Origin of the sequence: Aliiroseovarius salicola, from assembly GCF_027891095.1 — a bacterium.
GTDB lineage: Bacteria > Pseudomonadota > Alphaproteobacteria > Rhodobacterales > Rhodobacteraceae > Aliiroseovarius > Aliiroseovarius salicola.
The window spans coordinates 1-227,646 of record NZ_JAQIIO010000003.1; the positions used below are offsets into that span (position 1 = coordinate 1).

218 protein-coding genes, 5 tRNA genes and 1 pseudogene (1 of these 224 only partly in view) are annotated in these 227,646 nt (G+C 56.8%); 120 read left to right on the forward strand and 104 right to left on the reverse strand.

What is annotated here, in order from left to right; all coding sequences use genetic code 11:
* The first annotated feature begins 119 nt into the window (after positions 1–119).
* Entirely contained in the window at positions 120–1,805 is a 1,686-nt protein-coding gene (locus O2N63_RS06175; protein ID WP_271053815.1) for a Na/Pi cotransporter family protein, read from the forward strand.
* A 113-nt stretch (positions 1,806–1,918) separates the two neighbouring features.
* On the opposite strand, the pseudogene O2N63_RS06180 reads toward O2N63_RS06175, so the two are convergent.
* The 10 genes and pseudogenes from O2N63_RS06180 to thiC all read right to left on the reverse strand — a co-directional run.
* Positions 1,919–2,062, reverse strand: a pseudogene (locus tag O2N63_RS06180) (IS5/IS1182 family transposase); the annotation flags it as partial.
* A gap of 247 nt (positions 2,063–2,309) precedes the next feature.
* Positions 2,310–3,191 carry a lysophospholipid acyltransferase family protein gene (locus tag O2N63_RS06185; RefSeq protein ID WP_271053371.1) on the reverse strand — a complete coding sequence of 294 codons (882 nt, stop codon included), beginning with the start codon at positions 3,189–3,191 and terminating at the stop codon, positions 2,310–2,312.
* 270 nt (positions 3,192–3,461) lie between these two features.
* A complete protein-coding gene (locus tag O2N63_RS06190) occupies positions 3,462–3,620 on the reverse strand; it encodes a hypothetical protein (protein ID WP_271053372.1) in 159 nt (52 codons plus the stop codon).
* 98 nt (positions 3,621–3,718) lie between these two features.
* Positions 3,719–4,513 carry a hydroxymethylpyrimidine/phosphomethylpyrimidine kinase gene (locus O2N63_RS06195; protein ID WP_271053373.1) on the reverse strand — a complete coding sequence of 265 codons (795 nt, stop codon included), beginning with the start codon at positions 4,511–4,513 and terminating at the stop codon, positions 3,719–3,721.
* Positions 4,510–5,484: a ThiF family adenylyltransferase gene (locus O2N63_RS06200; protein WP_333780726.1), complete on the reverse strand. Its 975-nt coding sequence runs from the start codon at positions 5,482–5,484 to the stop codon at positions 4,510–4,512. The genes O2N63_RS06195 and O2N63_RS06200 overlap by 4 nt, the downstream gene beginning before the upstream one ends.
* Positions 5,475–6,065 carry a thiamine phosphate synthase gene (locus O2N63_RS06205; RefSeq protein ID WP_271053374.1) on the reverse strand — a complete coding sequence of 197 codons (591 nt, stop codon included), beginning with the start codon at positions 6,063–6,065 and terminating at the stop codon, positions 5,475–5,477. Before O2N63_RS06205 ends, O2N63_RS06200 begins: the two co-directional genes overlap by 10 nt.
* Complete coding sequence (locus O2N63_RS06210) at positions 6,065–6,832, reverse strand: thiazole synthase (RefSeq protein WP_271053375.1); 768 nt, start codon at positions 6,830–6,832, stop codon at positions 6,065–6,067. Before O2N63_RS06210 ends, O2N63_RS06205 begins: the two co-directional genes overlap by 1 nt.
* Before the next feature lie 2 nt (positions 6,833–6,834).
* Complete coding sequence (gene thiS / locus O2N63_RS06215; protein WP_271053376.1) at positions 6,835–7,032, reverse strand: sulfur carrier protein ThiS; 198 nt, start codon at positions 7,030–7,032, stop codon at positions 6,835–6,837.
* Positions 7,001–7,969 carry an FAD-dependent oxidoreductase gene (locus tag O2N63_RS06220; RefSeq protein ID WP_271053377.1) on the reverse strand — a complete coding sequence of 323 codons (969 nt, stop codon included), beginning with the start codon at positions 7,967–7,969 and terminating at the stop codon, positions 7,001–7,003. Before O2N63_RS06220 ends, thiS begins: the two co-directional genes overlap by 32 nt.
* Positions 7,966–9,777: a phosphomethylpyrimidine synthase ThiC gene (thiC, locus tag O2N63_RS06225; protein WP_271053378.1), complete on the reverse strand. Its 1,812-nt coding sequence runs from the start codon at positions 9,775–9,777 to the stop codon at positions 7,966–7,968. Before thiC ends, O2N63_RS06220 begins: the two co-directional genes overlap by 4 nt.
* A 406-nt stretch (positions 9,778–10,183) precedes the next feature.
* Between thiC and O2N63_RS06230 the strand changes: the two genes are divergently transcribed.
* Entirely contained in the window at positions 10,184–10,519 is a 336-nt protein-coding gene (locus O2N63_RS06230; protein ID WP_271053379.1) for a hypothetical protein, read from the forward strand.
* A gap of 432 nt (positions 10,520–10,951) precedes the next feature.
* A complete protein-coding gene (locus O2N63_RS06235; protein ID WP_271053380.1) occupies positions 10,952–11,863 on the forward strand; it encodes a DMT family transporter in 912 nt (303 codons plus the stop codon).
* A 155-nt stretch (positions 11,864–12,018) separates the two neighbouring features.
* Here O2N63_RS06235 and O2N63_RS06240 read toward each other — a convergent pair whose 3' ends face one another.
* From O2N63_RS06240 to O2N63_RS06250, 3 genes are all read right to left on the reverse strand, one after another.
* Entirely contained in the window at positions 12,019–13,437 is a 1,419-nt protein-coding gene (locus O2N63_RS06240; RefSeq protein WP_271053381.1) for a TRAP transporter large permease, read from the reverse strand.
* Positions 13,437–14,102: a TRAP transporter small permease gene (locus tag O2N63_RS06245; RefSeq protein WP_271053382.1), complete on the reverse strand. Its 666-nt coding sequence runs from the start codon at positions 14,100–14,102 to the stop codon at positions 13,437–13,439. The genes O2N63_RS06240 and O2N63_RS06245 overlap by 1 nt, the downstream gene beginning before the upstream one ends.
* A 71-nt stretch (positions 14,103–14,173) precedes the next feature.
* Positions 14,174–15,175, reverse strand: a complete 1,002-nt coding sequence (locus O2N63_RS06250; RefSeq protein WP_271053383.1) for a DctP family TRAP transporter solute-binding subunit — start codon at positions 15,173–15,175, stop codon at positions 14,174–14,176.
* Between the two features lie 181 nt (positions 15,176–15,356).
* On the opposite strand from O2N63_RS06250, the gene O2N63_RS06255 reads away from it, so the two are divergent.
* From O2N63_RS06255 to O2N63_RS06270, 4 genes are read left to right on the forward strand one after another with little or no spacing between them, the layout of a single operon-like run.
* Complete coding sequence (locus tag O2N63_RS06255) at positions 15,357–16,265, forward strand: alpha/beta fold hydrolase (protein WP_271053384.1); 909 nt, start codon at positions 15,357–15,359, stop codon at positions 16,263–16,265.
* Positions 16,262–17,656 (forward strand): 3-isopropylmalate dehydratase large subunit, encoded by a 1,395-nt coding sequence (leuC, locus tag O2N63_RS06260; RefSeq protein WP_271053385.1) that lies wholly within the window; start codon positions 16,262–16,264, stop codon positions 17,654–17,656. Before O2N63_RS06255 ends, leuC begins: the two co-directional genes overlap by 4 nt.
* Complete coding sequence (gene leuD / locus O2N63_RS06265) at positions 17,656–18,261, forward strand: 3-isopropylmalate dehydratase small subunit (RefSeq protein ID WP_271053386.1); 606 nt, start codon at positions 17,656–17,658, stop codon at positions 18,259–18,261. The genes leuC and leuD overlap by 1 nt, the downstream gene beginning before the upstream one ends.
* A gap of 22 nt (positions 18,262–18,283) precedes the next feature.
* Positions 18,284–19,183 (forward strand): LysR family transcriptional regulator, encoded by a 900-nt coding sequence (locus tag O2N63_RS06270; protein WP_271053387.1) that lies wholly within the window; start codon positions 18,284–18,286, stop codon positions 19,181–19,183.
* 347 nt (positions 19,184–19,530) lie between these two features.
* Here the strand turns inward: O2N63_RS06270 and O2N63_RS06275 are convergent, their stop codons facing one another.
* Positions 19,531–20,187 carry a TetR/AcrR family transcriptional regulator gene (locus O2N63_RS06275; protein WP_271053388.1) on the reverse strand — a complete coding sequence of 219 codons (657 nt, stop codon included), beginning with the start codon at positions 20,185–20,187 and terminating at the stop codon, positions 19,531–19,533.
* Between the two features lie 102 nt (positions 20,188–20,289).
* Between O2N63_RS06275 and O2N63_RS06280 the strand changes: the two genes are divergently transcribed.
* From O2N63_RS06280 to O2N63_RS06295, 4 genes are all read left to right on the forward strand, one after another.
* Positions 20,290–22,749: a GcvT family protein gene (locus O2N63_RS06280; RefSeq protein ID WP_271053389.1), complete on the forward strand. Its 2,460-nt coding sequence runs from the start codon at positions 20,290–20,292 to the stop codon at positions 22,747–22,749.
* A 523-nt stretch (positions 22,750–23,272) separates the two neighbouring features.
* Positions 23,273–24,022, forward strand: a complete 750-nt coding sequence (locus O2N63_RS06285) for a hypothetical protein (RefSeq protein ID WP_271053390.1) — start codon at positions 23,273–23,275, stop codon at positions 24,020–24,022.
* On the forward strand, positions 24,019–25,989 hold the full coding sequence (locus O2N63_RS06290) for an MFS transporter (protein WP_271053391.1): 1,971 nt from the start codon (positions 24,019–24,021) through the stop codon (positions 25,987–25,989). The genes O2N63_RS06285 and O2N63_RS06290 overlap by 4 nt, the downstream gene beginning before the upstream one ends.
* 41 nt (positions 25,990–26,030) lie before the next feature.
* The gene (locus tag O2N63_RS06295) at positions 26,031–27,035 is read left to right on the forward strand and encodes an ABC transporter substrate-binding protein (RefSeq protein WP_271053392.1); all 1,005 of its coding nucleotides are present in this window, start codon (positions 26,031–26,033) and stop codon (positions 27,033–27,035) included.
* Positions 27,036–27,699: 664 nt separating this feature from the next.
* Here the strand turns inward: O2N63_RS06295 and O2N63_RS06300 are convergent.
* From O2N63_RS06300 to O2N63_RS06340, 9 genes are all read right to left on the reverse strand, one after another.
* The gene (locus O2N63_RS06300; protein WP_271053393.1) at positions 27,700–29,436 is read right to left on the reverse strand and encodes a Mur ligase family protein; all 1,737 of its coding nucleotides are present in this window, start codon (positions 29,434–29,436) and stop codon (positions 27,700–27,702) included.
* A gap of 9 nt (positions 29,437–29,445) precedes the next feature.
* Positions 29,446–32,250, reverse strand: coding sequence for a cyanophycin synthetase (gene cphA, locus O2N63_RS06305; protein WP_271053394.1), 2,805 nt, complete (start codon positions 32,248–32,250; stop codon positions 29,446–29,448).
* Between the two features lie 20 nt (positions 32,251–32,270).
* Positions 32,271–33,161, reverse strand: coding sequence for a cyanophycinase (locus O2N63_RS06310; protein WP_271053395.1), 891 nt, complete (start codon positions 33,159–33,161; stop codon positions 32,271–32,273).
* Between the two features lie 54 nt (positions 33,162–33,215).
* Positions 33,216–34,382, reverse strand: coding sequence for a beta-aspartyl-peptidase (gene iadA, locus O2N63_RS06315; RefSeq protein ID WP_271053396.1), 1,167 nt, complete (start codon positions 34,380–34,382; stop codon positions 33,216–33,218).
* Between the two features lie 710 nt (positions 34,383–35,092).
* Positions 35,093–37,162: an oxidoreductase gene (locus O2N63_RS06320; RefSeq protein WP_271053397.1), complete on the reverse strand. Its 2,070-nt coding sequence runs from the start codon at positions 37,160–37,162 to the stop codon at positions 35,093–35,095.
* A 99-nt stretch (positions 37,163–37,261) separates the two neighbouring features.
* Positions 37,262–38,047, reverse strand: coding sequence for an ABC transporter permease (locus tag O2N63_RS06325; RefSeq protein WP_271053398.1), 786 nt, complete (start codon positions 38,045–38,047; stop codon positions 37,262–37,264).
* Entirely contained in the window at positions 38,047–38,796 is a 750-nt protein-coding gene (locus O2N63_RS06330; RefSeq protein ID WP_271053399.1) for an ABC transporter permease, read from the reverse strand. Before O2N63_RS06330 ends, O2N63_RS06325 begins: the two co-directional genes overlap by 1 nt.
* Positions 38,797–38,804: 8 nt before the next feature.
* The gene (locus tag O2N63_RS06335; RefSeq protein ID WP_271053400.1) at positions 38,805–39,575 is read right to left on the reverse strand and encodes a transporter substrate-binding domain-containing protein; all 771 of its coding nucleotides are present in this window, start codon (positions 39,573–39,575) and stop codon (positions 38,805–38,807) included.
* Between the two features lie 46 nt (positions 39,576–39,621).
* On the reverse strand, positions 39,622–40,416 hold the full coding sequence (locus O2N63_RS06340; protein ID WP_271053401.1) for an ABC transporter ATP-binding protein: 795 nt from the start codon (positions 40,414–40,416) through the stop codon (positions 39,622–39,624).
* Between the two features lie 89 nt (positions 40,417–40,505).
* Here O2N63_RS06340 and O2N63_RS06345 point away from each other — a divergent pair, with 89 nt between their 5' ends.
* From O2N63_RS06345 to O2N63_RS06360, 4 genes are read left to right on the forward strand one after another with little or no spacing between them, the layout of a single operon-like run.
* Entirely contained in the window at positions 40,506–41,153 is a 648-nt protein-coding gene (locus O2N63_RS06345) for a TetR/AcrR family transcriptional regulator (protein WP_271053402.1), read from the forward strand.
* Entirely contained in the window at positions 41,150–42,337 is a 1,188-nt protein-coding gene (locus O2N63_RS06350; RefSeq protein WP_271053403.1) for a pyridoxal phosphate-dependent aminotransferase, read from the forward strand. The genes O2N63_RS06345 and O2N63_RS06350 overlap by 4 nt, the downstream gene beginning before the upstream one ends.
* On the forward strand, positions 42,334–43,932 hold the full coding sequence (locus O2N63_RS06355) for a 5-guanidino-2-oxopentanoate decarboxylase (protein ID WP_271053404.1): 1,599 nt from the start codon (positions 42,334–42,336) through the stop codon (positions 43,930–43,932). Before O2N63_RS06350 ends, O2N63_RS06355 begins: the two co-directional genes overlap by 4 nt.
* A gap of 14 nt (positions 43,933–43,946) precedes the next feature.
* A complete protein-coding gene (locus O2N63_RS06360) occupies positions 43,947–44,729 on the forward strand; it encodes a dimethylarginine dimethylaminohydrolase family protein (RefSeq protein ID WP_271053405.1) in 783 nt (260 codons plus the stop codon).
* An 81-nt stretch (positions 44,730–44,810) separates the two neighbouring features.
* Here the strand turns inward: O2N63_RS06360 and O2N63_RS06365 are convergent, their stop codons facing one another.
* From O2N63_RS06365 to O2N63_RS06375, 3 genes are all read right to left on the reverse strand, one after another.
* On the reverse strand, positions 44,811–45,461 hold the full coding sequence (locus O2N63_RS06365; protein WP_271053406.1) for a hypothetical protein: 651 nt from the start codon (positions 45,459–45,461) through the stop codon (positions 44,811–44,813).
* Between the two features lie 117 nt (positions 45,462–45,578).
* On the reverse strand, positions 45,579–46,946 hold the full coding sequence (locus O2N63_RS06370) for an MATE family efflux transporter (RefSeq protein WP_271053407.1): 1,368 nt from the start codon (positions 46,944–46,946) through the stop codon (positions 45,579–45,581).
* A gap of 104 nt (positions 46,947–47,050) precedes the next feature.
* On the reverse strand, positions 47,051–48,022 hold the full coding sequence (locus O2N63_RS06375; RefSeq protein WP_271053408.1) for a homocysteine S-methyltransferase family protein: 972 nt from the start codon (positions 48,020–48,022) through the stop codon (positions 47,051–47,053).
* A gap of 90 nt (positions 48,023–48,112) precedes the next feature.
* On the opposite strand from O2N63_RS06375, the gene O2N63_RS06380 reads away from it, so the two are divergent.
* Entirely contained in the window at positions 48,113–48,832 is a 720-nt protein-coding gene (locus O2N63_RS06380) for a TetR/AcrR family transcriptional regulator (RefSeq protein ID WP_271053409.1), read from the forward strand.
* A 96-nt stretch (positions 48,833–48,928) separates the two neighbouring features.
* On the opposite strand, the gene O2N63_RS17550 is transcribed toward O2N63_RS06380, so the two are convergent.
* The 3 genes from O2N63_RS17550 to O2N63_RS06390 form a co-directional block, all read right to left on the reverse strand.
* Entirely contained in the window at positions 48,929–49,105 is a 177-nt protein-coding gene (locus tag O2N63_RS17550; RefSeq protein ID WP_408629790.1) for a DUF1963 domain-containing protein, read from the reverse strand.
* 627 nt (positions 49,106–49,732) lie between these two features.
* Positions 49,733–50,068, reverse strand: coding sequence for a hypothetical protein (locus O2N63_RS06385; RefSeq protein ID WP_271053410.1), 336 nt, complete (start codon positions 50,066–50,068; stop codon positions 49,733–49,735).
* A 376-nt stretch (positions 50,069–50,444) separates the two neighbouring features.
* The gene (locus tag O2N63_RS06390) at positions 50,445–51,395 is read right to left on the reverse strand and encodes an AraC-like ligand-binding domain-containing protein (RefSeq protein WP_271053411.1); all 951 of its coding nucleotides are present in this window, start codon (positions 51,393–51,395) and stop codon (positions 50,445–50,447) included.
* Between the two features lie 269 nt (positions 51,396–51,664).
* On the opposite strand from O2N63_RS06390, the gene capB reads away from it, so the two are divergent.
* Genes capB through O2N63_RS06425 form a run of 7 tightly spaced genes read left to right on the forward strand, consistent with a single transcriptional unit; the run spans position 51,665 to position 60,209 of the window.
* Positions 51,665–53,416, forward strand: coding sequence for a caprolactamase subunit beta (gene capB / locus O2N63_RS06395; RefSeq protein ID WP_271053412.1), 1,752 nt, complete (start codon positions 51,665–51,667; stop codon positions 53,414–53,416).
* A 25-nt stretch (positions 53,417–53,441) separates the two neighbouring features.
* The gene (capA, locus tag O2N63_RS06400; RefSeq protein ID WP_271053414.1) at positions 53,442–55,568 is read left to right on the forward strand and encodes a caprolactamase subunit alpha; all 2,127 of its coding nucleotides are present in this window, start codon (positions 53,442–53,444) and stop codon (positions 55,566–55,568) included.
* 3 nt (positions 55,569–55,571) lie between these two features.
* Positions 55,572–56,321, forward strand: coding sequence for an ABC transporter ATP-binding protein (locus tag O2N63_RS06405; protein WP_271053415.1), 750 nt, complete (start codon positions 55,572–55,574; stop codon positions 56,319–56,321).
* Positions 56,321–57,055, forward strand: coding sequence for an ABC transporter ATP-binding protein (locus tag O2N63_RS06410; RefSeq protein WP_271053417.1), 735 nt, complete (start codon positions 56,321–56,323; stop codon positions 57,053–57,055). Before O2N63_RS06405 ends, O2N63_RS06410 begins: the two co-directional genes overlap by 1 nt.
* The gene (locus O2N63_RS06415; protein ID WP_271053419.1) at positions 57,052–57,966 is read left to right on the forward strand and encodes a branched-chain amino acid ABC transporter permease; all 915 of its coding nucleotides are present in this window, start codon (positions 57,052–57,054) and stop codon (positions 57,964–57,966) included. Before O2N63_RS06410 ends, O2N63_RS06415 begins: the two co-directional genes overlap by 4 nt.
* A 3-nt stretch (positions 57,967–57,969) precedes the next feature.
* Positions 57,970–59,028, forward strand: a complete 1,059-nt coding sequence (locus tag O2N63_RS06420) for a branched-chain amino acid ABC transporter permease (protein WP_271053420.1) — start codon at positions 57,970–57,972, stop codon at positions 59,026–59,028.
* A gap of 11 nt (positions 59,029–59,039) precedes the next feature.
* Positions 59,040–60,209 (forward strand): ABC transporter substrate-binding protein, encoded by a 1,170-nt coding sequence (locus O2N63_RS06425; protein ID WP_271053421.1) that lies wholly within the window; start codon positions 59,040–59,042, stop codon positions 60,207–60,209.
* A gap of 793 nt (positions 60,210–61,002) precedes the next feature.
* On the opposite strand, the gene O2N63_RS06430 is transcribed toward O2N63_RS06425, so the two are convergent.
* Complete coding sequence (locus O2N63_RS06430) at positions 61,003–64,524, reverse strand: PAS-domain containing protein (protein WP_271053422.1); 3,522 nt, start codon at positions 64,522–64,524, stop codon at positions 61,003–61,005.
* A gap of 826 nt (positions 64,525–65,350) precedes the next feature.
* Between O2N63_RS06430 and O2N63_RS06435 the strand changes: the two genes are divergently transcribed.
* From O2N63_RS06435 to O2N63_RS06455, 6 genes are all read left to right on the forward strand, one after another.
* On the forward strand, positions 65,351–67,093 hold the full coding sequence (locus O2N63_RS06435; protein ID WP_271053424.1) for a hypothetical protein: 1,743 nt from the start codon (positions 65,351–65,353) through the stop codon (positions 67,091–67,093).
* Positions 67,094–67,095: 2 nt separating this feature from the next.
* Positions 67,096–68,550, forward strand: a complete 1,455-nt coding sequence (locus O2N63_RS06440; RefSeq protein WP_271053426.1) for a response regulator — start codon at positions 67,096–67,098, stop codon at positions 68,548–68,550.
* Entirely contained in the window at positions 68,547–68,984 is a 438-nt protein-coding gene (locus O2N63_RS06445) for a response regulator (protein ID WP_271053428.1), read from the forward strand. Before O2N63_RS06440 ends, O2N63_RS06445 begins: the two co-directional genes overlap by 4 nt.
* 11 nt (positions 68,985–68,995) lie before the next feature.
* A complete protein-coding gene (locus tag O2N63_RS06450; RefSeq protein ID WP_271053430.1) occupies positions 68,996–70,021 on the forward strand; it encodes a pentapeptide repeat-containing protein in 1,026 nt (341 codons plus the stop codon).
* Positions 70,022–70,066: 45 nt separating this feature from the next.
* Complete coding sequence (locus O2N63_RS17555; RefSeq protein ID WP_408629791.1) at positions 70,067–70,318, forward strand: zinc ribbon domain-containing protein; 252 nt, start codon at positions 70,067–70,069, stop codon at positions 70,316–70,318.
* 237 nt (positions 70,319–70,555) lie between these two features.
* Entirely contained in the window at positions 70,556–72,268 is a 1,713-nt protein-coding gene (locus O2N63_RS06455) for a ferritin-like domain-containing protein (RefSeq protein WP_271053432.1), read from the forward strand.
* Between the two features lie 166 nt (positions 72,269–72,434).
* Here the strand turns inward: O2N63_RS06455 and O2N63_RS06460 are convergent, their stop codons facing one another.
* The 3 genes from O2N63_RS06460 to O2N63_RS06470 form a co-directional block, all read right to left on the reverse strand.
* Positions 72,435–72,797 carry a rhodanese-like domain-containing protein gene (locus tag O2N63_RS06460; protein ID WP_271053434.1) on the reverse strand — a complete coding sequence of 121 codons (363 nt, stop codon included), beginning with the start codon at positions 72,795–72,797 and terminating at the stop codon, positions 72,435–72,437.
* A 27-nt stretch (positions 72,798–72,824) separates the two neighbouring features.
* A complete protein-coding gene (locus O2N63_RS06465; protein WP_271053436.1) occupies positions 72,825–73,196 on the reverse strand; it encodes a DsrE family protein in 372 nt (123 codons plus the stop codon).
* Positions 73,197–73,270: 74 nt separating this feature from the next.
* Positions 73,271–73,816, reverse strand: coding sequence for a YgjV family protein (locus tag O2N63_RS06470; protein ID WP_271053438.1), 546 nt, complete (start codon positions 73,814–73,816; stop codon positions 73,271–73,273).
* 193 nt (positions 73,817–74,009) lie between these two features.
* Here O2N63_RS06470 and O2N63_RS06475 point away from each other — a divergent pair, with 193 nt between their 5' ends.
* Positions 74,010–74,642 (forward strand): TetR/AcrR family transcriptional regulator, encoded by a 633-nt coding sequence (locus O2N63_RS06475; protein ID WP_271053439.1) that lies wholly within the window; start codon positions 74,010–74,012, stop codon positions 74,640–74,642.
* A gap of 79 nt (positions 74,643–74,721) precedes the next feature.
* On the opposite strand, the gene O2N63_RS06480 is transcribed toward O2N63_RS06475, so the two are convergent.
* Genes O2N63_RS06480 through O2N63_RS06495 form a run of 4 tightly spaced genes read right to left on the reverse strand, consistent with a single transcriptional unit; the run spans position 74,722 to position 78,360 of the window.
* Entirely contained in the window at positions 74,722–75,924 is a 1,203-nt protein-coding gene (locus O2N63_RS06480) for a DUF924 family protein (RefSeq protein WP_271053441.1), read from the reverse strand.
* Positions 75,925–75,954: 30 nt separating this feature from the next.
* On the reverse strand, positions 75,955–76,506 hold the full coding sequence (locus tag O2N63_RS06485) for a flavin reductase family protein (protein ID WP_271053442.1): 552 nt from the start codon (positions 76,504–76,506) through the stop codon (positions 75,955–75,957).
* Between the two features lie 11 nt (positions 76,507–76,517).
* Positions 76,518–77,663, reverse strand: coding sequence for an acyl-CoA dehydrogenase family protein (locus O2N63_RS06490; RefSeq protein WP_271053443.1), 1,146 nt, complete (start codon positions 77,661–77,663; stop codon positions 76,518–76,520).
* Positions 77,664–77,715: 52 nt separating this feature from the next.
* On the reverse strand, positions 77,716–78,360 hold the full coding sequence (locus O2N63_RS06495; protein WP_271053444.1) for a hypothetical protein: 645 nt from the start codon (positions 78,358–78,360) through the stop codon (positions 77,716–77,718).
* Between the two features lie 127 nt (positions 78,361–78,487).
* Between O2N63_RS06495 and O2N63_RS06500 the strand changes: the two genes are divergently transcribed.
* Complete coding sequence (locus O2N63_RS06500; protein ID WP_271053445.1) at positions 78,488–80,056, forward strand: winged helix-turn-helix domain-containing protein; 1,569 nt, start codon at positions 78,488–78,490, stop codon at positions 80,054–80,056.
* Positions 80,057–80,289: 233 nt separating this feature from the next.
* Here O2N63_RS06500 and O2N63_RS06505 read toward each other — a convergent pair whose 3' ends face one another.
* From O2N63_RS06505 to O2N63_RS06520, 4 genes are all read right to left on the reverse strand, one after another.
* Entirely contained in the window at positions 80,290–81,081 is a 792-nt protein-coding gene (locus tag O2N63_RS06505) for an IclR family transcriptional regulator (protein ID WP_271053446.1), read from the reverse strand.
* Positions 81,082–81,092: 11 nt separating this feature from the next.
* A complete protein-coding gene (locus O2N63_RS06510; RefSeq protein WP_271053447.1) occupies positions 81,093–82,451 on the reverse strand; it encodes a TRAP transporter large permease in 1,359 nt (452 codons plus the stop codon).
* Positions 82,451–83,119, reverse strand: a complete 669-nt coding sequence (locus O2N63_RS06515; protein ID WP_271053449.1) for a TRAP transporter small permease — start codon at positions 83,117–83,119, stop codon at positions 82,451–82,453. Before O2N63_RS06515 ends, O2N63_RS06510 begins: the two co-directional genes overlap by 1 nt.
* 93 nt (positions 83,120–83,212) lie before the next feature.
* Positions 83,213–84,445: a TRAP transporter substrate-binding protein gene (locus O2N63_RS06520; RefSeq protein WP_271053451.1), complete on the reverse strand. Its 1,233-nt coding sequence runs from the start codon at positions 84,443–84,445 to the stop codon at positions 83,213–83,215.
* A gap of 110 nt (positions 84,446–84,555) precedes the next feature.
* Between O2N63_RS06520 and O2N63_RS06525 the strand changes: the two genes are divergently transcribed.
* Positions 84,556–86,160: a GMC family oxidoreductase gene (locus O2N63_RS06525; protein WP_271053453.1), complete on the forward strand. Its 1,605-nt coding sequence runs from the start codon at positions 84,556–84,558 to the stop codon at positions 86,158–86,160.
* 163 nt (positions 86,161–86,323) lie between these two features.
* On the opposite strand, the gene O2N63_RS06530 is transcribed toward O2N63_RS06525, so the two are convergent.
* Positions 86,324–86,689, reverse strand: coding sequence for a winged helix-turn-helix transcriptional regulator (locus O2N63_RS06530; protein ID WP_271053455.1), 366 nt, complete (start codon positions 86,687–86,689; stop codon positions 86,324–86,326).
* 125 nt (positions 86,690–86,814) lie between these two features.
* On the opposite strand from O2N63_RS06530, the gene O2N63_RS06535 reads away from it, so the two are divergent.
* Together O2N63_RS06535 and hchA are read left to right on the forward strand one after the other, a co-directional pair.
* A complete protein-coding gene (locus O2N63_RS06535) occupies positions 86,815–87,456 on the forward strand; it encodes an NAD(P)H-dependent oxidoreductase (RefSeq protein ID WP_271053456.1) in 642 nt (213 codons plus the stop codon).
* A gap of 8 nt (positions 87,457–87,464) precedes the next feature.
* Entirely contained in the window at positions 87,465–88,325 is an 861-nt protein-coding gene (hchA, locus tag O2N63_RS06540; protein ID WP_271053457.1) for a glyoxalase III HchA, read from the forward strand.
* Between the two features lie 209 nt (positions 88,326–88,534).
* On the opposite strand, the gene O2N63_RS06545 is transcribed toward hchA, so the two are convergent.
* From O2N63_RS06545 to O2N63_RS06600, 12 genes are all read right to left on the reverse strand, one after another.
* Positions 88,535–91,147 carry a cation-translocating P-type ATPase gene (locus O2N63_RS06545; RefSeq protein ID WP_271053458.1) on the reverse strand — a complete coding sequence of 871 codons (2,613 nt, stop codon included), beginning with the start codon at positions 91,145–91,147 and terminating at the stop codon, positions 88,535–88,537.
* Between the two features lie 283 nt (positions 91,148–91,430).
* On the reverse strand, positions 91,431–92,543 hold the full coding sequence (locus tag O2N63_RS06550; RefSeq protein ID WP_271053459.1) for an alpha-hydroxy acid oxidase: 1,113 nt from the start codon (positions 92,541–92,543) through the stop codon (positions 91,431–91,433).
* The gene (comE, locus tag O2N63_RS06555) at positions 92,543–93,097 is read right to left on the reverse strand and encodes a sulfopyruvate decarboxylase subunit beta (RefSeq protein ID WP_271053460.1); all 555 of its coding nucleotides are present in this window, start codon (positions 93,095–93,097) and stop codon (positions 92,543–92,545) included. Before comE ends, O2N63_RS06550 begins: the two co-directional genes overlap by 1 nt.
* Entirely contained in the window at positions 93,094–93,600 is a 507-nt protein-coding gene (comD, locus tag O2N63_RS06560; protein WP_271053461.1) for a sulfopyruvate decarboxylase subunit alpha, read from the reverse strand. Before comD ends, comE begins: the two co-directional genes overlap by 4 nt.
* A 35-nt stretch (positions 93,601–93,635) precedes the next feature.
* A complete protein-coding gene (locus O2N63_RS06565) occupies positions 93,636–94,046 on the reverse strand; it encodes a universal stress protein (RefSeq protein ID WP_271053462.1) in 411 nt (136 codons plus the stop codon).
* Between the two features lie 27 nt (positions 94,047–94,073).
* Entirely contained in the window at positions 94,074–95,054 is a 981-nt protein-coding gene (locus tag O2N63_RS06570; RefSeq protein ID WP_271053463.1) for a zinc-dependent alcohol dehydrogenase, read from the reverse strand.
* Complete coding sequence (locus O2N63_RS06575) at positions 95,051–95,812, reverse strand: SDR family NAD(P)-dependent oxidoreductase (protein ID WP_271053464.1); 762 nt, start codon at positions 95,810–95,812, stop codon at positions 95,051–95,053. Before O2N63_RS06575 ends, O2N63_RS06570 begins: the two co-directional genes overlap by 4 nt.
* Positions 95,805–97,112 (reverse strand): histidinol dehydrogenase, encoded by a 1,308-nt coding sequence (hisD, locus tag O2N63_RS06580; protein ID WP_271053465.1) that lies wholly within the window; start codon positions 97,110–97,112, stop codon positions 95,805–95,807. The genes O2N63_RS06575 and hisD (O2N63_RS06580) overlap by 8 nt, the downstream gene beginning before the upstream one ends.
* Positions 97,113–97,124: 12 nt before the next feature.
* Positions 97,125–98,453 (reverse strand): TRAP transporter large permease, encoded by a 1,329-nt coding sequence (locus O2N63_RS06585; RefSeq protein ID WP_271053466.1) that lies wholly within the window; start codon positions 98,451–98,453, stop codon positions 97,125–97,127.
* A gap of 11 nt (positions 98,454–98,464) precedes the next feature.
* Positions 98,465–98,977, reverse strand: coding sequence for a TRAP transporter small permease (locus O2N63_RS06590; RefSeq protein ID WP_271053467.1), 513 nt, complete (start codon positions 98,975–98,977; stop codon positions 98,465–98,467).
* Between the two features lie 102 nt (positions 98,978–99,079).
* Entirely contained in the window at positions 99,080–100,225 is a 1,146-nt protein-coding gene (locus O2N63_RS06595) for a TRAP transporter substrate-binding protein (protein WP_271053468.1), read from the reverse strand.
* A gap of 30 nt (positions 100,226–100,255) precedes the next feature.
* On the reverse strand, positions 100,256–100,435 hold the full coding sequence (locus O2N63_RS06600) for a hypothetical protein (protein WP_271053469.1): 180 nt from the start codon (positions 100,433–100,435) through the stop codon (positions 100,256–100,258).
* Between the two features lie 132 nt (positions 100,436–100,567).
* Here O2N63_RS06600 and O2N63_RS06605 point away from each other — a divergent pair, with 132 nt between their 5' ends.
* The 5 genes from O2N63_RS06605 (at position 100,568) to O2N63_RS06625 (ending at position 104,101) form a co-directional block, all read left to right on the forward strand.
* Complete coding sequence (locus O2N63_RS06605; protein ID WP_271053470.1) at positions 100,568–101,608, forward strand: LacI family DNA-binding transcriptional regulator; 1,041 nt, start codon at positions 100,568–100,570, stop codon at positions 101,606–101,608.
* Positions 101,609–101,818: 210 nt separating this feature from the next.
* On the forward strand, positions 101,819–102,562 hold the full coding sequence (locus tag O2N63_RS06610) for a DUF1538 domain-containing protein (protein ID WP_271053471.1): 744 nt from the start codon (positions 101,819–101,821) through the stop codon (positions 102,560–102,562).
* Positions 102,559–103,341, forward strand: a complete 783-nt coding sequence (locus tag O2N63_RS06615; RefSeq protein WP_271053472.1) for a DUF1538 domain-containing protein — start codon at positions 102,559–102,561, stop codon at positions 103,339–103,341. The genes O2N63_RS06610 and O2N63_RS06615 overlap by 4 nt, the downstream gene beginning before the upstream one ends.
* On the forward strand, positions 103,338–103,691 hold the full coding sequence (locus tag O2N63_RS06620; RefSeq protein ID WP_271053473.1) for a P-II family nitrogen regulator: 354 nt from the start codon (positions 103,338–103,340) through the stop codon (positions 103,689–103,691). Before O2N63_RS06615 ends, O2N63_RS06620 begins: the two co-directional genes overlap by 4 nt.
* Positions 103,688–104,101, forward strand: coding sequence for a CBS domain-containing protein (locus tag O2N63_RS06625; RefSeq protein ID WP_271053474.1), 414 nt, complete (start codon positions 103,688–103,690; stop codon positions 104,099–104,101). The genes O2N63_RS06620 and O2N63_RS06625 overlap by 4 nt, the downstream gene beginning before the upstream one ends.
* Here O2N63_RS06625 and O2N63_RS06630 read toward each other — a convergent pair whose 3' ends face one another.
* Entirely contained in the window at positions 104,102–104,668 is a 567-nt protein-coding gene (locus tag O2N63_RS06630) for a UbiX family flavin prenyltransferase (protein WP_271053475.1), read from the reverse strand.
* A complete protein-coding gene (locus O2N63_RS06635) occupies positions 104,665–106,173 on the reverse strand; it encodes a UbiD family decarboxylase (RefSeq protein ID WP_271053476.1) in 1,509 nt (502 codons plus the stop codon). The genes O2N63_RS06630 and O2N63_RS06635 overlap by 4 nt, the downstream gene beginning before the upstream one ends.
* Before the next feature lie 144 nt (positions 106,174–106,317).
* On the opposite strand from O2N63_RS06635, the gene ubiT reads away from it, so the two are divergent.
* From ubiT to O2N63_RS06660, 5 genes are read left to right on the forward strand one after another with little or no spacing between them, the layout of a single operon-like run.
* The gene (gene ubiT, locus O2N63_RS06640; protein ID WP_271053477.1) at positions 106,318–106,860 is read left to right on the forward strand and encodes a ubiquinone anaerobic biosynthesis accessory factor UbiT; all 543 of its coding nucleotides are present in this window, start codon (positions 106,318–106,320) and stop codon (positions 106,858–106,860) included.
* On the forward strand, positions 106,860–107,837 hold the full coding sequence (gene ubiU / locus O2N63_RS06645; RefSeq protein WP_271053817.1) for a ubiquinone anaerobic biosynthesis protein UbiU: 978 nt from the start codon (positions 106,860–106,862) through the stop codon (positions 107,835–107,837). Before ubiT ends, ubiU begins: the two co-directional genes overlap by 1 nt.
* 22 nt (positions 107,838–107,859) lie before the next feature.
* Positions 107,860–108,759 (forward strand): ubiquinone anaerobic biosynthesis protein UbiV, encoded by a 900-nt coding sequence (gene ubiV, locus O2N63_RS06650; protein ID WP_271053478.1) that lies wholly within the window; start codon positions 107,860–107,862, stop codon positions 108,757–108,759.
* An 18-nt stretch (positions 108,760–108,777) separates the two neighbouring features.
* Positions 108,778–109,299, forward strand: coding sequence for a DUF2478 domain-containing protein (locus O2N63_RS06655; protein ID WP_271053479.1), 522 nt, complete (start codon positions 108,778–108,780; stop codon positions 109,297–109,299).
* Between the two features lie 12 nt (positions 109,300–109,311).
* Positions 109,312–110,535, forward strand: a complete 1,224-nt coding sequence (locus tag O2N63_RS06660; protein WP_271053480.1) for an NnrS family protein — start codon at positions 109,312–109,314, stop codon at positions 110,533–110,535.
* A 444-nt stretch (positions 110,536–110,979) separates the two neighbouring features.
* On the opposite strand, the gene O2N63_RS06665 is transcribed toward O2N63_RS06660, so the two are convergent.
* From O2N63_RS06665 to O2N63_RS06685, 5 genes are read right to left on the reverse strand one after another with little or no spacing between them, the layout of a single operon-like run.
* Positions 110,980–112,443 (reverse strand): aldehyde dehydrogenase, encoded by a 1,464-nt coding sequence (locus tag O2N63_RS06665; RefSeq protein ID WP_271053481.1) that lies wholly within the window; start codon positions 112,441–112,443, stop codon positions 110,980–110,982.
* Positions 112,444–112,464: 21 nt separating this feature from the next.
* Entirely contained in the window at positions 112,465–113,502 is a 1,038-nt protein-coding gene (locus O2N63_RS06670) for an LLM class flavin-dependent oxidoreductase (protein ID WP_271053482.1), read from the reverse strand.
* Positions 113,499–114,425 carry a flavin reductase gene (locus O2N63_RS06675; RefSeq protein ID WP_271053483.1) on the reverse strand — a complete coding sequence of 309 codons (927 nt, stop codon included), beginning with the start codon at positions 114,423–114,425 and terminating at the stop codon, positions 113,499–113,501. The genes O2N63_RS06670 and O2N63_RS06675 overlap by 4 nt, the downstream gene beginning before the upstream one ends.
* A complete protein-coding gene (locus O2N63_RS06680) occupies positions 114,422–115,225 on the reverse strand; it encodes an alpha/beta fold hydrolase (protein ID WP_271053484.1) in 804 nt (267 codons plus the stop codon). Before O2N63_RS06680 ends, O2N63_RS06675 begins: the two co-directional genes overlap by 4 nt.
* Positions 115,197–115,799 carry an amino acid synthesis family protein gene (locus tag O2N63_RS06685; RefSeq protein ID WP_271053485.1) on the reverse strand — a complete coding sequence of 201 codons (603 nt, stop codon included), beginning with the start codon at positions 115,797–115,799 and terminating at the stop codon, positions 115,197–115,199. Before O2N63_RS06685 ends, O2N63_RS06680 begins: the two co-directional genes overlap by 29 nt.
* A 101-nt stretch (positions 115,800–115,900) precedes the next feature.
* Between O2N63_RS06685 and O2N63_RS06690 the strand changes: the two genes are divergently transcribed.
* Genes O2N63_RS06690 through O2N63_RS06700 form a run of 3 tightly spaced genes read left to right on the forward strand, consistent with a single transcriptional unit; the run spans position 115,901 to position 117,293 of the window.
* Positions 115,901–116,587 carry a GntR family transcriptional regulator gene (locus tag O2N63_RS06690; RefSeq protein WP_271053486.1) on the forward strand — a complete coding sequence of 229 codons (687 nt, stop codon included), beginning with the start codon at positions 115,901–115,903 and terminating at the stop codon, positions 116,585–116,587.
* A gap of 2 nt (positions 116,588–116,589) precedes the next feature.
* The gene (locus O2N63_RS06695) at positions 116,590–116,877 is read left to right on the forward strand and encodes a DUF1330 domain-containing protein (protein WP_271053487.1); all 288 of its coding nucleotides are present in this window, start codon (positions 116,590–116,592) and stop codon (positions 116,875–116,877) included.
* A 20-nt stretch (positions 116,878–116,897) separates the two neighbouring features.
* Positions 116,898–117,293 carry a carboxymuconolactone decarboxylase family protein gene (locus O2N63_RS06700; protein ID WP_271053488.1) on the forward strand — a complete coding sequence of 132 codons (396 nt, stop codon included), beginning with the start codon at positions 116,898–116,900 and terminating at the stop codon, positions 117,291–117,293.
* On the opposite strand, the gene O2N63_RS06705 is transcribed toward O2N63_RS06700, so the two are convergent.
* Entirely contained in the window at positions 117,290–118,414 is a 1,125-nt protein-coding gene (locus O2N63_RS06705) for a THUMP domain-containing class I SAM-dependent RNA methyltransferase (protein ID WP_271053489.1), read from the reverse strand. The two genes, O2N63_RS06700 and O2N63_RS06705, sit on opposite strands and share 4 nt — an antisense overlap.
* Before the next feature lie 102 nt (positions 118,415–118,516).
* Positions 118,517–118,642, reverse strand: a complete 126-nt coding sequence (locus O2N63_RS06710) for a hypothetical protein (protein ID WP_271053490.1) — start codon at positions 118,640–118,642, stop codon at positions 118,517–118,519.
* A gap of 369 nt (positions 118,643–119,011) precedes the next feature.
* On the opposite strand from O2N63_RS06710, the gene phnN reads away from it, so the two are divergent.
* A complete protein-coding gene (gene phnN / locus O2N63_RS06715) occupies positions 119,012–119,590 on the forward strand; it encodes a phosphonate metabolism protein/1,5-bisphosphokinase (PRPP-forming) PhnN (protein WP_271053491.1) in 579 nt (192 codons plus the stop codon).
* Here phnN and O2N63_RS06720 read toward each other — a convergent pair.
* On the reverse strand, positions 119,545–120,477 hold the full coding sequence (locus O2N63_RS06720) for a DUF1045 domain-containing protein (protein WP_333780727.1): 933 nt from the start codon (positions 120,475–120,477) through the stop codon (positions 119,545–119,547). The two genes, phnN and O2N63_RS06720, sit on opposite strands and share 46 nt — an antisense overlap.
* Positions 120,478–120,642: 165 nt before the next feature.
* Between O2N63_RS06720 and O2N63_RS06725 the strand changes: the two genes are divergently transcribed.
* From O2N63_RS06725 to O2N63_RS06735, 3 genes are all read left to right on the forward strand, one after another.
* Positions 120,643–121,461 carry a DUF2189 domain-containing protein gene (locus tag O2N63_RS06725; protein WP_271053492.1) on the forward strand — a complete coding sequence of 273 codons (819 nt, stop codon included), beginning with the start codon at positions 120,643–120,645 and terminating at the stop codon, positions 121,459–121,461.
* A 276-nt stretch (positions 121,462–121,737) separates the two neighbouring features.
* Complete coding sequence (locus O2N63_RS06730) at positions 121,738–123,546, forward strand: ABC transporter transmembrane domain-containing protein (RefSeq protein ID WP_271053493.1); 1,809 nt, start codon at positions 121,738–121,740, stop codon at positions 123,544–123,546.
* Between the two features lie 173 nt (positions 123,547–123,719).
* The gene (locus tag O2N63_RS06735) at positions 123,720–125,612 is read left to right on the forward strand and encodes an acyl-CoA synthetase (RefSeq protein WP_271053494.1); all 1,893 of its coding nucleotides are present in this window, start codon (positions 123,720–123,722) and stop codon (positions 125,610–125,612) included.
* A 96-nt stretch (positions 125,613–125,708) separates the two neighbouring features.
* Here O2N63_RS06735 and O2N63_RS06740 read toward each other — a convergent pair whose 3' ends face one another.
* The 4 genes from O2N63_RS06740 to O2N63_RS06755 form a co-directional block, all read right to left on the reverse strand.
* Entirely contained in the window at positions 125,709–126,317 is a 609-nt protein-coding gene (locus tag O2N63_RS06740; protein WP_271053495.1) for an outer membrane protein, read from the reverse strand.
* 227 nt (positions 126,318–126,544) lie between these two features.
* A complete protein-coding gene (locus O2N63_RS06745) occupies positions 126,545–127,132 on the reverse strand; it encodes an acyl-homoserine-lactone synthase (RefSeq protein ID WP_271053496.1) in 588 nt (195 codons plus the stop codon).
* Between the two features lie 76 nt (positions 127,133–127,208).
* A complete protein-coding gene (locus O2N63_RS06750) occupies positions 127,209–127,820 on the reverse strand; it encodes an autoinducer binding domain-containing protein (RefSeq protein ID WP_271053497.1) in 612 nt (203 codons plus the stop codon).
* 193 nt (positions 127,821–128,013) lie between these two features.
* Positions 128,014–128,088: transfer RNA gene (locus O2N63_RS06755), tRNA-Thr, on the reverse strand.
* 91 nt (positions 128,089–128,179) lie between these two features.
* Between O2N63_RS06755 and O2N63_RS06760 the strand changes: the two genes are divergently transcribed.
* From O2N63_RS06760 to O2N63_RS06825, 14 genes are all read left to right on the forward strand, one after another.
* Complete coding sequence (locus tag O2N63_RS06760; RefSeq protein ID WP_271053498.1) at positions 128,180–128,341, forward strand: hypothetical protein; 162 nt, start codon at positions 128,180–128,182, stop codon at positions 128,339–128,341.
* 14 nt (positions 128,342–128,355) lie between these two features.
* Positions 128,356–129,621, forward strand: a complete 1,266-nt coding sequence (gene murA, locus O2N63_RS06765) for a UDP-N-acetylglucosamine 1-carboxyvinyltransferase (protein ID WP_271053499.1) — start codon at positions 128,356–128,358, stop codon at positions 129,619–129,621.
* An 8-nt stretch (positions 129,622–129,629) separates the two neighbouring features.
* Complete coding sequence (locus tag O2N63_RS06770) at positions 129,630–130,103, forward strand: DUF2948 family protein (RefSeq protein ID WP_271053819.1); 474 nt, start codon at positions 129,630–129,632, stop codon at positions 130,101–130,103.
* A gap of 131 nt (positions 130,104–130,234) precedes the next feature.
* Positions 130,235–131,542, forward strand: a complete 1,308-nt coding sequence (gene hisD, locus O2N63_RS06775; protein WP_271053500.1) for a histidinol dehydrogenase — start codon at positions 130,235–130,237, stop codon at positions 131,540–131,542.
* A gap of 4 nt (positions 131,543–131,546) precedes the next feature.
* Positions 131,547–132,029 carry a UPF0262 family protein gene (locus O2N63_RS06780; protein ID WP_271053501.1) on the forward strand — a complete coding sequence of 161 codons (483 nt, stop codon included), beginning with the start codon at positions 131,547–131,549 and terminating at the stop codon, positions 132,027–132,029.
* A 3-nt stretch (positions 132,030–132,032) separates the two neighbouring features.
* Complete coding sequence (locus O2N63_RS06785; protein ID WP_271053502.1) at positions 132,033–132,488, forward strand: arsenate-mycothiol transferase ArsC; 456 nt, start codon at positions 132,033–132,035, stop codon at positions 132,486–132,488.
* A gap of 163 nt (positions 132,489–132,651) precedes the next feature.
* Entirely contained in the window at positions 132,652–133,047 is a 396-nt protein-coding gene (locus O2N63_RS06790) for a ketosteroid isomerase-related protein (protein ID WP_271053503.1), read from the forward strand.
* Positions 133,044–133,637, forward strand: coding sequence for a GNAT family N-acetyltransferase (locus O2N63_RS06795; protein ID WP_271053504.1), 594 nt, complete (start codon positions 133,044–133,046; stop codon positions 133,635–133,637). The genes O2N63_RS06790 and O2N63_RS06795 overlap by 4 nt, the downstream gene beginning before the upstream one ends.
* Positions 133,638–133,797: 160 nt before the next feature.
* Positions 133,798–134,682: a carbon-nitrogen hydrolase family protein gene (locus O2N63_RS06800; protein WP_271053820.1), complete on the forward strand. Its 885-nt coding sequence runs from the start codon at positions 133,798–133,800 to the stop codon at positions 134,680–134,682.
* Between the two features lie 89 nt (positions 134,683–134,771).
* On the forward strand, positions 134,772–134,990 hold the full coding sequence (gene infA, locus O2N63_RS06805) for a translation initiation factor IF-1 (RefSeq protein ID WP_007205486.1): 219 nt from the start codon (positions 134,772–134,774) through the stop codon (positions 134,988–134,990).
* Positions 134,991–135,005: 15 nt separating this feature from the next.
* Positions 135,006–135,587, forward strand: a complete 582-nt coding sequence (locus O2N63_RS06810) for a Maf family protein (protein WP_271053505.1) — start codon at positions 135,006–135,008, stop codon at positions 135,585–135,587.
* 12 nt (positions 135,588–135,599) lie between these two features.
* Positions 135,600–136,634, forward strand: coding sequence for a ribonuclease E/G (locus O2N63_RS06815; RefSeq protein ID WP_271053506.1), 1,035 nt, complete (start codon positions 135,600–135,602; stop codon positions 136,632–136,634).
* Positions 136,631–136,825 carry a DNA gyrase inhibitor YacG gene (locus O2N63_RS06820; protein WP_271053507.1) on the forward strand — a complete coding sequence of 65 codons (195 nt, stop codon included), beginning with the start codon at positions 136,631–136,633 and terminating at the stop codon, positions 136,823–136,825. The genes O2N63_RS06815 and O2N63_RS06820 overlap by 4 nt, the downstream gene beginning before the upstream one ends.
* A gap of 78 nt (positions 136,826–136,903) precedes the next feature.
* Positions 136,904–136,978: transfer RNA gene (locus O2N63_RS06825), tRNA-Phe, on the forward strand.
* Positions 136,979–137,293: 315 nt separating this feature from the next.
* On the opposite strand, the gene O2N63_RS06830 is transcribed toward O2N63_RS06825, so the two are convergent.
* The 4 genes from O2N63_RS06830 to O2N63_RS06845 all read right to left on the reverse strand — a co-directional run bounded on the left by O2N63_RS06830 (position 137,294) and on the right by O2N63_RS06845 (position 143,269).
* The gene (locus O2N63_RS06830) at positions 137,294–138,343 is read right to left on the reverse strand and encodes a 2-oxoacid:ferredoxin oxidoreductase subunit beta (RefSeq protein WP_271053508.1); all 1,050 of its coding nucleotides are present in this window, start codon (positions 138,341–138,343) and stop codon (positions 137,294–137,296) included.
* Positions 138,343–140,223 (reverse strand): 2-oxoacid:acceptor oxidoreductase subunit alpha, encoded by a 1,881-nt coding sequence (locus O2N63_RS06835; RefSeq protein ID WP_271053509.1) that lies wholly within the window; start codon positions 140,221–140,223, stop codon positions 138,343–138,345. The genes O2N63_RS06830 and O2N63_RS06835 overlap by 1 nt, the downstream gene beginning before the upstream one ends.
* Positions 140,220–142,013 (reverse strand): FAD-dependent oxidoreductase, encoded by a 1,794-nt coding sequence (locus tag O2N63_RS06840; RefSeq protein ID WP_271053510.1) that lies wholly within the window; start codon positions 142,011–142,013, stop codon positions 140,220–140,222. The genes O2N63_RS06835 and O2N63_RS06840 overlap by 4 nt, the downstream gene beginning before the upstream one ends.
* Before the next feature lie 242 nt (positions 142,014–142,255).
* The gene (locus O2N63_RS06845; protein ID WP_271053511.1) at positions 142,256–143,269 is read right to left on the reverse strand and encodes a LacI family DNA-binding transcriptional regulator; all 1,014 of its coding nucleotides are present in this window, start codon (positions 143,267–143,269) and stop codon (positions 142,256–142,258) included.
* A gap of 140 nt (positions 143,270–143,409) precedes the next feature.
* On the opposite strand from O2N63_RS06845, the gene iolG reads away from it, so the two are divergent.
* The 17 genes from iolG (at position 143,410) to O2N63_RS06930 (ending at position 161,995) form a co-directional block, all read left to right on the forward strand.
* Positions 143,410–144,408, forward strand: a complete 999-nt coding sequence (gene iolG / locus O2N63_RS06850; protein ID WP_271053512.1) for an inositol 2-dehydrogenase — start codon at positions 143,410–143,412, stop codon at positions 144,406–144,408.
* A gap of 3 nt (positions 144,409–144,411) precedes the next feature.
* Positions 144,412–145,518 (forward strand): Gfo/Idh/MocA family protein, encoded by a 1,107-nt coding sequence (locus tag O2N63_RS06855; protein WP_271053513.1) that lies wholly within the window; start codon positions 144,412–144,414, stop codon positions 145,516–145,518.
* Between the two features lie 157 nt (positions 145,519–145,675).
* Positions 145,676–146,851, forward strand: coding sequence for a phytanoyl-CoA dioxygenase family protein (locus tag O2N63_RS06860; protein ID WP_271053514.1), 1,176 nt, complete (start codon positions 145,676–145,678; stop codon positions 146,849–146,851).
* Between the two features lie 56 nt (positions 146,852–146,907).
* A complete protein-coding gene (gene iolB / locus O2N63_RS06865) occupies positions 146,908–147,714 on the forward strand; it encodes a 5-deoxy-glucuronate isomerase (protein WP_271053515.1) in 807 nt (268 codons plus the stop codon).
* Positions 147,714–148,469 carry an SDR family NAD(P)-dependent oxidoreductase gene (locus O2N63_RS06870; RefSeq protein ID WP_271053516.1) on the forward strand — a complete coding sequence of 252 codons (756 nt, stop codon included), beginning with the start codon at positions 147,714–147,716 and terminating at the stop codon, positions 148,467–148,469. The genes iolB and O2N63_RS06870 overlap by 1 nt, the downstream gene beginning before the upstream one ends.
* A 143-nt stretch (positions 148,470–148,612) precedes the next feature.
* Entirely contained in the window at positions 148,613–149,083 is a 471-nt protein-coding gene (locus tag O2N63_RS06875; RefSeq protein ID WP_271053517.1) for an aminoacyl-tRNA deacylase, read from the forward strand.
* A 444-nt stretch (positions 149,084–149,527) separates the two neighbouring features.
* Complete coding sequence (locus O2N63_RS06880) at positions 149,528–150,031, forward strand: ferredoxin-type protein NapF (RefSeq protein WP_271053518.1); 504 nt, start codon at positions 149,528–149,530, stop codon at positions 150,029–150,031.
* Positions 150,032–150,057: 26 nt separating this feature from the next.
* The gene (locus O2N63_RS06885; RefSeq protein WP_333780728.1) at positions 150,058–150,294 is read left to right on the forward strand and encodes a chaperone NapD; all 237 of its coding nucleotides are present in this window, start codon (positions 150,058–150,060) and stop codon (positions 150,292–150,294) included.
* 15 nt (positions 150,295–150,309) lie between these two features.
* On the forward strand, positions 150,310–152,805 hold the full coding sequence (napA, locus tag O2N63_RS06890) for a nitrate reductase catalytic subunit NapA (protein ID WP_271053520.1): 2,496 nt from the start codon (positions 150,310–150,312) through the stop codon (positions 152,803–152,805).
* Between the two features lie 31 nt (positions 152,806–152,836).
* Positions 152,837–153,700 (forward strand): ferredoxin-type protein NapG, encoded by an 864-nt coding sequence (napG, locus tag O2N63_RS06895; RefSeq protein WP_271053521.1) that lies wholly within the window; start codon positions 152,837–152,839, stop codon positions 153,698–153,700.
* Positions 153,697–154,620 carry a quinol dehydrogenase ferredoxin subunit NapH gene (napH, locus tag O2N63_RS06900; protein WP_271053522.1) on the forward strand — a complete coding sequence of 308 codons (924 nt, stop codon included), beginning with the start codon at positions 153,697–153,699 and terminating at the stop codon, positions 154,618–154,620. The genes napG and napH overlap by 4 nt, the downstream gene beginning before the upstream one ends.
* Before the next feature lie 20 nt (positions 154,621–154,640).
* A complete protein-coding gene (locus O2N63_RS06905; protein ID WP_271053523.1) occupies positions 154,641–155,066 on the forward strand; it encodes a nitrate reductase cytochrome c-type subunit in 426 nt (141 codons plus the stop codon).
* A 32-nt stretch (positions 155,067–155,098) separates the two neighbouring features.
* Positions 155,099–155,803, forward strand: a complete 705-nt coding sequence (locus tag O2N63_RS06910) for a NapC/NirT family cytochrome c (RefSeq protein WP_271053524.1) — start codon at positions 155,099–155,101, stop codon at positions 155,801–155,803.
* Positions 155,804–155,992: 189 nt separating this feature from the next.
* Positions 155,993–156,511, forward strand: coding sequence for a DUF2478 domain-containing protein (locus O2N63_RS06915; RefSeq protein ID WP_271053525.1), 519 nt, complete (start codon positions 155,993–155,995; stop codon positions 156,509–156,511).
* Positions 156,512–156,604: 93 nt separating this feature from the next.
* Positions 156,605–157,258, forward strand: a complete 654-nt coding sequence (locus O2N63_RS06920; RefSeq protein ID WP_271053526.1) for an ImuA family protein — start codon at positions 156,605–156,607, stop codon at positions 157,256–157,258.
* Complete coding sequence (locus O2N63_RS06925) at positions 157,161–158,651, forward strand: Y-family DNA polymerase (RefSeq protein WP_271053527.1); 1,491 nt, start codon at positions 157,161–157,163, stop codon at positions 158,649–158,651. The genes O2N63_RS06920 and O2N63_RS06925 overlap by 98 nt, the downstream gene beginning before the upstream one ends.
* The gene (locus O2N63_RS06930) at positions 158,648–161,995 is read left to right on the forward strand and encodes an error-prone DNA polymerase (protein WP_408629792.1); all 3,348 of its coding nucleotides are present in this window, start codon (positions 158,648–158,650) and stop codon (positions 161,993–161,995) included. Before O2N63_RS06925 ends, O2N63_RS06930 begins: the two co-directional genes overlap by 4 nt.
* 83 nt (positions 161,996–162,078) lie before the next feature.
* Here the strand turns inward: O2N63_RS06930 and O2N63_RS06935 are convergent.
* A tRNA-Tyr gene (locus O2N63_RS06935) sits at positions 162,079–162,162 on the reverse strand.
* Between the two features lie 157 nt (positions 162,163–162,319).
* On the opposite strand from O2N63_RS06935, the gene rlmB reads away from it, so the two are divergent.
* From rlmB to O2N63_RS06950, 3 genes are all read left to right on the forward strand, one after another.
* A complete protein-coding gene (gene rlmB, locus O2N63_RS06940; RefSeq protein WP_271053528.1) occupies positions 162,320–163,102 on the forward strand; it encodes a 23S rRNA (guanosine(2251)-2'-O)-methyltransferase RlmB in 783 nt (260 codons plus the stop codon).
* A 95-nt stretch (positions 163,103–163,197) separates the two neighbouring features.
* Positions 163,198–163,671, forward strand: coding sequence for a YHS domain-containing (seleno)protein (locus tag O2N63_RS06945; protein ID WP_271053529.1), 474 nt, complete (start codon positions 163,198–163,200; stop codon positions 163,669–163,671).
* A 240-nt stretch (positions 163,672–163,911) separates the two neighbouring features.
* Positions 163,912–164,373, forward strand: coding sequence for a CoA-binding protein (locus O2N63_RS06950; RefSeq protein WP_271053530.1), 462 nt, complete (start codon positions 163,912–163,914; stop codon positions 164,371–164,373).
* A gap of 77 nt (positions 164,374–164,450) precedes the next feature.
* Here O2N63_RS06950 and O2N63_RS06955 read toward each other — a convergent pair whose 3' ends face one another.
* From O2N63_RS06955 to hisA, 4 genes are read right to left on the reverse strand one after another with little or no spacing between them, the layout of a single operon-like run.
* Positions 164,451–164,762, reverse strand: a complete 312-nt coding sequence (locus O2N63_RS06955) for a phosphoribosyl-ATP diphosphatase (RefSeq protein ID WP_271053531.1) — start codon at positions 164,760–164,762, stop codon at positions 164,451–164,453.
* 1 nt (position 164,763) lies between these two features.
* Positions 164,764–165,561 (reverse strand): imidazole glycerol phosphate synthase subunit HisF, encoded by a 798-nt coding sequence (gene hisF / locus O2N63_RS06960; protein WP_271053532.1) that lies wholly within the window; start codon positions 165,559–165,561, stop codon positions 164,764–164,766.
* 36 nt (positions 165,562–165,597) lie between these two features.
* On the reverse strand, positions 165,598–166,044 hold the full coding sequence (locus O2N63_RS06965) for a lipocalin-like domain-containing protein (protein ID WP_271053533.1): 447 nt from the start codon (positions 166,042–166,044) through the stop codon (positions 165,598–165,600).
* On the reverse strand, positions 166,041–166,760 hold the full coding sequence (hisA, locus tag O2N63_RS06970; protein WP_271053534.1) for a 1-(5-phosphoribosyl)-5-[(5-phosphoribosylamino)methylideneamino]imidazole-4-carboxamide isomerase: 720 nt from the start codon (positions 166,758–166,760) through the stop codon (positions 166,041–166,043). Before hisA ends, O2N63_RS06965 begins: the two co-directional genes overlap by 4 nt.
* A 162-nt stretch (positions 166,761–166,922) precedes the next feature.
* Between hisA and O2N63_RS06975 the strand changes: the two genes are divergently transcribed.
* Entirely contained in the window at positions 166,923–167,306 is a 384-nt protein-coding gene (locus O2N63_RS06975; RefSeq protein ID WP_271053535.1) for a DUF2147 domain-containing protein, read from the forward strand.
* A gap of 92 nt (positions 167,307–167,398) precedes the next feature.
* On the opposite strand, the gene hisH is transcribed toward O2N63_RS06975, so the two are convergent.
* The 4 genes from hisH to O2N63_RS06995 all read right to left on the reverse strand — a co-directional run bounded on the left by hisH (position 167,399) and on the right by O2N63_RS06995 (position 171,156).
* A complete protein-coding gene (gene hisH / locus O2N63_RS06980; RefSeq protein WP_271053536.1) occupies positions 167,399–168,037 on the reverse strand; it encodes an imidazole glycerol phosphate synthase subunit HisH in 639 nt (212 codons plus the stop codon).
* A 547-nt stretch (positions 168,038–168,584) separates the two neighbouring features.
* Positions 168,585–169,172 carry an imidazoleglycerol-phosphate dehydratase HisB gene (hisB, locus tag O2N63_RS06985; RefSeq protein WP_271053822.1) on the reverse strand — a complete coding sequence of 196 codons (588 nt, stop codon included), beginning with the start codon at positions 169,170–169,172 and terminating at the stop codon, positions 168,585–168,587.
* Between the two features lie 316 nt (positions 169,173–169,488).
* On the reverse strand, positions 169,489–170,205 hold the full coding sequence (locus O2N63_RS06990; protein ID WP_271053537.1) for a hypothetical protein: 717 nt from the start codon (positions 170,203–170,205) through the stop codon (positions 169,489–169,491).
* Positions 170,206–170,268: 63 nt separating this feature from the next.
* Positions 170,269–171,156: a helix-turn-helix domain-containing protein gene (locus O2N63_RS06995; RefSeq protein WP_271053538.1), complete on the reverse strand. Its 888-nt coding sequence runs from the start codon at positions 171,154–171,156 to the stop codon at positions 170,269–170,271.
* A 228-nt stretch (positions 171,157–171,384) separates the two neighbouring features.
* On the opposite strand from O2N63_RS06995, the gene O2N63_RS07000 reads away from it, so the two are divergent.
* On the forward strand, positions 171,385–171,759 hold the full coding sequence (locus tag O2N63_RS07000; protein ID WP_271053539.1) for a helix-turn-helix domain-containing protein: 375 nt from the start codon (positions 171,385–171,387) through the stop codon (positions 171,757–171,759).
* Between the two features lie 184 nt (positions 171,760–171,943).
* On the opposite strand, the gene O2N63_RS07005 is transcribed toward O2N63_RS07000, so the two are convergent.
* From O2N63_RS07005 to tldD, 8 genes are all read right to left on the reverse strand, one after another.
* Positions 171,944–172,018 (reverse strand) — tRNA-Gly (locus O2N63_RS07005).
* Positions 172,019–172,058: 40 nt separating this feature from the next.
* Positions 172,059–172,133, reverse strand: a tRNA-Gly gene (locus O2N63_RS07010).
* Positions 172,134–172,250: 117 nt separating this feature from the next.
* On the reverse strand, positions 172,251–172,640 hold the full coding sequence (locus tag O2N63_RS07015) for an MAPEG family protein (protein ID WP_271053540.1): 390 nt from the start codon (positions 172,638–172,640) through the stop codon (positions 172,251–172,253).
* A gap of 76 nt (positions 172,641–172,716) precedes the next feature.
* Positions 172,717–176,154 carry a pyruvate carboxylase gene (locus O2N63_RS07020; RefSeq protein ID WP_271053541.1) on the reverse strand — a complete coding sequence of 1,146 codons (3,438 nt, stop codon included), beginning with the start codon at positions 176,152–176,154 and terminating at the stop codon, positions 172,717–172,719.
* Positions 176,155–176,362: 208 nt separating this feature from the next.
* Positions 176,363–177,526, reverse strand: coding sequence for a DNA-processing protein DprA (dprA, locus tag O2N63_RS07025; protein ID WP_271053542.1), 1,164 nt, complete (start codon positions 177,524–177,526; stop codon positions 176,363–176,365).
* A 108-nt stretch (positions 177,527–177,634) separates the two neighbouring features.
* Positions 177,635–178,117 carry a hypothetical protein gene (locus tag O2N63_RS07030; RefSeq protein WP_271053543.1) on the reverse strand — a complete coding sequence of 161 codons (483 nt, stop codon included), beginning with the start codon at positions 178,115–178,117 and terminating at the stop codon, positions 177,635–177,637.
* A gap of 12 nt (positions 178,118–178,129) precedes the next feature.
* Entirely contained in the window at positions 178,130–178,612 is a 483-nt protein-coding gene (locus O2N63_RS07035) for a hypothetical protein (RefSeq protein ID WP_271053544.1), read from the reverse strand.
* Positions 178,609–180,069 carry a metalloprotease TldD gene (tldD, locus tag O2N63_RS07040; protein WP_408629793.1) on the reverse strand — a complete coding sequence of 487 codons (1,461 nt, stop codon included), beginning with the start codon at positions 180,067–180,069 and terminating at the stop codon, positions 178,609–178,611. The genes O2N63_RS07035 and tldD overlap by 4 nt, the downstream gene beginning before the upstream one ends.
* Before the next feature lie 202 nt (positions 180,070–180,271).
* On the opposite strand from tldD, the gene coxB reads away from it, so the two are divergent.
* The 10 genes from coxB to O2N63_RS07090 all read left to right on the forward strand — a co-directional run bounded on the left by coxB (position 180,272) and on the right by O2N63_RS07090 (position 189,377).
* Complete coding sequence (gene coxB, locus O2N63_RS07045) at positions 180,272–181,132, forward strand: cytochrome c oxidase subunit II (RefSeq protein WP_271053545.1); 861 nt, start codon at positions 180,272–180,274, stop codon at positions 181,130–181,132.
* A 115-nt stretch (positions 181,133–181,247) separates the two neighbouring features.
* On the forward strand, positions 181,248–182,201 hold the full coding sequence (cyoE, locus tag O2N63_RS07050) for a heme o synthase (protein WP_271053546.1): 954 nt from the start codon (positions 181,248–181,250) through the stop codon (positions 182,199–182,201).
* Positions 182,201–182,362 carry a hypothetical protein gene (locus O2N63_RS07055; protein WP_271053547.1) on the forward strand — a complete coding sequence of 54 codons (162 nt, stop codon included), beginning with the start codon at positions 182,201–182,203 and terminating at the stop codon, positions 182,360–182,362. Before cyoE ends, O2N63_RS07055 begins: the two co-directional genes overlap by 1 nt.
* Positions 182,359–182,943, forward strand: a complete 585-nt coding sequence (locus tag O2N63_RS07060) for a cytochrome c oxidase assembly protein (RefSeq protein ID WP_271053548.1) — start codon at positions 182,359–182,361, stop codon at positions 182,941–182,943. Before O2N63_RS07055 ends, O2N63_RS07060 begins: the two co-directional genes overlap by 4 nt.
* A gap of 42 nt (positions 182,944–182,985) precedes the next feature.
* Positions 182,986–183,786, forward strand: a complete 801-nt coding sequence (locus O2N63_RS07065; RefSeq protein ID WP_271053549.1) for a cytochrome c oxidase subunit 3 — start codon at positions 182,986–182,988, stop codon at positions 183,784–183,786.
* 84 nt (positions 183,787–183,870) lie between these two features.
* Positions 183,871–184,569, forward strand: coding sequence for an SURF1 family protein (locus O2N63_RS07070; RefSeq protein ID WP_271053550.1), 699 nt, complete (start codon positions 183,871–183,873; stop codon positions 184,567–184,569).
* 13 nt (positions 184,570–184,582) lie between these two features.
* A complete protein-coding gene (gene thrC, locus O2N63_RS07075) occupies positions 184,583–185,968 on the forward strand; it encodes a threonine synthase (RefSeq protein WP_271053551.1) in 1,386 nt (461 codons plus the stop codon).
* Positions 185,969–185,973: 5 nt separating this feature from the next.
* Entirely contained in the window at positions 185,974–187,242 is a 1,269-nt protein-coding gene (locus tag O2N63_RS07080) for a M16 family metallopeptidase (protein WP_271053552.1), read from the forward strand.
* Entirely contained in the window at positions 187,242–187,841 is a 600-nt protein-coding gene (locus O2N63_RS07085) for a GNAT family N-acetyltransferase (RefSeq protein WP_271053553.1), read from the forward strand. Before O2N63_RS07080 ends, O2N63_RS07085 begins: the two co-directional genes overlap by 1 nt.
* 114 nt (positions 187,842–187,955) lie before the next feature.
* The gene (locus tag O2N63_RS07090) at positions 187,956–189,377 is read left to right on the forward strand and encodes an FAD-binding oxidoreductase (RefSeq protein WP_271053554.1); all 1,422 of its coding nucleotides are present in this window, start codon (positions 187,956–187,958) and stop codon (positions 189,375–189,377) included.
* A gap of 332 nt (positions 189,378–189,709) precedes the next feature.
* Here the strand turns inward: O2N63_RS07090 and O2N63_RS07095 are convergent, their stop codons facing one another.
* Complete coding sequence (locus O2N63_RS07095) at positions 189,710–190,240, reverse strand: adenine phosphoribosyltransferase (protein WP_271053555.1); 531 nt, start codon at positions 190,238–190,240, stop codon at positions 189,710–189,712.
* Positions 190,237–191,289, reverse strand: a complete 1,053-nt coding sequence (locus O2N63_RS07100; protein WP_271053556.1) for a DUF418 domain-containing protein — start codon at positions 191,287–191,289, stop codon at positions 190,237–190,239. Before O2N63_RS07100 ends, O2N63_RS07095 begins: the two co-directional genes overlap by 4 nt.
* Positions 191,290–191,513: 224 nt before the next feature.
* Between O2N63_RS07100 and O2N63_RS07105 the strand changes: the two genes are divergently transcribed.
* Positions 191,514–193,145 carry a SulP family inorganic anion transporter gene (locus O2N63_RS07105; protein WP_271053557.1) on the forward strand — a complete coding sequence of 544 codons (1,632 nt, stop codon included), beginning with the start codon at positions 191,514–191,516 and terminating at the stop codon, positions 193,143–193,145.
* Positions 193,146–193,201: 56 nt separating this feature from the next.
* Here O2N63_RS07105 and O2N63_RS07110 read toward each other — a convergent pair whose 3' ends face one another.
* Positions 193,202–193,807 carry a flavin reductase family protein gene (locus O2N63_RS07110; RefSeq protein WP_271053558.1) on the reverse strand — a complete coding sequence of 202 codons (606 nt, stop codon included), beginning with the start codon at positions 193,805–193,807 and terminating at the stop codon, positions 193,202–193,204.
* Between the two features lie 66 nt (positions 193,808–193,873).
* Here O2N63_RS07110 and O2N63_RS07115 point away from each other — a divergent pair, with 66 nt between their 5' ends.
* Positions 193,874–194,368, forward strand: coding sequence for a GNAT family N-acetyltransferase (locus O2N63_RS07115; protein WP_271053559.1), 495 nt, complete (start codon positions 193,874–193,876; stop codon positions 194,366–194,368).
* A 296-nt stretch (positions 194,369–194,664) separates the two neighbouring features.
* Here O2N63_RS07115 and ptsP read toward each other — a convergent pair whose 3' ends face one another.
* A complete protein-coding gene (gene ptsP, locus O2N63_RS07120; RefSeq protein ID WP_271053560.1) occupies positions 194,665–196,938 on the reverse strand; it encodes a phosphoenolpyruvate--protein phosphotransferase in 2,274 nt (757 codons plus the stop codon).
* 481 nt (positions 196,939–197,419) lie between these two features.
* Here ptsP and cysK point away from each other — a divergent pair, with 481 nt between their 5' ends.
* Positions 197,420–198,487: a cysteine synthase A gene (gene cysK, locus O2N63_RS07125; protein ID WP_408629794.1), complete on the forward strand. Its 1,068-nt coding sequence runs from the start codon at positions 197,420–197,422 to the stop codon at positions 198,485–198,487.
* Between the two features lie 258 nt (positions 198,488–198,745).
* On the opposite strand, the gene O2N63_RS07130 is transcribed toward cysK, so the two are convergent.
* The 5 genes from O2N63_RS07130 to O2N63_RS07150 all read right to left on the reverse strand — a co-directional run bounded on the left by O2N63_RS07130 (position 198,746) and on the right by O2N63_RS07150 (position 203,205).
* Positions 198,746–199,633, reverse strand: a complete 888-nt coding sequence (locus O2N63_RS07130) for a LysR family transcriptional regulator (protein ID WP_271053561.1) — start codon at positions 199,631–199,633, stop codon at positions 198,746–198,748.
* Positions 199,634–199,966: 333 nt separating this feature from the next.
* On the reverse strand, positions 199,967–201,202 hold the full coding sequence (locus tag O2N63_RS07135) for an aspartate kinase (RefSeq protein ID WP_271053562.1): 1,236 nt from the start codon (positions 201,200–201,202) through the stop codon (positions 199,967–199,969).
* A 249-nt stretch (positions 201,203–201,451) separates the two neighbouring features.
* Positions 201,452–202,096 (reverse strand): SDR family NAD(P)-dependent oxidoreductase, encoded by a 645-nt coding sequence (locus O2N63_RS07140; protein WP_271053563.1) that lies wholly within the window; start codon positions 202,094–202,096, stop codon positions 201,452–201,454.
* A gap of 72 nt (positions 202,097–202,168) precedes the next feature.
* Positions 202,169–202,645 carry a DUF1178 family protein gene (locus O2N63_RS07145; protein ID WP_271053564.1) on the reverse strand — a complete coding sequence of 159 codons (477 nt, stop codon included), beginning with the start codon at positions 202,643–202,645 and terminating at the stop codon, positions 202,169–202,171.
* Between the two features lie 68 nt (positions 202,646–202,713).
* Positions 202,714–203,205 (reverse strand): NUDIX hydrolase, encoded by a 492-nt coding sequence (locus tag O2N63_RS07150; protein WP_271053565.1) that lies wholly within the window; start codon positions 203,203–203,205, stop codon positions 202,714–202,716.
* Between the two features lie 317 nt (positions 203,206–203,522).
* Here O2N63_RS07150 and O2N63_RS07155 point away from each other — a divergent pair, with 317 nt between their 5' ends.
* Positions 203,523–204,332, forward strand: a complete 810-nt coding sequence (locus O2N63_RS07155) for a M90 family metallopeptidase (protein WP_271053566.1) — start codon at positions 203,523–203,525, stop codon at positions 204,330–204,332.
* 24 nt (positions 204,333–204,356) lie between these two features.
* Here the strand turns inward: O2N63_RS07155 and metG are convergent, their stop codons facing one another.
* From metG to O2N63_RS07170, 3 genes are all read right to left on the reverse strand, one after another.
* Positions 204,357–206,072, reverse strand: coding sequence for a methionine--tRNA ligase (metG, locus tag O2N63_RS07160; RefSeq protein WP_271053567.1), 1,716 nt, complete (start codon positions 206,070–206,072; stop codon positions 204,357–204,359).
* Positions 206,073–206,354: 282 nt separating this feature from the next.
* Entirely contained in the window at positions 206,355–207,596 is a 1,242-nt protein-coding gene (locus tag O2N63_RS07165) for an Hsp70 family protein (protein ID WP_271053568.1), read from the reverse strand.
* A gap of 69 nt (positions 207,597–207,665) precedes the next feature.
* Positions 207,666–208,886, reverse strand: coding sequence for an MFS transporter (locus tag O2N63_RS07170; protein WP_271053569.1), 1,221 nt, complete (start codon positions 208,884–208,886; stop codon positions 207,666–207,668).
* 209 nt (positions 208,887–209,095) lie between these two features.
* On the opposite strand from O2N63_RS07170, the gene O2N63_RS07175 reads away from it, so the two are divergent.
* From O2N63_RS07175 to O2N63_RS07215, 9 genes are all read left to right on the forward strand, one after another.
* Entirely contained in the window at positions 209,096–210,190 is a 1,095-nt protein-coding gene (locus tag O2N63_RS07175; protein ID WP_271053570.1) for an ABC transporter ATP-binding protein, read from the forward strand.
* Positions 210,191–210,284: 94 nt separating this feature from the next.
* Entirely contained in the window at positions 210,285–211,082 is a 798-nt protein-coding gene (locus O2N63_RS07180; protein WP_271053571.1) for an alpha/beta fold hydrolase, read from the forward strand.
* Between the two features lie 205 nt (positions 211,083–211,287).
* A complete protein-coding gene (locus O2N63_RS07185; protein ID WP_271053572.1) occupies positions 211,288–211,503 on the forward strand; it encodes a twin-arginine translocase TatA/TatE family subunit in 216 nt (71 codons plus the stop codon).
* A 62-nt stretch (positions 211,504–211,565) separates the two neighbouring features.
* The gene (gene tatB / locus O2N63_RS07190) at positions 211,566–212,213 is read left to right on the forward strand and encodes a Sec-independent protein translocase protein TatB (protein WP_271053573.1); all 648 of its coding nucleotides are present in this window, start codon (positions 211,566–211,568) and stop codon (positions 212,211–212,213) included.
* Positions 212,210–213,121 (forward strand): twin-arginine translocase subunit TatC, encoded by a 912-nt coding sequence (gene tatC, locus O2N63_RS07195; RefSeq protein WP_271053574.1) that lies wholly within the window; start codon positions 212,210–212,212, stop codon positions 213,119–213,121. The genes tatB and tatC overlap by 4 nt, the downstream gene beginning before the upstream one ends.
* 106 nt (positions 213,122–213,227) lie before the next feature.
* On the forward strand, positions 213,228–213,506 hold the full coding sequence (locus tag O2N63_RS07200) for a hypothetical protein (protein ID WP_271053575.1): 279 nt from the start codon (positions 213,228–213,230) through the stop codon (positions 213,504–213,506).
* 149 nt (positions 213,507–213,655) lie between these two features.
* Positions 213,656–214,501, forward strand: a complete 846-nt coding sequence (locus O2N63_RS07205) for an ATP-binding protein (RefSeq protein ID WP_271053825.1) — start codon at positions 213,656–213,658, stop codon at positions 214,499–214,501.
* Between the two features lie 88 nt (positions 214,502–214,589).
* On the forward strand, positions 214,590–215,201 hold the full coding sequence (locus tag O2N63_RS07210) for a hypothetical protein (protein WP_271053576.1): 612 nt from the start codon (positions 214,590–214,592) through the stop codon (positions 215,199–215,201).
* 163 nt (positions 215,202–215,364) lie between these two features.
* Positions 215,365–216,387 carry a S8 family serine peptidase gene (locus O2N63_RS07215; protein ID WP_271053577.1) on the forward strand — a complete coding sequence of 341 codons (1,023 nt, stop codon included), beginning with the start codon at positions 215,365–215,367 and terminating at the stop codon, positions 216,385–216,387.
* A 206-nt stretch (positions 216,388–216,593) separates the two neighbouring features.
* On the opposite strand, the gene serS is transcribed toward O2N63_RS07215, so the two are convergent.
* Positions 216,594–217,886: a serine--tRNA ligase gene (gene serS, locus O2N63_RS07220; RefSeq protein ID WP_271053578.1), complete on the reverse strand. Its 1,293-nt coding sequence runs from the start codon at positions 217,884–217,886 to the stop codon at positions 216,594–216,596.
* Between the two features lie 519 nt (positions 217,887–218,405).
* On the opposite strand from serS, the gene yajC reads away from it, so the two are divergent.
* The 9 genes from yajC to O2N63_RS07265 all read left to right on the forward strand — a co-directional run bounded on the left by yajC (position 218,406) and on the right by O2N63_RS07265 (position 225,439).
* Complete coding sequence (gene yajC / locus O2N63_RS07225) at positions 218,406–218,735, forward strand: preprotein translocase subunit YajC (RefSeq protein WP_271053579.1); 330 nt, start codon at positions 218,406–218,408, stop codon at positions 218,733–218,735.
* A gap of 78 nt (positions 218,736–218,813) precedes the next feature.
* The gene (gene secD / locus O2N63_RS07230) at positions 218,814–221,447 is read left to right on the forward strand and encodes a protein translocase subunit SecD (RefSeq protein WP_271053826.1); all 2,634 of its coding nucleotides are present in this window, start codon (positions 218,814–218,816) and stop codon (positions 221,445–221,447) included.
* Positions 221,440–222,198, forward strand: a complete 759-nt coding sequence (locus O2N63_RS07235; RefSeq protein WP_271053580.1) for a TSUP family transporter — start codon at positions 221,440–221,442, stop codon at positions 222,196–222,198. Before secD ends, O2N63_RS07235 begins: the two co-directional genes overlap by 8 nt.
* Before the next feature lie 9 nt (positions 222,199–222,207).
* Positions 222,208–222,558 (forward strand): Mth938-like domain-containing protein, encoded by a 351-nt coding sequence (locus tag O2N63_RS07240; RefSeq protein ID WP_271053581.1) that lies wholly within the window; start codon positions 222,208–222,210, stop codon positions 222,556–222,558.
* 9 nt (positions 222,559–222,567) lie between these two features.
* Positions 222,568–223,224, forward strand: coding sequence for a heme ABC exporter ATP-binding protein CcmA (gene ccmA / locus O2N63_RS07245; RefSeq protein WP_271053582.1), 657 nt, complete (start codon positions 222,568–222,570; stop codon positions 223,222–223,224).
* The gene (gene ccmB, locus O2N63_RS07250; RefSeq protein ID WP_271053583.1) at positions 223,221–223,877 is read left to right on the forward strand and encodes a heme exporter protein CcmB; all 657 of its coding nucleotides are present in this window, start codon (positions 223,221–223,223) and stop codon (positions 223,875–223,877) included. The genes ccmA and ccmB overlap by 4 nt, the downstream gene beginning before the upstream one ends.
* A gap of 129 nt (positions 223,878–224,006) precedes the next feature.
* A complete protein-coding gene (locus O2N63_RS07255) occupies positions 224,007–224,744 on the forward strand; it encodes a heme ABC transporter permease (protein ID WP_408629796.1) in 738 nt (245 codons plus the stop codon).
* Positions 224,737–224,889, forward strand: coding sequence for a heme exporter protein CcmD (gene ccmD / locus O2N63_RS07260; RefSeq protein ID WP_271053585.1), 153 nt, complete (start codon positions 224,737–224,739; stop codon positions 224,887–224,889). Before O2N63_RS07255 ends, ccmD begins: the two co-directional genes overlap by 8 nt.
* Positions 224,882–225,439 (forward strand): DsbE family thiol:disulfide interchange protein, encoded by a 558-nt coding sequence (locus tag O2N63_RS07265; protein WP_271053586.1) that lies wholly within the window; start codon positions 224,882–224,884, stop codon positions 225,437–225,439. Before ccmD ends, O2N63_RS07265 begins: the two co-directional genes overlap by 8 nt.
* A gap of 132 nt (positions 225,440–225,571) precedes the next feature.
* Here O2N63_RS07265 and O2N63_RS07270 read toward each other — a convergent pair whose 3' ends face one another.
* Positions 225,572–226,282: an SDR family NAD(P)-dependent oxidoreductase gene (locus O2N63_RS07270; RefSeq protein WP_271053587.1), complete on the reverse strand. Its 711-nt coding sequence runs from the start codon at positions 226,280–226,282 to the stop codon at positions 225,572–225,574.
* Positions 226,283–226,530: 248 nt separating this feature from the next.
* Here O2N63_RS07270 and O2N63_RS07275 point away from each other — a divergent pair, with 248 nt between their 5' ends.
* Positions 226,531–227,247 carry a DUF1223 domain-containing protein gene (locus tag O2N63_RS07275; protein WP_271053588.1) on the forward strand — a complete coding sequence of 239 codons (717 nt, stop codon included), beginning with the start codon at positions 226,531–226,533 and terminating at the stop codon, positions 227,245–227,247.
* Positions 227,248–227,262: 15 nt separating this feature from the next.
* Here the strand turns inward: O2N63_RS07275 and O2N63_RS07280 are convergent, their stop codons facing one another.
* Positions 227,263–227,646 carry the 3' portion of a lysophospholipid acyltransferase family protein gene (locus O2N63_RS07280; protein ID WP_271053589.1) on the reverse strand. 510 nt of this gene lie beyond the right edge of the window, so 384 of the gene's 894 nt are visible here — the last part of the coding sequence; its start codon lies off the right edge, out of view; its stop codon occupies positions 227,263–227,265.

The window sequence follows — 227,646 nt, forward strand, 5'->3', positions numbered from 1 at the left end:
TCCGAGTAGACTGGGACCCCGCGAGGGGTCCCTCTTTTCTCGTCCAGATGCTGGTTTGTCAAAGTGTTCGCCTCATTGAGTGCTTGAACCGGTGCCTGATCGGGCGACAGGAAATCGAAATGGCCATTATAAGCTTTGTTATTAGCCTGATGGGCGCAACCATGTTGCTGCTTTTTGCCGTTAGAATGGTGCGCACAGGCATCGAACGCAGCTTCGGTGCATCATTCAAACGGGTTCTAACACAGAACAAGAGTTTGGTGGGGTCCAGTACTGCTGGACTGTTCCTCGCAGTGGTTTTGCAAAGTTCCGCTGCCGTTGCCTTGCTGACCAGTGGATTCATTTCCAGTGGTATGCTGTCCTTCCCCGCAGGGTTGGCTATTGTATTGGGAGGCGATCTAGGATCGGCTCTGATTATCCAGATCCTGTCATTCAAGCTTGACTGGCTGGTGCCAATGCTACTTGCAGTTGGGGGATGGCTTTTTGTCAAGACCGATCGGAGGAATTGGCAGCAGGCCGGACGCATTCTGATGGGCGTCGCGTTCATCCTGATCTCTCTTCGGTTTCTGCGCGAAGCAATGGACCCCATCAGCGACAGCGCTTTTCTACCCGCGATTTCCGGGTATCTTGCCGAGGATTTCATCACCGCTTTCATCTGTGGTGCAGTATTGGCCTTTGTAATGCACTCAAGCGTTGCGGCTATTTTGATGTGTGTCACGCTGGTACAAATAGGCGCAATTCCTGTCACCGCCGGGCTGTCATTGGTGCTTGGCGCCAATCTTGGTAGTGGCTTTATTCCCGTCTGGTTGACACGCGGTATGTCGAGCAACGCAAAGCAGGTTCCGCTGGCCAATCTCGTTCTTCGGGGCGGATGGGCCCTAGCGGCTCTGCTTGTCCTTAACTCGATTGAGCTTATAGATCTGCAAGGGTACGAAAACCCGGGGCAATTGTTGATTTTTGGGCATCTGGCATTCAATGGCAGCCTGCTGATCATCGCGCTTCCGTTTTGCTTTCGGCTGGAAGGGTTGTTCCGCAATTTCTCCAATGGAAAATCCGCTGGAATTGCCGAGATGTCACTGTCTAGGCCTGCCAGCGCTCTGGACAAGGGGAACGTGACCTCACCCAAATTGGCGATCTCCAGCCTCAGGAGAGAGCTTTTACGCATGACGGAATTGGTCGAACGCATGTTCCTTCCCGCGCTTGATTTATACGAAGCCGAAGATCCGCAAGTGTTAGCTGCCGTTAAAAAACTGGATGAAGAGGTAAATCAGACCCTTGAGTTGGTCCGACAATATGTAGCGGAAGTGCCGATCAAGGACTTCTCCAAATCCGAAACGAAAACGGTACGTGCCTTAATGGACTATGCGATCAGGCTTGAAAGCGCTGGAGATGTGATCAGCAAGGTGCTGGCACGGCGCATTGAAGAAAAGCACAAGAATGCTGTTCGGTTTTCCCCAGAAGGTTGGAAAGAGCTTGTTCAGATGCATGAAGCTATCGCAAAGAATCTGCGACTAGCCTGTAATGTGCTGATGACAAATGATCTGGAGAGCGCACGGCTTCTGGTGATTGAAAAGACGGAAATCAAGCGTGCTGAAAGAAACAGCCGGAAACGCCATCTTCGCAGGTTGCAAAACGGCCAGTCTGACAGTTTTGGGACCAGTAACATTCATCTGGAAACCCTGCGTGCGCTGAGAGATATCAACAGTCACGTCTCAGCCATCGCGTATCCGGTGCTTTACAAAAACGGTCAGTTGCTTGAGACGAGGTTGATTATGGATGCGGAGAAAGCTGACCTATTAAACATTTAGAAGTTATCTCGAGCGCGGATGACGGTTAACCACGTTGCTCGATATGTTCAGCTCGCAAAATGCGCCTGATGTCGGACTTTCATTTAATGTTTCCGTTGAACAGTTTCGAGGATATAAAACTCTGCAAGATGTGGGCGGATGCTGGACAAATCTACGAAGCGATCAATCGAACGTAACAGATGATCTTGCGGCACATGATCGTCGATGGAAAACTCATAAGACAACGCGCCTTGGGCTTCTTGCTTCGGTCCTAACATCGTCAATCCCCCCTGCATTCACAGGTAAATTGAATCAGTGCTCGCCCACCAAATCAACATGAGTTTTTCAACAAAATAAGTCCCTATTGCCCGATGCAGCACACGCCACGAGGTGGCAGAAAGCGCCGAATGCTGACATTGGTTTCATGAGATTGGCACGCTGAAAAAAATCGGCGAACGCCGGACCGTTCACTGAGAGCTTCACGGTCATGGGAAGCATGCAACACCGTTAAAAAACGACCCTGTTTTACCGGCGCATGTCCTTCCAACGCCGTAGAAGCCAGTACCATTGGTCGGGCTTTTCCAGGATACGTGCGGATAGGTTATCGTTGAAGGTTTGAGTCATGGTGCGGGGGTCAGTCGGCGCGATAGGGGCTTCGAATTCCACATCTATGTCGCTGCTGTCGTTATGCCTTGTGCCAAAGACCGGCATGAAAGGAACGTCATATTTAAGCGCGAGGCGCGCAGCAGCAACGGAAGTGAGCGCGTCGGATCCCAGAAATGGCATCATCTCGCCGTCTACGGTTTTTTCATCCAGCAGGATCGCAACAAACCCTCCGGCGCGCAGGTGGCGGACCATCGCTTTGGTGCCGTTGCTCCCGGTGGTCAGGGCAGGCTTGCCGCCCTGCTCGATCCCGCGCACCAGCAGACGTTGGTAGTGTCTGTTACTCTGGCGCCGATAAACTCCGGCGGTCTCCATGCCTCGGTGTTTCAACACCGCGCGTACAGCCTCCCATTGACCAAAGTGCCCCGAGACAAGGATCGCACCTTTACCGTCAGCCTTTGCCTTTTCCAACACCGCAAGACCGGGGCCGGAGATATGGAACCTGTCCTGCCGCGCCTGAAATTCGGTATTGTGGAGTATCTCAAACAAGGTACGCCCCATGTTCTGCCCCATCTTGCGACTAAGGTTCAGGCGATCGGCGCGAGGCATATCTGGGTAGATGCGCAAAACCTCCCGGTCAAACCGTCGTCGCGCAATCGGTATCCAGCGCATGGTCCAGCCGAAAACATTGCCGAGACTGCGCGCCCGCGTATCAAATCCACGCCACTTTGAATAAGTAAGCGCAGACCACAAAGGGATATAACGAAGGTGTTGCCAGATATACTTGGCAGTACGGGTGAGCATCTGCTCAATATGGGGGCATTTACCGGTAAGTCCACTGGCTTTTACAGTATTTCGGGGCAAGTCTATAATGCTGGTATAGTCCGAGGTGCCTTCATAGATAGACGGCACATAATGCCTATAAGCCGCTGTTGGTGAGAGCGCAGCGAATTGGCGCTTTGTCCGCGTAGCAGACCTTCAAACTGAATGCAGCCAATGGCGGTTTAGAACCCAAAATGCAGGATGCCGCAAGGCGCACGAATGTCTCCAATACGCCTTGCGATGTTTTCAAGTTTAGCGAACGTGCTCTAGAAGTGTTTCCGCCAACCTGCCAAAGTCATCTGTCGCCTTCGGGCTCGCGCCCGAGATAAGGCGTTTGTCGGTGGCCCGCTTACCTACGGCATTACTACGACGACGGGTCCACCTGTTGATGGTCGGGTTGAACTTAGCCATGATCTCCCTCTCTGAAAAAAGAAAACCCAAGATAAACATGCGATGAACCCGCACACAATTATGCCCGGTGTCGCAATGTGATTGGGCCCCAGACCACTTCAGAGATGGTCAGAGAGATGGTCTTGTGGGGCGAAGAGGGGCTGAGCCCGACGGGACGGGGATGCATCGGATGGAGCACTAAGCCAAGTGTGGACGAACTCCTTCGCCGACTGACAGGCTTGGATAAGATCGCACCCCAAGGCCAACTGGCAAGCAATTGCTGTGGCCAATGTACAGCCAGTTCCGCGTTTTCCATTTATTACCCTTGGGGCGCTAAAAGTTTGATGTCCAGACCTTCCAAAAAGGTGATCGAGAGAGTTGGCGCCATTCCCGTGGCCACCTTTGATCAGAACGGCATCGGGTCCGCCGGATAAGATCTCACTGGCCTGATCCGTGACCTGAGCGTGTGTTGTTGCGACGGGGCGCCCGGTAAGTGCTGCGGCTTCCGGAAGGTTTGGTGTAAGAAGATCGGCCTGAGCGAGAAGCCTCTGGGGTAATATTCCTGAGTTAAGGTTCCAACCTGAACTGGTTTTCAGAACTGGGTCGATCACGGTTGGCATGGAGCGCCGTTCCAACCATTCGGCAACGCATTCAGCGATATCAGGGGTACCCAACATGCCAATCTTGATCGCTTTGAATGTCCCGGAAGCAAGGGCAGCATCGAGTTGTTGCATGACAAAACTTGCACTCATCGGTCGAACGCCCGTCATATTGGAATGCGTCTGGGCCGTGACCGCCGTGACGACCGGCAATACGTCGCACCCCATCTCATTGGCCACGGCCGTGTCTCTTGTCAGACCGGCACCGCCGCTGCTGTCGGTCCCGGCGATGACCAGTATCCTGTTTGCGTTCATTCGCAGGCCTTTGCAGCCAATAAGGCCAGGTCATTGTGCCCTGCCGCGCGAAGCAACGAGGCCACACGCCAGGCCCGCAGACCGGTACCGCAGCACAGGACAACGCGCTGATCGAAACTCGCAGGGAGTTTGTACAGTTCTTCATGCGTCATTCGGACGGCTGTGGGCACAATGGGGTGCTCCATCTCATCCTCACTTCGCAATTCGATGATTCGGTCACTGTCCCGCAACATGCATTTGGCGAGGAAGCGAAGTCCTTCGTCCGGTTCTGGGCAGCCAAGGAAGTTGAAGCCACCGAAACGAAGGTTTGCCAGATCGATCGTTACCATTTGCCCAAGTGGCGAGGGGTTACTGTCCAATAGAACCCTGAGTGCGAATTGTGCCTGCATTGAACCAACCACGCCCACGGCGGGTCCCAGAACCCCCGCGATCGCACAGGTCGCACCGTCGTCCGGCAGTTCGGGGAAGACCGAGCGCAACGAAGGGGCAGACCCGCAGAAACCACCGACATAGCCGGATTGACCAAGAACACTGGCCGAAATCAGCGGAGTTTCCCTTGCCTGGCAGGCGTCCGATAGCGTGTAGGAAACGGCAAAACTATCCGCGGCATCAATCACCAGTTCGACCTTGCCGACAAGCTCGGGCGCATTGTCGGGATGGAGCGATACGTTCAACGCCGTAATCCTGACAGCGGGATTGGCAGCGTATAAGGCATCGCGTGCGGCCGCTACTTTGGGTCGACCGAGGTCGGACATGCGATAAAGCGGTTGGCGGTGCAAATTGCTTTCTTCAACGATGTCCGGGTCGACAAGGATGATCTGCCCGACGCCCGCACCAACCAAGTATTGCAGTACCGGACAACCCAACCCACCAGCACCAACCACCATCACCTGGGCACGGGCGAGTTTTGCCTGTCCCGCGGTGCCAACCTCGGGCAGGATCTCTTGACGGGCGTAGCGACCTATCGACATGCGTCAATCCATTCGCCTACGCGTGCCTCAGGATCTTGGGCCTGCTTGATATCCGTCACCACGGCAGCACTGTCGGCCCCCGCGGCGAAGACGCCGGGTAAGCGGCCAGGTGTCAGCCCACCGATGGCGACCAGAGGCGTGTCACCCACCATGGACTTCCAGTGCGTAACCCGGTCGAGTCCCTGCGGCGCCCATTTCATCTTCTTCAGCAACGTTTCGTAGACTGGCCCCAGCGCCACATATGCGGGATCATGGGATAGGGCTCGGTCGAGTTCCGCCTCGTCGTGGGTGGACAGGCCGAATTTGACACCAGCCCTGCGCAGAGCTGTGAAATCGGCGGAGCCCATGTCCTCCTGTCCCAGATGCACAAAGTTGCAATTGAGATCGAGCGCGGCCTGCCAGTGGTCGTTTACCACCAGCTGCGCGCCATGCACAGCGCAGAAGTCGCGGGCACGGGCGATTTGGCGGCGTACTTCGGCATCAGGCTGGTCCTTGAGGCGCAGCTGTACCAGCTTGACGCCATGAGGGACCAGAAGTTCGATCCGGCTGACATGGCCCACGATCAGGTAGAAACGTTCCATCAAACCAACTCCGCGAGGCCAAGAATGGGGGTGGAGGGCGCAGCCATTTCGCGCGCCTCCATCGGGTCGGCGTTGAAGCCCATCCGCCCGGCGTCGATCGCCGTGGCCATGGCCCGTGCCATTCCTATCGGGTCGCCTGCCTTGGCGACGGCGGTATTCAACAGCACAGCGTCATACCCCAGCTCCATCGCCTGTGCAGCATCCGATGGGCAACCAATGCCTGCGTCCACGATCAACGGCACCTCCGGGAAATGCGCGCGCATAGCCCGCAGCGCATCCGGGTTGCGCAATCCTTGGCCAGAGCCGATCGGAGCACCCCATGGCATCAGCACTTCGCAACCTGCGCCGAGTAGTCGATCACCTACCACCAGGTCGTCGGTGGTGTAGGGGAAGACTTGGAAGCCTTGGCGGGTCAGTTCGGCGGCCGCTTCGACCAGCGCGAAGACATCCGGTTGCAGGTTGTCTGAATGGCCGATGACTTCGAGCTTGATCCAAGGTGTCGCGAAGATTTCGCGCGCCATTTGGGCGGTGGTGATCGCCTCGGTGGCGGTATGACAGCCAGCGGTGTTGGGCAAGATTCGCACGCCGGTCTGGCGCAGAATATCCCAGAAACCCGCGCCAGAGCCTTGCGCGGTTTCGCGGCGCAGCGAAACGGTAACGATCTCAGTTCCACTGGCCGCGATGGCCTTAGTAAGATGCGCGGGTGAGGGATACTGTGCACTCCCCAAAAGCAGTCGCGAGGTGATGTCTGTGCCGTAGAGCTGCATGGTCAACCTCCTTGCATCGGGGCGAGCACTTCAAGTCGGTCACCGTCAGTTAGTTCGGTAGAGGCGCGGACTTCGCGGGGCACAAAGGTGCCGTTCAGTGCCGTCGCCAGCGCAGGGCAGTCAAAGCCCAGTTCAGGCAGGGCTTGGGCAAGCGTGGAGGCCTGAACCTCACGCAGTTCGGCGTTCACATGCAGTTTCATCTTGGGATTCCTGAAAGAATTGTCGGGCAAGCTGGCCCGCCAGAGCGGGGGCCAAAAGGTAGCCGTGACGGTAGAGTCCGTTCACATGGGTGGTTTCGCCCCGCTGTTTGAGGCGGGGAATGTTGTCGATAAAGGCTGGACGCAGGCCCGCACCGGTCTCGATCACGCTGGCCTCGCCCAGAGCGGGGTGCAGGGTAAAGGCGGCGCCGAGCAGTTCCAGCAGGGAACGCACGGTAACCGGCTTCCACGAGGCGCTTTCGACCATGGTGGCTCCGATCATGTAGATGTCGTCACCACGCGGCACGAGATAGAGCGGAATGCGCGGGTGCAGCAGGCGCAGGGTGCGGGAGATCTGCACGTCAGGGGCTTCGATCACCGCCATTTCACCACGGATTGACCGCAGACCGGGCAAATCAGAGGCCATACCGCGGCAATCCACGTCGACCTGGTCGGGTGCTGGGGTGGCATAGCGGATTTCGACACCTAAGCCCTGTACGGTGCGGGTGAGGTCCATCAGCGCGCGGCGCGGGTCGAGGTGGGCTTCGTCCTCGAAGAGTAAACCGCGTTGGAACCGCCCCTCCAGAGCCGGTTCCAGCGTGGCAATTTCACCCGCGTCGACCCAGCGGTGATGCTCGGTGCGGCGAGCAAATCGGTCCAGCTCCGCCCGATCGCGGGGCGGGGTCAGCACCAAAGTGCCATTGCGGGTAACCGGCGTGAACTGGGCCCACCAGTTGATGGCACCCGCACCCAGGCGGACCACCTGCGGGTCTGCGACCTCACCCTCGCACCACGGCGCGAGCATACCACCCGCGAACCATGAACTTGGGTTGTCGGCGGGAGAGGATCCCGCCTCGTAGATCGTCACCTCGGCCCCGCGTTTCGCCAGTTCATAGGCGCTGGCAAGGCCGGCCACGCCGGCCCCCGCGATTGTGATCATTCGCCCGGCTCCAGTTCCGGCTTGGCCTCGGCGGGCATGTAAAGCTCACCGCCCTCGCGGAACTTGGCCGCCATGACCGCCATGCCCTCCTTTTGCGCCTCGGCGCGGATGTCGTGCGATATCCGCATCGAGCAGAATTTCGGCCCGCACATGGAACAGAAATGCGCCACCTTGTGGGCCTGTTTCGGCAAGGTCTGGTCGTGGAAATCGCGCGCGGTTTCCGGGTCGAGGGCAAGATTGAACTGGTCTTCCCAACGGAATTCGAACCGGGCACGAGAGATTGCATCGTCCCGGCGCTGTGCCCCCGGTATCCCCTTGGCAAGGTCGGCGGCATGGGCCGCGATCTTATAAGTAATCACGCCGGTTTTCACGTCGTCGCGGTCGGGCAAACCCAGATGCTCCTTCGGCGTCACATAGCACAGCATCGCACATCCAAACCAACCGATCATCGCCGCCCCGATGCCTGACGTGATATGGTCGTAGCCCGGTGCAATGTCGGTGGTCAGTGGCCCAAGCGTGTAGAACGGCGCCTCATCACAGCATTCCAGCTGCTTGTCCATGTTTTCCTTGATCTTGTGCATCGCCACATGACCCGGCCCTTCGATCATCACCTGGCAATCCTTGGCCCAGGCGATTTTAGTCAGCTCGCCCAGCGTTTCGAGCTCGGCAAATTGCGCCTCGTCATTGGCGTCGGCAATGGACCCGGGGCGCAGCCCGTCACCCAGCGAGAAGGCCACGTCGTACTGGCGGCAGATGTCACAGATCTCGTCGAAGTGCTCGTAGAGGAAGCTTTCGCGGTGGTGGTGAAGGCACCATTTCGCCATAATCGAACCGCCGCGCGAGACGATGCCGGTCACGCGTTTGGCGGTCAGTGGCACCATGTGCAGGCGGACTCCCGCGTGGATGGTGAAGTAATCAACGCCCTGTTCGGCCTGTTCAATCAGCGTGTCACGGAACACCTCCCAGGTCAGGTCCTCGGCAATCCCGTTTACCTTCTCAAGCGCCTGATACATCGGCACGGTGCCAATCGGCACCGGCGAGTTGCGAATGATCCATTCGCGGGTGTTGTGGATGTTGCGACCTGTTGACAGATCCATCACCGTATCCGCGCCCCAGCGGATCGACCAAACCATCTTGTCGACCTCTTCCTCCATCGACGAGGTCACAGCGGAAGTTCCCATATTGGCGTTGATCTTCACCAGGAAATTGCGGCCGATGATCATCGGTTCTGTTTCCGGGTGGTTGATATTTGCCGGGATGATGGCACGGCCTGCTGCCACTTCGTCACGGACAAATTCGGGGGTCACATAGTCGGGGATATTGGCGCCCCAATCATTGCCGTCGCGGGGGGCGATTGCTTCACGCAACTGGTTTTCGCGGATCGCGATAAATTCCATTTCCGGGGTCACGATCCCTGCGCGTGCATAGGCGAGTTGAGTGACCGCTTTGCCTTCCTTGCCACGTAGCGGGCGTGAGTTGACCGGAAATTCCGGCGTCAGCCGGTCACCTTCAACAAAGCCATTATCCTCTGGTTTGATCTCACGCCCGTCATATTCTTCCACGTCACTACGCGCTTCAATCCAGGCGCGGCGCAGTTGCGGAAGTCCCTTGCGGATATCGATCTGCGCGTCTGGGTCGGTATATGGGCCAGAGCTGTCATAGACCGGCAGCGGCGATTCACCAGCGGTGGGATGCACGGAAATCTCGCGCATCGGCACGCGTACGTTGGGGTGCAGGGTGCCTTCGACGTAGATCTTGCGGGATGCTGGTAGACCACCGGTGGTGATTTTCGGATTGGGGATGTTCATGTTTTGGCGCTCCTCAAGCTTGCGACTTAAAAAGACACCAGTGAGCTTGGGGAGGGAGCAGGGGATGTACTGGCCCCTTGGTCGGACGTTGCTTGGGCAGGGTGTACTGGTCCCCACGGTCTGCGCGCCTAGCTTCCTACGCCAGTGTCAACTGGGTCAGGTTCAAAGGGTCGCGTCACCGGGGATTCCCCCTGTCAGCCTCTCAGTCCCCTAAGCGGGACTCCCCTGCGTAGGTTCTGTTTAGAAAAGAAAGGTCAGGCATTCAAGGTGGTATTTTTGCATCTACAAGATGGTCGCAAACAGGCGCTGAACCGAAAGCCGACATTCGAGCAAACGACCCGAATGTGAACCTTGATGAAGGTTTGTCAACGCGGGCCACACGCTCACAAAGCCGATACCGACCGCCATGGCCCGCGTCGAAAAACCTTCATCAAAACAGACCTTCGTTACCGCGTGTTCGACTGTCTACTATGCCGCCTGCGGACCTCGGATGCCAGAAAGAGCTACGTTTTGTCACAATCCGGTCACCACTGCCAAACTCAACGGATCCCTACCAAACTTCACCAAACTGAACTTTCCAATCAAAATAATAGCGCTGTTTCAGAACACACAATTTGGTTCATTTCCGTTCACTTCGCATCAATCCCCTCAACTGATCTCACAAATCTTTATCGCCCATGGCATGCAAGAGGTCAGCGGATCGACCCCGCTAGGCTCCACCAAATCTCTTTCACAGATTTAATAATAGTTAGAACAGGTTACACAGTAACCGCTTACCATTTCCACAATGTGTCAGCATTTTGCATGCAGTCTCGGGTCACCTTTGTGTCACTGATTTGGGCGACTAGATTGTTGGTGCAAACCCTAGATACGCCAGATTGTTGCTTGTCAGGAGTTGATGGACCGATGGCTTCCGGCCCTAAGTTGCCATTTTCGCCAAGTGAAGCTAATGCTCGGTCTGAGTTTGAATTACTGATGCCGAATTTTACCTGGAGAACTGGGACTTCTGATCCCGGTCTATAAATTGGCCCGAACGACCAATGATGCCTCACCGGACTTTGGATCTAGTAAGCTCAAGTTGGTGGGCCAAGATAATAACTTTCGTAAACTGGGAAGCTTGGGCCGACAGGCAAAGGGCCCATAAACGTCACCAACACGGACCGATTGCCAAGACATGAATGACGCTTCCCACAATACGCCCACCCCCCACAACTGGGCTCTACTTTTCTTCCTCAGCTTCGTCTGGGGAGGGGCGTTTATGTCGATGGCGGTCGCACTGGAGCAATATGACCCCTTCACAGTTGCCGCAGGCCGTATTGGCATTGGGGCGCTGGCACTTTTGGTGGTCGTCGCCATCACACGCCCCCGTGATCTAGTGATCCGCGACCCGAAGTCGCTGGGCTTTATTCTTATTCTGGGCATTCTGAATTTTGCGCTCCCATTCAGCCTTCTGGCTTGGGGGCTTCAGCAGGTTCCGTCAGCCTTCGCTGGGGTTGCGATGGGCTCATCTCCGATTTTCGTTCTCGTCCTAGCCTATATCTTTGTTCCGGATGAACGCATAGGCCCGCAGCGGATTGTGGGCGTCATTCTTGGTTTCGTGGGGCTTTTGATCTTGATCCTGCCGGGAGCTATGGAAGCCGGTAATGCAGGTGGAACGATTGTAGCGAGAATAGCCTGTGTAGCGGCGTCGCTCTGCTACTCGGTCGGGGCTATTTTGATTCGCCGCGCCCCTCCGATCCCGCCAATGGTGTTCACTGCGGGGATGCTGATGGCAGGGGCGCTTGTGTTATCGCCAATCGCAGTATTGGTAGAGGGGCTGCCAGAGATCAACGGCACCTGGGCGACCTGGGCGATACTTTATGCCGGAATATTTCCCACAGGATTGGCCTTCCTGCTGCGGGTTGTTCTGATCCGATCCGCAGGGCCAATCTTCATGAGCCTCGTGGCCTATATCGTCCCCATCTGGGCAGTCCTTCTGGGTGTCATTCTATTGGGAGAAACCCTGAGGCTCAGCACCTATATTGGCGCTGTAGTAATCTTATCGGGCGTTGGCTTGACACAGCTGAGGTCTCTCTCGAAACGCTAGCCTCCATTAGTTTTACCTGCAGATAAAGTCTGCATCTCGCCCATCCCTACGCATCGCGTCGCTCGTTGCATATGGAAAGAACGCCTGCTTAGAACCTAATACCTGGCCACATGACATCGAAAAACGCCGGCCAGTATGGCCGGCGTTTCTCGTCGTTATTGTGTAATAATTTCCGGGCCCATGAACGTATTCGGGAGGAACGTTGATAAGAACGGAACATACGTGACGATAATCAGGAACACGAACAGCACGGCGAGGAAGGGAAGGGCTGCACGCACGACGCTCATCATCGGCATACCAGCGACACCAGAGGTCACGAAGAGGTTCAATCCAACCGGAGGTGTGATCATCCCGATCTCCATGTTGACCACCATGATGATACCCAGATGGATCGGGTCGATGCCCAGTTCGATCGCAATTGGGAACACCAGTGGAGCGACAATGACCAGCAAGCCTGATGGCTCCATGAACTGACCACCAATCAGCAGGATGATGTTGACAACGATCAGGAACATCACCGGACCAAAGCCAGCAGACAGCATGGCATTGGCGATATGTTGCGGGATTTGTTCGTCTGTCAGCACGTGTTTCAGGATCAAGGCGTTCGCGATGACGAACAACAATGTCACGGTCAGTTTGCCAGCATCAAACAGCGTTCTCTGCGTGTCAGGGTGAATGATGGCTGTGAGCAAAGTCCAGGGCTTTTGCCGCAGAGGTGTTGAATCTCCAAGTGGCGCATCTTCGACCATCGCCGCGGAAGACAGGCTTTTGGCGCGTGGTGCTGCCAATGGGCCCATGTCCTTGTAAATGAAGGTCGCGATGAAGAAGGCATAGACAGCTGCGACAGCTGCCGCTTCGGTTGGTGTGAAGATACCGCCATAAATACCGCCAAGGATGATGACGATCAGGAACAAACCCCAACCAGCTTCGCGACCGGCTGCAAGCACTTCGCCCCAGCCTTTCCATTCGCCTTTTGGCAGGTTTTTCACCTTGGCTATGACATAGATCGTCACCATCAACATCACACCTGCCAATAGCCCAGGAATAACGCCGGCAAGGAACATCCGGCCTACGGAAACTTCTACTGAGGCCGCGTAAACAACCATCACGATGGATGGCGGGATCAGAATACCCAAGGTGCCAGCATTACAGATAACGCCTGCGGCAAATTCCTTAGAATAGCCGACCTGACGCATGCCCGCGATGACAATGGTACCAATTGCGACGACGGTCGCCGGGCTTGAACCTGACAGCGCAGCAAAGAGCATACAGGCAAACACCCCGGCAATCGCCAGACCGCCGGGCAAGTGGCCAACGCAAGCAATCGAAAACCGGATGATCCGCCGCGCCACTCCGCCGGTTGTCATGAAGGACGACGCCAGAATGAAGAATGGTATTGCGAGCAGGGTAAAGTGGCCCTCAAAGGCAGCGAAAAGCGTTTGCGCAACAGAGGCCAGAGAGCTGTCTGAGAACCACAGAAGAAATAGGACCGACGACATGCCGAGTGACACGGCAATCGGAACACCGATCATCAGAAAACCGATGACCATTGCAAAGAGAAGGACGACTTCCATTATTTTGCCTCCACATTCTTAGCTTCAAGCTCGGCGAGCTCGTCTTCGACTTCATGGCTGGCCACAAGGCGATCCATCGTGCCGTTCAAAATGGCAATTGTAGATTGCACAAAACGCACGAGGATCAGCGCGCCGGACAGGGGCAGAACGAAATAGGGCAGGAAGCGCGGGATCTTTTCATAGGCCTCGCCTTCGTTAAAAACGTCTTTCATCCAAGCCAGAACACCCGGCATTGGTATGTCGTTGGTTTCGTACCAGCCCTTAGCGCGGAATTCGTCCTCAAAACCAAGCGGGAACCAACGGCCCTCGGTGGCAGGAAGGTTTGCGAAATTTGCCCAGTAGTCCCAGGAACCCTTCATCATTAGGAATGCAAAGGCGAGGCACACCGCGACGGCAACAAGCGCCATAGCGCGGCGGGCTTTGTCTTCGAGCATGTTTACGACGAGGTCCACGCCCAGATGGGTGCCTTTTTTGACCGCATAGGCCGCACCAAGCAGCACCAGCCAAGCGAATAAAAAGACCGTCATTTCGAGGGCCCAAAGTATGTTTGAGTCAAAAGCGTAGCGGGCCACTACATTCGCGAAGGTCAAGGCTGTCATCAGTCCGAGGATCACCGCGATCAGTTTTTCTTCTATTTGGTCCACAAGGGACGCACTTGATGTCATTGATCTGATCCTCCCTGAACGAGATCATGTATTGGTTGGGCACATGATGCGCGCCCAACCAAGGGTTTGGATTAGAAACCAGCGTTGATCTGGACTGCGGCTTCGATCGCGTCTTGACCGATATCGCTTGAGAACTGTTCCCAAACAGGCTGCATCGCAGCAACCCAAGTTTGGCGCTCTTCGTCTGTCAACGTGCGGATTTCCCCACCCGCATCGATGATCGCCTGACGGTTCTTCTGGTTTACCGCGTAGGATTCTGAATTCCGGGTGTTGGTGACTTCGTTCAGAATAGTCAGGAATTGATCGCGCACGTCCGCATCCAGACGGTCCAGCCAATCAACAGATGTCACAACCAAGTAGTCGATGATACCGTGGTTTGTCTCTGTGATACCGTCTTGTACTTCAAAGAACTTCTTGCCGTAGATATTGGACCAAACGTTTTCCTGACCATCCACAACACCCTGTTGCAGCGCGCCGTAAACTTCTGAGAACGCCATTTTCTGCGGGCTGCCGCCAATGGCTTCCATCTGAGCAACCAGAACGTCCGAAGACATAACGCGGAACTTCAGGCCCTCTGCGTCCGCAGGTGTCACCAATGGAATATTGGCAGACATTTGCTTCATTCCGTTGTGCCAGAACGTCAGACCTTGAAGTCCGCGACGCTGCATGGAGTCCAGAAGTTCTTGACCCGCGTCGGATGTCTGGAACGCGTCAACTGCTTCGATGTTCTTAAACAGGAACGGCAGGTCGAAGATGCGGAATTTCTTGGTGAATTTCTCGAATTTGGACAGGGATGGCGCAGCTAGGTGAATGTCACCTTGCAGCAGCGCTTCCAGAACCTTGTCGTCATTGTATAGGGTTGAGTTCGGGAAAACCTCCATGCAGGCTTTGCCGTTCATCTCGTCGTTGATGCGCTGTTCCAGCAAAGATGCGGCAATGCCTTTTGGGTGTTTGTCTGTGTTGGTGACGTGGCTGAATTTAATAACAGTTTCGCCGGGGTCGCAGGCTGCAAACGCAGCACCCGCACTGACGGACATCGCTACTGTCAAAGCGGTGAGTTTCGTGAACTTCATTCTCGTTTCCTCCCAATAGGTAGCAGCCGAACGCCGTTAGTCGGACTCGGCCTCGACAAGACGATACATAGATTTCCCCCGATCACTCTTCGGCATTATTAATCACTAATTCCGAATAATTATGGTGTATAATTCCATTAGATTTATGGAAAATCTTTCGCTTCGTAAGGAATGGCGCTTCATGTTTGAAAATTTTGAAAGTCTAAAATTGGACATCGGTGCGCAAACAATTTTCCTACGTCACAGTCGCGACGGGGCTTCTAAGCCCGCGCTTCTGCTGTTGCATGGCTATCCCCAAACATCGGCGATGTGGCATGCGGTGGCGCCGCTTTTGACGGATATGTTTCATGTCATTTGCCCGGATTTGCGTGGCTATGGGCGGTCTTCGAAACCAGCCTCTGATCCACAACACCTGACCTATTCAAAGCGTGAAATGGCCAAGGATATGGTTGCTGTGATGAAGCAGCTTGGTCATGAAACCTTTTATGTTGGCGCGCATGATCGTGGTGCGCGCGTGGCCCATCGTATGGGTTTGGATCACCCTGATCATGTGCTTGGGCTGACTTTTCTTGATATTGCGCCCACACGTGAAATGTATGCAAAGGCCGGTTCGAAATTCGCAACCGCCTATTGGCATTGGTATTTTCTAATCCAAAAATACCCCATCCCCGAGCAAATCATCGGCAACGATCCCTCGGGCTTTTGGAAGCTGAAATGCTTCAACCAAGCAAAAGGTGAAAACCCGTTCACGGATGAAGCGCTAGAAGAATACCTGTTAAACTTCGCTTCCCCCGAAGCGATCCACGCCTCATGCGAGGACTACCGCGCGGCGGCGACCATCGACATCGAACATGACAACGCCGACAAGGGCTTGAAATTGCAGCAGCCATTGCAGGTTCTCTGGGCCAAACACGGTGTGATTGAGAGCTGCTTTGACGCCCTGTCTCTTTGGCAAGATCGAGCCGCCAACGTGCGTGGCGAAGCCGTCGATGCCACTCATTATATGGCTGAGGAAATTCCCGAGGAAATCGCGGCGCGTCTGCGTTCTTTTTTCCTGAGCCAGATCAAATCAAAGGATGCTGCTGAATGAGCAAGACTCTCTATGACAAACTGGTGGACGCGCATAAAGTGTGCGACCTGCCGGACGGCGACATGCTTGTGTATGTCGATTTCCACATCATGAACGAGTATACTAGCCCGCAGGCTTTTTCCGGACTGGACCAGAAGGGTCTGAAGGTCTGGCGGCCGGAAGCACATTTGTCGGTTGTGGACCATGTGAATGCAACGCGTCAGCGTGACCCGCATGACGATGCTTCGAAACTCTTGATCGATAACCTCGAGAGCAACTGCAAAAAGCACAACATCGCCTTCTACGGCCTCGGCGATCCCCGCCAGGGAATTGAACATGTTGTTGTTCCTGAACAGGGGCTGGTTGCTCCGGGCATGCTGATTGCCTGCGGCGACAGCCACACGACCACATATGGTGCCTATGGTGCGCTTGGTTTTGGTATCGGCACGTCCGAAGTTGAACATGTCCTTGCGACGCAGACACTGCGCTATAAACGCCTGAAAACCATGCTGGTGAATGTCGAAGGCGCTCTGGCACCGGGTGTGACTGCAAAAGACATCATCATGAAGGTGGTTCAGGTTGTCGGTGCGGGCGGCGCAAATGGTTATGCGGTTGAATTCGCGGGCTCTGCCATTCGCGATCAGGATATGTCAGGCCGTATGACCATCTGCAACATGGCCGTTGAACTGGGTGCACGTGCTGCTCTGATCGCTGCGGATGAAAAGACCTTGGCAATGGTCAAGGGCCGCGCGCATAGCGAAAGCATCGACTTTGGCGGGACCGAATGGCGGTCTGACCAAGGCGCAGTACATGATCAGACCTTTGATATTGTTGCGGAAGAGATTGCTCCTCTCGTGAGCTGGGGCACCAGCCCAGACCAGTCCGTTCCAATTGACGGGCTTGTGCCAACGGCCGATGACACAGCAACTCCGAAAGCCAAAGCCGCGCTTGAGCGGGCGCTAGACTACATGGGGCTCTCAGCAGGCCAATCGGTTCAAGAGATCACTATCGACAGCGCCTTTATCGGATCCTGCACCAACAGCCGGATCGAAGATCTGCGCGCTGCTGCAGTCGTTTTAAAAGGCAAAAAAGTGGCGTCAGGCGTAAACGCGATCGTCGTGCCAGGCTCAACATACACCCGCTTGCAGGCTGAAAACGAAGGGATCGACAAGATCTTCATCGACGCTGGCTTTGATTGGCGGCCGGAAAGTGGATGCTCAATGTGCCTTGCGATGAACGATGACATTGCGATGGACGGTGAGCGCATTGCGTCTTCCACCAACCGAAATTTTGAAGGCCGACAGGGTCGGGGCGCGCGCACCCATTTGATGAGCCCAGCCATGGTGGCTGCGGCAGCGGTGAAAGGCCATCTGGCCGATGTTCGCGAATTTCAAAATGAAGGAGCTGAATAATGCCTGATCAAGTCAAAGGATTGATGGCGGCATTCCCGCAGCCTAACGTCGATACTGATGTCATCATGCCAAAACGGTTCCTGATCACCATCACCCGCGAGGGACTGGCTGATGGGACTTTGGCCGATTTGCGGTTTGATGAAGACAACAACAAACGTCCAGAATTCGTTCTGAATAGGTCACCTTGGACAGAAGCGTCTATTCTGGTTGTTGGTGACAACTTTGGATGTGGTTCCAGCCGAGAGCATGCGGTTTGGGGTTTGATGCAGCTTGGCATCAGGGGTGTCATCGGAACAGGCTTTGCAGGGATCTTCTATGACAACGCCCGCAAAAACGGATTGGCGTTGCCGATTGTCAGCCCGAAAGTGCGGGACGAGCTTATTCAGATCGCGCGTGATCCGGACGCAGGGGAGTGCAAGATCGACATCGCCAACCGTCAAATCTCGGTGGGATCGCAACATCACCCGTTCGACATGGATGACGCAACCCGGGCAGCTTTGTTAGAGGGGCGCGACGACACCTTGGATTCATTGAAGCTTGCAGATTCCATTTTGGGCTATGAAAGTGGTCTTAGGGAAAAAATGCACGTGAATGTAATCCAATGAATGTAATCCAATAGGAGCAAGAGTGGAGCTAAGACAACTTCAGTGTTTTGTGGCGGTTGCCGAAGAACTCCACTTTCGAAAAGCCGGAGAGCGCCTTGGCCTGAGCCAACCGGCGCTTTCCGAAAGGATTTCCTCGCTTGAACACGAGCTTGGATTTTCTCTGTTTTTTAGAACCACAAGGCAAGTCAGCTTAACGCAAGCGGGCTCTGAGTTTCTCAAGGATGCGCAGCGTATTCTTGCGGATATTGAAAAATCCGTTTCAAACGTGCGCCACATTGCAGACAGCGGGTTAAAATCCCTACGTGTGAGCGGAGTCGACGAAGCGCTTTCATTGTTGTTTCCACCAGCCTTGATCGAGTTTCGAAAGCACCATCCAGACGTACATATCGAATTGCTCGAGATCTCTTCGTCGGACTATCACACTCAGGAACTGATCAATCATAGAACCGATGTCGCATTTGTGCGCAAACCGCCTGACGATGAATTTCTGTCATCCGAATTTTTGCATCGCCAGTCCGCGGTTGTCGCTGTGGCTGATGATAATCCTTTGTCAGAACGGAAAGAAATTTCCGTCGAGGATATCAAAGATTGTCCACTCATAGGATTTCCGAAGCGCTCCAGACCGATACTTCACGAGATGTTGTGGGGGAGCTTTCGAATGCGCGGATGGCAGCCTGATATTGTCTGCGAAGTCATCGATAAATCAACGATGCTTCAACTGGTCGCGCATGGTATTGGCATCGCCCTCACTCCTGCTTGGGTACAATCATTATCGCCCAAAGGTTTGAAGTTTGTTCCCTATCGTGAAAGTGTCCAAGAAATAGATCTCTACATTTCCTATCGAACTGCGGGAAATGCGAAGGAAGTGCTGGCATTTATCGATGCGGTGAAGCGTGTAAGCGAAGAAACATCACGGTTTTAAGCGGCCATTTGCTTAGGTACACTTGAGCTTCCGCTTCGGGCCGTGAGGTGACTTAGGATATTGATTATCTCAGCGTATTGTCACCACCCAGTTACCGCCACCAAACCTCTTTCGCGGATTTGATCGTGGTTTGAAACGGCTACACGGTAACAGTTTACCGTATGCGCATCGCGTTACCTAAATTACGTGCAGTCCCGTGTCACATCTGTGTCACTCGTTTTTGGTGGCGAAGTTCTTGCGGCTACCTCCACAAACAGCCAGATCGTTTATCCGGAGAGTGGGGGAGACACGGGTTTTCGGCCCGGATTTGTCGCCGGTTCAAATATCAGTGCAAGGTACTTTTTGATTTAGGCCGATACTGGGCTATCAAAATCAGCCCCGAAAGTGCTTCCCAAAACCAAGCCGAGATAATCCAGAACCTGGCGTTCAGCTTCCTCACGCGTGAATTTGGCCGGATACATCAGCATGTTCAACCAAGCTCCGTCGAACAATCCTTCTAGCGTTAGGGCGATCTGTTCAGCATCGATCTCTTTGAGGCCACCCTTGTCGGCGATACTATTAATCAGTTCTGCACACAGCTCTTGTCGTTCCATATCGATTTGCGAAGAGATCGACCGATAGGTTTTTCGATGACAAGCCTCGCCAAAAAAAGCGAACCAGACTGCCAGCTTCTTTCGGCTACAGATGCGGGGGTGGAACTGCGCCGAAACGATGGAGTGCAGTTTGTCGATATCGGAAATGTCATCGCGCTTAGCATCGCGCTGCCACATGTCGCGATGCTCTGCTGCCAGACACCTGAGCGTTTCGGAGAGCAGAGCATCCTTGCTTTTGAAGTGGAAATTGGCCAGCCCCAGAGACAGTCCCGCTTCTTTGCCGATGGCGCTTAGGGTTGTCCCCGAAATTCCCTTGCGGGCTATGCAGGTGATGGTCGCATTAATCAGCTGATTGCGCCGGACCTCTGGGGGTGCTGTGCGTGTTTTTCCGGAACTCTTAGTCGAAGTCATGGGCCTCTCATTGAATGGGTATTCAATCAATATGTTGATTTGTGAAGCGGGTCAATTGTAGGATTTGATCAAAATCGCGATTCGAATTGGAAGGAAAACCCGATGTCTAATAAGCTTCCCACACACGTGCAAACCGTGATCATCGGGGGTGGATCCATTGGCTGCAACACCGCCTACCATCTGACCAAGCTCGGCATGACGGACGTTGTTGTCCTGGAACGCGACCAATTGACATCAGGCACCACTTGGCACGCGGCGGGCCTGATCGTGGCCGGTCTTCTGCAATCGGAAGCAGAATGCGAGATCTATACCCATGGGCGAGACCTATATGCCAATCTGGAGCAGGAAACCGGCGTTTCGACAGGGTTTCGTGACGTTGGCTATCTACAGATTGCCAGCAACGAGGAACGTGTGCACGAAATGCGCCGGCTTGCGCCATTTATGCGCCGACACGGCATAAACATCTTTGAAATCTCCCCCAAGGAAACGGCGGATCTGTTCCCCATCGGAGACCTCAGCGATGTGCTGGCGGGTTTCTATATACCCGAGGACGGGCGCGCCAATCCGGTTGATGTCACCATGTCATTGGCCAAGGGTGCAAAAATGGGAGGCGCAAAGATTTTTGAGGGGGTCACGGTCTCTGAAATCATGGCGAAGAACGGCACCGCGACGGGGGTGCGCACGGCCGACGGTCAAACCATCACGGCGGAAAACGTGGTAATCTGCGGAGGAATGTGGTCTCGCCAACTGGGGGCCAAGGCAGGGATCAATCTGCCGCTACAAGCTGCCGAGCATTATTATCTGATCACTGAAAACATTGATGGCCTAAGCCGCGACCTACCGGTGCTGGAAGATCCATCGACCTACACTTATTACCGCGAAGAGGTTGGGGGGCTTATGCTTGGTTTGTTCGAGCCGGGGGCGGCACCATGGAAACTGGACGGTATCCCCGACAACTTTGCATTTGGTGAAATTGAGCCCGACTGGGACCGAGTCGGGCCTCATCTGGAAAAGGCTTACTCGCGTGTGCCTGATGCCCTGAACGTGGGTGTGCGCAAACTGTTCTGCGGTCCGGAAAGCTTCACCCCGGACCTTGCGCCACTGGTGGGGGAAACTCCGGAGTTACGAAATTGCTTTGTGGCCTGCGGCATGAATTCGCTTGGCATCCTGAATGGTGCCGGCACCGGGAAAGTGCTCGCAGAATGGATCGTCAGCGGTCATCCGCAGATCGATGTCACCGGCATCAACGTGAACAGGTTCACGCGTCATGAAGCCACCAAGGCATACCGCCGCGACCGCGGGCCGGAGTTGTTGGGCAAGATGTTTGGCCAGCATTTCCACAATGAAAGCTATCACACTGCCCGCGATCTAAAGCGTTCTGTCCTGCACGATCGACTTGCCGCGAACGGCGCTTACTTCACAGAGGGGCATGGATGGGAAATGCCCGACTGGTTCGCGCCCACCCCAGAGCAGGCAAAGATAGAAGAATACAGTTGGTCCCGTCAAAACTGGTTTGACTGGCATGCTGAAGAACACCGTGCCGCCCGTGAGGATGTGATCATCATGGACATGTCGGCCATGTCCAAGTTCCAAGTCGAAGGCCCGGATGCACTGGCGCTGATGAGCCGCCTGTCTTGCAATGATGTTGATGTTGAGCCGGGGCGGCTGGTTTACACCGCTTGGGTTAACGAGAAAGGTGGGTTTGAGGCCGACCTGACCGTCACCCGACTGGCTGAGGACCGCTTCATGGTTGTCGTGGGCGAAAACAGCCATGGTCATACCCTGATGCGGATGAAACGCCATATTCAAGCGGGTGAGGTTGTTGTGACAACCGATCTCACGCCCGCGATCACGCAGATCAATATCCATGGTCCGAAAGCACGCATGTTGATGGAAAACGTGACCTCGGCAGACATGTCGAACGAAGCGTTTCCTTTCATGACGTGGCAGGACATTGATGTCGGATACTGGGTTGTCAAAGCCTTCCGGGTCACGTTCGTCGGCGAGCTTGGCTGGGAGCTTCAGGTGCCATCTTACGCCGCTGTTCAGGTCTATGATCTGCTGAAGAAAGCGGGTCAGGAATTCGGCTTGCGCGATGCGGGGATGCAGACCCTCAATTCGTTGCGTCTGGAGAAGGCTTATCGTGACTTCGGGTTGGACGTCGACAACACCGACAACCCGATGGAGGCGGGGCTTGGCTTTGCTGTGAAGCTCGACAAACCTGGCGGCTTCATCGGCCGCGATGCTCTTGCTGCGATCAAGGCGGCCGGCGTGCCCAAAACCCGGATGCTGCAATTCCTGCTACAGGCCCCTGAACCGCTGCTCTACGGCAATGAGTGCATTTACCTGAACGGTATCGAGGTCGGACACCTGCAAGTCGGTGGTTATGGCCACAGTCTTGGTGGCGCTGTGGGCATCGGTTTTACCGAGTTGGAGGAGCCACTGACGGCTTCCATAGTTAACGAAGGAGCATGGGAGGTCGAAGTGGCCGGAGAACGCGTTAAGGCCACTGCATCTCTGAAGCCCTTGTTCGATCCGGGAATGCTGAAAGTAAAATCTTGAATTGGGCCATCCGCTCGTTGTGCCAAAAGTGCGCTCATTTCGATCTTCACGAGCCATCTGAGACAACGGATGACCGGCAGAAGATTTCTTTGTTTATTAATAAGTAAAATCGATCATGAATGCTCTTTTCATACTTATCTGAAATGGGTCCCGGTCTATTGCGTAATTGCGGACCTTTGGGTGGGGCGCTGCAAACGCCTGGTGTCCACCCAATTTTCTTTTTATGCCTTTGTATGGGCCCCTCGACACTATCTCCCCGGCTACGGGAGGTCCCACGCAGATGCGGGGCAGGGCGCTGGGCCACGCCCACAGCGCGCCCTAAACGGGCCTTTCCATCGGGAGGTCTTCCCGCCCTGATAGGTGCGATCCAACACCACCTAGAGTTTCAGAGTAAATTCGAAATAGATTGACTGGATTTTGGGGATATGGCCAGATTGCCTAATGTCGGCTGCGTGTTGCGGGCGATTGGGGATACAATTTGGCACTGATTGGACGAATACTTGCTGCGATAGCGGCGATGAATATGGTTTCTCTTGCCGTATTCGTCGGGTTGGCAACACTTCAATATGAATCAATCTTGTCAAACCTCACGCGCGAAAGGCTGGTCGTTCTGGCGGAGTCTGTTCGCGGACCGTTTCAGGCTGTTGCCGATTTAGGTGTCCCGATCAGCACCGTTCGCAACGCAGACGCCGTCTTGGAACGTGCCCGGCTGAGCGACGAGGCGATTTCCGCCATCCTGGTGTTCTCTTCGGATGGGAATGTCGTTAGATCCACGGCCCTGAACGATCAAACCATGGAAACCGGAAAAGGATTTGCGGCGGCTCTAACAGCGGGCAAATCAGGGATTTGGCATGTTGAAACGCCTGACAATTTTCTCGTTGGCGCCAACATTGCTGGTGTGACCGGAGAATATCTGGGCAGCGTTGTGATCGCATACTCCAGTTACGAGGCTGCGACCCAAGTTCAGGCCATGGAGGCGAGATTGGTATTGTTCGCCATAGCCGTCTTTGCGTGTTCGGTTTTCGTTGTGTGGATTATTCTGCGCATCGTGTTGGCAGAGCATTTGCGAATTTTTGAGGGGATCCTTTCTACATTTGACAGATTTGAACGAAAGTTCTGGCGTGGCAAAGGTGCAAGCGAAACAGCACATGCTGATGTGGATGGGTTGGGTTTTGACACGGCTGATTTCCGGGAATTAATTGAGGAGTCAGAAGAACAATACCGACGCGCCAGACGCCGTGAACCTGCGGGAAGTGCCGAGGTGAACGAATGACCTCATCAATTTTCCAGCCTGGCCGGGTCGCCGCCCGCCGCGTTATCCTTTGGGTCGGTTTGGTCGTGACAATTTCATTGCTGATAATGATGTACGGCACACTCCGAGCATTTGATGACGCAATCCAGCCGGAAATGGAAAAACGTTCCCGCCTCATCGGAGAAACCGTCCGCGGTCGATTTGAACGCGCTCTTGAATTGGGGGTGCCGCTGGAATCTGTGGCTGGGGCGGGAAAATTTTTCGATGCCATGCTTGCTGATTTTGCCGATGTGCAAAGTATTACGCTCCTGTCCAAAAATGGCGATGTCATCATATCGGCCAGCAACACATCTGAACCCAAAGGCACTCTTACTGCTCGGGTTGTACAAGTTGGTAAGGAAGAGAGCCCCCATTTTTCCCTGCCGATCCTCAGTCGCAACACCCTGGTAGGGGAGATCAAGATCGCCTTTGACCCGGCCTTCGTTCGGACGCGGCTTCAGGATGTACTGCTTGACGTATTTGTCGTGGCGCTTGTTTCTATTCTGGTCGCATTTGAGCTGGTTATCTTTGTAATGGCCGGAGCGCTGGCCAAACCTCTGGATCGAATTTTTTCTCTGCTTCGCCTGCAAAGCACCGGGGTGTTCAATCACATCATTCGGGCGCGTGATGCGGGCAACCTGCGACGGGTGGCACGGCGTATCTCAGACAGGGCAATTGATCTCTCGGAACGCACCCAGTCGGCGGGTAAGTTGTTGCGAATGCCACAAGCATATTTTGTCGACGTTCGTTTGGCCCTGTTTGTATTTTCACTGGCGACAGAAATCAGCGGTGCCTTCTTACCTCTTTATGCAAGAGATGCCGGTGGTCCTGAATGGGTGTCTGGGGATTTTGCGGCCATCGCCCCATTGATTGCCTATCTGGTCGCGATTGCGGCAGTTGCGCCGTTTGGTGGATGGATCACCCGATTGGTTAGTCCCCGGTCGCTGTTCTTGATGTGCATACCCTTTACTGCAGCAGCGATGGCTGCCGTCGGATTGGGCTTATCTGCACTGTGGATCGCCGTGTGGCATGGTGCGATGGCGTTGGCCTATGCGGCTGCAACCATCGCCTGCCAGGAATACGCCATCAGAACCGCCCCGGAAGGCGAAGATGCACAGGCAATAGGAAGTTACCTTTTTGTGATCATGGGGGGCGCGTTTTGTGGCACATCTTTTGGTGGTGTGCTCGCGGACCGAATTGGACCCAATGGAACATTCTTCTTTGGTGCGTTTCTTGTCATCATCGCAGGGGTGTTGGGGGCCGTCACCATTTCTGGAAAGGTTGCCACAAGAAGTGAACCGGCTTCTGATCAGACAAGAAACTCGCGTTACAGCGGGTTGGCGATTCTTCGCAATGTCAGATTTGTCGTTCTGTTGCTCTGTGTTGGCGCCACGATGAATGTCGGAATGTCGGTGTTCATCTGGTATCTAACGCCGATGATACTGGAGGCAGGTGGCGCAAGGATAGCGGACATTGGCCGGGTGATAATGTTGTTCTACCTCGCGCCAATATTGTTTGGCCCTCTGGTTGCCAAACTCGCAGATGGCAAAGTCGGATATACACCAATGTTGCTCGGCGGCGTTTTGCTATCCGGCGTGGCTCTGGCATCCCTTGCAATCTGGTCAGGTTTTTGGCCAATGGTTGTGGTGGTTGCCGCGTTTGGGATTGGTTTCACCATGTGCGACGCCACCCAATATGCACAGACAATCAAGATTGCCGAAGCCAGCCAGATTTCCGGTGCCCGGGCTGTCAGCCTAGGGGCCCTGAGGTTGGGCAACCGTCTGGCTGCGATTGTTGGGCTTCTTGCAAGCGCGTATCTGGTCGAACAATTTGACTACCTCAACCTGGCTGTGGCGACTGGTGGCTTTATGTGTGCCGGTGCCGTTGTGATGATGGTGGCAGGGACAGCACGCGCTTTACTTCGACCCGGACGCGTGGGAAAATCCTGACCCATGGCCATTCCGGTTAGAAATTTGGATGGATTCAAAAAATGAAGAACATCGTGAAACTGGGACTAAGTGCAGTTTGGTGCACGCTGATATTCGGATCTCCAGCAGATGCGGGTCCAAAAAAAATCTATGCAGTGACATGGGAGGGCGAATGTGAACATTCCTGCAAGGGATTCATTGAAACCATTGAGAACAGCGGGTTTGATGCCGAAGTCATCCTGCGTCTGTCGCATCAGGACAAGTCCAAATTCCCCGGCTTTATAGAGGAATCAAGACAGTTGGGGGCCGATCTGGTTGCGACTTATGGAACAAGCGTGACGCTGGGATTGCTCGGCAGAAAATCTGACGATGGGAATCCGCAATTCATCAACGGTGTTCCAGGCGTGTTCTGGTATGTGGCTGATCCGTTCGGAACGGGCATTGCTGAAAGTTTCGATGGAAGCGGCCGTGCTCATATCGCGGGAACCTTCAATCGCGTTCCGGAAGCAGTGAATATCCGCACCATCCGCAGCATCAAGCCGGACTTTCAACATCTGGGTATTCTTTACAACGGCAATGAACGCAACTCGCTGATCAAGGTCGAAGAACATCGCGTATTGTCGCAAGAACTGGGATATGACTTCACCGCTATAGAGCTTGACCCAGGCAATGCCGGGGTACCGGACCCAGCCTTGATTTCAACCCGGATGCAGGAACTTTCCGACGCAGGTGTAGATTTCATATATTTGGGATCAAGCTCGTATCTGCGCATACACGCCGAAGTATTTACCGAAGCGGCTGTTGAAAAAGGGTTGCCAATCCTTAGCCCGTATGAGGAATTGGTGAGAGAAAATAAGGCCTTGGTGTCAATTGCAGCCCGCGCCTATGATGTTGGACGGGAAGCAGCAGAGCAAACGCTTAAAATCCTTAGGGATGGTGATACCCCCGGTGACCTGCCCATCGCGCGGATCACTGATTTCGCTTACGTCGTCAATATGGAAGTGGCGCGCAAACTTAAGATTTTCCCACCGGTTGAAATCTTGCAAGTGGCTGAAACCATCAAGTGATGCTTGCCAGCAATAACAGTCATGACCAGACTGAAGGAAGATTGATTTAGAAGGCTGTAGCAAGTGCTAGGTGTGGTCGGTGTAATCATGGAAGAAACCCTTTAGAAACTAGGGTACCTGTCCAATATCCTCAAATGAACTTCTGGTGTCCAAATCGGATGCCCAAAGGCTGGTCCGGGAGGCCTGCAGCCCACATCGCTCCATAGTATTGTTTCCTATTGGCCTCACCCAATCGACCGGTTTCAACCAGCGCAGCAATTAGAATGCGACACGGCGCAAACAATGACTTCGTAGGAACCAAAGAATAGCCGGGAGCAGCCTTCTGTTGTATGAGAACAACCGCTGTCCTGTACATCCAACATAACGGATTCCAAATTATTGGGGCATGTATCATTACCTGTAATGGCAGTCTACAATGTGTCATGTGGTGACCTAGGGCATGAGAAAGATCTGCGTTAGTCACTGGCGGGTCACCGGCGTCGAGCCCGATTTACCAGTGCCGCACAATTGTCGAAGGGCCGGGTCTGCGAAAATTTCATCTGCCAACTGTCTTATGCCAAGGCACTACAATTTCGGTTTTCAGACGTCCGCCGACTTTGTTTGCACTCGCTGAAGTTGCCTCATTCTTGCTGAAAACTCATGTGACAGATGTCCGGCTTTATTATCAATTGTTCAGCAGCTCTAGCACAGCGTCTCGTTCCGACAGGACCAACAGCAAGGCAAGGTCGCCGGGTTCCAGCCTCTCCAATATCATCGAAGCCGCCTTAGAGGGTGATGTGGCCCGCAGGATTTGTGTCGCGTCTTTGCCGTGATCAGCGACGGCCTTCTCAATCAGATCCGGGATCTCGCCCAGTTCCCGGCCTCTCAAATAACCCTCTAGTTCGGCGGTGACGATGACATCCGGGTTGAAGTTCAACGCGGTTGCCGTCACATCCCGAATGTCCTGATCCGACCGGTCCCCGGCATGGCTGAGCATGATGAACCGGCGTTTGGCAGGCAGGCCCGACAGGGCCTCGCATACCGCGGCAATCGAATGCGGGTTATGTGCGAAATCCACAAAGACACGGGCGTCCTTGTAGCTGAATTCGTTGCAGCGCCCCGGATTGTCCTTGGCGTCAGGCTTGAAGTCCGACAGCCCCTTGCGGATGGCATCTATCGGAATCCCCATCGCGCGGGCTAGGCAGAGCGCGGCAAGCGCGTTGCTGATATTATAGCGTGCGGCCCCCCCCATCGTCAGGGGAACGTCATGCACGTTTGCCACGACTTCGTCTGAGCTGCCGTCAAAGAACAAAATGTCCTCGCCCTCGAGAAACGCACAGCAGTTTCCGTTCTCTCTTGCCTGTTGGATCTGCGGGGCCTGGGGATCCAGCGAAAGCCACCAGATATTGGCCGTGGTTTCTTTTGCCTCGTCGAGGACAAAAGGATCATCGGCGTTCAGGGCAAGAATTCCCGCGTCAGACAATGTGCGATGCACAGCGAATTTGGCCTGCGCCAGTTCTGGCACAGTGTTGACGCCATATTGCCCCAGATGGTCATTGGCTACATTGGTCACCGTTGCGGCCGTGGCCGCGCGGGTGGGCAGGCCGCGGCGCAGGATCCCGCCGCGCGCCACTTCAAGGCAGGCCACCTCAAGCCGTGTGTCACGCAAAAGCATCCTTGCCCCGCCCGGTCCGGAATAATCTCCGCGATCCAGAATATCGTCGCCAACGCGCACAAATTCGGTTGAGGTCAGCCCCGCCACCTTGCCCGAGGCACGCACAATCGCTTCTAACAGGCGGGTGGTCGTGGTTTTGCCATTGGTGCCGGTTATGAAGGCGATGGGAATGTCGTGCAATGCGTCCCAGTTGACCTCGTCCGGGGCTGGAAGGGCATCGATGGGCCATGTTTGGCTGCCGGTACCGTGACCGATTGAAACCTCGTCATCGTCGCACAGAATATCAATCCCATGCGCCCCTGCCGCCTGAATGAGAGCGATCAGGGTCGGGTTGGCCTCCTCAGTCATCACGCCCTTCAAGTCCGAAATCATGGTGTCGAAGTCACCGGGTGTGGTGTCGAGCAACTCTGCTGCGCAGAAATGCCAAGCTGTCTGGGCTGCGAAAATCGCGGAGTAAAGCTGATCCATCGGTGCCGAGATGGCGAGGTTGACCCCGCCGGAAAAGACGCGGAAGGTCAGCCCCTCGTCCTGCCACCCCAATGCGTCGAGCACTTTGCGGGCGTGGCGCTTCCACAGATCCACGACTTGAGGCGCTGGGACATCTTCGAAAAAGACATCCATCACCGCGCCCGGTCGGTTCCACAACATGCCCGGCCCGGTCAGGCGCCGGGCGTCGTCCACGCGAATTTGATCCGCCTCGGCGCTGGTGATTGTCAGCGCGGTTTCAAGATATTCGATCCTGTCCATCCCGGCCTCTCAGTCGGCGTCTTCGCTGACGTCACGGGCTAGACGAACGCCGCGTTCGTCCCGGATCAGGGTCTGGTCACTGTCAAACAGGTCTTCAAATTCAGAATCTTCTTCGGGAGATGCGGCGGCAACTGGTGCGGCCTCGTCCGTCTCTTCCCCTGAATTGAAGTGGATGATTTGTTTCCAGCACCGAGTTGTGTTGTCGCCAAAGATCACCAGAAGATCACCGGGGGCGGCCATGGCCAGTGCCGCGTTCACAGCCTCAGTTTCATCAGGGATGACACTGATCGAACCCTCCGTCACTCCATGGGCGATCAAACCCGCCTGAAGCATCTTCGGAACCTCGTCATGGCCCCGACCGCGCCGGCGGTCATCAGCCTTGCAGATATAGTGGTCGTAGTGGTTGGCAAGAACAGATGCAGCGTCGGCAATATCCTCGTCTCGCCGATCCCCGGGCATCGAGAGGACACAGATCTTGCGCCCCTCCACATCCATCCGATCTGACATCGCACTCATCGCGCCAAGGGCGGCGGGGTTATGGGCATAGTCGAGGATCACCTTGAACGGATGTTCGTCAAATACGTTCATGCGGCCGGGCGCCTGGAAAAAGCTGGTATCGAAGGTGCGCAGACCATGACGGATATTGTCCAGATCAACGCCGAAGCTATAGGCCATTGCGGTGGCGAACATGGCGTTTTGCACGTTGAAGATCGCCTTGCCTTCCAACGCCGCTGGGATCAGGTGCGACCAGAGAACCGGGATATGCATCCCGTTATCATAGATGGTCAGCATGTCACCATTCATGCCCTGTTCAAGCACAATCGCCTTGCCGCCAGCCTTGATATGTTCCTTAACGAGATTGTTGTTCGGGTTGGTCGTCACATAGAAAATCGTCTGAGCATTGGCATAATCCGCCATTTTCAGACAGTTGATATCATCGGCATTCAGAACCGCCGTGCCCGTGGCGCTTTCGACAACCACGCGTTTGACAACGGCCAGCTCCTCAACCGTGTTGATGCCGCCCAATCCCAGATGGTCTGCCGAGACATTCAGACAGGCCGCCACATCAGAACGTTGATACCCAAGGCCCGAGCGTACCAGCCCGCCACGTGCGGTTTCCATGACCGCGAAATCCACCAGTGGGTCACGCAGGACGATCTGGGCGGATTTGGGTCCGGTCATGTCCCCTTTCACGCTCAGTTTGCCATCCACATAGACCCCGTCGGTTGAGGTCAGGCCGACAATGTTGCCACTGGCCTTCATGATATGGGACAGCATACGTGACGTGGTGGTTTTACCGTTGGTGCCGGTGATCGCCGCAATTGGAATGCGGCGAGGTTCCTCGACGGGGAACAGCATGTCGATCACATTGCCAGCGACGTCGCGCGGCTCGCCCTCGGACGGGGCGACGTGCATGCGAAAACCGGGGGCCGCGTTCACCTCGACAATGGCGCCACCGATTTCCTTGTATGACTTGGTGATGTCGTCAATCAGGAAATCAACGCCCCCCACATCAAGGCCAACGGCCATGATGGCGCGTTCTGCCATGTCGCGGTTGTCAGGATGCACCACATCGGTCAGATCGATGGCGGTGCCGCCGGTCGAGAGGTTCGCGGTTGAGCGCAAATAGAAGACCTCGCCATCAGGCAGCACGGTCTCGGCGGTGTGACCTGCACCGTCCAGCAGGCGTTTGGCCTGAGTGTCGATTTCCAGCATGGTCAGCACTTTTTCATGACCGATGCCCCGACGGGGGTCTTCGTTCACGATATCGACCAGTTCGGAAATCGAGTGTTTGCCGTCACCTACAACATGGCCGGGCACCCGCTTGGCCACGGCGACCAGCTTGTTGTCGACCACCAGCATGCGGTGATCAAACCCGGTGATGAAGCTTTCGACCAGAATGGCACGGCTGCGGGAATGTTCCTTGGCCTCGGCAAAACCGGCCTCGACCTCTTCAGCTGAATTCAGGTTGATCGAGACGCCGCGCCCGTGATTGGCGTCCAGCGGCTTGACCACAACAGGGTGGCCGATCCGTTCGGCAGCGCGCACAGCTTCTCGAGCACTATAGACCATACGCTGTTGCGGCACAGGCAGGCCCAGATCGTTCAAGAGGTTGTGGGTGTCTTCCTTGTCACAAGAAATCTCGACCGCGATATGTTTGGTTTCCGAGGTGATCGTGGCCTGAATGCGCTTTTGGTATTTGCCATGCCCAAACTGCACAAGCGATCCTTCGTTGAGGCGGATCCATGGGATGTCACGTTCTTCGGCGGCCTTGACCAGTGAACCGGTTGACGGGCCGAATTCCTTTCTCTGGGCGCGCAGAACAAAACTGCGCAATTCATCTTCCCAGTCAAAGTCATCGTCGAAATCATAATCAGTCTGGTCTTTCAGGCTCTGCGGCAGCAGATGCATCAGAAGACGCATCGCCAGCTTGCCCGCCGCAAGACCCACATCGCGCTGACGATAGGCGTAGACCATATTGTACTGGCCCGGAACGCCAGTGCTGCGGGTCCGACCAAAGGTGACATCGGTGCCGGCGACATTCTGCACTTCGATGGCGCAATGTTCCAGAACGTGACCCATCCAGGTGCCTTCATCCTCGCGCAGGCGGCGAATGAACCCGCCTGGTTCGCGGTATGAACACCCGTGTTCAGCAAGACCGGGAAGGGCCTCAATCAATGCATCAATAAACTCGGCACCAATTTTCGCCGATGGCCATTCTTCCAGAACACCTAGGTCGATGATATGTCGAATGACTGGAAAACTGGCCCAAACATTCGGACCGACAAAGACATTGGTTGAAATTATTTTCATGAGGCTCCCCGTTTATCTGCTTATTGTTCCCCCCCGCTGGCGGCCTCGTCCCCGGACAAGTCCGGTAAGGTGCAGAACGCCAGATGCTCATCCGGCGGAAAAGCCTGGCGAGCGGTCAGATCATAACGGCATCCTTCGCCCAGAACGTCAAGCCGAAGCCCGAGAAGGCTGAGTGCTTCACCGGCGCGCGCGTCCCACATTGAGGAATGTGTCAGGTGGCTGGCATCCACCACAGACACCGTTCCGCTGCCGACCACTTCAAGGATATTGTCAGGCCCGATAAACGCGGCGGTGTCTTCGTCAATGCCCAGACCGATCAAAAAAGGATTGAAGGATGAGGCAGTTAGCAGGCGGCCCAAGCGATTGCGTTGGGTGAAGTGCTGATCGATGATGACGGCGTTGGTCAATCCCATACCCGGTGCCAGCGTGATGTTACCCTCGGCAGGGGCGGTGTTGTTGCTGCCACCGGCAACCATATGCTCTGACATGATCGAAGCACCGGCAGAGGTGCCCGCAACCGGCACACCCGCGGCATTTTGGCGGCGAATTTTCTGTGCAACCAGCGTTCCACCCAGAATCGCGGACAGGCGCAGTTGGTTCCCGCCGGTCATGAAGATCCCGGTTGCGCGATCCAGCATCTCGGCATAATCGGGGTTGTCGCAATCCGCCCGGTTGGTGATCGGCAGAAACTCGACCTTGCCTGCCCCAAGTTCCGAGAAGATGCGGTTATAATCAGGTCCTGTTTCCTCAAGCTGTGAGGCCGTGGGGATCACCACAATATCGGCATCCTCTCCGCCTGACAGCTCCACAAATTTGCGATGGATCTGCATTTCCTTCACGCGATCTTCGCCACCCCCGATTGGGATGATGAAGCCGCGTGGCGTATTGTCGTCAACTGGTGCAGGGCACATATATTACTACCTTCCGGAGCTGAACCGGGCCGTCATCGGGAACCGCGCGGTCGCTTAACCTTGTTCATACATGCCGCGCCGGGCCACTTGGCCTTCGCGGACATGCCATTCCCCCCCAGCCATCACATGCCGTACAGCAAGGTTTTCGTCAAGAACCACCAGATCGGCATCCATGCCCACCTTAAGACGGCCTTTGCGATGCAGTTTCAAAAGATCGGCAACATTCGACGTGAATGGGGCGAGTGCTTCGGACAACGGCACACCGGCTCGCACAAGTTCTGCCAGCGTTTCTGGCAGAATATCGCAAAGCCCCACACCAAAGCGGGTCAGGTTACCGTCGTGATCAAAGGCCGGCAGGCAGCCGCCCCCATCGGAACTGATGGTGAACCGGTCGACCTTGTCCCCGGCGTCGCGAAATTGCAGATAAGCGTCTGCGGCTGATATTCCGGGGTCCACATGTTCACACGGAAAGGCCGTGGCGTCGACGTAGCAGCCATGCCGCGCCAATGCGACAGCCTGTTCGAACAGCGGCTTATTACGATTGATATGGGTCGGGTTAAAGACGCGGGCCGGAATTTCACTGGTTGCGATTGCCTGTTCAAGCATCGAAAGCCCGCGTTCGCCATCCCCCATATGGCAATGCACGATCCCGGCCTTGCCGGTCATCAGCCCCGCAACATGTGCCTCGCTGGCAATGCGAAGAAACTCATCTAGGGTTGGTTGGCTCGATCTGTGATCGCTGATCGCCAGCTCCCCCACACCGATGACGGGATCGAGAAACACAATGTCACCACGGGCTGAACCCGTCAGGGTGGTCAGGGGCACATGGTAACCGCCCGTGTGACACCAGGCCGAAAGCCCTTCATCACGCAGCCCATAGGCCTGTTGCACCAAGGTCTGGGTGTTGCGGGTCAGGTCATCTGTCCCCAACACGCCAACAACCGAGGTCACCCCGGCCTTGGTAAAGGACGACAAGCCCATTGGCGGCACGCGACTGGCCGGTCCGGTCTCGCCGCCGCCGCCAGTGATATGCGCATGGCCATCAATCAACCCAGGAACGACAGGAGCGCCTTCGGCATCAAAAACTTCAGTCTCAAACAGGTCAGGCAGATCAGGCATCGTGCTGCCAAGATAAACGATACGTTCACCCGCAATGACAATGTGGCCGATGCCCAACGGGTCCGGCGCATGTATGAGAGCGTTCTTGATCAGTTTCAGCATGTTTCAATTCCATCGACAGGGGTGATCACATCCGTATTGCACCACAAGCCAGTCGAAATACCACCCCCATTTCCGAGACAGCCCGCATGTCGGCCTTAAGCCATTTGTGGACATTTGGAATATGGAAGCGAATAGCAGATTTGTCAGCATGTCAGCCCCAGGTTTTGTTTGGGTGAACCTCCGCTTTCACCCTTCTCAGCTTGCCTCACAACTTGGCGGTGGATTGGCGAAAGACACCCGAATGACCAAGTATTCCATGTGCGGGGTGACAATGCCTCTGAGAGGTATTCAATCACCTCGAAAACATTCCCAAGAAATCTCTGAATTCATGAGTGATTATAAGAGCTTCAATGATCGCTCGGTGGATGAGTGTGAGTATGAAAGGAGGGAGAGCGGGGTTTCACTATGGGTGTAAGGTGACTACGCCAATACGATAGAAGCTGACAATTGGGTCGAGCTGGATCAGGATTATGTTGTGCTCCGCCGCGTGTTCGCTTCGCACCTGACCTTAACGTATCCAGCTTAAAGCACGAACTGGTGCAAAGTCACAAAGTGAATATCGCAGACAATTAAGGTGAATTTTGCAGCTGTATGCCGGAGAAGCACGGGTCTGCATTGCTTCTGGTCGAGCCCGATATCACTGTGAATGAAGTAATTGGCAATTTAGGTAACAAGGACGGTTGGGGGCGGAAACTGGTTCGGATTGCTGGTTATAAGCCCTGAACGTTCACGTCCTCTCGCCGAACGATCTCGGTACCCCCTCCCAGGAGTTCTCTCGCAAATTTGTGGCCCGAATGGACAGCGGAAGCGATGAGTCCAGGCGCCAGGCAATCTCCGATGCGCTCAACTGATTGAATGCCAGCCTCGGGCCAGTGATCCCGATGCTCTTGCAGTTCGGTCCAGAGAGTATCATTCGGAAGACGAGAGGTGACGGTTATCAGAGTAGCGCACTCGATTTCATGTGATCTGCTCGAATATACACATTCAATCGTTAGCCTGCCATTGACGAGATTTTCCAGACGGCTTGAGGGGATGATCTCGACATTTAAATCGATCATCCGTTTCTGAATGCGGGATTGTTCCAGCGTGTGATCTGACCAGGGTGCGACAACCGGTGAAGGCGTAACCAAAACCACTTTGCGCGATGTGGCGACCGCCAGTTCGGCCAGGACACTGCCCATGTAGAACCGGTCGTCGTCAAAGATGACGATCGGACCTGTTGACCTGTCGGTATCGAGCTTACCCGCCATCACATCGTCGGGTGTCAGCACGCAGTTGTTGTCAAGAAAGGCCAAAGGTCGTCTGTGGGTTCGGCCAACGCCATCCGCCCGCCAATAGGATCCGGTTGCCAGCACAACATGCGGAAACCCATACTCCATCACCTCAGAAGCTGTAAGCGGGCTTTCCAGATACAGCTCTGCATTTGAGGCTTGTTTTAGCTGCCCCAGCCGCCAGTCTCGCACCCGCGCCCATTCTGACAGTCCGGGCAACTGACTTTCACGCGTCACCCGTCCTCCCCAGTGGTTTCCAGCTTCAGCCAATACCACGTTGCTGCCCCCCCGGATCAGCGAAGTGGCCGCTTCCAGCCCGGCGGGACCTCCGCCAACGACCAAGACGTCTTTTGGCGGGGCTTTCTGTGTCATGATTTCGGGATGCCATCCACGTCGCCACTCTTCACCGATTGTCGGGTTTTGAGTGCAGCGCATCGGTACGCAGGTGTTATCTCCTGACACACAGATATTACACCCGATGCATTCGCGGATCTCATCCAGTCGACCTTCCTCGATTTTCTTTGGCAGGAATGGATCGGCTATGGATGGTCTGGCCGCTCCGATAAGGTCCAGATGGCCCTTCTTGATCAGGCGCACCATAGTATCAGGAGAGGTGTAGCGACCAACGCCAACCACCGGTTTTGTCGTTACCGACTTGACGAAACCGGTATAGGCTTCTTGATACCCTTCTTTTGCAAACCGAGAGGTTTGGCTGTCATTTGACCAGTCCGAAAGGTTGACGTCCCAGAGATCGGGCTCCTCGGCGAGCGCTTCGATGATCTCACGCGCTTCGATGTCACAACGGATGCCTTCGGCACCAAGAAGCTCATCCACAGCGAGCCTGACCGCCACGGCACAGGTGTCACCAACTGCGTCCTTGGTATCCGCGATCACTTCCTGAAACAGTCTCAGCCGATTGCGAAACGAACCTCCGTATTCATCACTTCGATGGTTATGGCGCTGCAACAGAAAATGCTGAAGCAGTGTCATGTCATGGCCCGCATAGACATAGATGATATCAAAGCCTGCCGACTTCGCGCGTCGTGCGGCATCGACATGCCAACGCCTGAATTCACGAATATCCGCCTTGTCCATAGCGCGCGCCTGCACCGGGTCGTCGCTGCCGACGGGGGCGGAAGAGGGCGCGAGGGGAATACAGCGAGAATAGCGGTTGGCGGTGTGCAACCCGTTATGGGCCAGTTGAATGGCCGCAAGACTGTCATGAGCATGGACTGCTTCGGTGACAAGGTGCAGGGCCGCGATATCGGTGTCGTCCCACAGCCTCGCTTCATTGGCCGGGGTGATATCTGAAGTCGGATGGATTTCGGTTTCCTGTGTCGAAACCACACCCCAGCCCCCTTCGGCCTTGATGCCACGCAGATGCGCCTCGGACTTCGGGTATCGATGTCCCATACCGGTGCAATGTGGAACCTGATAAAAGCGATTGGGGGCCGTGACAGGGCCGATTTTCACAGGTTGGAAGAGTATGTCGTAACTTGGATCTCTCATCGGAAGGACCTGATTGTTTGGGAGGCGTGGACCGCGGTGGAAAACTGTCAGCGCGGCCCAGTCTGAGAGCCTGTCCTGAATGGGCAGGCCCTTGCGATGTCACTTACCGGTAGCTCTCCCCGGCACCTGTTGTTCAAACCGCCTGAAGAGCAATGTGATTACGCCTGCAATCATCATGTAGAACACAGCCAGCAAAAGCAGCGGTTCATAGACGATGAAGGTGTCTGCCCTGACACGGGACGAGACCGAATAGATCTCAACCACCGTGATTGTTGCGACAAGAGGCGTCGCTTTGAGTTGCAGGATCGTCTCGCCACCCAGTGTCGGTAAAACGTTGCGGATGGCCTGCGGTAGCCAGATCCGTCGGAACATGGTTAGGCGCGGCATGCCAAACGCATTGGCTGCCTCCAGCTGGCCTTTGTTGACGCCGGAAAACGCCCCACGCATGACTTCGCCCTCATACCCTGCATAGGACAGGGTCAGTGCCAGAACGGCATAGGGCCAGGCCTGGCGTAGGTAAGGCCAAAGCTCGCTGCTCCGGATCCAGGGGATCTGAGGAAACAGAGACCCCAGACCATAGTACAGCAACCAGATTTGCAGCAACAACGGCGTCCCACGGATGATGGTGCAAAAGACCTTGGCCGGGGCCGCCAGATACCAAGGGCCGATCGCCTGGGCGAGACCTAAAGGTATCGCCAGAAAAAACCCAAGCACCGTGGTCACGATCAGGATCCAGATCGTGCGCCAAAGCCCCTCGATTGCCAGCGGTGCGTAGGTTGGGATCCAGTCCCACCGCAGCGTATATGCGCACCACACCACGATTGCTGCGAAGATCAGCATGAGGACGATCCGGTGGGGTTTCATCAGGTCTCGCAAGTCGAACATCAGTTTTTCCCCCTGAGCGAAGGCTGACCACGACGTGCCCATTTTTCGATCCGGTTGAACGCAGCGCCCGAGAACAGTGTCACCATCATGTAAAGCGCACCTGCGGCAAGAAAAAATGTGAAATATGCCCGCGTACTGGCCGCCGCTTGCCGGGTTTCCAGCGTCAGTTCACTAAACCCAACGATTGCCAATAATGCGGTATCTTTGGTTGCGATGAGCCACAGATTGGCGAGACCGGGAACAGCAAAGGACATCATCGCGGGAATGGTAACCCTCCGCATCAGCATTAGCGACGGCATTCCAAAGGCGCGCGCCGCTTCGATCTGACCCTGCGGGATAGCCTGTATGGCACCGCGCAATACTTCGGTCGAATAGGCCCCCTGAACGATGCCAAGCACCCAGATACCTGCAAAAACGCCCGAGATTTCAACCCGCCCATAGCCAAAGGCCTGTGCTATTTTGTTCACGAGGTCAGTGCCGACATAATACAGGATCAGGATCAGAACCAGCTCTGGCACCGCTCGGATGACCGTCGTGTAAATGGCGAGGAGATCACGAATGACCACCCCGCCATAGAGTTTTCCATATGCTCCGAACAGCCCGATCACGAGCCCAAATCCGAACGCTCCGAAGGCGATCTGCAAAGAGTTCACAAGGCCGCGCAGGAGGTTGCCACCCCATCCGGGAGGAGAAAGCGACAAAAGCTCGGCGCTTTTGGCCAGACCCAGCAATTCAAGCAATGGTTCCAAGGTGCACCTTATTCGCTGTAGATGCTGGCCGAGAAATAACGCGAGGTGATCTCGGCGTGGGTGCCATCCGCCAGAATGGCCGCAATTCCGCCATTCAGGGCTTCACGTAGCGCGTCGTCGCCTTTGCGAACGCCGGCACCGACGCCACGACCAAGGATAGACACGTCATTTTCGACCGGCCCTTTGATCTCGCAACATGCCCCAGCGTCACTTGCAACAAAATCTGCCATCGCGATGCTGTCGGCCTGAATGGCGTCAACCCGCCCGGCAAACAGGTCCTGGTTGGCCTCATCCTGAGTTTGGTAGACCCGGATCTCGGACTCGGAGAAATGCTCTTGCGCATAGGCTTGGTGGATGGTCGATGCCTGAATGCCGACGATTTTTCCTGCAAGAGATGCCGGGGTCGGTTCAATATCCATGGATTTGTCCGCTACGATCACCGCCGGGGTGTTGTAGTAGGGATTGCTGAAGTCGATGGTTTTCATGCGCTCTTCAGTGATCGACATCGACGCCATGATCGCATCAATCTGCTGCCCGGTCAGAGAGGGAATGATCCCGTCCCACGCCACGGGCGTAATCACACAGTCAAGTTTGGCGGCAGCGCAAATGGCACCGATCACTTCGACTTCCCAGCCAACCCAGCTGCCCGAGGCATCAAGTGATGCGAACGGTGGATAAGGTTCTGCAGCAATGCCGATCTTGACCTCTTCGGCCGAAACCGCGCCGGTCCCCAAAATTGAAGCGGCCAGACCAGCCGCAAGCAGTTTCGTGAGTTTCATTAGATATTCTCCCTTGTTGAAGTCTTTGTTTTTTAGCTTTGTGGCCTTAGCCGACGGTCTTTAGGAATTGTTTTAGTCGGGCTGATTTGGGGTTGCCGAAAACCTCGGCTGGCGGGCCCTGTTCTTCGATGCGCCCCTCGAAAAGGTAAACAACGTGGTTGGCGACTTCGCGCGCGAACTTCATCTCGTGGGTTACCAAAAGCATGGTGCGCCCTTCGGCTGCGAGGTCGCGAATAACGGTCAGAACTTCACCTACCAGCTCAGGATCAAGGGCACTTGTCGGTTCATCAAACAGCATGACGCGGGGATCTACAGCAAGGGCGCGCGCGATCGCGGCGCGCTGCTGCTGGCCACCGGAAAGAAATGACGGAAACACGTCAGCCTTGTCACCCAACCCAACCCGGTCCAACAGCTCCTCGGCGCGTTTGATCGCTTGAGCGCGTGGGACTTTCAATACGTGAACCGGTACCTCGATTACATTTTCCAGCAAGGTGCGGTGGGTCCAGAGATTGAAGGCCTGAAAGACCATCCCCAATTGCGTCCGAATGCGTTCGATCTGCCGCCGGTCAGCGGGGGATCCGTCTGGTCGCATCTTAATCTCTTCACCACCGACAATGATCTGGCCAGCGCTGGGGGTTTCCAGAAAATTGACGCAGCGCAAGAAGGTGGATTTGCCCGATCCGCTTCCGCCGATGATTGCGACCACGTCGCCTTTGTGGGCCGTCAGCGATACGCCTTTCAGAACTTCGAGCGTGCCAAAAGATTTGCGAAGGTCAGTCACGCGAATGGCTTCTTCATCCGCGTTCTGGGTGTCAATTTCTTCGGCTCCCAACTCTGCCATTTTCACGATTTCCCTCACTTTTCAACTTGCATTAAGGCCCGCTCTCCGTTTTTATACAAGTGTATAATTTCGAATGTCGAGGAAAAAGTTTGTCCGATACTTCACCCAAATTCAGGCGCGAAACTGCGGAGCAGCGTAAAGATGACCTGATTCAGGCCACGCTTTCTCTGATCGCGGAGCACGGTGTTCGCGGGGCAACCGTGCGCGCAATCTCTAAGCGCGCAGATGTCACTCAGGGCTTAATTCGGCATTATTTCTCGACCAAAGAGGATTTGATTGCAGCGGCTTATGAGCACCATATGGGGTGCATGACCGAATTAACCTCCGCATCCACCGACTTTGCCAGCTTATCCCCAATCGAGCGTCTTAGTGCATTCGTTGCAGCATCACTTAGTCCGCCGGTTGTAGACCCCAGTTCTGTCGTTGTTTGGGCAAGTTTTCTGAACAAAGTTCGTGAAGATGAACGAATGCAGAAAATGCACGAGCAGACATATTACGAATTCCGTGACCGGCTTGAAGGCCTGATCAAGGCCACCTTGGAGGAGGCAGATATCCTTGTGTCGACAAAGGATCTGAGGCGTATGGCGATCGCCAGTAACGCAGTAATTGACGGTCTCTGGCTGGAAGGTGGTGCGCTGCCAACTGCATTCGAGCCTAACGAATTGCCGGAAATTGGCCTGGAATCAGTAGGCGCCATTATTGGGTTGAAGTTGAAAATCACAGCAGGTTCCTCATGAAAAACACGGAAATAACAAAACGCCTGTCCGGATTGGGAGGCGCCAAATGGGAAGTGTATCTGAAAGCAAAGGAGCTGGTTGACCAAGGTCGCGATATCATCGAGATGACGATTGGCGAACCGGACGTGCCAACCCCTGAAGTTCTAATCGACGCGGCCTCCAACGCCATGCGTCAGGGCCGCACAACCTATTCAAGCGGCAGGGGCGAGCCGGGTTTGCGTGCAGCGTTGTCCGAACGCTATTCGCGCAGCTCCAGTCGCGAGATCACCACCGATCAGGTGCTCTGCTTTCCCGGCACGCAGACGGCGCTCTTTACTGTGCTCTTGGGCGTGGCGGAAAACGGTGATGAGGTCCTTGTCGGGGATCCGATGTACGCAACCTATGAAGGGGTTATCCGCGCAACCGGGGCAGATGTGGTACCTGTTCCTTTAAAGCCCGAAAACGGTTTCCGCATCAGCGCACAGGATATTGCCGCACGGATCACCTCAAAAACAACAGCGATCTTGTTGACCACCCCTCACAACCCAACCGGGGCCATTCTGACGGCTGCCGATATCGAGGAAATTGGGAAATTGGCGCGGGAGCACGATCTTTGGATCATTTCCGACGAGGTGTACGAAGAGCTTATTTTCGAAGCCTCAAGCTTCACCTCTCCTCTGTCGCGGCCAGATCTTGCTGATCGAGTAATTGTGGTGTCCTCAATTTCTAAATCCCATGCCGCTCCCGGCTTTCGCAGCGGCTGGTGCATCGGTCCGGCGGCATTTACCAATGCGCTTTTGCCTCTGTCTGAAACCATGCTGTTCGGCAACCAGCCCTTCATTGCTGACATGACCGAAAAGGCTATTCGTGATGGATCGACGGTGGCAGAGGGAATGCGCGAGCGCTTTTCCGCCCGTGCGGCGCTGCTGCACCGGCGCCTGTCCCGTGAGACGTGTCTTGTTGTGCATCAGCCCGAGGCCGGCATGTTCGCAATGATCAACGTTGCCTCTACCGGGATGGACGGGAATTCCTATGCGTTGAGCCTGCTTGAACATGGCGGCGTGGCGGTTATGCCGGGTGTCTCGTTCGGCACTACAATTGGTGAATGGGTGCGCGTCGCGCTGACTGTGGATGACGGAAAGTTTGAAGTCGCCTGTGATCGCATCATCCAGCACGCAAACCAATTGCAGATGGAGAATGCATGAGCAGTATCGGTGAAGAGCTTGTTTTCCAACTCGCAAAGCGGGGTGTTGATACGGTTTTTGGCATTCCGGGGGTTCATACGGTTGAACTTTACCGTGGGCTCGCTGGATCAGGCATACGTCATGTTACCCCCCGGCATGAACAGGGGGCAGGCTTCATGGCGGATGGATATGCCCGTGTGTCAGGTCGCCCCGGCGTCGCGTTTGTCATCACCGGTCCTGGCCTGACCAACACATTGACGGCCATGGGGCAAGCCCGCGCCGATTCCGTGCCCATGCTGGTGGTGTCCGGCGTGAATACATTGCCCAGTCTTGGGAAAGGCATGGGGCACCTGCATGAGCTGCCTGACCAGCAGGCCCTGGCCAGTCTGGTTGCGCTAAGTTCAGAACGGATCGAAACCGGGGGCGACCTTCTGCCCGCCATCGAAGCGGCATTTCAGGCCTGTTCGGCCGAGCGTCCGGGCCCTGCTCATATCGAAATTCCATTGGATGTGGCTGGCGATGCGTTTGATGCTCAGACCGACATACAAATGGATCGGGAAGGGATCGCTCCTGATGAACACAAGATTGCGCGCGCTGTCGAGATGCTGCAATCGGCCAAGCGACCCGTCATCCTTGCGGGCGGTGGCATCCGCAAATCACCGGATCTGGTACGAGAGCTGGCCGAGAAACTGGGCGCGCCTGTGGTGCAGACCGTCAATGCGCGGGGGCTGCTTCATAGCCACCCCCTCGGCATTCCGGCAAGCCCCAGCCTTCAAGCGGTCCGTGACCTGATCGGATCGGCGGATGTGGTGCTGGCGGCGGGAACCGAGCTGGGTCCCACCGATTATGATATGTATGCAACCGGCACCATGCCGCACATGCGCAATCTCATCCGCGTCGATATCAGCGAGGAGCAACTAGCGCGCCATCCGAGCGCGCTGGCCATCCATGGTGATGCGGCCGATGTGCTGACAGGCCTGAATGCGGCAATTCAAACGAGCCTGAACGACGGTACTGGCGCCCAACGCGCGGATCAAAGCCGCCAACGGGCCTTCGATGAAATTGGCCCGGAGATGCAGCAGCTCACGCTTTTGCTAAATGCGATGCGCGACGTCGTCCCAGAGGCGATCGTCGTTGGAGATTCCGCTCAGCCCATTTACGCCGGAAACCTCTACTATGATCACGACCGCCCCGGGGGCTGGTTCAATGCCGCAACAGGGTTTGGCGCTTTGGGTTATGGCATTCCCGCAGCCATCGGGGCTGCCTTGGCCGCAGATGATGCGCCTGTGATCTGCATCACAGGGGATGGTGGGGCCCAGTTCAGCCTTCCCGAGCTGATGGCCGCAAAAGATGAAGGTCTCCCGATTATTTTCATTGTCTGGAACAATCATGGCTATCAAGAGATCGAAACATCAATGCAAGCGGTGAGTGTGACCGTTGTGGGATGTGACCCCACGCCGCCGGATTTCAAAGCAGTTGCAGCGTCCTGCGCAATCCCCTTTTGTGTATGCCCCCCGGAAACGGAAGCTTTTGTGTCTGCCCTGAAAACCGCCACAGAAACGCCCGGTCCGGTGATGATCGAAATCCGGGCTCCCAAATTTACCGCCACCAATTGACAGGGCTTCGAAGAATGACCAACACCACTTTCGAATTTTCCCGCGCCATTACGCGCCGTCCCGCCGCCAGTATCGTGGATGGATTGCGCGCCGAACACATCGGCACACCGGATTTGGCACAGATGCTTGCCGACCATGCCCACTATGTTGCGACCTTGAAACGGACCGGTGCCGAGGTGATAGAACTCCCACCACTGGACGACTACCCGGATGGGGTGTTTGTTGAGGACACCGCGCTTTGCCTGCCGCAAGGCGCCATCCTTATGCGCCCGGGGGCGCCCTCTCGAATGGGGGAAGTGGACGAGATGGAAACCGCCCTGCGTCAGGTCTATGGGGATGTTCGCCGGATCGAGGGACCGGGCCACATCGAAGGGGGGGATATACTGGTCACTGATCGCGAAATCCTCGTCGGGCGCTCTGCCCGCACCGATGCGGCAGGCGTCGCGGAGTTGTTAAGTATCATTTCCGACTGGGGCCACAGCCTACGGGAGGTCTTCACACCCCCCGGTGTCCTGCATTTCAAAACCGATTGCTCGCTTTTGGACGGGGAAACAATTCTCTCTACCAAACGGCTTGAGGCATCAGGCTGTTTCGAAGGATACCGTGTCATCAATACCGCAGAAGGGGAAGAGGCGGCGGCAAACACTATCCGCTTCAATGAGCTGGTGCTAATGCCAGCCGGATTTCCTCGTACGGCTGAAACACTCGATAAGGCCGGCTTCGAGGTGGTCGAGATCAACAATTCCGAATGTGCCAAGCTGGATGGTGGTATGTCATGCCTTTCGCTGCGCTTTTGATTTTCCTCACCAATTGGGCATCGGCAATTCCCCAAGAGCGGTTTTGCTACAATGCTTGCCGAAGCAGCGGCCCGATATCCGTCACATCCCGGTTCCCAACGAAGGCATTTTGAAGGAAATGGAGTTGCTCAATTGCTCACTCACATCCAGAAGTGTTTGGGTCATAATGCCAATGGTTCCCTCGAACTCCCCTGTTCCTTCTGTAACAACTCTCTGAGTGCTCTCCAATGGTTGGGTGCTCTCAGGCCCAAAGGTGATCAGTGAATCTCCGTTCTCAAACTTAAAAACTTGTTGGCTGTTGATCCGCATTGTGGTTGCGGCTTTACCACTCACGCTTACGTACCAGCCGACACTGGACCAGGTGCCGATGACCTGGCTTGGAAAAGCCGGATCACCGACCTCTGTGACACCTTTCACACCCTCCACAAGCGTACCGGATGGGTAGATGTAGCCGTGGCTCACAAACGGGTGGATATAGATTGAATCACCGTTCACTTCGATGTCTGATGCGGTAAGAAACGTAAATGCGCTCGGGCTTTCGGCGACTTCAAACGTGTGCCAAGGGTTGGCCAGAACGGGAGGCGAAAGTGCCATGATAACGGCGGTGACAGGGGGGATGGATTTCAAGAACATGATCTTTCCTTTCAGTGATAAACGGGCCGATTTACTGGTCCAGTTGAACCTTGCCGGAGGCAATCCTATGGCAAACCTGATGTGGCGGAGCATCGTCATGCGCTCTAGCTTTGGCTTCCAGAAGGCTTGATAGGTGTTGTCGTTTCCCGCCTCACGTACGCTTTCTTGACGAACGCCTCTTGATCTTCTCGGGTCTGCTCATTTACCCGAGCAACTTTAGATATGGTGTCGGACACGGGCGATGGTTGGAACGGCGGCTGTCGAGAGGCCGACAAGGAGCCCGATCCAGACACCAACCGCTCCCATGCCGAACGGCATCGACAGGATCAGGCCGATCGGCACTCCGACGGCCCAGTTGCCCAGGAGCGCGAAATACATCGGCACTTTCGTGTCATTGCATCCCCGCAGCAGGCCAGAGGCGGCACAGCCCATCGGCTCGATGATTTCAGTTGCGGCAAGCACAATCAAAAGCCAGAAGGCTATCTCGGTGGCTTCTGGTGAAAGCCCAACCGCGGGCAGGGCAGACTGGCTTGCGAGAGCTGCCAGGATCAGGGGTGCCGGAAGAAAAATCCCGCTGCCAAGGGCGACGAAGCCGGAGGCGCGGACGGTTTCTTTCTTCAGCATTTTCCCGCCCTCGGCAAAACTGCGAGCCATGCGCACGGTGCTGGCTTGAGAAAGACCGGCAATCAAGGCGTATGCCACGCCTGCAATGCGCAGCGTAAGCGCATGTGCCGCGGTTGCTTCTGGTCCGAAACCCGCAATGAAAAGGGTCGACCCCATATAAACGCCCAACTCGGCCAGCGTCATGATGCTGATCGGCAAACCAATACGGATGGTTTCACGGACGACGGCCCAGTCGATGCTCAATGCCAGCCCCCGGTCACCATGGGCATGGGCCATTATCGCAAGCATCGACACCATGAAGCAGGCGGTTACGATTGAGGCAATCCCCGCACCCGTTACGCCCAAACCGGACCAACCGAGAAAACCGTACATGAACAAGTAGTTGAGACCTGCATTCACCGGGACGCTTGTCAGGGTCACACGCAGGATGGCGCCGGGTTTCTCAACCGCCGTCAACCTCATACGCAAAAAGCACAGCATGCACATTGGAATCAGCGTGATCGCCATGGCGCGCATATATCCAGCCCCGGTTTCCAGGATCGAAGTGTCGATACCGATGAAGGACAGGTAGACCGGTGCGAACCAGATCACTGGAAACACCGCGAAAGCCGGTATCAGGGATACCACCCAGCCCACTGTTCGAAGTTTTCGCAGATCGCTTTCCCGACCGCCCGCACTCGCTGCGGCATAGGCGGGTGCAATCCCGGCAATGAGACCGGTTAGGAGGTAGAAGGCAATGGAATAGAAATCTGCCCCTACCGCAATCGCCGCCAGAGCCTTGGTTCCGAACCCCATTGCCATGACCGTGTCGGTGATGCTCATGGCCATATTGGCGAGACAAACTCCGGCGATTGGCAGCGACAGGCTGAGAATTGACGGGATTTGTGAATTGCGCAGCGTCGCCGTGATGCGCTGAGACATGCCGGGACGGGAAAATGGGACAAGGTCAAGGAGTGACATTGGTCTGGTTCCTTTGTTTCAGCCTGTGAGGTGCGGCACCTTCATCGGCCACAGGGGAAAGCGAAACGACTGGGGGGACTCGTCAAAATCCCACCCCCAAGACGTCAGGTTCTGTGCTCGTTGGTGTGGGAGGGAGTGTTGTGATGAGCCACACATCGGATATGCCTGTCATCCGTGCCGCAGCATCCGCCCAAGACGCGGATATTCGGTAGTTGGTTGGTGAGGTCTTGGTGCAACCTGCCGAATTCATCCGGATCACCAGCGTCAAGCGTTTCGGCATTGTCGAGTTCCGCGTGGCTCAGGCGCGACGCATTCGAGCGCAACCCACCAAGGCGGAGCCGCCAAGCATCACCCCCTGCGACTTTATCGCTGTAATGGTCTGGATGGGCGCAGTTGATCATGAAGTAAAGAATGCTTCCTCCGGTCGCGTCATCGACCTCGGTAATGGCGTCTTTCAGTGCCAGTCCAGATGGCAGGCAGCCGTCGGTTTCGACCGTGAATGAGATCACGACGGGAACGTCGCGGGATATCGCCGCACGAGCGATGCCGACCGCTTCGGCGGCATTGGTCATGGTGACGGCGGTCACCAAATCGACCCCACCGTCGGCCAAAGCCAAAATCTGCGGAGCGTGGAAGGCCTCGGCTTCGTCGCGGGACATTGCCTCTTCAGAAATATAGCCGTCACCACGCGGGCCGATTACGCCGTTGACCAGGATCGGTGTCGTTTTGGTTTCCCATTTGTTTCGCAAAAAATGAGTAAATTCAACGCTTTCACGATTTACCCGGGCAAGATCATCGGATCCATATCCCAATTCTGCTCCCCATTCGGGGCTCGCCCGCCAGGTCGGGGCATCCAGAACAAAACCAGTTCGAGATTTCAGGGCCAGCTTCACAAAGCTTTCATAATAGCGTTCCAGATGGCCACGTCCTTCGTGCGTGTCGATCAGCGGGAATGCCGCAAAGCAGGGCAGGTCCAGCTCATAGTGAAAGATAAGTGTTGTCTCGAGCCCACCATCAGTCAGATAGGGTTTGGCCGCAGCGAGAAAATCGTTGATCCGCGTGGTCGGGGTTTGCATCTGTTTTTCCTCCAAATCGATATGGAGATTGTGCAAAACCATCCGATTTCTGGATAGAAACAGCATGGTACAGGAAGTGGTAATCCTATTATGTCCCGCTTTTACAGGGGCTTGCGAAATGTGGTGCAACGACTGTGCTCCAGCCCCTCGGGGAAAACTGTACTTCTGGTACAGTTTTTCCTACGCTTCCTTATGGCCAAGCCGGGGGAGACACGACAAAAGATCCTGAACATCGCGCAGGACGCAGTTCTGTCGAAAGGATTTGCTGCAACCTCCATCGACGAGATCGTTGCCGCCGCAGAGGTGACGCGTAGTGGTTTTTTCTATTACTTTAAGGACAAGAATGCGCTGGCCCGTGCTTTGCTTGAACGTTACGTCGAATCCGAAGATGCGCTTTTCGACGAGCTTTTTGATCGATCGCGCGAGCTGCATGAAGATCCACTTCACGCCATGCTGATCGGGCTGAAACTGCTTTCGGAAATGATGGGGGACCTACCCTCGGCCCATCCCGGATGCCTTGTGGCCACGACCTGTTATCAAGACCAGCTTTTCGATGGTCAGGTCCGTGAAGTTGTTCACGAATCTTTTTCTTCTTGGCGCAAACGCTTTGCAGGTTATTTTCGCGAGATAGGTGATCTCTATCCTCCCAGAGAAACAGTTGATTACGATGAACTCGGGGATATGGTTAACTGCGTTGTCGAGGGGGGGCTGATATTGTCGCGTGCCTATGATGATCCGTCCGTCCTGGCCGGACAGATCATGCACCTACGCCGTTACGTAAAGTTTTTGTTTGCGCCGGTTCAACATTAGGTAGTTCCTGTCGCGACGAAGAGTGACCCACTTCCGGCACGCCGCATGAAGGAATATAAAGAACATTGCATCCCCTTTTTCCTCATCCCAATTCATTTATTCCGTGATTGGTGCAAAAAACAGAATCAACCCATCCTTTGACATGGCTTCACTGCTGGGAACACGTGGCAAGTCCGCACAATCAATCTGGGCCAGAAAGTGGAGTGGTGTACGAGAGCTGGTCTGTGTGGACCATGCCACACTTTTGGGCAACAGCGGCGCCCCCCAAACCAAGATCGGCCCGGGACGGAGGACCCTATCGGCGATGCCCGACGAAGATAGATCGCGTCGAGCGTTTCGCTCTCAACTTCGGCAAGGAGTTCCTCGTTTGAAAGTTCAGCTTGTTTCGCTGGTACGACGGAAGCTGTGGTCTGCGTTGCAGGTGCGGTTGTCCGGCTGGTCGGAGGCTCCTTTCTGACAACATCCCACAAATTCGGATCCGGCGCTGGATACTCATCAAACATGTCTTTTAAATTACGCAACCGTTTAACTTGGCTTGGGTCGGTAAAGGGCAATCCTTCGAAACTCAAATTCCCAAAGGCCAGTTCCGGCGATAACACTAGTTTCCGCTGCGATTTCAGCGTAAGATCCGCGATAACATCTCCAAGCCCGCCTTCAACATCTCCAAGCCCGCCTTCAACAAAGACAATCCGCTTGCTTGCCGCGCCTTGCGAATTGCATCGACCATTCCTGCCAGACGCGGATCGGATTGTATGCGCTTGTTCGCAAACGAAGATGTATAGACAATTGCAATTCTGCGTCGCTGCACCTTGCTTGCAACCAGCGGGGCAAGCAGATGGCGCAAGGTTCTGACCAATCGACGCAATGGTCCGATATCCCGCTCATCCGGCTCTGCCTAGATCACTGCCCCATAAATATCTTACGCTCTTTCCCGATCAGACCTGCCGTCTCTGCCAGGCATTTCCCCAAATCGGTCGCAGTTAAAGATAATTGAAAGAGTGATGGAAATCGCTGATCAATCGTAAAGGCATCGCGCATCAAATCCGTCAACTGTTCTTTTTGTTCTGGCAGAGCAATTGCAGGGGCAATTTCATAGGCAGAAAGAAGTCCGCAGCCGAATTTTGCCATGCGCCGTTGTACGAATGGCCCCATCCCACAACTTATTTTCCACCGCAAACGGGCCAGCAGTCGCAGTTTTTTCGGATCAAAGCTTTGATAAATTGCTTGCCAGAACAACAGTCAAATCAGGACGGGTGTCAGTAGGAATAGTAATAGAATGATGCCGAAAATAATCCCAAATAATAGGCCTTCTCGGAACCAGAGAAGGGCAATAAAAACAGCAACAAATTGCAGCTATAGATCAGCAATCATATAGGAATTATCAATCTTAAGAAGAGTTTCTTTTTTCCGGAAAATTTTGGCAATCTTGTGGCTAATGGAGTCTTTTAAGACCTGCCTAATGCCCGCATTTGGCTTCGCCTCAGTATTTCGTGGTTCGCATAGTGCTGTGAGTTGGCTGAGGATATTGATAATCTCAGCGTATTGTCACTCTCTACCACCTATTTGCATGCAGTCTCGGGTCACTTTTGCCGCTGCAAATTCGGTTTGAGCTTTAGCTGGACGCAGATTTGAAATCCGATGGTGTCATCCCGAACTTTGATTTGAACAAGCGTGAGAATTGAGCTTGATCCGAGAAACCAAATCGATAGGCAACTTCGGCAATAGCTAATCCCGGTGCGGCTGCCAGTCGGTCCTTGGCCGCAATTAGACGCTGATCGCGGATCTGCTGGCTGACTGTACCGTTCACATCCTTGAAAAGGTCGTGCAGATAGCGTTTTGAGATGCCACAGCATTCGGCGATCAAATCAGGTGATAGATCCGGATTTTTCAAATTTGCGCGGATAAATTTCTCAACCCTTGCAATATGTGCAGTACGAACCGTGGAAAGCGTACTGGTGCTGGCGTCGGTGGTTTCATCCAGAACCAGACCTAACAGTTCCAGAAGCTGACGGCCGATGGTTTCTGCGGCTGACGCTCCGAGATCTGCAGACTGCGACTGCGCCTGATTGACCATTGTCGAAAACAGGCTTGCCGTGCCGGAGGTGGCGTCAAAAACACGGGCGCAGAAACGGTCCGGCTGGCGAACTCGTTCCGCAAGAGCTTTGCGCCCTACCTTTAACACAAACAGATCATTGGGGTTTTCATACATGAACCTGTAAGGCTCGTCACCGCGTTCAATAATGAAACCGCCAGGGTCACAGCGTACGTCACAGCCCAGTTGACGGAACTCTACCGACGTCGCCCGAGGCAGGGTAATTAAGTACTCTTCTTCCCGGGCCTCTCGGATATGGGCGCGCCTTCGTTCGAAATTCACCGGGTCTGATGTCAGGCGTGACAGGCCGACGTGACCCAGTGACTGACAGCTGAGTTGCCCATTGAAATGGATCGGATCGCGGAATTGCAATTCCAGCGGAAAATAGGCCTTAGCGATCATGGCGTTCCAGCGGCTGGAACGGTGTTGCGGCGCAGTCGTGGCCGTCGAGAATGTGAACCCGGCGGTCATGTGATGGTCCTCCCTCGCAAGAGATTAACCTGATCAGCCCACAAAACAAAGGGAATCTGAGCCATTGCGCTACGGTGCAAATGTTTCTGCACAGATTAACAAATTCTCCTGCACAGACCGTCAAATCCTTCTGCGCGCATCGTCAAGACCGTCGTAAATCTGTGAAGCAAGCTGGTTTCCAAGATCGACGTGCAGGAGGAGCGCGCCTGATCGGGAGGAAATAAAGCCCCGGTGGGCGGCCCCTTTGTACCCAAGCAAAGGACCGGATTATGACAGACAGACAGGTAGATCCCATTACACTATCCGTGGTGCGAGGAGTGCTGGAAACCACCCAGCGAGAGATGACAATGGCCTTGGAGAAAACCGCGCGCAGCTCGGTGTTCAACCTCGCGCATGACTACTCAACGGCATTGTTTAACCACACACCTGAAATGATCCTGCAGGGGCAGGACATTCCAATTCACCTAGGGTCGCTTATTCCTGCCATGAAAGCCGTGGATGGATTTTTTGAAGGCGATATTAATGAAGGTGACCTGATCCTGCACAACGATCCGGATTATGCGGGCAGCCACATTATCGATACCTGCATGTATTACCCGGTGTTTTATGAAGGCGAGCTGGTGTTCTGGACGGTCTGCAAGGGCCACCTGACCGATATCGGCGGCCCGGTTCCCGCCGGCTACAATCCCGAAGCCAAGGAGATTTTTGCTGAAGGTCTGCGCATCCCGCCGATCAAGATCTGGGACAAGGGTGTGCCGCGTCATGACATTATGAACATGCTGCTCACCAATATGCGCGCACGTCGGGATCAGGAAGGGGATTTCAACGCCCTGATCGGTGCATGCCAAGTGGGTGCGCGCAACCTGATCGCGCTGATGGACAAATACGGCAAGGACACAGTGCAGACCTGCATCGAAGAACTGCTGACCATGGCCAACAAGCACATGAACAGCCTGATTGCGCAGGTTCCGGACGGTACCTATTCGGGCACGGCCGTGCTTGAGGATGCCGGTCACGGCTTTGGTGATTTCGACATCAGCGCCACCGTCACCATCAAGGGCGATAGCTGTCATATCGAAATCGCCAGCCCTCCGCAGATCCCTTATTTTATCAACTCTTACGAGGGGAACAGCTATTCCGGCGTCTATCTGGGCCTGATGATGTTTGCCCAGCTGCCACCGCCCTATAACGAAGGGCTTTACCGCAATGTGACGGTGGACATGGGGCCGAAGGGGACGCTGTGCAACGCCAAACCGCCTGCACCGCATATGAACTGCACCACCACGCCGATGGAAACCCTGACAGATGCGGTGCGTTTGGCCTTTGAACAGGCGGCTCCTGACAAGGTTTCCGCCAGCTGGGGCCATGCCAATGGCTGCAACATCGCGGGCTGGGACAGCCGACATGACGAAGAATACGTCACCATGGTGCTGGCTTCGATCATCTCGGGGGCAGGGGCTACAGCTTCTCAGGACGGCTGGCACGCTTGTGGTCCGGAATGCTGCTTCGGGGCGTTGACCTCCGGTGATATCGAAATGCTCGAACATTCCTACCCGATCATCATCCACGAATACGGCCTGATGGAGGACAGCGGTGGTGCGGGCAAGTTCCGCGGAGGTTCCGGCACTCGCTGGGCGGTGGAGCCGCTCGATACCGACATGACCCTGGTCACCTTCGGCGAAGGTCGCCGTATCCCGGCAATGGGAGCCGCAGGAGCGAAATCCGAAATGGTTCACAAAAAGGTTGGCCGTCTGGAAATCACCCGCGACGGCGAAACCCAGATCATCACCGACAACGTGATTGAAACCATCAAACCCGGCGAGATTGCCGCCAATCTCAACCCCGGTGGCGGAGGCTTTGGCAATCCGTTTGAGCGTGACCCGCTGCAAGTGGTTGAAGACGTGCGCAATGGGCTGGTCTCGATCGAAGGGGCGCGTCTCGATTATGGCGTGATCATCTCGGACGCCAACTCTCTCACCATTGACGAAGCCGCCACGGCTGCCGCCCGCGCGGCCGCCTGATCCCCCTGATTTGAAAGGAAATACCATGCGTACCCAATATCGTCTGGGCATTGATGCCGGCGGCACATTTACCGACTTCATCCTTGCCGACAAAGAAGGCAGCACGCAGATCTTCAAGGTGCTCTCGACCCCAACCGAACCGACCAAAGCCATCAAGAATGGCCTTGCTCTGATCACCGAGGAAACCGGGCTGACGGCACAGGAAATCGTTTCGAACTCGGATCTCTGCATCAACGGCACCACCGTGGGTCTCAATGCGCTGATCACCCATACCGGGGCCAAAACCGGGCTGATAGCCACCAAAGGGCACGAAGATTCGATTGAGATCCGCCTGGGCCACAAGGAAGACGGCTATCGCTATGATCCTGACTATCCGCCCGCGACCATGCTGGTGCCGCGTCACTTGCGCAAAGGGGTGAGCGAACGAGTGATCTCGGATGGCACGGTCAAGACGCCGATCAACGAAGAGCATGTGCGCGAAGCTTGTCGCTATTTCATTGCCGAAGGTGTGGAATCGGTGGCGGTCAGCTTTGTCTGGTCCGTGCTGCATCCCGAACACGAACTGCGCGCCGCCGAGATTGTGCGGGAAATGATGCCGGATGTACGTCTGACCATCGGCTCGCAGCTTTACCCGCAGGTGCGGGAATACACCCGCACTTCAACTGCGATCGTAAATGCCTATCTGGCACCGATCCTGCAACGCTATGTGGAAGCGATCGACGCCTATTTCCGTGAACTGGGCTCGCAGCATCCAGTGCGCTACTTCCAATCCAATGGCGGTCTGGCGCTGGGCAAGGTGGTCAGCGATCAGTCGGTTTATGCGATCAATTCCGGACCGGCGTCTGCACCGCAGGCGGCCTTGGATGTGGCCGAGCCCTGGGGCGACAAGAACATCATCACCTGTGATATGGGCGGCACGTCTTTTGACATTACTCTGACCAAGGACGGGCAGGCCAATGTAAACAAGAATATCGACTTTCTGCGCTACCGCATCGGGATCCCGATGATCCAGGTGGAAACGCTGGGTGCAGGCGGTGGCTCGATCGGTTGGATCGACAGCATGGGCCTGATGCAGATGGGTCCGCAATCGGCGGGATCAGAACCGGGTCCAGCCTGTTACGGGCAGGGTGGCGAGAACCCGACCACCACCGATGCCAATCTGACTCTTGGATATCTCAATGCAGACGGTCTGGTCGGTGGGCGCCTGCCTCTGGATGTTGAAAAGGCGCGTGGAGCGATCCAGTCCAAGCTGGCCGATCCGCTGGGCATTTCGGTTGAGAAAGCCGCCTATGGCATGTTCACCATCGTCAACAACAACATGGTCAACGCGATCCGCCGGGTGTCGGTTGAACGCGGCTATGACCCTCGTGACTTCGTACTGATGGGGGCAGGTGGCGCCACCGGGGCACATATCACCGCGCTGGCCCGCGAGATGGGGATCTCCAAGGTGCTGATCTCGAAACTCGCCTCAGGGCTCTGCGCCTATGGGCAGATCATTTCCGACGTAAAATACAACTACATGGCCCCAGCGCCAATCCGTCTGGAAGGGGCCGAAGCGGCTGAAAAGCTCGACGGTTTGTTCAAGTCGCTCGAAGAGCGTGGACAGGAAGATCTGGCCGGGGATGGGTTCTCGGAGGATCGGATCTCAATCCGACGGTCGCTTGATATGCGCTATGTGGGGCAGGTGCATGAATGCACGGTCGAGATCGACCCGTTCGACGTGACAGAAGCCACGCTTGAGGACATCAAGGCCGCTTTCCACGCACGTCACAAAGAGCTTTACACCTATGACGAACCGAATAGCGCAGTCGAGGTGGTGAATGTCGAAAGCACCATCGCAGGCCATGTGGACAAGCCCAAGCGGATGACCATTGCTGCCGGTACGGGCGCGCATGAGACCCTGAAAGGTACTCGCCCGATGGTGTTCAACGCGGATGGTGTCGCTCAGGATACGCCGGTTTATGACGGTGCTGCGATGGGGGCAGGGGATACCCTGCACGGGCCTGCCGTGATCGAAGAAGTCACCACCACAATCGTGGTTGAACCGGGCTGGACCGTGAACCTGCATGACAGCGGCGTCTATGTGCTGACCGCCGATGCTACGGCCGAAGATCGCGCCGTCGACCAGCTCAAAGAACTGGCCGAGGTCTGAACGATGAGGCGATCGCGCGATAAGGCTCCCTCCCTGACGGCGTCGGGGGTGAATGTGGCATTCGGTGGGTTCAAGGCCCTGACCGACGTGACCATGACAATCACCCCCGGTGCCGTCCACGGGCTGATCGGGCCAAACGGGGCGGGCAAGACCACGCTGGTCAATACGTTGACCGGGTTTCAAACCCCAACGACAGGTCAGGTCGGCCTCGCAGGGCGGGATGTGGGCGCACTTGCTCCACATGAGTTGCGCCGTGCTGGCGTGGCTCGGACCTTCCAAGCGGGTCGCCTCTTCACCGGGTTGGATGTGCTCGACAATCTGGCGGTAACCGGAGTTGGGTTGGGACATTCCCGCTCGGCTTCGGAAGCCGAAGCCATGAAACTTCTCGGCTGGATGGGCATCGCCCATCTGGCCGAGCAACCGGCAGCGGGATTGCCCTACACGGATGAACGCCGTGTCGGTATTGCCCGCGCACTTATGTTCTCGCCCGAGTTCCTGCTGCTGGATGAACCAGCCGCTGGGATGTCCGAAGCCGAAGCCTCTGATCTGGCAGACCTGATCCGCCTAGTGGCGGATGAGCTGGGCACCGGGATTTTGCTCATTGAACATAATGTCGGTTTGGTCCTGTCGGTCTCACACCATGTCTATGTGCTCGATGCCGGTCAGATCATCGAAGAGGGCGACGTGGACGTCATCCTTGCCAGCCAGGCTGTGCGCGACGCCTATCTGGGTGCAGATCAGGAGGCCGCGTGATGTCCAAGCTTGGTGTTTTTGACGTGTCTGTGCGCTATGGCAAAGTGCCCGCGCTGACTGATGTGACCCTGCATCTTGAGGAAGGCGAACGCGTTTTCATCTCTGGGCCAAACGGGGCGGGTAAATCCTCGCTTCTCGGTGCGATCAGCGGCGCGGTGGCAACCAGCCATGGTCGGATCGAGATGGATGGCGACCTTCTGACCGGTCGCTCGCCCGAGGCCATCGCCCGACTGGGTCTGTCGATGGTCCCTGAAGGGCGCGAGATTTTCGGCAGCCTCTCTGTGGATGAGAACCTGCGGGTCGGCACTGGCCTGCGCCGGGATCGCAATGCGGTCGAGGGTGATATCGCAGAGATTTATGACGCCTTTCCGATCCTCGGGGAACGTCGCAATGCCAGCGCAGGGGCGTTGTCGGGTGGACAGCAGCAGATGCTGGCCATTGGCCGTGCGCTGATGACCAATCCGAAACTGATGATGGTGGACGAACCCTCACTTGGGCTGGCCCCCAAGATCGTGGATCAGGTCTATGACACGCTGGTTCAGCTACAGGAGGATCGCGGCCTGACGTTGCTCATTGTCGAGCAAAGCTCGACCCGCGCCGCCCGCGTTGGTGGTCGCATGATCCTTCTGCGCAGCGGTTCGGTTGTGGGCGATGGCAATGCTGCTGATTTCGCCGAGACCGATCTGCTCAGCGAAGCCTATTTCGGAAAATCAAACCAGGAGGTGGCCCAATGAGTTCAGCCGTTCAACTCTTTTTTGATGCCGCATCGCTTGGGGGCATATATGCCATGGCTGCGCTTGGCATCGCGCTCATCTTCGGTGTGATGAACTTGGTGAACTTTGCCCATGGCGAATACATCGCCTTTTGCGTATTCGCCCTGATCGTGCCATCGACCGAGGCAGTGGCCGTTATGTTCCTTGGCAAGGCACCGGCCATACTGCTGATCCCAATACTGCTTGCAATCGGTGGAGCAGCGGCGGTTGCAAGCGAGTATGTCGTGTTCCGGCACATGCGTAAGGCAACACCGGTGGCGATGATGATCTCATCCTTTGCGCTGGGCTTTATCATCCAGAATGCCCTTTTGGCTGTTTACGGCGGGCGCCCTAAGGCGATCAGCCTCTGGCCAGACCTGAACACACCTATCGCTCTGGCAGGGGCACAATTGCCGCTGTTGCAGCTCATCGTGATCCTGACCACGCTTGTGGTGGTCTGCGCACTCGCGCTTTTGCTGAAAAAAACCCGGCTGGGGCTGGAAATGCGCGCCGCTGCAGAAAACTTCACCATGGCGCGTCTTTTGGGTGTGCGGGCCAATGTGGTGATCACCGGGGCGTTTGCGCTTTCCGGTGCTCTTGCCGCCGCTGTGGCATTGATCATGGCGACGCAGACTGGTGTGGCCGATGTGCGTATGGGCGGGCAGATCATGCTGGTGGCCTTCATTGCAACCGTGATTGGCGGGCTGGGATCTTTACCCGGAGCCGTAGCCGCAGGGTTCCTGATCGGGGCCGCTTCGATCTTGTTGCAGGGGTTCCTGCCGCTTGAGGTCCGTCCCTTCCGCGACGCTTTTCTCTACACGCTGGTGATCATCTGCCTGTTGGCCCGTCCGCAGGGGCTTTTCGTGCCCAGCTCTGCCAAACCGAGGATCTGACCCATGATGGGAAAACATGCACAAAACAAGGCTTTGGCCTATTCCACCCCATTGGTGTTGATCGCGATACTGGCTCTTTTTGCCGGGCTCGTCACGCTGACCGGAGATAAGGCCCTAGCCAGGATGGCGGCCGAAACACTGATCCGCGTTGTGCTGGTGGTCGGGCTTTGGATCTTTGTAGGTAATTCCGGGATCGTCAGCTTCGGCCATGCGGGCTATATGGCGATCGGAGCCTATTGTTCTGCCTGGCTGACCCTGAAGCCGCAGATGAAATCGCTGTTTTTGCCCGATCTGCCGCCATGGCTCGCGCAGGCTGAATGGCCGGTTCTGCCCGCTGCCATCGCATCAGGACTGCTGGCGGCCCTGATCGCCTTGATCTCTGGCGCGGCAATTCTTCGCCTGTCGGGAATTGCGGCGTCGATTGCCACCTTCGCTTTCCTCGCCATCGTCAACACGGTTTATTCCAACTGGGAAGGGGTAACCGGGGCGACATCGTCTGTGGTCGGGCTTGCCCGTTATGTAGATCAGTGGGTGGCACTGGGCTGGGCCGCTGCGGCCATTCTGGCGGCAAATCTTTACGCCAATTCTGCCAGCGGACTTGCTCTTCGGGCCACCCGTGAGGATGAGGTTGCCGCCTCTGCGTCCGGCATCAACATGTACCGCCATCGTCTTCTGTCGCTGGTGATCAGCGGGTTTTTCACCGGTGTGTCCGGCGCGCTGCTGGGTCATTCGATTGGCGTTCTGAACCCTGACAGCTTTTATCTGGGCATCACCTTCATTTCACTGGCCATGCTCGTGGTCGGCGGTATCGGCAGCCTGTCTGGCGCCGTGGTCGGCGTGCTTGGCTTGTCGCTCTTGATCGAAACGCTGGTGCGGCTGGAACACGGGGTGAGCATCGGTGCGACAAGCGTCACCCTGCCAAGCGGAGCACAAGAAATCCTGATCGGCATCGTGATGATCCTTGTCCTGATATTGCGCCCTTCCGGGCTGATGGCTGGCAAGGATCTGCAACTGCCCCGTTTGGGGAAAACACTTCAACAAAAACAAACCACTACCAACTAGGAGGCCTTTCAATGAAACACTCAATACTTGCGTCTACACTGATGCTGACGCTGGCGACACCAGCCTTGGCTGATGACATCACCGTGGGCTTTGCCATTGCCAAATCTGGCTGGATGGAAGCCTATGACAGCCCAGCTGCCACTGCTGCCAAGATCCGTATCGACGAGATCAATGCGGGTGGCGGCCTTTTGGGGCAGAAGGTCAAATGGGTCGAGGTTGATACCAAAACCGATCGCGCCCAATCGGCTAAAGCCGGGCTTCAGGTGTTGGATGAAGGCGCTGACATGATGGTGGTCAGCTGCGACTATGATTTCGGTGCACCAGCAGCTCTGGCGGCAGAATCCGCGGGCAAGAACTCGTTTTTCCTTTGTGCTGAAGACGTGAAAGCCGGGATCCAGGGCGTAGGTCCGAACAGCTTCTCGGGATCGGTTCTCGCGGCGGTACAGGGTGCTACCATGGCGGAATGGTCACAGGCAGCTCGTGAAGCCAAAACCGGCTATGTGTTGCTCGACACCACCATCGAATACAACAAGGGGATCTGCACCGGATTTGACTGGATGTTCCCAAAAGCAGGCGGTGAGATCATCGGACGTGACACGTTCAAGAACAATGATGCCTCGATTGCCAGCCAGATCAGCCGGATCAAGGCGCTGCCGCAAGAGCCTGACGTGATCATGCTGTGCTCCTATATTCCCGGTGCCGCCGCTGCCGTGCGCCAGTTGCGCGCCGCGGGGATCACTTCCCTTATCCTGAACGGATCGGCTGTGGATGGGTCATATTGGCTTGACGCCGTGCCGGATCTGTCGGGCTTCGTGCTGCCGGTTCAGGGCTCGATTTATGGTGACGATCCGCGCGCCGAGGTCGAAAGCTTCAATCAGGCCTACGAAGCCACAACAGGTGCCCGCCCGGCCAGCCAATACGCCTATCCGGGCTACATCCTGATCGACCTCTGGGCCAAAGCCGTTGAACGCGCCGGAAGCGTTGAGGGTGCCGCCGTCACGGCGGAGCTCGAAAAGATGCAGGGCGAAGCAACCGCCTTTGGCCCGCGCAGTTTCAGCGACATGCTGCATCACCAGAACAGTGCAAAAATGCAGATCATTGAAATCGCGGACGCCAAGCCAGGTGTGGTCGGCGATTGGACCATCAGCGAACCAGTTCCGCTGGATGTGTTGCTGAAGTAATTTGCCGCAGAAATTCATAGCAAGGCCTGCTCCGCAATAGCGGTGCAGGCAATTATTTTTCAAAGCGGAAAGAATGAATGCGGATCATCACTCTGGTATTCGTTCAGCCATGTTTTCTTGTCTGGCCCCCAGTTTCAGGACCCGCAATTGGGTTCGTTCCCCTTCACTTCGCATTAATCCCCTGAACTGACCTCACAACGCTAATTCGCCAACGGCGTGCAAGAGGTCAGCGGTTCGATCCCGCTAGGCTCCACCAAATCACTCCTGTGAATTGTCAAAATATTCTGGCTTTTTGGTCAGAGATATTGCCTTTGGTGGGATAAGATTCCCGACAGCTATTAAACTACAATGATCAAGATCATTTGAATCGCACGATCCGAGGGCGGGAAGCGGAAGTTTTCTGCAAGTCGAGACATTTAAGGACCCAATGAGATTTATGCCCTAACGCTCGGATTTCCACCAAAGCCGCTCAATATGCCGGCCTCTGAGTAAAGCCGCAATCCGGCGATAGCATCGTAGCCAAGCTGCCTGGCCAGCTAAATTGTATTGGCAAGCTACCGGTCCTCATCAGCACGGCCTCTTGGGACCTGCCTTGGCCCATCAACACTTCAACTTGTCGCAACTGAAAATCATTTATGGGGGCTTTGCTCTCTGGTTTGCCATTCTCGGTCCCTCGCTTCCCAAACATAGCGGAATAGCACTTATGCGGGGAAGGAGCGGGGCTACAAAACCGAGGTGGGTCGATTTTATTGGTTGGCTCGCCTTCTGCAATTGGATTATGAAATCCGGAACCTCACTTATCTTGCAACCGGTTTTTCACGGCTGAGACGATCTGATCGAGGTTGCTCTTTCCTTTTGCGAAGTAGGCTTCAGCCCATCCCTCCAGACGGGATCTGTCCTCTTCGGTGAGCGTTTTGGCTGTCAGAACGATTATTGGGATGTCATCCCACTCGCCGTTGCTCCTGAATGTTTCGGCAAATTCAAACCCATCCATTTCTGGCATCATCAGATCCAGCAGAACCAGTGAAGGTTTGAACGATTTTAGCTTTTGAAGGGCAACGCGACCGTTCTCCGCCTCTTCAAAGGCCAGACCATTATCGCCGAGCATACGACAGAGCAACGTGCGCGTGTCAGCGTCATCTTCGACCACAAGAAGACAAGGATTTGTTTCAGTTTCGATCAACGACTGCACGATTCGGATAAGTTTTTCGCGCTCAATCGGTTTGGTCATGTATTCCGAGGCGCCCATTGAGAACCCGAGCCGTTTGTTCTCTATGATCGTCACCATCACCACCGGTATGTCGAATGTCTCGGGATCCGATTTCAGCGATGCCAAAACCGACCATCCATCGGTTTTAGGCATCATAACATCCAGGGTAATGACATCGGGATTTTCGGATTTTGCAAGCTGCAATCCTTCCTCCCCGTCCACGGCCTCGATCACGCGCAATCCAGCATCGCTGAAATGGCGGTAAAGAAGCTCACGAACCAAAGGATCATCGTCGATCACAAGAACGGTCGGCGCATCTACGGGGAGTTCAGCATTGTCGCGCGTATTTTTCGGTTGGTCCGCATGGGAGGTATTCGCCAAAACCGACATCGTGAATGTTGATCCTTTTCCAGGTTCACTTTCGACCGACAGATCGCCGCCCATCATCCGAGAAAATTCGCGTGTAATGGACAGCCCAAGACCAGTTCCGCCGAAATTGCGTGAAGTGGACGCGTCGGCCTGTGTGAAGGGATCGAATATCTTCTCAAGCTGCTCAGGGGTCATGCCGATACCTTCGTCCCGGACCTCGAACAGTAATTTTTCACCATCGTCTTCGCTCGAAATTGCGAGGTGAATTTCACCCTTTTCCGTAAACTTCGCGGCGTTGGAAAGCAGATTGAACAGGCATTGCCGGAGTTTCGTCAGATCGTTGCAGATGGTATTCAGCCCGCTCTCGTTAACGACTTCAAGTGTGTTCGCGTTCTTCTCGATGACGGGTTTGATTGTGTTGCCGATGTCCTCCAGCAATTCATCGAGGTCGAGTTTCTCGACAAAAAGTTCAATCTTTCCGACCTCAATCTTGGACAGATCAAGGATGTCGTTGATCAGACCCAACAGATGCTGACCAGCTTTCTGAATTTTGGTCAGATCCGGGACGTAGTCATCATTGCCGTCATCCACCGTATCGTCGATCAAAAGTTCGGAATAGCCGATGATCGCGTTCAGTGGTGTCCTAAGTTCGTGGCTCATGTTCGCAAGAAACTGCGACTTGGCCGAGTTTGCCTGCACCGCCGCATCACGCGCGACGCCAAGCTCTTTCACCAGCTCATCAAGCTCTGCTTCATGCTGGATGGTTTCGGAGATATCGGTGAAAACCGAGACGATCCCGCCTTCCTCTGTCTGGAAACCTTCTGACCGAAGCCAACGCCCGTCTGTCATCTGATCGACGGAACTGCGTGTCTTCTTCTCTCGCCGGGATTTCAGGACCTTTTGAACCCAGGCTTCACGTTCTTCGTCAGTCTCGAAGTTACGAGTTGCATTCTGGCTTTGGCGAAGGATGTCTTCAAATTTGACACCGACCTTGAAGGCGTCTTTTCCGCCATAGCTGGACCTAAAAAACTCGCAGACCCGGGTGTTGAATAGGACAACCCGATCCTCGTTGTCGTAAAGCACAAACCCTTGCCCCATGGCTTCGATCGCTTCGGTAAGGCGCAAATGTGCAATCTTGGCCTCATCGGCCAAACGCGCAAGTTCTGCTTCTGTCTCTTTTGCATCAGTCATATCGGTAAAGACCGACACCGTTCCACCGTCGCTGGTACGATACCCTTCGGACCTCAGCCATCGACCGTCAGGCAATTTATTTACTGAACTGCGAATGTCCTGCGAACGCCGTTCCTCGCGGACCTCTTGCACCCATTTGTCTAATTCCGTTCTGGACATCTCGGGATGTACGTTCGGTGCGGTTGCATCCAGGAAGGCATCAAAGTGCAAGCCCAGTTCGACCTTCAGATCAGGTGCAAGGCTATTTGAAACCTTTTCATATTCAGAGTTCCAAAGGACAATCCGGTCATCCTTGTCGAATAGACAGATCGCCTGTCCCATCGCTTCGACCGCGTCCATCAGACGGCTGTGGGCAAGCTCTGCCTCTTCAGCCAGTTGTGCCTGTTCAACCTCGTGTTTTTTGGCCTCCGTGATGTCCGTAAAGACGGAAACCGTGCCGCCGTCGCCGGTGTCATACCCCTGAGAGCGATACCATTTTCCGTCTGGCATCAGATCCGTAGAGTCGCGCACAGGGCTATCTTGCCGCACTTTCAGAACGGATTGCACCCATTCATCCTGTTCGTCGCGTGTCATTTCTGCGTGCATTACCCGTGCGGATAGGCGCAGGCCGACCTCGAACTTATTTCCCACCTTGGGGGCAACACCACCTGTAAAAACGGTATAGAGATCAGAGTAGCCCTTGTTAAATAAGACGGTCCGATCCTCTTTGTCGAACAGACAGATCGCCTGATCCATCGCCTCTAGTGCGATCATGAGGCGGTCATGCGCGGTTTCGGCCTCTTGCCTGCTGCGCGACACCTCATCTTCGGCCTGTTTGCGTTGAGCGACAGATCCCAGAAGTGAGCCAACATGGCTTAAGGTTTTTATTGTCTCGACATTGGCAGATTGGGCCTTCTTGGCGAAGAACTCGAGCACCCCTACGACTTGATCGTGCAATAAAATGGGAAATGCCATCGCTGAACCCATTTCGGCAGAGCGGGCAAAGTCTCTGCGGCGCAACGAATTGTCCTGCGACAGATCTTCAATCCAGGCGGCTTGACCTGTTCGCACCACCCGACCGGGCAAACCCTGATCGGCACCAAAGCGCATGGTTTCAGTCGCGTCTCGTAACGCCGAAATATTATTGGCCTCTTCAACGTGCCAGATGCCTGATGGGATCAGAATGTCTTTTCCGTCTTTATGTCGAACAACATATGCATGTCCCACTGACCATTCTGCAAACAGACAAATCTCGTGCAGAGCGGATTGAAGGGCATTCTCAAAACTGTCAGAGGTGTTGGCCGAAAGCACAACATTCTGCAGCAATCGGACAGAGGCGGTTCGTTCCGCGACCCTTTCCTCCAAGCGGTCGTTTGCTGCTTTCAAGTCCTTTTTGGCCTGAATTTCCGCGGTGATGTCGCGGCCATACACGTTGAGATAACCCTGTTCTTCAATATAGGCGAACATGAAAAGAAGAACGCGACCATCCGCCAGATCGAACTCAACCCCGTCATTCTTACCGCTACTGGCCACTTCGGACGCAAAGCCTGCAAGTTCGCTATTCATTCTTTCCGGGGGGCCTGGGATAAGTAACTCTTTAAAGGCTCGGGCAGAAGGATTGGCAACCAGAACTTCACCTTCAGGCGTTATCCGGAGCACCGGGTTGGGATTCTCTTCGGGAAATTTCGCATAGTCGGCCATCTGTTTGCTTTGGGCACGGATCGTCGTGACATCCCGGCCAAAGACGTTGACATACCCCGCTTCAACTTCCGGATTAAACAGTAAATTGTAGGTTCGGTTGCCAGAGTGAACGTCGGTTCTCTCGCTGGAGTTGTTGTGAAAGGCCGTTGACGCAAGTTCCGTCAGATCGGCTGTGGCGTGTGTGTTGTCGTCGGTAAGGATGCCGGGCGATTCAAGTGATGCCCCGTTTGCGAAAAGAACTCTACCATTCGGTTCGAGACGAATTATGGGATATGGGCATTCTTCCAATAACGTTTCAGAAGGATCGGGCGCCTCGCGCTCAGATAAAGCTGATTTTGTAACTTTTCGTGCCATGGTTTCGCCCCGGCTGGTTCATGATCCGTCGAGATTCAGATCCTAAAATGCGTGTTGTTACGGAAATGCTTTTCATTGGGCTCGCAACAGCGACAAAACAGGGTGGCCCTCCCTGATCGACGATACGGCTCTTCAATTCGTCACTCATTATTAGATCCCCGTAGGGGGTATTTTTGATCGAAATAATTCACAAAGCAAAGAAATTCGCATTTAAGACGACTTCATGACACTTGCCCGGAAGAGCCCTTTGTTGCTTTGCGCAAGGGCATGGGCATATAGTTGAGGGGCTTCTGAGGCGCCATTTGCGCTTGAAGGAGCAGCAGAGGGATGGTGTGTGGTGGTAATATCGACAGATGGCGACTTTCCTGAATTGGGCGTTATGCCCGAGTTCGTCGTGGGTATTACAGGCCATCGAGATATCGCCATTAACGATATTGATGGGGTGCGCGACCAACTGCGAATGACCCTTCGAAATATCGCGAATATGATACGACACATGCCTATTCGTGTCGCAACCGGGCTGGCCGAGGGAGCAGACACTCTTGCCGCGGAGGTCGCACTTGAGCTTGGATTGGGTGTCGTCGCTGTATTGCCCATGCCGCGAGACCATTACATCAACGACTTTGAAGGTGAGGCGCGCACCCGGTATGAAAAATTGCTGGCTGACGATCGCATCCATGTGCTCGAGATCCCGCTGGCCGAGGGACTAACATCGGATGACATGTCCAAGCAATCCGCTCGGGATGGGCAATACCTCCTGCTCGGAGACTATCTGAGACGGCGGTCGAACCTCTTGGTGGCGATCTGGGATGGGGTTGATGCAAACCTTGTCGGCGGCACGTCTGACGTTGTGATGCGCTATCTCAGCGATGGGCTGGGCGAGAAGCCGATCAAGGTCAAGCAAGAGGAACATCAGGCTGAGATCTGTGGCAATATACTGGCCTGGATCCCAGCCCGGCGACAGAAGTCACCGGGCGGAGAACTGCCCTCAGACGCCTCTTACCTGATCTCCAACGCCAATTATGATTGTTATTGGCAGGATGAAGCCATTCCAGACTTCGTGCTGACACGTTGGGCTGGTTTCGATGAGTTTTACGCCGAGAGGCATTCTGATCGTGGGGCAAACCTGCCGGGATATGGATTGTCAGAGGCGGGGGACGGCGCAACAACGTCAGTCGCACACGGGCTGGATGCGGAATTCATACGCGCTGACCAGATTGCGCGGTATTATCAGGCTCGGTCGCACAAGCTGTTTGCTCTGTTTGGCCTGCTGGCGGCGAGTATGGGTCTTGCCTTCCTGATCTATGCCAAGCTGCTTGCAAGCAAATTTCTCCTGATCATCTATGTCGCCTTGTTCGCTGCGGGCTTCCTTGGTTTCCGGTATTCCCACCGTCAGCATCTGCATTCAAAACACCTGGCCTATCGCGCCTTCGCCGAGACATTGCGTGTCCAGTTCTTCCTGATCCTGTCCGGTGCTGGTGCGCGGTACAATCCACGACGTATCCTGGCCCTGACATCTGTCGATCAGTTCCATCGATTTGAGTGGTTGCAAGACGCCATCCGCATTGCTGAACCGCTGGTATATTTCGGTCATTGCGAGAAGGGGGACGCGCTGAATGTGGTGCAGACCCGCTGGATCGGTGACCAGCTTGGTTACTTCGAAAAGAAACGACATCTTCTGCATCAACAGCATCAACGACTTGAAACCATCAAAGTGGGCCTTCTCGTTGGTTCCGTCATTGGTGCCCTTGCATTGATCTTTTTCAAAAAGACCCTCATCCACCTTGAGATGATGGGCTATGACAGCAAGGCGTGGCTTGTATTCTTCATGGGTCTGTTGCCGCTGTGGGTGGCCGTTTGGGAGCTTTATCAAGGCAAGATGGCGACACGCGAACTGCTTTGGCAATACGCCAATCAAAGCCGCTATTTCCACGCTGCAAACCGAGGGATCGAACAAGCCGCCAATCTTGAAGACGGTCATAAGATCATCCGTGATCTCGCTGACAAAGCCCTGATCGAAATTTATATGTGGAGCGTCCACCGCTTCCACCGTGAACACGAACCCCCAGCGGCAGGATAGGTATGGACGAAGTCGAGAAGGTTGCACGTTCCTTTGAAGACCGCCTTTCGCAATTGCGGCACGAGTTACGAACGCCAATCGGCCATATCATCGGATATGCAGAGCTGATCGACGAGGATCTGGAAAGCGAACAGCGCAATGCGTATGGCCACGACCTTGCCGCCATTCTGAACGCGGGGCAGAAAATGTTGGCGATCATCGACCAGCACCTGAACGTTTCCAAGAAATCTCTGGAAGAAATCGAGCTGGAGGAGGCGCAATTTGCACTTCGCTTGCAACTCAACCATATCGGCGGTTACGCCGAAATGATGCGGGAAGACGCGGTTGAGCGGGAAGAGGAAGGGTTGATCGCAGATCTTGGCCGGATCACCTCTGCCGAACGTTCGGTTCTCTCTTTGATCGAGGATATTGGGTCCGTGCTATTGGGCGAAGTTGGCGGAGACCCCACCCCTGTCCCATCTGCTCCGCATGATCTTGCCGCTGCCGCCATCACGGGCCTTGGCGGTGACATTCTGGTGATCGACGACAACCAGATGAACCGAGAGCTTCTGGTCCGGCGGCTGGAGCGCGGTGGATATTCCGCCACCACATTATCGTCAGGCGACGAAGCCTTGGTCCTGTTGGATGCGCGCAGCTTTGATCTGATCCTGCTCGACCATATGATGCCCGGTCTTTCTGGGCTTGAAACTCTGCAAAAAATCAAAGCAAACCCGCAAATGCGCTCAACACCTGTGATCATGTTGTCGGCCACTGATGATGCCGATGTGATGGTCCGCTGCATCCTGTCCGGGGCCGATGACTATGTCGCCAAGCCGTTCAATCCGGTTCTTCTGATCGCGCGGATCAATGCGGCACTGGAAAAGGTTCGCCTGCGCCGGAATGCAGCACGTCAGATCAAGGTGTTCATCTCCTCTCCGGGCGACGTGATCCCCGAACGTCAGATCGCAAAGATGGTTCTGGGGCGATTGAACGAAGAGTATTCCGGCCGCGCATTGCTGGTTCCTATTTTGTGGGAAGAAGAACCCCTTTTGGTGACGCAGACCTTTCAGGCGCAAATCCACCCCCCCCATGAAACCGACATCTATCTTGGTGTGCTATGGTCGCGGATCGGCTCGCCTCTGCCGGATACGATCCGGCGTGAGGATGGTTCACTTTACGAATCCGGGACCGCTTTCGAATTCGAGGATGCGCTGGAAGGGCATCGTTCGACCGGCAAGCCGGAAATGTTGCTGTATCTTAAAACCGGTTATCCCGATGTCTCGCTTGAAAATCGCGATGAAGTTCTGGACCGGCTGGAGCAGATCGATCAGCTCAATGCCTATCGAGAGCGGATGCTGATGGGGGAAGACGGATCTTATGCCGCAGCCTTTCATATGTTTGAACGGATCGAAGAATTTGAAACCATGTTGGAAATTCACCTGCGCAAATTGGTTCAGGCCATCCTGATGCGACAGTGAACGAGGACAGAACAATTGCCAGCGGAGGTGCAAATTACTATGCTGATCACAGACGCGACGGGGGACATGAGGTGAGGATACTTCTGGTAGAGGACAATGAATTGAACCGCGATATGCTCTCCAGGCGGCTCAAAAAGCGTGGCTATGAGATCGAAATTGCGATCGATGGCCAACAGGGGATCGATATGGCACGGTCCAGCAATCCCAATCTTATCCTCCTTGATATGAGCCTGCCGGTTGTCGACGGTTGGGATGCAGCACGAACGCTGAAAAGCGGTGAAGACACCAAGGGCATACCGATCATCGCCTTGACGGCTCACGCTATGGCGGGGGATCGAGAAAAGGCTCTTGAGGCGGGCTGTGACGATTATGACACCAAGCCGGTCGAGCTTCCACGGCTTCTCGAGAAGATCGGTCATTGGATTGAGGGGTGAACAGCACGCCCATGAATGACGCGACAAAAGTTTCTCAGGAAGCAATCAAAGCAGCGTTGCTCGAAGGGGGCGACACCTGGCGCAATACCATCACACAACTTTCCGATGCACCCGGCTCCCTACATGGTGCAAATCTGTCGGAACTTGATCTGAGCAACCGCGATCTCTCATCGCTTGATCTGTCACATGCCGATTTTTTTGGTGGCTGCCTGGCCAGCACCAACCTGAAGAAATCCAATCTTCACCGCGCCGAGTTGGCGAACAGTGATATGCAGAAAGCAGCGCTTTACAAGGCGGACCTGCGCGAAGCTATCTTACATGAATCCAACCTTGCCAATGCCGACCTTTCGTCGAGCGATTGCAGGGGTGCGGATTTTCGCGGAGCCATCCTGCGGGGTGCGAAACTCGCTGGTGCTGATCTTCGCGGCGCGGATTTTTCGCAGGCAGATCTCACCGGTGCTGATCTGTCATATGCCGATGTGACCGGCGCGAAATTCCATTTTGCTCAACTTTCCGAGGCAAATGTCACGCATCTCAAATATGGAAACTACCGAGAGATGGTGGGCCTCTATCTGGGTGTGCGCGGGATTGACCAATGCTATGGCAGCGCCCTGTTTCTACGCGATGCAAAGGATCAGGATTATATCGACACGCTTTATCAGTCGCTGAATGACAAGCAGCCGGGATTCATCAAAGCGTTGGACCTGTTTCTGTTTCGGGCATGGGCGCTGATTGATCACGGGCGCAGCCTGCTCAAGGTGTCCTTTTACGCAACGATCATCGCGATGCTTTACGGTTTTGTGTATCTCGCAGATATGACGTTTGGCTGGAATATCATGGACTATTCCAACTCTGCAGAGACCTGGTTTACGCCGTTCTACTATTCCGTGGTGACCTACACCACGCTTGGCTACGGCGATGTCACCGCCAACAGTCTACTCGGTGAAATGTTGGTTATCAGTGAGGTCATAGTGGGATATTTTACGCTGGGTTTGTTGTTGGCCATCTTGGCAAACACCATCGCCCGAAGGAGCTGAACCGCTTTCGCGAGATTACTACAAGAAGACATAGGAGAGGGACATATGCTGCGACTTTGCCAAAGCTGTGGCATGCCAATGTCAGACAAAGGCTTGGCGCCTGGTCGCGAAATTGGAGGAAGCATCAGCCCCTATTACTGTCATCTCTGTTATGATGAAGGAGTATTCCTTCAACCCGAAATTCGACTTTCCAGCATGCAGCACCTGGTGATTCATGCGCTTCAAAGAAACGGTTGGCCCAAGATGGTGGCTTGGGTGGCAACAAGGCACTTGCCGTTTTTGCGACGTTGGAGATGATATAGTTGTGACCAATACGCAGGACTTCGTGTCCTGTTTGGCGAGTGACCATATTTCGCGGAACAACGGCGGTTCGTTAAATTAATACGATATGCCTGACATGCGGTCATTCGACCATTCGCGAAGATCGGCAGGTTCATTACAGAGGCCGCCATCGGCAAGACATGAGTTATTTTTTAGTACGCAACTTTCGGTTCACGCAAAGAAACGCAATTAAACGAGACACGGGGAACAGTCATGGCGATCACAAATTTGGAATCCCTGCGGACACATCTGCAGTGGGCGATTGAACTGGAGCACGCAACTCTGGCCCCATATCTGTCTGCACTTTATTCAATAAAAGAAGGAACCAATATTGAATCCGCAGAGGTCATCAAGAGCGTATTTCTGGAAGAGATGCTGCATATGGCACTGGCGGCGAATATCTTGAATGCCGTCGGCGGTTCACCCAAGTTTGATTACGAGGGCTTCATCCCAACCTTTCCAACGCCCCTTCCGCACGGGGACGGTTCCTTTGTTGTAAATCTCGGTAAGTTTTCCGCTGAAGGTATCAAGTCGTTCCTAAACATCGAACGTCCTGCCGAAACCGACGCTGAGCCGCTTGATGAAAACTACCATTCCATTGGGCAATTCTATTCAGCGATCACGGAGGGCTTGAAATCCTGCTGTAAGGCTCTGGGGGAAGACGTGGTTTTTTCTGGCGACCCCTCATGGCAGTTGACTGCCGAAACCACGTATTACGGTGGTGCCGGTCATCTGATCGGTGTGACGGATCTGGCATCTGCCCTCGCAGCGATGGAAGAGATCGTGGAGCAGGGTGAAGGGATGGATCACGCTTCGATCTTCGATGGGGACAAGAACATGTTCCACCCCGAACGCGAAGAGGTAGGTCACTATTTCCGCTTTCAGGAGATCCTCGAAGGGCGCAGTTATCAGGCGGGAGATACCCCAACATCCGGTCCAACCGGAGAAAGGTTCAACGTCGATTGGCAGGCTGTGCACAACATGCGGATCAACCCGGACATCAATGATTACTCCTCGGACAGCGTCGCGTATGAAAAGATGGAGGCATTGGCGCAAGGCTACAGCGACATGCTGCGCATGATGGAACGTGCTTTTGCCGGGGAACCCAAACTGTTTGGCGAGACGGTCGGGACAATGTTCGAGTTGCGGCATTTGATCCTCGATCTGATGGAATTGCCTTCGGGCGATGGGGCCACAACCGTGGGACCCTATTTTGCTTACCGCCCACCAGCACATGGACACGACAGCTGGATCGAAATTCGTGAAAACGGCCCCTATGCCGTTCACGGTGATATCCCGCTGGTGCGTAAAAAACGCGTGACCAGCGACAGAGGCGAAGCGTTGACCTGGGCAACGATTGAAACCCTTCCGGCAGATGAAGGTTATGTTCTGTGCCGATGCGGACAATCAAAAACCAAGCCATTTTGTGACGGCACCCATGACCACATTGATTTCGATGGAGAGGGGCCTGCCGACTTCGCTCCAATCTCTGAAACCCAGGAAATTCTGGAAGGTGATGGCATTCGGGTGAAGGTGGATAACTCCTACTGTGTCCATGCGAAATATTGCTTCAACAAGTCCAGCGGCATTCGCAAGCTCATACCGGAAAGTGCGGATGCAAATGCCAAAAGCCAGATCATTGCAATGGTGGATCGCTGCCCGTCAGGTACTTTTGTCTACGAGTTGCCCTTGGACAGTGAGATGACCGAAGTCGAGGAGGAATTGCGGCGCGAAGTTGCTGCCATATCTGAAGATGAATGCAGCAAAACCGCGGGGCCACTTTGGGTAACCGGGGGTGTGCCTATCATGAAGCCCGACGGCACCTTTCTGGAAACACGTAATCGCGTAACGCTTTGCCGGTGCGGACAATCGAAAAACAAACCTTTCTGCGATGGCACGCACACAAAGGTCAAATTCAAAGAGTGACTTTGTCGGAGGCAAGTCGCATGAAACGGCCATGTTTTGCAGGGCGCTGATGTGGCGTCTGGCCATGCTCAAGATGCTTTACGCAAAACAAGCGCCACTGTGATCAAAGTGGCGCTTGTCTACTGATTTGTCTAAGTGCGGATTGCCAGCGCGAGCGAACCTATACTCAGGTGGTTTCAAAGCCTGCATCTACCCAGGCTTGGGTGCCGCCTTTGATCCAGCTTACATTGGCAAAGCCCAACTTTGCGAATGCCTCCGCCGCTTGCGATGCCATGGGACCAGCCTGGCAAGTCGTCACCACATGGATCGTGCGATCGGCAAAGACCGGGGGCAGGCTGTCCGCTTCAATATCAGCGATTGATATATGGCGCGCACCTGGAATGGTCCCAGTTGTTGCTGCGCGGGCCTCTGCGGGGCGTGGGTCGACGAACTCTACGCCGGCCCGGCCATGCAGGCGATGTGCCTCCTCGACAGAAATGGCAGTGGTTTTGGTGTTTTCGACGACGCCGGTGTCGCTACAGGATGTCATTTTCATTCTCCTTTACAGATCTTGGAATTAAAAGCTCAGGGTCGCAGCACCATCGAGGATCTGGGCATGCAGAGCGGGGGAGCCCACAACCTGAACACCTTCGATAAAGTCGCTATCCTCGTAACCACGCACTTTCGCGCAGGGGGGGCAGACCAGAATGCGGCCACCGTTGGTTTGGAACGTGTCGATCAGTTCCTTGAGGGGTGGGTCAAACGGGTTCATCCGAACATTGTCAGCGGCACCTTTGCGCACCACGTCGACGGCAGAACTGACCATAAAGAGTGTCACCTGCTGGCCAGAGGCAACGCCTGTGTTGGCGATGGTGAAGGCCACAGTTGACCGTTCATCATCAAGGCCGCGTGACACTACGATTGCGAGTTTTTTGGTTTCGGTTTCCATCTGATTTCTCCTTTTCTGAATTGGATGGAGTGGGTCCGGACGGGTCCCGGTCCGGGCGGGTAACTGTTGTGGGGTCATGGCCGAGCCACCTGTGGGTGACGGTGGTGCCACTCGCGCCGAAAGGCGGTGATTGCGATGCTGAAGGCCACCACCGCACCCGCAAGAGCGGGCCAGGCGCCAACGATGACGTCATGGGTTGCTCCGAAAGGGGATGCGCTCAGCTGGACGCCGCGCATCCGCAATACGTCCGACTGCATTCGACCGATCATGTTCAGGCAGCTTGCGGTCACAGCCAAAATCGAGGGAAGACCGGCATACGTCATGATCCCGACGGTGACGGCGATGAGCAGGAACACATAGCTAATGCGTGAGAGCCATTTGTGATCACCGGCTAACATCGTGATGACATTCTGGGTTGCTCCAGTCAGGCAAACGGCGGCGGCGGTGCTTTGGCCCATCAGGACATAGCTTGCCGCATAGGTGCAGGAGGCGCTGAGCTGAACAGACAGCATCGCTTTGCGCTTGCGGAAAAGGGGCCAGACCATCTGAGCAGCCAACCCGGCAAATCCGAATGCCTGGGCGGCGGTGGGGGCGAGTATTGTCTCTGTGATGATCGTCATGGCCTCTCTCCATTAACATACCAACTGGTCGGTATGTATGACAGACCGTTTGGTATGTTGTCAACGGTGTCAGCGCGGTTTGAGCGGGGTTGTTTGGGTAATGTCCTGATTCTTAATGCTTAAAAAATCTGCATTTTCCTTGATTCCACCCCGAATTACACCTATATACAGACTGGTTGGTATGGAGGTGAGTATGAGAGCGAAAGCAGAAGCGACTCGGGAGCGACTACTGGCCGCTGCGAAAAATCTGGTCATGTCGAAGGGATTTGCCGGGACATCTGTGGATGATGTGTTGAAAGCGACCGACCTGACCAAAGGGGCGTTTTTCCATCATTTCAAATCCAAGGCTGATATGGCTGAGCAGCTGATGCACTGGTATGCGGAAGGTGACATGAAGATGTTCCGCACCTTCATGGCCGAAGCCGAAGCCGCCCATGATGATCCAATGGATCAGCTCATGCAGTTCCTGACCGATTTCGAAAACTATCTTACCGATCCGACCAACCCGCCGAAGGGCTGCATGTATGCGCTCTATACCTACGAAGATGACCATTTCGAAAATGACGTGAAAGGGTTTGTGGCTGATACGCTGCAAACTTGGACCGCCATGTATATCCGGAAGTTTCAGGAGGTGATTGACCTTTATCCGCCTGCACGCCCGGCTACCGCCAAGCGACTGGCTGAAATGATTGTCGCGATGATCGAAGGCGGTCTGATCTTGGAACGCGCTTACAAAAATCCGGGCATGACCGCTCGTCAGTCCGAGCAATTCCGCGAATATCTGGAACTGCTTTTCCCGACAGCCGCGGAGCGCAAGGCGGCGTGATCCTTATCTGTGAGTACCGTGATCTGAGATGATCGGGCCGTTCCAGCTGCGGCCCGAACTGCGCAAATTCAAACCGGCCTTATGAGACATAGGGGTCGATAACTCGCTGCACTTCCTGAGTGGCATCTATCGGCATGCCAGCCAGATAGGCATGCTTGTGAAGGGTCTCCATACTATCCGCGAGGTAGACGCAATAGGTTTTGTCATTGCAGATAAAGCTTTCAACCCAGGTGATCTTCGGCCAGAGCTGCGACATTGCCTCATTTGATTTGTCGATCTGCGCCATGATCTCTTCTCGGCTTGCTGATCCGACATCGGGCATTTCCCGTTCGATGATGTATTTACGCAGATTGGTCGACCCGACCGTCGCAAACCCACGGGCGCGAATTTCCCTTTCCGCATTGGTCAGGGCGATATCCGGCCCTGCATAGGAAAACTCTGCCTTGCCGCGAAGAAGATCCGCATGGTCCAGATCGGCGCTACCTTCCTGAAAGACCAATGTGCCTTCGTCATTGCGGATCAAGGGCAGGTCAAATCTAAAGGTGGTGTCATCGAGAAAGACTTGCTCCTCCGGGCTGGAGCTCCGTCCAAGCAATTCATTTCGATGCGGGAACCGTCCAAATTTGCGGATGACATCGTGATGGCGGCGGAAGATGTCCTCGAACACGCGCAAGGGATCGTCCTGTGCGAGGTCCACCTGAACCCGCGCCCATTCCGATAGGCAAAGTTCTTGATCTGACACCTCTTCGGAATGGGTCAGAACAAGACAGGGAAAAACGCGCTCGATGAGTTGGAGTTGATCGACCAGCCCGTTTCGGATTGCCTGTCGCGTCATCGTAAGGCAATGGTCGTCGGTGTCATACATTGCGGCACTGTCCCGATACATATTCCGGCGAAACTGATCGAGCAGGATGATATAGGCGAGAAACATACGTGGGTGCCGTGGGCTGAGAGCCCAGTGATCGTAATGGCCCTGAGACGCCTGCAAGACATCGGCTCCGAACCGGCGCCAGATTTCATCATCGGTTTGCTGTGACTTTCCAAACCAGATCTCCAGGCAACTCTCGACTGTGGGGCGAAAGGTGTAGGCAATGATGTTTTCTGCTGTGAGCTGTTCGTGCGACGTGAAGCCCGGTCGCGCCTTTTGGGCAAGCGTAGATAGGTCGCGTTTCAGCTGCTGGATATCGGTGACATCGAGTGTATCGCGGTTGTTGAGACCGGACAAAAGCTGATGGATCGCGTTGCTGACTTCGATTGAGTTGGGGGCATCCAGATCAAACATGGGTTTCTCCTTTCACTTAGGCGCCTATGTTCAGGCGCAGAGGGTTTGTCGAGGTTGATGTTCCAATGGGGCAGGGCGCGCATAGTTGCGACAGGCGTAGATGAGCGGTGCTCCATCTGTCGGCAGATCAATTTGATCCACGGCGCCAAAGATGACGTCATGCGTTCCCACGCGATGACTGGTACTGACGCGGCAAGACAGTCTGGCGAGGGCACCGGGTAGGCCCGGTGCGCCATTGGGCATGGGGTGCCAATCTGCGGCGCGGAACCGCTCGCTCTGGCTGGCACCGTACCGTCCGGCAAAGATATCCGAGATATCTGCTTGCTCTGACGACAGGATGTTCACGCAGAAACTGCCGTTTCGTATGATCTCCTGCCCGACGTTACCGTCGCCGTGGAGGCAGACCAATAGAGTGGGGGTGAGGCCATCTGCTGACACCGACGACATGGCGGAAACTGTTGCACCAAATTCGCCACTCTGACCGCTGGTGGTCACGACCGTCACAGTCGAGGCAACGCGGCTCATGGCGGAGAGGAAGGCGCTGCGCAGCGCCTCCAGTTTCTGAGAGGATTTCGCATACATGGCTGATCTCCTCATTCTGCGGCTTGCAGCACAGGCTGCGCGGTTTCGACCGGTTCAAGCCCCAGCGCCACGCGCCCGGTAAAGAGCTGTTGGCGTTTCTCCGGCAGCGGATGGAAGCGCGCGCCCTGAAGGTCGCGGAAGAACCGTTCGATCCCGTTTTTCCGCATGAAGCTCAATCCTCCTGCGACTTCCATGGCCTTGCTGGCCACTTTGGTCACGTGATCCGCGCATACCGTTTTGTGAACGAGGACGTCACTTGCCAATTGCTCGGACGGGGTGAATTCAAAGTCATTGCACAGGTCAATCATACCTTTGCGCGCCATTCGGGCGGTCTCCAACAGGTTGATCAATTCGCCCGCCAGAACGTAATTCAACTCAGATTTAGTGTGGCTGCGTTCAAGAGCCATCTCAGCGATCTTTTCGGCAGCCCCCGTATAGGCAGACATGATCAGCGGCATTGCCACGGTCAGGATTACGCTGAATGCAGGGTGAAACCCGTTGCGTGGTCTCTTTAAAGCAATGGCGGCCTCAGGAACAAACGCCCCGTCGATTTTCACGGTTTGCGATCCAGTGGCCCGCATGCCGAGGGTTTGCCAGTCACCCAAGAGAGAGACACCATCGGTCGACATTGGCAGCGGGAAATGCAGCACCAAAGGCCCATCAATTGGATCGTCATAGCTGACGGACGTGACCATCATGTCACCTTTCGGCGATCCGCTCGCAAAGGGTTTGAATGCGGTGACCTGATAACCACCCTCAACTTTTACGGCAGAGCCATTTGACGCCAGCCAGTCATTGGCACCGGTGCTGACCAGGATCACCTGACCCGATGACACTTTTTCAAGGAGCGCCCGACCGGGCCGCCCAGCCCGATCATTTGCAACTGCGGCCGAGACGAGGTGAGAGTGCATGGAGAGGGTCAGCGCGGTGGACGGACAAGCATGTGCCAGTTCACGAATAAACTCGGCCATTTCCGTGTGGGTTGCGCCGCCGCCTCCATATTCGGTGGGAACGAGGGCAGAGAAGACGCCATGCTCTTTCAGCAGGTCGAAATTTTCGCCAATGAACCCATCTGTGGCATCTAGCCAAGTTGAGTTTTGTGCAATGATCGGCGCGACCTGATCAAGCACTGTGATGAGATCAATGTGTTGGGGCATTTCCTTTTCCTTTCAGTGGGATGCGTTGAGGTTTGCTGAGGGGCACGCGGGGTCAGGAAGGTGTTTCTTCAGGTTCGAAGATCGAGAACTGGACCAGCCGACAGGCATTTGGACCCGGTTCACCCTGTGCGCGGGCAGAAGCGGGCATCGGAGCGGGAATGCTTTCGTCCGTGCAGCCATCGCGATATGTTTTCAGCATCTCGGGAAGACGAGAGGGGATCACTGGGCCGTGGTCATTCACGACAAGATGCACCTCGACGTTCGAGGTGTTTTTGAGGCCCGCCTCAAACCACGCGCCGGACAGATCTCCGATGGGTTGATACGCAGCGAATTGGCCTCGCCCGTTGTTTCCGACGACAATGCCGCCTGCATAGCCAACATCGGCATCAACCTCAGTGGTTCTTTTGAGAACATCCTTGGATGTGCAGGGGGTGGCTTCACACGCGCCGGGATTGTTGATGGTGACAAGCCAGAGTGTATGTACATGGCCGGGGGCAAGCCCCTTGGTGTACATGCTGACGTGAATGCCCTCTGTTGATGTGTGAAGACGTGCTTCCGCTTTGGAGACGACTGAAACCTCACCTTGCGAAGGGTGGGTCTGCACTTGCCCGAACCGTAGTCCATCGGCGTGGCCCGCGGTTGAGGTCGAAATCGCTGCGGCGAGGGTAAAAGCCGCAAATCTTGATAGGGTGTTCATTTTCAATCCTTTCAGGTTTCGGCACTAAATCGCCGTGACCTGAGGATGCGAGAGGAAGGCACCCGGATGCTTGAGCCGTATCTGAGGATTTCTTGGAAAAGTATGAGCTTTGCGCTACTGTTTTCGCATGATCCTTGCAATTGGAGATATCGAAATCGATAGCGGCAAAGGTGAGGTCAGGCGGAATAATGTCGCCCTACGCATGGCCCCCCGCGTGATGTCGCTATTACATTTGCTTGCTGAGAACAGCGAGCGAATGGTCACGAAAGATGAGATCATCGACAAGATCTGGGATGGTCGCGCGATCTCGGACAGTGCCATTTCAACTTCGATCAAAGAAGCCCGGCAGGCCATTGGGGATGACGGTCAGCGTCAAGCGATCATCAAGACAATCCATGGGCTGGGATTTCGTTGTGTGGCCGATGTGCGGCTGGTGGCTCCGGCTGATCCCGCCAGAATACCCGACACTCAGCTATTACCGGAGGAGCAGGAACTGGATGCTCGTCTGCTTGGTAAACCCTCTGTCGCCGTGTTGCCGTTCGCGAATGTCGCAGCAGATGGGATGGTTGACCCGTTTGGAGATGGCTTGGCCGCAGAACTCATATCCGCGCTTTCGCGCCTCAGTTTTGTATCGGTCACGTCTCGTGGTTCGTCTTTCAGATTTCGCCAACTTGATCCGGATCTTTCGACGATTGCCCGGATGCTCAAGGTCAAATACTGTCTGTTCGGCATCATCGAGCGGTCAGAACGGGAAATTGCAGTGACCGTCGAACTGGCCCGGACGTCAGATGGCGTTGTCATCTGGTCTGACCGGATTGTGGGGGTGCCGGATGGCATTCATGACATCCGGCAAGAGATTGTCGGTGAAGTGATTGCCGCGCTTGAAATCCACATCCCATTGAGCGAAGCGCAATCAGCGCGCTTGATTGCTCCTGACAAACTGGACGCATGGGCCGAATATCACATCGGCCTGCAGCATCTTTACCGCTTCAATCCGCGAGATAATGAGATTGCAAAAGGCCGGTTCACACGAGCGACCGCTCTCGAACCGGGCTTTGCCCGCGCTATGGCGGGGCTGTCTTTTGTCGAATTTCAGAACGTCTTCATGGGGTATGGACCTGACCTTGACCGTCACAAGCAAAAGGCGATGGCATATGCCGAAAAAAGCCTTGAGCTGGATATGCTGGATCCGTTCGGAAATTACTGTATGGGGCGCGCAAATTGGATGAACGGAGATCTGGAAGCTGCGAATTTATGGCTGGGGCGAAGTCTGGAAATATCCCCCAACTTCGCGCAGGGGCACTATCTGCGCTCACTGGTTCGGGTGTTGCAGGGCGAGGGGGAAGCCATCCGCAAAGAAAACAACCTCGCCATGACGCTCAGCCCGCTGGACCCACTGCGATATGCCATGTTGGGGACACATGCCCAGTCCTATATCAATGATGGGCAATATGAAGAAGCTGCCGTGTGGGGTGAAAGATCAGCGCAAACGCCTGGATCACACTACTTGCTGAGCATGCTGGCAGCCGCTGCCTATCAGTTGAAGGGTGATCATATCCGAGCCCAGCATTGGGTAGATGTCACGAGATCACGAAGACCGGATGCCTCGGTGGAAAGGTTTTTAGAGGCCTTTCAATACCAGTCAGAGACGAGCAGGAAAAGATTAGAAAAAGCGTTAAATGATGCTGGGTATTAGGGTGATATCTTGGTGCTTCAAAGAACATTTACTTTTTAGGCACAGCAACTTGTCACCTTTTGGTTGCCACGTCCAATCTCAACACGTTGCAATCAAATCTGTTTATGACACCCCTCTCGGTGAAAGGATCTATGTGATCGGGATGCTGCCTTTGGGTGTCCGACCTGCCCACCAGCATTGCGTTCCCAGCTCTACCTGGTTGCAGGCAAGATAATCGCCTGCGCTCTGATCCTCTAATCCGTAACGTGCCCATGCAAAGACGCAAGCTTGGCCGCTGCATCCTTCAGGGGATCCAAGAACCCCAACAGTTCTTCCAACCCATGTCGCTGTACGGGGGCGTGGACTGATAGGGTTGCGAGCAATCGCTGCTGTTGATCCAAGATTGGAACTGCGACCGCGGTCATACCGATCATGAACTCTTCATCATCAGTGGAATATCCGCGGGTGCGGGTTTTGCGAAGTTCGTCGCGAAGCTTATCCGCTGATGTGATCGTCTTTTCCGTTTGTGCTTCAAGCGGTTGCGCGGTCAGAAAACCGTTCAAAGTTGAAGCACGCAGGGTCGAGAGATACATCTTGCCGCTTGCCGTGCAATGGAACGGGACCTGTGTCCCGATTGGTAACTGGATACGCAAGGGCCAGCTGGTTTCAACCCGGTCGAGATAGGTCATGCCTTCCCGATCAGGCGTGGCGAGGTTGCAGGTCTCACCAACCTCGTCAGCCAGCCCTTTCAAGATCGTCAATCGGGCCGTTCGAAGATGCTCGGACGACATGACATTCACCGCAAGACCACGCAGACGCGGCCCAAGCCCATATGACCGCCCATCAAGATCGCGCTGAAGAAAGCCTTCGCTTTCCGCAGTCTGGAGCAACCGATGGATGGTCGGCTTGGGCAATCCCATCGCCTCGACCAGTTCCGTTGGTTTGACGGCCACTCCTCGACGCGCCACCTCCTCAATGATCAGCAGCAGCCGCAGATTGGTTGGAATTTGCGTGTCTTTCGAGACTGCCGGACCTTCTTCGGGCATGATACCATCGCTTACCTGTTGGGCAGCAGAGCTAGCGCAAGATCAGGTACAAGTGACACCATGACCCAAACGCAGATCAGAGCTGCAAGATAGGGCACCGTATAACGAAGTAGACGGAAATATGGAACGCCTGTCACACCGGATGCGACATATAGGTTCAGCCCATAGGGTGGCGTGATGAAACCGATCGATGCGCCAACCAGGAAGATCACCGAAAAGTGGATGGGATCAATGCCAACCGAGGCAGCAATCGGCGCCAATATCGGAGCCAGAATGATCGTCACAGGCAAGCTCTCAAGCACCATGCCAGAGAAGAAAACGATTACCATCGAGGTGAACAACACCGCATAATATCCCCCCATCGAGGTTACAAAATCCCCGATTGTCTGCTGTGCCCCCAGAAGCGATAAGATCTGCTGCATCACCACCGAAATCGCGATGAGCGGCGCGAGGATGCCCGTGATCTGTGCGGAACGCACTACAATCGAGGGGATCTGCGGGATGGTAAACCCTTCGACCGCGAACATCTCAAGATAGGATTTCTCGGTCACGGGCTTATCCTTACTGGTGCCCATTGTCTTGTTCAGCGGATAGCTGATCAGACCTGCGAGGACGCAAAATCCAACGGTGACGCCCGCAGCCTCGGTTGGAGAGAACTTGCCGGTATAGATGCCCCACAGAACCAGCCCGATGGCAAAGAACCCCAGCCAGGCCCCAAAGGCGGTTTTCAGAACGCGGTTCAGCTGAAGGGGGATCAGGTAACCCCACCCGTTGATACGGCAGATGATCCAGCAGGCGAACTGCATTCCGATGACCATCAGTGCACCGGGAATGATCCCCGCAACGAACAGGTCAGAGATCGGAAGGTTCATCAAAAACCCATAGACGATAAAGATGATGGAGGGCGGGATGATAATGCCGACCGTCCCACCCGCGGCTGCCGTAGCCGCCGAGAACCGCTCGTCATATCCGCCTTTGACCATTTCGGGATGCAGCATCGAGCCGATGGTCGCGGTCGTCGCAGAATTTGACCCTGAGATCGCGGCAAACAACCCGCAAGCCCCAAGCGATGCCATGGCAAGCCCGCCCCGGAGCCAACCCAGACAGGCATAGGCAAAATCTGAAAGCCTGCGAGCGATGCCCGACTGGTTGATCAGATCACCCGTCAAAATGAACAGTGGCATCGCAAGCAAAGCGAAACCTTTGTTGAAAACATTGAGCAGCTCTGCCCCCATATTGTCGAGGGTCAAGCCAAGCACGAAAGAGCAGCCAATCACCCAGTACGCGATGACCAGAAGCACCGGCACACCAAGCATGAAAAATACTGTGACGCCGATTGAAATAAGTGTGACCCAAGTTCCGATATCCATCAGACATCCCCTCCTATTACGGCCTGCTTGATCAGCGGCTCACCACTTTTGTAGTTGCGAAAATCGTCGACCAGATTTTCAAAGACCCGACCAATCATCAAAACGAATGAAAGCGGCGCGGTGATGAGAAACCACCACTGCATAACGTTGTCCGTTCCAAGAACGATCTGGAAGTTTGACGCTGAAAGGGCCGTAAGCCGGGTTGTTGTCACAAGAACGATCACGGCGAAAACAAACCAGAGAACTGCATCAAGGGTCAGGCAGCACATCTGCCCGAAACGCGGCATAATGGTACGAAACTCGGCAAAGCTCAGATGCGTACGCAGCCGGACGTTAAACGCTGCACCAAACCAGGCCATGATCATGAACAGGAGTGGCGGAATTGTGGTGGACCAGGGTTGCTGGTTGGAAAAGATGAAACGATCAATCACTCCCCAGAAAATGATGAATGCAATCGCCAGATAGCTCCAGACCATAATCGTACGCTCAAGGTGACGGTCGAGCAGGGGAACCTTGCGATAGACCCACATCACAAAAATACCGCCCAATGCGGCGGCAACAGCGCCTACGATCCACGCGGCGTCCGACTTTAAAGCGTTTCGAATTTCAAAGCTGTCTTGCGACGCAAACGCCACAAAAATGGCGCTGATCTCTGACCAGATTCCCATCAGTTTCTCCCTTTGAGCCCGCCGGATATATCCGATCTTTAGGCAAACAGGGTCGGCGCATCATTTGGCGCCGACCCCAATAGTTGGATTGGATTAGCCTTTCCACCAGCGGCGAGGCTCGACATTTTCGGGCTTCATGTCCGCAGGAACCTGACGGGCGATGTCATAGATTTCCTGATAGGTGTCGATGCCACCGGCCCATCCGTTCAGACGCTCGCGCCACTGTTCCCAAAGTTGTGGTTGGAATTCGGGCGAACACATCTCTTCAGCCATCTTGATCTGGTCATCCGCCAGGAACGCGTTGCGGACATTGTTCTCGGCAAAGATTGTGCCCGGCATTTGCGGATCGGAATGGCCTACCGTCTTAACCAGCGCAGCTTCGTTGGCGGCTTGCACATGGGTTTGCGCCCAATAGGATGATTCCATCACGGCATCCTGCAAATAGCCCTCAAGACTATCAAAGACCGATGCACTCATCGAGGTGTGCTCGGTGCCGCAGAAGAACTTAAGGTCTACCGACTGGCTGACCACTGGTGACATGTTCGCATAGGCCACAGCCGACGCCCATGTTTCCGCACCATCAATCAGGCCCTGCTTCAGGCCATCAAGGGTTTCTTCCCAAGCGACCGGAACCGGGTTCAGGTTCAGTGCCTGCATCGCAATCCGGCCAAGCTGCGTGCCGGTGACACGGTTTTTGGTGCCGAACAGTTCTTCCAGTTTGGTTACAGTTGGCTTGTCTTCCCAACCAAGGCCCAGCTGAATGCCGCGCAGTTCGCAGTGGCTGAAGAGGAACTTCAGGCCGTGACGTTTTTCGAGCGGATCGCGCAGAATACGCTGTGAGTCCGGGCTATAAAGGAAATGATACTGCGACGCGCGGCCCGGGAACATATAGGCGTAGTCGAGGACATTAAGATAAGGTGCCCCGCCTGCCGAGTTCTGCGTCGATGCCGCGTAGATATCGACAATACCCTGCTGGGTTTTTTCAACACAGGATGTTTGGCCGCAGATTTGGTTGTCGCCGATGAACTCGATGCGAATCTCACCATCCGTGCGGCTTTCAAGATCCCGGGCGAACTCCAGCGCACCGGCGCGTTCGATCAGAAGATTTCGTGCGTTAAACCCTGCTGCACCAAACTTGAGCGTGTGTTTTGCGGGCTTGGAAAACCGCTTTTCATAGGTTGATTCTGCCGCGCTCGCGAGATTCGCCAGACTCATGGCGCCACCGAAGCCACCAGCCGCCAGCAAGGTCGAGCTCATCCCGTAACGTCCTGCCACACGGAACAAATCCCGCCGTGTTATTCTGCTTAGTTTGTTGTCGAGTCCCATTGATTTCTCCCTGTTGATTAATTATTGAGACGTTTTGTTTCAAAAAACGCTAGTATAGTTCCTGCTGTCTGTATAGAGTTTTTTTACATCGAGCTCTGGAGGGACCAGTTTTGGAGGCGGACTTTATTATCATTGGTGCTGGGTCATCAGGTTGTGTCGTAGCCAATCGGCTTAGCGAAAACCCGGCCCACAAAGTTGTGCTTCTCGAGGCAGGTGGGCGCGACTTGAACCCGTGGATTCACATCCCGGTCGGGTATTTTAGGACCATGCACAACCCGTCGCTGGACTGGTGCTATAAGACTGAACCAGATCCGGGCTTGAACGGGCGTTCTATCGACTGGCCCCGGGGGAAAGTGTTGGGCGGTTCTTCGTCATTGAACGGTTTGCTTTACGTTCGCGGACAGGCTGAAGATTATGACCGTTGGCGGCAGATGGGCAATGATGGTTGGGGGTGGGAGGATGTTCTGCCACTGTTCAAACGCTCGGAAGATCAAGAGCGCGGTGCAGATGACTATCACGGTGTGGGCGGACCATTGAGCGTGTCCAATATGCGCATTCAGCGCCCAATTTGTGACGCTTGGGTCGCTGCCGCGCAAGAGGCCGGATACCCCTTTAACCCTGACTACAATGGTGCCGATCAAGAGGGCGTAGGATATTTCCAACTCACCGCGCGCAAAGGAAGGCGTTGTTCTGCGGCCGTTGCTTACTTGAAGCCGATCCGCGACAGGAAAAACCTGGAAATCATCACCCATGCCCAGGTGAAATCTATCAATCTGGATGGCAAACGCGTCACCGGCGTCACCTATTTTGACCGGTCGGGTGCGGAAAAGACAATTTCTGTGCGGCGCGAAGTGGTTCTCTCTGCGGGTGCAATAAACTCTCCACAAATTCTGATGAACTCAGGGATCGGTGACCCAGAGCACCTCAAAGCCAATGGCATTGAACCCTTGCATGCGCTGAAGGGGGTGGGGCGCAATTTGCAAGACCACCTCCAGGCAAGGCTCGTATTCAAATGTAACGAACCGACCCTGAATGACGAAGTGCGCAGCCTGTTCAATCAGGCCCGTATCGCGCTGAAATACGCCATGTTCCGGGCCGGGCCGATGACAATGGCAGCAAGTTTGGCAACCGGGTTTTTGAAAACACGGCCTGATCTTGAAACGCCGGATATTCAATTTCACGTTCAGCCATGGTCGGCTGACAGCCCGGGGGAGGGGGTTCACCCATTCTCAGCTTTCACAATGTCCGTCTGTCAGTTGCGCCCGGAAAGCCGCGGTGAAATTCGACTTGATGGGCCTGATCCAAGAACTTACCCGACCATTCACCCGAACTATCTTTCAACAGAAACAGACTGCCGTACGATCGTTGATGGTGTGAATATCGCGCGAACAATCGCGCGCCATCGCCCCCTTGCCTCTAAAATATCGGAGGAATTCAGACCAACTTCAGACCTTGCGATGGATGACTATGAAGGGACCCTGGATTGGGCTCGGAACAACTCTGTATCCATCTACCATCCGACTGGGACCTGCAAAATGGGTCAAGGAGATGATGCAGTCGTTGACAGCAAATTGCGGGTTCACGGAATCGAAGGTCTGCGCGTCGCTGATTGTTCAATCATGCCCGAGATTGTCAGCGGCAATACGAATGCCCCTGCAATCATGATCGGTGAAAAGGCTGGCGAACTGATATCCAACACCCGGCCAAGCCCGTGACCACAGAAATCGCTGTCCCTTCGTATCGTCGGTTAACTGGCGAGAATGGATGCAGTATCGCAAAGCCAGTAGGGTCGATCGGTCCCGTTGTTGGAAGTCGCGTGCGACTTCAAGAAACACTGCCCTGAGATCGCCCCTGCTCTGTTAGGTGGGGGTGTCCGCACTATTGTTCAGCGCTATTATCATAGGTTTCGCGCGCGGCGTCGATCTTGGATAAATTGTCCAACGCCCAATAACCTAGCGCACTTACCGGCTCACGAAAGGACTGTCCCATTTCGGTGAGGTTGTATTCAACCTTTGGCGGGATCGTTGGGTGGTAAGTTCGTTTCACGAGCCCGTCTCTCTCCAGCTCTTTCAGCGTGCGGCTCAGCATTCGCTGCGAAATACCCAGATTTCGTTTGATCTCATTGAACCGCAACGTCCCGTACTGGGCCAATGAAATGACAATCAGAACGCTCCACCGGTCGCCAACACGGGACAAGACTTCGTTGATGCGTTTGCAATCGGGGCATTGATCGTTGTCCAGCATAGCAGTTCCTTTTGTGTGACCGAGGTTCAGAAATGTGCCTTCTTGCAGGAATGGTAAGTTCCCCTTAGATCGTCGGTAACAAATGTATACCGCCCTATCGGGCCTTGAACAAGGGAAACCAAAACATGTCGAACAAAACACTGAATGATCATCTGAACTGGCGCTACGCAACAAAGAAAATGGACCCTGCCAAATCGGTTCCGCAAGATAAGCTGGATGCCATCATCGAAGCGGTGCGCATGGCCCCGACCTCGAGCGGAACGCAGCCGTTTGAGTTGCTCGTTGTGACAAACCCCGAGCTGCGCGGCCAGATTGCGGAAGCGGCAGGTGGTCAGGCTCAGATCACCGAAGGTTCACATCTTTTGGTTTTCGCGGCGTGGGACAATTACACCGCTGAGCGGATCGACGAAGTCGTTGGTCTGAACATTACAGAGCGTGGCGATCTGCCTCTGATCCATGGCTATTACGACAACCTCAAAGCCAACTACGTGCCCCGTGATGCAGAGGTGAACTATGCCCATGCTGCACGCCAGGCTTATATCGCACTTGGCATTGCCTTGGTCGCGGCGGCAGAGCAAGAAGTCGACAGCACGCCAATGGAAGGCTTTGACCCGGCGGCCGTCGACGATATCCTTGGTCTGCGGGACCGCGGCCTGCGGTCTGTGGTTCTGATGCCGCTGGGCTACCGGGACGAGGCAGCTGACTGGCTCTTGTCGATGCCCAAGGTCCGCAAGTCGCGCGATACCATCGTCAAACAGATCAGCTGAGGTCAACTATGGGATTTATAAGAAAACTGCTTGGTGTGGCGCCCACCCCCACCGATGACGGTGCGTTCAAGCCATCGCCCCTGGCGCTGAAGCTGGCGACCTCTGCGACGACGGATTACGACGGCGGCAGCTATGCGGCACCTTATTCGGGCGACGCAAAGCGGGTGTTGGTGATTTGCACAGAAGAGCGCAATATGACCATGGCCAACGGCAACAAGTTTTCGACCGGAAACCATCCGGTCGAGATGGGGCTGCCAATGCTGCATCTGATTGCGGCTGGGTTCGAGATTGATATCGTCACCCCGACTGGAGCGCCTGCCGCCATTGAAGAATGGGCGATGCCGCGTGACGACGCCAATGTCATGAAGCTTTTCCGTGACTACGCGGATGCGCTGGCAAATCCGGGCAGCCTTTCAGAGTTCGTTGCGAACTCGATGACCGATGATGCCCCCTATGTTGCGGTGTTCTTACCCGGGGGCCACGGCGCGATGCTCGGGCTGCCGGAGAATGCCGATCTGGGCAAACTGTTGCGATGGGCGAATGGGCGCGATCTGTTCACGCTGGCGATTTGCCATGGTCCGGCGGCCTTGCTTGCTGCCGATGATCGAAACCCGTTCCTCTTTAATGGTTACAAAATCGCGGCATTCCCTGATGCTGTCGACAAACAAACCCCGGCCATCGGTTATATGCCTGGCCACATGCCATGGAAATTCGGCGAGAAGCTGAATGCCTTGGGTGTGACCATCGTCAACACAAAGGCAGATAACTCATGCCATGTTGACCGTCGCTTGATCACTGGCGCGAGCCCGAAGGCGGCCAATAATTTTGGCAGACTGGCAGCGGAAACCTTGCTGAAGTCCTTAACCTAAGCCCAAAATATAGCGAGGCGCATTGCAGACACTCATGCGCCTCGCATCTCCTTTCGCATTCACCGAATTGGTGTGAACCCAGACGGAGCAATTCATGAAAGTTTGTTGCCTTGGTCGCTCTCTTGGGGATGAACTTTCGAACGGCTCTGATCTATTTTAAGCTCGATTGCCTGTTGGTCCTCGGCTTCCCAACGATACGGAAGACCTCTTTAGTGAGAGTGTGTCGGGCGGTCGCGTTTCAGTCGCATTGTCTTGATGATCTCAGGGACAATGATCAAAGGTAATGACAACAGGATAATTGCTGCCCAATGCTTCCAGCCTAAAGGTGCGGCGTGCAGCAGTTGTTGGAGTGGCGTCCAGTAGACGACCAGCAACTGCAAGGAAATCATCGCTGCAAAGGCGACCAACAGCTTTGGATTTGATCCCCAGCCAAGACGCCAACAGGGCAGTGAGAAGGACCGGAAAGCAAATACGCTGGTTTTCTCAAACAGGATCATTCCGGTAAATGCCGCTGTCCGGGCCACATCCACACCGGCTGGCTGGAATGTGTAAAACAAGTAAAGGCTGGCAAAACCGGTATAGGTTCCAAACGCAAGGATCATCGCCAAAGCCCAGCGGTCCAGAATGCCAGCATCCGGGCGCCGGGGCGGCGCCGTCATCTGTTCGGGGGTGCCGGGTTCCAGCCCAAGGGTCAGCGCCGTGACCCCATCGGTCACAAGGTTCATCCACAGGATCTGCGTTGGGAGGTAGATCAGCGGACCGCCAAGCATGAGATTGATCAAGATCGCCACCACCTCGCCTGCGTTGGACGACAGCAGATAACGCACAAAACGCTGAATATTGGCAAATTGGCGTCGCCCTTCGCGAATGGCACCTTTCAGCGTGGCGAAGTTGTCATCAAGAAGCACGAGGTCTGAGGCCCCCTTAGCAACATCGGTGCCACGGATGCCCATTGCCACACCGATATCAGCCTGTTTGAGAGCCGGAGCATCATTCACCCCATCTCCGGTCATCGCCACGATATGGCCCTGCGCCTGCAGGATCCGCACCAGACGCATCTTGTGCTCCGGCGCGGTCCGGGCAAAGAGCACAGGAGCACTCAAGAGCGCACCGAGAGCATCGTCGTCGATCTTTTCCAGCTCTGCTCCGGTCATGAGCTTTTCCACCGGCAGGCTAAGATCTTCGGCAATGGCGCGGGCGGTAAGGGGGCCATCCCCCGTGATCATCATGATCGACATACCCGCCTGTATACAGGTACGGATCGCGTCGCGGACTTCGGGGCGAGGGGGATCAATCATGCCGACGAGGCCCAGAAATTCCAGATCTTCGTCAGGGGCGTCGGCAGCGGAGACTTTATGCTGCGCCAGGGCGATTACCCGCAGGCCTCGGTCGGCCATGTCGGCATAGATCTGTTCGATGTCTTGCCGTGTGGCGGCATCCAGAGGCACCTGCCCATCAGGGCTGCGCCAGGTTGTCGAAGCGTCCATGATCTGCTCTGGCGCACCTTTCGCAAGCAGCACCAAATCATCGCCTTTTCTGCGCACCATGCCCATCCGCTTGCGTTCCGACGAGAACGGGATTTCCGCGAGAGGGGCATCTTCTGGAACCGGGGACCACCCCTTGTAGGCCAGCGTCAACAACGCCCCCTCGGTTGGATCGCCAACCATTTGCCAGTTTGCCCCGTCGCGGCGCAGGCTGGCATGGCTGCACCCGACCATTACATCCAGAGCGTCATCCAAATCCGGGTTGCTGCCATAACGGACCGGATCGTCCTCCAGCAGGATCCGCCCTGCAGGATCATACCCCGTTCCGACCGCCTTGTATGACTTACCCGCAATCCAGAGCGCGGAAGCGGTCATCTTGTTTTCGGTAAGCGTTCCGGTCTTGTCGGTGCAGATAACTGACGCTGCCCCCAATGTCTCGATTGCCTGAAGCCTTCGGACCAGTGCCTTGCGCCGCGCCATGGCTCCGGCACCCAGTGCCAGGCTGATTGTGACCACAGCCGGAAGGCCCTCGGGGATGATCGCCACCGCCATTGAAATGCCGGTCATCACCATTTCCATCAGATCCCGACCGACCGCGACCCCGGTAAGGGCAATCGCCAGCCCAAGCAGAAGAGCCGCAAATCCCAGCTGCCCTCCTAAACGCCCGAGCTGCCGGGACAGGTTTGTGCCGCGTTCTTCCACTGATCCGGTCAGAGTGGCGATCTTGCCAAATGCGGTGGCGGGCCCGGTGGCGCTGACGACAACCTCGGCCCGGCCAGCGGTGACATTTGTTCCCATCATCACCTGATCGCGTTGATCAACCCCGTCGGTGTCTTTGCTGACCGGAACGCTTTCCCCTGTCAGTACGCTTTCGTCCACCCGCAACCCTATGGCCGAGGCGATTCCGGCATCTGCTGGCACCTGATCACCTGCCTCCAGCAACACCAGATCACCGGGGACAATGTCGCGACTGTCGATCAGTACTGGGACATCATCGCGGATCACTTTCGCCCTCGGTCGTAGCATATCGCGCAGTGCCGCCAGCGAAGTCTCGGCCTTCCACTCCTGCATAAAGCCCAGTCCGCCGTTCAAAAGCACCACCAGACCGATTGCTACCGCATCCACGGTCTCTCCCAAGAGCAACGCAACCAGACTGGCCCCGATCAGCAGCAGGACAAGAAAGCCGGTGAACTGGCGCAATAGGATTTTCCAGATCGGCGTGATCCGGGTCTCACCGACGATATTTGGGCCATAGGTTTCAAGGCGCGCCCGCGCTTCCGCGCTGGTGAGGTTCTCCGATCGGGTCGGAGCCGGTTTCTGGTGTGGTTCACTGCGCACGCCTATGCCTCCATCTGCCTTAAAACTTGAACAGATTCTCTTGCGATACAATGCGCAGGATCAATGCGGCCAATGAGGGAGTGCCAGATTGTGGCAATGCGGATCCGGTCGTAAGACGTCTTGTCGTTGGCCCGCTGTCGCTTAGTTGGGGTAGGGGCCGCTGTTGGGGGCAATGGCCAATGGGTGGCTTGGTCGACCACGACGGCAATAACACCCGCCATCACATCAATCAGTCATGAGAGCCCTGACGGGTACTGCCCTGCTACGCTCTACAGCACGATTACTATGTGTGGTTTGGCTCGTGAATTGCCGTAATCGAAGATGCACCAGTCTGGGCCATCGCGCTGCTCAGCTCGTCGCTCAGAATATCCCACATTCTTTCAAGTCCGCGCTCACCGGCGGCGGCGATTGCAAATTGCAGGACGCGGCCAACGAAGGTGAAGTCGGCACCTAGGGTCAGTGCCTTCAGGACGTCTTCTCCTGATCGAATGCCACTGTCATAGAACAGGGGGAAATCTGGCCCAAGTTCGGCGCGAATTTTAGCCAGCATCTCAATCGGGGCAGGGGCGCTTTCCAATTGTCGAGCGCCATGGCTCGACACTTGAATGGCATCGACACCTGAATTGGCCAGCTTTTGGGCATCTTCTACATCCAGCACCCCTTTGACCACCAACTTGCCGGGCCACGCATCGCGAAGCCGGGCAAGCGTATCCCAAGTGACGTTGGCCCTCGTTTCGGTTCGATCAAATTCGAACCCGTCCATCTCGAAGTTCGCCATTTGTGGCTTGCCGCTGAACAGGGAAGTCAATGACCAACGAGGGTGCAGCGCAAAGTCGATGAACTGCCGCGGCCCGATGCGAAAGGGCATCTTGAAACCGTGGCGCAACTCACGTGGGCGCCGCCCGACCTCGGGCACGTCAACGGTCAGAACAAGGGTCTTGTAACCAGCCGCTTTCGCCCGTTCGACGAGCTTGAAAGTGCCAACACCATCACCGCTGAAATAGAGTTGAAACCAAGCGTGGCCTTGGGCGGTTTCGATGATCTTTTCCATCGGGGTCGAGGCCACGGTGGACACCCCGTGAGGCACATGGTGACGCGCTGCAAGGCGGGCCAGCATGAGATCAGCGCCGGGGCCTGACAGGTTGCACATTCCCATGGGGGCAATCCCAAAGGGGCGATCCATCGGCGCACCGAAAACTTCTGTGGCGAGTGACCGCTGGCTGACATCTTTCAGAATGCGGGGTTTCAGGGTGACGGCGTCAAGGGCGGCACGATTGCGCGCCGCCCCTGTTTCTCGACCGGCAGAGCCGTCGATATAGTCGAAAACCATCCACGGTAGCCTGCGTTTCGCCAGGCGGCGGGCATCTTCTGCACAGTGGATAGCTCCGGCTCCCATCAGCTTGCGACCGCTTTCATAAAGCGATCACGGATGATGACCGGATCCATGGTGATGACCGGCATCTTGGCGTTGCCGCTGTCGCATTTCACCACCATCACGGTGGACTGGCCGCTATCGATCGCCTCTTGCAGCGCTGTGCCGGTGTCCACGTCCTGTACCACCACAACATTGTCGCAACCTGCCGCACGCGCCATGCCCGCGAGGTCGGTTTTCTTGCCGGTGTAGGTGGGCTGATCGCCGGTGGACCCATAGGACCCGTTGTCGATGATCATCAGGATGTAGTTGTTCGGAGCATTGTTACCGATGGTGGGAAGCGTTCCAAGGTTGGTCAGAACCGAACCGTCCCCATCAATGACAATCACGGTCTTGGGCTGTGCCAGCGCAAGGCCCAGACCGATCGAGGACGCAAGACCCATGGTGCCCAGCATGTAGAAATTCGATGGTTGGTCGTCGATGGCATGTAGTTCCTGGCTGGGAATGCCGATGTTACAGACAACCAGTTGGTCACGAAGAATGGGCGCGATCTCGCGCAGGATTTCAGAACGGATCATTGGTCGCCGTAGCCTCCCCAGAAGTTGGCGTCGGTCAGGATCGCCACGGGTTTGTTGCACATGTATGTGTATTTCAAAATGTTGTCGAATTCTTCGACATCACTTTGATGGTGGAAGTGATAGGTGGGGATATTGAGCTGAGCCAACAGCGCTTTGGTATGCACCGCCATTTCGACCTGACAGGCCACAGGTTCGCGCAGTTCACCACGATACGAAATCAGCATGGGCAGAGGCATCCGGTAAAACTGGGTCAGGGTCGCCAGCGTGTTGATGGTCACGCCGATCGCAGTGTTTTGCATAATGATGGCAGGGCGTTTTCCCCCCATCCATGCACCTGCACAAAGGCCCATGCCTTCGTCTTCCTTGTTCGAAGGAATGTGAAAGATGTCTTCGCACTGGTCAATCTCGTCAATCACACCAGCCAGCTGTTTGCATGGTACTGTGGTGACGAATGAAACGTCGTTTGCGACCAGATCGTTTGTGATCTTTTTGTCGATATTCATGATCATTTGGCCTTTATGGTTGATGGTCTTGGGTGTCAGGAGCTTCGATAGACATGCACGGCACAGGGGGCGTGGCGTACCACGCGTGCGGCCGTTGACCCGAGCAGGTAGTCACTGAGCCCGGGTTTGTGAGAACCGATCACGATGCATCCGATATCTTGATCAGCAGAAAACTCGATGATGGTGCGATAGGTGTGGCCCACCACGATTTCGGTCTGGATATCCGGGATCCCCGCTGTTTTCTCGACCAGCAAAGTGCGCGCGCGTTCAAAGGCCTCGCGTACCACATCCTTGTCCAGATATGCCCCGACCGAACTGTGAGGTGCTTCATACACATGGAGTGCGATGATTTTTCCGCCGGGATTGCATAGGGCTTTGGCCACACCAAGGGTTGAAGGGGAAATCCCATGGTCCAAGGCCATGGGAACCAAAATTTTATCATACATGGTTGGTTTCCTTTCTTTTGGTGCGGTTTACGACCACGGGTCGAGCACGATTTTTGGCGCGGCAACGGCGCCTGCGCGCAGGTCACGAAACGCTTGCGCCCCGTCCGATAGCGCGCGCGATTCCATCCAGTCGAGCGGCCCAAGGCGCCCGTCAAAGATTGCCTGTGCGGTGTCGCGGAAATCCTGTGCGGTATAGGTGTAGGTGCCGATAAATGTGATTTCCTGAAGCGTCATGCGACGGACATCCAACCCATCGGTGTCTTCGCCCAGACCCACATGCGCAATCACGCCACCCGGCATCGCAATCTCTGACGCCATAGCGCGCGTGGCAGCATAGCCAACCGCATCGATGACGATACTTACGGGTGTCTTTGCGGTATCCGTGATGGTCTGTCCGCATCGCTCTGCCAAGAATTGGCGGCGATTGTCATTAGGTTCCAGAATGGTGACATCGTCGACGCCCATGGCGCGCAGGGCAAGGGCGGCCGCAAGGCCAATGGCTCCGCCACCCAGCACCAGGGCTGTGCGATCCATTTTGTGGTGCATCGCATCAAGCGCCAGACGCGCGGCATGCCAACTGACGGCAAGCGGTTCGGCAAGAGCCGCTTTTGTCAGCGGAACATCCTCTGGCACGATGACCAAATTGCTCTCGGGCATGGCGACATACTGTGCAAATGCGCCCTCGCGCGGAGGCATCGAGATGATCTGGCGGTCTGCGCACAGGTTTTCGCGTCCCATGCTACACGCCGGGCAGGTGCCACAGGTCACCAACGGATTGATGGTAACGCGTTGCCCATCCTTGGGGCCGCCTTCAATGATCCCGGCGGCCTCGTGGCCCAGAATAAGCGGGGCAGGGCGCCGATTGTCATGCCCCAGATAGGCATGCATGTCGGACCCGCAAATTCCCGATGCCATAATGCGTATCAGGTGTTCACCCGATCCGGCCCGCGCTTTCGGAACATCACGATATCCAAGTGTTTCAACACCGTCGTAAACCAGAGCTTTCATTTTGCTGTGAACCCCCCATCAACCATCAGAACCTGACCTGTCACATAGGCCGATGCATCCGAGCACAGAAACAGCAAAGGCCCGTCCATGTCTTCCAGCCGCCCATTGCGTCCGATGCAGGTTTGTGCGGCGTTGCGTTCGGCGCGGGCATCGTCCTGAAATACGGCTTGGGTCAGCTCGGTCGGAAAAAATCCCGGTCCAATTGCGTTGGCTGTGATCCCGTGAGGAGACCAGGCTTCGGCCATGGCGCGGGTCAACTGCCCGATACCTGCCTTGCTGGCGCCATAGGCGATACCGCCGGGAAAGGCCCGTGTGGTTTGAAGTGAGGCAAAATTGACGATCCGCCCCCAGCCTTTTTCCTTCATTGCCGGGACCATTGCCTGACTTAGGAAAAACGGAGCCGACAGGTTCAGGGCCAGTGTTTGGTCCCATCCTTCAGGGGTAACGTCATCTGCTGCTTGGCGTGTGTTTACTCCCGCAGCGTGAACAAGAATGTCCGGTGGCCCAAATGGGGCACAGATGGCGGCACACAGGGTTTCAAGCTGGTCCCGTTCAGCAACATCTGCTGCGACATGTGCCGCATTTTCCCCGATTTCAGAAGACAGCTCTTGCAGAGCTTGTTCCCGGCGGGCAACCGACACGACCTTTGCGCCAGCCGATGACAATGCAATAGCAGCCTGTCGACCGAGGCCAGAGCTGGCCCCGGTGATGCAGGCGACTTTGCCTGTCAGGTCAAACAGAGATCCCAGATCAGCCATTTGCGCTCAGATCAAAAGTTTCATTCGGGAAGTATTTTTCCAGTCGCACATCGGCAGCACGGGCATGACCTTCCATACCTTCAAGTCGCGAAATGCGGGCTGTGGCCTCGGCCACGGCTTTGGATCCTTCGCGGGTAGAGCGCTGCCAGGTGACGATCTTCATATACTTGTGCACGGACAAACCGCCGGTATAGCTCGCAGCACGCGACGTGGGCAGCACATGGTTGGTACCAGCAGCCTTGTCTCCATAGGACACAGTGGTCTCTTCGCCCAGGAAGAGCGAGCCATAGCAGGTGAGGTTCTCCAGCCACCAATCCAGATCTTCGGCCTGAACCGTCAGGTGTTCAGGGGCATAATCATCCGAGCAGGCTGCCATTTCTTCACGATCAGAACAGACGATCACTTCGGCATAGTCGCGCCAGGCGGCGGCCGCATTGTCACGGTTCACGTCTGGCAGATCGTCAATCAACTTTGGCACGCGTGCCATCACGTCTTCGGCCAGATCGCGATCATCGGTCACAAGCCAAACGGGCGAGTTGTAGCCGTGTTCGGCCTGGCTTACCAAATCGGTGGCCACAATATGCGCATCAGCTGTTTTGTCGGCCAGGATCAAGCTATCGGTCGGTCCTGCAATCATGTCGATGCCAACGCGGCCAAAGAGGATGCGTTTGGCTTCCGCCACAAATTGGTTACCCGGTCCGACAAGGATGTTGGCCTTGGGCAGACCGAAGAGACCAAAGGTCATTGCCGCCACGCCCTGAACGCCGCCCATCGCCATGATCTTGTCTGCACCACAAATATGTGCGGCATAGACAATCGCTGGGGCGACACCAACACCGGGACGAGGAGGAGAGCAAGCAGTGATATGTTTGCACCCGGCCACTTTGGCGGTGGTCACGGTCATGATTGCGCTGGCGATGTGGCTATAGCGCCCACCAGGCACATAGCAGCCTGCCGCATCTACGGGGATGGCCTTTTGTCCCGTCACGAAGCCCGGCAACAGTTCGGTTTCCACGTCGCTAACGGTGCTTTTCTGCAGCTCAGCAAAGCGACGCACATTGTCATGAGAGAACCGGATGTCGGCCTTGAGCCTCTCGGGCACCAAGGCGCAAGCGGCCTCGATCTCTTCCGGGGTCAACAGAACGTTGCCCTCATACTGGTCAAACTTGGCGGCATACTCCATCGCCTTGGCATCGCCACCAGCTTCGATATCATCAAGGATGCCCTTAACGATCTCATGGGTCTCAGTTGCATCCGACTTTGGTGTCAGAGAAGCCTTTTTCAGGTATTCACGAGTCATTTCTGGAAGGTCCTATTTATAGATATCCGGAAGGAGGGTGGTCGAAATTGCCGGGATATAGGCAATCATTATCGCCACGATCAGCATGGTCAGAACAAAGGGAATGGCGCGCGCTGCGATCTTGAGGATCGACTCGCCCGTGATCCCAGAGACCACAAAGAGGTTCAGGCCCAGTGGCGGGGTGATAAAGCCCACACCAAGTGCGGTGATCATCATGATGCAGAACTGGATCTCGTTCATGCCGATGTTGTCGGCGAGCGGTTTCAGGATCGGAGCAAGGATCACGATGTTAGGGGTGGTTTCCATCACGCAGCCAGCGGCGATCAGGATGCCGATCATCAGAAGGATCAGCACATAGGGGTCATCAGTCAGGCCGGTCACGGCGGTCACAAAACCTTGCGGAACACCCATGATCGCCAGCGCTTCGGCCAGAGGTGCGGAAAAGGCGATGATTGGCAGGATAACACCGTTTACTTTGGCCGAGCTGACCAGCATTGCCGGGAAGTCCGAGAACCGCAGAGTACGGAGAATGAAGCCCATGAGGATGGTCACGACGACGGCCGTGGCACCTGCTTCGGTCGGGGTCAAACGGCCCGAAAAGATCCCATAGAAAATGATGCCCGGAACGATGAAGGCATACCAGCCGGATTTGAGCGATGTGCCCAGATTGGCAGACCACTCACGCACGCTCATGTTGCCGCCGGTTTCATAGCTGTAGAGGCGGTTCATGATGATGTTGGTGACCAGGATCGACACGAGGATCGCAATGCCCGGGATGAGAGCCGCAAGGAACAGGGTCGAAGCGGAAATACCCAGAACGAGGCCGATAATGATATATGCGATTGATGGCGGAATCAGGATCCCGGTACAGGCGCCAGCTGCGACAAGAGCACAGGCATAGGGGCGCGGGTAGCCGCTTTCCACCAAGCGGTTGATGGTCATGCGACCAACCGCTGCGGCACCTGCTGCGTCCGAGCCCGAAATGGCAGCGAACATGCCGCATACCAGCACTGTAGCCGACCCAAAACCGCCTTTGGTCCAGCAGGTCAGCGCCTCGGCCACATCGAGGAATTTTCGACTAAGCCCGGTGCGTACCAGAACGTCGCCAGTCAGGATAAATAGGGGAACCGCCGTCAGCGCAAAGGCGTCGATGCCTGTGAAAAGACTTTCGCCCACAGCGGACAGGGGTAGATCACCAGACATGACCAGCATGGTGATCGCAGCGGTGCCGATGGCGGCCCAGACCGGGACGGCAAGGGCGATAAGGCCCACGAACATTATGACGGGAAGATAGAAATCCCAGCCCAGCTCAACGGTTTGACCAACTTGTTGCCAAAGCATCTGCGCTCTCCTCAATCAAACAATTTGTCGCCTTCAAAGACGGGGGTGCCGTCACGAAGGCTGTGGAAATCGCGCCACAGGGATTGCAGCAGACGCCAGATCATCAGGGCAAATCCGACCGGTACGGCCATCAGGAACCAGACCATCGAAATGCGAAGCCCGTGGCTGACCGATCCGAATTTTGCAGAGACATGTACTGTCTCGTACGACCAGTAGAGGGCGATCACCGCGACAATCAGCATCACAAGATCACCAAAGATATAGAGCAGCGCTTTTGTGCGCGGCCCGAGATAGTGCATCAGCACATCGATACGGATGTGCGCCCGTTCCTTGACCGCAGCAGCGGCCCCGATCCAAGCCAGATAGATAAAGGAGTAGCGAACGATCTCTTCCCCCCAGATTGAGGAGTAAGCAAAGAGTTCACGTCGAATAACTTCGGTCGCCATTGTGACGACGAGCATCACGTAGAAAGTGAGGAGCAACCAGCGCTCTGCATTTTGATCTATGCGTCTGAGAAGTGTCATAACGGGTTCCTTCAGCCAAGGCTGTGACCATTAGGCGTCGTGGCGCCATACGCAGGGAATGAGAAAAAAGGGGTGCCCCACGAAGGAGGCACCCAAGGGGAGTTATGCGTCGTGGACGAAATACTTGCCCTGTGTGCCTGCGGCTTCTTCCATTTTGGCAAAGTTGTCCATGGAGCCAGCAAGCTCTTTCTTGAAGTCATCCCATTCGGGACGTTGATAGCCACCAGCTTCTTTCCATTCTCCCAGTTGGTCATCGCTGAGCGAGTGGAATTGAACGCCAGCCTTGGCAAGCTCGGCCATGGCGTAGCTGCGTGCAGATGGCACTTTGGAGAGGTTCTGGTGCCCAGTCATCTCAGAGCCCCACATGACGCCTTCTTGTACGTCAGCTGGCAGCGAGTTGAACCATTCCAGATTACAGGAATATACTTGGCTATCCGGCACTGCCTGGGTGAAGGTCACATGGCTCAGGATGTCCTTGAAACCAAAGACGTAAAGCGCGCCAACCGACGGGTCCAACGCATCTGCAACGCCTTGTTTGATCGCCGAAGGAGTTTCGCCCCAAGCGACGGGCGTCGGGTTTGCGCCGACCATGCGGTAATACTGTTGCAGCATCTTCGAACCCGGCACGCGGAATTTGACACCGGCCATATCACTTGGGGACAGGACCGCATCTCCACCTTTGCGAACCGCGACCACACGTGGGTCGATGTTGACATAGAACAGTGCTTTAAAGCCGTTTTCTTCTACTTTCGGCTCTACAGAGGATTTCCAGAAGCTCGAATTCACGAGGTTGGTGAAGCGCTGGTTCGAGCCGCAAAGATACGGCATGTTGATCAGGTCAACGGTCGACGCGAACGCTGCGAAGTTCGACAGCGAGTGTTGTGCTGCCTGAATTGTGCCGCCTTGAACTTTCTGTACCAGCGCACCGCCAGCGCCCAGCTGTCCACCCGGAGCAAGCTTGACATAAACCTTACCGTTGGTGGCGTTCTGGATGTTCTCTTTCAGATCAAGTTGCATGATCGGGTAGCTGCGCGACGCGCCCAGGACATAAGCCGTGGCAACGGTCATCACATGTTCAGCTGCAGCCTCGCGTTCTTTTTCTTCTTTTGCGGTCTGAGCGACAGCTTCAGTTGACCAAAGCATGCCCCCTGCGCCAACGACCATCGCCGCGGTGAAACCGCCGCTAGCGCTGAGCTTCAGGAAATTGCGACGTTCAGCTGACTTCAGCCCGTCATTGTCTTTTTTCATGGTATCCTCCCTTAGGATTCATCAGCTGCCTTAGTTTTCTTTTTTATGGTCAGCTTCTTTTTTTAGAATTGCGACGACGAAAAGGATTGTGGCCGCAAATAGAACCAACATTTCCCCTACGTCCCCCAAAAATGCACTGCCAGCGAATGCGCCGAGGGCAACATTTGCAAAAAAGACAATGAATACGGCGACTGAGGCGACAAGAAACATCATACGCTCCATTAGAGAATCGGTTCACCACTATTTGTAAGCGCTTACATGGCAAATGCAAGCGTTTACATTGTGGATGGTAATTATCCGCATTTATGTTAAGAAGAATTGAAACAATTGGCAGATAAAAATATGGGAAATACCCGTTCAGCACCGACACTTGACGATGTTGCCAAGGAAGCAGGCGTCTCGACAGCGACGGTGTCACGTTGCCTGAATTCCCCGGAGCGCGTGGTGGAAAAGACGCGTATTCGCGTCATGAAAGCCGTGGAAGAGATGGGCTATACACCGAACTTTGCCGCGCGGGTCATGGCCGCAAAACAGTCATTTACCATTGGCGCCATCATTCCCACCATGGAGAACGCGATCTTTGCGCGTGGCTTGCAGGCCTTTCAGGATGAATTGCGCGAACGCGGCTATACCCTTCTGGTGTCCAGTTCGGCTTACAAACCAGGGATCGAGAAGGAACAGATCCGGACGCTTGTTGCCAGGGGCGTTGATGGGCTGTTGCTTATCGGACATGAACGTGAAGAGCAGATCTATGAGTATCTTGAACGACATCGGGTGCCGGTGCTCATCGCATGGTCCTATTCGCCTGATGTGCGGCAAACTTCGGTCGGTTTCAGCAATCGGGATGCGATTTTTGAATTGGCGCAGAACGTCATCGATGCCGGTCACAGTCGCATCGCGATGATTTCCGGGTTCACTGAGGGGAACGACCGTGCACAAAAACGCGTGGTTGGGATAAGGGACGCCCTATGCGCGAATGGCATTGATCCTGACAGCATGGAGTTGGTCGAAACAACCTATGAGATCGACAGCGGGGCGAACGCATTTGTCGACCTCATGTCGCGCCCGACGCGCCCAACGGTTGTCATGTGCGGCAACGACGTTTTGGCCGCGGGCGCTCTGCGTGGTGCTCGTAAAATGGGGATTTCAGTCCCGGAAGAAGTCTCCATCACAGGTTTCGACGACATTGAACTGGCCGAGATTGTGAGCCCACCGCTGACGACAGTCCATGTGCCGCATCGCAAAATGGGCCACAAGGCTGCGCAGGAATTGATTGCGATGGTCGAAGGGAGCTCCGAAGGGGCTTCAACCTGTATCAACACGCATATTGTGTCACGTCAGTCCCTGGCAAAACCGCCGAAAAACGCAGCTACGAATAAGTAACCACGCTATTTTGTGATCCTCATAGGTTGGGGGTACACTGCACGAAGTTCAGCGAATTTTGGCAGAACTTGAGCCTGTCACATTGGACACCACGCAAATTCCAACCTTTTTGTTGCGCCTCAATTACTTTACCTTGATCTGGGACATATTCACTGGTGGAACTTCCCGCCAAAATCACGACAACCGTTCCAGAGGCACGAGCACCCACCCATGTTTTCCGAATTCAAGGCCTTGTCACGGCTGACCTTGGATACTGCACGCGACCTGGCACCGATTGTCGGGGTTGTTGCGGTGTTTCAGTTCCTGGTGCTGAAACAGCCGATTGACGATCTGTCAACCAAGCTGATTGGGCTCCTGTTTGTCATGATGGGACTTGCGGTGTTCATCCGCGGGCTGGAATTGGCGCTGTTTCCTTTGGGAGAAAGTCTTGCCGACGCCTTTGCCAATAAGGGTAACCTGTTCTGGCTTTTGCTGTTCTCTTTCGCGCTGGGTTTTGGAACCACCGTAGCCGAACCCGCCTTGATCGCGGTGACAGGTGAGGCTGCGCGCACCATGACCTTGATTGGGGCTGTAGCGGACGATCCGGTCGCGCAAACCGACTACGCAGATGCGTTGCGATATACTGTGGCGGTCGCCGTGGGCGCGTCGCTGGTCATTGGGGTGATGCGGATCCTGCTCGGGTGGCCGATCCAATATCTGATCATTGGCGGTTATGTGATTGTGGTGATCATGACGTGGTTTGCCCCCCCCGAGATCATTGGCATCGCTTATGACAGTGGCGGCGTGACGACGTCTACGGTGACCGTTCCACTGACCACCGCATTGGGTGTGGGGCTGGCCAGCGTGATCAAGGGGCGCAATCCGATGATTGACGGGTTTGGACTTGTCGCCTTTGCCTCGCTCTTGCCGATCATCTTCGTATTGGGATTTGGCATCTGGGGGGCTTCATCATGATCGCAGCCCTGTTCCAGACCATTCTGTCCACCGTGCTGGACATCCTGCCGATTGCTGGAATTTTGATTTTTTTCCAGTTGGTTGTCCTGCGCAAACCGGTGCCGCACCTGCCGCAGGTTCTGATCGGGTCCGTCTATGTTGTGTTGGGATTGGGGCTGTTCCTGTTTGGCTTGGAATATGCCCTGTTCCCAATCGGCGAGAGCATGGCGCGTCAATTGACCGATCCATCCTTCATTGGCAATCCCGCCGATTGGTCGGCGCATGGCTGGACCTATCTCTTCGCCTTTGCGATTGGATTTTCCACCACTATTGCCGAACCATCGCTTATTGCCGTGGCACTGAAGGCGCGGGATGTATCGGGGGGGGCGGTCAGCGCCTGGGGGCTGCGGATCGCAGTGGCGGTTGGAGTGGCGCTGAGTCTGTCGGTCGGCACGTTTCGGATTGTAACCGGCACGCCGCTCTATCTCTACATGATCGTGGGCTATGTCATCGTGATCGCCCAAACGATTACGGCCCCAAAAATGATCGTTCCGCTGGCCTATGACAGCGGAGGGGTGACCACGTCCACCGTGACCGTGCCACTCGTGGCAGCACTCGGGCTAGGGTTGGCCTCAACCGTGCCGGGGCGCAGCCCAGTGCTGGATGGCTTCGGCCTTGTCGCCCTTGCCAGCCTGTTTCCGATGATCACCGTCATGGGATATGCACAGTTGGTGGATTGGCAAGCCCGGCGAAAGGGTATTACACAGATAGTCGAAGGCGACAGAGAGGGAGCGCCATGAAGTTCAAACTTATCATTGCCTTGGTGGAAGACGCCAAGACCGATATCGTGCTGGATGCCGCCCGCGCGGCGGGGGCAACCGGGGCAACCGTGATTACCTCGGTACGGGGTGAGGGGCTCAAGCAGAAGAAAAGCTTCCTTGGGCTTACTGTTGCTGGCCAGCGCGATATGGCGCTGTTTCTGGTCGAGGAACACCGGGCCACGGACATTATGGAAACCATCGCTGATGCCGGATCCTTTTGCGAGGAACCAGGAAGTGGAGTGGTCTTCCAGATCGACATCGAAGATGCGATTGGGTTGGAAAGCCAGGTGGCGGCCCTGCGCAATGTTCTGAAGGAGGATGAGCTATGAGCCAGCCGGAAATGACCCATGTGCGCGATGCGATGCAGACCGAGCTGCGCCTGATTGATGGCCTGTCCTCAACTCGCAAGGCGCTTGAACTCATGGAAGAAACCGGGCTGGATGCGCTTGTGATCGACAAGCGGGATCCTGCGGATGAATACGGGGTTATCACCATCGGTATGATTGGCCGCGACGTGATCGCCCCCAGCCGCAATCCCGGCCGGGTGAGCGTTTATGAGATCATGGAAAAACCTGCCCTGATTGTCCCGGCGGGCATGCAGGCACGCTATGCTATCCGCCTTTTGACCCGATTGGGGGCTGAACATGCGATTGCCACGGATGCGGACAAGGTCGTCGGCTATGTGACTTTGCGTGGTTTAACTCTGGCAGAGTTTCGCGATAAGTTCCCGAAAGACTGATCAGATTTCCGACCAGGCCTGTGCCTGAGGATTGCCCATTCCGAGCAGATCAATCGCCCTCGCAGCGATCTGGGTGACGATCGCATCCACGCTGTCTGGTCTCAGATAAAAGGCGGGAACTGGCGGCATCACGATGGCGCCCATTTCGGTCACGCTTGTCATATTGCGCAGATGGGCCAGTGTCAGTGGGGCCTCACGCGCCAGAAGCACCAGCCTTCGCCGCTCCTTAAGCTGCACCCCGGCGGCACGTGTCAGAAGGTTATCATCCAGCCCGTTGGAGATCGCGGCGAGGCTGCGCATCGAGCTGGGGGCGACGATCATGCCTGCGAGTGGCACCGATCCAGACGCGATGGACGCACCGATATTGCGGATATCGTGGCAGGTGTTCGCGAAGTCCTTCACCGTTGCCAAGGCACCTGCGCCACATTCTTCCGTTAGTGTCCGTTCGGCAGCTGGGCTGATCACCAGATCCAGCTCCGCACCCATGTCGTTCAGTTGTTGGGCCACAGATAATCCAAGTGCGGCCCCGGACGCTCCAGAAATGCCTAGAATGACTCGTTTGCTCATGTCTTCATCTCCGGCATTACGCGGGACAGAAGGTCGGCAGCAAAAGCCGCATCTTCGGGGGCGGTCTGCATGACGGTGCCCCAATCCCGCGTCGTTTCTTCATCCAATTTGTTGGTGGCGTCGATCCCCATCTTTCCTGCAAGGCCTGCCTTGGGAGAGGCGAAATCGAGGTAGTCCATCGGTGTGTTTTCCACCATCATCACATCGCGGCTCGGGTCCATCCGCGTCGCCAGCGCCCATGAAATGTCATCCCAGTTGCGCGGGTCGATGTCGTCATCCACCACCACAATCATCTTGGTATAACTGAATTGAGGCAACATTCCCCACAGTGCCATCATTACGCGACGCGCCTGACCGGGGTACCTCTTTCGGATGCTCACGACGGCCATGCGATAAGAACAGGCGGCAGGGGGCAGCCACAGGTCATGGATCTCGGGGATCTGCGCCTGAATGGTTGGAAGCGCGAGTTGATTGAACACCTCACCAATGATCGCCGGTTCATCCGGCGGGCGCCCTGTGTAGGTCGACAGGTAAAGCGGGTCTTTACGGTGAGTGATGCCCGTGACAGTCATCACCGGGAAATCCTCGGCATTATTATAATATCCGGTGTGATCGCCAAACGGACCTTCTGGTGCCATTTCAGTGGGGGACACATAGCCTTCGATCACAATCTCGGCCTCCGCAGGGACCATCATCGGGATCGTCTTCGCGGCGACCAATCGGGGGCGGTGCCCGTTCAGAGCGCCTGAAAAGGTGAGTTCGGACACGGTTTCCGGCAGGGGGAGTGCTGCGGAGAGAAGCATCGCGGGGTCCGCGCCAAGCACGATTGCCACCGGTGTCTTTTCACTCTCACGGCCCCAGCTTTGATGATGATGCGCACCGCCACGATGAGCCAGCCAACGCATGATGATCTTGTCACGTTCAATCACCTGTGCACGGTAAACACCTGCATTATAGCGCGCCACATCCTCGGCTTCGGTGCCGTGAGGGCGGGTCAGAACGATGGGCCAGGTGATCAGTGGGCCAGCATCGCCGGGCCAGTGTGTGCAGATGGGAATATCGGAAAGATCAATCTCGTCACCTTCCTTCACCACCTCCTGCACCGCCGCTTTGCGCGTGATCTTGGGCCGAGTGGCAAGCGCCGCCTTCAGCATTGGCCAGCGCGACAAGGCATCGCGCATCCCTTCCGGCGGTGTCGGGGCGCGTAACGCTGCGAGGAAAGCACCAAGATCCGGCACTTGTTCAAGAGAGATCCCCAAACCGGCGGCGACCCGTGACGTTGTGCCAAAAAGGTTTGTGACCACAGGCATATCAGCATGCGTGCCATCTGCTTTCACCGGATGGTCAAACTGGAGAACCGGCCCGCTTGCTTCAAGAACCTGCCGGTGCACGGCGGTCAGCTGGTGATTGATCGAAACCGGTTCCAAAATGGTCTGAAACTGATCTGCATCCCGGCACCAATCGAGAAAGCTGCGAAGGCTGGGATAGGGGGGATGGGAACGCAACGCGGACCTCCTGCGTTTTGGATTTCCCGCAATTAACACCAATTTTCTTGACCCGAATTGACAATGGTCAATTCGTCGCAGGTTTCAGAGGCGTAGCACTTTCCCACGGACACAGTTGACCCCAGGGTGGGAAAGGAGCTCCATTTGACCCAGCCAGCACTGTCGATCCCGCAGCTCCCGCCGCTTGCGGCACGGGCGTTGCGGCGTTTGCCTTTGACTCCATTGTCGTTTTCCCTCACCGCCTATGCGCGCAGGATTGCCAAGCACCACCCCGGTCTGTTTCGGCGGTTGGGGGAGTTTGACCATACGCGGTTTGTTATTGACCCGACCGATCTGCCGTTTGTGATTGAGATGCAACCAAACGGGGGACAACCCAAAATCAAGGTTGTGCGTGGCTCGGGGCAAGGGGAGGCTCGCATTGCAGGGCCACTGGCCGGCCTTCTGGGATTGGTGCATGGGGCCTATGACGGCGACGCCCTGTTCTTTTCACGCGATCTGGTGATCGAGGGGGATACCTCTGCCGCGCTTGCCCTGCGCAACGCCATTGATGATGCTGAACTGGATCTGAGCGCAGAAGTGGCCCAGATCTCGGGCCCACTGGCCGCTCCGCTGCAAAAGGCACTGTCTTTCATTGAGAACCGCACAGGCGTGAGTCTGAGCCGTCAGGACGAGTTGGAGGTCTGGTGATGGAGATTGTATGTCCTGCGGGTACGCCTGCTGCTTTGCGTGCCGCCGTAAAAGCCGGTGCGCACACGATTTACTGCGGCTTTGCCGATGAGACCAACGCCCGCAACTTCCCCGGTCTGAATTTCGACCGGGAGGAAATGCGCGAAGGGATTGCTTTTGCTCATCAGCACGGGTCGAAGGTTCTGATTGCCATCAACACCTTCCCGCGGGCAGGCAGTGAGGCGATCTGGCACCGCGCGGTGTCAGATGCGGAAAGCTGTGGTGCTGATGCGGTGATCCTCGCGGACATTGGTCTTCTGGATTATGCTGCCCGCAATCACCCCGGATTGCGTCGACATTTGTCCGTGCAGGCCGCTGCTGCCAATGCCGATGTGGTCAATTTCTACGCCAGTGAGTTTGGGGTGAAACGAGTGGTTCTGCCGCGCGTGCTCTCGGTGCCGGAAATCGCAGCGATTAATGCCGATACCGAGGTTGAGACCGAGGTGTTTGTCTTCGGAGGCCTTTGCGTGATGGCTGAAGGACGGTGTTCGCTGTCCTCCTACGCCACGGGTCGGTCGCCGAATATGAACGGGGTGTGCTCTCCCGCAAGCCATGTTGAATATCACGACGAAGGCGGCGTGCTGGATGCCAAGCTGGGCGGCTACACAATTCACCGGGTCGGCAAGGAGGAAAGCGCGCCCTATCCGACGCTCTGCAAAGGCTGTTTCACGGCGGGTGGCAAAGAGGGGCACCTCTTCGAAGATCCGGTCAGTCTGAACGCCGAGAAACTCATCCCACAGCTTGATAAGGCGGGTGTGACCGCGCTGAAGATCGAAGGGCGGCAGCGCTCTCGGTCTTACGTGGCGCAGGTGGTGAAGAACTTCCGCGCCGCAGTTGATGCGCTGGACGCGGGATTGCCGATGCCCGAGGGGATGCTCGCGCGCCTGTCGGAAGGCGGGGCGATGACCACCGGCGCTTACAAGAAAACTTGGCGATGATTTGGGCGGTAAGGAGAGACAGATGGAACTGACCGTAGGACCCAACCAGTTTTTCTGGTCCGCTGATCGCTGGAGCAGCTTTTATGACGATCTTGCCAAAGCCCCGGTAGAACGGGTGTCGCTGGGCGAGCTTGTGTGCTCAAAGCGCTTGCCGTTTTATGATGACCGCATCCCCGAGGCGATCTCGACGCTGGTTGAGGCAGGCAAGCAGGTGGCTCTGACGTCACTTGCTCTGGTGACGCTGAAACGCGAGCGCAAGCTGACCGCTGAACTGGTGGAAATGGGGGTGGAGATTGAGATCAACGATCTTACCGCCATCAGCTATTTGCCGGAAGGTGCGCAGTTCTCTGTGGGGCCGCTGGTGAATGTTTACAATGAGGGAACCTTGGATTGGCTGAAGCGCCGTGGGGCAATTCGGGTCTGTCTGCCGCCGGAGCTGCCATTGGAATCGGTTCAAGCGCTGGCAGCGAAAGGGGCTGACCTGGGCTTGGTGATTGAGGCTTGGGGCCATGGTCGCCTGCCTCTGGCGATTTCAGGGCGGTGTTATCATGCGCGCCGCCATGGGCGCACCAAGGACAATTGCCAGTTTGCCTGCGAAGAGGATCTCGACGGTCTGGATGTGCGCACGCAGGAAGACAAACCGTTTTTGACCATGAACGGCGTGCAAACCCTGTCTGACAGCTATGCCTGTGCAGTGCACCAGATTGATATCCTGCGGGATGCCGGTGTGAGCGCCTTGCGCCTATCGCCGCAATCCAACGGGTTCATGGAGCTTTGTGCCATATATCGCCGGGTTCTTGACGGAACAGTGACACCTGAGCAATCGGTCAACGATATCATCGCTCTGGACAGCAATACCCGCCTGTCGGACGGCTTCCTGACCGGCGCGCGCGGGGTGGATTGGTCCGGGGCATCGGCCTGAAGATAAAGGAGACGTCAGATGAAAATCGCACGAATTAGCTCATCGGAACGGGGTGAAGTGGATCGTCTTCTGTCCGAGGTGTCCGAGGAACTGCTCGCTGAAGGGTCTCGCCTTGCCGGGATTGTCAAAGATCAATCACATGACAGCCAGTTCGACAATGGCTGTGACATGAAAGTGCGGGTGCTGCCGGAGGGGAAAGTCATCCAGATTACCCAGAACCTTGGGGCCGGATCCGATGCCTGTCGGCTGGACCCCGGTGCCATCGCCGAGGCGGTGTCTCTGGTTGAGGCAGGAGATCTGAGCGGATCAGACATGTTTGTTCTCAACAAGTTCGGCCCCGAAGAGCTGAATGGCCGGGGATTTGTCTCGGCTATTGGAAAAGCTGTTGAACAAGGTGTGCCGGTGCTGGTTGGTGTTGGGCTGAACAGCCGCGAGGCTTTTGACGAATTTGCCGGTGGCGAAGCGGTGGAACTCGTGCCTGAGATGGACGCGATCCTGGCCTGGTGCCGACATGTCATCGCTCAAGACAACGCAAAGTGATTGCTGGGGAACATGAGTGACGCAAGGAAGAAACCTGCTCAGAACAGCTCGTCCCGGGTGCGAAACTGGTCTGGTCCTTCGGTTTTGAGTTTCGGTTATCGACCGTTTTTTCTGGTCGCCAGCGTTTGGGCTCTGCTGGCAATGGCGCTTTGGCTGTTGGCACTGGCGGGTGTGCCGGTTCTGGGGTCAAGATTTGACCCGATCACCTGGCACGCGCATGAGATGCTGTTTGGGTATCTTGGTGCTGCCCTTGCCGGGTTTATGCTGACAGCCGTGCCGAATTGGACCGGGCGATTGCCTGTACTGGGTTGGCCTCTTGCCGGGCTGGTGGCCATTTGGGGGGCAGGGCGGCTTGCCGTGGCGACCTCGTCTCTGATGTCACCCTATCTCACCGCGGCTGCGGATGTGGCCTTTCCTTTGGCCCTCTTCGTTTTGATCCTGCGCGAAGTCGCGGCTGGGCGAAGCTGGAAGAACCTGCCTCTGCTCGCCCTGTTCGGGTTTTTTATTCTGGGAAACATGCTGTTTCATGTAGATGCTGCCCAAGGGAGATTTGCCGCCAATGGTGTCGGAATGCGCCTAGGCGTGGCCACCGCGATCATGTTGATCTCTCTTGTCGGTGGTCGAGTTATTCCGAGTTTTACGCGGAATTGGCTGGTTAAAGCAGGAAGGGCTGCGCTCCCGGCTGCTTTTGGGATCATCGACAAGCTTGTGCTTATCTCAACCGCACTTGCCCTTTTCATCTGGACGGTTTTCCCTTCGTCACCACTGATCAGTGAGCTGTTTATTCTGGTGGGGATGGGGCAGTTGGTGCGCCTCATGCGGTGGCGGAGCTGGGCAGTGCGCCAAGAACCGCTCCTTTGGGTGCTGCATGCGGGGTACCTGTTTGTTCCTCTTGGGTTTCTCGCCTTGGGATTGTCAGGCCTCTCGACTGGTCTGGTCCCGTTTCTTGGTGCACTCCACCTTTGGATGGCAGGCGGGATCGGCATCATGACCCTTGCGATCATATCCCGTGCAAGCCTCGCCCATGCAGGGAAGCCACTTCATGCCTCACCCCGGCTGGCAATGGCGTACAACCTGGTTCTGCTTTCCGTCCTGCTGCGCTTTCTTGCGGCATATCCGGTTGGGAATGGCTGGGCTGCTCATATCTCAGCCATCCTCTGGCTTGCGGGATACGCCCTTTTTACCTGGCATTTCTGGCCAATCTGGATGGCAAAACCCGTCGCGCGCCGATTTTGACGACATGTTGGGTGTCATTGGGGGCATGACATTCAACGGAAAATGACCAAGGCGCAGCAGGGCACCGTCACTGAGACCTAGAGATAGTGCCCTTGCAGATCGAAACCTGACAATCAAAGCCTGAACCGTGCAAATAATGTCTGCCGGTCCACATCCGCCAACCAGGTGTCATGAGCAGGCGTCTGGAAAAGCATCGCTCAAAGTGTGTTTTGCATCACTCAAAGCGCGCCAGAAAGGGATTGATCGAGGTTTTGCGATCCACAAGGGCGTCCGCACCTCTGAACCGGGTAGGGTAGGTTGCAGAAGGTGCGGTATACCAAAAAACAAACCTCTCGACCCAACGCAGGCTGCGATGGGCCTGGGCTATGATAGGCATCTGAGGCGATGCGTAGCAATTGATTGGGGGATTAGGAACGACGTGGGCCGCTGATCAAAGGGTGAGCCTTACCGCATCACAAACGGGTCAGGGATTGGATCATCTGATGTACGCAGCCAAACAGATTTGATTTTGGTATATTCCAATGCCGCCTCAATCCCACCTTCGCGGCCATGGCCCGACAACCCATGCCCACCAAATGGCGCAATTGGGCTGACAGCGCGATAGGTGTTGACCCAAACAATGCCCGCCCGGATCGCGCGGATCATCCGATGCGTGCGGGTAAGGTTCTGGGTAAAGAGACCTGAGGCCAGTCCAAACCGGGTGTTATTGGCGATCTCGATTGCCTCGGCTTCGTCCTTGAAGCTCACGACAGACAGCACCGGGCCGAAGAATTCATTGGTCAGGCTGTCGGCGTCGCGGGCATCGTCGCAATCTAGAATGGTCGGTGGGAAATAAAACCCGGTGCGATCCACCGGATGCCCCCCTGTGATCAGTTTTGCACCTTGCGCCACGGATCTTTCGATCAGATCCATCGCGTGGTCGCGCTGTTTCCGGGTGCAAAGCGGGCCGACTTCTGTCGCCATGTCATCGGGGGCGCCGATCACCACGGCCTCGGCCTTTTCCTTGAGACGGGCAAGGAACTCTTCCTTAATTGTGTCCTGCACCACCAGACGTGACCCCGCTACGCAACTTTGCCCTGTAGCGGCAAAGATGCCTGAGACCTGCGCGTTCACGGCGCTGTCCAGGTCCGCGTCGTCAAAGACAATGAAGGGGGATTTCCCACCCAGTTCCAGTGAGGTGGAGGCGAGGTTCTCGGCCGAATTTCGTACGATGTGACGTGCGGTCTCCGGCCCTCCCGTAAAGGCCACATGGGCTACTTTCGGGTGGCTTGTCAGAGTCGCTCCGGTTTTTGGCCCTCCGGTGATCACATTCAAAACCCCTTTGGGAAACCCCGCCTGATCAAAGATCCGGGCAAACTCCAGCATCGGCGCGGGGCCGTCTTCCGAGGCTTTCAAAACCACGGTGCAACCCGCTGCCAGCGCCGGGCCAATCTTGACCGCCGACAGGAACAGTTGTGAGTTCCACGGCACAACCGCCGCCACGACCCCCAATGGTTCGCGGCGCAGCCAGACCTCCATATCCGGCTTGTCGATCGGCAGATGCGCCCCTTCGATCTTGTCGGCCAGCCCCGCGTAATAGCGGAAATACTCCGCCACATAAGCAATCTGGGCCGAAGTTTCGCGGATGATCTTGCCAGTGTCGCGGGTTTCAAGCTCGGCCAGACGCGGTGCGTTTTCCGCAATCAATTCGGCCAGACGCAACAGCAACTTGCCCCGTGCACTGGCCGTCATCCCTGCCCATTCAGATGAGAAAAAAGCAGTTTCAGCGGCCACCACCGCACGGTTCACATCTTCCGCACTGGCCTCGGGCATATTTGCCCAGACCTGCCCGGTGGCCGGATCAAGACTGTCGAATTGCGCTGTGCCATCCTCAAATGCGCCGCCGATATACTGCTGAAACTGCTGCATGTTTTCTATCCTTATAGGGCGTTATTGAAACGCAGGCATGACCTCGTTGATGAACCGCTCCAGTGACGCTTTCTTGCGCTCGAAGCTCATCGAACTGTCGATCCAGAACGAATATTCATCATAACCCAGCGCTTCGTAACCCTTGAGCCGCTCGATCACCTTATCGGCCGTGCCGATCACCAGATCCCGCTCCATCGCTTCGGGCGAGTAGAACGGGTGGTTTGCGATGTCTTCTTCAGTCAGCGGATCAATCAGCCCCTGCGTGACCTCACGCTTGTTCATGAACCAAGCGCCGAAGTAGCAGTAGAAACGGTTGAGTTCTTCCGCGCCCAGCTTGGTGTCGGCCTCATCCGCAGCCACATAGGTATGTTGCAACAGCATGACTTTCGGGCGCGGAATGTCGGCGAATTTCTCGCAAGCCGCGTTGAACTTGCTCATCAGGTCGGCAACCTCTTCGTCGCCTTTCCACAGCGGGGTGACCTGTACGTTGCATCTGTTGGAGACCGCAAATTCATGGCTGTTCGGGTCGCGGGCGGCAACCCAGATCGGTGGTCCGTCTTCCTGTACAGGCTGCGGAGAAGATGTGGTTTTCGGGAACTGGTGAAACTCGCCATTGTGCTCATAATCACCTTTCCACAGGGCCTTCACCGCAGGCACCAATTCGCGCAGGCGCTGGCCCGCTTCCCAGGCGTCCATTCCGGGCATAAGCCGCTCATATTCGTATTCGTAAGCGCCGCGGGCGATGCCAAGCTCCAGCCGCCCCTCGGTGATGATGTCTGTCATCGCCGCTTCACCCGCCAGTCGGATCGGGTGCCAGAAAGGGGCAATCACCGTGCCGGTGCCCAGACGTACATTCTCGGTGTGTCGCGCCACGTCGATCAGGTTCAGCATCGGGTTCGGCGCGATGGTGAAATTCATCCCGTGATGTTCACCGGTCCAGATTGCATGCATCCCGCCACGGTCGGCGATTTTGCACAGCTCGATGAACTCGTCATACAGCTGTTTCTGATCCTGATCGGGGGAAATGCGCTCCATGTGCGCAAATAGCGAAAACTTCATTCGGGTTTGCTCCCTTGCGACAGTGGGCGGACTTTGCCGCTCACTTGATTGCCATAATACACACCGAAATTCCCCATACGGGCCTCCTGAGCGAACCGTTCCAGCATGGTGCACATGGCGGGATCCGCGATGTCCATCAGGGTGGATTGGTTGAGCTCGGTGAAAAGACCGCGAGAGGGCGAGCCTTCTGTAGCCTGACAGAGGAACGAGATGTGCTGATTTTCGCGCGCTTCATCTTCGTAGACGGAATAGATGAACCCAGGATCGGCGGTGATACCAAGATCATCAATCAAACGGGTCAGGGCGGCAGAGGCCCCGTCTTTTCTCACTTTGGCTTCGGGCAGGGTAAGACGCCCATCGCCCGCATCGACGAGAAGGATCTTGCCGTCCTGTTCGATGAGGGCGGACACCATCAGGTTGGCCTGATTGCTCAAGGCATCCACCTCGGCGGCGGGGGTCACATAGGCCCCGCGTGCATAGCCCAGACCGGGGGCGGTGTCGTTTTCAAAAGCCTCGACCTTGCCGATCAGGATCAGATGGTCGCCTGCATCTATTGTGTTGAACATGGAGCAGTCAAACCATGCGGAGGTGCCCACAAAAACCGGGGAGCCATGTGGGCCATCCAACCAATCCACCGCGGCAAACCGGTCCTCGACCGGGCGGGCAAAGGTGTTAGAAACCTCGATTTGCCCTTCGGAGAGGATGTTCACGGCAAATCCCTGTGTTGCCGAGAAGGTTTCGTAATTGCTTGATGTATTGGCAAGGCAGACCAGCACAAGGGGCGGATCGAGCGAGACAGATGTGAAGGAGTTGGCCGTGAACCCGACGGGGTTGCCTTCGGTATCTTTGGTGGTGACCACGGTCACACCGGTCATGAAGGCGCCAAAGGCATTGCGCAGGGCGCGGGGATCGATCTCGGTCATGATGTCTCTCCTTCGGTTGTCAGCCAATCCGCAAGGGCCGCATTTACTGCGTCGGGGGCGGTTAGATTGACCATGTGGCGATGGCCTTTGATCACCATAGCACGACCCAAGGGTGCGGCTTCAGCCATGGCGCGTGACATGGCAGGGGTAGAGTTCAGATCACCGTCTCCGGTGATGGCCAGAAACGGGCAGGGGATGTCCGAAATGCGATCGGCATAGGTGTCATCCCCACGTGCAAAGGCGCCATAGGCGGTGGCATATCCGCCCAAATCCACCTCGCTCAGCCAGCCAGATACCTGCCTGCGTGCGGTTTGTTCAATCGGGCTGTCCCCAAACCAGCGGGTCAGAGGTGTTTCCAAGTCGAAACCGCCGGAGCGGATCACATCGGCGCGTGCGATGACCGCATTGCGAGCCTCATTTGTGCGTCGGAAAACCCCATTGAGCAAAGCCACACGGGTGAGTTTTTCTGGGTGAGTGGCGGCGTATCCTGCAGCGATCAACGCCCCCATGGAATGCCCTGCAAGGCATACGTGCTCAAGTTCAAGCGCGGTGATGGATGCGTCCAACCAGTCAATAAAATCAGCTAGTTGTGCGTTTTCAGGAAGGGGAGAACTCCCTCCATGCCCCGGCATGTCCAGTGCAATGACACGATGTGTGGCAGATAAGGCCGCGATCTGCGGTCCCCATGCTTCTGACTGCATGCCTACGCCATGAAGCAGTACCAACGGCGCGCCAGAGCCCGCTTCACGGCAAGACAATGTGCCGTAGTGATCAGACAGCTGCAGGGTTGTCGACGTCATGACCCAGTTCCTTAAGATCCTGATAGCGATCGCCGATGCGGTGATGTGGACGACCGCCAATCGATGCCCCCAGCGCCACCACGATTTCGTCCGGGCCGGGGGCGTCGGCCACTTGCAGCGCGATGGTCAGGTAGTGGCTGCGTTTGCCACCGTCGTTTTTGTCCATCAGCGGGATCTGCAGTGGGGCATTTGCAGGCCCGCGTGTGTTGGTGAAAGCCAGATAGGATTTTGCCCCTACGGCTTCGCGATAATGGTTGCCGAAACGCAGCGTGTGGATGAGGGCCGAGGCGTGCTCCACCTCGCCATTCAACCCAACAATAGCGGACTTTCCATATCCTTCTACCTTGTCGCCACCGCCCGCGGCGTCCAGCACCATCTTGGTCAGCAATTCGCCCAGTCCCGGTGCGCAATCATGGATTTCTGGGCGCAGATCTTCGACAAACCCTTGGCCTGCCCAAGGGTTTTGGATCACGGCAATAGCCGCAATCATTTTCAGTGGCGTCTCGGCCGCTTTGCCCCCTTCAATCAGGGTTTCTTCGACATGCAGCAGTGTTTTGCGGATTTCAGCGGGCATGGGGGACCTTTCTCGATTCGTTGGCGGTAGGATGGTATACCATTATACAATAAGTCAATATGATCTTGCCCGATGACCCCTGCGCTGCTAACACATCCCCCATGACCAAAAGCATCCTTGCCCCGATCGATCAGCCCCCAATGACCCTGCGCGACATGGTGCAGGAACGTATGCGCGACGCGATCATTGAAGGGCATTTCAAACCCGGAGAGCGGCTGGTGGAACGCCCCCTTTGCGATCAGCTTGGCGTCAGTAGAACCGTAATTCGTGAGACAATTCGGTATCTTGAGGCGGAAGGGCTGGTGGAAATCCTGCCGGGGCGCGGCCCGATTGTTGCGACCATGAACCGCGAGGATGCGCGTCAGATCTACGACATCCGGCGGATGCTCGAGACCTATGCGGCCGAAACCTGTGCACGCCAGATCACGCCGGATCGGGTGAAGATGTTACGAGAGGCGCTGGAAAATCTGCAAGCAGCGCGGAAGGAAAAAACACCGGGGGCATTGTTCCGCGCCTCGTCAGATTTCTATTCCGTGATCTTTGAAGGGGCCGGGCATCACATTGCGTGGGAGATCGTGCAGCGCTTGAACGGGCGGATCAGTCGGCTGAGAATGATGACGCTGTCTTCCACGGATCGCGCACAGCCCGGACAGGTGCATATGCAGGCGATCTGTGATGCCATCACCGCTGGGGATCCGATGGCCGCTCGGCAAGCCGTTGGCCGTCATTTGGATGACACCGCGGCGATTGCGGATCGACTATTGGCGGAAGATGAGGCGGAGGAATAATCGTGCCAAAAGCCTATTGGATTGCCAATGTAACCGTGACAGATCCCGATAAATACACAGACTATCAAGCGCTTGCTCCAGAAGCCTTTGCCGCCCACGGAGCAAGATTTCTGGCGCGCGGAGATGCGGAGACGCTTGAAGGAACGCCTTGGCAACGCCGTGTTGTGATCGAATTTGACAGCCTCGAGGCGGCGCGTGCTTGCTATGAAAGCGATGCGTACCAAGCCGCAAGAACCCATCGTGAGGGCGCATGTGAGGCGGATATTGCAATTATTGAAGGGCTGGAGTGAGCCCCCTGAAAGGACACAAGATGAGCGATCTCTTTGAGACCGGGCTTGCGCAGCGCAAAGCCACGTTAGGCGCTGAATATGTTGAGAAAAACCTTGCAGCCGCTGATGAGTTTACCCGTCCGTTTCAGGAGGCGATGACTGAATGGTGCTGGGGGTTTGGCTGGGGCGATGAGGCAATTGATGCCAAGACCCGCTCGCTTATGAACCTGTCGATGATCGGTGCGCTGGGCAAGATGCATGAATGGGAATTGCACCTGAATGGCGCGATCAACAATGGCGTCACCTTCGAAGAAATCCGCGCTGCCATCCATGTGATTGCGATCTACTGCGGGGTTCCGCAGGGCGTCGAATGTTTTCGGATTGCACGTAAGGTGTTGACAGAAAGAGGTCTTTTGCCCGTCGAAGAGCAACCCTAGAGCGCGTCGGTCTGGTAAAGCTTGATCCGCAACCCGCCATGATCCACTGGCGGACCGGGGGGCAAAAGCGGCAAACCGGTCGCTTTGGCAAGCCCGCCATCTGATGTGATGATCCCCACGCGCCAACCGGAAAACCGCTCTTTCATCACCTGACCCAGCCGCCCGTGCAGGGCAAAAAGCTGGCGTTTATCGCCAATCCGTTCGCCATAGGGTGGGTTTACGATGACAATTCCGGGGGGGCAGTCGGGGCGCTCAAGATCGCTGATTGCGGCGTGCGTGAATTGGGTGATCTCTTCGACGCCCGCAGCTTTGGCGTTCCGCTGGCTGTTCTTGATGGCGCCCGCGTTGCGATCTGAACCAAAGAAGCGGGGCGGCAAATCTTTAAAGTTTTTAAAGCCCTGTGCTTCCCGTTCTTTAATGTTTTTAAAGGTCTCAGGATCAAAACTTGCAAGTTTTTCGAAGGCAAAGCTCCGGTCGCGACCGGCCATCAGCCCCGCGGCCCATTCCGCCGCTTCGATCACAAACGTACCTGACCCGCACATCGGATCGAGCACCGTTTGCGATCCGTCAAACCCCATCTCGCGCAGGAATAGCGCCGCCAGTGTTTCGCGCATCGGCGCCTTGCCGGTGGCGGTCTTGTGGCCGCGCTTGTGCAGGCTGTCACCTGATGTGTCGAGGCTGATCGTGCAGCGGTCTTTTTCGATCCGAACCTTCACGATGATCTCGGCATCGGATGAAATTTGCGCACCGACCACGTCGACCAAAGCCTTTTCAATCCGTTCACTGGCCGCACGGTCGTGATAGATCTTGGATTTGCGGCAGGTGGTTTCAACCTTCACCGTTGCCCCTTGCGGCAACACAGACGCCCAGTCGACCTGATGCGCTTTTTTGTCGAGCTGAGACAGATGGGCCACTGAAAACTGGCCGATCCGCATCAAAACCCGTGTCGCACCGCGCAGCACAAGATTGGCGCGCCAGACCTCTTGCCAGCGCCCTTGAAACACAACACCTCCGGGCACCGCCTTGGGGGCGGAAAACCCCGAGGACAGGGCCTCGGTCCGCAATGCCTGCTCCAACCCCGGAGCGGCGACAAGGAAAATTTCCAACCGTGCTTGTGTCATGGGGGCGGTGTAGCGGGTCGTGCGCCGGAGGGAAAGAGAGGAGTGCCCCTGCCTGCCGCGCGGTGCATTGAAAAGGGGCCACGTAAAAACGTGGCCCCTTTCTTATTTCTCGTCAGCTTTTTTGCCGAAAAGATTAAATCCGGAATCCGGATAACGCTTCATGAGAACTTTCCCGATCAAAGCGGCCGAGAATACCAATAACAGTGCCTTTGCGATACCGAGCATCATGTGATCAACTCCTTATCCCTCATTAGTCACAAGGCTTGTCTATTTCACATAGGAGGCAAGAAAGTGGCCATTTTTTGAAAAATTCGCGCTAAGGGAGATCTGGGCAGAGTGATATGCATCCGGATGGGACCGTGGAGAGGCGCACCGTGATGATTGACCTGTGCTGCATTTGCTTGCAGATTTGCGATCTGTTTCGTTTGAGATGAAGTCAATGAATTGCAATTACAGTGATAAATGTATTGGCTTGCGGCACGCGGTTTAAGAAAGTGTATTTATGATTGCTGACAAGAACTCCAAAAACACCATGGATGCACCCGAATACGGCGTTACACCCAATCTGGCCTCATTCCAGACGGAAATAGGGGCGTGATGCCGACACCGCGCACAGGTCGCCTTATCGCTGTTGTCGGCCCTTCAGGAGTTGGCAAGGACAGCGTGATGCAGGCATTGGCCACCGCAACTGATTTCCGCATCGGACGTCGTGTGATCACCCGACCTTCCGAGGCAGGAGGGGAGCGGTTTGAAAGCTGTGATGACACCGCCTTTGAGAAGGATCTTCTGGCAGGCCGCTTTGCCCTGCACTGGCAAGCGCATGGTCTGCGCTACGGCGTCCCGAAGGCGGAATTGGCCCGTTTGAAGCAGGGACGCACGGTTCTGGTGAACCTGTCGCGCACCGTGCTTGCTGAAGCGCAGGCAAAATTTCCCCAATCTGTGATCAGCCTGACAGCCTCACCAGAAGTCTTGGCAAAACGGCTGGCAGCCCGCGGACGGGAAAGTGAGGATGGCATTGCCAGACGGCTGGCGCGCAGGGTGGCGCTCCCAGTGGGAGTGAACGCAATTGAGGTGACGAATGACGGGCCGTTGGTGGATACGGTTCACACCATCCTGTCAGCCCTTGCGGATCAGACCGCGCCTGATGCGCCGAGCGCAATGCGCGAGATTTCGTGAAAATTTCCAGCCGCGTCTTCTCCCACCAGTGTCAAATCCCCAATCGTGAACGGACAGGGGAGGAGCGGGGTCAGTATTGGCTCCAGCGTGGAGGAGATCCGCCCGGCGTGGTCGACGTCGAGCTTCCCAGTCAGGGTCAGGTGAAATCTGAATTCGTCAAACAGATAGGGGTAGCCCCATGTGAGCAGCATCTCCTCCTGTCTGGGCGTCAACCCCGCCCTGCGGCGACGGGCGAGTTCCTGATCCGTGGCCGGGGCGCGGAAATGGTCCAGCGTTGCCACCATATGTCCGGCGAGCTGGGCCACCGGGGTCTGATCTCCATCAACGACCAGGGCAAGGAAACCGCCGATCCGAGAGAGTTTCAGGCCGGGCAGCGTGACCGGTGGCCGCTCTTGTGCCGCACGCTGAAAGGCGTGGGTCAGGCTTGCGGCATCAGCGCCCTGTGCCAGGTGAAACGGGGGTTTGATCGTAGCGTGAAAACCGTATCTGCGGGGGTTCTGTGTGACCTCGGAAATCTCTTTCGCAGGAAGACCCGGCAGGTCGGGGTGGGGCGTTTCCTGTCCACGGGACATGTCCCAGCCCAACCAGCGAGCGCCAAAATCTGCCAATGGGCCCGGCGTCGGCGTGTAATAGATCGCAAAGCGACTGAATTTCATCTCACCCTCTCTGGCCTGATGTTGCGATTGGCTTATTTCTAATGGCAACGCCTGACAGCTGATTGCCATATCGGGGCCTTCACCAATAACGGTCTTGATCTGAAGAATGGCAAGATCAACTGACGACAGCCCCCGCGGAACGTTGCACACCTTTGACGCGATGACGTCAGCTTTCACACCCATGAGAGGTGTCCGGTCAGGCAGCTTCATCTCAAACATAAGGCCAAACATCTGGAATGCCTAAGTCATTGTCGGCGCTGCGGACCGAGCGACCATACGCCCCTTGCCTAATACATCACCTAATGCAAACTTGTGGCAGGAGGAGAGACGTCGTTTCACCGCTGGGTCCGTTGGGAAACGGAACAGCGCTGCATAATGTTGTGGGAGGAGTGTGCCATGACGTCCAAGACCACAGGTTCTACACCACCGGACGATCTGACGCCTGAGCATCAGGCCGCGCCCGAGATCTATAAGGTGACTGCGGGTGACATCACCGCATCGCTGAAGGCCGGTGTTTCCGACTTTCTTGCTCGCCCCGTCATGAGCGGCTTCTTTGGTCTATTTTATGCGGTTTTTGGCTGTCTGTTTGTTTGGAGCATGGTCTGGCTCGAAATGATCTGGATGATCATTCCCGCCGTTGTAGGCTTTCCGCTGGTGGCGCCTTTCGCCGCTGCCGGGCTTTATGAAATGTCCCGCCGGTTGCAGAAGGGAGAGAGTTTCGGCTGGTCCGAAATCCTCACCGTCATTGCCAAGCAAAGCAAGCGTGAAATGGGCTGGATGGCCTTTGTCACCCTGTTCATTTTCTGGGTGTGGATGTACCAGGTTCGGCTTTGGCTGGCGATCATATTGCAGGACGCATCCTTCTCGGATTTTGAAGGGTTTTTGAACGTCGTGTTCTTCACACCAGAGGGCTGGACCTTCCTTGCAATTGGCACCTGCGCAGGTGCAATCCTGTCGGCTGTGCTGTTTTCGGTGACTGTCGTCGCTATGCCCATGCTGCTTGAACGGAAGATCGATTTCATCACCGCCATGCTCACGTCCGTTCGCGTGGTCACGGAAAGCCCGGTGGTCATGCTCACCTGGGCGGCGATCATCTCGGTCACCACGCTGGTGTCTCTGGTTCCGGCGTTTCTGGGCCTGATCTTCACCTTGCCGATCCTTGGCCATACCACATGGCATCTTTATCAGCGGGCCGTGCAACCAATGGAGGGGTGATCAATCCAACCAGTACCTTAAGGGGCTACTACCTTAAGGGGCTACGTGCTTTTTCATCCCGCAGGTGATCATTCCTCACGGACACCAACATGGACACCAAAAGTGACCGACGCTCATTCTCTGATCTGGTGAAGCGGCATAACGGGCCATGACGGGGGCTGACATGGCAAAAAAACCGAAATGCCCATACGTCCTCTATCTTTCAGCCACCTTTCGCCTGTCTCGCCCTTGTTCCCGCGCGGCGGGGCCGTTATCTCTGCTCGAAAGGAGCGGTTCATGGCGAGACGACAGAATGCTGGGATGGACATCGACGAGCGCGAGAAGTCCAGACGGATAGGAGCGCTTGGCGGGCTGTGGCCCTTCATGGCCCCCCAAAAATTGTGGATCCTTGCGGCTTTTGTCGCGCTGGTCTTCACGGCCGGCATTTCGCTGATCCTGCCGATCGCTGTGCGCCGCGTGGTGGACGGGTTCGGCGAGGCGACGCCGCATTTGCTTGACCGGTATTTCCTGGCAGCTCTCGTGGTGGCGGCGATGCTCGCGGTGGGAACGGGGCTGCGGTATTACCTCGTGACCCGTCTGGGCGAACGTGTTGTGGCGGATATCCGCAAGGCAGTGTTTGACCGCGTGGTGGGGATGAGCCCGGCCTTTTACGAAAAGGTCATGACCGGCGAAGTGCTGAGCCGGATCACCACCGACACGACGCTGATCCTGTCGGTGATCGGGTCCTCGGTCTCGGTTGCGCTGCGCAATACGTTCATCTTTATCGGTGGGCTTATTCTGATGCTGTTTACCTCGGCCAAGCTAACCGGGCTGGTGCTGCTTTTGGTGCCGATTGTCGTGGTTCCGATCATCTTGCTGGGGCGCAAGCTGCGCAATCTGGGGCGCGAGAATCAGGAGTGGATCGCCAAAAGCTCGGGCAATGCGTCTGAGGCGCTTTTGTCAGTGCAGACTGTGCAGGCGTTCACCCATGAGGATCTAAGCCGGAAGGAATTCTCCGAGTTTACCGAATCCAGTTTTGACAGCGCGCGCGTGCGCATCACCACCCGTGCAATCATGACCGTGATTGTGATCACCCTGATTTTTTCCGGCGTGGTGGGCATCTTGTGGATCGGGATGCATGACGTGACCGAGGGCGGCATGTCGATTGGTGCATTGGTACAGTTCGTGATCTATTCGGTCATGGTGGCGGGCGCCGTTGGGGCGCTTTCGGAAATCTGGTCCGAGCTGCAACGCGCGGCCGGTGCCACGGAACGTCTGGTCGAGCTTTTGAATGCGGAGGATGACGTGCAGGACCCGGCCCAGCCGGTGGCCATCACCGCGCGGCCCGAAGGCGCGATCACGTTTGAGAATGTGACCTTTCACTATCCGGCCCGTCCGAATTTTGCGGCCCTTGAAGGGGTGAACCTCGATGTGAAACCCGGTGAGACCGTCGCACTTGTCGGCCCGTCGGGCGCGGGCAAATCCACCATCATCCAGCTTTTGCAACGCTTCTATGATCCGGCCACCGGTTCGGTGAAGCTGGATGGGGTCGACCTGCGCGACATGCGTCGGGACCAATTCCGGCAGCATATGGCGTTGGTACCACAGGATGCGGTGGTCTTTGCCACATCGGCGCGCGAGAACATTCGTTTCGGTCGCCCTGACGCCACCGATGCCGAGGTCGAGGCGGCCGCAAAAGCTGCTGCCGCTCATGACTTCCTGATACGACTGCCCGAAGGTTATGACACTTATGTGGGCGAACGCGGCGTGATGTTGTCAGGGGGGCAGAAGCAACGCATTGCGATTGCCCGTGCGATCCTGCGCGATGCTCCGGTCCTGCTTCTTGATGAGGCAACCTCGGCACTGGATGCCAAGAGCGAGCTTCTTGTGCAGGCCGCGGTTGATGAGTTGGCGCAGGGGCGCACCACATTGATTGTGGCACACCGTCTGGCCACGGTGAAAAAGGCCGACCGGATCGTCGTATTCGACGAAGGTGAAATCGTTGCACAGGGCACCCACGACGAGCTGGTTGAGCAGGATGGGCTTTACGCGCATCTGGCGCGATTGCAGTTCACCGAGGGTCTTGAGATGCCTAACCCTGCGTAAACTTGAGAAAATTCATGAATTTTTGGGCTATCCTACCCAGGATGGCCCATTTTTTTGCAAAGTGACGTGACTGCACTTTACTTCCACGTCACGTTCCCCTTGCCCAGTGAGGTATTTGTCATCATGCTCGCGGTGATCAAACGACCTCATAAATGGGGCAGGGAGGAAGAAGAATGTATAATTTTGGCTCAATGAGTGACCGGGATGCGGTTGAGGCCGAAATAAAGTGGGACGAGCGCGATAAACCGGCGACCCTTTACCAGATGCTCGAACGCACGGCGAATAAGTTTCCGGACCGTCCGGCGGCTTCGTTTCAGCTGACATCCGGCCCGACGGATGCCAAGGAAACGGTCACTTGGCGCGAGATGCTGGAACGGTCCTGCCAGGCGGCGAACCTGTTCCGCTCGCTGGGCGTAGGTGAGAATGATGTGGTTGCCTATCTGCTGCCCAATTCGAACGAGACAATGTACACGCTGATGGGCGGGGGAATTGCCGGGATCGTGAACCCGATCAACCCGCTTCTCGATGCTGAACAGGTGGCGGGTATTCTGCGCGAAACCAATGCCAAGGTGCTTGTCACCCTGCGCGCGTTTCCCAAGGCCGAGGTGGCCCAGCTTGCCAATGAAGCCGTGGCGATGGCGCCCAATGTAAAGACGGTGCTCGAGATTGACCTCAACAAATACCTGAGCCCACCGAAAAGCTGGATTGTTCCGCTGGTGCGCCCGAAAGTGCCGGTCAAGCACAATGCGCGCGTGTTGAACTTTAACGCGGAGCTGGCCAAGCAGAACAAGGTGCTGGATTTCACTGAAAGTGGTGAGGACCGCGTGGCGGCCTACTTCCACACCGGTGGCACAACCGGCACGCCGAAAGTGGCGCAGCACAAGAACTCTGGCATGGTCTATAACGGCTGGCTGGGCGCGAACCTTCTGTTCAACGAAAAAGACGTGATCATGTGTCCGCTGCCGCTGTTCCACGTGTTTGCGGTGCACGTGATCTGGATGTCCTGCCTGATGTCAGGCGCGCATTTCGTGCATCCGACCCCGGCCGGCTATCGCGGAGATGGTGTCTTTGACAACTTCTGGAAACTGATCGAGCGCTACAAAGTCACCTTCATGATCACCGTGCCGACCGCGATTTCCGCGCTGATGCAGCGCCCGGTGGATGCGGATGTGTCGACACTCAAGACCGCGTTTTCGGGATCAGCCCCGCTGCCGATCGAGCTTTACAACCGCTTTGTAGACGCAACCGGCGTGAATATCGTCGAAGGTTATGGCCTGACCGAGGCCACCTGCCTCGTGTCCTGTAACCCGCCTGCGGGGGACAAGAAAGTCGGCTCGGTTGGTGTGCCGTTCCCCTATTGCGAGGTGAAGATTCTGTCCTGCGACGAAAGCGGTACGATCCTCAAGGAGCATGGTGTGGATGAAGTGGGTGAGATCTGCCTGACCAACCCCGGTGTGTTTACCGGAAATACCTACACCGAAGCCGCAAAGAACGCTGGCATGTTTGCCGGTGGCACCTATATGCGCACCGGAGATCTTGGGCGTCTGGACGAGGACGGATACCTCTGGATTACGGGGCGTGCGAAAGACCTGATCATCCGGGGTGGCCACAATATTGATCCGGCAGAGATCGAAGAATGTCTGGCAGGTCATGAGGCCATCGCAATGGTGGGTGCCATTGGTCAGCCCGACGCCTATTCGGGTGAACTTCCCTGCGCGTATGTAGAGCTTGTGGCCGGTGGGCAGACCACCCCCGAAGAGCTGCGGGACTATGCCAAGACGCATATCCACGAGAAAGCCGCCCTGCCGAAATATATCGAGATCCTGGATGAGCTGCCGAAAACCGCTGTTGGCAAGGTGTTCAAACCGGATCTGCGCAAGAAAGCCATCGCGCGGATTTATGACAAAGCGCTGGCCGATGCGGGGCACGACGCCTTCGTTGCCGAAGTGATCGACGATAAGAAGCGCGGGTTGATTGCGCGACTGCGTGCCACGGGCGAGGTGGATTACGAAGCTGTCAGCCATTGTCTGGGTGAGTTTACCCGTCCCTTCGAGTGGATGGACTGACCCCGCCGATGGGTTGATCGAAACACCTCTCTGAAAACATCAAACATCCCCGTGCTGCCACGGGGATGTTATTTTTTTGGGCTGTGGGATCTTGATCTAGAACCGCCATATCCCGCGCAGATGCACGGTGGTGGCGTCGATAGCATTGGCAGACCCATTAAAGCTGGAAAACTCGTGGTACAGTACTTCAGCCCCAAATGAGAACCGGTCGGAAATCCGTTGTTCATATCCTGCACCTACGAAAAAACCCCCATCGCTGCCAAGCGAACTGGTTGAGGCATGGGCATAACCAGCGGTGCCATAGATCAGCCCGCTGCCAACTTTACGCCCGCCGCGTGCTTTGACGCGCAGTATGTTTTCGAGCGTCGTGGCCGTGCCAACGTCAATCTCTGCAAAGTCGTAGTCGAGGCCAACGCCGAGAACCCAATCACCCATGTCAAAATCATAACCTGCAATGATGCCGCCAATAATGCCATCACCATTGGCCGCGCCAACAGACGCGTTCACATCGCCATAGCCGATCTGGGCACCGACATAGGGACCGGTCCAATCGGGGGTTGAGGCGCGGGAAATCTCTGTGAAAACAGGAGGAGATGAGACGTTGGGGGCATCCAGAGTGCCAGCCTGTACAGTTCCGGCTGTCGTGGCAACCAAACCAATCGCGATCACGGCAGAGAGCGCAGTGTTTTGAAGCGATATATGCATAGCGTCCGTCCTTTCTGTCTGGAACTGGATCGTTCGGTCCGCAGACAGTTTTGCCGGATACATGCCAGCACGAAACGTACCGGTCGCGTGCTCCGGCAGTTTGTGACACCTGACGCTATAATATCAGAAAATGCGTCAACCTTCCAGAAACCGGCGGGCGGAGGGGGGCGGCATAAAAAGGGCGCATCCCTGCGCCCTTTAGATCTAATGCTCAGGCAGTGCCTGTTTTAGTGCAGTTTCGAAGTCAGATTGATGGTCACAACCTGATTGTCGACTCCATCGAGATGCATCACCCGACCGGCTGCATGCGCATCCAGCCTCAGCCGTTTGGCAAAGCGAGGCCAGGCCGCGGGGATCAATCCAAGCACCTGGGTTGCCCCCAGTTCGCGGGCGGATTTGGTCATCTCGCTGATCAGCATCCCATGCACGATATTGCGAATGCGCTGCGGCGTATCATGGGCGACAAAAACGCGACTCGATTCCCAGATGTTTTCTGCCATCGGGGCCTCGCCATACAGCAAATCCTGCGGGATTGAATCCAGCAGCCCGCGCTGCGCATCGCGGATCATGTAGGTATAGATCCCGCAGCTTGTGGTGGTGGGGGTCAGGCGAATGCCGGCCAGAATACGGCCGAACTCATGTACCGCGACCCAGCGACTGGCTGGTGTGTCGTATTGGTCGTATTCCATGCCCATCGCTTCGGGCAGGTCCCAATTGTTTTGCACAATGAAGCTTTGCCGTCTAGCGCGAAGAAGATTCGCAAAAAGCTCGCCATGGTTGTGTAAGTTTTCGAACGAAAGAGTGGTGGTTTGCATGTTCCCTCCAGGTTTGGTTGAGCAAATAGGCAAATCCTGTGGCAGCGGAGTTTGCCCGGGGTGGCCGTCTGACTTGCTAAATCAGACGGTAATCTTTGGCGCGCTGAATCGCTTCTGCGGATGTCCGCGCAAATAGTTTCTTACGGGCTGAGGTCAGCCGCGCTTTTAAAGCACTTTCCGAAATACCCAACAGGGCGGCGCCATTAGCATACCGCTCTCCCGAGGCGAGGATTTGCAGCGCCTCGATCTCGGCCGGGGTCAGGCTGTCAGGGGGTTGGCTTTCATGATGCAGTCGCAGGATCACACCGCTAATGGTTGCGATCTCTTCATCGGTAAATTCGCGGTCACCGCGGGCCACGCTGGCCACAGTGCGCGAGGTCATCGGCCCACAGGAGACACAGACGCCATAGATCAGGCCAAACTCCTTGGCTTGATCCATGATTCCGAACGGATCAGGAAGTGCAATGTCGCTCCAGCGGATGGCGCCGGTATGAGAAATGCCCGTGGCGATTAGCGGATCGCGCAGGGCATAGGCGTTTTGGGTGTAATGGTCGGTCCAGGCCTGTGGAAAGGTCTGGAAGGTCATGAGCGGAGAGGCAAATCGAATGTGCAATCCAATAAAATACCCCGCCTGAGCCAAGGGGGCCAACTCGGATAACAAAGAATCGATACTCTGATTTCGTCCCATGGTTAAATTCTGTTTACCTTAGTGGATCATTACAACCCAAAATTGCGACCTGCCGTGGGGTAATCCGCTTTAGGTCGTGATTTTATAGGGGGAACGGACGCTATGTGGGATGTTTACCGCAATTGAGACCAAAAGACATAACAATCATCGGCGTCGGCCGAGTGAAAAAAAGGTCAGACTTTCAAGGGGAAGATGGTGCTGTGAGGGAGGATTGAACTCCCGACCTCACCCTTACCAAGGGTGCGCTCTACCACTGAGCTACCACAGCATCTCTGTTGTGGGGCGGGGAATAATCATATTCGACGAAGGGCGCAAGCCCCTTCTGGACCCTTTTTTTCGTCTGGGGTAAATAATTCGGCATGGAAAAGAAAAACGCACCTGCAAAGCCCAGTAAAAAAGGGCAAACTCGCGAAGATCGGTTGAAAGCTGCGCTGAAGGCAAATATGGGCCGACGCAAGGCGCAGGCCCGTGTACGGGCAGTAAACAAGGCTGATCAGGCCGAAACCGAGAATAAAGATTAAGAGAGGCGGTTCAAATGGATTCTATTGTGGTGACAGGCGGAGGGGAACTCCGTGGTGAAATTCCGATTGCCGGGGCGAAAAACGCCTGTTTGACACTGATGCCGGCGACGCTTCTAAGCGAAGAACCGCTGACGCTGACCAATGCGCCGCGCCTGTCGGATATCAAGACGATGACGCAGTTGCTCGAATCGCTGGGGGCGGAAGCGGCCTCGATGCAGGATGGGCAGGTTCTGACCATGTCGAGCCATGACCTCGACAATCACGTGGCCGAATATGACATCGTACGCAAGATGCGCGCTTCGAACCTAGTGCTGGGGCCAATGCTGGCGCGTCTGGGCCACGCGGTTGTGTCGCTGCCCGGTGGCTGTGCCATTGGCGCCCGTCCGATGGATCTGCACATCTATGGGCTTGAGAAGCTGGGTGCTGAGATTGACCTCAGGGATGGTTACCTGCACGCGAAGGCGCCGCGCGGTTTGAAAGGCGCTGAGATCGAGCTGTCTTTTGCGTCGGTGGGCGCAACGGAAAATATCCTGATGGCCTCCACTTTGGCCAAAGGCACCACGGTTATTCGAAATGCCGCGCGCGAGCCGGAGATCGTCGATCTGGCGACCTGTCTGCGTAAGATGGGCGCGCAGATCGAAGGGGACGGCACCTCTGAGATTGTAGTTCAGGGTGTGGATCGCCTGCATGGGGCCACGCACCCCGTTGTCACCGACCGGATTGAGCTGGGCACCTATATGCTGGCCCCGGCCATTGCCGGCGGTGAGGTTGAGTGCCTTGGCGGTCGCATTTCTCTGGTCGAAAACTTTTGTGAAAAACTGGATGCGGCCGGTATTCAGGTGGAAGAGACCAAACGTGGCCTCAAAGTTGCTCGCAAAAATGGGCGCGTATCGGCGGTGGATGTAACCACCGAACCCTTCCCCGGTTTCCCGACTGATTTGCAGGCGCAAATGATGGCGATGCTTTGTACCGCCGAAGGCACCTCGACGCTTCATGAAACGATTTTTGAGAACCGCTTCATGCACGCCCCTGAACTCACCCGGATGGGCGCCAATATCGAAGTGCATGGCGGGACCGCGACGGTGCATGGCGTTGAGAAGCTCAAGGGCGCGCCGGTGATGGCCACCGATCTGCGCGCCTCAGTATCGCTGATCCTTGCAGGGATGGCGGCGGAAGGCGAGACCATCGTCAGCCGCGTCTATCACTTGGATCGCGGCTATGAGAAAGTGGTGCGCAAGCTGTCCTCGATCGGGGCCAAGATCGAACGTATCAAGGAGTGATGAGCGACATGCATGACGCACGGTTTGAAGATGGGGGCGAAGAGGCGCTGCGCCTGCTCGCCTATGATCAGGAGGACCTGCAGGTCCTGTCCACATTGACACAGGATGCGGTGTTTCCGGCATCGGAAATGTCATGGGAGGCTGGCAAGCGGCGATTTTCCCTGCTCATTAACCGGTTTCGCTGGGAAGACATGCAATCTGCACAGACGCGCGGGCGTGACGTGGAGCGGGTCCAGTCGGTTTTGTCGGTCTCGGATGTTCAGAAAGTGCGCAGTCAGGGTGTTTCGCGTGACGCGGACACGATCCTGTCGCTTCTGTCGATAAGTTTTGAGGCAGGAGAAGATGGTACCGGAGTGGTGGAATTGACGCTGGCGGGCGACGGGGCCATTCAGTTGGAGGTCGAGACTCTGGATGTGACGCTTCAGGACGTGACGCGGCCGTATCTTGCACCTTCGAAGCACACGCCGGAGCATCCGGAGTAAGAGGGGCGCCGCCCCTCGCGAGGCACGCTCGCTCACCCCGAGGTATTTTCGGCAAGAAAAAAGCGCCGGAGGGCGGGGAGGGCTTGAGCGTAGGGGGGCAGGTCGATAGGAGAAGGGCAAAGGAGATCGAAATGCCCCAGTTTCTGAACAGTCAGGATGCCGATTTCGAGGCGCGTTTTGCCGAGCTTCTATCGATGAAGCGTGAGGACAGCCCTGAGGTGGATGACATCGTGGCGGGCATCATTGCAGATGTACGCACCCGTGGCGATGCCGCGGTTCTGGAATTGACGGCGAAGTTTGACCGGCTGGAACTGGATGCGGGCGGATTGCGGTTTTCAGAAGCCGAGATCGAGGCGGAATGTGCCAAAGTATCAGAAACGGATCGGGCGGCACTGGAACTGGCGGCGGCGCGGATCCGGGCTTATCACGAGAAGCAATTGCCACAGGATGCGATGTGGACCGATGCCAGCGGGGTTGATCTGGGTTGGCGCTGGACGCCGGTGTCGGCCGCTGGGCTTTATGTGCCCGGCGGGCTGGCGACCTATCCTTCTTCGGTTCTGATGAACGCGATCCCGGCCAAGGTGGCTGGGGTCGAACGTTTGGCGATCACCGTGCCGACGCCTGATGGGGTGGTGAACCCGCTCGTACTGTTGGCGGCAAAGATTTCCGGTGTGGACGAGGTTTACCGCGTAGGTGGCGCGCAGGCGGTGGCCGCGCTCGCCTATGGCACCGAGAGCATTGCACCCGTTGACAAGATCACCGGTCCGGGCAATGCCTTTGTGGCGGCGGCCAAACGGCGGGTCTTTGGCAAGGTGGGGATCGACATGATTGCGGGTCCGTCCGAGATCCTGGTGATTGCTGATGCCGATAACAATGCCGATTGGTTGGCGCTGGACCTGATGAGCCAGGCTGAACATGACGAAAGCGCACAGTCGATCCTGATCACAACCGATGAAGCATTTGGGCGCGCGGTGGCCGAGGCGGTCGACAAGCGTCTTGAAACGCTCGAAAGGCGCAAGATCGCGGGTGCAAGCTGGCGTGATTTCGGCGCGGTGATCACCGTGCGTGATCTGGACGAGGCGGCGGTGCTGTCGAACCGGATCGCTCCCGAGCATTTGGAACTTTGCGTGGAGGACCCGGATGCGCTGGGCGAGAAATGCACCCACGCGGGCGCAATCTTCCTGGGCCAGTTTACGCCGGAAGCTATTGGTGACTATGTGGGTGGGCCGAACCACGTGCTGCCCACCGCCCGTTCGGCCCGCTTTTCATCAGGCCTTTCGGTGATGGATTTTGTAAAACGCACCACATTGGCACGGATGACCCCTGCCGCCCTTGCCGCCATTGGCCCGGCAGCCGAAGCCCTTGCCATTTCCGAAAGCCTCGAGGCGCATGGATTGTCCGTGCGTGCGCGGCTGGAAGCGTTGAACGAGCAGACCTGAGATCATGAGCACCAACCGCATCACCCATATCAATATCGATGAAACCGGGCTTGCTGCCCCCACTCCTGCGATTGAGCAGGAACGGAAAGTGGCGATTTTTGATCTTCTCGAAGACAATTCCTTTGAGCTTGTGGCACGGGGCGATCACGTCGTGCCGGATGGCCCCTATCATCTGGGCCTTGGCATCCGCGAAAAGCGTCTGGTCTTGGACGCCAAGACCGAAAGTGGTGATCAGGCGGGCGCCGTTGTGTTGTCTCTTGGCCCGTTTCGGCAGGTGGTGAAAGACTATTTCGCAATCTGTGAAAGCTATTTCGATGCGGTGAAAAAGCTGCCCCCCAGCCAGATCGAAGCCATCGACATGGCACGGCGCGGCATTCACAATGAAGGCGCGCGCGTGTTGCAAGAGCGTCTGGAAGGCAAAGCTGAGATCGACCTTGATACCGCGCGCCGCCTGTTCACCCTGATTTGCGTTCTGCATTGGGGGTAATGCATGGTTAGTCGCCCCCACTCGGTTCTGTTTTGTTGCGATCATAATTCGGTGCGTTCACCGATGGCTGAAGGGATGATGAAGGCCTTCTATGGTCAAGATATCTATGTGCAATCGGCAGGCGTGCATTCCGAATTGGAAATCGACGGGTTTGCGATTGCGGTCTGCGATGAGCTAGGGATTGAACTGTCCGGCCACAGGGTGCGCAGCTTTGACCAGATGGAAGAATGGGGGGATGACCTGTCGAGCTTTGATCTGGTGGTGGCCCTGTCACCAGCCAGCCAGCATCGGGCGCAGGAACTGACCCGGCACTATCATTTGGATGTGATTTATTGGCCGATCCTCGACCCAACCGGGATTGGAGCACGCCGAGAAGAAAAGCTCGACGCTTATCGACAGGCACGCGATCAGATCCGCAACAAGATGCTCGAGCTGTTTGGGGTGCCAACAGAGGCGTAAGCCCCTCCTCTCAGGTGCAATGTCGGAGTTAATCTCTTTTGGTCTGCTCGGCCACCCCAGTGCAGTGTTCCGCGGTGCATATAGGATGTGAGGTGTCGCTTTCCGACTTGTGCCATGCTTGATCCAACTGCAATTTGCGGGAAACCGGAAATTGGGAGGGGACATGAGCCGCGAAACGATCCAGCGCTATTATGATGCGTTCAACGCAGGTGACATTGCACGCATGGTGGCCTGTCTGTCGGATGACTTTGTGCATGATGTGAACGAAGGCGACCGGCGCGTGGGGAAAGACGCCTTTGGGTCGTTTTGTGCGCATATGAGCGAGACCTATAAGGAACGGCTTACGGATATCGTGGTGATGGTCAGTAACGACGGTACGCGCGGCTCGGCTGAATTTACCGTAAACGGGACATATCTCAAGACCGACCCGGGCCTTCCTGAGGCACGTGGGCAGACCTATGTGCTGCCGGCTGGTGCGTTCTTTTCGTTAAAAAACGGGCTGATCACGCGTGTGACCACCTATTACAACCTCAATGACTGGATCCGGCAGGTGTCATGAGTGCATTGGTTGACGTCCGCCCCCTGACCGGCGCTGAGCTGGAGGCGCATCTGGAAGATGTGGCCCGGCTGCGCATGGAGGTATTTCGCGCCTGGCCCTATCTTTATGATGGCTCGTTTGAATATGAACACCGCTATCTGCAAAGCTTTCGTGACAGCACCGGGGCCATTCTGGTGGGTGCTTTTAACGGGGATCAACTGGTAGGTGCAGCTACGGGCACGCCGATGGAAGATCATGCTGATGATTTTGCCGCCGCCTTTGAAGGCACCGGATATGATCTGGGCAACATCTTCTATAATGCCGAAAGCGTGCTCTTGCCCGGGTATCGGGGCCAAGGGATCGGCCATCGGTTTTTTGACTTGCGAGAAGCGCATGCCCGCGCGCTTGGGCGTGGATATGCGGCGTTTTGTGGCGTGATCCGCCCGGATGATCATCCGGCGCGTCCGCAGGACTATCATCCGCTGGATGAGTTTTGGAAAAAGCGGGGATATGGCAAGTTGGACGGTGTTCAGGCCGAATTTTCGTGGAAGGATGTTGAAAAAATCCAAGAAGATGCAAAGCGGCTTCAGTTCTGGATCCGCGCGTTGTGACCGGGCAGGGGCTTTGCCCCTCGGACTTTGTCCTCACCCCAAGGTATTTGGAGCAAGAAAAAAGGGCGCCTGTTTTTTTCTTGCCGAAAATACCTCGGGGTGAGCCTCGAAGAGGCGAGGGGCAGCGCCCCTGATTGATATGAGGAAGACCATGACCAAAGTGACGATCGCCGCCGCGGCTTATCCGATTGACTGGCAAGACAGCTGGGCAGGGTATCAATTGAAAATAGCCCACTGGATCGAAGACGCTGTCGGGCAGGGTGCCGACCTTCTGGTGTTTCCTGAATATGGAGCAATGGAATTGGCCTCACTGGCTGGTCGGGATGTGGCGATGGACATTCAAGGCTCCATGCGGGCTGTGAGCGAGCGAATGGAGGAGATGAGTGCGTTCTTGTCGGGGTTGGCCGCGCAGCACAAGGTGTACATCCTTGGCCCCTCGGGACCGTGCTTTGACCCGGCCTTCTCCCGGCCAGTTAATCGAGCGCTGTTTTTCACGCCGGACGGAGTGCAGATCCCCCATGACAAGCAAATCATGACGAGATGGGAACGCGATCCGATGGATGTGCAGGGCGGTGCTCCGCTTACCGTCATGGAGACCATGCTGGGCAAGATCGGTGTGCTGATCTGTTATGACAGCGAATTTCCCTTGCTGGGCCGCACCCTGATTGAGGCCGGGGCCGAGATCATCCTTGTGCCCTCTGCCACCGAAGGTCTGTCCGGTTATACCCGCGTGCGGGTGGGCGCGATGGCGCGCGCGCTTGAGGGGCAGTGTATTGTGGTCCATGCGCCGACGCAGGGGAGCGCAGAGTGGAATGAAGTCGTCGATGTGAACACAGGGGCCGCTGCCATTTATGGCCCACCCGATATGGGGTTCCCGGAAAATGGCATTCTTGCAGAAGGGCGCTTTGATACACCCGGCTGGACCATCGCAGAAGTGGATCTTGCAGCGCTGCACAATGTGCGCCGTGACGGGCAGGTGCTCAACAAAACCCATTGGAATGAACAGGAAAGTCGCATTCTGAGGGTCACAAATGTCACTTTGTGATGAGATCGCCGAATATCCCTTGAAAACCCGCGCGTTTAGGACCATTTAAAGGGCGCCCGTAATGGACGGGTTTTAACTCAGGAGTGAACATGGCCAAGGAAGAACTGCTCGAATTCCCCGGTGTCGTGAAGGAACTCCTGCCGAATGCGACGTTTCGGGTCGAGCTGGAAAACGGCCATGAAATCATCGCACATACGGCAGGCAAGATGCGCAAAAACCGCATCCGTGTTCTGGCTGGCGACAAGGTGCAAGTCGAAATGACCCCCTATGATCTGACCAAGGGTCGGATCAACTACCGCTTCAAGTAACCGGATCAGATGGGCATGAGCCGCCCTAAGCTGATTCTCGGATCTGGAAGCCCGCGAAGGGCCGAGTTGTTGGGTCAGCTCGGCCTTTGTGCTGATGAGGTGCGCCCACCGGATGTGGATGAAACGCCCCTCAAGGGCGAGTTGCCGCTGAATTACTGTCGCCGCATTGCAGGCGCCAAGGCCGACGCCATGAATGTGGCGGCGGATGAGGTGGTGTTGTGCGCTGACACAACCGTGGCGCTGGGTCGCCGGATTATGGGTAAACCCCGTGACGAAGACGAAGCCGCCGCGTTTCTGCGTGCGCTGGCTGGACGCCGCCACAAGGTGATCACCTCGGTTGTGGTGCGCAACGCCACCGGGCGCTGGGCGCGGGACGTTGTGACCGCCGTCAAACTGAAACGCCTGTCGGATCAAGAGCTTGCCAGCTATCTCGCGTCAAAGGACTGGCAGGGTAAGGCGGGCGCCTATGCCATTCAGGGACCAGCGGGAGCGTTTGTTACGTGGCTACAAGGCAGCTATACCGCTGTGGTCGGCCTTCCGGTGCATGAAACCGCTGGGCTGCTGGTGGCCGCCGGATATCCGCTCTACGACATATAAAAGGACAAGATCATGAAGGGCAGCATCGTTGCGCTCGACACATATAAGGGCCGCATGGCCGCCGCCCACATTGTCGACGGGCAATTGGATGACCTTCTGATCGAACCACCCGAGCAATATGCGCTGCCCGGAGCAATCTATCGTGCAATCTGCGACCGCCCACTGAAGGGGCAGGGGGGCATGATGCTGCGTCTGCCCGACGGTGAAACGGCATTTTTGCGTCAGGGCAAGGGGCTGTCGCCCGGACAGGCCATTCTTGTGCAGGTGATCGGATTTGCCGAGGCCGGCAAGGCGGTGCCAGTCACGCAGAAGGTGCTCTTTAAAAGTCGCTACGCCATTGTCACCCCGGGTGCGCCTGGCCTGAACATCAGTCGAGCGATCCGCGATGAAGAAGAGCGTGAACGGCTGATGGAAATCGCCAATGAAGTGATGGCCGACGCTGAGGAAGGCCTGATCCTGCGCTCCATTTCTGTGAGCGGGTCTGATGATGAGGTGGCAGAAGATATCGCGGGCATGCTGGAATTGTCCCGCGCCGTTTTGGGTGACGCCGAAGGACGTGAACCGGAACTGCTGGTGGACGGAGCGGATGCCCATGCGCTGGCCTGGCGCGAGTGGGAGATGCCGGATCAGCTCGACGATGCGGAGGGGGCGTTTGAGCGTCACAGCGTCGAAGATCTGATTGACGAGGCATTGGGTGCACGGGTGCGATTGCCTGGTGGCGCCTTTGCCTTTGTCGAACCCACCCGTGCCTTGGTGGCGGTGGATGTGAACACTGGCCCCGACGCCAGTCCGGCCGCGGGCCTCAAGGCCAATATCGCTCTGGCCAAAGTGTTGCCGCGTGCGCTGCGTGTGCGTGGATTGGGCGGGCAGATCGTGGTCGATTTCGCCCCCAGCCCCAAGAAAGAGCGACGCCAGATCGAAACCGCGCTTCGCAATGCGTTTAAGGCAGACGGGGTGGAAACCTCGATGGCGGGTTGGACCGTTCTGGGCAATTTCGAACTGCAAAGGAAGCGTGAACGCATCGCGCTCAAAGAGAGCCTGTCATGAGCTGCCCGATCTGTTCCAAGGAAAGCAATCAGAAGTATCGCCCTTTCTGCTCGCGTCGCTGTGCAGATGTGGATTTGGGGCGTTGGCTCAACGGGTCTTATGCCGTTCCGGCGGACGCTCCTGAGGATGTGGATGAGGTGATGGAAGAGATGGCGAAGGCGCTTTCAGAAAAATCTTCACGTCCGCACTAAAAAAGCGATTTTTCCTCTGGACACCCCCGCCCCCCCCGACTAGAAACCCGCTACCCGAACGATGAAACGTTCACCCGTGCCCGGGTAGCTCAGGGGTAGAGCAGTGGATTGAAAATCCTCGTGTCGGTGGTTCGATTCCGCCCCCGGGCACCACTTAATCAAAGTCAGATAAATAAATCAGTGGATTAGGTGATTTGAAGATCTGTCTGCCCTACTCATGTCCCCATCAATTGGTTTTGATGCGATCGCTATTTAATAGTCTCGGTTTTGGTTGAGGTATTGCTCATGCCTTTTGGCATCTTGGGCCGTTCGGGCTCGTAGTCATCCCAACTTTTTTCAAACCGGGTGGGGAATGGAACGAAACGGGCCCGTTTCGGTTTGTGAACACGCGAGAGTGCCCCAATGACAAATCGCAAATGCCCCGCCTGATCCTTGGTCAGTTGTTAGCGGATTCCCAGTGCGGTGAGATCAGCGTAGACCTTGGTTGATGCTGTCCAAGACCCGGCTGCCTGGGCAAAGTTCATCTTTGTCCAGCTCGTTGAGCGGTTTGTTTGCCAGGTTCAGCAGTTGGTTGAGATCCTGCGAGTTTGGATCAAGGTGCAGAAGCCCGGTCAGAATCTTGTCTTCTGCTTCGGCCTTCTGGATAGCCTGCATTGCTGCGGCCCTATCATCTGTCGCATAGTCGGAGCTGGCCTTTTGCAGGTGGATGACCGACCCGTCATGAAGCGTAACCGTCTGGCTGGTGCCCGCTTCGTATTGGGTGCGGATCTCTTCTCGCATTGGAATGAAATCAAGCTGCATCGCGTCCACATGTGCGCGGGTTTCGGCATAGCTCTTCGTGGAGCCCGCATGGTTGTTGAAGGTCACGCAGGGTGACACGACATCAATGAAGGCAAAACCTTTGTGGGCCATGGCAGCGCGGATCAGCGGCTCCAGCTGTTCCTTGTCACCCGAGAAGCTGCGGGCAACAAAGCTGGCACCCTGCAGCAACGCAAGGCTGGCGAGGTCGATGCCGTCAAACGGGTTCACTGCGCCGCCTTTGGCGACCGACCCAAGATCGGCGGTTGCACTGTCCTGTCCCTTGGTCAGGCCGTAACAGCCATTGTTTGCCACGATATAGGTCATGTTCACATTGCGACGGATCAGGTGAACGAATTGCCCCATGCCAATGGATGCGGTGTCGCCATCACCGGACACGCCGATATAGGTGAGTTCGCGATTGGCAAGGCTTGCTCCGGTAGCAACAGATGGCATGCGCCCGTGAACCGAGTTGAAGCCATGGCTCCGGCCTAGAAAATAGGTGGGCATCTTTGACGAACAGCCAATACCTGAAAGCTTGGCGATGCGATGCGGCGGGATGGCGGACTTGAAACAGGCATTTCGGATTGCGGCCGAGATACTGTCATGGCCGCAGCCCGCGCAGAGGGTCGAGATCGCCCCGTCATAATCGGCCACAGAATAGCCCAGCGAGTTGGTGGGCAGCTTAGGGTGACGGAATTTCGGTTTCACATAAGACATCAGGCGGTCTCCGGACGAAGCGCCACCACATCGGCGCTATGGGTGTTCAGGGTTTCGCGGATTTTACCGGCGATTGCGCGGGCGGTGATCGGCGTGCCGGAATAGTTCAGCACCGAGGTGAGCTTGTCCGGTGCAATCTGGCATTCGTTCATGATCAACTGCCGCATCTGACCATCCCGGTTTTGTTCGATCACAAAGACCAGATCATGGTCGTGGATGAAATCATCCAGATCGTTGTGGAACGGGAAGGCGCGAATACGCATCGTGTCGATCGGTATCCCTTCTTCCGCCAGAATTTCAACGGCCTCGTAAGATGGTGAGGCTGATGTGCCGAAAAACAATGTGCCGATCTTCAGCTTGGTCTTGGGCTTTTTCACCTCAATGGGCGGGTGCGTTTTCGGGGTTGGAACATAGGTCTTTGCGGTGTCGAACTTGCGCAACAGCCGGTCAACGTTCTGCACGTAATCCTCGCCGCTTTCCGAATAGACCGCCATTTCATTCTTTGATGACCCGCGGGTGAAGTAAGCGCCTTTGTCGGGGTGTGTGCCCGGCAGGGTGCGAAAGCAGATGCCATCGCCATCCACGTCCAGATAACGCCCCCATTTTTCGGCCTCATCCAGTCCTTGGGCATCAAGGACCTTACCGCGATCCATTTCGTATTTGTCGTCCCATTCCAGCGGAGGGGACATCCAATCATTCATTCCTAGATCCAGATCGCTCATCAGGATCACCGGGGTTTGCAGCCGTTCGGACAGGTCGAAGGCTTCCACGGTCATGTCAAAGCATTCGCGTGGTGTGGCCGGGAACAACAGAACCTGTTTGGTGTCGCCATGGCTGGCATAGGCAGCGGCCAAAACGTCGGATTGCTGGCTGCGAGTGGGCATACCCGTCGACGGACCCGAGCGTTGCACGTTGATCAGAACCACCGGCACTTCGGCGAAATAGGCGAGCCCCAGGAATTCACTCATCAACGATAACCCCGGTCCCGAGGTTGCGGTAAAGGCACGGGCTCCGTTCCAGTTGGCACCGACCACCATGCCAATGGCTGCAAGTTCATCCTCGGCCTGAACAATGGCGTAGTTGCGCTTGCCGGTGCCCGGATCAATGCGCAGGCGCTCGGCATATTTGGAAAACGCATCGACCACTGATGTCGAGGGGGTGATCGGATACCAGGCCGCCACGGTGGCCCCGCCATAGATCGCACCAAGGGCCGCGGCAGTGTTGCCGTTCATCAGGATGTGTTCGCTTTCCGCAATATGCGGCGCGTCGGCGTTGCCATTCTCAAGCCGGATCGCCAGCGGGCATTTGTAATTCTCAAGCGCGTATTGATACCCAATTTCCAGAGCTTGAACGTTGGATGAAATCAGCTTCTCCTTGCCTTTGAACTGGTCAGCCAGCAGGTCTTTCACCATTGACAGGTCCATGTTCAGAAGGGCGGCAAGCGCGCCGACATAAACCACGTTTTTCAAGAGTTGCTGGAGTCTCGGGACCTCAAATTCCTGCATGCACATCTGGGTCAGCGGGATGCCGATATAGGTGATATCGTCCCGTTTGAGATGGGTCGGAAGTGGCTTAGTGGAATCGTAAAGGAAATACCCGCCCGGATCGACGCTTGCCACGTCCTTCTCCATGCTCTGCGGATTGACGCAAACCATCAGATCCACCCCGCCGCGCCGCCCGAGATAGCCGTTTTTGGAAACACGTACCTCATACCATGTGGGCAAGCCCTGAATGTTTGACGGGAAGATGTTGCGCGGGCTGACCGGGATCCCCATGCGGAAAATTGTCTTGGCGAACAGGTGGTTGGCACTGGCCGACCCTGTGCCGTTCACATTGGCAAACTTCACGACGAAATCGTTGACACCTTTGATCTTTTTCATGAGACCTCCATCAGGTCCGGGGTCGCCTTGGCGACATTATAGGTGAACAGCTTCATGTCCCAGGCGGCAGTCGGGCAACGCTCGGCGCAAAGACCGCAATGCAGGCAGACATCTTCATCCTTGACCAGAACCTTGCCGGTATTCAGCGTTTGCGAGACATAGATGTCCTGTTCGGGATCGTCGGCGGGCACCATCAGGTTTGCCCGCAGCTCCTCTTCCGGGGCGTTTTGGATGAAATTGATACAGCTGGTGGGGCAAATATCCGCGCAGGCGTCGCATTCAATGCAACTGTCCGCCGTAAAGACCGTCTGGGCATCGCAGTTCAGGCAGCGTTCCGCCTGAACAAAGGCGGTTTCCAGATCAAAGCCCAGCTCGACCTCAAGGTCGCGATCTTTCAGCGCCTCGCCTAGCTCGACCAGAGGGACAGCCTCGCGTTTGTCATTGACCGGAATGGAATCATAGCTCCATTCATGTATCCCCATCTTTTGGCTGATTAGCGTCACATTCGGGGCAGGGCGCTTTTCAAGATCCTTGCCGCGACAATAGAGGTCGATCGACACCGCGGCCTTGTGGCCGTGGGCCACGGCGGTGATGATATTGGCCGGACCAAAAGCGGCGTCCCCACCAAAGAACACGTCCTTGCGGGTCGACTGGAACGTCTCGTCATCATTGATGATCGGCGTGCCCCAGCTGGTAAAGCGAATGCCGGTTTCCTTTTCGATCCAGGGGAAGGCGTTTTCCTGACCGATGGCAATCAGCACGTCATCACATTCAAAGAATGCAGGTTCCTCACCGGTTGGGACAAGCTCGCGGCGCCCGTCTTCGTGATATTTTGGCTCGACCTTTTCAAAGGTCATACCCACCAGCTTGCCCTTCTTCAGGACAAACTCCTTGGGGACGTGATTATCGATGATCGGGATGCCTTCGTGAATGGCGTCCTCTTTCTCCCAAGGCGAGGCCTTCATATCCTCGAAGGGCGAGCGCACGATCACCTTGACGTCCTCGCCGCCCAATCGGCGTGAGGTGCGGCAGCAATCCATAGCCGTGTTGCCACCTCCCAGAACGATGACCTTCTTGCCGATCTTCTTGGTGTGCTCGAAGGCCACATTGGCAAGCCAGTCCAGCCCGATATGGATGTTTTTGTCGGCTTTCTTGCGACCGGGCAGCTTGGGCAGGTCGCGCCCGCGCGGCGCGCCGCTTCCGACAAAGACCGCATCATATCCATTGGTCAGGATGTCCGCCATGCTGTCGACATAGGTGTTGAAATGGGCCGTGATCCCCATATCCATCACATAGCCAACCTCTTCATCCAGCACGCTTTCAGGCAATCGGAACGAGGGGATTTCAGAGCGCATGAACCCCCCGGCCTTTGCGTTTGCATCGTAAAGATGCAGCTCGTACCCGAGCGGCGCCAGATCGCGCGCCACGGTCAACGAGGCGGGGCCGCCGCCGATCAGAGCGATCTTTTTTCCGTTGGGCTTTCCGGCACGCGGTAGACGAGAGGACACATCTTCCTTGAAATCTGCCGCCACCCGTTTCAGCCGACAGATGGCCACGGGTTCCTCTTCCACCCTGCCGCGCCGACAGACCGGTTCACAGGGGCGATCACAGGTCCGGCCCAGAACACCGGGGAAGACATTGCTTTCCCAGTTCACCAGATAGGCATCGGTATAGCGCTGTTGTGAAATGAGGCGGATATAGGCGGGCACCGGAGTATGTGCCGGGCAGGCAAACTGACAATCAACAACTTTATGAAAGTACTCAGGATCGGTAACGTTGGTCGGTTTCAATTACAGCTCCTATCGATTGGCTGAAATGTGCAGAGCGGCAAACTCAGGAAACCTTGAGGGAGGGCTTGTGTAAAGCCTCCAAACGTCAATTTCAGTCGTTTTTTCACGCAATATTGTCGCATTGAATGGAAAATATCCGTGGCTGACCCGGTGCTGAAGGTAATCAAGGTCGTGCGCACTGTGATGCAGCGGCTTCTGAGGGCATCAAAAACAACAAAAAGATGGGTGCGCCACGGGGCGGATCAGGCCGAGTTTCGGATCACCATCTGACCAAGAAATTGCTGGTTTTCGGTCTGTTCCAGCTCGCCACTCAGCAAGGTCACAAGCCGTTCCGCCATCCGTGTTATCGGTTGGCGATAGGTCGTGATCCGGTAATTCGGATTGGCTGCGGCTGGAACGTCGTCAAACCCGGTGACCGCCACGTCTTCGGGGATGCGCAGGTTAAAATGGTGGCGCAATGCATCCATCGCCCCGATGGCAAGCGCGTCATTTTCGCAGACAATCACATCCGGGAACGCGTCTGGTTGGCGCTCTGACAGCCTGTCAATGATTGCGGAATAGGCCATGCCGGGGTCATAGCTTGGCACGTCTGCCACCTCTGGCGTCATGCCGCGATGCTCTTGCCAGCGAGCGACAAAAGCCTCTTGCCGGGTCAGATGGGCGGATTTGGTTTGCGGTCCGGCCAGAAAGAACGGGCGCTGATAGTCGCGCCCCATCACATAATCCGCGATCTCGGTCATCGCGGCGTGATCATCAACACTGATTGAGATCGTGTCAGGGTTTTCCGAGTTGCGTGCGAAGATGATCAGCTTTTTCACCCGCCGCGCGCCGAGGGCTGCCGACAGCACATCGTCATCGAACTGCACCCCAATCAGGATCGCCGCGTCCACGCGGCGTTGGCTGGCTGACAAAAGAGCGCCAGGGGCGTCATCCTTGTCGAGCATGTTGACCAACAGCGTATCCCAGCCGTTCTTGCGCAATACCCGGGTCAGACGCTCCATCATGACCAGCTTGTGTGGATTGCTGAAATCATCCACCAGAAGCGCCACCAGATTGCTGCGGTCCGACGCGAGGGATGCGGCCAGAAGGTTGGGGGCGTATCCCAGTTTTTCAGCGGCCTCCATCACCGTCTGGCGGCTTTTGGCGGAAATCGATGCATTGGGTTTGAACGCGCGGTTCACCGTCCAGCGCGAGACGCCGGCGGCTTGTGCCACGTCATCGGCAGTTACCTCATTGGCATCTTTTCTGTCGCTCATCGCATCGGCCTCCTCTGGGCACCCTAGCCTTAGAATTGGCGCCTGACCATCACATTTGCTCGCGCGTGCAAAAAATCTTGCACGCGCGAGCAAAGAGGTGTTGAGTGTTGGCGACTCATCAAGGGATTCGGGAGATTGAGATGCTGAGAGTAGGTTTGCTTGGGGCAGGGCGTATTGGTCAGGTCCATGCGGTCAATATTGCCGGGCATGCGCTGAGCGAGTTGGTGGCGGTCTCGGATTTCCATGCTCCCGCTGCAAAGTCGCTGGCCGCCCAATATGGCGCTGACGTAAAAAGTTCAGAGGAAATCCTCGCGGATCCGTCAATCGACGCAGTCTTGATTGCCACGCCAACCGACACCCATTCCGACCTGATCGAAGCCGCGGTTGCCGCTGGGAAGGGTGTGCTCTGCGAAAAGCCGGTTGATCTGTCTCTGGCCCGCGCAAAAGCGTGCCTTGCTGCCACGGATGGGGCCACCAAACCGATCATGATCGGATTCAATCGGCGATTTGATCCCAATTTTTCAGCCCTTCAGCGGGCCGCCGCACAGGGGGAGATCGGCAAAGCTGAACTCCTCTCCGTCACCTCTTTTGATCCGGCGCCCCCCCCGGTGGACTATGTGAAAGTCTCCGGTGGCCTGTTTCGGGACATGATGATTCATGATTTTGACATGGCAAACTTCCTGATGAGGGACACTCCGATCAGCATTTCAGCAGTGGGGAGCGCGATCATTGATCCCGCCATCGGAGCCGCAGGCGATGTGGATACCGCCGTGGTGACCATGACCTACGGCGATGGGCGCATTGCGGTCATCAAAAACTCGCGCCGGGCCGCATACGGATATGATCAACGGGTTGAGCTTCTTGGGTCCGAGGGGCTTCTGGCCGCTGACAACATGCTGGAGAACACGGTTTCGAAATCCACCAAGGCCGGGGTGACAGGTGCCAAGCCCGAACATTTCTTTCTGGAACGTTATCAGAAAGCCTATGTGGCCGAATGGCAGGCCTTCATCGATGCGATGCTGAATGGAGCTCCGGTGCCGGTGTCACTGGAAGATGGGGTGATGGCCCTGGCAATGGCCGAAGCAGCGACGAGGTCAGCGAGTGTCGGGCGCACGGTTTTGCTAAGTGAGATTGTCTAAACCATGTCAGGTCAACCAAAGACAATTGGGGTTGGATTGCTGGGCACCGGGTTCATGGGCAAATGCCATGCCCTTGCCTGGCAACAGGTTGCCGCGACATTTGGGACGACGCATCCAAGGTTGGAACTTCTGGCCGACGTTGATGTTGAAGTGGCCAAACACGCGGCGCAACAATTCGGATTTTCCCGGGCAACGGATGACTGGCATTCGGTTGTGACTGATCCCGCCGTGGACGTTGTCTCGATCACCACCCCCAATGGGTTGCATCGCCCGATGGCAGAGGCAGCGCTGAAAGCTGGCAAACATGTCTGGCTGGAAAAGCCCATGTCTTCGACATTGGACGATGCACAAGCGCTGGTCGACTGTGCGGCCTCTCATCCCGGGCAGGTCACGATATTGGGGTATAGTTTCCTCCGGTCCCCCGCCTTTCAGGCCGCTCGCAAGATGGTTGCGCAGGGAGAGATCGGAACCCCGGTGTGTATCCGGGGCGTGTATGACGAAGATTATTGCGCTAATCCTGAATTGCCCTGGAGCTGGCGCATGACGCGCGCGCAAGGCGGGCTGGGCGCGCTTGGGGATCTGGGGTGTCACCTCGTCAGCCAGATGTGCGCATTGCTGGGCCCGGTGACAGAGGTCATTGGGCAAACGCATACTTCCATTACGACACGACAGTCACCGGATGGTTCCAAGCCGGTCGAAAACGAAGATGTCGCATCTGCCATGATACGGTTTGTCTCTGGTGCGCATGGTACGTTTTCAACGTCGCGCGTCGCCCATGGGCGCAAATGCCGGTTGCAGTGGGAGCTTCAGGGCACCGACGGCACCATTGCCTTTGATCATGAAAACATGAACGAGCTCTGGGTGTGCCGGGCGGGTGAAGCCGGGTTCACGCGACACCTCAGCGGACCTGATCAACCTGATTTTGCTGCCTTTTGCCCGGCGCCTGGCCATGGGTTTGGCTTTAACGACCTGAAGGTCATCGAAGCCCGCGATCTTATACGGGCCATTGAGGGGGGCGCCAATGCGGGACCAGATTTTGTTGAAGGGCTGGAAATCGAACGGATCATACATGCCATTGCCTCTTCACATGGTCATGCGATCAGTTTGTAGAGGGTGCGATGCCGAAGAGGCCTCAGTGCAATATTACGGCTGGTCGCTTGAGTGTTGAACTCAATTCTCTGGAAAACATGATGAATTTGTTTGGTTTGACCTAAGTTTCACCGCCCCATCCGGGGTTAACATCACCACCAACGGAAAGGACATTACCATGGTGGACTATGAATTCGGATATATCCCTTACTTTGATCGCGAAAGCTGCGATCTGGACGAATTCAAGGTGTTGACCTCACAGGCACTTGAGCTGGGGCAGGTACCCCATGCGGCTGAGGTCGCCAAGAACGTGCCGATCTATGACATGAATGCGCTGCGCAGTTCTTTGGAAGATCCGGAAAAACGGCGTGCCCTGATGGCGGAATGGGCTTGGGTGCTGGGCCGGTCTTCGGGTGTCGTCGTGCTGAAAGCGGCCTATGCTGATACGGGGCCTGTTGATGCCGCCACCGCGATTTACCAACAGGTGATTGCGGATGAGCGCAAAGGGGCGGCCGGAAGCGGAGATCATTTCGCGGCAGCAGGCGCCAATGACCGGATCTGGAACTCGCTCCAGAAACTTTGCGAACGTGATCCGCAGGTCTTTGCCCGCTATTTCGCCAACACGGCGATTGCCGCGATCTGCGAAGCGTGGCTGGGACCGAACTACCAGATGACCGCGCAGGTCAATCAGGTACGCCCCGGCGGCGCGGCGCAGGATGCGCATCGCGATTATCATCTGGGGTTCCAGACCTCGGATGTGGCCGAAACATACCCCGCCCATATGCATGACCTGTCGGCGGCGCTTACGCTGCAGGGGGCGGTGGCGCATTCGGATATGCCGGTGGTGTCTGGCCCGACCAAACTCCTGCCGTTCTCGCAACTTTATCGCCCCGGCTATGTGGCGTGGCGGCGTGAGGATTTCCGGGTGTATTTCGAAGAAAGCCACATCCAGCTTCCGCTGGAAAAGGGGGATGCGGTGTTCTTCAATCCGGCGCTCTTTCATGCGGCGGGGGCCAATACCAGCGAAGATATCGAGCGGATGGCGAACCTGTTGCAGGTCTCGTCCGCCTTTGGTCGCGCGATGGAAAGTGTCGACAGGCTGGGGATGTCAAAACGGCTTTATCCGGCACTTCAGGCGCTGGGCGATACATTGACACCGGCCGAACGAAAGGCGGCGATTGCCGCCTGCGGAGAGGGATATTCCTTCCCGACCAACCTCGACACCGATCCGCCAACCGGGGGGCTGGCCCCAGAAACACAAGCGGCGCTTCTTGGTCGAGCATTCGACGAAGGGTCGTCGGCAGAGGCCGTCGTCACCGCGCTTGAGGCACAGGTCAAACGCCGCGAGGCATGATAGAAAACAGGGGCCGCGCTCAGGCGCGGCTCGATTCGAGTTTGAGGGGGCAGACCATGGCAGATCTTCTGCGTAAACCATTTGGAAACCACGGTAAGGTGCATGACATCACGCCGGAAAGCGCAGGGTGGCGCTATGTAGGCTTCGGCCTTTACAAGCTCCGTGCAGGTGAAAGCGCCGAGGAACTGACCGGTGATCGCGAGGTGATCCTGGTGATGGTCGAAGGCAAAGCCCAGATCACCGCTGCCGGACAGGATTGGGGCGTTCTCGGGGATCGCATGAATGTCTTTGAAAAGACTCCGCCGCATTGCCTCTATGTGCCGAACGGGTCCGAGTGGAAAGCCACGGCGGAAACCGAGTGTACGGTTGCGGTCTGCACGGCGCCGGGCAAAAGCGGTCATGAAGCGCGGCGGATTGGTCCCGATGGCATCACGCTCACCGAACGCGGCAAAGGTACGAACACGCGCTACATCAACAATATCGCCATGGAAGCGGAAGATTACGCCGACAGCTTGCTGGTGACCGAAGTGTTCACCCCGGCAGGCCACTGGTCGTCCTTCCCGTCGCATCGCCATGACGAAGATGATTTTCCACGGATCACCTATCTGGAAGAGACCTATTACCACCGCCTGAACCCCGCGGACGGGTTTGGCATCCAGCGCGTCTATACCGATGATGGCGGGCTTGATGAAACCATGGCGGTGAATGACGGCGACGTGGTCCTTGTCCCGCGCGGACATCATCCCTGCGGGGCGCCATACGGGTTCGAGATGTATTATCTCAACGTGATGGCAGGGCCATTGCGCAAATGGCGGTTCGTCCCGGCCCCCGAAGTGGAATGGATCATGGAGCGGGACGCCTGATGCCAGATTTTGCCAATTATCCCAGCCTTCAAGGCAAAACGGTCTTCATCACCGGAGGGGCATCGGGGATCGGTGCGGAGACCGTGAAAGCCTTTGCAGAGCAGGGGGCCAAGGTGGGGGTTGTCGATCTCGATGAAACTGCGGCCAGTGATCTCCTGTCTGGTCTCGATGGGGATCATGCATTTGTCCGATGCGATCTTCGTGACATAGCGGCGTTGCAAAAGGCGTTTGATGAGCTCGCGGACGGACTGGGACCAGCACAGGTATTGGTGAACAACGCGGCGCGCGATGATCGGCACAATTGGGCGGATGTGACACCTGACTATTGGGATGAACGCATGAACACCAACCTGCGCCACATGTTCTTTGCCATCCAGTCGGTTGCGCCTGGAATGATTGCTGCCGGTGGTGGGTCGATCATCAACATAGGGTCGAACTCTTGGTGGGAGGCAGGCGGGGGGTTCCCGGCATACACAACCGCCAAGGCGGCCGTGCACGGCCTCACCCGCACCATGGCGCGCGATCTTGGCCAGCACCACATTCGCGTCAATACCGTGGTGCCCGGGTGGATCATGACAGATCGCCAGAAAGAACTTTGGGTGACACCCGAGGCGCTGGGTAAGCAAGTCGAGCGTCAATGCCTGCCAGATCCGATTGATCCGGTGTATGTCGCACGGATGGTGTTGTTTCTCGCTTCGGATGACGCGGCCATGTGCAGCGCAAACAATTTCATGGTCGAAGCCGGGTCGATCTGAGCGCTGATCCGCTTTTGTCGAGTTCGCTCTCCTTGTCCGACTCACCTTATCGTGTGCATACTGGTTACATCCACCAAACGGCGCCTTGGCTGCGCATTCCAACTGGTCCGCGACCAGGTGCCTTCGCAACGACGGAGGAAAACATGACTATTTCTGCACGTTTGGAACATCACCTGAGCGATCTCGGATTGCACTATTCGATGATCCCACATCCCTATGCCGCCACCGCGGCCGAAGTGGCCGAGGCAGCACATGTTCCCGGAGATCACCTTGCTAAATCAGTGCTTATCCACATGGAGGAAGGCCCGATGCTGGCGGTGGTGCCAAGCAACCAACAGGTTGATCTGACAGCCCTTCAGTCCTTGATGCAAAAGCGTTTGGGGCTGGCGCCAGAAACCGAGATGAAAGAAGTGTTTAATGATTGTGATCTTGGGGCGGCCCCACCGGTCGGTGAAGCCTATGACGTGCCAACCATCGTGGATGACAGTCTGTCCGGGCTTGATAAGATCTGGTTTGAAGGCGGCGACCACACCACGCTGATCGAAATGCGGGGGCGCGACTTCGACAAAATGATGAAAGATGCAGAGCACGGATCATTCTGCTGCCTGCACTAAGCGGTGATGAAAGCTCTTGAAACAGGACTTTGGGAGGAGGTCGCCTATTTCTCCTCTCTTTGTTCCCGTAACGCTTTGCCAACTCGATGAGATGTGCTGACCACATTGGGGCGGGAATCGATATTGTGAGGGGCAAAGCGGGGAGGCGGTTACATGCACTTGTAAAAAGGGGCTGAAAACCGCGTCTTGTGGGTGGCGACGAAAAAATAATTAACACCCCCCCCCTGAGCGTGTTTTCACAACGGATCAGGTCGGATTGTCGTTGTGATTATCTGGCTTTTACAGTGTGTTACCGCTCTTTTCATAACGCTTTCATAAAACTGGATTTATTTACATCCTGACGCATTTCTTCACAAGCCGCGAAAATTTTGATCTAGGTCAAACGGTCGCGATCTCCATGGCGTTATGGGTAGTTCAGCAAGCCAGAAAAGCGAGCCATGACCCTTGAATAACACCCCATCAAGACGCGCCTTTTTAAGAGGCAAGGTCAATGAGACCCTTCGCCCACGGCCCCCGGGCGCCGCTGGCGATATTGCGTTTCATGATGACTGCACCCAGTGCGGAGATTGTGCGCGTGCCTGTCCGGAAGGGATCATCATGCGCGACGGTGACGGTTTGCCGGTTCTCAATGTGTCCCGAGGGGCTTGCACATTCTGCAATGCCTGCATCGACGCCTGCGAACCCGGTGCCCTGTTATCCGAGCGCCCTTTCCCCTGGCGGGTGGCTGCTCAATCCTCGTGCCTGTCCATGAGCGGTGTGCAATGCCGCGCCTGTCAGGACCATTGTGACCTGGGCGCGATCCGCTTTCAGCTGCAACCGGGCGGATCCGCCCAGCCGCTGTTCGATCTGGACGCCTGCACCGGATGTGGGGGCTGTATTTCCCCGTGCCCGGTTGGCGCCATTGAATTCACCCAAATCCAACCGCAAACGGAGGCCCGCCCATGCTGAATATCTGCGGCTGCCTGGTACATACAATGCCCGATATGACCGATCAGGTCATGGCAGCGATCAATGCCACAGAGGGCGGCGAAGTCCATGCCCATGAAGACGGTCGCATCGTCGTGACCGTCGAAGACACGTCCGAGATGCGTGCATCAGACCAGATCATGGAGATGCATCAGATCCCGGGCGTGATCACCGTAACCCTGACCTATCACCATTTCGAAGAGCTCGACGAGAACGTCGATGGTTCTTCGCCGACCAAACACTAAAACGGGAGACCCATCATGACCACGTCCCGCCGCTCTTTCCTGAAAGCCAGCGCCGCCGCCGCAACCGCGTCGGCCGCTGGGATCACCCTGCCGAATGCGGCCACCGCGCAAGTGCGCAAGCCTGACATTCGCTGGGACAAAGCCGCCTGCCGCTTCTGCGGAACGGGCTGTTCTGTTCTTGTCGGGGTGAAAGATGGCAAAGTTGTTGCCACCCAAGGTGACCCGGAAGCTCCGGTGAACCGCGGGTTGAACTGCATCAAAGGCTATTTCCTGTCGAAAATCATGTACGGCAAGGACCGTCTGACCACACCGCTTCTGCGCATGACCAACGGCGTCTATGACAAAGAAGGCGAGTTTACCCCGATCAGCTGGGATCAAGCCTTCGACATCATGGCCGAGAAATGGAAAGACGCGCTCGCCAAGAAGGGCCCGACTTCTGTTGGTATGTTCGGCTCTGGCCAATGGACCGTCTGGGAAGGCTATGCTGCCGCCAAGTTCATGAAGGCTGGCCTGCGGTCCAACAACATCGACCCCAACGCCCGCCACTGTATGGCGTCCGCCGTGGCAGCGTTCATGCGCACCTTCGGCATCGACGAGCCGATGGGCTGCTATGACGACCTTGAACACGCTGATACCTTCGTGCTCTGGGGCTCGAACATGGCTGAGATGCACCCGATCCTGTGGTCGCGTCTGACCGACACCCGCCTGACCAAACCGGGCGCAGAGGTGCATGTTCTGTCGACCTTCGAGCACCGCTCGTTCGAACTGGCCGACAATGGCATGATCTTCGAGCCGCAAACCGACCTCGCGATCCTGAACTACATCGCCAACTACATCATCCAGACCGGTGCGGTGAACCAGGAGTTCGTTGAGAGGAACGTCAACATCACCAAGACCAACACCGACATCGGATACGGTCTGCGCCCGACCCACGCACTGGAGCAGGCTGCAGAAAACCCATCCCATGAAGGCAAACACGGCAAGCTGACCCCGATTACCTTCGAGGAATATGCCGAAGCCGTGTCGAAATACACGTTGGAATACACAGCCGAGCTGTCGGGCGTACCCGCAGCCAAGCTGGAACGTCTGGCCAAGCAATATGCCGATCCGAACCGGAAAATCATGTCGCTCTGGACCATGGGTTTCAATCAGCACACCCGCGGTTCCTGGGTGAACTCGCTGATGTACAACGTGCACCTGCTTGTTGGTAAGATCTCCGAGCCGGGCAACTCGCCCTTCTCGCTGACCGGTCAGCCGTCGGCTTGTGGTACCGCCCGTGAGGTTGGCACCTTTGCGCACCGTCTGCCTGCCGATATGGTGGTCATGAATGAAGCGCACCGCGACTTTGCAGAAGACAAGTGGATGCTGCCAAAAGGCACCATTCCGGCCAAGCCGGGCTTCCACGCCGTGCTGCAGCACCGCAAGCTGAAAGATGGCGACCTGAACGCATATTGGGTTCAGTGTACCAACAACATGCAAGCAGCCCCGAACATCAACGAAGAAGGCCTGCCGGGCTATCGCAACCCGGAAAACTTCATCGTCGTGTCTGATCCGTATCCGACCGTGACCGCAATGGCCGCTGACCTGATCCTGCCCACTGCGATGTGGGTCGAGAAGGAAGGCGCTTATGGTAACGCTGAACGCCGCACCCAGTTCTGGCGCCAGCAGGTGGATGCACCGGGTGAATCCAAGTCGGACGTGTGGCAGGTGATGGAATTCGCCAAACGCTTCAAAGTGGAAGAAGTCTGGCCGGAAGAGCTGATTGCTCAGAAACCGGAATATCGTGGCAAGACGCTTTACGAGATCCTGTTTGAAAACGGCAAGATCAACAAATATCCGCTGTCTGAAACCGCAGAAGGCTTTGGCAACGACGAGGCCAAGCACTTCGGCTACTACGTCCAAAAAGGTCTGTTCGAGGAATACGCCGATTTCGGTCGCGGCAAAGCCCACGACTTGGCAGATTTCGATACATACCACCAGGCCCGCGGTTTGCGTTGGCCAGTGGTTGACGGCAAGGAAACGCTCTACCGCTTCCGCGAGGGGTATGACCCCTATGTGAAGAAGGGCGAAGGCGTGAAATTCTACGGCAAGCCCGATGGCAAGGCGAACATCATTTTCGCCCCCTACGAGCCGCCTGCAGAAAGCCCGAATGAAGAGTTTGACCTCTGGCTGATCACTGGCCGTGTGCTGGAGCACTGGCATTCCGGTTCGATGACCCGCCGCGTGCCCGAACTGCACCGTTCGTTCCCGTCTGCCGTGGTGTTCATGCACCCGGAAGACGCCAAGGATCGTGGTCTGCGCCGCGGACAGGAGATCGTGATTTCTTCGCCGCGCGGCGAGATGACCTCGCGGGTGGAAACCCGTGGTCGGAACAAACCGCCTCGTGGGTCGGTCTTCGTGCCCTGGTTCGACGAACACCAGCTGATCAACAAGCTGACGCTGGACGCAACTTGCCCGATCTCGAAAGAGACCGACTTCAAGAAGTGCGCCTGTAAAGTTGAGCGCGCCTGATCCGATAACGGACTGATAAGGAAAGAAAGCCATGTCCTCCGCCAACCGCAACACCACGCCCGTGAACCGGCGCCGCTTCCTGCAGGATGCGGCCCGGGTGGCTGGTGCTTGCGCGGTGGGGGGCATGGCACTCACAAAGCTTGCCACCGATGCACGCGCCCTTCCGGCGCAGGCGCTCCGCCCGCCCGGAGCGCTTCCAGAAGAGCATTTTCTGGCCGCGTGCATTCGTTGTGGGCTTTGCGTGCGGGATTGCCCCTATGACACGCTGAAACTGGCGGAACTGGGCCTTGATGGCGCGGCCACCGGCACACCGTTTTTCACCGCCCGCGATGTGCCTTGCGAAATGTGCGAGGACATCCCCTGCGTCGTGGCCTGCCCAACGGGCGCGCTTGACCATGATCTGACGAATATCGACGACTCGCGCATGGGACTTGCGGTGTTGATCGACGAGGAGAAATGCCTCAATGCGCTCGGTCTGCGCTGTGATGTCTGCTATCGCGTCTGCCCGGTGATCGATAAGGCGATCACGCTGGAACTGTCGCACAACCAGCGCTCGGGCGCCCATGCCATCTTCATGCCGGTTGTGCATTCCGATCATTGCACCGGCTGCGGTAAATGCGAGAAATCCTGCGTTCTGCCCGGTGAGGCTGCAATCAAAGTGCTGCCGATCCGCGTGGCCACGGCAGATGCCGCTGATCACTACCGGCTTGGCTGGGAAGAGGACACCCCTCTGGTCGACGAGCTGATCGACTTGCCGGACCGCCTGCCTGGACCGGGTACTGACAATCTTGTCGCCCCCGGTGGGTATCTGCCAGAAGGCATGCCGGATCCCAGCATGGAGGGCGGCTTTGCACCTTCTTACGGGCTTCCGGGAATTGGGGGGGCAGGGCAATGAGCCAGACAACATCCCTTCCCGTCGGACGCGAAGCGGTTTTGGAAAAAGGCTGGTGGAAAGCCTATCAGTTCCTGATCCTGCGTCGCATCAGCCAGGTGTTCTTCCTTGGCATCTTCCTGCTTGGCCCTTGGGCCGGGATCTGGTGGGTGAAAGGTAATCTGGCCAGTTCACTAACCTTCGACATCCTGCCGCTGACCGATCCTTTTGTGTTGCTGCAAGGTATGCTGGCCCAGCATTGGCCCGAGATGACCGCCATCATCGGAGCGCTGATTGTTGGCGTCGCCTATGCGCTCATTGGCGGGCGGGTCTATTGCAGCTGGGTCTGCCCGATCAACCCGGTCACCGATACGGCACATTGGCTGCATGACAAACTGGGGTTTGCCAAAGGTTGGCAGCCAAAACGGAACACACGTTACTGGGTGCTGGGCATGGTTCTGGCTGTGTCTGCACTCACCGGCAGCATTGCATGGGAACTCGTCAATCCGATCTCGATGCTGCATCGCGGTCTTATCTTTGGAATGGGTTTCGCCTGGACCTTTGTGCTCGCTGTCTTTGTCTTCGACCTCGTCGTATCACGGCGCGGCTGGTGCGGGCATCTCTGCCCGGTAGGGGCCTTCTATGGGCTTCTGGGAAAAGGTTCGATCCTGCGGGTCAGCGCCACCAAACGCGCCGAATGCGACGATTGCATGGACTGCTTTGCGGTCTGCCCCGAAATGCACGTGATTACGCCCGCCCTTCGCGGTGCGGACGCGGACACACCGATTATCCTGTCATCCGATTGCACCAATTGTGGACGTTGCATCGACGTCTGCGCACCGGATGTCTTCACTTTCACCACCCGGTTCGATGAAACCCCCGCGCCCGCCCGCGCGGAACGCCGGAATACCAAACGTCAACCCGAGGCCAGTCGCGCGGCCTGACAAAACACGGGAGTAGCCCAATGAGAAAGCACTTTTTGATCAGCGCCATCGTCGTCCCGACGCTTCTGGCCAGCGCCGTCTGGGCGCAGAACGCCAGCGTTCAATCCCTGCGGGGCGCCGCAGTCGATGAACATATTGCAGTGGAGGATGTGTTCCACCAGGACAAGGATCGGTTCACCCGCAACTATCGCCAGCAGCCACCGCTCATTCCGCACTCGATCGACCAATACCAGATCGACCTGAAAGCGAACCGCTGCCTGTCCTGCCATGACTGGACCCAAGCAGGCGAGCGTAACGCACCGACGCTGTCGATGACCCACTATCAGGACCGTGAAGGCAACCAACTGGATGTTGTGGCCGGCACCCGCTGGTTCTGTAACCAATGCCACGTACCGCAAGCTGACGCGCCTGCGCTGGTGGAAAACACGTTCGAGGCCTCGAACTGAGGCGCGGATGAGGAAGGGAAAGGATAACAGATATGTCTGACGCAAATCCCGGGTTCATCCGCCGCACATGGCGCTGGTTCTGGACACCGACAGGAGCGATCTCATTGGGCGCGCTTCTCGTTTCCGGCTTTGTTGCCGGGGTGGTGTTCTGGGGCGGCTTCAACTGGGCGCTCGAGATGACCAACAAGGAAGAATTCTGTATCTCGTGCCACGAGATGCAAGACAACGCTTTCGCCGAATATCAGGGCTCGGTGCACCAGAACAACAGTTCGGGCGTGCGCGCCACTTGCCCGGATTGTCACGTGCCGAAGGATTGGGGCCCGAAGATCATTCGCAAGATCAAGGCCACCAAAGAGCTCTATGGTCACTTCATCACCAAATCGATCTGGACCCGCGAGAAATTCGAGGATCTTCGCATCGATCTGGCGGCCAATGAATGGCGTCGAATGAAGTCGACAAACTCGCAAGAGTGCCGCAACTGCCACAATTTCGAGTACATGGACTTTACGGCTCAGGAAAACCGAGCTGCCGACAACCACCAGGTTGCGCTGGATGAGGGCAAGACCTGTATCGATTGCCACCAGGGCATCGCGCATGAATTGCCCGAAGGCTGGCAGGACCGCTACGAGCAGGTTGTGCAGGAAATGGCCGCTGCCGGTGAACTGACCCTGCCGGATGGTCGTCAGGTCGCTGACGCCAAAGGCGAGATCGAAGGATTCCTGACCTCGGGCAACTGATCTGGGATATGGATCTCAACAACAATGATGAAGGGCCGGGCATTGCCTGGCCCTTTTCCGTTGACCGCAACAGATGGCCGCGACAGACCCATTCTTTTTGTCGCAATTTGCCCCTCTCCCTTGACCCTGCTCAAGGTCTTCCCTTTTCTGCTGCATTAGGTCGTGCTTGAAGCGCTGAAGGAGACACCCATGAAACTCGCTTTTACCATCGCACCAGGGCGCGGAGAGACCAACGTTCTTTTGGCTGAAATTGCCGAAGATCTGATAGCCCGCAAGGTTCGCGTGGTTGGCACGGTCCAGATCGATACCGATCGTGGCGAAGACCGCAAATGCGACATGGATGTGATGGTGCTGCCGGACGGGCCGCTCATTCGTATTTCTGAGGATCGCGGAGTGGGCGCGCGTGGATGTCGTCTGGACGCAGATGCGCTGGAAGGGGCTGTGGCGGATACCGAAGCGGTGCTGGCCCTCAGAGGAGAGCAACGGGCTGATCTGCTTCTGGTCAACAAGTTTGGCAAGCATGAGGCCGAAGGTCGCGGGTTCCGTGCTGCCATCGCCACCGCGCTGGAGCGGGACATTCCGGTTCTGGTTGGGGTGAATAAGCTCAACCGTGAGGCTTTTGAAGCGTTCTGTGGCGAGGCGGCCGAGGAATTGCCTGCCGATACTGCCGCCATTTCTGCCTGGATCGACAGGGCGCTCGCCCCCTGACATCTCCTTCGGGTGCTTGGCAAGACCCCGCCCTTGGCACCCATCTGTAGTTCGAGATATTGTGGAGAGAACAAAACGGGAACATAATGGGGTATGTCGACACGATTCGCGGACCTCTTTCCGCCCCGGCGCGGTCGCACCCATGAGGTGACCGGGGCAGGGGCACATGCCTTTGCCGCCCTCTTGGCTGGGCGGCTGAAGGGGGATGTGGTGTGGCTGATCGAGGCCTGGCGGTCAGATACGCTCAACCCGTTGGGGATCTTTCCCTTTTGCGATCCGAGCAAGCTGTTGATGGTCCATGCGCCCAGCCCGACCGATCTCCTGGCGGCGATGGAAGAGGCGCTGCGATCCGGCTCTGTGGCGCTGGTGGTTGCTGAGGTTTCCGAGGCGCTGTCGCTCAAGGCCGGACGGCGCTTGCAACTGGCGGCTGAGGCCGGGCGGGTGACGGGGCTGGTGATCATCCCCGAGGGCAAAGGCTCCAACGCGGCCCAGACCCGGTGGCGGGCAGAGCCTCTGCCGCCTGCGCAGACCACGCTCTCGGATCACCGGCCGGGGCCACCGCGCTGGCGCTGGTCGCTGGTCAAGAACAAGGCAGGCGCAACACCTGCCTGGGATGTGATGTGGACCCTCTCTGGGAAGGAGGACAGGCATGATGAATACGCTGACATTCACACCGGAAAAACGGGTCATCTCTCTGTGGTTGCCGCGTCTGGCGAGCGAGCGGTATCTGCGCCGCTTCCCCTCTGACGGTCCCTTTGCCATCACCGCGCAAGAGGCCAATGCCAACCGGGTGGTCTGCCTGAACGCCGCAGGTGAACAGGCGGGGCTGTCCCGTGGCATGGGCCTGTCAGATGCACGCGCGCTTTGCCCTGATCTGCGCACGGGCATTCGGGACGAGCATGGGGATGCGCGGTTCCTGCTGGGGCTGGCCCGCTGGGCGCAGCGTTACTGCCCCTGGGTGGCGCGCGATGGGGCGGATGGGTTGCTTCTGGATATCACCGGATCCGCCCATTTGATGGGGGGCGAAACGGCACTTCTGGCGGATCTGCGTGCGCGATTGTCCCGTGTGGGGATGACCACCCGTCTGGGTCTGGCCGATACCCGCGGGGCGGCCTGGGCGCTGGCGCGCTATGGCGAAGGGGTGGCCCCGGTGGGGGGCACAAGCGCCGCCCTTGTGGCCCTTCCCGTGGCGGGGCTGCGCCTTGATCCCAAAGAGGTGGTCACCCTGCAGCGGCTGGGTCTCAAAACCATAGGACAACTGATGGATCTGCCCCGCGCCACCTTGGGGCAGCGCTTTGGTGGCGGGGTTCTGATGCGGCTTGATCAGGCGCTGGGCGATCAGGGCGAGGCGCTTTCGCCCGAGGGCCAGGCGCCCCATTTTGCCACCCGCCTGACCCTGCCCGAACCGATTGGACTGACCGCAGATGTGATGGCCGGGCTGGAACGCCTGTTGCCGCAGCTTTGCGACCGGCTTGCCCGGTATGAGATGGGCGCGCGGCGCATGGTGCTGATCTGTCGCCGGGTGGATCGCGGCGCGCAGGAGGTCGACCTGCGCCTTGCCCGCCCAATGCGCGATCCGCACCGGATCCTGCCGCTGTTTGAACGCGGGGTGGGCGAGCTGGATGCAGGCTTTGGCATTGACCAGATGCGGCTGCTGGCCCGAGAGGTCGAGGCGCTGCCCACCGAACAGCTCACCCGCTTGCAAGAGAGCCGCCAGGACGGGGTGGCCGACCTTGTGACGCGGCTTGGCAACCGGGTTGGGCTGGAAAACATTCGCCGCTTTCTGCCTGCCGACAGCCATATTCCCGAACGCAGTTTTCTGGTTGCTCCCGCCGCATGGTCCGCGCCGGACCCCGGCTGGTCTGTCAGCCACCCGCGCCCCTTGCAGCTTTTCCCACCGGAACCGATTGCCGGGCAGGGTGCTACCCCGCCCATTCGGTTTCGCTGGCGGCGCATGGCGCTTTCAGTGGCGCGGGCCACGGGGCCAGAGCGGATTGCCCCGGAATGGTGGCTTGAGGATGAGGCGTGGCAGCGTGGTGTGCGCGATTACTGGCGGATTGAAACCCGGCAGGGGCGCAGGTTGTGGCTTTATCACACGCCGCAAAACCCCGGCTGGTTTGTGCAGGGGGCGTTTGCATGAGCGATCCGACAGATCACCCCCCCTTCCTGCCGCATGAGGGGATGCCCTATGCCGAGCTCTGCGTGATGACGAATTTCACCTTCCTGACCGGCGCCTCGCACCCGGAAGAGATGGTGACTCGTGCCACCGAACTGGGCCTCTCCGCGATCGCCATCACCGACCGCAATTCGCTGGCCGGGGTGGTGCGGGCGTTTGCGGCACTGAAAGAGCTGCGGCGGCAAACGGAAGAGGGGATCCGGATCCGATCAGAGCGGCGGGTTGATCCGTCCTCGCGGCAAGAGATCACGGAGGGTGGCGTGCTTATCCGACCCGAAAACCTGCGCCTGCCCAAGCTTATCGTGGGCGCGCGTCTCGTGCTTAAGGACAGCCCAGTGGACTGGGTCGCCCTGCCACGGGATCGCGCCGCCTATCACCGCCTGTGCCGCCTTCTGACCCTTGGTAAGCGCCGGGCCGAAAAGGGCGCGTGCCATCTGACCCTGCGCGATCTTCTGGACGGCTGTGCGGGTATGACCCTGATCGCCCTGCCGCCTGATACACACCATGCCGAGCCGATCCGCCGCATGGCGCGACGCTATCCGGGCCATGTCTATCTCGGGGCCGCCCCGCGCTATGACGGGTCGGATCAGGGGTGGTTCGATGCCTGTCTGCGCCTGTCGCACCAGACCGCCGCGCCGATGGTGGCAGTGGGGGATGTGATGATGCATCACGGATCCCGCAGAAAACTTGCGGATGTGCTGACTTGCGTGCGCGAGGGGCTGACCATCGATACAATCGGCACCCGTGCGCTGCCCAATGCTGAACGTCGCCTGAAGCGGCCTTCCGATATGGCCCGGCTTTACCATCGCCACCCTGCCGCCCTGCGTCGCACCGGAGAGATTGCGGCGCGGTGTGGCTTTGACCTTTCCGAACTCAGCTATGAATACCCGGATGAGATCGGTGGCGGAGAGGATCCAATGGCGCGGCTCTCTCGACTGGCCCATGAAGGGCTGGCCCGTCGCTATCCCCAAGGGGCCAGCGACAAGGCACGAGCACAGTTGGAGAAGGAGTTAAAACTCGTCAAGCGCCTTGATTTCCCCACTTATTTCCTGACCGTGCATGATATTGTGCAATTCGCCAGATCGCAGAGGATCCTTTGTCAGGGGCGTGGGTCTGCCGCCAATTCGATCATCTGTTACCTGTTGGGCATCACCGATGTGGGGCCGGAAACCATCACCATGGTGGTGGAGCGGTTTGTCTCGGAACATCGCGGCGAACCCCCGGACATCGACGTGGATTTTGAACATGAACGGCGCGAGGAGGTGATCCAGCATATCTATGACACCTATGGCCGCCATCGCGCCGGGCTCTGTGCCACGGTGATCCATTTCCGCTCCCGTGCCGCGATCCGTGAGGTGGGCAAGGTGATGGGGCTGAGCCAGGACGTGCTGGGTCATATCTCGGGCCGCATGTGGGGATCATCGTCGCGTGGTGTGGACGAAGACCGGGTGCGGGAAGTGGGGCTAGACCCGGAAGATCCGCGCCTTGCCATGACCCTGCGGCTGATCAGCGAAATCATCGGATTCCCCCGTCACCTCAGCCAGCATGTGGGCGGGTTTGTCATCACACGGGGACGGTTGGATGAGCTGGTGCCGGTGGAAAATGCCGCAATGGAAGATCGTACGGTGATCGAATGGGACAAGGATGATATCGACACGCTGGGCATCCTCAAGGTCGATGTGCTGTCCTTGGGCATGCTGACCTGCATCCGCAAATGTTTTGCCGAAGTGGCGGGTTTTGGCGGCCCGGAGCTGACGATTGCCACCGTGCCGCAGGATGATACCGCCACCTATGACATGCTCTGCAAGGCCGATGCGGTGGGGGTCTTTCAGGTGGAAAGTCGCGCCCAGATGAATTTCCTGCCCCGGATGAAACCGCGCAAATTCTACGATCTGGTGATTGAGGTGGCCATCGTGCGCCCCGGTCCCATTCAGGGCGGTATGGTGCATCCCTATATCAAGCGTCGCCAGGGACTTGAAAAGGTTGAATTTCCATCCGAGGAGCTTAAGGCCGTGCTTGGCAAGACCAATGGGGTGCCACTGTTTCAGGAACAGGCGATGCAGATCGCCGTAGTGGGGGCGGGGTTCAGCCCCGAAGAGGCCGACCACCTGCGCCGCTCGCTGGCCACTTTCCGCAAGATGGGCACCATCGGCACGTTCCGGGACCGGTTCACTCGGGGTATGCTCAATCGCGGCTATACCGAAGATTTCGCGGATCGCTGTTTCAGCCAGATCGAGGGGTTTGGCGAATATGGCTTCCCGGAAAGCCACGCGGCGGCCTTTGCCATGCTCACCTATGTCTCGTCCTGGCTGAAATGCCACCACCCGGCGGAATTTGCCTGTGCGTTGCTGAACTCTCAACCGATGGGATTCTATGCGCCTGCCCAGATCGTACGGGATGCGCGGGAGCATGGGATCGAGATCCGGCCCATCTGCGTGAATGCCTCCGACTGGGACAACCGGCTGGAGCGGCGCGCGGATGGCACACTGGCGCTCAGACTCGGGTTTCGTCAGATCAAAGGGTTTCGTGAGGAGGATGCGGGTTGGATTGTGGCCGCGCGGGGCAATGGGTATCACGATGTGCAGACTCTTTGGCGCCGGGCCGGGATTGGCCCCGCGCCGCTGGAACGGTTGGCCGAGGCGGACGCCTTCACCGGCATGGGGCTGACGCGCCGTGATGCGCTGTGGCAGATCAAATCGATCCGGTCCGATAAGCCCCTGCCGCTTCTGGATGATCCGATGGATGGGGAAGCGGTGTATGAACCCGATGTGGATCTGCCGACCATGAATCTGGGCGAAGAGGTGGTTGAGGATTACGTCTCGATGCGCCTGTCCCTGCGTGCCCATCCGGTGGAACTTTTGCGTCCGCGCCTGCCGGGCCTCACCCCGCATGACCGGTTGAACAAGGTGCCTTTGGGGCGGGTGTCGGTCGCCGGTCTGGTGATCACACGGCAACGGCCCGGCACGGCGTCGGGGGTGATTTTCCTGACGCTGGAGGATGAGACCGGGGTCTGCAATGTGGTTGTCTGGCCAAAGGTTTACGAGAAATTCCGTGTTGCCGTTATCGGTGGGCGACTGCTTAAAGTCACCGGCTATCTGCAGCGCGAGGGGATCGTCGTGCATCTGATCGCGCAACAGGTTGAGGACCTGTCAGACAAGCTTGCCGAACTGGGCCACCCGATGCCCGAGGTGATCGGAGAGACCCTGCCGCAAGCCGACGAAGCCCCGCGCCCTCGCCAGAAACCAGCCGCAGCCCGCCACCCGCGCGAACAGGCAAAACGGCTGTTTCCCAGCCGAGATTTTCATTGAGGAAGGGACGCGTCGCACAGAAGGGTGCTATGTCACAAACACACTGCTCGCGACTGCCATATCCTGAAATGTCGGGGGGGAAGTGGTGGGCGACCTTGGAATCGAACCAAGCGTGCGTCTCCGCGAGGGAGTTACAGTCCCCTGCCACACCTTGCGGCCTGTCGCCCACTTCCTTTGCGCCTCAGCGCTGGAATGGAGGCTGATTAAACCGCCACATCGCGGGGGTCAAGCCGAAAAAGCACCGAATTTGGCTTGTCTCTCGACGCGCTTCGCCGCATTGTCCGGGTCTCTTTATTTTATTGGGCGCAGAGGGCGGACAGGGTCATGAAAAAACCCAAATGGGCGGTGGAAAAGGAAAAGGCGAAAAAGGCAGCGGCGGCGGAAACCGTCTGGCTGTTTGGCTTGCACGCGGTGCGGGATGCGCTTTTGAACCCGAAGCGGGAAAAGCTGCGACTCATCGTGACGAAAAACGCGTCTGACAAGCTGGCGGATGCGATTGGCGAAAGCGGCATGGCGCCGGAAATGGTGGACCCGCGCAAATTCCCCAAAGTGCTGGATCCGCAATCGGTGCATCAGGGGGCCGCTTTGGAAGTGAAGCCCCTGAAATGGGGCAGTCTTGCCGACCGTGCAGTGGATGCGGGCGAGGGGCTGCCGATCATGGTGCTTTTGGATCGTGTGACCGATCCACATAACGTGGGTGCCATTCTCCGCTCGGCAGAAGTGTTCGGTGCCAATGCAGTGGTCGGCACCGCGCGTGGATCGGCACCCGAAACCGGGGCGCTGGCCAAAACGGCATCTGGTGCGCTGGAACGTCAGCCCTATGTACGCATCCGCAATCTGGCCGAAGCGATGGAAGAGCTGAAGGCGATGGGATATGTGGTGCTGGGGATGGATGGAGAGGCCGATGAGACCATCGAAACCGCGTTGGGCAATTTCCCCGACCGTCCCGTAGCGCTTGTGCTGGGGGCTGAAGGGCCGGGGCTTCGTGAAAAGACCAAAGCGACCTGCGACCAACTGGTGAAAATACCCTTTGCGCGTGAGTTTGGATCTTTGAACGTCTCCAATGCTGCGGCTGTGGCGCTTTATGCGACCCGGAGCTCACGCTGACAAACGCCCTGATCAACTCATCCTGACATTCGAGTGAGGCGGGGTGAAATGTCCCGCCAATAAGGGCAGATTGTGTGGGGAAAAGGAGATCCTACATGTCGAAATTAATGCTCTCGCGCCGCAACCTTCTGACCGGTCTAATCGCCGCCCCGCTTGCAAGTGCTGCCCTGATCCACCCGGCGATGGCGGCCAATGCACCCGTTTACACCGAAGATGGCATCGCCTGGGACGGTTATGATCCGGTGGCTTATTTCACCAAAGGTGCGCCGACCGCAGGGAATGCTGATTTCTCATTGGAATATATGGGAGCGACGGTGTTGTTCTCATCCGCCGAGACCCGAGACATGTTTGCAGAAAACCCTGATAAATATGCTCCGCAATTTGGTGGCTACTGCGCCTATGCTGCCAGCAAAGGCTATATTGCCCCTACCGTGCCAGAGGCCTGGACCGTGCATGAGGACAAACTTTACCTGAACTTCAGCCTGCGGGCCCGCGAACTCTGGTCGAAGGATATTCCTGGCAATATTGCCAAGGGCAATGCCAATTGGCCCGGTATCCTGAATGGCTGATACTCATCTGCACACGTCTCTTCACAGGGTCGTGTGCTGATCTTTAAGCCTCGCCGATAAATCATAGGTATTGATCAGATAGCGGGACGGAACCCCGTTATCGTTTACACTGTCCCTCGTTCCGAAAACTGCGCCCCGGCCCAAGCTGTGGGCGCTTTTTTTTATTCGGTGGTGGCCTTGCGACGCCACGTCCTGCGACTTGCCTATTGAAAACAGGTGGTTCAGTGATAATTGCAGTATATGGACCAGATGAATGTCGATGCCCACCTTGCGCATATTCTAACAACCACTCGTGTGATTGGGCTTGTAGGGGTATCCAACAAACCTGAGCGGGCCAGCCATCGTGTGGCGGGATTTCTTGCGCGTAAAGGCTACCGGGTGATTGGTGTAAATCCCGGGTTGGCGGGAAAAGAGATGTTTGGCGAGGTGATTGTCGCAGATGTGCGATCGCTTCCCCCGGAAACCGACATGATTGATCTGTTCCGAAATTCAGATGCAATAGGGCCAATTGTGGACGGCGCGCTTGAGGCGCTTCCTAATCTGCGTACGATCTGGATGCAGTTGGATATTTTCAATGCTGATGCGCGTGAGAAGGCAGAGGCGAGGGGCATTCAAGTGATAGAAAATCGCTGTCCGAAAATTGAATATCCGCGCCTCTTTGGGGATCGCTCTTTGGCCGAGTTGCAAGAGTTGTCAGCCTAGACAAGCTGGGGGCTTTGCCCCCAGACCCCCAGGATATTTATCGTCAGAAGAAAAGGCTGCTGTTCCGGGTGAGTGGGTTAGCTGCGTGCTTCTTTTTCTGCGATGCCCGATAGGCCCTGGCGACGCGCAAGCTCGGTCAATACGTCATCAAGTGCCACGTCGCGGGCGGCAAGCATGACCAGCAAATGGTAAAGCACGTCGGCGGCCTCGTAGGTGAGATTTTCGCGGTCATTCTTGGCGGCGGCAATGATGGCTTCGATCGCTTCTTCGCCGAACTTTTCAGCGCATTTTTCCGGGCCCTTGGAGAGGAGTTTCGCGGTCCAAGAGCTGTCCGGGTCTGCGGATTTGCGCGCCTCGATGGTGGCTTCGAGTGTTTTCAGGATATCCATATCAGTCGAGCCTCATTTCTATTCCGGCGGCTTGCATATGTTCTTTTGCTTCGCGGATTGTGTATTCGCCGAAATGGAAGATCGAGGCGGCGAGAACGGCAGAAGCGCCACCTTTGGTCACGCCTTCTACGAGGTGATCAAGAGTGCCCACACCTCCCGAGGCGATCACCGGCACATGCACCGCGTCCGACACGGCGCGGGTGAGGGGCAGGTTGAAACCGGCTTTGGTGCCGTCACGGTCCATCGAGGTGAGCAGGATTTCCCCAGCCCCCTTCGCTTCCATCAACTTGGCAAATTCCACCGCGTCGATCGGGTTACCATCGGCATCCAGCGCGGCTTTGCGTCCGCCATGGGTAAAGATGCCCCATTTGTTGGGGATGCCGTTTTCGTCATGTCCGATGGTCTTGGCGTCGATGGCGACCACGATGCACTGCGACCCGAACCGGTCGGCCGAGCGCGCGACCACATCGGGGTCGGCCACCGCGGCGGAGTTGAAGCTGACCTTGTCAGCCCCGGCCAAGAGCAAGTCGCGCACATCATTTGGGCTGCGCACACCGCCGCCGATGGTCAGCGGCATAAAACACTGTTCTGCCGTACGGGTGGCGAGGTCGTACATTGTGCCGCGATTTTCATGGGTGGCTTTGATGTCAAGAAAGCAAAGCTCATCCGCGCCTGCAGCATCATAGGCGCGCGCCTGCTCAACCGGGTCGCCCGCGTCAATCAGGTCTACGAAGTTGACACCTTTCACCGTGCGGCCTTCGGCCACGTCGAGGCAGGGGATGATCCGGGTCTTGAGCATGTTCGGTCCAATCGGTTGCGCCGCGTCGGTAGCGGTTTAGTTGCTGTTGGTCTGCGATGTAAGCCTTTGCCATGTCAAGACGGCAACGCCCCGCTTGGGGCCAAAGCTTGTTTCCGGTGCGGACAAGGTCAGGATATCTCCCTCGATCCTGGCAAAACGCTCCATGTCCTGTCCAACCCAGTCGGGAGAGACACTGATTTCAACACTGTGAGTCACGCGGTTGCCTCGGGTCGAGTATCGACCGCAGTATGAAAAGTGCTCAGCAAGAGCTTTACGTGCAGCCTCTGCACTGGCTGATACAGTGTCACCAAGCGGCGGGCGGTCGGGGGCCATGATATGCGCCGCCATAAACCTGTCTTCACCATAGTGCAGACGCCCAATCGGCGCGTCACCAAAAGGATCGGCAAAGGATCCGTCGGTGAATTCAAGCTGGTAGGAGATCAGCGCCCAGGTTCCGACAAGCTGGGCGGCGGTCAGTGTCACTTGAGCACCGCCAACGCTTCTTTCAGGTCAATCGCCCCGTCATAGAGCGCGCGGCCTGAGATGGCACCGTTCAGCGCTACGCCGCAGTCGCGAAGCGCAATCAGGTCGTCCATCGAGCTTACGCCACCCGAAGCGATCACCGGGATCGAGACCGCGCGGGCGAGGTCGGCGGTGGCTTCGATGTTCGGGCCTTGCATGGCGCCGTCACGGTTGATGTCGGTATAGATGATGGCAGACACGCCAGCATCCTCAAAGGATTTGGCGAGATCGGTGACCATCACGTCAGTTTCCTTGGCCCAGCCTTTGGTCGCCACACGCCCGTTGCGGGCGTCAATGCCCACAGCGACTTTGCCAGGGAATTCGCGTGCGGCTTCGCGCACCAGATCGGGGTTTTCCACGGCAACCGTGCCGAGGATCACGCGGCTGAGCCCCTTTTCGATCCAGGTAGAGATGGTGGCCATGTCGCGAATGCCGCCGCCCAGCTGGGCGGGCACGTCGATGGCAGCAAGAATACCCTCGACAGCGCTCGCGTTCACGGGTTCACCGGCAAAGGCGCCATTGAGGTCCACCAGATGGATCCAGTCGCAACCCGCATCGGCAAAAGCCTTGGCTTGCGCGGCAGGGTCATCGTTGAACACTGTCGCTGCCTCCATCTCGCCGCGCAACAGGCGCACGCATTGGCCGTCTTTCAGGTCGATGGCGGGATAGAGGATCATGGCATATTCCTATGTGCTGTCGTGATGCAGATTGCGGGCCTTTTGCCATGTCGGCGGGGCTTTGCCAAGCGTGCGCTCCCGCCACGTCAAGGTTGCCAGAGAAAAAATGCCCCGGCAGGATGTCGAAAACAAAAGTCAAAGACATGTTTCAGGGAGAAACAGATGAAAAAGTTAATGGTTGCCGCTGCAATCAGCTTTGGGATTGCGGCCCCGGCACTGGCGGACCCGGTGTTGGGAACTTGGAAAACGCAGGTGGATGACGGGCATTATGCGCATATCGAGATGTCGAAATGCGGGTCAGAGATCTGCGGTGTGATTGCCAAAGCATTTGACGCCAAGGGCGAGATTTCTTCTCCGAATGTCGGTAAGAACCTGGTCTGGGGCATGAAGGCTCAGGGTGGTGGATCTTACAAAAAGGGCACGATCTGGCAGCCTTCGACCGGCAAAGAATACAATTCCAAAATGTCGCTGGCTGGCGATGTCCTGAAAGTTTCAGGCTGCGTGCTGGTGATCTGCAAGAAGCAAACCTGGACACGGGTTAAGTAACCGAACGCCACCACTCACGGCACCACTCACGGGGGTAAGCGCCGGGGTATATTTTGCCCCGGCGCTTTCCTGTTCGGACCTGAGGTATCCGGCTAGGGCGTCCAGGTCAGGAAATTTGAAATCATCTTCAGACCGGTGGCCTGACTTTTCTCCGGGTGAAACTGCGTACCGATGATGTTGTCACGCCCGACGATAGCCGTGATATCCCCCGCATAGTCGCAATAAGCCAAGCGCTGAGCCGGATTTTTTACTGTCATGTGATAGGAATGTACGAAATAGACATGTTCGCCCGTATCAATCCCGTCCAACACAGGGTGAGGATGGTCAATGATCAGGTCATTCCACCCCATATGAGGCACTTTGAAGCTGGGATCTGACGGGGTGATCTTCACCACGTCGCCGGGGATCCAGTCAAACCCTGCCGTATCTTCATATTCATGGCTTACGGTGGCAAGCATCTGCATACCTACGCAGATCCCCATGAAGGGGCGTCCCTTTTGCATGACCGCCTCATCCACCGCCTCAAAGATACCCCGATGATCATCGAGCTGTTTCTTACAGGCCGGAAAGGCGCCATCGCCAGGGAGCACGATCCTGTCAGCGCGGGCCACATCTTCGGGTGATGGGCTGACGATCACACTTCCCGCGCCGGTTTCCGCTGCCATGCGCTGAAAGGCTTTCTCGGCAGAGTGAAGATTGCCGCTGTCGTAGTCGATGATCACGGTGAGCATGAGGTCCTCCGGGTTGCGCATCTGATCTCGCCCAGAACCGCGCCGGGGTCAATACTGTCTGTTCGCTCTGCATGTTGAAGAGGATGGGAAAACCGGCTTGAGGAGCTGGCTCGGATCATCACCACGGGGTCTAAGTCCCAGATTTGGGGTTATTTAATTTAACAAGTTAATGTTAGGGGAGGTTGGCGACTCAGATATTGACCGGCATGGATATGCCGTGTTTTTTGGCAGGGTTGGCGCGTGTTTGCGCCAGGATAGTAACGAGTTTCGGATCGCCACTTATTGGCGGCACCTGTAATGGTCTCTCGGCAGTCCTGGCCAATTGCCAGCTATTGATCTTGCTCTCTTCTCAGGGGGCTGGATCTATGCCGAGGGCATTGGTTGGCCCGCGCCTCTGATCCGGTCAAACCGGGCATATCCCCAAGATTGCAGAGCGTGCGGGTCAACCTTTCGTCGGTTGTGACCCGGGTGTCCTCAGTCTCATTGATAAAAAAACCGCGCCGGGTGGGCGCGGTTTACAAAGCTGAGTTCCTATGTGGGCACTATGTCAGAGTGCGCCCTTGGTTGATGGCAGGATATCCGCCATACGCGGGTCGGTTTCAACCGCCATGCGCAAAGCGCGCGCCACCGCTTTGAATGCAGCTTCGGCTACATGGTGCGCGTTGAAGCCGTGGATCTGATCCACATGCAGGGTAATCCCGCCATGGGTCGACAGCGCTTGGAAAAACTCTCTCACCAGCTCGGTATCAAAATTGCCGATCTTCGGTGCGGTGAAATCCACATTCCAGATCAGGAACGGGCGGGCCGACAGGTCGAGCGCCGCGCGCACCTGCGCATCATCCATCGGCAAGTGGCATTCGCCATAACGACGGATCCCCTTCTTATCGCCAAGCGCCTGAGCCAATGCCTGACCCAGCGCAATACCGGTGTCTTCGACGGTGTGGTGATCATCGATGTGATAATCGCCTTTGGCGCGGATTGTCATGTCAATGAGCGAGTGGCGCGACAGCTGGTCCAGCATGTGGTCAAAGAACCCCACACCGGTCTGGTTGTCGTATTTGCCTGTGCCATCGAGGTTGATCTCGACGCTGATCTTTGTCTCCGCGGTGCTGCGGCTGACTTTTGCGACGCGCATCAGCATGTCCCTTCCTTTGTTTGCTGCTTTATAGGCGGGGCGACCGCATCGTGGAAGCGGGCAAATCGTGTTTCATGTGGATCTGTGACTTTCTGGTGAGGCGGCGTGGAGTAGCCATTCAGACATGTCTGCGGGGGCGTAGAACCTTCTGGCTGCGAGTAGTGCGGGGCGGCGGGACGATCATCAGACATGCCGACCCAGAGTGTAAGGAAGTGGGATCGAACAGCACGAAACACGCTTACCAGAACGCGTTCGGATCCCGACTGCCTGCGATTTCGCCACATTTGGCTGCGGCGAAAATATCGACCTTCTGACGTCAGGCGGCCAAAGAGGGAAGCGTTTCTGCTGTGGGAAGCTTGAGCAGAAAGCTCAGATCGTCGTGGCTCATGTAGACCATGAAGGCGCGCATCGGATCGGTTTTGTCCCGGTTATGCCATGTCAGAGCCCCCGGATCTGAATGCATATAGCCTTCACGTTCCATCAGTCCGCGATAGGCCAGTTGTTCAGGCATGAAACCGAACACATGATCCGGGGACCAGCGCAGTACGCAGGTGGCCATAGCAAAGCGGGCCAGTATGCCGGGCAGGCCGGTGCCGCGAAAGCGCTGGTCGGGTTTTACCCAAAGCTCCCCATGGTAAAATACCTGTCCGGTGATCCGATGTGCGCCCGGACCCGGTCGGTAGCTTGACCGCTCCATGTCCAGATCCATTCCCGAGGGGGGGAATTCCCGGAAGTTATAAGACAGATAGTCGGACAGCTGCACACCACCCAGTTCAAACTTGCGCATCGCCTGCGTGTGGACAAGCTCTCCTTCCATGGTCCAGCCAAGGATCCAGAACGCGTTGTCATCATGCAGATCGTGACGCTCGGGATTGAACGGTTGTCCAAGTGCCTGCTCTTTGCGGTGTTTGGCCAGAACCTCGGCGTAATGCTCGAAATCTGATCCGATTTCGAGCCTCAGCCCCTTGCTTTCAGTCAGGTTGAGAACAGCCGACACATATTGCGCGCCGGTAAAAGTATCGTGGATTGTCATAAGTATCTCCCTTGCAACCATTGATAGGGAGAAGATAACCTAAGGGTGTTTTCACGTCTTATTTTAAGGTGTTAAATCTACCTTGGGTGGTTTGATGGACATGATTTTATCAACTGGCATCTCTGTGCGCATATGCTCTGGTAGACCCTCGATCAATATGTTGTGGGTTCGGTCTACCAGCGTCGCAAGGGCAAAGCTTCCGTCGGGGAATCGGCATCCCATGGCGAGGCGCTGATATGATATGGGTTCTAGCCCTACTTCGGGGTTGCGCTGCATTTTGGTAACGATGTGGTCAAGCCGCAGACCATGTGTGTTCATGACGTCCCGAAATGGCTCAGTCAAAAGGCGTGCAAATCCCTCGCCACCGGGCAATTCAGAGATGTTACGCCCAATTGAGCTGTGTTCCCATGTCCAGCCAAACCATGTTGCGTATGACGACTTGTCTCCAACTTCGGTGCAGATCCAGTTTTCGTCGGCGGGCCGGAACATCATCAGATAGGGTCGCAGCGCGCTGAAGGCTTTGCTTTCGATCCTTCCCTCGGAACGGGCCCACATCTGGAAACCCCATCGCATCAGGTCCGAGCTGGTACGCCACAATTCCGACAAAGGGTGCTGTTGCAGGAAATAAGGGACGGACCCTTCCTGAACTGCGAGATGGAAAAGCCCACTGCGCTGACTTGCTTCATTGTGCAACCACGCCTCGGAGCGGGCCAGGAGTGTATTGGCCTCCCCCAGGCTGTCCTTGCCCAACTGGGTCAGGCTGTATTGTCGATCGTCCAGCTGAAATAGTGACCCGCCCTTATACTCCTCCAATAATGCAATATGCCGCCGCAGGGTTTGTCGGGTGCTTCCCAGCTCACGCACCGCCTGAGACAAGTTGAGCGTGCGCGCCAGCGTTGCAAATGAGCGCATCATCTCAAACAGGAGGGCGGGAGGCGGATCAGCAGGCATAGGGGTTTGGTGACCGTAAGGTTGTAAATTGGAGGATAGGGGTTGACGTAGCGGAAGGCAATCTTTCAGTTAAACTTGTTGTTTTACAAGCGTTGACGTTGCTCAATGGTAAATAAATCACCCATCACCTGTCAATTGTTGGTTTAAAATCGGTTATCCCTCATCAATTGCCAATTTATGCATTTATGACACTCTCGCTATACGGGAAACAAAGAAAATGGTGAGGAAATGGTGCATCCAGTGGACGCCCACGTAGGGCGAAAAGTAAGAGAGATCCGTCTGCTGCGGGGATTGACGCAGGCGAATGTTGCAGAGCAGCTTGGATTGTCATTTCAGCAATTGCAGAAATATGAAACGGGGCATAACCGGGTGTCGGCCAGTCGCATGTTTGAAATCGCGCGCTTGCTGAATGTTGAACCGGCCTATTTTTTCGAAGGCTACGACGATGGCGCGGGAAAAACGTCCGAACATCTTGATGAGCGGACAGCCAAAGCGGCCAAGGCCCTGTCCTCAATCACTGACGAAGCGGTACGCAACCAGATCCAGACGATGATCATGGAACTGGCAGGGCGCAGCAGTGGCGAATTGCGCAAGTCCGCATAGGAATGCTTGCGCCGTATTCCGGGTGGCAAAAGCCGGGTGCGGCGATCGGTCCGAGCGATGCCTGAGATATGTCTTTAGCGCATGGGGTGGGACCTGAAAGGCGAATGGGGGAAACCTCGTTCGCCTTTTTGCGTGTGAAATCTGGCCAACAAAAAAGCCCCCGAAAATCGGAGGCTTTTTTGATTGGAGCGGGTGATGAGATTCGAACTCACGACATTTACCTTGGCAAGGTAACGCTCTACCCCTGAGCTACACCCGCACCTATGAAACGCAACCTGGGTCTTGTTGCTATGGCCGATTGGAGCGGGTGATGAGATTCGAACTCACGACATTTACCTTGGCAAGGTAACGCTCTACCCCTGAGCTACACCCGCGTCCTTCGGTGAGGCGTGATGTATGAAATCCCGCCGAAGGCTGCAAGAGGAAAATGCAATTTCCCCCCTCTTTTTTCGAGAAAGTGCGGATTGCCCCGAAAAACTCCGCAATTCTAATCAAACCAGCGCGTGCAGGATATTTGCAAGCGCTGACAGGGCGATCATCAGGAGCGTCAGGGCCATCCCGGTCTTGCGTAGTGGGATGATCTGCGGCGTGCGCCCAAAGCCCACTGCGTGCATGATACGCCCGGTCAAAAGCATCAGACCCAGAAGATGCAAGCCCCATCCGGGCGCGCCCTGAATCTCTGCGAGAAGCAGCATCATCACACTGATTGGTACATATTCCATGCAATTGGCCTGGGTGCGCATGGTTTTGATCATCAACCTGTTATCCGCGTCCCCGACCGATATTTTCTCGGTCTGCCGGGTGCGGATCACGCGGGCGCTCAGATACAGGAACAGAAGGGCCAGAAGACCCGCATAGATCGGGGTGACGGTCACGCTCATAAGACACTCCAAAAATGAAACACCCGGCCAGCATGGGCACTGACCGGGTGATTGCATAGGTTTACGTAGGTAGAGCTTATTCGAGTTCCACCAACAGGTCCTTGGCGTCGATCTGGCCACCGGCAGAGACATGCACCGCTTTCACAACCGCGTCGCGTTCGGCATGGATCCCAGTTTCCATCTTCATCGCCTCAATGGTGAGCAGCAGGTCGCCTTCGTGAACTTCTTGCCCTGCGCTCACGGCCACGCTGGCAACCACTCCCGGCATAGGCGCACCCACATGGGCGGCATTGCCTTCTTCGGCTTTTGGACGGCTGGTCGTGGAGGCTTTGACCAGACGGTTCGGCACGCGAATGACACGTGGCTGGCCGTTCAGCTCGAAGAACACCTTAACTTCGCCGTTCTCGTCGGTCTCACCCACCGCCTGCAACAGGATCTCGAGTGTCTTGCCCGGATCGATTTCTGCCTCGACCTCCTCACCCGGTTCCATGCCATAGAAGAAGGTCTTGGTGGGCAGGGTGCGGACTGGGCCATAGGTGCGGTGACGCCCCATGTAATCCAGGAACACCTTGGGATACATGAGATAGCCGTTCAGATCCTCGTCATCGACCTTGAACCCATTGAGCTCATTCGACAGGTCTGCGCGAGTGGTTTCCAGATCAATCGGTTCCAGATGCTTGCCGGGGCGTTCGAGATTGGGGGCCTCATCCTTCAGCACCTTTTTCACGATGCTTTCAGGGAAACCACCGGGGGGTTGACCCAGGTTGCCGCGCATCATGTCGACGACGCTATCGGGGAAAGCCACGTCATGATCCGGGTCCTCGACCTCGTCTCGGGTGAGGTTCTGGCTGACCATCATCAGCGCCATGTCGCCCACCACCTTGGACGACGGCGTCACCTTCACGATGTCACCAAACATCTGGTTCACGTCGGCATAGCTCTGCGCCACTTCGGGCCAACGTTCTTCCAGACCTAGCGAACGCGCCTGCGCTTTGAGGTTGGTGAACTGGCCGCCGGGCATCTCATGCAGATAAACCTCGGAGGCTGGTGAAGCGAGACCGCTTTCAAAGGCCACATATTGGCCGCGCACATGCTCCCAGTAATCGTTGATCTCGCGGATCGCTTCGATTGACAGGCCGGTGTCACGATCAGTGTGGCGCAGGGCTTCGACAATCGAACCCAGACAAGGTTGCGAGGTGCCGCCAGAGAAGGCGTCCATCGCCGCATCCACCGCATCCACACCCGCGGCTGAGGCCGCCAGAATGGTTGCGCCCGCAATGCCCGAGGTGTCATGAGTGTGGAAATGCACCGGGATCGAGATTTCGTCCTTCAGCGCCTTGATCAGCGCGGTGGCCGAGGCTGGTTTCAACAGACCCGCCATATCCTTGAGACCAATGATATGCGCACCGGCCGCTTCCAGTTCTTTCGCCATGCCGACATAGTATTTCAGGTCATATTTGGCGCGGTCCGGGTTCAGGATGTCGCCGGTGTAACAGACGGTGCCTTCGACGATCTTGCCGCTTTCATTCACCGCATCCATGGCGACGCGCATGTTTTCAACCCAGTTAAGACTGTCGAACACGCGGAAGACGTCGATACCCTTTGCGGCCTCTTTCACGAAAGCCTGCACCACATTGTCTGGGTAATTGGTGTATCCCACGCCGTTTGATGCGCGCAAAAGCATTTGCGTCAGCAGGTTCGGCATCCGCTCGCGCAGGTCGCGCAGACGCTGCCACGGGCATTCCTGCAAGAAGCGATAGGCCACGTCGAAAGTGGCGCCACCCCAGCATTCAACTGAGAACAGGTCCGGCAGGTTCGAGGCATATGCAGGGGCTGCCTTGATCATGTCGATCGAGCGCATCCTTGTCGCCAGCAGCGACTGGTGCCCATCGCGCATGGTGGTGTCGGTCAGAAGCAGCTTCTTCTGATCCAGCATCCAGTCGGCCACAGCCTCGGCGCCCTTTTCCTCAAGCAAGTTGCGGGTGCCGGGTGTGATCTCTGTTCCATGGGCCGGAGCTTTTGGTGCCTTCAGACCTTCGGCGGGGGCGGCGCGGCCCTCGGTTTCCGGGTGACCGTTCACGGTGATATCCGCGATATAGGTCAGCACCTTGGTGCCGCGGTCGCGACGTTTCTTGAAGTTAAAGAGGTCCGGGGTCTCGTCGATGAATTTGGTGGTATATTCATTCGATAGGAAGGTCGGGTGCTTCAGCAGGTTTTCCACAAAGGCGATGTTGGTTGACACGCCGCGGATACGGAATTCGCGCAGCGCGCGGTCCATTCGCGCAATCGCCGCCTCCGGGGTCTGAGCATGTGCGGTGATCTTAACGAGCAGCGAGTCGTAGTAACGCGTGATCACCCCACCCGCATAAGCGGTGCCGCCATCAAGGCGAATGCCCATGCCTGTGGCCGAGCGATAGGCGGTGATCCGGCCATAGTCGGGGATGAAGTTGTTTTGCGGGTCTTCCGTGGTGATCCGGGTTTGCAGGGCGTGACCGTTCAGGCGGATCTCGTCTTGCGAGGTTTTGCCTGTGGCTTCCGCCAGCGTCTTGCCCTCGGCAATGCGCACCTGCGCCTGCACGATGTCGATACCGGTCACTTCTTCGGTTACGGTGTGTTCCACTTGAACGCGCGGGTTCACCTCAATGAAGTAGAACTTGCCGGTGTTCATATCCATCAGGAACTCAACGGTACCTGCACATTCATAGTTCACATGGGCACAGATCTTGCGGCCCAGCTCACAAATCTCGTTGCGCTGTTCTTCGGTCAGATAGGGGGCTGGCGCGCGTTCGACCACTTTCTGGTTGCGGCGCTGCACCGAGCAGTCACGTTCCCAAAGATGGTAAATCTCGCCATGGCTGTCACCAAGGATCTGCACCTCAACGTGACGGGCGCGGGTGATCATCTTTTCCAGATAGCCTTCGCCATTGCCAAAGGCGGCTTCCGCCTCGCGGCGGCCTTCCAGAACCTTTTCTTCCAGTTCATCAGCAGAAAAGATCGGGCGCATGCCGCGACCACCGCCACCCCATGACGCCTTGAGCATCAACGGATAGCCAACCTCGTCCGCCTCAGCGCGGATCGCGTCCATATCATCGCCCAGAACCTCGGTGGCCGGGATCACGGGAACACCCGCTTTGACTGCAACTTTCCGGGCCGAGGCCTTGTCACCCAACGCGCGCATGGTGGCGGCTTTTGGACCAATAAAGGTGATGCCATTGGCTTCACAGGCATCCACGAAATCCGGATTTTCCGACAGAAGGCCGTAACCCGGGTGGATTGCATCCGCCCCGCTTTCCTTGGCCACGCGAATGATCTCGTCAATCGACAGATATGCGGCCACCGGCCCCATGCCTTCACCGATCTTATAGGCCTCGTCCGCCTTGAAACGGTGCAGGCCCAGCTTGTCTTCTTCAGCATAGACAGCAACGGTTTTCTTGCCCATCTCGTTGGCGGCTCGCATCACACGGATGGCAATTTCGCCTCGGTTGGCAATCAGGATTTTTTGAAACTCGCGCATCGGCATCTCCCCTCGGTGTCGATGAGTGGTGTCTAAAGCGCCTCGGTTTCCGCCGGGTCAGGCGAGCACTGTGACGCGTTGGATATGCGGCGATTGGTAGGGAATGCTGCAACGCAGCGCAACTGTTTTGTTACAATTCTGCAGGAATTCGGGCCAAATTGGTAAATTTTCTTTACCATTGTGTGGTGCCAACCTGTTTCGAATGTGCTCAGCTACGCGACAGCAGCCCTCCGGCCGCCCGGGTGATTCGTCCTTCAAGTTCCAGCGAAACGATCTCCGCTGACAACTCCTGCGCCGGATGGCCCAGCTCCTGGATCAGTTGGTCTTCTGCCAGGGGACAGGTGCCCAGACGCGCCAAGATTAAGTCGTGCAGCTTGCTGGTTTCCGGCAGATTGCGCGACACGTGCGGGGCAGGGGATGGCCCCTGCGACTGAGCAGCATCTTGGCGGGAAACTTTTGGATGGGTCTGCGCAAATGCGCCGCGAAGCGCGTCGAATACGTCATCGGAGTGACGCACTAATGTGGCACCATCCCGAATGAGCATATTGCACCCGGCGGCGCGGGCATCAAAGGGGTGGCCGGGCACCGCCAGCACGTCGCGCCCCTGATCAAGAGCATTGCGGGCGGTGATCAACGTACCGGATTTCGCAGCGGCTTCGACGACCACCACGGCCTGCGACAGACCGGATATGATCCGGTTGCGCATCGGGAAATGCCGGGCGTGCGGTGACAGTCCCACAGGTTGTTCAGAGGCGAGCACACCATTTTCGGCAATGCGATGGGCAAGATCTGCGTTTTCAGAAGGATAAATCAGATCGACTCCTCCCGGCATCACCGCCACGGTCCGGCCGTTTTCAAGCGCTGCTTCATGTGCCATGGTGTCAATCCCACGCGCCAGCCCCGAAACCACGACATAATTCGCTTCGGTCAGTTCCTTTGCCAATCGGCGCGCCATGCGCAGCCCCAGCGACGATGCATTACGTGCACCAGCGACGGCAATCATGGGCTTATTGAGATATGAGGGATCACCCTGCACCCATAAAAACGGCGGTGCGTCGGGGATCTCAGCCAATTGGGCTGGATACGGCTCATGTCCATAAAAGATGAGCCTTGCCCCAGCATCCTTGCCCCGCTGTATTTCCTCTTCGACCTCAGAAAGCGGGCAGATTTGATAGTTTTTCACACCAGCAGCGCGGGCCACGTCGGGCAGCGCCTCAAGCGCAGTCTGGGCCGATCCATATTCCGTGAGCAGTTTGTAAAAGGTCGACACTCCAACCCGGCGTGACCGCAAGAGGCGGAGCCAGGCGAGCTCATCTTCCGCACTGAGGGGTGAGGGGGTGGGGTGGGGAGAAGGGAATAAATCCGCGGCCATACCTGTGTTCCGTCTCTTGCCCAATCACCATGCGCGGCCAATGGTTAACGCCCTCCTAACGGAACACAGAAAACTTGTGGAAATTGGGAAATGTCCAGAAGAGGTGGCTCACTGCCCGCTCTGATACCTGTCTCTTGCGGAAGAGAAGGCTGCCCAGAATATGCTGCCCGCAATGACGCCAATCAGAGTGAAAAGCACCACCGCCGGGAAGGGGCTTTGGCCGGGCATGTTCTGGATATCATTGAGATATATGCGAATTCCAGCAGCCCAAGAGATCAGGATGCTTGCGCCAATCGCAAGCAAGCGGCTTTCACCCAGAAACTGGCTGAGGCTCCAGAACAGGGCAATGGTGAGGACCGCCAAAGGCGCCAGATAGATTTGCCCGAAGGTGAAGGCCATGGCCATGAACAGAAGGAAGGTGAAAGGAGTGGCGATAAGCTCATGCTCCAACAGCGAGCCGCCGGTGAAAGCGACCAGCCCTTCGATCAGGAAAAACGCGGCCCAAAGGCCGATGCCAAGACCAAAAAGTGCCAGGACCGTATAGATCCCGGCTTTCAGGTAAAGCATGGGGGTGTCAGTTGGTTCGTCCATCCCCGAACATGATCATCTGATGCCAGAAGAGGCAATAGGCCGATCCGCAGGCTGGATATTCCGATTTCGGACGCGCTGCAGCAGGGCATCGAAAACCACTCCTGCCAAAAGTCCGGGTGGTAAGGCAATGAGCGCCAAGGTATCGAAAGATATGCTGCCATCGGATTCCGAAAGAAATATGGCTCCGATCAAAAGTGTATGGCTGCCCCCGATAGCCAGGGACAAAATCAGACCAGACGGTGCAAGCTGACTAGCGACCCAATAAATGATGGCAGGTATGCACCCCAGGACCCCAGTGACGAGCGCACCGAGGATCATCATCAAGGACAGGCTCGCAACATAGGCGTAGAGGACCGTAATCCATCGGATCTCATGGAATGTAAGCAAATGCCCAACACCAGTGTTGATAATGAACAGGATGGTACCAAGCGCGACAAGCGCGGCCAGTGTGCCATAGCCCGCCAATAGGCATTGGGGCAGGCGCGGTGGCGTCACACCGCCGCCCCACCCACGGTCAACCCGCCGATCAGAAGCGTGGGTTGGCCCACGCCCACAGGCACCGATTGGCCCGCTTTGCCGCAGGTGCCCACGCCGGGATCAAGTGACATGTCATTGCCGATGGCACGGATCTGTTTCATCGCCTGCGGCCCGTCGCCGATCAGCGTGGCGCCTTTCACCGGGGCCACCACTTTGCCGTTCTTCACCAGATAGGCTTCGGTGCAGGAGAAGACAAACTTGCCATTGGTGATGTCGACCTGACCGCCGCCAAACCCGACTGCATGGATGCCATCTTTCAACTCACCCAGAACCTCTTCGGGGGTGGCATCTCCGCTTTCCATGATGGTGTTGGTCATACGCGGCATGGGCGCATGGGCATAGCTTTCACGTCGACCGTTGCCGGTGGGGGCGACCCCCATCAGGCGGGCATTCTGGCGGTCCTGCATATAGCCCACCAGCACCCCGTCCTCGATCAGCACGGCGCGCCCGGTGGGCGTGCCTTCGTCATCTACGGAAAGTGATCCGCGCCGGTCGGGCAGCGTGCCATCATCCACCACGGTCACGCCCTTGGCAGCCACTTGCTGGCCGACGAGGCCCGAAAAGGCCGAAGTGCCTTTGCGGTTGAAATCACCCTCAAGCCCGTGCCCCACGGCTTCGTGCAACAGGATACCGGGCCAGCCATTGCCAAGCACCACATCCATCTCGCCTGCCGGTGCAGGGACCGCGTCCAGATTGACCAGCGCAATGCGCAGCGCCTCGCGGGCGTGCATCTGCCAGTTTTCTGGATCAATCAGCCCACCAAGACCGATGCGGCCCCCACCACCCGATCCGCCACTTTCGCGCCGTCCGTCCTTCTCGACGATGACTGAGACATTTAGTCGCGTCATCGGGCGTGTGTCCGAGACCAGTTTTCCGTCCGGGCGCAGGATGTGAACCTCTTGCAGGGAGGCCGCCATCGAGGCCGAGACCTGCACGACGCGGGGGTCGAGCCCGCGGGTGAAAGCGTCGATTTCGCGCAGGGTTTCGATTTTCACCGGAAACTCTGCATCCGCCATCGGATCGGCGTCGGTATAAAGCTTGCGATTGGTGGGCTGCGGCGCATCGGCCAAGGTGCCGCCACCATCTCCAACGGCCAATTTTGCAGTAGATGCGGCACGTTGCAGGGCGGTCTCGGAGATCTCGGTGGAGTGGGCATAGCCCGCGGTTTCACCTTTCACAGCCCGGAGGCCGAACCCTTCCGATGCATCATAGCTCGCGTTTTTCAACCGCCCATCGTCAAAGACAAGAGATTCGGAGCGTCGACGCTCCAGAAACAACTCGCCATCATCAGCGCCATTCGTGGCGTCAGACAGGATCTTTTGGGCACGATCCTGATCGAGATGGGTATCAAACGGGTGGAAATCACTGGCGTTGGTCATCGGGTCCTCAAAAAACGGCGATTTGACATGGATCATTGCTTAACCTGAGAAGGTTTCCCTTGTCCCTTCCGTTGTAATATGGTTTCAAACCAAAGAGAAACAACGGAATCTCATCAATATCCTTTGGACGTCGAAAAAGACTGCTTTTAGAGGAGAAGAAACCGTTGCCAGGAAGATGATCCGGGGTGTGGTCGAGTGACTGTCGGCAGGCCTCCGGGAACAGGGATGAAAAGACGATATGAAGCGTTTCAGCAGCGTGATTGCCACTGCAACTGCGATCTTGGCCGCGACCCGCGCCACCGCACAGGAAAACCTGGAAGTGATCGGTAAACCGATTGATGGGGGTGTTGGTTTCCAGCCTGCCGTCACCGATGTTGCCGTTGCCACCCAAGGGCTCGACAACTTGATCCTGTACATCATCACGGCCATTGCGTTGTTCGTGACGCTGCTTTTGGCTTGGTGCATCGTGCGCTTCAACCGCCGCGCCAATCCGGAACCCGCAACCTTCTCGCACCACACACCGATTGAGATCGCCTGGACCCTTATCCCGGTGATCATCCTGGTTTTCATTGGCGCCTTCTCGTTGCCGGTCCTGTTCAAGCAACAGGTGATTCCGGAAGGGGATGTTGTGATCAAGGCCACCGGATACCAGTGGTACTGGGGCTATGAATATCCAGAGCATGAGTTCGCCTTTGACAGCTTCATGCTGGCAAAAGATGAGCTGGAGGCCAGCGGTTATTCGAAATCCGACTACCTGCTCGCCACCGACACTGCCGTTGTCGTGCCGACCGGCAAAAAGGTTGTGGTACAGGTCACCGGTGCGGACGTGATCCACTCTTGGACCATCCCCGCCTTTGGTGTGAAACAAGACGCCGTTCCGGGTCGTCTGGCGGAACTGTGGTTCGAAGTTGAGCCGGGCAAGGAAGGCATCTATTTCGGTCAGTGTTCAGAGCTGTGCGGCAAGGACCACTCTTACATGCCGATCACTGTAAAAGCCGTGACTCAGGACCAGTATGATGCCTGGCTCAAGGGCGCGATCGAGGAATATGCCGGTAACCCGGCCTCCATTCCCGGTGTGGAACTGGCCTCGGCCGAATAAACAGACGCAGATCGTCGGGCGCCACAGACCCTCTGAGGTGCTCGCCATCCGCCCGCCACGGTCCGGCAGCTTTCGAATGGAGCAGAGGGCAATGGCCAGCAATGCGTGAGGAAAGATGAGCGACGCAAGCATTAATACAACCACCCAGACCGGCAGCCAGATTGGCGATGCCGGATTTGGCGACTACTTCGCGCTGCTGAAACCGCGGGTCATGTCGCTTGTGGTGTTTACCGCCTTTGTTGGTCTGGTTGTGGCCCCTCAGGGCGTGCATCCGGTCATCGCTTTTGCATCAATCCTGTTCATCGCCGTGGGCGGAGGCGCGTCCGGTGCGCTCAATATGTGGTGGGACGCGGACATCGACCGCAAAATGCGCCGCACTCAATCGCGTCCAATTCCATCGGGCCGGGTGACCGAAGGCGAAGCCTTTGCGCTGGGTATGACCCTATCGGTGTTTGCCTGCGTATTCCTTGCGCTGACTGCGAATTTTATGGCCGGGTTCCTGCTGGCCTTCACCATCTTCTTCTATGTGGCGATCTATACGATGTGGCTGAAGCGCTGGACGCCGCAGAATATCGTGATCGGGGGCGCCGCAGGTGCGTTTCCTCCGATGATTGGCTGGGCGGTGGCCACCGGGGGCGTTTCGATTGAAAGCATCCTGATGTTTGCTCTGACCTTCGCCTGGACCCCGCCGCATTTCTGGGCGCTCGCGCTTTTTACCAAGGGTGATTACGCCAATGCAGGCGTGCCGATGCTGACTGTGACCCACGGGCGCAAAGCGACACGTGCGCATATCCTTGGGTACACGCTGGTACTGGCTCTGGTTGCGGTTGCACTGGGTGTGACCTCGGTTGGTGGGCCGACCTATATGGCCATCGCCGTGGTGATGAACGCGATGTTCATTAAAGGTGCCTGGGATGTGTTCCGTCGCAATGACGATCATTCTGATGCCGACAATCACAAGTCCGAACGCGGCCTGTTCAAACTGTCACTCATCTACCTCTTTGCACATTACGGTGCGCTGCTGATCGAAGCCGGGCTGAAACCCTACGGATTCGGAGGCTGGGGCTGATGTCATTCAAAGAAGATCATGAACTGCACAAGCGCCGTTTTAGCCGCAATATCGGGCTAGGCCTCGTGTTGATCGGTTTTGTCGCCCTTGTCTACGGCATCACCGTCGTCAAGGTGGGCGAGCTTTACCAACCCGAGCAGGGTACGGAGGTTGCTGAATGAGCCTGTCAGCCCCGCAAAAAACGGCAATAAAGATGGTCGGTGTGGTGATCGTTATGGGATCGCTCTCCTGGGCCTCTGTTCCGTTTTACGACTGGTTCTGCCGGGTCACGGGATTCGGCGGGGTTACCGGTGTTGCGGATGCAGGGTCGGATGTGGTGCTCGACAAAGAAATGCTGGTGCGCTTTGACGCCTCAAAAGAACGCGGCATGCCGTGGGAGTTCAAACCCCTTCAGCATGAAATGCGCATCAAGATCGGTGAGACGGGCCTGGCGTTTTACGAGGCCTATAACCCAACTGATCGCCCTGTCGCAGGCACCGCGAGCTATAATGTCGCCCCCTTCGCGGCCGGCGGTTATTTTACCAAGATCGACTGTTTCTGCTTTGAAGAGCAGGTGCTCCAACCCGGTGAGCGCGTGACCATGCCGGTCACTTTCTATGTCGACCCCGAACTGATCGACGACCGTGAAGCCAAATTCGTCAAGGCCATCACGCTGTCATACACTTTCCATGAAACTGACCTGCCGGAAGAGGTTGCTAGACTGGCAATCGACCCCGCCGCGGGCAATACCGAGAACAACTGAGGGCTGGGCAACAGGCCTGTAGAATAGGGACCAGAAAACAAAATGGCACATGCAAAGAACCACGATTATCATATTCTGCCGCCATCGGTGAATCCGTTCATCGGCGCGGTGTCGGGCTTTATCATGCTGTTTGGGGCTGTCCAGTGGATGGCAAACGACATGCCTTGGCTGTTTTTCGCAGGCCTGATTGGCGTGCTCTATGTTATGTTCGCCTGGTGGTCGGATGTCGTTCATGAAGGTCAGACCGGAGATCACACCCCGGTGGTGAAAATTGGCCTGCGCTATGGCGTGATCCTGTTCATCATGTCCGAAGTGATGTTCTTCTCGGCCTGGTTCTGGTCGTTCTTCAAGCACGCGCTGTACCCGATGACCGAAGGCTCGCCCGCGATTGATGGCGTCTGGCCGCCGGTGGGGATTGAAACCTTTGACCCTTGGCACCTGCCGCTGATCAACACGCTGATCCTGCTTCTGTCGGGTGCGGCCGTGACCTGGGCACACCACGCAATTGCCCATGAAAACAACCGCAAAGACCTGATCAACGGTCTGGCCATCGCGGTGATCCTCGGCGCGATCTTCACCGTGTTCCAGGCCTATGAATACAGCCACGCCGCCTTTGGCTTCTCGGGCAACATCTATGGCGTGAACTTCTTCATGGCGACCGGCTTCCACGGTTTCCACGTGATCGTCGGCACCATCTTCCTCTTCGTCTGCATGTTGCGCGCGTTGAAGGGCCACTTCACCCCCGAAAGCCACGTCGGGTTCGAGGCAGCCGCCTGGTACTGGCACTTCGTGGACGTGGTCTGGTTGTTCCTCTTCGCCGCAGTCTACATCTGGGGCGGTTGAACCTGATCCAAATTCGGTCCTAATTGGGGCGTGGGAGAGATCCCGCGCCCTTTCCCATTCCAAACCCCAGAAAGCTCCGCCTGAATGAACTGGAAATTTATCATCGCAGCGTTCCTCAGCATGATTGTCCTCGCCATTTTTGTGTCGCTGGGCACGTGGCAGCTCTCTCGCCTCGAGGAGAAAGTGGCGTTGATTGCCAAGATTGAAGCGAAGATAGGGGCGGATCCGGTGGACCTTCCAAAGTCGCCTGATGCGGAACAGGACAAGTATCTGCCCGTTTTTGTGAGCGGATCATTTGACGAAAACGGAGTGTTCATTCTTGCGTCCACCCGCGATTTTGGAGCAGGGCATCGAGTGGTGTCTGCCTTTGTCATGCCGGAGGGGCGGCGCATTCTTGTGGATCGAGGTTTTGTGCCGGTGCAATCCGGGCGGCCTGATCTTGAAGCGAGCGTGCCCATGACGCTCACCGGTAACGTGCACTGGCCCGATGAACGTGACAGCTATACGCCGGAAGATGATATTGCGGGCAACATCTGGTTTGCACGCGATGTGGATAAGCTCGCCCGGCACCTGAACACAGAGCCGATTCTCATTGTGGCCCGCGACCAGACCGACCCAGCGATCAAACCCATGCCCGTAACCTCATCCGGCATCCCAAACCGTCATCTGGAATATGTCGGGACGTGGTTTTTGCTCGCCATTACATGGTCGGTGATGACAGGCTTTGCGCTTTGGCGTATGAAGCGCCGACGGTCCCAATCTGGACCACATGCCGACGCATAAAGGAAAGACAGAAATGCGCTATGTTTCGACCCGAGGAGAGGCCCCGGTTCTGAGTTTCGAAGACGCCATGCTGACCGGGCTTGCCCGTGATGGCGGCCTGTATGTGCCCGAAACTGTGCCGACCATGACCTCGGACGAGATCGCCGCCCTTGCGGGTGTGTCTTACGAAGAGGCCGCCTTCCGCGTGATGCGCCCCTTTGTCGAAGGCAGCTTTTCGGATGAAGAGTTCCGTGAGATCATCGCCAAGGCCTATGCGGGCTTTGGTCATGAGGCCCGCGCGCCGCTGGTGCAACTGGAATCCGGCCATTTCCTGCTGGAGCTGTTCCACGGCCCGACGCTGGCGTTCAAAGATTTCGCCATGCAACTGATCGGCCAGCTCTTCCAGGTGGCGCTCGCGAAACGCGGCGAGAAGATCACCATTGTGGGTGCAACCTCGGGTGACACCGGTTCTGCCGCGATCGAGGCCTTCCGCGGGCTCGATAATGTGGATGTCTGCATCCTCTACCCGCATGGCCGCGTCTCTGACGTGCAGCGCCGCCAGATGACCACGCCGAGCGAGTCGAATGTGCACGCTTTGGCCGTAGATGGTGATTTCGACGATTGTCAGGCGCGCCTGAAGGACATGTTCAATGATTTCGAGTTCCGGGATGAGGTGAAACTCGCCGGTGTGAACTCGATCAACTGGGGCCGGGTGTTGGCGCAGGTGGTTTACTATTTCACCTCGGCCGTGGCCCTTGGTGCGCCGCACCGCAAGGTTAGCTTCACCGTGCCGACCGGCAACTTTGGCGACATTTTTGCGGGCTATATCGCCAAGAAAAGGGGCCTGCCGATTGACCAACTGGTGATTGCCACCAACCAGAACGACATTCTGCACCGCACGATGGAAACTGGCGCTTATACCAAAGGCGAAGTCACACCCTCGATTTCGCCCTCAATGGACATTCAGGTCAGCTCGAACTTTGAACGCGCGCTGTTTGACGCTTATGGGCGCGACGGCAAGGCGGTGCAAAGCCAGATGGCAGACCTCGCCTCGGGGGGCTTTACCATCTCGCAAGGGGCGATGGAATTCCTGAAGGAGCAATTCACCTCGGGCCGCGCTTCGGAAGATGAAACCTCGGCAGAAATCAAACGCAGCTTTGAAGCGACCAACGAAGTGCTGTGCCCGCACTCCGCCGTCGGCGTGAAAGTCGCGCGTGAACATCTGACAGATACCCCGATGATCACCCTCGCCACGGCTCACCCGGCCAAATTCCCGGCCGCGGTCAAAGACGCTTGCGGGCAAGACGCGCCGCTGCCGCCCCGCATGGCTGACCTTTTTGACCGCGAAGAACGCGTGACCCGCGTGGCCGGTGATCTTGATGCCCTCAAAGCGGTCATCCGCGAAAAGATTGGACGATAAGCCATATGACAGTTGAAATCGGACGGCTGGCGAACGGGTTTCGCGTTGTGACCGAAAACATGCCGGGGTTGGCAAGTGCAAGCCTTGGCATCTGGGTCATGGCTGGTGGACGCCATGAAACCAAGGCGCAAAATGGTATTGCGCATTTCCTTGAGCATATGGCGTTCAAGGGCACCGAGCGGCGCTCGTCTCTGGAAATCGCCGAAGCGATTGAAGATGTGGGTGGCTATATCAACGCCTATACCTCGCGCGAGGTCACGGCCTATTACGCCCGGGTCCTGAAACAGGACGTTGCACTGGCTTTTGACGTGATTTCCGACATTGTGCTGAACCCGGTGTTTGACTTGAACGAGATCGAAACCGAACGCGGTGTGATCCTGCAGGAAATCGGACAGGCGCTGGATACGCCGGATGACGTGATTTTCGACTGGTTGCAGGAGGAAGCCTTTCCGAACCAGCCGCTGGGCCGCACCATTCTGGGCCCGGTGGAACGCGTACAGGGATTCCAGCGTGCGGATCTGGCTGGGTTTGTGGCCCAGCACTACGGCCCAGAACGGCTGATCCTGTCTGCCGCTGGTGCGGTGGATCATGACGAGATCATGCGTCTGGCCGAGACCACCTTTGGCGGTCTGACCCGCGGGTCGGAATATGCCGAGCCTACCGCCCAATGGGCCAGCGGTGAGCGGCATGAGATCCGTCCGGGGCTCGAGCAGGTGCATTTTGCGCTGGGGATTGAGGCGCCGGGCTACCGCGACGATGCGTTTTACGCGGCCCAGCTTTTCAGCTCGGCCCTTGGTGGCGGCATGTCTTCGCGTCTGTTTCAGGAAGTCCGGGAAAAGCGTGGGCTGTGCTATTCGATCTATGCGCAGGTCGGCTGTTACGATGACACCGGCATGATGACGATCTACGCGGGTACTTCGAGCGATGATATCGCGGATCTGGCAGGGTTGACCATGCAGGAGCTTGCCCGTTCGGCAGAGGATATGAACGCGCGTGAAATGGAACGCGCCCGGGTGCAGATGAAAGCGGGGCTTCTGATGGGGCTTGAAAGCCCATCTGCGCGTGCCGAACGGTCTGCCCGTTTGCTGGGCATCTGGGACAGGGTGCCGGGTCTTCATGAAACCGTTGAGAAGATCGACGCGGTTACGTTGGACGAGATGCGAACCGTGGGCCGCGCGATGGCGCAAGACGGGGCCATGGCCATGGCGGTCTATGGTCCGGCAGAAAAGGCATTGCCCCTGTCCGATCTGAGCGAACGCAGAAAGGCAGCGTGATGTTTGGCCCGTTTTCGACCCGTACACGCAAGAAGTTCCGGATCGAAACCGAGCGGATGACGCTGCGCCCCCCTCTGCATGGTGACTATCGCGCCTGGTCGGCCTTGAGAGCGTCCAGCCAAGAATTTCTGACACCATGGGAACCCACATGGGCGGCAGATCACCTGAGCCGAAAGAGCTTCACCAACCGGGTTTATTGGGCAAATCGTTCGGTGGCAGGGGGCACGGCGCTGCCGCTATTCATGATCCGGCGCGAAGATCAGATGCTATTGGGGGCGATCACGCTTGATAATATCCGGCGGGGGCCTTCGCAGGCGGGGACCACCGGCTATTGGGTGGGCGAGTGCTTTGCCCGTCAGGGCTACATGCGCGAAGGCTTGGAGGCCGTCGTCCATTATGCGTTTCATGATCTCGACCTGAGCCGACTTGAGGCCGGGTGCCTGCCTGAAAATGCCGCGTCGCGTGGGGTTTTAGAGAAGGTCGGGTTCAAATATGAAGGCGTGGCGCAGAGCTATCTTCAGATCAACGGGCGCTGGCGCAACCATGTTCTCTATGCCAATCTGCGATCAGACCGGCGCGGGCGTACCTTAGTGGGGTAAGCCAGGGTCGACGGGCAGGGGGCTTCGGTTGGCACCTCAGCCCGCAGATGATGGCCTCGCTTCGCTCGGTTGCCTCCGGCGGAGGTATTTGATGCAAGAAAAAAAGAAGGTGTCATGCGGAACGTGGATCAGGAATTTGAGGCGCAGTTGCGGGCTGGTTTGCCTGCGGCAGTGTTTCGCCCCTTGACCTCGCATTACATGGAAGAACCACGGGGCCAATTCCATGGCTCAGACGGTTTGGTTCTGGCGCCCGGCACTGTCGATGAAGTTTCCACCATCTTGCGTACTTGCCATCAGGCATCTGTACCGGTCGTGCCATTTGGTGGTGGCACCGGGTTGGTGGGGGGGCAGGTGATGCCCGCCGAGCTTTGCGCGAGACCGGTTATCCTCTCAATGGAACGAATGACCCGGGTTCGGGACATATACCCTGACGAAAATGTTCTGGTCGCGGAAGCTGGCGCAATTCTGGCGGATGTTCAATCCGCTGCTGAACAAGTGGATCGGTTGTTTCCCTTGTCTCTGGCCTCAGAAGGGTCGTGCCGGATTGGGGGCTGCCTGTCCACCAATGCGGGCGGAGTGAACGTGCTGCGCTATGGCAATGCACGTGCGCTTTGTCTGGGGCTTGAGGCCGTGTTGCCTGACGGGCGGATCTGGCATGGGCTGAAGCGGCTCAGGAAAGACAATACTGGTTATGATCTGGTGAACCTTTTGTGCGGAGCTGAGGGTACGTTAGGGGTGATCACGGCCGCCAGCCTTCGCTTGTCGCCACGCCCCCGATCGGTGGCTACTGCCCTTTTGGTGGTCGATAGACCGGCAGCAGCTCTTTCGTTGCTGACGTTGGTGCAGACGCAATTGGGCGAGGGGATCTCGGCGTTTGAACTGATTTCCGGGGTTGGTCTGGCGTTTCTGGAAGAGGCCGGGATGGGTGGCCCTCAACCCTTTAAGGCGCACCCACCCTGGACCGTGCTGATCGAACTTGGATTGGGGGGTGTCGGGCAAGCCCAGGCGGCTCTGCTTGACCTGTTCGAGGCCGCGTTGGAAAAGGGCCTCGTTTCGGATGGTGTCATTGCCCAATCAGATGCCCAAAGGCTCGCGCTGTGGAAGCTGCGCGAAGAGATCCCTCTGGCCAATCGCCATGTGGGGGCGATCTCGTCGCATGACATCTCACTGCCGCTGTCGGACATTCCCGACTTCCTCGCGCGCGCCGATGCGTTACTCGCGGCACTTGACCCTTTCCGCATAAATGCGTTTGGCCATCTTGGGGACGGCAATCTGCACTATAATGTCTTTCCGCCGAAAGGACGGTCCAAGCAGGACTATGAGGATCAGGTCAACCAAATCCGTGAGATCGTCTACGGTCTGGTGCACGAGTATGGCGGATCTTTCTCGGCAGAGCACGGCGTGGGGCGGCTTAAAACCTCCGAACTTGAGCGGTTCGGTGATCCGACTCGCCTTGCGGCTATGCGCGCGATCAAACAGGCACTAGACCCCAAGGGTATCATGAACCCGGGGGTGTTATTTGCTCACACCTCCTGAGCGTTCCCTTTCTTTTTTCTTGCCCGAAATACCTCGGGGTGAGCGGCAAAGCCGCGAGGGGCAGCGCCCCTCAGGCTCATTCGCAGAACGAGCCATGCCCACACGGCGGAGCCCTCATATCAGGGCGACAGAGTGCGGGAGAACCGTCGCCTCGCCCCCGAGCTGCCTCATCCTCAAAATGAGTGATGCCCCGCCTTTGGGTGAAGGCAGGGCATCGCACGGGGTCGATAAATATCGGCGTGCACAAGCAGCGTCCGTTGCTCCAACGGACATGTGTGTTTTAGCGGTGAAGGATTAACAACCCGTTCACAAGGCATCGTGTTTCGGAGCTCTCAAAGCCCCTCGAACTCGCAAAGAACATGCACATCCATGCCCATGTCCTCAAGCACCTTGCGTCCGCCGAGTTCCGGCAGATCGACAATGAACGCACACCCGATGATGTCAGCGCCGACACGTTCCAGAAGTTTGATGCCCGCGCCAGCAGTGCCACCGGTCGCCAACAAGTCATCGACCAAAAGCACGCGTTCACCCGGTTGGATCGCGTCGGTGTGCATCTCGACCACCGCCTCGCCATATTCCAGCGTATAGGCCTGCGAAAGCGTTTCACCGGGCAGCTTACCCTTCTTACGGACGGGTACAAATCCGGTGCCAAGTTGGTGGGCAATCGCGCCGCCGATGATAAAACCACGGGCTTCAAGACCAACAACCTTGTCGATCGGCTGCCCTGCATAGGGGTGCAGCATCTGGTCGATTGCCATGCGCATCCCGCGCGGGTCGGCAAACAGCGTTGTTACATCGCGAAACAGGATCCCTTCGTGGGGGAAGTCGACGATGGTGCGGATATAGTCCTTGACGGTTTTCATGTCTTACCTTCGGTGGTGATGCGCATCAGGGCCTCTATTGGCCCACGGCGGAAGATACGCAACCAGATGCCTGCAAACAATGCGGCAGATGCGACAAATCCCATGGAATAGGCAAAAATTCCAAAGCTGGTCATCTGCCCGTCCAAAAGCCCCAAGGCCTCAAGCAGCCCCATGCCAATCAGGATATGCGCCACGTAAAGCGAAAGCGTTATGCGACCGGGGGCCACAAAGATCAATTCCAGCCGGATCAGGCACAACAGCGGGGTGATAAGAAGGATGGCCCCCAGCGCTGCCGTTGCCGTGGCCCCTGCCGCAATCATGAAAAGCGGACCGGGCGGGATTGGCGTGGTGCCCATGAGATCCCCCCACTCAGGCAGTTCGATCAGCGATTGAGACAGGAGCTCGGTCGCTGCGGCAATCACAGCCCCTCCGATCAGCAGACCCAGCTGGACCGGCACACGGGTCAGCTTCAACCGCCCCAGCCACAGGCCAAACAGAAGAAAGCCTGCCCAAGGAAAGACGGGATACCACCCATTATAAAGCGTGTGGCGCAGGAAACCGGGCAGGGTCCAGACATCCGCGTAGGTGAGGCTGTCCCAGTTCCAGCCCACGCTATAATCCAGCAAAGCCTGCGCCAGAGCGCCGATCACCACAAACCCTGCGGCCACCAGCAATAGGGTGCGGTTCGACACGCTCAGAAAGGCAGCGCCGACAAGGAAATAGAACGTATAGAAATGCAGGATATCGGCGTCGAAGATCAGCATATTCGCCATACCAATCCCAAACAGGAAGATGGCGCGGCGCAGGGTCAGGTGCCATGCGGGTGTGCCAAGTGCCACCCCGACCCCTGCTAGAATGACAAACAAGGCTGCTGCGCGGCCCTCGAGATACCCGGTCAGGATTGCAGGCCAGTCCAGCGCCCAGTCCGACACCACATCGGCACCCCCCCAGCCCCCGCCGGTTGTCACCTCGGCGGTAATGCGGAAGTTGACCAAAACCATGCCTGCAAACGCGAAAAAACGCGCGATATCAATGCCCTGATTGCGCATGTCTGCTCCGCTGTCCTTTTTTGTTTGCAAGGAGTCTGAGGCCAGTTGGGGCAGGGTGCAAGAGAGAATCAACCAATCATGTAATCCATGTTTCATGAGGTCGATGATGAAAGCCGCGCGGTCGTCCCGAAACCAAGCTGGGGAGGGCGTCATCAGGGTTTCTTTTTTATTCAATACCCGTTAGGTAGCCACATCGCGAACAATCCTCCCATCAAGGTGATCTGATGCCCCGAGCTCTTCTGGCCCGTTATGCCGCCCGTATTGAACGCCCCGATCTGCGCTTGTCGCCGAACGAGATCCTGACACCTGCCCGGATCAAGATCGAGCTTCTGTCCGGCTTGACCGTGGCCCTTGCGCTGGTGCCCGAAGCGGTCGCATTTGCCTTTGTGGCAGGCGTGCACCCGCTGGTGGGCCTTTATGCCGCATTCATGGTGGGGCTGATCACCGCAGTGATCGGTGGGCGCCCCGGCATGATCTCGGGCGCGACCGGTGCGCTGGCGGTGGTTATGGTGGCGCTGGTGGCGCAACATGGGGTGGAATATCTCTTTGCCACTGTGGTCTTGATGGGGCTGTTGCAGATATTTGCGGGGATTATGCATTGGGGCAAGTTTATCCGCCTCGTGCCGCACCCGGTGATGCTGGGCTTTGTGAACGGGCTTGCGATCGTTATTTTCCTGGCGCAGATGACGCAGTTCAAACAGCCCGGAAATCCTGATGCGTGGCTGACAGGGATGCAGCTTTACACCATGTTGGGGCTTGTGGGCCTGACCATGCTGATCATCTGGGGTCTACCGAAAATCACCAATATCATCCCTGCACCACTGGCCGGGATCGGCATCGTGGCGGGTCTGGTCATTGCCTTTGGCATCAATGTGCCTACCGTGGGTGACATGGCCTCGATCAAGGGTGGGCTGCCGAGCTTCCACTGGATGTTTGGCGAAGGAGAGGGGCTTTATGGCACGATGCTTGCGCCCTTCACGCTGGAAACGCTCTGGATCATTCTGCCCTACGCCGTGATCCTTGCCGCCATTGGTCTGATCGAAAGCCTTCTGACCCTGAACCTTGTGGGTGAGATCACCGGCCAGCGTGGTGGTGCTTCGCAGGAATGTATCGCTCAGGGGGCCTCAAACGTGGTCACTGGCTTCTTCGGCGGCATGGGCGGTTGCGCGATGATCGGTCAGTCGATGATCAACGTGAAATCAGGCGGGCGCACCCGCATTGCCGGTATTGCAGCAGCCGTGTTCTTGCTGCTCTTCATCGTTGCTGCGTCCAGCTGGATTGAAATGATCCCGCTCGCGGCCCTTGTTGGCGTGATGTTCATGGTGGTGATCGGTACCTTTGCCTGGAACTCGCTGACAATCCTACGCCGCGTGCCGCGTATCGATGCCTTTGTCATCCTGCTGGTGACCGCTGTCACCGTCTATGAAGACCTCGCCGTGGCCGTTGTGGTCGGTGTGATCGTATCGGCGCTGGCCTACGCCTGGAATGCCGCAGCGCGCATCCACGCGGTCACGCGCGATGAAGAGGGCGCCAAGGTCTATGACGTTGAGGGCCCGCTGTTCTTTGGCTCAGCCGACGGGTTCATCGAGCTTTTCGACGTGAAGAACGACCCAGAGCTTGTGGTGATCGAATTTGCCCGCTCTCGCGTGGTTGACCAATCCGCCTTGCAGGCCATCGAAGCGGTAGCGGCAAAATATGAAGCGGCGGGCAAGAAGGTCCAGCTGCGCCACCTAAGCCGCGATTGCCACGACCTGTTGACCAAGGCGGGGCACTTGATGGTCGACAGCGATGATGACCCGGATTACGAAATCGCGGCGGATTACTCGGTCAAGACTGGGATCCTTGGCGGGCACTAAGCCACCCGTGCAGATTTGATTAGGGCGCCGTCTGGCGCCCTTTTTCGTTTGTCCAGTTACTCGCCGGGCCGCTTCAGCTCAAATTGGTCCCGCACCACAGTGTAATTGCGATAGCCCATCCGGGCGAGCAGGCCTTTCGATGTCGGATCAAAGATCCCGTCGATCAGGCAATCCTCATTCAAATGTACCCCAACAACTTCACCGAAACAGACGAGGTTTTCCTTGCCGGGCAGGCGTGTGATTTGGGTGAGTTTGCACTCAAGGGCGGCTGGAGCAGCGGCAATGCGAGCGCAATTGATCAGCTCACACCCGGTTTTCTCAAGTCCCGCGCGCGTGAACTCGTCTACGTCACGCTCATAAGCTCCGGAAGAGATATTCATCGCATTTGTCATATCTTCGCTGACAATATGCACGCAAAACTCGCCCGTATTGTTGATATTGTCCAAACTGTCTTTCCCCAGATCACGATCAGATTTCCCGGATGTCGAAGCAAACATGACCTGTGGCGGCTCATAGGCCACCCCGTTGAAAAATGAATAGGGGGCGAGATTGTCTCTCCCCTCGGTGTCACGGGTCGAGATCCAGGCTATCGGGCGCGGCGTGACAATGGCGTTGAACGGGTTGTGCGGCAGCCCGTGACCCTCTTTCGGTTGATAAAACATGCGCTTCTCCCTTTTCTCGCCGCTCTCCTCCTGCTAGCAGCAAAAGAGGAGAAAAGGGAAGGTGCCGTGTATACGCTGACGGTAGAACAGGAAGACGACTGGTGGGAGGTAGAAGCCCTCTATGACACCTGTTTTGCGCCGGGGCGCGAAGCATTGTCGTCTTATCGCCTGCGTCATGGTGTTGACCCGGTTCCATCGCTGTCGATGGTTGCGCGGGATGCGGACGGGATCATTGGGGGGGCCATTCGCTATTGGCCTGTTAGGATCGGTGGGGAAACAGCCCTATTGCTGGGCCCTGTAGCCGTGCACCCGACGCGTCAGGGCGAGGGCCTTGGCGGACTTTTGATCCGCGGCAGCCTGGAACAAGCTAAGGCCGAAGGTTGGGAGCGGGTCCTATTGGTGGGGGACGCGCCCTACTATCGTCGGTTTGGTTTCAGTAGGCTTACCGGGGTGATCATGCCCCCGCCCACCAATCCCGATCGGGTTCTTGGTATCGCTCTGCGCTCTGATGCCTGGGTGGGCATCATCGGTGATGTCGAGCGATTTGTGATCGATGTGTGAGCTCGCGCGTAAGGGATGTTGATCCATTCCAAGGCGCGCGCTGTTGGGTAGGCTCTGCTCTGTGGGGCCATCAGTTTCAAAATTACGAAGCTCAATAAAGTTACGCCAGGCCCGGTACACCGAGACCGCCAATAAAAGACAAAACAAAATCAGAGAAATTTCAAACAAGCCTGTTTTCCTGCTACCGGAAGAATTAAAATGAATCCCACCCACCCCAATAGGTGGATATGCGAGTGCAAAAGTAAACAAGAATAGGTGCATCAACGCAGTAAAGGCGATTGACGTCGCGTAAGCTCTTATTCGGTTCGAATGGAATGTCGGTTCCGGGCAATCCAATCCACAACCGTAGAGCGAACGGATTGCTCGCCAGACAGGCGCGCGTCATTGATACAGGCGCGCAGTTCCTGAATATTGATCCGGCGGATCAGGCTTTTCACCGGGCCAATCGAGGCAGGCCGCATCGACAAATGTCTCATTCCAAGGGCGGTGAAACAGGCCGCTTCAATCGGTCGGCCCGCGTCTTCGCCACAGAAACTGAGCGGCGTGCCGACCTCTTTGCAGCGATCCACAATCTCTTCGATCAGATTCAGGAAACTTACATTCAGCGTGTCATACCGTCGGCGCACCCGTTCGTTTTCGCGGTCAGCGGCATAGAAAAACTGCTTTAGGTCATTGCCGCCAATAGAAATAAAGTCTGCCATTTCAAAGAACTGACGCGGCGCGAACACCATTGAGGGTGTCTCTAGCATGGCGCCGATTTCCAATTTCTCCGGCAGGATATGACCCAGTTTGCGTTCGCGCTCCACTTCGGCCAAAAGCATTTCGCGGGCGTCACGGAACTCGTCCAGCTGGGCAATGAAAGGGAACATCACTGTCAACGTGCGCCCCTGAGACGCCCGGATCATGGCCTGCAACTGCATCCGCATCACGCCGGGTTTGTCGAGCCCGACACGGATTGCCCGCCAGCCGAGGGCCGGGTTGGGTTCATCCAGCGGGTTCATGTAGGGCAACACTTTGTCCGACCCGATATCGAGCGTGCGAAACACCAGCCGTTTGCCATGAGCGGCGTCCATCACCTGCGCATAGGTATCCACCAACTCGCCCCGACGTGGCACCTTGGAGACTGTGAGGAATTGCAGTTCGGTGCGGAACAGTCCGACCCCCTCAGCCCCCGAGTTTTCAAGGCTCGGCAAATCCGCCATGAGGCCCGCATTCATGTGGAGTTTCACCTCGGTGCCGCACAGGCCCATGGCGGGTTTGTCCCGCAGCGACTGGTAGCGTTCCTGCTGCTGGGCTTCCATCAGCATCTTGTCACGAAAGGCGCCGATAATGCTTTCTTCCGGGCGCAGGTGGACGATGCCGTGTTCGCCATCGACAAGGATGTGGTTGCCGTTCAGGGCCTCGGTGGCCACATGACCGGCCTGTACCACAAGCGGAATGGCCCAGGAGCGGGCGACGATGGCGGCGTGGCTTGCAACGGAGCCTTCTTCCAGAATGATCCCGCGCAGGCCACGGCCATATTCCAACAGCTCACCCGGTCCGATATTGGTGGCAATCAGGATCGGGTTTTCGGGCATCTCGGCCCCGGTTTCACGCCCCTGACCAGTGAGAATGCGCAACAGGCGATTGGACAGATCGTCAAGGTCATGCAGCCGTTCGCGCAGGTATGGGTCTGGCACTTGGCTCATGCGCGCACGGGCGGCGGATTGTTCCTTTTCCACAGCCGCTTCAGCCGAGAGGCCCCGCGCGATGTCCTCTTCCATCCGGCGCATCCAGCCCTTGGAATTGGCAAACATCCGGTAGGCTTCGAGGACCTGCATATGCTCTTTATCTTTGCTCTGGGCGGTGTCCTGCGCAGTTTCCAGAAGTTCGTCAACCTTCAGGCGCAGCTCTTCCACCGCTTCTTGCAAGCGATTCAGTTCCGAGGCAGGGTCATCCGCCACCGGGTTTGTTACAACCACGCGCGGTTCATGTAGCCAGACATGACCTTCGGCAGCGCCTTCCTGACCAATCTGTCCCTTGAAGGTTGCAGGGCGCTGGTGCAGAGCGGCCATCGCGGCCCCTTCACCAATAAACGCGCCCAGCTCGGTCATTTCCGCCAGCACCATGGCGACAACTTCCATGCCGTAAAGTTCGTCAGCTGAAAATTCACGGGCCATTTTTGATTGGATCACCAGAACGCCGAGGTTTTCTCCCAGGCGTTGGATCGGCACACCGAGAAAGCTGGAAAAGATTTCCTCGCCGGTTTCCGGCATAAAACGGAACCCCTTTTCGGATGGGGCGTTTTTGGTGTTCACCGGGCGGGCGGATTTGGCCACGCGCCCCACCAGACCTTCGCCGATGCGCAGGCGGGTCTGGTGTACAGCTTCCGGGTTCAGACCTTCGGTGGCGCAAAGCTCCAGCGTATCCGCGTCGCGAAACAGATAGATCGAACACACTTCGACGCCGAGGCTTTCGGCAATCAGCGTGGTGATGCGGTCCAGCCGCTCCTGACCTTCGGAGGCCGCAGCGAGTGTCTCGCGCAGCTTGGCCAAAAGCTTTCGGCTGTCGCTCTGTTGGCGTTCTGCCATCCCGGTGCTCCCCTTGCACGCCCCACCTTTTCAGGCGTTTGTGTCCGATCCTCCCGTGCCGGATGACATGTTTTCTTTTGCCATTCCGGTTCGGATCTGGCCCAAACTAGGGCCTCCTCACGAGATTTGCCAGTTCCGGCATTCAGTTTGCCGAATTTTGCCTTATCTTGGCGGGTAACGTCGCGCCAAACCAGCAAAATTCCACTTAAAGGGGATAAAATTTCGATTTTCCCTCTCGTGCTTAACCGGTGAGCTGAGATCCGAAAGGATGTTGCGATTTCGGGCACATGCCATCCCCGGGCGGTAAGATGCTGGAATTAACGAGCGACTTTAAATCTCAGCAGACCAAGGACGTATGTTTTTCTGACGGTTTTTTGCAAGGAAATCGGTCTTTTCGGGCGGCAAAAACTGGTCCCGATCAGAATAACCACCTAGATTGGCTGTCATCATGATCCTCAGGATCTTTTAAAGGATTAATCTCATGGCTATCAGACAGACAAATGGACGCGGTCAGCGATATGACAGTGTGTTGGACACGGTTGGGGATACCCCGGTCATCAAGATCAATCGGATCGGGCCGAAAAATGTAAATATGTTCGTCAAGCTTGAGGCTGCCAACCCGGCCGGGTCAGTCAAGGACCGCCTGGCGCTGAGCATCATCGAGGCTGCCGAACGGGACGGGTCGTTGAAACCCGGTCAGACTGTGGTCGAAGCCACATCCGGCAATACCGGCATCGGGCTTGCCATGGTCTGTGCCGCCAAAGGCTATCCGCTTGTGGTGACGATGGCGGAAAGTTTCTCGGTGGAGCGTCGCCGCCTGATGCGCTTTCTCGGTGCCAAAGTGGTGCTGACCCCAAAAGAGCTCAAGGGCTTTGGCATGTATACGAAAGCCAAGGAACTGGCGGATCAGAACGGGTGGTTCCTTGCCAGCCAGTTTGAAACCGCGGCCAATGCGGACATCCATGAAAACACCACCGCGCGTGAAATTCTCGCCGATTTTGAAGGCGAAAAACTGGATTACTGGGTGACCGGGTATGGCACTGGCGGCACTGTGGCCGGTGTGGCCCGCGTGCTGCGCCGTGAGCGCCCGGATACCAAGATCATTCTGGCCGAACCCGCCAATGCTGCGCTGGTCAGCTCGGGTTACGTGAATACGCGCAATGATGAAAATCAGCCGACCGAAGGCCACCCACATTTTGAACCGCACCCGATTCAAGGCTGGACCCCGGATTTCATTCCCTACGTGTTGCAGGAAGCGCTGGACAGCAACGGCTATGACGAGCTGATCAAAATTCCGGGACCAGAGGGGATCAAATGGTCACAGCGCCTTGCCGCTGAAGAGGGGATCTTTGTTGGCATCTCGGCGGGGGCAACCTTTGCCGCAGCCATTCAAGCCGCACAGGACGCACCGGAAGGGGCCAACATCCTTGTGATGCTACCCGATACCGGAGAACGGTATCTGTCCACCCCGCTGTTTGAGGGGATTTCAGAAGGCATGACCGAAGAAGAAGCGGCTATCTCGCAATCGACCCCGACTGCGCAGATGTAACGCCACATCTATGGCACTACGAAAACACTGAACCCCCGGGCGGTTGCACCGGGGGTTCGATCTTTCTCGCATATCAATCGCCAGATGCGACCGCTTTGAGCATTTATGCTCCGAGGGATGCTTGTTGAAATACAATAGCATCTGGCAGGTCAGGAGCTTCACGTGAGTGGTGGGTAACGAGATTTAAAGCCCCTGGCTGGACTCTATTCGAGTGGTGCGGTTGTCGCTACATCAACCGATGCAATCACGAAATTGCGTTTATCGACGGTTGTCGCTGTCACTGACATCAAAACGACATCTGCCACACAGGCAATGATCGGGGCCAGAAAAGCAACTCTCCACCCATGATTTCACCGTTTGAAGCTGGAGGTCATTTCGCCGCGATTCATGAAACGTAAGATATATTGGCCTAACTGAGATAAGGTCCCTGGACGCGATCTGTTCGACATCCCTCCGATCCTGCATCGCGCAGGTCAGCAAGGGGCCGGGCAAATCGGAACTGAGGACAGCAGTTTCTATTTCAGACAAAGAGCCGAGTCGCACTGTAGGTTCGGCACCAAAATAGGCAAAGCCCTGCTGCATCATTGGAAGGTTGTCGAATTCCTTTGTAAGGCCAATCCATTGGCTGCCAATTTTGCTGCCTTTTCTGACGAAGTAACCGCTGACCCTTGCGCCTATCCGCTTGGAGATCAGCCTGCCTTCAATCGGACGCTGCAGCCTTAAGGCAAGATCAACTTCACCTCGTGCGAGGCTGAGTTTCTGACGATGATCAATGTTAAGCGTCAGGTTCGGATACCGTTTGTAGAACCGATCCAGATTCGGGGTTAAAGCAAGCAGGCTCATTCCCTGATAGCAGCTGATCGAAATCGCACCCTCTATCTCTGTATCCGGTTTGGACAGGCTACTTTCAAAGCTCCGAAGCTCTTCTTCCAACCTTGTGGAAATTTCAATGAGCTTCAATGCCTCAGCAGTGGGGTGCCAGCCACCTGTCCCCTTTTTGAAAAGCTGTCTTCCAACTTCCTTGGTAAGCCGGTCGATACGTCTTGATATCGTTGCTGAATTTGTCCCGACGATCTCTGCCGCCGCTTTCATCGTACGCGCGCGCGAAAGCGCCAATACGTATCGTAAATCGTCCCAATCGTGCAATTTCTCGGTGCCTTGCTAAATTTGGTGCCCTGCTAAATTCTGACCGACAGTCTATGTGATAAGAGCGGATTAGAAAACGGTGGTTGCGCAATTGTCGAGGTTTAAGATCCGAAAGTGGCAGAATGTCCAATGGAGAGAGGGCATTGCATAAGTGTCATCCGTAAGGCGGTCACGCGCCCATATTGAACTGGTGGGCGTCTTCCATGGGGCGCTGGATTGCAATAGGTCTATCCACCCAAAAGAAAAGCCCCCGGTTGATCCGGGGGCCCACTGAGATGTGGATTTTGCCCTGTCAGACTTGCGTCTGCTCCCTGCAGGACTTGTCCTTTTGGATCAGGCTTTTTCCAGCTCAAACGCGTCGTGCAGCGCCTGAACCGCCAGTTCCATATATTTGCGGTCGATCAGAACCGAGATCTTGATCTCGGAGGTGGTGATCACCTTGATGTTGATGCCTTCTTTCGACAGCACGTCGAACATCTTGGCCGCGATGCCGGTCTGGCTGCGCATGCCGATGCCCACGATCGACACTTTCGCCACATCGGTGTCCGCCACGATATCGTGGAAGTTGATGTCGCCCTTGTTCTTGGCTTCCTGCATTGCCTTTTCGGCGCGGGCCACCTGATCGACCGGGCAAGAGAAGGTCATGTCTGTGCGACCCTCTTCCGAGATGTTCTGCACAATCATGTCCACGTTGACCCCAGCCTCAGCCAGCGGAGTGAAGATCGCGGTCGCAATCCCGGGGCGGTCGGCCACCGAGATCAGGGTCATTTTCGCTTCGTCGCGCTGATAGGCGACACCGGATACGGCGTTCTGTTCCATGATTTCCTCCTCGTCGCAGACCAATGTGCCTGCTTCCGGGTCATATTCTTCAAAGCTCGACAAGACGCGCAGCTTGACCTTGTAACGCATCGCCAGTTCAACCGAACGGGTTTGCAGGACTTTCGCGCCAAGGGATGCCAGTTCCAGCATCTCTTCAAAGGCGATCTTGTCAAGTTTGCGGGCTTTGTCCGAGATGCGCGGATCGGTCGTGTAAACCCCGTCCACATCGGTGTAGATATCGCAGCGCTCCGCCTCGAATGCGGCGGCAAAGGCCACGGCGGTGGTGTCCGATCCGCCACGGCCCAGCGTGGTGATCCGGCCATCGTCCGCAATGCCCTGAAAGCCAGCGACCACGGCCACCTTCATGCCTTCGGCGAACTTTCCGTTGATATTGTCGCTTGGGATCTCTTCGATCCGCGCCGCCGAGTGTACGCCGGTGGTCTTGACCGGCACCTGCCAGCCCTGCCAGCTGCGCGCCGGAATACCCATCTCCTGCAACCGCAATGCCATCAGACCGGCTGTCACATTCTCACCTGAGCTGACCACCGCGTCATACTCGCGCGCGTCATACAGATGCGACGTGTCGCTGACCCAGCCCACAAGCTCATTGGTCTTGCCGGACATGGCCGACACGATAACAATCACGTCAAAGCCATTGGCCACTTCCCGCGCCACCCGCTTGGATGCACGGGCGATCCGGTCGAGGTTGGCAACCGAGGTGCCACCGAATTTCATCACCAGAGTTGGCATGGTTCCCCCATCCCTGAATTTTCGTCCGACTTCTCTTACGCAGGGTAGGGGCAAAGGGCAAGGCAGATTGGGGCATTATTGGGGGGCAGAGCAAGAAAATTAGGTGTGTATTCCATATTTCAGACAGATCACCACAACGCGAATGCAGAGTTGGAAACAAACGCTCACTCCCTCCTTTTTTCTTGCCGGAAATACCTCGGGGTGAGGGCGTAGCCCGAGGGGCAGCGCCCCTTTCCCCGACCTCCCAACTCAATACGGGTGAGGATGCCCGTCCCAGGTTTCAAAACAGCCGGTGGTCTGCATCGACAGCGCGTCAAACCGCTGGACCAGCCCCGCACAGGCTTCATCGACGGTGATATCAGCGTCCTCTCCACCCATATCCGTGATGACCCAGCCGGGGTGATAAATCCCCACAGCCACCTCATGCGAGGTCAGGTCAACGGCCAGATTGCGTCCCAGATTCAGGACCGCCGCCTTGGAAGCGCGGTAGATATAACTCCCCCCCGGCGCCCGTTCCTGGCTGGCCATCGTGGACGAGATGATCGCGATTTTTCCTTTTGCTGCCAGCAGGTTGGGCAGAAGGGTCTGAATGGTTTGAAAAACGCCGGTGACATTTGTGGCAAATGTATTTGCCCACATGTCAGCCGGATAGCCATCCGTCAGAGGCTCATATTTATCGGCGTATACGCCGGCATTGCAGATCAGCAGGTCAACCGGGTTGTCGCCAACCGCCTCATGCATGGTGGCAAAGCTTTCGGGCTGGGTCACATCAAGGGCAACCATGCCGTCCTTTCCGCCACGTGCGGTGCCAATCACTTCATCCCCGCGCGACTGATATCTATCATGCAATACTTTGCCGATGCCGCGATTGGCCCCTGTGATCACCACGCGCATGTCACCCTCCTGTCATGGTTTAGGGCAGGCTAACAGGGCAGGGCGACGAGGTCACTCGTCCAGTGCAGATGATCAGTTGGTCTTGCGGGTGGGGGTGAAAGGAAGCGGCATCACGGGCACGCCTTCCTCCAAAAGCTCTTTGGCGTCTGCCAGGTTTGCTTCGCCGTAAATGGCGCGCTCCGGGCAATCACCCAGATGCATGGCGCGGGCTTCGGAAACAAAATTGTCCCCCACATAATCGCTTTCCGCCTCTACCTTGGCTTTGAGTTCGGCGATCTGTCGCGCCACGTCCGGATCCGGTGCGGTTGCAACGGGGGCGGGTGCTGGCGTGGCGGGGGGCGTTGGGGCTGGTTCCGCAGGCGCAGGAACGGTGGCGGCATTGCGCGACGGGCGCACTTTCGGCGCCATCAGTGATTTCGCAACTTTGGAAGACCCACAATCTGGACAAGTGACCATACCCGCCGCCTGCAGGCTGTCAAAAGCCTGGGCGTTCTGGAACCAGCTTTCGAACCCGTGGTTCTGGTCACATTTCAGCGAATAGCGGATCATCTTGGTCTCGTCAGTTCAGCACAATGCAATATGGTCATGCAGGGGCGGTGGTGCAAGGCTTATCCGCGTCAGGATTTGGGGTCAAACACCTTGATCATCTGACGCAGTTCCGGTTCATCCACCATCTGGGACGCCTTTTTCTGGCTGACCCATTTGCGCCGCCTTTGCCCCATCTCAGGGTAGGATTTCACAAGGTTCTTTACCTTCAAAGGGAAAACCGCCACCACACAGGGCAGTTTTTCACCCGCATGTCCCTTGTCATAGGCATAGAACCCCAGAACATTGTGCTTGAGCTTGCCCATGGCGCCCGCTTCTTCGAAGGCTTCGGTGGCTGCAGCACCTGCTGGCGTTTCCCCATCCATCGGCCAGCCTTTTGGTATAATCCAGCGCCCCGTCCCGCGTGACGTGATCAAGAGGATCTGGATTTTGCCATCTTTGATGCGATAGGGCAGGGCGCCAAATTGCGTGCGCACCGATCGCTTGTCGGAAAGCGATAACCGGATCGGTTTCTGTTTTCCTTTTGCGATCGACAATTTACTGCTGCCCTTGTTGTCGCCCATTTATCATCTCCCCCTGATTTTTCCGGGGATTGTCTTATCTTTCCCTTAAGATAGCGGGGATTCATCTCAAATCCAAGGCTAACGGGAAACACGCTCGCAGATCTTGCGGTTTTGTCTTGGATGGGCACGAGATGCGGGGTGTTAGGATCCGTCTGGCCCCGTCGATTTTTTTGGGAGCGGCATTATGCTGTGCGGTGTTAGTGATCTGGGCTTTGCGTATCAGTGATGGACGAAACACACCATTGTAAGACGCATTGAAATGCACCACTTATAGGTGAGATCCCTCGTTTCGTCTTTCAATTTAGCTCAGATGTCGCATGCCTGTTTTTCTATGGATACTTGTCTCAATCGTTGGGTTTTTTGGCTACCGGTTTTGGTCGCGTCGCAGTTTGCGCAAGCGCTTGCTCGCCCAGCCATTGTCCTCAGAGTTGCGCCGGATAGAGGACAGGCAGGTGCCGCTCTCCGCGCGATTGCCAGAAAACCTGCGCCCCGGGTTTGAAGGCAAGATCAACCTGTTCTTGCATCAGGTGACCTTTCACGGTTGCGACGGGCTGGAGGTCACCGATGAGATGCGCCTGTCAATCGCTGCACAGGCCTGTCTGCTGATCGCAGGCAGCGACGCGTGGTATCGCCACCTGCGCACGGTGCTGGTGTATCCCGGGGCGTTCCACTCTGTGCAACAGGAACGGGACGGGTTTGTGGTGTCGGAGAGGCGCAGCATCCGCAGTGGTGAAAGCTGGCAATACGGCCCGGTGATCCTGTCGTGGCAGGACAGTGAGCAGGGCGCACTGAATGACATGGACGGGCGCAATGTGGTACTGCATGAATTTGCCCATCAGCTCGACGGGTTGTCAGGCGACACCGATGGCGCGCCACTGATGGCAAAGGGACAGAATTTCGAGGATTGGCGCCGTGTGATCGTGCCTGCCTATCAGCATCATGTATCACAGGTCATGGCGGGCCGGCGCACGGTGATTGACGAATACGGAGCTGAGGGACCAGAAGAGTTCTTCGCCGTAGCGATCGAGCTGTTCTTTGAACGGCCCGACGCGCTCAAGGGCGAAGAGCCGGAGGTCTATCAGCAGATTTCCGATTTGCTGGGTATGGACCCGTCCAGCTGGCGCTGACGGGTCCATCTGGTTTTGCATGGATCAGTCGCGGGTGCCTGCGAACCGTTCCTGCCAGCCTTCACGCTCTTCGTCCGCGATCTTGGCAAACAGGTTGTCCGGCACGGTGAACGCATGGCCAGCTTTCAGGCGATCCAACGCGTCTGTCACATCCCCCGGCCATTCCATTTCGATCTTCATCGCTTTGGAAAGCGTATCTGCCGCATCCGGAATGAACGGCGCCGACAACACCGCATAAAGCGGGATCAGGTTCAGCGCCAGACGGATCTGTGCCGCAGCCTGATCCGGGTCAGTCTTAAAAGTCGACCAAGGGGCGGCGGTTTGCAGATATTCATTGCCCGCCACCCAGATACCGCGGAGTTCCTGTGCGGCCTTGCGCACATCCATTGCTTCCATATGGCCCTCGTAGGCCCGGACTTTGGCGGTCAGATCGGAAATCAGCGCGGCTTCCACCTCACCAAATTCCCCACCCTCTGGTACCGCTTCGGAAAACTTCGAGCGGCAGAATTTTGTCACGCGGGACACGAAGTTGCCGAGCACGTCAGCCAGATCCTTGTTCACAGAAGCCTGGAAGTTCTCCCAGGTGAACTCGCTGTCCGAATTTTCCGGCGCGTGGCTCAGAAGCCACCAGCGCCAATAGTCGGCGGGAAGGATGTCCAGCGCCTGATCCATAAAGACGCCACGGCCCTTTGAGGTCGAGAACTGCCCGCCATCATAGTTCAGATAGTTGAACGATTTGATGTAATCGACCAGCTTCCATGGTTCTTCCGAGCCCATGATGGTGGCCGGGAATGACAGGGTATGGAACGGCACGTTGTCCTTGCCCATGAACTGCACATACCGCACGTCATCGGCGCCCCTGTCGGTGCGCCACCAGCGCTCCCAGAACTCGGGCCCTTCGCCCTTTTCATCTGCCAGTTCGGCGGTGGCGGCGATATATTCAATCGGCGCGTCAAACCAGACATAGAAGACCTTGCCTTCCATACCAGGCCAGTCCTCGTCGCCCTTCTTGACCGGAACCCCCCAGTCGAGGTCGCGGGTGATGCCCCGGTCCTGCAACCCGTCGCCGTCATGCAGCCATTTTTTGGCAATCGACGTGGTCAGCACCGGCCAGTCGGCCTTGGTGTTGATCCAGCTGTCCAGCGCGTCCTTGAGCTTCGACTGGCGCAGGTAAAGGTGCTTGGTCTCACGTACTTCCAGATCAGTCGAGCCAGAAATCGCCGAACGCGGGTTGATCAGGTCGGTTGGATCGAGCTGCTTGGTGCAGTTTTCGCATTGATCCCCGCGCGCGCCGTCATAGCCACAGTTGGGGCATTCGCCTTCAATGTAGCGGTCGGGGAGAAAGCGCCCATCGGCGTTGGAATAGACCTGCTTTTCGCTCACTTCCTCGATATAGCCATTGTCCGCCAGCTTGCCTGCAAAATGCTGGGTCAGCTTACGGTTCTGCGGGGAAGATGATCGGCCAAAATTGTCGAAGGACAAGCGGAAACGGTTCGCGATATCCGATTGCACCTCATGCATCTCGGCGCAAAACTCTGCCACCGGTTTGCCCGCCTTGGCAGCGGCCAGTTCCGCCGGTGTGCCGTGTTCGTCGGTGGCACAAATGAACATGACCTCGCGGCCCCGGCCACGGTTGTAACGGGCGTAAAGGTCAGCGGGCAATTGGCTGCCCACGAGGTTGCCGAGGTGCTTGATCCCATTGATATAAGGGATCGCCGAGGTGATGAGGACGCGGTTCATATATTCTTTTCCGTATTTTGGCCGAAACGCAGCGCACGCCCGGCGAAATCAGATTTGCGCCTGTCTACGCGGATTCTGCGCAAAGGGCCAGAGGGATAGAAGCAAGGACGGAAGGGGCGCTGCCCCCCGCGAGACAAGCTCGCTCACACCGGGATATTTTCAGCCAGAAGAAGAGGGCGCCCGTCTTCTTCTGGCCATAAATATCCTGGGGGAGAGCCGAAGGCTCGGGGGCAAAGCCCCTGAAATATCCACAGAAGCACGGGGGCAGGTTCGTGGTTAGATTTATTGCGTCGTTGCGATCGCCAGCCCGTCCACCACTGCGGTGAAGGCTTCGGAGTGTTGCAATGTGGCCCCCGGACAGACCTGCCCCACCGTTTCTGACACCAGTCGCATCAGGCTTGATCCGCCAACCAGAATGGCCGTGTCGATCTGGGTGGGCGGCATCTGGGCTTGCATCAATGTCTGATAAATCGCTGTGGTCAGGGCGTCCCCATATCCGGTGAGGGCGGCATTCATGCTGCCTGACGTAATGGGGGCGGTCAGGTCCCGTTCGAGAAATCCCATCTCGATCTGTGATCTGGGCGTCGCGGCATTGGCCGCGATCTTCCCGGCTTCGACCGCAAAGGCAAGCTCGTGGCCCAACCGGTCTTCGATCACGTTTTTCAGGCGCGTGACCTTCTCTGGCTCGACCGCATGTTGCAGCAGGTCTTCTACCTTGCGCTCGGTTTCGCGGGTGTAAAGGAACGGGATCTTGGCCCAGGTGGCAAGATCCTGAAAAATCGCATTGGGCATCGGCAGAAGCTCGTCCCCAAAGGTGCGACGCAGCTGGCCGCCATGGCCCAGAAGCGGCATCACATGGGCCATGGAAATCTTTTGGTCAAAATCCGTGCCGCCCAGCCGGATGCCGTGGCTGGCGAGGATCTCGACCTTGCCGCCAGAGCTGCGAAACACGGTGAAATCGGAAGTGCCACCACCGATGTCGATGATCAGCCCGGTCTGGCTGTCCTTGCCCATCGCGTGACAGGCATGGGCTGCGGCCTCGGGTTCAAAGAGGAAATCGACATGCTCAAACCCGGCGGCATGATAACAGGCCCGCAGGTCTGCTTCAGCCTGCCGGTCCTGATCCGCATTGTCGGAATGGAAATGAACCGGACGTCCAGAGAGGACCTGTGTGAACTGTTCACCCGTGGCAGCTTCGGCGCGGGATTTGATCTGCACAAGAAAGGCGGTGACCACTTCGGCAAGGGTCTGTCGTTTGCCCCCGATGAGGCGGCTTTCGTGGAAAAGCGGATGGCCGAGGATGCTTTTTAGCGCCCGCATATACCGCCCGTCTTCTCCCTCGATCAGGGAAGCAGATGCCGCGGCGCCGATCTGCATGTCACTGCCTTCGGTTGGGAAGAACACCGCCGTGGGCAGCGTGTCAGCCCCGGCTTCGATGGCGACGCGTTGGGGGTGCCCCTCCGCCAGCATTGCTACAGCGGTATTGGATGTGCCGAAATCCACGGCGAGGATCGGAGAGGACATGCGCACGGCCCTTTCAAATGGGAAAGGGCGCGGTCCTACCCAGTGGCCCTTGTGCTGTCAAGCTGTCTCTCACCTGTCGCGCAACCGCCCAAACAGCCGCCCCATCGAAAACGAGGTGCGCGGTGTGTAGGTATAGGGGGTCTTGTCCTCGACCGTGGGGCGCACGCGTGTTCGACTGAGGCCAAAGAAGATCAGCCCCAGATGCCCCACTGCGACAAAGGCGAAGAGGGCGGGCGGACCAAAGGCTTCGATCAGCTTCGACGAGGCATAGGGGGCGGCGATTGCCCCCACGGCATAGAAGAACATCAGCGCCGCCGACAGCTCGACCCGTTCCGCGCTGGTGGCAAAATCATTGGCGTGGGCGGCAGAGACCGAGAAGATCGGGAAAGTGGTGAAGCCGAAAAAAACCGCTGTCAGGAACGCCATCCCGGTGCCCATACCGCTTGCTGCGACCGTGAAAGAACAACTGAAAACCGCTGCCACCGACAGCCAGATCAGGACCCAGCGCCGGTCATATTTGTCTGCAAGCCATCCTGCGGGAAGCTGTGCCAGCGCACCTCCAAGGACAAAGGCTGCGAGGAACCAGGCCAGTTGACCGGTCTCCAGCCCAACCTCTTGCCCATAGATCGGACCCACCATCCGGAACGCGGCGGACGTCACCCCGGCCACGACGCATCCCGCTGCTGCCAGCGGCGAGCGGTGCCAGGCCAGGCCCGGGCGCAGGCGCGGGGCGGCGGGGGTTTCCGGTTGGCTGGCGCGCGTCATCGTGAGCGGCAGGATCGCCGCGCAGCAGATGAGCGCAAGCAGGTTGTAGCTGACGTAATGGGCCGGTTCCAACACGCCGATCAAAAGCTGGGCGGCCAGTGATCCTCCCATGTCCACGGCGCGATATCCCCCCATGGCGCGGCCTCGGGTTTCATTGGTGATTTTGGCATTCATCCACGCCTCGATCACCGTATAGGCCCCGGCCACACAGAGGCCGGACGCTATCCGCATCGCCGCCCAGGCATAGGGGTGGATCCACAGCATATGGGCCAGCAGCCCAATCGCCCCAAGTGCGGTAAACACCGCAAAGGCACGCGAATGGCCCACGGCACCCATCAGGCGGGGGGACCACCAGCAACCGATAAAGAACCCGACGAAATGGGCAGACCCCAAGAGGCCGATCTGTGCTTTGGTAAACCCGAGGGTCAGCCCGGACAGGGCGTCCAGTGGCCCGACACCCCCCGAACTCAACTGCAACAGGACCACCGAGATAAGAAGGGCAGCAAAGGAGACCAACAGTCGCATCAAGTCCTCCGAAAAGCAGGCGCAGGGTAGCGCGGGGTGACAGTGCTGCCACCCAGACTTGTTCTGTCCGGCGGGTGTTGCACGCCCAACTGCGACAAAACTGCGTCGTTTCCCATCGCCTGGTGGCTTGCAGAGGGGTAGGGGGGCTGCTATCCCGACTAAAGTCTGATCTAAACCATCGGAATTGCCGTTTGAGGAAAGACCTGCCCATGTTGGACGCCACATCTCCTGCCACCGCCCGGCTGGAAATCCGCAATCTGGAGCGTCAGTTTGGCGGGCAACGGGTGGTGCGTGGTATCTCGCTGCAATTGCAGGCCGGGCAAGTGACCTGTCTTCTTGGACCGTCCGGTTGCGGCAAGTCGACCACGCTGCGCATCATCGCCGGGGTGGATCAGCAAGATGAGGGCGAAATCTGGATCGACGGGCAGATGGTGGCGGGGCCGGGGGTGTTTGTGCCGCCGGAAAAACGCCATATCGGTCTGATGTTTCAGGATTTTGCCCTATTCCCCCACTTATCCGTGGCCGATAACGTGGCGTTTGGCCTGAAAGGGTCACGCACCGAAAAGCGGTTGCGGGTGCAGGAGCTTTTGGAAAAAGTTGGCCTCTTGCGTTTCATCGACAAGTTTCCGCATGAACTCTCAGGTGGTGAGCAGCAACGCGTGGCGCTGGCCCGTGCTTTGGCACCGCGCCCCTCGATCATGCTGATGGACGAACCGTTTTCGGGGCTTGATAACCGGCTGCGCGACGGGATCCGGGACGAAACGCTGACGCTTTTGAAAGAAGAGGGCACGGCGGTGGTGCTGGTCACCCATGAGCCAGAAGAAGCCATGCGCATGGCCGATGAAATCGCACTGATGCGCGATGGCTACATCGTTCAGCGCGGCGCGCCCTACAACGTCTATAACGCACCGGTCGACAAAAAGGCGGCGGCGTTCTTTTCCGACATCAATGTGATCACCGGAGTTGTGGAGGGCGCGCTGACCGACACCGCCTTTGGACAATTCCTTGCTCCCGGCATGCCTGATGGCACCAAGGTTGACATCGTCATTCGCCCGCAACACCTGAAAATCGACTTTGATCGGCAAGGTAAGGGACCAAATCCCTCTCCCGCCCATGGGGTCTGGGCGCGTGGCGAAGTGACCCGTGCGCGGTTCATCGGCAAGGAGAGCCTGGTGGAGTTTTCCATGCAGGATGGCTCACAGCTCTCTGCCACGGTGCCGTCGGTGTTCCTGCCGAAACCCGGAACCCCCCTGTGGATCGCCATTCGTCGGGACCGGTGTTTCGTGTTCCGGGCAGACACCTGAGAATTTTCAACCTGAAGGCAACGCCGGGCGGTCATCATCTTGTGCTAAGATTGGGGCACCCTATCGCCTAGCGTTTAAATCTCTGGATATTCTCATGCCTTATTTGACCATCGACACCCATAAAATGCACTACACCGACGAGGGGACAGGCCCCGAGATCATCGTGTTTTCCCATGGTCTTTTGTTCAGTGGAGACATGTTCGCGGCTCAGATCGAGGCGTTGAAATCCCACTATCGCTGTATCACCTTTGATCACCGGGGGCAGGGCAAAAGCGCGGTAAGTACGGATGGCTATGATATCGACACGCTCACCAACGATGCAGAGACACTGATCAAAGAGCTGGATCTGGCGCCGTGCCATTTTGTCGGGCTGTCCATGGGCGGCTTTGTCGGCATGCGCCTTGCGATCCGAAAGCCGGAGTTGCTGAAATCTCTGGTCCTGATCGAGACAACCGCCGACCCGGAGCCCTCGGAAAACGTTCCACGCTATCGCCTGTTGAACTTCATTGCACGGTGGTTCGGACTGGGGGTTGTTGTGGGCCGTGTAATGCCGATCATGTTTGGGCAGACCTTCCTTGCCGACAAGACACGTGCCACTGAACGGAATAAATGGCGGCGCGCCCTTGCTGACGGGGATCGGCACGGGATCACTCGTGCCGTGCGTGGTGTGATTGATCGTGAGGGGGTATTAGATGATCTTTCCCAGATCTCCCTGCCCACGCTTATTCTGGTGGGGGATGAGGACGTGGCCACAACGCCTGACAAATCGGAGAGAATGCATGGCGCAATCACGGGATCCGAGCTTGTGACCATCCCCGGGGCGGGGCATTCCTCGCCGATTGAAGAGCCGCAGCGCGTGACCTCGGCGATCAGGGCGTTCCTTCAACGCTGACTTTGCACGCTTTGAAGCTGACAATAACCTGACAATTTGGGGCTATCTGGGGGGCGGCACCCGCCATTTGCTTGTGAAATAAGTCGGAATGCCGATTTGTCGCGCCAAATTTCGCTTTCGGGCTTTGATATTTCCCGACAAAGGAATACATATCTCTCCTGATAGACATGAAGACGGGGTTGCCCGTCTGATGAGGGAGACACTTATGCTCAACAATATCGGCCTTCCCGGCCTTCTTCTGATCGCAGTTGTGGTTCTGGTCCTGTTCGGCCGCGGCAAAATCTCGTCGCTGATGGGCGAAGTTGGCAAAGGCATCACCGCTTTCAAAAAGGGCGTGGATGATGGCAAGCAAGAGATCGAAGAACAGGCTGCGGACGTCGCTAAGGACGTCACCCCCGAGGAAGACAAGGAAAAGGCGTAAGCCGCAACCGGCCCGGGTGATCCGTGTGATCCTTTTGGGTCCTTTGTTGGGGGGCGCTGCCCATGTTTGATATCGGGTTTACCGAACTTTTGGTGATCGGTGTGGTCGCCCTGATTGTGGTGGGTCCCAAAGACCTGCCGCAAATGTTCCGCACGTTGGGGCGGTTTACCGCCCGTGCGCGCCAGATGGCGCGGGAATTCAGTTCGGCAATGAACGAGGCGGCGGATCAGGCCGGTGCCAAAGACGTGGCCGACACGCTGAAATCTGCCACCAACCCCAAATCCATGGGGCTGGATGCGCTGAACAAAGCGGCAGAGGGGTTCGAGAAATGGGATCCGGCGAAAGCGCTGAAAGACCAGAAAGACGCTGACGCGGCGACCAAGACGCCCGAACTGTCGGAAGAACGGGCCGAAGTGGCGCGCAAGATCCACGAGGCAACGGCAAAAGCCGCCACGGATCAAAAGGCGAAAGAGGCCGCTGAGGCTGCTGAAAAGCCGGTGGATCCGGCGATGAAACCTTCCGCCAAGAAACCAGCATCGAAAAAGGCTGCAGCCAAGAAATCACCTGCCACAAAAGCGGCCTCCAAAACGACAACGCCAAAGACAACAACTGCCAAGAAGACACCGACCAAGAAGGCAGCCCCTAAGAAAACTGCCAAGAAAACCGCCTCCAAGACGGCCACCAAAACATCGGACGCATCTGACGCATGACGAAAACCGACGAGATCCCCGAGGAAGTCGAAGACAGCTCGGCCCCGCTGATTGAACATCTGGCAGAATTGCGCACCCGGCTGATGCATTCCGCCGTGGCCTTCATCGTGGGCATGGTGATCTGTTTTACAGTATGGAACCCGATCTTCAACTTCCTTACTGATCCGCTGTGCCAGACAATGGCGGAACGCGGTCAGTCGGATTGCGGCCTTATCCTGATCAAGCTTCAGGAAGGTTTCTTTGTGGCCGTGTCGATTTCGCTGTTTGGCGGTTTGGTTCTGTCCTTCCCCTACATCAGCTATCAGCTGTGGCGCTTTGTGGCGCCGGGCCTGTACAAGAACGAGAAAAACGCGTTTCTGCCGTTCCTGATCGCCTCACCGGTGATGTTCTTTCTGGGGGCGAGTTTTGCTTTCTACGTGGTCATGCCGCTGGCCTTTGACTTCTTCCTGGGCTTCCAGCAAGCCGGGGATGTCGGCGGCACCGATGTGCAAGCCTCAATCGACTTCCAGGGGTCTGTGCAGGAATATCTGCGCCTGACCATCAAATTTGTTGTGGCCTTCGGGATCTGCTTCCAGCTTCCGGTGCTTCTGACCCTGATGGGCAAAGCCGGTCTGGTCTCGGCCAAGGGGCTGGGTGAGGTTCGCAAATACGCCGTTGTGGCCATCCTTGTTCTGGCCGCGCTTGTGACTCCGCCTGATGTGATCACCCAAGTGATCCTGTTCGTGGTGGTCTATGGCCTTTACGAAGTGTCGATCTTCCTTGTTGGCCGCGTCGAGAAGAAGCGCGAAGCAGAATTGCGCGAACAGGGCCTGTGGTTCGAGGATGACGAGGACGAAGCGGCGGATGATGCGGCGATGGCCGAGTTCGACGATGATGACGGAGAGGATCTGCCCGAAAAAGGCAACTGATCCTTTTGGAAACCTCAACAGAAAGCGCGCCCCATTCGGCGCGCTTTTTTGGTTTTGTGATCCCGGCAGGCTTGATGTGTGCCCGCCCTGCGGTCAGGCTGATCCCATGACGGGTCCGCCCTCCATTACATTCACCGCGACGATCCTGCGAAAGCAGGAGAACCTGCCGCGCTATGTGATCGTGAAGCGGAAACATATTGGCGCGCGCGACACCTCTTTCACCGCCATGGTGCAACTGAATGACGGCCCGCCATTTGAACGGCGTGTGCATCCGTGGCGAAAGGGCTCTGATGTGTTCTTTTTCAATGTCACCCAGGTGCAGGTCCGAAAAGCCGGGCTCGACACCGGAGAACGTTGCACCGTGAAGATCACACATATGGCATGATCCGCCCGCACTGGGGAATTTCGCCCTTTAAAGAGTTTAAACTTTTACGCTGGGCCCCTTTAAAGAGTTTGAAGTTTCACCCAATCGCCATTTAAAGAGTTTAGAGATCTTAAGAACCCAGAAGGAGCGCAATCATGGTGAGCACCGGTATGGATACGACCGTTTTGACACGCATCGCCGAGGCGTTGGAACGGATGTCGCCCGCCCCGATCGCAGCCCCTGATTTCGGCCTGGCAGATGCCTTTGTCTGGCATACGGATCCTGACCGGCTGGAACCTGTGGCCCATGTGAACCGTGTGGCAATTGACCTGTTGATCGGCGTGGATCGCTCGCGTGACACGCTGCTGGAAAACACGCTGCAATTTGCGCGTGGATTGCCAGCCAACAATGCGCTTCTCTGGGGCGCACGCGGGATGGGGAAATCCTCGCTGGTCAAGGCAGTTCATGCCGAGATCCTATCCCGCGGGGAAACGCTGAAAATCGTTGAATTACAACGGGAAGATCTGCCATCTGTGGCACGCCTGCTGAACCTTCTGCGCGGTTCGGAACATCGGTTCCTGCTCTTCTGTGATGACCTCTCTTTCAGCCACGATGACCAGCATTACAAAAGCCTCAAGGCGGTGCTGGATGGCGGCATAGAGGGGCGGCCAGAGAATGTGGTGTTCTATGCCACCTCCAACCGTCGCCACCTGATGCCGCGCGACATGATCGAAAACGAACGTTCCTCGGCCATCAACCCGTCAGAAGCGGTTGAGGAAAAGGTCTCTCTGTCAGATCGCTTCGGCCTGTGGCTTGGGTTCCACCCTTGTTCGCAGGATGAGTATTTATCCATGATTTCAGGATATTGCGAGGCCTATGGGGTCAAGATCGATGCCGACACCCTGCGCGCTGAAGCGATCGAATGGCAGGCCACTCGGGGTGCCCGGTCGGGCCGCGTGGCTTGGCAGTATTTCGTGGATTTGGCAGGGCGCCGAGGGGTGTCACTGGGAGGGTAGATTTCTACCCTGATTGAGCAGATTGCCGTAATTCCACCACCTTTGTATGATGACCTAAGGTCAAGGTGAGAGGTGGTGTTCCAAAGACATGAGGATCCGGCAAGACAGCTCTGACAATTGGGCCTCTCTTGCAAGGGGCCGGATATCCGCATGCCTTTCCTTCGCCTTTTGCCTGTTTGCATTCCCCGCTTCGGGACAGGAATTCCTCGCAGACACCCGACTTGTTGAAGCGCGGATGGGATCGTCTCTCAGCTCTACCGTTCGAAAAGCCGAACAGGGTGGATACCGGCTTGCACGGGGTGGCGAGGTCAGGTTTTCAGATTGGTATTCAACCAGTTGGCAGGATTTGCGTCTGACATGGATTACCGCACTCAGCAAGGATCTGGGGATTTACTGGGGGTTTGGGACGGGCGAACGAGGGGGGAAATACGAGATCGATCCCAGTCTCAAACTCGGGTTTCTTGCCAAACAGGAACTTGATGATGGGCAAACCCTGATGTTCGCGGCGACCACCGTTCTTTGGGGACGGTTAAGCGAAGATAGCTGCATCGCTGATTACGGCGCTATCGGCGGGGTGCAGGAAGTGAATTGCCGCCTTGCTGCCACCCCTTTGCCACCGGCGGATACATTGGAGTATCTTTACGACGCCCCCCCCGCTGATCGGTTTGTCCTTTCGCTGACCTATGATTGGCGCTTTTAAGCAAGGCCTTGAAATGCCCGTCCTATAAAGTGGAAACAGCTTGTTTACAGGTTATTTTGGAATGTGGTGGAGAATTCTGATAACGTAGGGGAAGCGGCTCTCCGCATGTTCATTTCTTGCGGGGCCAAGACGCGTTTGACGAACACGGACAGGAGGCAGTGCAATGAGTATTTCCCAAAGATCCATTCTTATTCTGGCATCATCGATCGCATTTGGATTTGGCGCACTGAACGACAGCGCGCAGGCCCAAGATCTGACATTTGGACTTCTCGCCCCGGGTGGCGTCCCCGGTCCACCGGGTGGTGGCGGAGGAGATGGTGGTGGTGGAGATGGTGGCGGTAGTCTTGCCGACGCTGTTCGTTACAGCTGGATGCACGCAGATGTTCAGGGCGCCTGGGACGATGGCTATGGCGGTCAGGGGACAACGATCACTTTTGTGGATGATTTCAACAGTGGGTATGTCTTTGCAGGCACGCTGACCGACGATCCCTGTCTTGATGCGGGCACCTGTACAGCGCTTCACCATGGAGACTGGACCGCGATGCAGGGGGAACTGATTGCGCCGCTGGCAAACATTGTTCGCAGGGATTGGAGTGGGGGGCCGGTGAAGCTGAAGAACGGCTTCAACGTCCTGAACCTGAGCTATGGCATGTATGCGGCTCCGGGGTTTGCATCGGTTCGCTGGAATAAGCAGGAGAATTCAATTCTGGATTATGCCGCAAATGGTGACGCCGTGATTGCCAAGGCCGCAGGTAACGGCTGTGGTGCAGAAACCGGTCAGACCGCGGATCTTTGCGGTAGTACCACGGGGAAATTGGATTATCTGGCCTGGGATCTCATTGGGACCGAAGGGACGATATTTGTGGGTGCCCTGACGGATCATGGATCTGGCACGCTGGCCTATTACTCCAATATTGCTGGCGACAACACCACTGTTCAGAACCAGTTCCTCGTAGCTGGCGTGGATTCCAGCGACATGGGATTTGCTGGCACGTCCTTTGCCGCACCACAAGTGGCGGGTTATGCCGCGATCCTTTCAAGCAAGTTCACGAGCGCCACACCGGGTCAGGTCGTAGATCAGTTGCTCGGCACGGCTGACAGCAGTTTTGCAAGTTATGAACCTAGGCTGCATGGGCAGGGCGAAGCGGATCTTTCTATGGCTTTAGCTCCGGATAAGATCCAATAAGCCTGACACGAACGGACATGTAAGAATTGTGAGGTGGCGCAGGAATGCGCCACTTTTTTTAATCAGGTTACTATGGAGCACTGGTTTCGGCTCATATGGAAGGGGCGCTGCCCCTCGCGGCTATGCCGCTCACCCCGAGGTATTTAAGGCAAGAAAAAAGCCCGGCTGGTGCGGCCGGGCTTTTGAGATTCTGGGGTAGCGATCTGTTAGGCCAACTGACCGTCTGCCGTAATCCGCGTTTTGCCGCGCAGATAGGGGTGCAGGGCTTCGGGCAGGTCGACCGACCCATCCGCTTGCTGGCCGTTTTCCAAGATCGCAATCAGTGCACGGCCCACGGCGAGGCCGGAGCCATTCAGCGAGTGGATAAATTGCGGCTTACCACCTTCGGCAGGCTTGAAGCGGGCGTTCATCCGGCGCGCCTGGAAATCACCACATGTCGAGACCGAGCTGATCTCGCGATAGGTGTTCTGACCGGGCAGCCAGACCTCAATGTCATGGGTGCGTTTGGCACCGAACCCGATGTCGCCGGTGCAGAGAACAACGGTGCGATAAGGCAGACCAAGGCGTTCAAGGATATCTTCGGCGCAGCGGGTCATGCGCTGGTGTTCGGCCTCAGACTCGTCGGGCTTGGTGATCGACACCATTTCCACTTTTTCGAACTGGTGCTGGCGCAGCATACCGGCGGTGTCCCGCCCCGCGCTGCCCGCTTCCGAGCGGAAACATTGCGTGTGGGCCACGTATCGGCGGGGCAGGTAATCTTCGCTGATCGTCGCACCGTTGACGATATTGGTCAGCGTGACCTCAGCCGTCGGCACCAGCCACCAGCCATCTTCGGTCTTGTAGCTGTCCTCGCCAAACTTTGGCAGCTGCCCGGTGCCAAGCATCATCTCTTCCTTGACCAATACGGGTGTCCAGGTCTCGGTCAGGCCGTTTTCTTCGGTGTGCACGTCGAGCATGAATTGCGCCAGCGCGCGATGGGTGCGGGCCACGGCACCCGATAGCACCATGAAGCGCGAGCCAGAGAGTTTCGCGGCGGTTTCAAAGTCGAGACCCGATTGCACGGCAGGCAGTTCGTAATGCTCCAACGGTTTGAAATCCATCTCGCGCGGGGTGCCCCAGCGGTTGATTTCAACATTGTCGTCTTCGTCCTCACCGGTGGGCACGTCGTCATACATGCTGTTGGGCAGGCCCATCAGCAGGTCGGTCAGCTTGGCGTCAAGCTCCTTGGCTTCGTCATTCAGACGGGCGATTTCGGATTTCTTTTCGCCAACCAGCGCGCGCAGACGTTCAAACTCCGCCTCGTCACCACGGCCTTTCGCGGCGCCCACTTCCTTGGCGGCTTTGTTCGCCTCGGCCTGCGCGGTTTCGGCGGCGAGGATCGCAGCGCGGCGGGTTTCATCCAGTGACAGCAGCTCACCCGACACACCAGAGAGGCCCCGACGGGCCATCGCGGCGTCGAACGCATCAGGGTTGTCACGGATCAGGCGAATATCATGCATGTCTTGGTTCCTTAAACTCGGGTAGGGCAGGCCCCAAAGAGCCTATCGCCCATATGCCAGAGTGCGCGGGGCAGGGGAAGGGGCTGGAGAGGTGACGAAAGCAAATAGTTCGATGGTTATCACAGCTCTCGCATGGAGGAACCAAATTTGAGCTTCGCAAATGCAATCAGCTCTCTCCAGAGTTGGCGGTTGATTAGAATAAAGGCCAAAATGAAGTAATAGTGAATATCTCCATCAAATATGGCTACGTACAGACTGAACAACATCACCGCGAGCAATTGAACCACAGTGAATGTTGATGGAGTCTTAATTTCGTTGCGCATTTTATTCTCGTAAAAGTCATTACTCCCATAAACATCATCCCCCACCGCCTGTCACCCGCCTTCTTTTCCCATCTCGCTTTCCTTCCCGCGCTCCCTTGCTGGACAAGCAATCGGGCCCCATATAGGGTGCGCGCCAGACAGGTGGGGCGGTGTTGGGACAACCCGTGGTGCGCCCCCGGAAGAAAAGGAAAAAAAGATGTTTGCAACTCCGGCTTTTGCTCAGGCTGCAGGGGGTGCCGGTGGCGGTATCCTGAACTCGATGCTGATCCCCATGCTGCTGATCTTCGCGATCATGTATTTCTTCATGATCCGCCCACAGCAGAAAAAAATGAAACAGCATCAGGCGATGCTGGGCGCGCTGCGCCGTAATGACAAGGTCATCACCCAGGGCGGGTTGATCGGCAAGGTCACCAACGTCAAGGATGAGGCCGAAGTTGAGGTCGAAATCGCAGACGGCGTGAAAGTACGTATTGTGCGCTCGACCATCGCGCAGGTGGTGTCGAAGACGGAACCGGTTGAGGGTTAAACCCTCCTGACGCGGCCCGGGAATGCCCCCCGAGGCCGCGTTTTCCTTTTGATGAACGGGCAAAATCGGGCAGGCATCATGCTGCAAATTCCACTTTGGAAACGACTGGTCATCTGGGGTCTGGTGATCCTGGGTCTGTATTTCGCGTCACCGAACGGGTTCTATACTCGCGTCGAGCAACACAACGACGCGGTGAAGGCGATTGAAACCACCGGCGCCACGGCCGAGCTTGAGGCCGATCGTTCCGCCTGGCCGGATTGGGCGCCAAGCGGCTTGGTCAATCTCGGGCTGGACCTGCGCGGCGGTGCGCATTTGCTGGCCGAAGTACAGGTCGAAGATGTCTATGGCGCGCGCATGGATGCAATGTGGCCCGAGGTGCGCAACCTGTTGCGCGGGGACCGCGACACCATTGGCACAATCCGTCGCCAAGACGGAGCAGCGGATGAACTGCGGGTGAAGATCTCGCGCCCCGAAGCGCTGCAAGATGCGATCACCAAGGTGCGCACGCTGGCGCAGCCTGTGGTCAGCCTGCAAGGGGTTGGGGCCACCGATATCGAGGTGTCGACCGGCCGCGAGGGTGAGTTCGTTGTGACCCTCTCCGAGGCCGAGCGCCTTGCCACCGATGACCGCACCATCCTGCAAACGCTCGAAATTATCCGTCGTCGTGTCGACGAAGTGGGAACGCGTGAGCCGACCATTCAGCGACAAGGGCAGGACCGGATCCTTATTCAGGTGCCGGGCATCGGATCGGCCTCTGAACTGAAAGAAATTATCGGTAAGACCGCTAAACTGACCTTCCACCCGGTCACTTCGCGCGGGTCCAATGCAGATGCAGACCCCGGTCCGCGCGGCGTATTGTACCCGTCGCTGGATGAGGACGGGATCTTTTACGCGCTGGAGAAAACACCGGTTGTGACGGGTGAAGAGCTGAATGACGCGCAGCCGGCCTTTGACCAGAATGGTCAGCCGGCAGTCAATTTCCGCTTCAACGTGTCCGGTGCGCGCAAGTTCTGCGATTATACCGGAGCCAATGTGGGGGCGCCCTTTGCGATTGTGCTCGATGAGGAAGTGATTTCCGCGCCGCGCATCAATGAACAGATCTGTGGTGGGTCCGGCATTATCACCGGCAATTTCTCGATCGAGGAATCAACCAACCTAGCCATCCTGCTGCGTGCAGGTGCCCTACCTGCCGAACTTACCTATGTGGAAGAGCGCACCGTTGGCCCGGAATTGGGTCAGGACAGCATTGACGCGGGTAAAGTGGCGTCGCTGGTGGCCTTTGCGGGTGTGCTGATCTTCATGGGGATGTCTTATGGCTGGTTCGGGATTGTGGCGAATGTTGCTCTTGTCCTCAATGTGGGCATGATCTTTGGCTTGCTGTCGATGATCGGGGCGACGCTGACGCTGCCCGGTATCGCGGGGATCGTCTTGACGATTGGTATGGCGGTTGACGCCAATGTGCTGGTGTTTGAGCGGATCCGCGAGGAACTCAAATCCGGCAAAGGACCTGCCCGCGCGATTGAGCTGGGCTATGAAAAGGCCCTGTCCGCCATTCTGGATGCCAATATCACCACCTTCATCACCGCAGTGATCCTGTTTGTGATGGGTTCTGGCCCGGTGCGCGGCTTTGCCGTCACGCTGGGGCTGGGTATCATCACCTCGGTCTTCACGGCGATCTTCCTGACCCGCCTGATGATTGTCATGTGGCACGAGCGCAAGGAACCGCGCAGGCTTGAGATCAAAGGTTTCCGTCTGGCGCCACAAAATCGCGTGTTTGACTTCTTCAAAGCCACCATTGCGACTTTGGGCGCGTCGGGCCTCGCCATGGCCGTGTCGGTTGTCCTGTTCTTCGTGATCGGCCTGAACTTTGGCATCGATTTCCGCGGCGGGACCACGATCCGCACGGAATCGACCCAAGCCGTAGATGTGGGTGCCTATCGTGATGCGCTGAACCCGCTGGGGCTGGGTGATATCTCGATCGTCAAAGTGAACGATGTCAATTTCCGCGATGACCAGCATGTGAGCCAAATTCGTATCGAGGCGCAGGAAGGTCAGGAGGCGATGACGCCTGAAACCATGGCGATGGTTGAGGGCGCATTGACGCAAGTGGATCCGCAGATCAGCTTCCCCAGCGTGGAAAGCGTCGGACCGAAAGTGTCGGGCGAGTTGATCATGACCGCAATCTACGCGGTTCTGGCGGCCATCGCAGCGGTTCTGGTCTATATCTGGCTGCGGTTCGAATGGCAGTTCTCACTTGGTGCTGTTGCTGCCCTTGTGCACGATATTGTGCTGACCATCGGGGTTTTCGCGCTGCTTGGCATCAAATTCGACCTTGCGATCATCGCAGCGCTTCTGACCATCGTCGGTTACTCGCTCAATGACACCGTGGTTGTGTTCGACCGCGTGCGCGAGAACCTGCGGCGTTACAAGAAGCTCGATCTCAAGGAAGTGCTGAACCTCTCGATCAACGAGACGCTGGCGCGGACCTTGATGACCTCGGTCACCACGCTGATCGCACTGATTGCCCTTTACGTTCTGGGTGGTGACGTGATCCGTGGGTTTGTCTTCGCGATGATCTGGGGCGTTGTGGTTGGTACCTATTCGTCGATCTTCGTGGCCTCGGCGATCCTGCTGCGCCTCGGTGTGAAGCGCAACTGGGACAAGACCGAGACCAAGGACCTTGGCAACGAGTTTGCCAATATCGATGCCTGATATCTTTCTCCAAGCCCTGGCCCTGCCGGGGCTTGGATGGCTTCTGGCGGCCGCTTTTGCGGCGGGGCTGGTGCGCGGGTTCACCGGTTTTGGCACCGCGCTCATTTTTCTTCCCATCGCGTCGCAGATCATTGATCCGGTTGCCGCTGTCGCAGCGTTGATTGTCATGGATATCATTGGCCCGATCCCCGCTTTGCCCGGCGCAATGCGGGATGGTCATCCCAAGGACATGATGCGGCTCGTTGGTGGTTTGGCGCTGGTGCTGCCCGTCGGGCTGGTCGTGCTCTTCGTCATCGACCCTTCCGTGTTCAAACTGGCGGTGTCGTTCATCAGCCTGGGCATGGTTGGATTGCTCATATCGGGGTTTCGCTACCACGGTGTATTGACCCCAAAGCTGGTCTGGGCCACGGGCGGGATGGCGGGCCTTCTGGGCGGAGCTGCGGGTGTTCCCGGCCCTCCGGTCATCCTGCTTTACATGGCGTCAACCCACCCGGCCAAAGTGATCCGCGCCAACAATACCGCGTTTCTCTTTGCCTTTGACGTGTTGATGCTGGGCGGGTTTCTGGGGCTTGGCCGGTTGATAGGCTTGCCTTTGGCGCTTGGTGTCCTTGCGATCCTGCCCAACCTTCTGGGCAATCTGCTCGGCAATTGGCTGTTCCGGCCCGACCTGACCGAGCTTTACCGGCGGGTTGCCTATCTCATCATCACGGGCTCGGCACTGTCCGGGCTTTATTCCGTCATCACCGGTTAGGAGGCTGACATGCAGTTTCACGAAGTCACATTTGAAGGCGCCACTCCGGTGGATGGGTATGGTCCTGGGTTTTTCCGGATTGCGGATCAGGTGACGCGCGGTCCGATCCTGCTGACTGCAGAGAAACTTATCAGCTGGGATGGCGAAGATGCCGCACCGCTTGAGGCGTTGGCAGGTGAGATTGACGTGCTCTTTTTCGGCACAGGAGCCGATACTGCATATGCGCCCAAGGCTGTGCGGGAAGCGCTTGAGGCAAAGGGCGTCGGCGTCGAACCTATGGCCACCCCGGCAGCATGTCGCACCTATAATGTACTTTTGGCCGAGGGACGGCGCATTGCCTTGGCCGCACTTCCGGTCTAAGCCAAACCCATGAGAGATTTGCCCCGACATAACGCCCGACTCGCGGCTGAAAACCTGACCGTCACCCGAGGGGGTGTGCCGATCCTGCAAGGGGTGAGTTTCACGCTCAATCCCGGGGAAGTGCTGATCCTGCGCGGGCCGAACGGCTCTGGCAAGACCACGCTTCTGCGCACGCTGGCCGGGCTGCAACCGCCATTGGCGGGTGAGGTGCAGGCGGAACCCGAGACGATCACTTACGGCGCCCATGCCGATGGGCTCAAGGCCACACTGAGTGTGGAAGAGAACCTTCGGTTCTGGGCGTCTGTTCATGGGCAGAGCGATATCACCAACGCTGTTGAGGGATTCAATCTTGCCGGACTTGTGGAGCGCCCCTCCGCCAATTTGTCGGCGGGCCAAAAACGCCGTCTTGGTTTGGCGCGGCTGCTGGTCACGGGGCGTCCGATCTGGCTGCTTGATGAACCCACGGTGTCGCTTGACGTACCATCAGTGCAGCTTTTCGCAGACGCGGTGCGTGCCCATGTGGCGCAAGGGGGGGCGGCGCTGATTGCCACCCATATTGACCTAGGACTGGAAGCTGCGAGCTTTGATATCGGCCCTTACAAAGCCGATCCTGCCACCGCCAGCGACCCAGCCCATTCTGACGGCTTTGACGAGGCATTCCTATGATTGCACTTCTGATCCGAGATCTGCGGCTTGCCATGCGGGCAGGGGGCGGCTTTGGTCTTGGCCTTGCGTTCTTCCTGATTGTCTCGACGCTCGTTCCCTTTGGTGTGGGACCGGAAGGTGATATCCTGAGCCGCATCGCGCCGGGTATCCTCTGGGTAGGTGCGCTTCTGGCTTGCCTTTTGTCACTTGACCGCATCTTTCAACTCGACTTCGAAGACGGTTCGCTGGATCTGCTGGCCACCTCCCCGATCCCGCTTGAGGGGATCGTTGCCATCAAAGCACTGGCGCACTGGTTGGTCACAGGCCTTCCATTGACGCTGGCCGCGCCGTTCTTTGGCGCGCTGATGCAGCTGGAAAGCCCCGGCTTTTCATGGATCTTCGTCACGTTGCTTCTGGGCACGCCTGCGCTCTCGATGATTGGTGCTTTTGGCGCGGCCCTTACCGTGGGGCTGAAGCGCGGGGGGCTGCTGATGTCGCTTCTGGTCCTGCCGCTTTACATCCCGACTCTGATCTTCGGGGCCGAGGCTGCCACCCGCGGCATGGCCGGGTTTTCTGCCACCACGCCGCTTTTGATGATGGCAGGCATCACCGCAGGATCGATCGCGCTGCTGCCATTTGCCGCCTCGGCTGCTTTGCGTGTTAATCTTAGATAGGCCTGAGATAAATCAAGTCACCAGGATGTGACATCCGTTAGTGTTGCGCTCATGACTGCCACCGATTAGAGGACAGATATGTCACAATCGACGACCAACCGTTCCACCAAAAGATCGCTGGGCCAGCGCATGAATGCGCTGTGGGAATATGCCAACCCGGTAAAGTTCATGGCTTTGTCGGGAAAGGTGCTGCCTTGGGCCGTTGCGCTTTGCGTGATCACCTTGGTGCCGGGCCTGATCTGGGGCTTCTTCTTCACCCCCGAAGCCGCGAATTTTGGTAATTCCGTCAAGATCATCTACGTCCATGTGCCGTCATCGACCATGGCGATCAACATCTGGGTGATGATGCTTGTCACCTCGCTGATCTGGCTCATCCGACGCCACCATGTGTCCGCCCTTGCGGCAAAAGCTGCGGCAATGATCGGGGTGACCATGACGGTGATTTCGCTCATCACAGGCGCCGTTTGGGGCCAGCCGATGTGGGGCACCTATTGGGCTTGGGACCCGCGCCTGACGTCGTTTCTGATTCTGTTCCTGTTCTACCTCGGCTACATGGCGCTTTGGGCCGCGATCGAGAACCCGGATACCGCCGCTGATCTGACTTCGGTCCTTTGCGTCGTGGGCTCGGTTTTTGCGCTTTTGTCGCGCTATGCCGTGAACTTCTGGAACCAGGGCCTGCATCAGGGCGCATCCCTATCGCTTGATAAGGAAGAGCATGTGTCCGATGTCTATTGGCAGCCGCTGGTGCTCGCCATCATTGGCTTTGGGTTCCTCTTCGTGGTGCTTTTGCTGGTGCGCACCCGCACCGAAGTGCGTCGCCGTCGCCTGCATGCCCTGATGGCTCGTGAAAGGATGATCGATGCTTGAGCTTGGTAAATATGCCGACGCAATCCTGTGGTCCTGGGGTCTGACCCTGCTGCTGGTTGGATTGTTGATCCTCGTCACCATCCGGTCGAGTCGCAAAGTAAGGGCTGACCTTCAAGCCGCTGAGGAGCGCCGCAAAAATGGCTGAGAAGAAAAAAATCTCTTGGTTGATGTTGCTTCCGATAATCCTATTCGGTGGCTTGGCCACGATGTTCATGTGGGGCATGTCAAACGGCAAAGATGCACGCACACTGCCGTCGACCCGTGAAGGCGGGGTTGTCCCGGCGCTGACCGTATCTCCTTTGGGAACGGGGGTGGAGTTCACGCAGGAAGACCTGACAAATGGCGGCGTGAAACTGGTGAATTTCTGGGCCAGCTGGTGCGCTCCCTGTCGTGTGGAACATCCGCAGTTGGAAACTTTGGCCCGTGAAGGTGTGACCATCTACGGCATCAACTACAAGGATGAAGACACCAAGGCGCTGCGCTTTCTTGAGGAGCTGGGCAATCCCTATGTGTCACTGATGGCTGACAAGAAGGGTCGTACCGGGCTCGATTGGGGTCTTTATGGGGTGCCGGAAACCTTCGTGATCGACAAGGATGGCGTGGTTATCAAACGCTTTGCAGGCCCGATCACCGAAAGCATCCTCGACAGCGTGATCCGTCCAGCTATTACCGAGGCGGAAGCTAGCGGAAGCTGAGGTTTACGCGGTCAGATGCAATATTGTGAGGGACCCGGCAAAGGCCAGGGCTTCAAAAATTGAAAAGGGGATATGTCGCAGAATGTGCCGCATATCCCCTTTTTGCATCCGAGGGTTAAGATTTCGTGTGGATCAGAGCCGATACCCTCCAGAGACGGTCAGGACCTCTCCGGTAATGAACCCGGCCGCGTCACTCAGAAGAAACCGGGTTGGCCCCGCGATATCCTGTGGTACGCCGACACGCCCCAAAGCGCTGTCTGCACGCAGTTCATTCAACACGTCATCCGGACGAGGCGCATAGTCGCGTTCGATGGGACCCGGAGCGATGGCGTTCACCCGAATGCCGCGCACCCCCAATGCTTTGGCCTGCGCCTTGGTCATCGCAACTAAGGCAGCTTTGCTGGCTGCATAGGCTCCGGCACTCGCAGGAGGGGAGGTGGCATTGACCGAGGCGATGTTCACAACAGCGGCCCCCTTGGACATATGGGGCAGGGCTGCGGCCACAATCGCCGCCGGAGCTGTCACATTAGCCTGATAGATCATGGCGTGGCGGGCGGCATCGACCTCATCTACGGGGGTCTCTTTCACAATGCCTGCGTTGTTTACGATGGCGTCGATTTGCCCGAAGGCCGACACCGCCATTTTTACCACTTCCGCTGGTTCTTCCGGATCCGTGAGGTCGGCGCGAAAAGCGATGTTTCCAGGGTTCTTTGCCACAAAAATCTTGCCCGGCGTCTTGTCTGAGTAATAGGTGAGCACGACATTGTGGTCCCGGACCAGATCATCCGCGATAGCGCGGCCGATACCGCGTGCTCCTCCGGTAATGAGCACAGTCTTTTTCATTGGCTTCTCCCCTTTGTCTGAAAGGGTAACACGTTGCGCATGAAGAGAAAATGCAAACCAAACTCAAAGGTGGATCGAAATGAAACGCCTGTGTCGGCGCGTTCACCCAGAGGAGGGGTGATGCCCAAAATAGGAGGTAGAGGTGAACATATGAAAGGAAGATTGTAACAATATGCTCGCAAAACCTTGATTGGCCCCCGGGTTTTGGCTGCTGTATCACAGTGGTACAAGATGTATGAGGTGAATAAATGCGGGCAATTCTTGGTGCTGCACTGGCCATGGCCATGTCGCTTGGATCAGCTCAGGCTGGTGAGCGGTCGCTTTTGGTGGTCGAATTGTTCACTTCGCAAGGTTGCTCTTCCTGCCCGCCTGCCGACAGGATGTTGGCAGAAATGTCGGAACGGGATGACCTGCTGCCCTTGGCATTTCATGTGGATTACTGGGACTATATCGGCTGGAAAGACACCTTTGCCCAACCACAATTCACCGAACGGCAGGAAGGATATCGCCGGGTTGCGAAGGCACGTTACAAATATACTCCGCAAATGGTTGTCGGGGGGGTGACCCATGCTGTTGGGAACCGCCCAATGGAAGTTCTGGATGCACTGGAAAAGCACCGCGAGCTGACAGATCAAGTCATGCTTTACGCCAAAGCGACTGACGGTGGGATGGTTGTGACCGCCCAGACTGTGACCCATAAGGCGCAAGAGGCGCCGATGGTGGCGTTGCTGGTTAATTTCAAACCCAATGAAACGGTGATGATCACCCGTGGGGAAAATGCCGGAAGTCAGATCAACTATTCCCATATCGTTACTAAGCTGACGGCGGTTACCAACTGGGATGGGGCAGGCAAGCTGGAGCTTACATTGCCCTCACTGGGTGAGGATTCCGCTGCCCTGCTTTTGCAGTCTGTGACCGATAAGGGCTATCCTGGTGCGATCCAGGCTGCGATCCGATTGAAATAACCCGTTGCGAGAGGATTAGCGGTCGTTCTGGCGCTCGGTCGGAATTTGCCAGCGATTGTGGATCCAAAGAAACTGATCCATATTCTGGCGAACCTGTGCCTCAAGACTGTCATTGATAGCCTGCATCATCTCGTTCGGATCGCCGTGGGGGATCGGTTTCTCGATCACCATGTCGAAATCCACGCCGTTTTCCCGTCGTACTCCATAGGCGCAGAACACCTGGGCATCATATTTCAGAGCCATTTCCGCAGTGGAAATCGGGGTGAGAGCATCTTGGCCGAAAAAGCTGAGCATCTCTCCGTCATCCGCGCGCTGGTCTGCTAGGATAGCAATCATGTTTCCCGATTTCAGGTGCCTCAACATTTCCGTCAAACCCCTGCGCCCCTGCGGAAACACGGG

Excerpts from the sequence above, each read along its gene's own strand:
- O2N63_RS06175 (WP_271053815.1), top strand. The coding sequence starts at position 120 with ATGGCCATTATAAGCTTTGTTATTAGCCTGATGGGCGCAACCATGTTG.
- O2N63_RS06185 (WP_271053371.1), bottom strand. The coding sequence starts at position 3,191 with ATGCTCACCCGTACTGCCAAGTATATCTGGCAACACCTTCGTTATATC.
- O2N63_RS06190 (WP_271053372.1), bottom strand. The coding sequence starts at position 3,620 with ATGGCTAAGTTCAACCCGACCATCAACAGGTGGACCCGTCGTCGTAGT.
- O2N63_RS06195 (WP_271053373.1), bottom strand. The coding sequence starts at position 4,513 with ATGAACGCAAACAGGATACTGGTCATCGCCGGGACCGACAGCAGCGGC.
- O2N63_RS06200 (WP_333780726.1), bottom strand. The coding sequence starts at position 5,484 with ATGTCGATAGGTCGCTACGCCCGTCAAGAGATCCTGCCCGAGGTTGGC.
- O2N63_RS06205 (WP_271053374.1), bottom strand. The coding sequence starts at position 6,065 with ATGGAACGTTTCTACCTGATCGTGGGCCATGTCAGCCGGATCGAACTT.
- O2N63_RS06210 (WP_271053375.1), bottom strand. The coding sequence starts at position 6,832 with ATGCAGCTCTACGGCACAGACATCACCTCGCGACTGCTTTTGGGGAGT.
- thiS (WP_271053376.1), bottom strand. The coding sequence starts at position 7,032 with ATGAAACTGCATGTGAACGCCGAACTGCGTGAGGTTCAGGCCTCCACG.
- O2N63_RS06220 (WP_271053377.1), bottom strand. The coding sequence starts at position 7,969 with ATGATCACAATCGCGGGGGCCGGCGTGGCCGGCCTTGCCAGCGCCTAT.
- thiC (WP_271053378.1), bottom strand. The coding sequence starts at position 9,777 with ATGAACATCCCCAATCCGAAAATCACCACCGGTGGTCTACCAGCATCC.
- O2N63_RS06230 (WP_271053379.1), top strand. The coding sequence starts at position 10,184 with ATGGCCCGCGTCGAAAAACCTTCATCAAAACAGACCTTCGTTACCGCG.
- O2N63_RS06235 (WP_271053380.1), top strand. The coding sequence starts at position 10,952 with ATGAATGACGCTTCCCACAATACGCCCACCCCCCACAACTGGGCTCTA.
- O2N63_RS06240 (WP_271053381.1), bottom strand. The coding sequence starts at position 13,437 with ATGGAAGTCGTCCTTCTCTTTGCAATGGTCATCGGTTTTCTGATGATC.
- O2N63_RS06245 (WP_271053382.1), bottom strand. The coding sequence starts at position 14,102 with ATGACATCAAGTGCGTCCCTTGTGGACCAAATAGAAGAAAAACTGATC.
- O2N63_RS06250 (WP_271053383.1), bottom strand. The coding sequence starts at position 15,175 with ATGAAGTTCACGAAACTCACCGCTTTGACAGTAGCGATGTCCGTCAGT.
- O2N63_RS06255 (WP_271053384.1), top strand. The coding sequence starts at position 15,357 with ATGTTTGAAAATTTTGAAAGTCTAAAATTGGACATCGGTGCGCAAACA.
- leuC (WP_271053385.1), top strand. The coding sequence starts at position 16,262 with ATGAGCAAGACTCTCTATGACAAACTGGTGGACGCGCATAAAGTGTGC.
- leuD (WP_271053386.1), top strand. The coding sequence starts at position 17,656 with ATGCCTGATCAAGTCAAAGGATTGATGGCGGCATTCCCGCAGCCTAAC.
- O2N63_RS06275 (WP_271053388.1), bottom strand. The coding sequence starts at position 20,187 with ATGACTTCGACTAAGAGTTCCGGAAAAACACGCACAGCACCCCCAGAG.
- O2N63_RS06280 (WP_271053389.1), top strand. The coding sequence starts at position 20,290 with ATGTCTAATAAGCTTCCCACACACGTGCAAACCGTGATCATCGGGGGT.
- O2N63_RS06285 (WP_271053390.1), top strand. The coding sequence starts at position 23,273 with ATGGTTTCTCTTGCCGTATTCGTCGGGTTGGCAACACTTCAATATGAA.
- O2N63_RS06290 (WP_271053391.1), top strand. The coding sequence starts at position 24,019 with ATGACCTCATCAATTTTCCAGCCTGGCCGGGTCGCCGCCCGCCGCGTT.
- O2N63_RS06295 (WP_271053392.1), top strand. The coding sequence starts at position 26,031 with ATGAAGAACATCGTGAAACTGGGACTAAGTGCAGTTTGGTGCACGCTG.
- O2N63_RS06300 (WP_271053393.1), bottom strand. The coding sequence starts at position 29,436 with ATGGACAGGATCGAATATCTTGAAACCGCGCTGACAATCACCAGCGCC.
- cphA (WP_271053394.1), bottom strand. The coding sequence starts at position 32,250 with ATGAAAATAATTTCAACCAATGTCTTTGTCGGTCCGAATGTTTGGGCC.
- O2N63_RS06310 (WP_271053395.1), bottom strand. The coding sequence starts at position 33,161 with ATGTGCCCTGCACCAGTTGACGACAATACGCCACGCGGCTTCATCATC.
- iadA (WP_271053396.1), bottom strand. The coding sequence starts at position 34,382 with ATGCTGAAACTGATCAAGAACGCTCTCATACATGCGCCGGACCCGTTG.
- O2N63_RS06320 (WP_271053397.1), bottom strand. The coding sequence starts at position 37,162 with ATGAGAGATCCAAGTTACGACATACTCTTCCAACCTGTGAAAATCGGC.
- O2N63_RS06325 (WP_271053398.1), bottom strand. The coding sequence starts at position 38,047 with ATGTTCGACTTGCGAGACCTGATGAAACCCCACCGGATCGTCCTCATG.
- O2N63_RS06335 (WP_271053400.1), bottom strand. The coding sequence starts at position 39,575 with ATGAAACTCACGAAACTGCTTGCGGCTGGTCTGGCCGCTTCAATTTTG.
- O2N63_RS06340 (WP_271053401.1), bottom strand. The coding sequence starts at position 40,416 with ATGGCAGAGTTGGGAGCCGAAGAAATTGACACCCAGAACGCGGATGAA.
- O2N63_RS06350 (WP_271053403.1), top strand. The coding sequence starts at position 41,150 with ATGAAAAACACGGAAATAACAAAACGCCTGTCCGGATTGGGAGGCGCC.
- O2N63_RS06355 (WP_271053404.1), top strand. The coding sequence starts at position 42,334 with ATGAGCAGTATCGGTGAAGAGCTTGTTTTCCAACTCGCAAAGCGGGGT.
- O2N63_RS06360 (WP_271053405.1), top strand. The coding sequence starts at position 43,947 with ATGACCAACACCACTTTCGAATTTTCCCGCGCCATTACGCGCCGTCCC.
- O2N63_RS06365 (WP_271053406.1), bottom strand. The coding sequence starts at position 45,461 with ATGACGATGCTCCGCCACATCAGGTTTGCCATAGGATTGCCTCCGGCA.
- O2N63_RS06370 (WP_271053407.1), bottom strand. The coding sequence starts at position 46,946 with ATGTCACTCCTTGACCTTGTCCCATTTTCCCGTCCCGGCATGTCTCAG.
- O2N63_RS06375 (WP_271053408.1), bottom strand. The coding sequence starts at position 48,022 with ATGCAAACCCCGACCACGCGGATCAACGATTTTCTCGCTGCGGCCAAA.
- O2N63_RS06380 (WP_271053409.1), top strand. The coding sequence starts at position 48,113 with ATGTCCCGCTTTTACAGGGGCTTGCGAAATGTGGTGCAACGACTGTGC.
- O2N63_RS06390 (WP_271053411.1), bottom strand. The coding sequence starts at position 51,395 with ATGACCGCCGGGTTCACATTCTCGACGGCCACGACTGCGCCGCAACAC.
- capB (WP_271053412.1), top strand. The coding sequence starts at position 51,665 with ATGACAGACAGACAGGTAGATCCCATTACACTATCCGTGGTGCGAGGA.
- capA (WP_271053414.1), top strand. The coding sequence starts at position 53,442 with ATGCGTACCCAATATCGTCTGGGCATTGATGCCGGCGGCACATTTACC.
- O2N63_RS06405 (WP_271053415.1), top strand. The coding sequence starts at position 55,572 with ATGAGGCGATCGCGCGATAAGGCTCCCTCCCTGACGGCGTCGGGGGTG.
- O2N63_RS06410 (WP_271053417.1), top strand. The coding sequence starts at position 56,321 with ATGTCCAAGCTTGGTGTTTTTGACGTGTCTGTGCGCTATGGCAAAGTG.
- O2N63_RS06415 (WP_271053419.1), top strand. The coding sequence starts at position 57,052 with ATGAGTTCAGCCGTTCAACTCTTTTTTGATGCCGCATCGCTTGGGGGC.
- O2N63_RS06420 (WP_271053420.1), top strand. The coding sequence starts at position 57,970 with ATGATGGGAAAACATGCACAAAACAAGGCTTTGGCCTATTCCACCCCA.
- O2N63_RS06425 (WP_271053421.1), top strand. The coding sequence starts at position 59,040 with ATGAAACACTCAATACTTGCGTCTACACTGATGCTGACGCTGGCGACA.
- O2N63_RS06430 (WP_271053422.1), bottom strand. The coding sequence starts at position 64,524 with ATGAATAGCGAACTTGCAGGCTTTGCGTCCGAAGTGGCCAGTAGCGGT.
- O2N63_RS06440 (WP_271053426.1), top strand. The coding sequence starts at position 67,096 with ATGGACGAAGTCGAGAAGGTTGCACGTTCCTTTGAAGACCGCCTTTCG.
- O2N63_RS06450 (WP_271053430.1), top strand. The coding sequence starts at position 68,996 with ATGAATGACGCGACAAAAGTTTCTCAGGAAGCAATCAAAGCAGCGTTG.
- O2N63_RS17555 (WP_408629791.1), top strand. The coding sequence starts at position 70,067 with ATGCTGCGACTTTGCCAAAGCTGTGGCATGCCAATGTCAGACAAAGGC.
- O2N63_RS06455 (WP_271053432.1), top strand. The coding sequence starts at position 70,556 with ATGGCGATCACAAATTTGGAATCCCTGCGGACACATCTGCAGTGGGCG.
- O2N63_RS06460 (WP_271053434.1), bottom strand. The coding sequence starts at position 72,797 with ATGACATCCTGTAGCGACACCGGCGTCGTCGAAAACACCAAAACCACT.
- O2N63_RS06465 (WP_271053436.1), bottom strand. The coding sequence starts at position 73,196 with ATGGAAACCGAAACCAAAAAACTCGCAATCGTAGTGTCACGCGGCCTT.
- O2N63_RS06470 (WP_271053438.1), bottom strand. The coding sequence starts at position 73,816 with ATGACGATCATCACAGAGACAATACTCGCCCCCACCGCCGCCCAGGCA.
- O2N63_RS06475 (WP_271053439.1), top strand. The coding sequence starts at position 74,010 with ATGAGAGCGAAAGCAGAAGCGACTCGGGAGCGACTACTGGCCGCTGCG.
- O2N63_RS06480 (WP_271053441.1), bottom strand. The coding sequence starts at position 75,924 with ATGTTTGATCTGGATGCCCCCAACTCAATCGAAGTCAGCAACGCGATC.
- O2N63_RS06485 (WP_271053442.1), bottom strand. The coding sequence starts at position 76,506 with ATGTATGCGAAATCCTCTCAGAAACTGGAGGCGCTGCGCAGCGCCTTC.
- O2N63_RS06490 (WP_271053443.1), bottom strand. The coding sequence starts at position 77,663 with ATGCCCCAACACATTGATCTCATCACAGTGCTTGATCAGGTCGCGCCG.
- O2N63_RS06495 (WP_271053444.1), bottom strand. The coding sequence starts at position 78,360 with ATGAACACCCTATCAAGATTTGCGGCTTTTACCCTCGCCGCAGCGATT.
- O2N63_RS06500 (WP_271053445.1), top strand. The coding sequence starts at position 78,488 with ATGATCCTTGCAATTGGAGATATCGAAATCGATAGCGGCAAAGGTGAG.
- O2N63_RS06505 (WP_271053446.1), bottom strand. The coding sequence starts at position 81,081 with ATGCCCGAAGAAGGTCCGGCAGTCTCGAAAGACACGCAAATTCCAACC.
- O2N63_RS06510 (WP_271053447.1), bottom strand. The coding sequence starts at position 82,451 with ATGGATATCGGAACTTGGGTCACACTTATTTCAATCGGCGTCACAGTA.
- O2N63_RS06515 (WP_271053449.1), bottom strand. The coding sequence starts at position 83,119 with ATGGGAATCTGGTCAGAGATCAGCGCCATTTTTGTGGCGTTTGCGTCG.
- O2N63_RS06520 (WP_271053451.1), bottom strand. The coding sequence starts at position 84,445 with ATGGGACTCGACAACAAACTAAGCAGAATAACACGGCGGGATTTGTTC.
- O2N63_RS06530 (WP_271053455.1), bottom strand. The coding sequence starts at position 86,689 with ATGCTGGACAACGATCAATGCCCCGATTGCAAACGCATCAACGAAGTC.
- O2N63_RS06535 (WP_271053456.1), top strand. The coding sequence starts at position 86,815 with ATGTCGAACAAAACACTGAATGATCATCTGAACTGGCGCTACGCAACA.
- hchA (WP_271053457.1), top strand. The coding sequence starts at position 87,465 with ATGGGATTTATAAGAAAACTGCTTGGTGTGGCGCCCACCCCCACCGAT.
- O2N63_RS06550 (WP_271053459.1), bottom strand. The coding sequence starts at position 92,543 with ATGGGAGCCGGAGCTATCCACTGTGCAGAAGATGCCCGCCGCCTGGCG.
- comE (WP_271053460.1), bottom strand. The coding sequence starts at position 93,097 with ATGATCCGTTCTGAAATCCTGCGCGAGATCGCGCCCATTCTTCGTGAC.
- comD (WP_271053461.1), bottom strand. The coding sequence starts at position 93,600 with ATGAATATCGACAAAAAGATCACAAACGATCTGGTCGCAAACGACGTT.
- O2N63_RS06565 (WP_271053462.1), bottom strand. The coding sequence starts at position 94,046 with ATGTATGATAAAATTTTGGTTCCCATGGCCTTGGACCATGGGATTTCC.
- O2N63_RS06570 (WP_271053463.1), bottom strand. The coding sequence starts at position 95,054 with ATGAAAGCTCTGGTTTACGACGGTGTTGAAACACTTGGATATCGTGAT.
- O2N63_RS06575 (WP_271053464.1), bottom strand. The coding sequence starts at position 95,812 with ATGGCTGATCTGGGATCTCTGTTTGACCTGACAGGCAAAGTCGCCTGC.
- hisD (WP_271053465.1), bottom strand. The coding sequence starts at position 97,112 with ATGACTCGTGAATACCTGAAAAAGGCTTCTCTGACACCAAAGTCGGAT.
- O2N63_RS06585 (WP_271053466.1), bottom strand. The coding sequence starts at position 98,453 with ATGCTTTGGCAACAAGTTGGTCAAACCGTTGAGCTGGGCTGGGATTTC.
- O2N63_RS06590 (WP_271053467.1), bottom strand. The coding sequence starts at position 98,977 with ATGACACTTCTCAGACGCATAGATCAAAATGCAGAGCGCTGGTTGCTC.
- O2N63_RS06595 (WP_271053468.1), bottom strand. The coding sequence starts at position 100,225 with ATGAAAAAAGACAATGACGGGCTGAAGTCAGCTGAACGTCGCAATTTC.
- O2N63_RS06600 (WP_271053469.1), bottom strand. The coding sequence starts at position 100,435 with ATGTTTCTTGTCGCCTCAGTCGCCGTATTCATTGTCTTTTTTGCAAAT.
- O2N63_RS06605 (WP_271053470.1), top strand. The coding sequence starts at position 100,568 with ATGGGAAATACCCGTTCAGCACCGACACTTGACGATGTTGCCAAGGAA.
- O2N63_RS06610 (WP_271053471.1), top strand. The coding sequence starts at position 101,819 with ATGTTTTCCGAATTCAAGGCCTTGTCACGGCTGACCTTGGATACTGCA.
- O2N63_RS06615 (WP_271053472.1), top strand. The coding sequence starts at position 102,559 with ATGATCGCAGCCCTGTTCCAGACCATTCTGTCCACCGTGCTGGACATC.
- O2N63_RS06620 (WP_271053473.1), top strand. The coding sequence starts at position 103,338 with ATGAAGTTCAAACTTATCATTGCCTTGGTGGAAGACGCCAAGACCGAT.
- O2N63_RS06625 (WP_271053474.1), top strand. The coding sequence starts at position 103,688 with ATGAGCCAGCCGGAAATGACCCATGTGCGCGATGCGATGCAGACCGAG.
- O2N63_RS06630 (WP_271053475.1), bottom strand. The coding sequence starts at position 104,668 with ATGAGCAAACGAGTCATTCTAGGCATTTCTGGAGCGTCCGGGGCCGCA.
- ubiU (WP_271053817.1), top strand. The coding sequence starts at position 106,860 with ATGGAGATTGTATGTCCTGCGGGTACGCCTGCTGCTTTGCGTGCCGCC.
- ubiV (WP_271053478.1), top strand. The coding sequence starts at position 107,860 with ATGGAACTGACCGTAGGACCCAACCAGTTTTTCTGGTCCGCTGATCGC.
- O2N63_RS06655 (WP_271053479.1), top strand. The coding sequence starts at position 108,778 with ATGAAAATCGCACGAATTAGCTCATCGGAACGGGGTGAAGTGGATCGT.
- O2N63_RS06660 (WP_271053480.1), top strand. The coding sequence starts at position 109,312 with ATGAGTGACGCAAGGAAGAAACCTGCTCAGAACAGCTCGTCCCGGGTG.
- O2N63_RS06665 (WP_271053481.1), bottom strand. The coding sequence starts at position 112,443 with ATGCAGCAGTTTCAGCAGTATATCGGCGGCGCATTTGAGGATGGCACA.
- O2N63_RS06670 (WP_271053482.1), bottom strand. The coding sequence starts at position 113,502 with ATGAAGTTTTCGCTATTTGCGCACATGGAGCGCATTTCCCCCGATCAG.
- O2N63_RS06675 (WP_271053483.1), bottom strand. The coding sequence starts at position 114,425 with ATGACCGAGATCGATCCCCGCGCCCTGCGCAATGCCTTTGGCGCCTTC.
- O2N63_RS06680 (WP_271053484.1), bottom strand. The coding sequence starts at position 115,225 with ATGACGTCGACAACCCTGCAGCTGTCTGATCACTACGGCACATTGTCT.
- O2N63_RS06685 (WP_271053485.1), bottom strand. The coding sequence starts at position 115,799 with ATGCCCGCTGAAATCCGCAAAACACTGCTGCATGTCGAAGAAACCCTG.
- O2N63_RS06690 (WP_271053486.1), top strand. The coding sequence starts at position 115,901 with ATGACCAAAAGCATCCTTGCCCCGATCGATCAGCCCCCAATGACCCTG.
- O2N63_RS06700 (WP_271053488.1), top strand. The coding sequence starts at position 116,898 with ATGAGCGATCTCTTTGAGACCGGGCTTGCGCAGCGCAAAGCCACGTTA.
- O2N63_RS06705 (WP_271053489.1), bottom strand. The coding sequence starts at position 118,414 with ATGACACAAGCACGGTTGGAAATTTTCCTTGTCGCCGCTCCGGGGTTG.
- O2N63_RS06710 (WP_271053490.1), bottom strand. The coding sequence starts at position 118,642 with ATGATGCTCGGTATCGCAAAGGCACTGTTATTGGTATTCTCGGCCGCT.
- phnN (WP_271053491.1), top strand. The coding sequence starts at position 119,012 with ATGCCGACACCGCGCACAGGTCGCCTTATCGCTGTTGTCGGCCCTTCA.
- O2N63_RS06720 (WP_333780727.1), bottom strand. The coding sequence starts at position 120,477 with ATGTTTGGCCTTATGTTTGAGATGAAGCTGCCTGACCGGACACCTCTC.
- O2N63_RS06725 (WP_271053492.1), top strand. The coding sequence starts at position 120,643 with ATGACGTCCAAGACCACAGGTTCTACACCACCGGACGATCTGACGCCT.
- O2N63_RS06730 (WP_271053493.1), top strand. The coding sequence starts at position 121,738 with ATGGCGAGACGACAGAATGCTGGGATGGACATCGACGAGCGCGAGAAG.
- O2N63_RS06735 (WP_271053494.1), top strand. The coding sequence starts at position 123,720 with ATGTATAATTTTGGCTCAATGAGTGACCGGGATGCGGTTGAGGCCGAA.
- O2N63_RS06740 (WP_271053495.1), bottom strand. The coding sequence starts at position 126,317 with ATGCATATATCGCTTCAAAACACTGCGCTCTCTGCCGTGATCGCGATT.
- O2N63_RS06745 (WP_271053496.1), bottom strand. The coding sequence starts at position 127,132 with ATGCAAACCACCACTCTTTCGTTCGAAAACTTACACAACCATGGCGAG.
- O2N63_RS06750 (WP_271053497.1), bottom strand. The coding sequence starts at position 127,820 with ATGGGACGAAATCAGAGTATCGATTCTTTGTTATCCGAGTTGGCCCCC.
- O2N63_RS06760 (WP_271053498.1), top strand. The coding sequence starts at position 128,180 with ATGGAAAAGAAAAACGCACCTGCAAAGCCCAGTAAAAAAGGGCAAACT.
- murA (WP_271053499.1), top strand. The coding sequence starts at position 128,356 with ATGGATTCTATTGTGGTGACAGGCGGAGGGGAACTCCGTGGTGAAATT.
- O2N63_RS06770 (WP_271053819.1), top strand. The coding sequence starts at position 129,630 with ATGCATGACGCACGGTTTGAAGATGGGGGCGAAGAGGCGCTGCGCCTG.
- hisD (WP_271053500.1), top strand. The coding sequence starts at position 130,235 with ATGCCCCAGTTTCTGAACAGTCAGGATGCCGATTTCGAGGCGCGTTTT.
- O2N63_RS06780 (WP_271053501.1), top strand. The coding sequence starts at position 131,547 with ATGAGCACCAACCGCATCACCCATATCAATATCGATGAAACCGGGCTT.
- O2N63_RS06785 (WP_271053502.1), top strand. The coding sequence starts at position 132,033 with ATGGTTAGTCGCCCCCACTCGGTTCTGTTTTGTTGCGATCATAATTCG.
- O2N63_RS06790 (WP_271053503.1), top strand. The coding sequence starts at position 132,652 with ATGAGCCGCGAAACGATCCAGCGCTATTATGATGCGTTCAACGCAGGT.
- O2N63_RS06795 (WP_271053504.1), top strand. The coding sequence starts at position 133,044 with ATGAGTGCATTGGTTGACGTCCGCCCCCTGACCGGCGCTGAGCTGGAG.
- infA (WP_007205486.1), top strand. The coding sequence starts at position 134,772 with ATGGCCAAGGAAGAACTGCTCGAATTCCCCGGTGTCGTGAAGGAACTC.
- O2N63_RS06810 (WP_271053505.1), top strand. The coding sequence starts at position 135,006 with ATGAGCCGCCCTAAGCTGATTCTCGGATCTGGAAGCCCGCGAAGGGCC.
- O2N63_RS06815 (WP_271053506.1), top strand. The coding sequence starts at position 135,600 with ATGAAGGGCAGCATCGTTGCGCTCGACACATATAAGGGCCGCATGGCC.
- O2N63_RS06820 (WP_271053507.1), top strand. The coding sequence starts at position 136,631 with ATGAGCTGCCCGATCTGTTCCAAGGAAAGCAATCAGAAGTATCGCCCT.
- O2N63_RS06830 (WP_271053508.1), bottom strand. The coding sequence starts at position 138,343 with ATGTCTTATGTGAAACCGAAATTCCGTCACCCTAAGCTGCCCACCAAC.
- O2N63_RS06835 (WP_271053509.1), bottom strand. The coding sequence starts at position 140,223 with ATGAAAAAGATCAAAGGTGTCAACGATTTCGTCGTGAAGTTTGCCAAT.
- O2N63_RS06845 (WP_271053511.1), bottom strand. The coding sequence starts at position 143,269 with ATGAGCGACAGAAAAGATGCCAATGAGGTAACTGCCGATGACGTGGCA.
- iolG (WP_271053512.1), top strand. The coding sequence starts at position 143,410 with ATGCTGAGAGTAGGTTTGCTTGGGGCAGGGCGTATTGGTCAGGTCCAT.
- O2N63_RS06855 (WP_271053513.1), top strand. The coding sequence starts at position 144,412 with ATGTCAGGTCAACCAAAGACAATTGGGGTTGGATTGCTGGGCACCGGG.
- O2N63_RS06860 (WP_271053514.1), top strand. The coding sequence starts at position 145,676 with ATGGTGGACTATGAATTCGGATATATCCCTTACTTTGATCGCGAAAGC.
- iolB (WP_271053515.1), top strand. The coding sequence starts at position 146,908 with ATGGCAGATCTTCTGCGTAAACCATTTGGAAACCACGGTAAGGTGCAT.
- O2N63_RS06870 (WP_271053516.1), top strand. The coding sequence starts at position 147,714 with ATGCCAGATTTTGCCAATTATCCCAGCCTTCAAGGCAAAACGGTCTTC.
- O2N63_RS06875 (WP_271053517.1), top strand. The coding sequence starts at position 148,613 with ATGACTATTTCTGCACGTTTGGAACATCACCTGAGCGATCTCGGATTG.
- O2N63_RS06885 (WP_333780728.1), top strand. The coding sequence starts at position 150,058 with ATGCCCGATATGACCGATCAGGTCATGGCAGCGATCAATGCCACAGAG.
- napA (WP_271053520.1), top strand. The coding sequence starts at position 150,310 with ATGACCACGTCCCGCCGCTCTTTCCTGAAAGCCAGCGCCGCCGCCGCA.
- napG (WP_271053521.1), top strand. The coding sequence starts at position 152,837 with ATGTCCTCCGCCAACCGCAACACCACGCCCGTGAACCGGCGCCGCTTC.
- napH (WP_271053522.1), top strand. The coding sequence starts at position 153,697 with ATGAGCCAGACAACATCCCTTCCCGTCGGACGCGAAGCGGTTTTGGAA.
- O2N63_RS06905 (WP_271053523.1), top strand. The coding sequence starts at position 154,641 with ATGAGAAAGCACTTTTTGATCAGCGCCATCGTCGTCCCGACGCTTCTG.
- O2N63_RS06910 (WP_271053524.1), top strand. The coding sequence starts at position 155,099 with ATGTCTGACGCAAATCCCGGGTTCATCCGCCGCACATGGCGCTGGTTC.
- O2N63_RS06915 (WP_271053525.1), top strand. The coding sequence starts at position 155,993 with ATGAAACTCGCTTTTACCATCGCACCAGGGCGCGGAGAGACCAACGTT.
- O2N63_RS06920 (WP_271053526.1), top strand. The coding sequence starts at position 156,605 with ATGTCGACACGATTCGCGGACCTCTTTCCGCCCCGGCGCGGTCGCACC.
- O2N63_RS06925 (WP_271053527.1), top strand. The coding sequence starts at position 157,161 with ATGATGAATACGCTGACATTCACACCGGAAAAACGGGTCATCTCTCTG.
- O2N63_RS06930 (WP_408629792.1), top strand. The coding sequence starts at position 158,648 with ATGAGCGATCCGACAGATCACCCCCCCTTCCTGCCGCATGAGGGGATG.
- rlmB (WP_271053528.1), top strand. The coding sequence starts at position 162,320 with ATGAAAAAACCCAAATGGGCGGTGGAAAAGGAAAAGGCGAAAAAGGCA.
- O2N63_RS06945 (WP_271053529.1), top strand. The coding sequence starts at position 163,198 with ATGTCGAAATTAATGCTCTCGCGCCGCAACCTTCTGACCGGTCTAATC.
- O2N63_RS06950 (WP_271053530.1), top strand. The coding sequence starts at position 163,912 with ATGGACCAGATGAATGTCGATGCCCACCTTGCGCATATTCTAACAACC.
- O2N63_RS06955 (WP_271053531.1), bottom strand. The coding sequence starts at position 164,762 with ATGGATATCCTGAAAACACTCGAAGCCACCATCGAGGCGCGCAAATCC.
- hisF (WP_271053532.1), bottom strand. The coding sequence starts at position 165,561 with ATGCTCAAGACCCGGATCATCCCCTGCCTCGACGTGGCCGAAGGCCGC.
- hisA (WP_271053534.1), bottom strand. The coding sequence starts at position 166,760 with ATGATCCTCTATCCCGCCATCGACCTGAAAGACGGCCAATGCGTGCGC.
- O2N63_RS06975 (WP_271053535.1), top strand. The coding sequence starts at position 166,923 with ATGAAAAAGTTAATGGTTGCCGCTGCAATCAGCTTTGGGATTGCGGCC.
- hisH (WP_271053536.1), bottom strand. The coding sequence starts at position 168,037 with ATGCTCACCGTGATCATCGACTACGACAGCGGCAATCTTCACTCTGCC.
- hisB (WP_271053822.1), bottom strand. The coding sequence starts at position 169,172 with ATGCGCGTCGCAAAAGTCAGCCGCAGCACCGCGGAGACAAAGATCAGC.
- O2N63_RS06990 (WP_271053537.1), bottom strand. The coding sequence starts at position 170,205 with ATGACAATCCACGATACTTTTACCGGCGCGCAATATGTGTCGGCTGTT.
- O2N63_RS06995 (WP_271053538.1), bottom strand. The coding sequence starts at position 171,156 with ATGCCTGCTGATCCGCCTCCCGCCCTCCTGTTTGAGATGATGCGCTCA.
- O2N63_RS07000 (WP_271053539.1), top strand. The coding sequence starts at position 171,385 with ATGGTGCATCCAGTGGACGCCCACGTAGGGCGAAAAGTAAGAGAGATC.
- O2N63_RS07015 (WP_271053540.1), bottom strand. The coding sequence starts at position 172,640 with ATGAGCGTGACCGTCACCCCGATCTATGCGGGTCTTCTGGCCCTTCTG.
- O2N63_RS07020 (WP_271053541.1), bottom strand. The coding sequence starts at position 176,154 with ATGCGCGAGTTTCAAAAAATCCTGATTGCCAACCGAGGCGAAATTGCC.
- dprA (WP_271053542.1), bottom strand. The coding sequence starts at position 177,526 with ATGGCCGCGGATTTATTCCCTTCTCCCCACCCCACCCCCTCACCCCTC.
- O2N63_RS07030 (WP_271053543.1), bottom strand. The coding sequence starts at position 178,117 with ATGGACGAACCAACTGACACCCCCATGCTTTACCTGAAAGCCGGGATC.
- tldD (WP_408629793.1), bottom strand. The coding sequence starts at position 180,069 with ATGATCCATGTCAAATCGCCGTTTTTTGAGGACCCGATGACCAACGCC.
- coxB (WP_271053545.1), top strand. The coding sequence starts at position 180,272 with ATGAAGCGTTTCAGCAGCGTGATTGCCACTGCAACTGCGATCTTGGCC.
- cyoE (WP_271053546.1), top strand. The coding sequence starts at position 181,248 with ATGAGCGACGCAAGCATTAATACAACCACCCAGACCGGCAGCCAGATT.
- O2N63_RS07055 (WP_271053547.1), top strand. The coding sequence starts at position 182,201 with ATGTCATTCAAAGAAGATCATGAACTGCACAAGCGCCGTTTTAGCCGC.
- O2N63_RS07060 (WP_271053548.1), top strand. The coding sequence starts at position 182,359 with ATGAGCCTGTCAGCCCCGCAAAAAACGGCAATAAAGATGGTCGGTGTG.
- O2N63_RS07065 (WP_271053549.1), top strand. The coding sequence starts at position 182,986 with ATGGCACATGCAAAGAACCACGATTATCATATTCTGCCGCCATCGGTG.
- O2N63_RS07070 (WP_271053550.1), top strand. The coding sequence starts at position 183,871 with ATGAACTGGAAATTTATCATCGCAGCGTTCCTCAGCATGATTGTCCTC.
- thrC (WP_271053551.1), top strand. The coding sequence starts at position 184,583 with ATGCGCTATGTTTCGACCCGAGGAGAGGCCCCGGTTCTGAGTTTCGAA.
- O2N63_RS07080 (WP_271053552.1), top strand. The coding sequence starts at position 185,974 with ATGACAGTTGAAATCGGACGGCTGGCGAACGGGTTTCGCGTTGTGACC.
- O2N63_RS07085 (WP_271053553.1), top strand. The coding sequence starts at position 187,242 with ATGTTTGGCCCGTTTTCGACCCGTACACGCAAGAAGTTCCGGATCGAA.
- O2N63_RS07090 (WP_271053554.1), top strand. The coding sequence starts at position 187,956 with ATGCGGAACGTGGATCAGGAATTTGAGGCGCAGTTGCGGGCTGGTTTG.
- O2N63_RS07095 (WP_271053555.1), bottom strand. The coding sequence starts at position 190,240 with ATGAAAACCGTCAAGGACTATATCCGCACCATCGTCGACTTCCCCCAC.
- O2N63_RS07100 (WP_271053556.1), bottom strand. The coding sequence starts at position 191,289 with ATGCGCAATCAGGGCATTGATATCGCGCGTTTTTTCGCGTTTGCAGGC.
- O2N63_RS07105 (WP_271053557.1), top strand. The coding sequence starts at position 191,514 with ATGCCCCGAGCTCTTCTGGCCCGTTATGCCGCCCGTATTGAACGCCCC.
- O2N63_RS07110 (WP_271053558.1), bottom strand. The coding sequence starts at position 193,807 with ATGTTTTATCAACCGAAAGAGGGTCACGGGCTGCCGCACAACCCGTTC.
- ptsP (WP_271053560.1), bottom strand. The coding sequence starts at position 196,938 with ATGGCAGAACGCCAACAGAGCGACAGCCGAAAGCTTTTGGCCAAGCTG.
- cysK (WP_408629794.1), top strand. The coding sequence starts at position 197,420 with ATGGCTATCAGACAGACAAATGGACGCGGTCAGCGATATGACAGTGTG.
- O2N63_RS07135 (WP_271053562.1), bottom strand. The coding sequence starts at position 201,202 with ATGCCAACTCTGGTGATGAAATTCGGTGGCACCTCGGTTGCCAACCTC.
- O2N63_RS07140 (WP_271053563.1), bottom strand. The coding sequence starts at position 202,096 with ATGCGCGTGGTGATCACAGGGGCCAATCGCGGCATCGGCAAAGTATTG.
- O2N63_RS07145 (WP_271053564.1), bottom strand. The coding sequence starts at position 202,645 with ATGATCCGCTATTCGCTGAAATGTGACCAGAACCACGGGTTCGAAAGC.
- O2N63_RS07150 (WP_271053565.1), bottom strand. The coding sequence starts at position 203,205 with ATGGGCGACAACAAGGGCAGCAGTAAATTGTCGATCGCAAAAGGAAAA.
- O2N63_RS07155 (WP_271053566.1), top strand. The coding sequence starts at position 203,523 with ATGCCTGTTTTTCTATGGATACTTGTCTCAATCGTTGGGTTTTTTGGC.
- metG (WP_271053567.1), bottom strand. The coding sequence starts at position 206,072 with ATGAACCGCGTCCTCATCACCTCGGCGATCCCTTATATCAATGGGATC.
- O2N63_RS07165 (WP_271053568.1), bottom strand. The coding sequence starts at position 207,596 with ATGTCCTCTCCGATCCTCGCCGTGGATTTCGGCACATCCAATACCGCT.
- O2N63_RS07170 (WP_271053569.1), bottom strand. The coding sequence starts at position 208,886 with ATGCGACTGTTGGTCTCCTTTGCTGCCCTTCTTATCTCGGTGGTCCTG.
- O2N63_RS07175 (WP_271053570.1), top strand. The coding sequence starts at position 209,096 with ATGTTGGACGCCACATCTCCTGCCACCGCCCGGCTGGAAATCCGCAAT.
- O2N63_RS07180 (WP_271053571.1), top strand. The coding sequence starts at position 210,285 with ATGCCTTATTTGACCATCGACACCCATAAAATGCACTACACCGACGAG.
- O2N63_RS07185 (WP_271053572.1), top strand. The coding sequence starts at position 211,288 with ATGCTCAACAATATCGGCCTTCCCGGCCTTCTTCTGATCGCAGTTGTG.
- tatB (WP_271053573.1), top strand. The coding sequence starts at position 211,566 with ATGTTTGATATCGGGTTTACCGAACTTTTGGTGATCGGTGTGGTCGCC.
- tatC (WP_271053574.1), top strand. The coding sequence starts at position 212,210 with ATGACGAAAACCGACGAGATCCCCGAGGAAGTCGAAGACAGCTCGGCC.
- O2N63_RS07200 (WP_271053575.1), top strand. The coding sequence starts at position 213,228 with ATGACGGGTCCGCCCTCCATTACATTCACCGCGACGATCCTGCGAAAG.
- O2N63_RS07205 (WP_271053825.1), top strand. The coding sequence starts at position 213,656 with ATGGATACGACCGTTTTGACACGCATCGCCGAGGCGTTGGAACGGATG.
- O2N63_RS07210 (WP_271053576.1), top strand. The coding sequence starts at position 214,590 with ATGAGGATCCGGCAAGACAGCTCTGACAATTGGGCCTCTCTTGCAAGG.
- O2N63_RS07215 (WP_271053577.1), top strand. The coding sequence starts at position 215,365 with ATGAGTATTTCCCAAAGATCCATTCTTATTCTGGCATCATCGATCGCA.
- serS (WP_271053578.1), bottom strand. The coding sequence starts at position 217,886 with ATGCATGATATTCGCCTGATCCGTGACAACCCTGATGCGTTCGACGCC.
- yajC (WP_271053579.1), top strand. The coding sequence starts at position 218,406 with ATGTTTGCAACTCCGGCTTTTGCTCAGGCTGCAGGGGGTGCCGGTGGC.
- secD (WP_271053826.1), top strand. The coding sequence starts at position 218,814 with ATGCTGCAAATTCCACTTTGGAAACGACTGGTCATCTGGGGTCTGGTG.
- O2N63_RS07235 (WP_271053580.1), top strand. The coding sequence starts at position 221,440 with ATGCCTGATATCTTTCTCCAAGCCCTGGCCCTGCCGGGGCTTGGATGG.
- O2N63_RS07240 (WP_271053581.1), top strand. The coding sequence starts at position 222,208 with ATGCAGTTTCACGAAGTCACATTTGAAGGCGCCACTCCGGTGGATGGG.
- ccmA (WP_271053582.1), top strand. The coding sequence starts at position 222,568 with ATGAGAGATTTGCCCCGACATAACGCCCGACTCGCGGCTGAAAACCTG.
- ccmB (WP_271053583.1), top strand. The coding sequence starts at position 223,221 with ATGATTGCACTTCTGATCCGAGATCTGCGGCTTGCCATGCGGGCAGGG.
- O2N63_RS07255 (WP_408629796.1), top strand. The coding sequence starts at position 224,007 with ATGAATGCGCTGTGGGAATATGCCAACCCGGTAAAGTTCATGGCTTTG.
- ccmD (WP_271053585.1), top strand. The coding sequence starts at position 224,737 with ATGCTTGAGCTTGGTAAATATGCCGACGCAATCCTGTGGTCCTGGGGT.
- O2N63_RS07265 (WP_271053586.1), top strand. The coding sequence starts at position 224,882 with ATGGCTGAGAAGAAAAAAATCTCTTGGTTGATGTTGCTTCCGATAATC.
- O2N63_RS07270 (WP_271053587.1), bottom strand. The coding sequence starts at position 226,282 with ATGAAAAAGACTGTGCTCATTACCGGAGGAGCACGCGGTATCGGCCGC.
- O2N63_RS07275 (WP_271053588.1), top strand. The coding sequence starts at position 226,531 with ATGCGGGCAATTCTTGGTGCTGCACTGGCCATGGCCATGTCGCTTGGA.